Annotated in this window: 162 protein-coding genes, 5 tRNA genes, 1 pseudogene and 1 riboswitch (1 of these 169 cut by a window edge); of the genes and pseudogenes, 90 read left to right on the top strand and 78 right to left on the bottom strand. The window is 71.9% G+C overall.

Going from position 1 to position 174,164, the window contains the following annotated elements; all coding sequences use genetic code 11:
* Window positions 1-137 precede the first annotated feature (137 nt).
* Window positions 138-1,070: an alpha/beta fold hydrolase gene (locus tag EDF21_RS14955; RefSeq protein ID WP_158612935.1), complete on the bottom strand. Its 933-nt coding sequence runs from the start codon at window positions 1,068-1,070 to the stop codon at window positions 138-140.
* A 168-nt stretch (window positions 1,071-1,238) separates the two neighbouring features.
* On the opposite strand from EDF21_RS14955, the gene EDF21_RS14950 reads away from it, so the two are divergent.
* The gene (locus EDF21_RS14950) at window positions 1,239-1,907 is read left to right on the top strand and encodes an NUDIX domain-containing protein (protein WP_123571883.1); all 669 of its coding nucleotides are present in this window, start codon (window positions 1,239-1,241) and stop codon (window positions 1,905-1,907) included.
* A 24-nt stretch (window positions 1,908-1,931) separates the two neighbouring features.
* On the opposite strand, the gene EDF21_RS14945 is transcribed toward EDF21_RS14950, so the two are convergent.
* Complete coding sequence (locus EDF21_RS14945) at window positions 1,932-2,792, bottom strand: alpha/beta fold hydrolase (RefSeq protein ID WP_056048477.1); 861 nt, start codon at window positions 2,790-2,792, stop codon at window positions 1,932-1,934.
* Between the two features lie 82 nt (window positions 2,793-2,874).
* Between EDF21_RS14945 and EDF21_RS17265 the strand changes: the two are divergent.
* The 8 genes and pseudogenes from EDF21_RS17265 to EDF21_RS14910 all read left to right on the top strand — a co-directional run.
* Window positions 2,875-3,192: pseudogene (locus tag EDF21_RS17265) on the top strand (ABATE domain-containing protein); the annotation flags it as partial.
* 3 nt (window positions 3,193-3,195) lie between these two features.
* On the top strand, window positions 3,196-3,375 hold the full coding sequence (locus EDF21_RS17260) for a CGNR zinc finger domain-containing protein (protein WP_342211769.1): 180 nt from the start codon (window positions 3,196-3,198) through the stop codon (window positions 3,373-3,375).
* Between the two features lie 86 nt (window positions 3,376-3,461).
* Complete coding sequence (locus EDF21_RS14935) at window positions 3,462-4,349, top strand: NAD(P)-dependent oxidoreductase (protein ID WP_123571881.1); 888 nt, start codon at window positions 3,462-3,464, stop codon at window positions 4,347-4,349.
* A 176-nt stretch (window positions 4,350-4,525) separates the two neighbouring features.
* Window positions 4,526-4,966: a hypothetical protein gene (locus tag EDF21_RS14930; RefSeq protein ID WP_123571880.1), complete on the top strand. Its 441-nt coding sequence runs from the start codon at window positions 4,526-4,528 to the stop codon at window positions 4,964-4,966.
* Window positions 4,967-4,996: 30 nt separating this feature from the next.
* A riboswitch (TPP riboswitch) is annotated at window positions 4,997-5,105 on the top strand.
* Window positions 5,101-5,763, top strand: a complete 663-nt coding sequence (locus tag EDF21_RS14925; protein WP_123571879.1) for an ECF transporter S component — start codon at window positions 5,101-5,103, stop codon at window positions 5,761-5,763. (Overlaps the previous riboswitch by 5 nt.)
* A 24-nt stretch (window positions 5,764-5,787) precedes the next feature.
* Window positions 5,788-7,299, top strand: a complete 1,512-nt coding sequence (locus tag EDF21_RS14920; protein ID WP_233568529.1) for an ABC transporter ATP-binding protein — start codon at window positions 5,788-5,790, stop codon at window positions 7,297-7,299.
* Window positions 7,296-8,090, top strand: a complete 795-nt coding sequence (locus EDF21_RS14915) for an energy-coupling factor transporter transmembrane protein EcfT (protein WP_123571877.1) — start codon at window positions 7,296-7,298, stop codon at window positions 8,088-8,090. Before EDF21_RS14920 ends, EDF21_RS14915 begins: the two co-directional genes overlap by 4 nt.
* On the top strand, window positions 8,083-8,700 hold the full coding sequence (locus tag EDF21_RS14910; protein WP_233568528.1) for an ATP-binding protein: 618 nt from the start codon (window positions 8,083-8,085) through the stop codon (window positions 8,698-8,700). The genes EDF21_RS14915 and EDF21_RS14910 overlap by 8 nt, the downstream gene beginning before the upstream one ends.
* Here EDF21_RS14910 and EDF21_RS14905 read toward each other — a convergent pair.
* The gene (locus tag EDF21_RS14905; RefSeq protein ID WP_158612934.1) at window positions 8,656-10,860 is read right to left on the bottom strand and encodes an acyltransferase family protein; all 2,205 of its coding nucleotides are present in this window, start codon (window positions 10,858-10,860) and stop codon (window positions 8,656-8,658) included. The genes EDF21_RS14910 and EDF21_RS14905 overlap by 45 nt on opposite strands.
* Window positions 10,861-10,902: 42 nt before the next feature.
* Here EDF21_RS14905 and EDF21_RS14900 point away from each other — a divergent pair, with 42 nt between their 5' ends.
* Complete coding sequence (locus tag EDF21_RS14900; RefSeq protein WP_148053716.1) at window positions 10,903-12,528, top strand: glycosyl hydrolase family 28-related protein; 1,626 nt, start codon at window positions 10,903-10,905, stop codon at window positions 12,526-12,528.
* Between the two features lie 12 nt (window positions 12,529-12,540).
* On the opposite strand, the gene EDF21_RS14895 is transcribed toward EDF21_RS14900, so the two are convergent.
* The 5 genes from EDF21_RS14895 to EDF21_RS14875 all read right to left on the bottom strand — a co-directional run bounded on the left by EDF21_RS14895 (window position 12,541) and on the right by EDF21_RS14875 (window position 15,743).
* Entirely contained in the window at window positions 12,541-12,858 is a 318-nt protein-coding gene (locus tag EDF21_RS14895) for a metallopeptidase family protein (RefSeq protein WP_056049129.1), read from the bottom strand.
* 315 nt (window positions 12,859-13,173) lie between these two features.
* Window positions 13,174-13,246: transfer RNA gene (locus tag EDF21_RS14890), tRNA-His, on the bottom strand.
* Between the two features lie 59 nt (window positions 13,247-13,305).
* Window positions 13,306-13,926 carry an oligoribonuclease gene (orn, locus tag EDF21_RS14885; RefSeq protein WP_123571875.1) on the bottom strand — a complete coding sequence of 207 codons (621 nt, stop codon included), beginning with the start codon at window positions 13,924-13,926 and terminating at the stop codon, window positions 13,306-13,308.
* Window positions 13,927-14,004: 78 nt separating this feature from the next.
* Window positions 14,005-15,273: an MFS transporter gene (locus EDF21_RS14880; RefSeq protein ID WP_123571874.1), complete on the bottom strand. Its 1,269-nt coding sequence runs from the start codon at window positions 15,271-15,273 to the stop codon at window positions 14,005-14,007.
* The gene (locus tag EDF21_RS14875; RefSeq protein ID WP_123571873.1) at window positions 15,270-15,743 is read right to left on the bottom strand and encodes a MarR family winged helix-turn-helix transcriptional regulator; all 474 of its coding nucleotides are present in this window, start codon (window positions 15,741-15,743) and stop codon (window positions 15,270-15,272) included. Before EDF21_RS14875 ends, EDF21_RS14880 begins: the two co-directional genes overlap by 4 nt.
* 95 nt (window positions 15,744-15,838) lie before the next feature.
* On the opposite strand from EDF21_RS14875, the gene EDF21_RS14870 reads away from it, so the two are divergent.
* The 5 genes from EDF21_RS14870 (at window position 15,839) to EDF21_RS14850 (ending at window position 20,236) form a co-directional block, all read left to right on the top strand.
* Window positions 15,839-16,123 (top strand): oligoribonuclease, encoded by a 285-nt coding sequence (locus tag EDF21_RS14870; RefSeq protein WP_148053715.1) that lies wholly within the window; start codon window positions 15,839-15,841, stop codon window positions 16,121-16,123.
* An 84-nt stretch (window positions 16,124-16,207) separates the two neighbouring features.
* Complete coding sequence (locus tag EDF21_RS14865) at window positions 16,208-16,468, top strand: thioredoxin family protein (RefSeq protein WP_123571871.1); 261 nt, start codon at window positions 16,208-16,210, stop codon at window positions 16,466-16,468.
* 97 nt (window positions 16,469-16,565) lie between these two features.
* The gene (locus EDF21_RS14860) at window positions 16,566-17,864 is read left to right on the top strand and encodes a bifunctional glycosyltransferase family 2/GtrA family protein (RefSeq protein ID WP_123571903.1); all 1,299 of its coding nucleotides are present in this window, start codon (window positions 16,566-16,568) and stop codon (window positions 17,862-17,864) included.
* On the top strand, window positions 17,861-19,984 hold the full coding sequence (locus tag EDF21_RS14855; protein WP_123571870.1) for a glycosyltransferase family 39 protein: 2,124 nt from the start codon (window positions 17,861-17,863) through the stop codon (window positions 19,982-19,984). Before EDF21_RS14860 ends, EDF21_RS14855 begins: the two co-directional genes overlap by 4 nt.
* 176 nt (window positions 19,985-20,160) lie before the next feature.
* Window positions 20,161-20,236, top strand: a tRNA-Arg gene (locus EDF21_RS14850).
* Between the two features lie 142 nt (window positions 20,237-20,378).
* On the opposite strand, the gene EDF21_RS14845 is transcribed toward EDF21_RS14850, so the two are convergent.
* The 3 genes from EDF21_RS14845 to EDF21_RS14835 all read right to left on the bottom strand — a co-directional run bounded on the left by EDF21_RS14845 (window position 20,379) and on the right by EDF21_RS14835 (window position 22,822).
* A complete protein-coding gene (locus EDF21_RS14845; RefSeq protein WP_056048433.1) occupies window positions 20,379-21,245 on the bottom strand; it encodes a hypothetical protein in 867 nt (288 codons plus the stop codon).
* 102 nt (window positions 21,246-21,347) lie between these two features.
* Window positions 21,348-21,644 (bottom strand): hypothetical protein, encoded by a 297-nt coding sequence (locus tag EDF21_RS14840; protein WP_233568527.1) that lies wholly within the window; start codon window positions 21,642-21,644, stop codon window positions 21,348-21,350.
* Between the two features lie 158 nt (window positions 21,645-21,802).
* Window positions 21,803-22,822, bottom strand: a complete 1,020-nt coding sequence (locus EDF21_RS14835; protein ID WP_056048431.1) for an aldo/keto reductase — start codon at window positions 22,820-22,822, stop codon at window positions 21,803-21,805.
* Window positions 22,823-22,869: 47 nt separating this feature from the next.
* Between EDF21_RS14835 and msrA the strand changes: the two genes are divergently transcribed.
* The 6 genes from msrA (at window position 22,870) to EDF21_RS14805 (ending at window position 27,178) form a co-directional block, all read left to right on the top strand.
* Window positions 22,870-23,397, top strand: coding sequence for a peptide-methionine (S)-S-oxide reductase MsrA (msrA, locus tag EDF21_RS14830; RefSeq protein ID WP_056048428.1), 528 nt, complete (start codon window positions 22,870-22,872; stop codon window positions 23,395-23,397).
* A 55-nt stretch (window positions 23,398-23,452) separates the two neighbouring features.
* The gene (locus tag EDF21_RS14825; RefSeq protein WP_056048425.1) at window positions 23,453-23,668 is read left to right on the top strand and encodes a hypothetical protein; all 216 of its coding nucleotides are present in this window, start codon (window positions 23,453-23,455) and stop codon (window positions 23,666-23,668) included.
* Window positions 23,669-23,800: 132 nt separating this feature from the next.
* On the top strand, window positions 23,801-24,403 hold the full coding sequence (locus tag EDF21_RS14820; RefSeq protein WP_123571869.1) for a single-stranded DNA-binding protein: 603 nt from the start codon (window positions 23,801-23,803) through the stop codon (window positions 24,401-24,403).
* Between the two features lie 100 nt (window positions 24,404-24,503).
* On the top strand, window positions 24,504-24,965 hold the full coding sequence (locus tag EDF21_RS14815; protein WP_123571868.1) for a hypothetical protein: 462 nt from the start codon (window positions 24,504-24,506) through the stop codon (window positions 24,963-24,965).
* A 37-nt stretch (window positions 24,966-25,002) separates the two neighbouring features.
* Complete coding sequence (gene ettA, locus EDF21_RS14810) at window positions 25,003-26,688, top strand: energy-dependent translational throttle protein EttA (RefSeq protein ID WP_056048420.1); 1,686 nt, start codon at window positions 25,003-25,005, stop codon at window positions 26,686-26,688.
* A 16-nt stretch (window positions 26,689-26,704) separates the two neighbouring features.
* Entirely contained in the window at window positions 26,705-27,178 is a 474-nt protein-coding gene (locus EDF21_RS14805) for a thioesterase family protein (RefSeq protein WP_056048417.1), read from the top strand.
* A gap of 16 nt (window positions 27,179-27,194) precedes the next feature.
* Here EDF21_RS14805 and EDF21_RS14800 read toward each other — a convergent pair whose 3' ends face one another.
* On the bottom strand, window positions 27,195-28,064 hold the full coding sequence (locus EDF21_RS14800; RefSeq protein ID WP_233568526.1) for an acyl-CoA thioesterase II: 870 nt from the start codon (window positions 28,062-28,064) through the stop codon (window positions 27,195-27,197).
* 21 nt (window positions 28,065-28,085) lie between these two features.
* Between EDF21_RS14800 and EDF21_RS14795 the strand changes: the two genes are divergently transcribed.
* Window positions 28,086-28,757, top strand: coding sequence for a hypothetical protein (locus EDF21_RS14795; protein WP_056048412.1), 672 nt, complete (start codon window positions 28,086-28,088; stop codon window positions 28,755-28,757).
* 51 nt (window positions 28,758-28,808) lie between these two features.
* Here EDF21_RS14795 and EDF21_RS14790 read toward each other — a convergent pair whose 3' ends face one another.
* From EDF21_RS14790 to pepN, 3 genes are all read right to left on the bottom strand, one after another.
* On the bottom strand, window positions 28,809-29,294 hold the full coding sequence (locus EDF21_RS14790; RefSeq protein WP_123571867.1) for a globin: 486 nt from the start codon (window positions 29,292-29,294) through the stop codon (window positions 28,809-28,811).
* Complete coding sequence (locus tag EDF21_RS14785; RefSeq protein WP_056048409.1) at window positions 29,291-30,292, bottom strand: mechanosensitive ion channel family protein; 1,002 nt, start codon at window positions 30,290-30,292, stop codon at window positions 29,291-29,293. The genes EDF21_RS14790 and EDF21_RS14785 overlap by 4 nt, the downstream gene beginning before the upstream one ends.
* Before the next feature lie 128 nt (window positions 30,293-30,420).
* Entirely contained in the window at window positions 30,421-32,961 is a 2,541-nt protein-coding gene (gene pepN, locus EDF21_RS14780; RefSeq protein ID WP_123571866.1) for an aminopeptidase N, read from the bottom strand.
* A gap of 91 nt (window positions 32,962-33,052) precedes the next feature.
* Between pepN and EDF21_RS14775 the strand changes: the two genes are divergently transcribed.
* From EDF21_RS14775 to EDF21_RS14755, 5 genes are all read left to right on the top strand, one after another.
* The gene (locus tag EDF21_RS14775; RefSeq protein WP_056048400.1) at window positions 33,053-33,679 is read left to right on the top strand and encodes a DsbA family protein; all 627 of its coding nucleotides are present in this window, start codon (window positions 33,053-33,055) and stop codon (window positions 33,677-33,679) included.
* 21 nt (window positions 33,680-33,700) lie between these two features.
* The gene (locus EDF21_RS14770) at window positions 33,701-34,186 is read left to right on the top strand and encodes a ribose-5-phosphate isomerase (RefSeq protein ID WP_043597130.1); all 486 of its coding nucleotides are present in this window, start codon (window positions 33,701-33,703) and stop codon (window positions 34,184-34,186) included.
* A 106-nt stretch (window positions 34,187-34,292) separates the two neighbouring features.
* Window positions 34,293-35,267: an Fpg/Nei family DNA glycosylase gene (locus EDF21_RS14765; protein WP_123571865.1), complete on the top strand. Its 975-nt coding sequence runs from the start codon at window positions 34,293-34,295 to the stop codon at window positions 35,265-35,267.
* Window positions 35,268-35,271: 4 nt separating this feature from the next.
* Window positions 35,272-35,895: an FMN-binding negative transcriptional regulator gene (locus tag EDF21_RS14760; RefSeq protein ID WP_123571864.1), complete on the top strand. Its 624-nt coding sequence runs from the start codon at window positions 35,272-35,274 to the stop codon at window positions 35,893-35,895.
* Window positions 35,892-37,400: an amidohydrolase gene (locus EDF21_RS14755; protein WP_123571863.1), complete on the top strand. Its 1,509-nt coding sequence runs from the start codon at window positions 35,892-35,894 to the stop codon at window positions 37,398-37,400. The genes EDF21_RS14760 and EDF21_RS14755 overlap by 4 nt, the downstream gene beginning before the upstream one ends.
* A gap of 78 nt (window positions 37,401-37,478) precedes the next feature.
* Here EDF21_RS14755 and EDF21_RS14750 read toward each other — a convergent pair whose 3' ends face one another.
* Window positions 37,479-37,967 carry a Dps family protein gene (locus tag EDF21_RS14750; protein WP_043597026.1) on the bottom strand — a complete coding sequence of 163 codons (489 nt, stop codon included), beginning with the start codon at window positions 37,965-37,967 and terminating at the stop codon, window positions 37,479-37,481.
* A gap of 186 nt (window positions 37,968-38,153) precedes the next feature.
* On the opposite strand from EDF21_RS14750, the gene EDF21_RS14745 reads away from it, so the two are divergent.
* Complete coding sequence (locus EDF21_RS14745) at window positions 38,154-39,662, top strand: sensor histidine kinase (protein ID WP_123571862.1); 1,509 nt, start codon at window positions 38,154-38,156, stop codon at window positions 39,660-39,662.
* 29 nt (window positions 39,663-39,691) lie between these two features.
* Complete coding sequence (locus EDF21_RS14740; protein ID WP_123571861.1) at window positions 39,692-40,360, top strand: response regulator transcription factor; 669 nt, start codon at window positions 39,692-39,694, stop codon at window positions 40,358-40,360.
* Window positions 40,361-40,426: 66 nt separating this feature from the next.
* Here the strand turns inward: EDF21_RS14740 and EDF21_RS14735 are convergent, their stop codons facing one another.
* Window positions 40,427-41,203, bottom strand: a complete 777-nt coding sequence (locus EDF21_RS14735; protein ID WP_158612933.1) for an SGNH/GDSL hydrolase family protein — start codon at window positions 41,201-41,203, stop codon at window positions 40,427-40,429.
* A 247-nt stretch (window positions 41,204-41,450) separates the two neighbouring features.
* Window positions 41,451-41,521, bottom strand: a tRNA-Gly gene (locus EDF21_RS14730).
* A gap of 152 nt (window positions 41,522-41,673) precedes the next feature.
* On the opposite strand from EDF21_RS14730, the gene EDF21_RS14725 reads away from it, so the two are divergent.
* The 5 genes from EDF21_RS14725 (at window position 41,674) to clpX (ending at window position 46,152) form a co-directional block, all read left to right on the top strand.
* Window positions 41,674-41,746, top strand: a tRNA-Pro gene (locus EDF21_RS14725).
* A 62-nt stretch (window positions 41,747-41,808) separates the two neighbouring features.
* Window positions 41,809-43,134: a trigger factor gene (gene tig, locus EDF21_RS14720; RefSeq protein ID WP_056048379.1), complete on the top strand. Its 1,326-nt coding sequence runs from the start codon at window positions 41,809-41,811 to the stop codon at window positions 43,132-43,134.
* 235 nt (window positions 43,135-43,369) lie between these two features.
* Window positions 43,370-43,957 carry an ATP-dependent Clp protease proteolytic subunit gene (locus EDF21_RS14715; protein WP_043597035.1) on the top strand — a complete coding sequence of 196 codons (588 nt, stop codon included), beginning with the start codon at window positions 43,370-43,372 and terminating at the stop codon, window positions 43,955-43,957.
* A gap of 40 nt (window positions 43,958-43,997) precedes the next feature.
* Window positions 43,998-44,663, top strand: coding sequence for an ATP-dependent Clp protease proteolytic subunit (locus EDF21_RS14710; protein ID WP_304984900.1), 666 nt, complete (start codon window positions 43,998-44,000; stop codon window positions 44,661-44,663).
* Window positions 44,664-44,871: 208 nt separating this feature from the next.
* A complete protein-coding gene (clpX, locus tag EDF21_RS14705; RefSeq protein WP_043597039.1) occupies window positions 44,872-46,152 on the top strand; it encodes an ATP-dependent Clp protease ATP-binding subunit ClpX in 1,281 nt (426 codons plus the stop codon).
* Between the two features lie 47 nt (window positions 46,153-46,199).
* Here clpX and EDF21_RS14700 read toward each other — a convergent pair whose 3' ends face one another.
* Window positions 46,200-48,227 carry a M3 family metallopeptidase gene (locus tag EDF21_RS14700; protein ID WP_123571859.1) on the bottom strand — a complete coding sequence of 676 codons (2,028 nt, stop codon included), beginning with the start codon at window positions 48,225-48,227 and terminating at the stop codon, window positions 46,200-46,202.
* A gap of 34 nt (window positions 48,228-48,261) precedes the next feature.
* Between EDF21_RS14700 and EDF21_RS14695 the strand changes: the two genes are divergently transcribed.
* Window positions 48,262-49,080 carry a methyltransferase domain-containing protein gene (locus EDF21_RS14695; RefSeq protein WP_123571858.1) on the top strand — a complete coding sequence of 273 codons (819 nt, stop codon included), beginning with the start codon at window positions 48,262-48,264 and terminating at the stop codon, window positions 49,078-49,080.
* 84 nt (window positions 49,081-49,164) lie between these two features.
* On the opposite strand, the gene EDF21_RS14690 is transcribed toward EDF21_RS14695, so the two are convergent.
* Both EDF21_RS14690 and valS read right to left on the bottom strand, forming a co-directional pair.
* Window positions 49,165-49,422, bottom strand: a complete 258-nt coding sequence (locus EDF21_RS14690) for a hypothetical protein (protein ID WP_123571857.1) — start codon at window positions 49,420-49,422, stop codon at window positions 49,165-49,167.
* Window positions 49,422-52,052, bottom strand: coding sequence for a valine--tRNA ligase (gene valS / locus EDF21_RS14685; RefSeq protein WP_233568525.1), 2,631 nt, complete (start codon window positions 52,050-52,052; stop codon window positions 49,422-49,424). Before valS ends, EDF21_RS14690 begins: the two co-directional genes overlap by 1 nt.
* 246 nt (window positions 52,053-52,298) lie before the next feature.
* On the opposite strand from valS, the gene proP reads away from it, so the two are divergent.
* Complete coding sequence (gene proP / locus EDF21_RS14680; RefSeq protein ID WP_123571855.1) at window positions 52,299-53,834, top strand: glycine betaine/L-proline transporter ProP; 1,536 nt, start codon at window positions 52,299-52,301, stop codon at window positions 53,832-53,834.
* A 71-nt stretch (window positions 53,835-53,905) separates the two neighbouring features.
* Here proP and EDF21_RS14675 read toward each other — a convergent pair whose 3' ends face one another.
* The 4 genes from EDF21_RS14675 to EDF21_RS14660 are packed head-to-tail and all read right to left on the bottom strand — an operon-like array spanning window position 53,906 to window position 59,118.
* Complete coding sequence (locus EDF21_RS14675) at window positions 53,906-55,636, bottom strand: ABC transporter ATP-binding protein (RefSeq protein WP_123571854.1); 1,731 nt, start codon at window positions 55,634-55,636, stop codon at window positions 53,906-53,908.
* Window positions 55,633-56,529: an ABC transporter permease gene (locus EDF21_RS14670; protein WP_123571853.1), complete on the bottom strand. Its 897-nt coding sequence runs from the start codon at window positions 56,527-56,529 to the stop codon at window positions 55,633-55,635. The genes EDF21_RS14675 and EDF21_RS14670 overlap by 4 nt, the downstream gene beginning before the upstream one ends.
* Window positions 56,526-57,476 carry an ABC transporter permease gene (locus tag EDF21_RS14665; protein WP_123571852.1) on the bottom strand — a complete coding sequence of 317 codons (951 nt, stop codon included), beginning with the start codon at window positions 57,474-57,476 and terminating at the stop codon, window positions 56,526-56,528. Before EDF21_RS14665 ends, EDF21_RS14670 begins: the two co-directional genes overlap by 4 nt.
* A 4-nt stretch (window positions 57,477-57,480) precedes the next feature.
* A complete protein-coding gene (locus EDF21_RS14660; RefSeq protein ID WP_123571851.1) occupies window positions 57,481-59,118 on the bottom strand; it encodes an ABC transporter substrate-binding protein in 1,638 nt (545 codons plus the stop codon).
* Window positions 59,119-59,234: 116 nt separating this feature from the next.
* Here EDF21_RS14660 and EDF21_RS14655 point away from each other — a divergent pair, with 116 nt between their 5' ends.
* Complete coding sequence (locus EDF21_RS14655; RefSeq protein WP_158612932.1) at window positions 59,235-59,867, top strand: TetR/AcrR family transcriptional regulator; 633 nt, start codon at window positions 59,235-59,237, stop codon at window positions 59,865-59,867.
* Here the strand turns inward: EDF21_RS14655 and EDF21_RS14650 are convergent.
* Entirely contained in the window at window positions 59,864-60,373 is a 510-nt protein-coding gene (locus EDF21_RS14650) for a GtrA family protein (RefSeq protein ID WP_056048350.1), read from the bottom strand. The two genes, EDF21_RS14655 and EDF21_RS14650, sit on opposite strands and share 4 nt — an antisense overlap.
* Window positions 60,374-60,658: 285 nt before the next feature.
* On the opposite strand from EDF21_RS14650, the gene EDF21_RS16920 reads away from it, so the two are divergent.
* Complete coding sequence (locus EDF21_RS16920) at window positions 60,659-61,912, top strand: LAETG motif-containing sortase-dependent surface protein (RefSeq protein WP_199736394.1); 1,254 nt, start codon at window positions 60,659-60,661, stop codon at window positions 61,910-61,912.
* A 15-nt stretch (window positions 61,913-61,927) separates the two neighbouring features.
* Here EDF21_RS16920 and EDF21_RS14635 read toward each other — a convergent pair whose 3' ends face one another.
* Window positions 61,928-62,908, bottom strand: coding sequence for a cation diffusion facilitator family transporter (locus EDF21_RS14635; RefSeq protein ID WP_123571849.1), 981 nt, complete (start codon window positions 62,906-62,908; stop codon window positions 61,928-61,930).
* 326 nt (window positions 62,909-63,234) lie between these two features.
* On the opposite strand from EDF21_RS14635, the gene ileS reads away from it, so the two are divergent.
* The 4 genes from ileS to ndk all read left to right on the top strand — a co-directional run bounded on the left by ileS (window position 63,235) and on the right by ndk (window position 68,856).
* The gene (gene ileS, locus EDF21_RS14630; RefSeq protein ID WP_123571848.1) at window positions 63,235-66,528 is read left to right on the top strand and encodes an isoleucine--tRNA ligase; all 3,294 of its coding nucleotides are present in this window, start codon (window positions 63,235-63,237) and stop codon (window positions 66,526-66,528) included.
* A complete protein-coding gene (locus EDF21_RS14625) occupies window positions 66,525-67,931 on the top strand; it encodes a folylpolyglutamate synthase/dihydrofolate synthase family protein (protein WP_123571847.1) in 1,407 nt (468 codons plus the stop codon). Before ileS ends, EDF21_RS14625 begins: the two co-directional genes overlap by 4 nt.
* Window positions 67,928-68,350, top strand: coding sequence for a DUF4233 domain-containing protein (locus tag EDF21_RS14620; RefSeq protein ID WP_043597062.1), 423 nt, complete (start codon window positions 67,928-67,930; stop codon window positions 68,348-68,350). The genes EDF21_RS14625 and EDF21_RS14620 overlap by 4 nt, the downstream gene beginning before the upstream one ends.
* Before the next feature lie 89 nt (window positions 68,351-68,439).
* Complete coding sequence (gene ndk, locus EDF21_RS14615) at window positions 68,440-68,856, top strand: nucleoside-diphosphate kinase (protein WP_056048334.1); 417 nt, start codon at window positions 68,440-68,442, stop codon at window positions 68,854-68,856.
* A 93-nt stretch (window positions 68,857-68,949) separates the two neighbouring features.
* Here the strand turns inward: ndk and EDF21_RS14610 are convergent, their stop codons facing one another.
* From EDF21_RS14610 to EDF21_RS14600, 3 genes are all read right to left on the bottom strand, one after another.
* A complete protein-coding gene (locus tag EDF21_RS14610; RefSeq protein WP_123571846.1) occupies window positions 68,950-69,873 on the bottom strand; it encodes a thioredoxin domain-containing protein in 924 nt (307 codons plus the stop codon).
* Window positions 69,874-70,000: 127 nt separating this feature from the next.
* Complete coding sequence (locus tag EDF21_RS14605; RefSeq protein ID WP_233568524.1) at window positions 70,001-70,630, bottom strand: vitamin K epoxide reductase family protein; 630 nt, start codon at window positions 70,628-70,630, stop codon at window positions 70,001-70,003.
* 106 nt (window positions 70,631-70,736) lie between these two features.
* Complete coding sequence (locus EDF21_RS14600; protein WP_056048330.1) at window positions 70,737-70,919, bottom strand: hypothetical protein; 183 nt, start codon at window positions 70,917-70,919, stop codon at window positions 70,737-70,739.
* Between the two features lie 146 nt (window positions 70,920-71,065).
* Here EDF21_RS14600 and EDF21_RS14595 point away from each other — a divergent pair, with 146 nt between their 5' ends.
* From EDF21_RS14595 to EDF21_RS14575, 5 genes are all read left to right on the top strand, one after another.
* Window positions 71,066-73,969 carry an Rne/Rng family ribonuclease gene (locus tag EDF21_RS14595; protein WP_123571845.1) on the top strand — a complete coding sequence of 968 codons (2,904 nt, stop codon included), beginning with the start codon at window positions 71,066-71,068 and terminating at the stop codon, window positions 73,967-73,969.
* Window positions 73,970-73,987: 18 nt separating this feature from the next.
* Complete coding sequence (locus EDF21_RS14590; RefSeq protein WP_056048323.1) at window positions 73,988-74,794, top strand: hypothetical protein; 807 nt, start codon at window positions 73,988-73,990, stop codon at window positions 74,792-74,794.
* A complete protein-coding gene (locus tag EDF21_RS14585; protein WP_233568523.1) occupies window positions 74,791-75,843 on the top strand; it encodes a permease in 1,053 nt (350 codons plus the stop codon). The genes EDF21_RS14590 and EDF21_RS14585 overlap by 4 nt, the downstream gene beginning before the upstream one ends.
* A complete protein-coding gene (locus EDF21_RS14580) occupies window positions 75,833-76,717 on the top strand; it encodes a TIGR03943 family protein (protein ID WP_123571844.1) in 885 nt (294 codons plus the stop codon). The genes EDF21_RS14585 and EDF21_RS14580 overlap by 11 nt, the downstream gene beginning before the upstream one ends.
* A 64-nt stretch (window positions 76,718-76,781) precedes the next feature.
* Window positions 76,782-78,161, top strand: a complete 1,380-nt coding sequence (locus EDF21_RS14575) for a hypothetical protein (protein ID WP_123571843.1) — start codon at window positions 76,782-76,784, stop codon at window positions 78,159-78,161.
* A gap of 32 nt (window positions 78,162-78,193) precedes the next feature.
* Here the strand turns inward: EDF21_RS14575 and EDF21_RS14570 are convergent, their stop codons facing one another.
* Window positions 78,194-78,469 (bottom strand): DUF4031 domain-containing protein, encoded by a 276-nt coding sequence (locus tag EDF21_RS14570; protein ID WP_369794401.1) that lies wholly within the window; start codon window positions 78,467-78,469, stop codon window positions 78,194-78,196.
* A 175-nt stretch (window positions 78,470-78,644) separates the two neighbouring features.
* Here EDF21_RS14570 and rplU point away from each other — a divergent pair, with 175 nt between their 5' ends.
* The 10 genes from rplU (at window position 78,645) to EDF21_RS14520 (ending at window position 86,009) form a co-directional block, all read left to right on the top strand.
* Window positions 78,645-78,953 carry a 50S ribosomal protein L21 gene (gene rplU / locus EDF21_RS14565; RefSeq protein WP_056048310.1) on the top strand — a complete coding sequence of 103 codons (309 nt, stop codon included), beginning with the start codon at window positions 78,645-78,647 and terminating at the stop codon, window positions 78,951-78,953.
* Between the two features lie 18 nt (window positions 78,954-78,971).
* Entirely contained in the window at window positions 78,972-79,238 is a 267-nt protein-coding gene (gene rpmA / locus EDF21_RS14560) for a 50S ribosomal protein L27 (RefSeq protein WP_123571842.1), read from the top strand.
* A gap of 144 nt (window positions 79,239-79,382) precedes the next feature.
* Entirely contained in the window at window positions 79,383-80,933 is a 1,551-nt protein-coding gene (gene obgE / locus EDF21_RS14555; protein ID WP_123571841.1) for a GTPase ObgE, read from the top strand.
* The gene (gene proB / locus EDF21_RS14550) at window positions 80,930-81,775 is read left to right on the top strand and encodes a glutamate 5-kinase (protein ID WP_056048304.1); all 846 of its coding nucleotides are present in this window, start codon (window positions 80,930-80,932) and stop codon (window positions 81,773-81,775) included. Before obgE ends, proB begins: the two co-directional genes overlap by 4 nt.
* An 86-nt stretch (window positions 81,776-81,861) precedes the next feature.
* Complete coding sequence (locus EDF21_RS14545; protein ID WP_123571840.1) at window positions 81,862-83,130, top strand: glutamate-5-semialdehyde dehydrogenase; 1,269 nt, start codon at window positions 81,862-81,864, stop codon at window positions 83,128-83,130.
* Window positions 83,131-83,168: 38 nt separating this feature from the next.
* Entirely contained in the window at window positions 83,169-83,390 is a 222-nt protein-coding gene (locus tag EDF21_RS14540) for a hypothetical protein (protein ID WP_056048301.1), read from the top strand.
* Between the two features lie 17 nt (window positions 83,391-83,407).
* A complete protein-coding gene (gene nadD, locus EDF21_RS14535; RefSeq protein ID WP_082060195.1) occupies window positions 83,408-84,034 on the top strand; it encodes a nicotinate-nucleotide adenylyltransferase in 627 nt (208 codons plus the stop codon).
* Window positions 84,031-85,257, top strand: a complete 1,227-nt coding sequence (locus EDF21_RS14530; RefSeq protein ID WP_123571839.1) for a hypothetical protein — start codon at window positions 84,031-84,033, stop codon at window positions 85,255-85,257. The genes nadD and EDF21_RS14530 overlap by 4 nt, the downstream gene beginning before the upstream one ends.
* 62 nt (window positions 85,258-85,319) lie before the next feature.
* Complete coding sequence (rsfS, locus tag EDF21_RS14525) at window positions 85,320-85,733, top strand: ribosome silencing factor (RefSeq protein ID WP_123571838.1); 414 nt, start codon at window positions 85,320-85,322, stop codon at window positions 85,731-85,733.
* A gap of 200 nt (window positions 85,734-85,933) precedes the next feature.
* Window positions 85,934-86,009: transfer RNA gene (locus tag EDF21_RS14520), tRNA-Ala, on the top strand.
* Window positions 86,010-86,205: 196 nt separating this feature from the next.
* On the opposite strand, the gene EDF21_RS14515 is transcribed toward EDF21_RS14520, so the two are convergent.
* Genes EDF21_RS14515 through EDF21_RS14485 form a run of 7 tightly spaced genes read right to left on the bottom strand, consistent with a single transcriptional unit; the run spans window position 86,206 to window position 93,488 of the window.
* The gene (locus EDF21_RS14515) at window positions 86,206-87,666 is read right to left on the bottom strand and encodes an 8-oxoguanine deaminase (RefSeq protein ID WP_199736392.1); all 1,461 of its coding nucleotides are present in this window, start codon (window positions 87,664-87,666) and stop codon (window positions 86,206-86,208) included.
* On the bottom strand, window positions 87,663-88,712 hold the full coding sequence (gene add, locus EDF21_RS14510) for an adenosine deaminase (protein WP_199736390.1): 1,050 nt from the start codon (window positions 88,710-88,712) through the stop codon (window positions 87,663-87,665). The genes EDF21_RS14515 and add overlap by 4 nt, the downstream gene beginning before the upstream one ends.
* Window positions 88,709-89,698 carry a nucleoside hydrolase gene (locus EDF21_RS14505; RefSeq protein ID WP_158612931.1) on the bottom strand — a complete coding sequence of 330 codons (990 nt, stop codon included), beginning with the start codon at window positions 89,696-89,698 and terminating at the stop codon, window positions 88,709-88,711. The genes add and EDF21_RS14505 overlap by 4 nt, the downstream gene beginning before the upstream one ends.
* Entirely contained in the window at window positions 89,695-90,591 is an 897-nt protein-coding gene (locus EDF21_RS14500) for an ABC transporter permease (protein ID WP_123571835.1), read from the bottom strand. The genes EDF21_RS14505 and EDF21_RS14500 overlap by 4 nt, the downstream gene beginning before the upstream one ends.
* Window positions 90,591-91,505, bottom strand: a complete 915-nt coding sequence (locus EDF21_RS14495) for an ABC transporter permease (RefSeq protein WP_056048290.1) — start codon at window positions 91,503-91,505, stop codon at window positions 90,591-90,593. The genes EDF21_RS14500 and EDF21_RS14495 overlap by 1 nt, the downstream gene beginning before the upstream one ends.
* Window positions 91,498-92,361, bottom strand: a complete 864-nt coding sequence (locus EDF21_RS14490) for an ABC transporter ATP-binding protein (RefSeq protein ID WP_123571834.1) — start codon at window positions 92,359-92,361, stop codon at window positions 91,498-91,500. Before EDF21_RS14490 ends, EDF21_RS14495 begins: the two co-directional genes overlap by 8 nt.
* The gene (locus EDF21_RS14485) at window positions 92,358-93,488 is read right to left on the bottom strand and encodes an ABC transporter substrate-binding protein (RefSeq protein WP_056048287.1); all 1,131 of its coding nucleotides are present in this window, start codon (window positions 93,486-93,488) and stop codon (window positions 92,358-92,360) included. Before EDF21_RS14485 ends, EDF21_RS14490 begins: the two co-directional genes overlap by 4 nt.
* Before the next feature lie 119 nt (window positions 93,489-93,607).
* Here EDF21_RS14485 and EDF21_RS14480 point away from each other — a divergent pair, with 119 nt between their 5' ends.
* Entirely contained in the window at window positions 93,608-94,207 is a 600-nt protein-coding gene (locus EDF21_RS14480; protein WP_056048284.1) for a TetR/AcrR family transcriptional regulator, read from the top strand.
* A 68-nt stretch (window positions 94,208-94,275) separates the two neighbouring features.
* On the top strand, window positions 94,276-95,676 hold the full coding sequence (locus tag EDF21_RS14475) for an NtaA/DmoA family FMN-dependent monooxygenase (protein ID WP_123571833.1): 1,401 nt from the start codon (window positions 94,276-94,278) through the stop codon (window positions 95,674-95,676).
* A gap of 103 nt (window positions 95,677-95,779) precedes the next feature.
* On the opposite strand, the gene EDF21_RS14470 is transcribed toward EDF21_RS14475, so the two are convergent.
* On the bottom strand, window positions 95,780-96,517 hold the full coding sequence (locus tag EDF21_RS14470; protein WP_158612930.1) for an HAD family hydrolase: 738 nt from the start codon (window positions 96,515-96,517) through the stop codon (window positions 95,780-95,782).
* Window positions 96,518-96,659: 142 nt separating this feature from the next.
* On the opposite strand from EDF21_RS14470, the gene EDF21_RS14465 reads away from it, so the two are divergent.
* From EDF21_RS14465 to EDF21_RS14455, 3 genes are all read left to right on the top strand, one after another.
* Entirely contained in the window at window positions 96,660-97,376 is a 717-nt protein-coding gene (locus EDF21_RS14465) for a general stress protein (protein WP_233568522.1), read from the top strand.
* A gap of 127 nt (window positions 97,377-97,503) precedes the next feature.
* Window positions 97,504-97,743: a hypothetical protein gene (locus EDF21_RS14460; RefSeq protein WP_123571831.1), complete on the top strand. Its 240-nt coding sequence runs from the start codon at window positions 97,504-97,506 to the stop codon at window positions 97,741-97,743.
* Entirely contained in the window at window positions 97,740-98,189 is a 450-nt protein-coding gene (locus EDF21_RS14455; RefSeq protein WP_056048272.1) for a MarR family winged helix-turn-helix transcriptional regulator, read from the top strand. Before EDF21_RS14460 ends, EDF21_RS14455 begins: the two co-directional genes overlap by 4 nt.
* A gap of 21 nt (window positions 98,190-98,210) precedes the next feature.
* Here the strand turns inward: EDF21_RS14455 and EDF21_RS14450 are convergent, their stop codons facing one another.
* Entirely contained in the window at window positions 98,211-98,522 is a 312-nt protein-coding gene (locus EDF21_RS14450; protein ID WP_123571830.1) for a hypothetical protein, read from the bottom strand.
* Between the two features lie 180 nt (window positions 98,523-98,702).
* Entirely contained in the window at window positions 98,703-99,437 is a 735-nt protein-coding gene (locus EDF21_RS14445; protein WP_158612929.1) for a FadR/GntR family transcriptional regulator, read from the bottom strand.
* A 212-nt stretch (window positions 99,438-99,649) separates the two neighbouring features.
* Between EDF21_RS14445 and EDF21_RS14440 the strand changes: the two genes are divergently transcribed.
* From EDF21_RS14440 to EDF21_RS14430, 3 genes are all read left to right on the top strand, one after another.
* A complete protein-coding gene (locus EDF21_RS14440; protein ID WP_123571828.1) occupies window positions 99,650-101,041 on the top strand; it encodes a GntP family permease in 1,392 nt (463 codons plus the stop codon).
* Window positions 101,041-101,634: a gluconokinase gene (locus EDF21_RS14435; protein WP_123571827.1), complete on the top strand. Its 594-nt coding sequence runs from the start codon at window positions 101,041-101,043 to the stop codon at window positions 101,632-101,634. The genes EDF21_RS14440 and EDF21_RS14435 overlap by 1 nt, the downstream gene beginning before the upstream one ends.
* A 209-nt stretch (window positions 101,635-101,843) precedes the next feature.
* Window positions 101,844-103,046 (top strand): alcohol dehydrogenase catalytic domain-containing protein, encoded by a 1,203-nt coding sequence (locus EDF21_RS14430; RefSeq protein ID WP_158612928.1) that lies wholly within the window; start codon window positions 101,844-101,846, stop codon window positions 103,044-103,046.
* Window positions 103,047-103,139: 93 nt separating this feature from the next.
* Here EDF21_RS14430 and EDF21_RS14425 read toward each other — a convergent pair whose 3' ends face one another.
* The 3 genes from EDF21_RS14425 to EDF21_RS14415 form a co-directional block, all read right to left on the bottom strand.
* Window positions 103,140-103,679 (bottom strand): GNAT family N-acetyltransferase, encoded by a 540-nt coding sequence (locus EDF21_RS14425; RefSeq protein ID WP_199736388.1) that lies wholly within the window; start codon window positions 103,677-103,679, stop codon window positions 103,140-103,142.
* A gap of 144 nt (window positions 103,680-103,823) precedes the next feature.
* On the bottom strand, window positions 103,824-108,908 hold the full coding sequence (locus tag EDF21_RS14420; RefSeq protein ID WP_123571825.1) for a glycoside hydrolase family 3 N-terminal domain-containing protein: 5,085 nt from the start codon (window positions 108,906-108,908) through the stop codon (window positions 103,824-103,826).
* 241 nt (window positions 108,909-109,149) lie between these two features.
* On the bottom strand, window positions 109,150-109,647 hold the full coding sequence (locus EDF21_RS14415) for a DUF4188 domain-containing protein (RefSeq protein WP_123571824.1): 498 nt from the start codon (window positions 109,645-109,647) through the stop codon (window positions 109,150-109,152).
* 73 nt (window positions 109,648-109,720) lie between these two features.
* Here EDF21_RS14415 and EDF21_RS14410 point away from each other — a divergent pair, with 73 nt between their 5' ends.
* A complete protein-coding gene (locus EDF21_RS14410; RefSeq protein ID WP_123571823.1) occupies window positions 109,721-110,329 on the top strand; it encodes a MerR family transcriptional regulator in 609 nt (202 codons plus the stop codon).
* A gap of 65 nt (window positions 110,330-110,394) precedes the next feature.
* Here EDF21_RS14410 and EDF21_RS14405 read toward each other — a convergent pair whose 3' ends face one another.
* The 3 genes from EDF21_RS14405 to EDF21_RS14395 form a co-directional block, all read right to left on the bottom strand.
* The gene (locus EDF21_RS14405) at window positions 110,395-111,828 is read right to left on the bottom strand and encodes an MFS transporter (RefSeq protein WP_123571822.1); all 1,434 of its coding nucleotides are present in this window, start codon (window positions 111,826-111,828) and stop codon (window positions 110,395-110,397) included.
* Window positions 111,829-111,885: 57 nt separating this feature from the next.
* Window positions 111,886-114,510, bottom strand: coding sequence for an ATP-dependent DNA ligase (locus tag EDF21_RS14400; RefSeq protein WP_123571821.1), 2,625 nt, complete (start codon window positions 114,508-114,510; stop codon window positions 111,886-111,888).
* 185 nt (window positions 114,511-114,695) lie between these two features.
* A complete protein-coding gene (locus EDF21_RS14395) occupies window positions 114,696-115,583 on the bottom strand; it encodes an SDR family oxidoreductase (RefSeq protein ID WP_056049091.1) in 888 nt (295 codons plus the stop codon).
* A gap of 93 nt (window positions 115,584-115,676) precedes the next feature.
* On the opposite strand from EDF21_RS14395, the gene EDF21_RS14390 reads away from it, so the two are divergent.
* Window positions 115,677-116,666 (top strand): Ku protein, encoded by a 990-nt coding sequence (locus EDF21_RS14390; protein ID WP_056049088.1) that lies wholly within the window; start codon window positions 115,677-115,679, stop codon window positions 116,664-116,666.
* Window positions 116,667-116,675: 9 nt separating this feature from the next.
* On the opposite strand, the gene EDF21_RS14385 is transcribed toward EDF21_RS14390, so the two are convergent.
* The 3 genes from EDF21_RS14385 to EDF21_RS14375 are packed head-to-tail and all read right to left on the bottom strand — an operon-like array spanning window position 116,676 to window position 121,211.
* Window positions 116,676-116,954 (bottom strand): Rho termination factor N-terminal domain-containing protein, encoded by a 279-nt coding sequence (locus tag EDF21_RS14385; RefSeq protein ID WP_056048240.1) that lies wholly within the window; start codon window positions 116,952-116,954, stop codon window positions 116,676-116,678.
* Window positions 116,955-116,994: 40 nt separating this feature from the next.
* Window positions 116,995-119,370: a phosphoketolase gene (locus EDF21_RS14380; RefSeq protein ID WP_123571895.1), complete on the bottom strand. Its 2,376-nt coding sequence runs from the start codon at window positions 119,368-119,370 to the stop codon at window positions 116,995-116,997.
* A 20-nt stretch (window positions 119,371-119,390) separates the two neighbouring features.
* Window positions 119,391-121,211: a glycoside hydrolase family 15 protein gene (locus EDF21_RS14375; RefSeq protein ID WP_233568530.1), complete on the bottom strand. Its 1,821-nt coding sequence runs from the start codon at window positions 121,209-121,211 to the stop codon at window positions 119,391-119,393.
* A 239-nt stretch (window positions 121,212-121,450) separates the two neighbouring features.
* Here EDF21_RS14375 and EDF21_RS14370 point away from each other — a divergent pair, with 239 nt between their 5' ends.
* Entirely contained in the window at window positions 121,451-122,323 is an 873-nt protein-coding gene (locus tag EDF21_RS14370; protein WP_123571820.1) for an SMP-30/gluconolactonase/LRE family protein, read from the top strand.
* A 127-nt stretch (window positions 122,324-122,450) separates the two neighbouring features.
* Here the strand turns inward: EDF21_RS14370 and EDF21_RS14365 are convergent, their stop codons facing one another.
* Both EDF21_RS14365 and EDF21_RS14360 read right to left on the bottom strand, forming a co-directional pair.
* Window positions 122,451-123,632: an NAD(P)/FAD-dependent oxidoreductase gene (locus EDF21_RS14365; RefSeq protein ID WP_123571819.1), complete on the bottom strand. Its 1,182-nt coding sequence runs from the start codon at window positions 123,630-123,632 to the stop codon at window positions 122,451-122,453.
* 85 nt (window positions 123,633-123,717) lie between these two features.
* Window positions 123,718-124,257, bottom strand: a complete 540-nt coding sequence (locus tag EDF21_RS14360) for a Dps family protein (RefSeq protein ID WP_123571818.1) — start codon at window positions 124,255-124,257, stop codon at window positions 123,718-123,720.
* 329 nt (window positions 124,258-124,586) lie between these two features.
* Between EDF21_RS14360 and EDF21_RS14355 the strand changes: the two genes are divergently transcribed.
* Both EDF21_RS14355 and EDF21_RS14350 read left to right on the top strand, forming a co-directional pair.
* The gene (locus tag EDF21_RS14355) at window positions 124,587-124,961 is read left to right on the top strand and encodes a hypothetical protein (RefSeq protein ID WP_056048233.1); all 375 of its coding nucleotides are present in this window, start codon (window positions 124,587-124,589) and stop codon (window positions 124,959-124,961) included.
* A gap of 19 nt (window positions 124,962-124,980) precedes the next feature.
* Window positions 124,981-125,721 (top strand): triacylglycerol lipase, encoded by a 741-nt coding sequence (locus EDF21_RS14350; RefSeq protein WP_123571817.1) that lies wholly within the window; start codon window positions 124,981-124,983, stop codon window positions 125,719-125,721.
* On the opposite strand, the gene EDF21_RS14345 is transcribed toward EDF21_RS14350, so the two are convergent.
* Both EDF21_RS14345 and EDF21_RS14340 read right to left on the bottom strand, forming a co-directional pair.
* Complete coding sequence (locus tag EDF21_RS14345) at window positions 125,718-126,674, bottom strand: alpha/beta fold hydrolase (RefSeq protein WP_123571816.1); 957 nt, start codon at window positions 126,672-126,674, stop codon at window positions 125,718-125,720. The two genes, EDF21_RS14350 and EDF21_RS14345, sit on opposite strands and share 4 nt — an antisense overlap.
* Before the next feature lie 9 nt (window positions 126,675-126,683).
* A complete protein-coding gene (locus tag EDF21_RS14340) occupies window positions 126,684-127,760 on the bottom strand; it encodes an aromatic acid exporter family protein (protein WP_123571815.1) in 1,077 nt (358 codons plus the stop codon).
* Window positions 127,761-127,879: 119 nt separating this feature from the next.
* Between EDF21_RS14340 and EDF21_RS14335 the strand changes: the two genes are divergently transcribed.
* The 3 genes from EDF21_RS14335 (at window position 127,880) to EDF21_RS14325 (ending at window position 133,194) form a co-directional block, all read left to right on the top strand.
* Window positions 127,880-129,076: a phosphotransferase family protein gene (locus EDF21_RS14335; protein ID WP_123571814.1), complete on the top strand. Its 1,197-nt coding sequence runs from the start codon at window positions 127,880-127,882 to the stop codon at window positions 129,074-129,076.
* Between the two features lie 132 nt (window positions 129,077-129,208).
* Window positions 129,209-130,681, top strand: coding sequence for an FAD-dependent oxidoreductase (locus EDF21_RS14330; RefSeq protein ID WP_123571813.1), 1,473 nt, complete (start codon window positions 129,209-129,211; stop codon window positions 130,679-130,681).
* A 380-nt stretch (window positions 130,682-131,061) separates the two neighbouring features.
* Window positions 131,062-133,194 (top strand): DEAD/DEAH box helicase, encoded by a 2,133-nt coding sequence (locus tag EDF21_RS14325; RefSeq protein ID WP_056048208.1) that lies wholly within the window; start codon window positions 131,062-131,064, stop codon window positions 133,192-133,194.
* A 132-nt stretch (window positions 133,195-133,326) separates the two neighbouring features.
* On the opposite strand, the gene EDF21_RS14320 is transcribed toward EDF21_RS14325, so the two are convergent.
* Complete coding sequence (locus EDF21_RS14320) at window positions 133,327-134,280, bottom strand: hypothetical protein (RefSeq protein WP_148053714.1); 954 nt, start codon at window positions 134,278-134,280, stop codon at window positions 133,327-133,329.
* Window positions 134,281-134,434: 154 nt separating this feature from the next.
* On the opposite strand from EDF21_RS14320, the gene EDF21_RS14315 reads away from it, so the two are divergent.
* The gene (locus EDF21_RS14315; protein WP_158612927.1) at window positions 134,435-134,830 is read left to right on the top strand and encodes a VOC family protein; all 396 of its coding nucleotides are present in this window, start codon (window positions 134,435-134,437) and stop codon (window positions 134,828-134,830) included.
* A gap of 284 nt (window positions 134,831-135,114) precedes the next feature.
* Here the strand turns inward: EDF21_RS14315 and EDF21_RS14310 are convergent, their stop codons facing one another.
* A complete protein-coding gene (locus EDF21_RS14310) occupies window positions 135,115-136,152 on the bottom strand; it encodes an NAD-dependent epimerase/dehydratase family protein (protein ID WP_233568521.1) in 1,038 nt (345 codons plus the stop codon).
* A 7-nt stretch (window positions 136,153-136,159) separates the two neighbouring features.
* Window positions 136,160-136,432: a mycoredoxin gene (locus EDF21_RS14305; protein WP_123571810.1), complete on the bottom strand. Its 273-nt coding sequence runs from the start codon at window positions 136,430-136,432 to the stop codon at window positions 136,160-136,162.
* Window positions 136,433-136,515: 83 nt separating this feature from the next.
* Here EDF21_RS14305 and EDF21_RS14300 point away from each other — a divergent pair, with 83 nt between their 5' ends.
* Window positions 136,516-138,273, top strand: coding sequence for a pyruvate dehydrogenase (locus EDF21_RS14300; protein ID WP_123571809.1), 1,758 nt, complete (start codon window positions 136,516-136,518; stop codon window positions 138,271-138,273).
* 92 nt (window positions 138,274-138,365) lie between these two features.
* On the opposite strand, the gene EDF21_RS14295 is transcribed toward EDF21_RS14300, so the two are convergent.
* Window positions 138,366-139,721, bottom strand: a complete 1,356-nt coding sequence (locus tag EDF21_RS14295; protein ID WP_123571808.1) for a hypothetical protein — start codon at window positions 139,719-139,721, stop codon at window positions 138,366-138,368.
* 74 nt (window positions 139,722-139,795) lie between these two features.
* Between EDF21_RS14295 and EDF21_RS14290 the strand changes: the two genes are divergently transcribed.
* Window positions 139,796-141,406 (top strand): CYTH and CHAD domain-containing protein, encoded by a 1,611-nt coding sequence (locus tag EDF21_RS14290; RefSeq protein WP_123571807.1) that lies wholly within the window; start codon window positions 139,796-139,798, stop codon window positions 141,404-141,406.
* A 67-nt stretch (window positions 141,407-141,473) separates the two neighbouring features.
* On the opposite strand, the gene EDF21_RS14285 is transcribed toward EDF21_RS14290, so the two are convergent.
* The 5 genes from EDF21_RS14285 to EDF21_RS14265 form a co-directional block, all read right to left on the bottom strand.
* On the bottom strand, window positions 141,474-142,013 hold the full coding sequence (locus EDF21_RS14285; protein ID WP_056048188.1) for a DUF1697 domain-containing protein: 540 nt from the start codon (window positions 142,011-142,013) through the stop codon (window positions 141,474-141,476).
* A gap of 5 nt (window positions 142,014-142,018) precedes the next feature.
* On the bottom strand, window positions 142,019-144,127 hold the full coding sequence (locus tag EDF21_RS14280; RefSeq protein ID WP_056048184.1) for a S9 family peptidase: 2,109 nt from the start codon (window positions 144,125-144,127) through the stop codon (window positions 142,019-142,021).
* 20 nt (window positions 144,128-144,147) lie between these two features.
* Window positions 144,148-144,432, bottom strand: a complete 285-nt coding sequence (locus tag EDF21_RS14275) for a hypothetical protein (protein ID WP_056048180.1) — start codon at window positions 144,430-144,432, stop codon at window positions 144,148-144,150.
* Between the two features lie 95 nt (window positions 144,433-144,527).
* The gene (locus EDF21_RS14270) at window positions 144,528-145,058 is read right to left on the bottom strand and encodes a hypothetical protein (protein ID WP_056048177.1); all 531 of its coding nucleotides are present in this window, start codon (window positions 145,056-145,058) and stop codon (window positions 144,528-144,530) included.
* A gap of 49 nt (window positions 145,059-145,107) precedes the next feature.
* On the bottom strand, window positions 145,108-145,461 hold the full coding sequence (locus EDF21_RS14265) for a hypothetical protein (protein ID WP_043596433.1): 354 nt from the start codon (window positions 145,459-145,461) through the stop codon (window positions 145,108-145,110).
* Between the two features lie 133 nt (window positions 145,462-145,594).
* Between EDF21_RS14265 and EDF21_RS14260 the strand changes: the two genes are divergently transcribed.
* Complete coding sequence (locus EDF21_RS14260) at window positions 145,595-146,092, top strand: 8-oxo-dGTP diphosphatase (protein WP_056048175.1); 498 nt, start codon at window positions 145,595-145,597, stop codon at window positions 146,090-146,092.
* 127 nt (window positions 146,093-146,219) lie between these two features.
* The gene (locus EDF21_RS14255) at window positions 146,220-146,519 is read left to right on the top strand and encodes a hypothetical protein (RefSeq protein ID WP_056048172.1); all 300 of its coding nucleotides are present in this window, start codon (window positions 146,220-146,222) and stop codon (window positions 146,517-146,519) included.
* 23 nt (window positions 146,520-146,542) lie between these two features.
* Here the strand turns inward: EDF21_RS14255 and EDF21_RS14250 are convergent, their stop codons facing one another.
* From EDF21_RS14250 to EDF21_RS14240, 3 genes are all read right to left on the bottom strand, one after another.
* A complete protein-coding gene (locus tag EDF21_RS14250; protein ID WP_056048171.1) occupies window positions 146,543-146,776 on the bottom strand; it encodes a hypothetical protein in 234 nt (77 codons plus the stop codon).
* A 19-nt stretch (window positions 146,777-146,795) separates the two neighbouring features.
* On the bottom strand, window positions 146,796-148,145 hold the full coding sequence (locus EDF21_RS14245) for an ABC transporter permease (protein WP_056048169.1): 1,350 nt from the start codon (window positions 148,143-148,145) through the stop codon (window positions 146,796-146,798).
* Between the two features lie 74 nt (window positions 148,146-148,219).
* Window positions 148,220-149,968, bottom strand: a complete 1,749-nt coding sequence (locus EDF21_RS14240) for a sodium:proton antiporter (RefSeq protein WP_123571806.1) — start codon at window positions 149,966-149,968, stop codon at window positions 148,220-148,222.
* A 143-nt stretch (window positions 149,969-150,111) separates the two neighbouring features.
* Here EDF21_RS14240 and EDF21_RS14235 point away from each other — a divergent pair, with 143 nt between their 5' ends.
* From EDF21_RS14235 to EDF21_RS14220, 4 genes are all read left to right on the top strand, one after another.
* Window positions 150,112-151,671: a carboxylesterase/lipase family protein gene (locus EDF21_RS14235; protein ID WP_123571805.1), complete on the top strand. Its 1,560-nt coding sequence runs from the start codon at window positions 150,112-150,114 to the stop codon at window positions 151,669-151,671.
* Between the two features lie 109 nt (window positions 151,672-151,780).
* Entirely contained in the window at window positions 151,781-153,061 is a 1,281-nt protein-coding gene (locus EDF21_RS14230; protein ID WP_123571804.1) for an inorganic phosphate transporter, read from the top strand.
* A complete protein-coding gene (locus EDF21_RS14225) occupies window positions 153,061-153,270 on the top strand; it encodes a hypothetical protein (RefSeq protein WP_056048161.1) in 210 nt (69 codons plus the stop codon). The genes EDF21_RS14230 and EDF21_RS14225 overlap by 1 nt, the downstream gene beginning before the upstream one ends.
* Before the next feature lie 164 nt (window positions 153,271-153,434).
* Complete coding sequence (locus EDF21_RS14220; protein WP_056048158.1) at window positions 153,435-154,952, top strand: aspartate ammonia-lyase; 1,518 nt, start codon at window positions 153,435-153,437, stop codon at window positions 154,950-154,952.
* A gap of 64 nt (window positions 154,953-155,016) precedes the next feature.
* On the opposite strand, the gene EDF21_RS14215 is transcribed toward EDF21_RS14220, so the two are convergent.
* Window positions 155,017-156,150 (bottom strand): YihY/virulence factor BrkB family protein, encoded by a 1,134-nt coding sequence (locus tag EDF21_RS14215; RefSeq protein WP_123571803.1) that lies wholly within the window; start codon window positions 156,148-156,150, stop codon window positions 155,017-155,019.
* Between the two features lie 119 nt (window positions 156,151-156,269).
* Here EDF21_RS14215 and EDF21_RS14210 point away from each other — a divergent pair, with 119 nt between their 5' ends.
* Window positions 156,270-157,646, top strand: coding sequence for a PrsW family intramembrane metalloprotease (locus tag EDF21_RS14210; RefSeq protein ID WP_123571802.1), 1,377 nt, complete (start codon window positions 156,270-156,272; stop codon window positions 157,644-157,646).
* A 67-nt stretch (window positions 157,647-157,713) separates the two neighbouring features.
* Here EDF21_RS14210 and EDF21_RS14205 read toward each other — a convergent pair whose 3' ends face one another.
* Window positions 157,714-159,054, bottom strand: a complete 1,341-nt coding sequence (locus tag EDF21_RS14205) for an MFS transporter (protein ID WP_233568520.1) — start codon at window positions 159,052-159,054, stop codon at window positions 157,714-157,716.
* A gap of 301 nt (window positions 159,055-159,355) precedes the next feature.
* Here EDF21_RS14205 and EDF21_RS14200 point away from each other — a divergent pair, with 301 nt between their 5' ends.
* The 3 genes from EDF21_RS14200 to EDF21_RS14190 all read left to right on the top strand — a co-directional run bounded on the left by EDF21_RS14200 (window position 159,356) and on the right by EDF21_RS14190 (window position 163,005).
* Window positions 159,356-159,730 (top strand): FKBP-type peptidyl-prolyl cis-trans isomerase, encoded by a 375-nt coding sequence (locus tag EDF21_RS14200; RefSeq protein WP_043596717.1) that lies wholly within the window; start codon window positions 159,356-159,358, stop codon window positions 159,728-159,730.
* On the top strand, window positions 159,730-160,563 hold the full coding sequence (locus EDF21_RS14195; protein WP_123571801.1) for an aldo/keto reductase: 834 nt from the start codon (window positions 159,730-159,732) through the stop codon (window positions 160,561-160,563). The genes EDF21_RS14200 and EDF21_RS14195 overlap by 1 nt, the downstream gene beginning before the upstream one ends.
* A gap of 150 nt (window positions 160,564-160,713) precedes the next feature.
* Window positions 160,714-163,005 (top strand): UvrD-helicase domain-containing protein, encoded by a 2,292-nt coding sequence (locus tag EDF21_RS14190; RefSeq protein ID WP_123571891.1) that lies wholly within the window; start codon window positions 160,714-160,716, stop codon window positions 163,003-163,005.
* Between the two features lie 109 nt (window positions 163,006-163,114).
* Here the strand turns inward: EDF21_RS14190 and EDF21_RS14185 are convergent, their stop codons facing one another.
* The 5 genes from EDF21_RS14185 to EDF21_RS14165 form a co-directional block, all read right to left on the bottom strand.
* Window positions 163,115-164,236, bottom strand: a complete 1,122-nt coding sequence (locus EDF21_RS14185; RefSeq protein WP_233568519.1) for a hypothetical protein — start codon at window positions 164,234-164,236, stop codon at window positions 163,115-163,117.
* Entirely contained in the window at window positions 164,233-165,303 is a 1,071-nt protein-coding gene (locus EDF21_RS14180; RefSeq protein WP_056048152.1) for an extracellular solute-binding protein, read from the bottom strand. The genes EDF21_RS14185 and EDF21_RS14180 overlap by 4 nt, the downstream gene beginning before the upstream one ends.
* 113 nt (window positions 165,304-165,416) lie before the next feature.
* The gene (locus EDF21_RS14175) at window positions 165,417-166,427 is read right to left on the bottom strand and encodes an ABC transporter ATP-binding protein (protein WP_056048149.1); all 1,011 of its coding nucleotides are present in this window, start codon (window positions 166,425-166,427) and stop codon (window positions 165,417-165,419) included.
* The gene (locus EDF21_RS14170) at window positions 166,424-167,221 is read right to left on the bottom strand and encodes an ABC transporter permease (RefSeq protein WP_233568518.1); all 798 of its coding nucleotides are present in this window, start codon (window positions 167,219-167,221) and stop codon (window positions 166,424-166,426) included. The genes EDF21_RS14175 and EDF21_RS14170 overlap by 4 nt, the downstream gene beginning before the upstream one ends.
* On the bottom strand, window positions 167,218-168,042 hold the full coding sequence (locus EDF21_RS14165) for an ABC transporter permease (RefSeq protein ID WP_071257252.1): 825 nt from the start codon (window positions 168,040-168,042) through the stop codon (window positions 167,218-167,220). Before EDF21_RS14165 ends, EDF21_RS14170 begins: the two co-directional genes overlap by 4 nt.
* Before the next feature lie 178 nt (window positions 168,043-168,220).
* Here EDF21_RS14165 and EDF21_RS14160 point away from each other — a divergent pair, with 178 nt between their 5' ends.
* The gene (locus EDF21_RS14160) at window positions 168,221-169,189 is read left to right on the top strand and encodes a LacI family DNA-binding transcriptional regulator (protein ID WP_123571800.1); all 969 of its coding nucleotides are present in this window, start codon (window positions 168,221-168,223) and stop codon (window positions 169,187-169,189) included.
* A 127-nt stretch (window positions 169,190-169,316) separates the two neighbouring features.
* On the opposite strand, the gene EDF21_RS14155 is transcribed toward EDF21_RS14160, so the two are convergent.
* The 3 genes from EDF21_RS14155 to EDF21_RS14145 are packed head-to-tail and all read right to left on the bottom strand — an operon-like array spanning window position 169,317 to window position 171,336.
* On the bottom strand, window positions 169,317-169,946 hold the full coding sequence (locus EDF21_RS14155) for a hypothetical protein (RefSeq protein ID WP_123571799.1): 630 nt from the start codon (window positions 169,944-169,946) through the stop codon (window positions 169,317-169,319).
* Window positions 169,943-170,242: a protealysin inhibitor emfourin gene (locus tag EDF21_RS14150; RefSeq protein ID WP_056048144.1), complete on the bottom strand. Its 300-nt coding sequence runs from the start codon at window positions 170,240-170,242 to the stop codon at window positions 169,943-169,945. The genes EDF21_RS14155 and EDF21_RS14150 overlap by 4 nt, the downstream gene beginning before the upstream one ends.
* 56 nt (window positions 170,243-170,298) lie before the next feature.
* Window positions 170,299-171,336, bottom strand: coding sequence for a M4 family metallopeptidase (locus EDF21_RS14145; protein WP_123571798.1), 1,038 nt, complete (start codon window positions 171,334-171,336; stop codon window positions 170,299-170,301).
* Between the two features lie 142 nt (window positions 171,337-171,478).
* On the opposite strand from EDF21_RS14145, the gene EDF21_RS14140 reads away from it, so the two are divergent.
* Window positions 171,479-172,018: an adenine phosphoribosyltransferase gene (locus EDF21_RS14140; RefSeq protein ID WP_054147222.1), complete on the top strand. Its 540-nt coding sequence runs from the start codon at window positions 171,479-171,481 to the stop codon at window positions 172,016-172,018.
* Between the two features lie 37 nt (window positions 172,019-172,055).
* Here EDF21_RS14140 and EDF21_RS14135 read toward each other — a convergent pair whose 3' ends face one another.
* Window positions 172,056-172,790 carry a M50 family metallopeptidase gene (locus EDF21_RS14135; RefSeq protein ID WP_123571797.1) on the bottom strand — a complete coding sequence of 245 codons (735 nt, stop codon included), beginning with the start codon at window positions 172,788-172,790 and terminating at the stop codon, window positions 172,056-172,058.
* 147 nt (window positions 172,791-172,937) lie between these two features.
* On the opposite strand from EDF21_RS14135, the gene EDF21_RS14130 reads away from it, so the two are divergent.
* Both EDF21_RS14130 and rpsO read left to right on the top strand, forming a co-directional pair.
* The gene (locus EDF21_RS14130; protein WP_123571796.1) at window positions 172,938-173,399 is read left to right on the top strand and encodes a VanZ family protein; all 462 of its coding nucleotides are present in this window, start codon (window positions 172,938-172,940) and stop codon (window positions 173,397-173,399) included.
* A 93-nt stretch (window positions 173,400-173,492) separates the two neighbouring features.
* A complete protein-coding gene (rpsO, locus tag EDF21_RS14125; RefSeq protein ID WP_043596660.1) occupies window positions 173,493-173,762 on the top strand; it encodes a 30S ribosomal protein S15 in 270 nt (89 codons plus the stop codon).
* Between the two features lie 123 nt (window positions 173,763-173,885).
* On the opposite strand, the gene EDF21_RS16540 is transcribed toward rpsO, so the two are convergent.
* Window positions 173,886-174,164 carry the final stretch of a hypothetical protein gene (locus EDF21_RS16540; protein WP_148053713.1) on the bottom strand. The gene runs 990 nt beyond the window's last position, so only the last 279 of its 1,269 coding nucleotides appear in the window; its start codon lies beyond the right edge, outside the window; the stop codon is at window positions 173,886-173,888.

Below are 174,164 nucleotides of genomic sequence, written 5' to 3'. Positions count from 1 at the left end.
CGAGTGAAAGCGTTCATGGTGAAGCTCCTTGTCAGTTGGTCCCGGTGGGGATGTACTGGGTTCGCCACCGGGCCCGAAAAGGATTGGAACGCATCGACTTCGTTACCCCGCCGTGACCTCCACCGCCGCGTGCGGCTTCACCCGGCTAGGAACTCGTCGGTGTCGTCGGCGATCCGAGTCGACTGCGTGTGGTGCAGGTAGTGGTCTCCGTCGAGCGCGACGACCTGGCCGCGGTCGACGCTCGCCGCCTGGACCTCGTGCAGCTCGAGCCAGCCGTCGTCGTCCGCGCCGTTCTGCACCACGAAGAGAAGGACCGGCAGGTCCGCCGGGAACGTCCGTCCGCTGACCGACGCGAAGTTGATCGCTGCGTGGTCCATCTCGTCGAGCAGGGTCGGGGCGGTCGCGTTCTTCGTGGTGAGGAAGCGCATCTGTTCTTTCGTGCCCTCGTCGTAGGGCAGTCCGGCGTAGGCGTCGCCGGCGAGTGCGCTCGCCACGCGGAGCAGACCCAGGCCGCGAAGCGTGGTCAGTCCGTCGGTCGGCACGGGGTCGTCCGCGCCGGGCTGGTCGGGGACGCTGCTGTCGATCCCGATGAACGCCGTGAGTTCGTCCCCGAAGAGCCTGCTGTACTCGAGGGCGTAGACGCCCGAGATCGAGTGCCCCATGAGCGCGTAGCGGTCGATGCCCAGTCGGCGGAGCGCCTCGTGCACCTCGCCCGCGATGTTCTCCGCCGTGCGGGGGGAGTCGGTCTGGTCGCTCAGCCCGGTGCCGAACGGCTCCACGGCGACGACGCGATGGGTGTCGTCGAGCTCGGAGATCAGTGGCTGGAAGTCCAGGCCGGGTGCTGCCGTCCCGAGGCCCGGAAGCAGGACGATCGTGTCCGCCCCGGACCCGCTGACGACGACGTTCATCTCCCTCCCGTCGACGGACACGAGCTCGCCGTACGAGGTGATGGCGGCCAGCTCCGACCTCGTGGCGACGACGTCGACGATCGACGTGGTCGCCAGCGTCAGGACGGGCAGGGCCACGAGGGCGCCGACGGTCCGCAGGGTCACCTTGAGGGTTGTACGCACGGGGTCCTCTCTCCGGGCGTCCGGGTCGGGTCCGGACGCTCCTCCGGAAGCACACCAGAGGGTGACGTCCTCGAGAAGTGCCGAGGCGTCACCACATCCCGTGACGGATGTCATCACCGGCCGTTCCCGCCCTCGCGGGTCGTCGCCCTCCGTTATTTTCGTGGGGTGATGAACTCTCGTGGCTCCCGTTCCCCCGACGGTCGCGGACGGACGGGCCTCGACCTCACCGGCCGCGACCTCGCCCGCAACCCCGACGTCGTGGTCCGCGACGTCGAGGTGACCTCGGACGGCTGGCACGTGCTCCGCCGCACCACCTTCGACGTGCGCGGTCGCGACGGGCGGTGGTCGACCCAGCAGCGCGAGACGTACGACCGCGGCAACGGGGCGACGATCCTCCTGTTCGACCCGCGGCGGGGGACGGTGCTCCTGACCCGGCAGTTCCGGTTCCCCGCCTATGTGAACGACCATCCCGACGGGATGCTGGTCGAGACCGCCGCGGGACTCCTCGACGAGGACGATCCCGAGACCGCGATCCGCCGAGAGACGCGCGAAGAACTCGGGGTCGAGGTGGGCGGGTTGATCCACGTGTTCGACGCCTACATGAGCCCGGGGTCGGTGACCGAGCGCGTGCACTTCTACGCCGCCACGTACTCGGTGGCCGACCGCACCGGTGACGGGGGTGGCGTCGAGGAGGAAGGGGAGGACATCGAGGTCCTCGAGCTGCCGTTCCGGGACGCCCTCGAGATGATCGCCGACGGGCGCATCGTGGACGGCAAGACGATCATGCTGCTCCAGTGGGCCGCCCTGAACCCGGGCCGCCTCGACCTCCGGTCCTGAGCGGGCGGCCGCGGGTGGTCCGGATCACGTGTTCGGGAGCCACTCCCGGATCGTGGCCGCGACCAGATCGAGGTGCGACTCGAGCAGGAAGTGTCCACCGTCGACGAGCTCGACGCGAGCGTCGGGGGAGTCGCGGGTGAACGCACCCGCACCGGTGGCATCGAAGATCTCGTCGTTGCGGCCCCAGATCGCGAGGACCGGGACGCGGGAGGCGCGGAGCCAGGAGTGCACGGCGGGGTACAGGGTGCGGTTGGTGGCGTAGTCGCGGAAGAGCGCCAGTTGGACGTCGTCCTGTCCCGGTCGGGCGAGGAGCGCGAGGTCGTGCTCCCAGGCATCGGGGTCGACGGACGTGGGGTCCGGTACACCGTGGGTGTACTGCCACTCGACCGCCTCGCGGCCCAGGGCGGGCCGGAGCGCGTCGCGCGTCTCGGGTGTCCGTTCGGCGGCGTCGGCCCAGATCGGGTCCCAGAAGCTCGGCACGAAGCCTTCTTCGTACGCGTTGCCGTTCTGCGAGACGACGGCGGTCACCGCGTCGGGCTCGGCCAGCGCGAGGCGCCACCCGACGGGGGCGCCGTAGTCCTGCACGTAGATCGCGTACCGCGCGACGCCGATGATCGACAGGAAACGACCGGTCACCCGCGCCAGGGCCTCGAAGGTGTAGTCGAACTCGTCCACCGACGGGGCGGAGGAGCGGCCGAAACCGATGTGGTCGGGGGCGATGACGCGATATCGGTCGGCCAGTGCGGGGATGAGGTGGCGGAACATGTGCGAGCTCGTGGGGTAGCCGTGCAAGAGGACGAGGACGGGCGCGTCGGCGGGCCCGGCGTCGCGGTAGAAGACGTCGAGCCCGTCGACGGAGGCGGTGCGGTGGTGGACGGTGTGCATGTCTAACCCCTTTGGATTGTTTTAGTGGTTATTCCGACGGTAGCATGGTCGAGATGCGCCGGACGGTGCGAGAGAGCGGGGAGACGTGCTGCGTGACGAAGAGCTGCTGCTGGCCGTGCTGAACAGCGCACCGGTGGTCGACGGCATCCCGACGGACGCCCTCGAGGGCGCGGCAGGGCGAGATCTGGCGCGGACCTGGGGTGGTACCGGCTCCTCGGGCGAGGTCGCCCAGCTCCGGCGCGTGCGGGAGGCCCTGCACGCCGTCGTCCGCGGTGGTGACGACGGGGCCGTCGGCGAGCTCGCCGACGTCATGGACCGGGCCGTGCAGATCCCCCGGACGACCCGGGACGGCGTCGTCTGGGAGCTCCGGGTCGCCGATGACGACCGCCTCGCCGCCGAAGCCGTGTCGGCGTGGTCGAGCGTGACCTCGCGGCTCCCCGGGCGCCTCCGGGCCTGCGCGAACGACGAGTGCAACCTCTTCCTGGTGGACCACAGCCGTCCGGGCAGTGCGAAGTGGTGCTCCATGGCGACCTGCGGCAACCGGATGAAGGCGCGGACGCACGCACGCCGCGTGAAGGACTGAGCGCGCCTCCTCGGGGCCGCTCGGCGTAGCGTCGTCCGGGTGGATGCTCCGGCCCTCGGCGCATCCCTCGATCGAGGGAGCGCGTCATGAAGGTCGTCATCACGGGATCACGAGGCAAGGTCGGCCGTGCCGCCGTCCGCCGGTTCGTCGAGGCCGGGCACGACGTCCTCGGCGTCGACCTCGTCCGGCCCGTATTCGACACGGGCGTCGACGAGCCCGGCCGGTACGTCATGGGCGACCTGACCGACGCGGGGACCGCCTTCTCGGTCGTCGCGGGGGCCGACGTCGTCGTCCACGTCGCGGCCATCCCGCAGCCCACCGCGAACCCGGCCCACGTCGTGTTCCACACCAACCTGATGTCCACGTTCAACCTGGTCGAGGCGGCCGTACGGTGCGGCGTGCCCCGCTTCGTCAACGTGTCGAGCGAGAGCATCGTGGGCAACTTCTTCCCCGAACGGCCCTTCCTGCCCGACTACGTGCCGGTCGACGAGGAGCACCCCCTCCACCCGCAGGACCCCTACGCCCTCTCGAAGGCGTTCGGCGAACAGCTGATGGACGCCGCCGTCCGCCGCTCCGACCTGCGCGCCATCTCGATCCGCCCGAGCACCGTTCACGACGACAGCAACTACGAGGCCAACCTCGGCCCTCAGGTGCGCGAGGCCGACCCCGACAGTGCGAACTTCGGCAGCTACGTCGACGCCGACGACCTCGCCGACGCCCTCCTGCTCGCCGCAGAGTCCGACCTGCCGGGTCACGAGGTCTTCTTCATCGCAGCAGCCGACAACGCCGGCGGCCACGACTTCGCCGCCACGCTCCGTCAGCACCACGGCGACCGGATCGAGTTGCGCGAACTCGCCCGGGCCGACGCGTCGGGCATCTCGACCGCCAAGGCGGCCCGCATGCTCGGCTGGAGGGCGACGCGCTCCTGGCGAGACCACCTCGACGCCGAGGGTCACGCCCTGCCGAAGGCCTGACCGCCGACGAGCGTCAGAGCAGCTCGGCCAGCAGGGCGAAGGTGCGGTCGGTTGCCTCGAGGTGCCTGTCGTGGTGGACGCAGGGCGGACGACGGATCCGCCAGGCATGTCACCATGGGGCGTACGCCGACCCGACCGAGCCGACGCACGCACGAACGCACGAGAAGGGCACGATCATGGCCGATGCCGGGTTCAGCAAAGAAGAGAAGGCCGCCATGAAGCAGCGCGCCGCCGAGCTCCGGGCCGAGGCGAAGCGTCAGAAGCTGGCCGACAAGTCGGCCGCCGAGGCGCAGGACGCCGCGGACGCCATCGCGGCCATGACCGACGTCGAACGACCGATCGCCCAGATGGTGCACGAGGTCGTCGCCGAGCACGCCCCGAACCTCGCTCCCAAGACCTGGTACGGCTTCCCCGCCTACGCCCGGGAGGACGGCAAGGCCGTCGTGTTCTTCCAGCCCGGCGCCAAGTTCGGCACGCGCTACTCGACCCTCGGGTTCCAGGACGGTGCGCAGCTCGACGACGGCACGCTCTGGCCCACCTCGTACGCGGTGACCGGCGCCGACGACGCGACCCGCTCCTCCGTCGCCGCCCTCGTCCGGAAGGCCGCCGGACTCTGACGCCGGCCGGGGTCGGCGCTATGATCGACCCCACAACACACGGGAGTCCGGTGAGCCGGGCTGAGAGGAAGCGAACCACGCTTCGACCGTCGAACCTGATCTGGGTCATGCCAGCGCAGGGAGGAGAAGAACAGATGTCCACGTCCACGCCCGAAAACCGTTCCACGGCGGCTCGCGACAGGTCGACCGGCTTCACGCCGAAGGCTCGCACCACCCCCACCCGGCGCTGGCGCGTCGTCGACATCGTGGTGGCCAGCGTCATCGGCGTGGCCGCCGGTGTCGTCTTCTGGGCCTGGGGCCTGGCCTACACGCCCATCGACAGCGTCCTGAGCTTCTCGGGCGGCTTCGAGGGCATCCTCAACGGCGGCTGGCTCTTCGCCGGCGTCCTGGGCGGAATCGTCATCCGCAAGCCCGGGGCCGCCGTCTACACCGAGGTCGTCGCGGCGGTCGTCTCGATGCTGATCGGGACCCAGTGGGGCTTCTCGGTGCTCATCTGGGGCATCGTCCAGGGCCTGGGCGCCGAGATCGTGCTCGCGGTCTTCCTCTACAAGTCGTGGCGGATCGGCACGGTGCTGCTCGCGGGTGCCGTCGCCGGCCTCGCCGTCGGCCTGATGGACACGAGCTTCGCCTCGGCCGCCGCCTACGCCGCCGGTTCGAAGACGATCTACGTCGTGACCTCGGTCGTCTCGGGCACCGTCATCGCCGGCCTGCTCTCGTGGCTCGCGGCCCGCGGCCTCGCCCGCACGGGGGCGCTCTCGCGGTTCGCCTCGGGACGCTCGGCGGACGCCCGGATCTAGGCGCGCCTCCTCGTGGTCCTTCCCGTGAGCGGAACGAGCGGCGGACGGCCGGCGGTGGACGCGGGTGCCCGCGTCACCGCCCGGGGCTGGGGGTGGCGGCACGCCGGTCGTCGCCTGCCCGCCGTCTCGCAGCTCGACCTCGACGTCGCCCCCGGTGAGCGCGTGCTGCTGCTCGGCGCGTCCGGCGCCGGCAAGTCGACGCTGCTCGCCGGCCTCGCCGGGGTGCTGGGCGGAGACGACGAGGGCGACGAGGCCGGCGACCTGCTGGTGGACGGCCGCGCCCCCGCCGAGCAGCGCGGCCGGGTCGGCCTCGTCCTGCAGGACCCCGACTCGCAGGTCGTCCTCGCCCGCGTGGGCGACGACGTCGCGTTCGGCTGCGAGAACCTCGGCGTGCCCCGCGACGAGATCTGGCGCCGCGTCGGGCACGCCCTCGACGCCGTCGGGCTCGACCTCCCGCCGTCCGCGTCCACGTCCGAGCTGAGCGGTGGCCAGAAGCAGAGACTGGCGCTGGCCGGGGCCCTCGCCATGCGTCCTGGCCTGCTGCTCCTCGACGAGCCGACGGCCAACCTCGACCCCGAGGGCGTCGTCGAGGTGCGCGACGCCGTGGCCCGCGTCGTCGCGGACACCCGGGCGACGCTGGTCGTCGTCGAGCACCGCGTGTCGGTCTGGCTGCCCGTCGTCGACCGCGTCGTCGTGCTCGACTCCGGTGGGGGAGTCCTGGCCGACGGTCGCCCCGACGACGTGCTGCGTGCCGAACGCGACCGCCTCGTCGCCGCCGGGGTCTGGGTGCCCGGCGCCGCGCCTCCTGCGCCCGTCCGGTCGCGCACGACCGGTGACCGGTTGGTGACGGCGTCGGGTCTCGACGTGGGGCACAAGGGGCCCAAGGGCCGCGCGGTGGCCACGGGCATCGACCTCACGGTCGTCGAGGGGCGGGCGCTCGCGGTGACCGGCACGAACGGCTCGGGCAAGTCCACGCTCGCCCTCACCGTCGCGGGGCTGCTCGCCCCCGTCGCCGGAGTCCTCGAGGCGACGCCGTCGTTCGCCGACGGCGCCGGTCCGTCTCCGATCCGATGGAAGCCCCGACAGCTGCTCACCCGCGTCGGCACCGTCTTCCAGGACCCGGAGCACCAGTTCCTGACGGCGACCGTCCGTCGTGAGCTGGCGGTGGGTCCGGAGGCGCTGGGCGCGTCCCCGACCGAGGTCGCGTCGCGCGTCGACCACCTCCTCGACCGCCTGCGTCTCGACCACCTCGCCGGTGCGAACCCGTTCACGCTCTCGGGCGGCGAGAAGCGCCGGCTCTCGGTCGCGACCGTGCTCGCCTCGCGCCCGTCGGTGCTCGTCCTCGACGAACCGACCTTCGGGCAGGACGCCCGCACCTGGCACGAGCTCGTGGTCCTGCTGGCCGACCTGCTCGACGAGGGCCGCGCGGTCGTCGCCGTGACCCACGACGCGGAGTTCGTGGCGGCCATCGCCGACGACGTGCTCGACCTGAGCGCCCACGCCCGCCGCCCCGACCCCGTCGAGGCGCGTCGATGAGCGTGCTCACCCCGGTCGTGGCGACCGGCGTCATCGGGCGCGTCAACCCGGTCGCGAAGCTGCTCGCCGCCGTCGTCCTCGCGCTCGCCCTCCTGCTGTCGATCGACTGGGTCTCGGCCGGCACCGCTCTGCTGCTCGAGGGGCTGTTGCTGCCCTTCGCCGGTCTGTCGGCCCGGCAGCTGCTCGCCCGCACGGCGCCGCTCTGGATCGCCGCCCCGACGTCGGTCGTCGCCATCGCCCTCTACGGACGCGACGGCGGGGCGTCGGTGGTCGAGTGGGGGTTCCTCTCGGTGACCGAGGGGTCGCTGGCCCTCGCCGGCGCGATCGGCCTGCGCATCCTCGCCGTCGGCGTGCCGGGCATCGTGCTGTTCGCGACGACCGACCCGACCGACCTGGCGGACGGTCTCGGGCAGGTGTTGCGGCTGCCGGCGCGTTTCGTGCTGGGGGGACTCGCCGGGTTGCGTCTGGTCGGGCTGTTCATGGACGACTGGCGCCAGCTCGCGTTGGCCCGACGGGCCCGGGGCGTCGCGGACTCGGGCGGCCCGATCGGTGCGCTGAGGCGGTTCGGGCAGCAGGCGTTCGCGTTGCTCGTGCTGTCGGTCCGACGCGGCAGCAAGCTCGCCACCGCCATGGAGGCCAAGGGCTTCGGCAGCGACGCCCCGCGCACCTGGGCGCGTCCGTCGTCGTTCGGCCTGCGGGACGTCGTCCTCGTCGCCGTCGGCGTCGTCATCGCCGCCACCTCGGTGACCGCGGCCGTCCTGGCCGGCACGTGGGAGTTCGTCCTTGCCTGAGCACGTCGCCGTCGACGAGGCCGTCGACGTCCTGCTCCGCCGAGCCGAGGAGGCGCGGGTCGGCTCGCGTCGCGTGGTCCTGTTGATCGACGGCCGCTCGGGTTCGGGCAAGACCACGCTCGGCCGTGCGGTGGCCGCCGCGTGGCCCGACGACCGACTGGGCCCTGCACGGCTCGTGCACCTCGACGACGTCTACCCGGGCTGGTACGGGCTCGAGGCGGCCTCCCGGGCGCTCGGGACGTCCATCCTGTCGCCGGTCGCTCCGGGATGGCAGCGGTGGGACTGGGAGCACGACCGCGCGGGGGCGTGGGAGGTGCTCGACCCGGCCGTCTCGCTGATCGTCGAAGGGGCCGGGGCGGTGACCCGCGCCTCCTCGTCGCTCGCCGACGTCCGCGTCTGGCTGGAGCTCGACGCCGACACCCGTCGGCGACGGGCCCTCGACCGCGACGGTGCCGCCTTCGAACCGTGGTGGGACGTCTGGGCCGCTCAGGAGGATCGGCACCTCGCGCGCTCGTCGCCCCGGGAGCTCGCCGACGTGGTCGTCTCGGCCGGGTGGTCGCCGACCTCAGAGCACGCCCCGGGCTCGGAGCAGGTCGCCCAGGACGGGTGACACGGCCGCCGCGAACGCGGTCGTGAGGTGGACGCGATCCTCTTTCACGGGGACGTCGCCGACGAACGCCGGACAGAGGTCGCTGACGCAGGTCAGCACACGCAGGTCGACCAGCACGCCGCCGATCGACTCGAGCACGTCCTGATCGGCGGCCGCGCGGTCGATCCAGGTACGGGACGTCCGGGAGATGCAGTCGACGGGGCTGCCCCCGCGCCGGAAGCACGACGCGATGTCGGCGTCGTCCGGCGGCGGAGTGAGGACGACGACGGACCCCGCGGCCTCGGCCAGGCGCCGGGCGTAGGCGCCGAAGCCCTCGGACCACCGATCGGGCGTGATCGTGCCGCCTCCGTCCTCGGAGAGCGTCTGGTACGAGTTGGTCACGAGGACGACGTCGGGGTGGGTCTCGTCGATCAGGGCGAGGGTCTCGTCGTTGTGCGCCCGGCAGGACTCGAGGATGCCCGTGACGTCGTTCTGGACGCGGATGTCGACGAACGGGCAGGCGAACTTGGCCCGGTTGACGAGGGTGAACCCGTTCTCGGCCGACTCGGCCAGGGGGACGAGCGCGTCGAGGTGGTGCATCGCCGTCGAGTCCCCGACGAGCACGACGATGGTGCTCGCCGAGGGAGAGGTCCACGAGCAGTCGTCCGGGGTGAGGCCCTGGGCCTCGGCGTCGCCGCAGGCGAGGTGCGGGCTGCCGGTCCGCGTCCCGTCGAGGACCGACTCGATGCTCGGGTCGAGCTCGGGCCACGAGGTCGCGGACAGCGCCCTGCTCACCTCGCCGGACCACTCGTCGACCGACGGGACGTCGAGGCCGTCGAGGCCGTCCGTCCCGCCGGGCTCGCCGGGCCCGCCGGTCGTCCCCCCTGCGGCGCCGTCGGTCGCCGCGGAGGGCAGGACGGGGGGAGCGGCGGCGGGGCGGACAGCGTCCACGGCGAGGGCGGTGGCCGTGAGGGCGGCCACCGCGAGCAGCGCAGCACCTCCGCGCCGGTAGGTCGATCGATGGTCTCGTCTCCACCGTCGCCAGGCGTGCCCGGGCGGGGCCGGCTCGAGCAGGGGCGAGGTGATGAGCGGCCGTTCGACCAAGTGGTAGGTCAGGGCGGACAGGACGAGGGTGGACACGAGGACGGCCGGCCAGAGCCGGGCCGGTTCGTCGCCGAGCAACGACGTGCCGACGACCAGGGCGACGAAGTGCCAGAGGTAGATCGAGTACGAGAGGTCTCCCACGATCATCACGGGCCGGCCGGCGAGGGGCCCGAGCCACGGTGTGCCGGCGCACCCCGTGCCCGAGGCGAGGACGAGCAGCGTGGCCGCCACGGGCAGCAGGGCGCCGGGGGCCGGGAACGGGACGGTGCTCGTCGTGACCCAGGCCGAGGCCACGACGCCGACGATTCCGACCCACGCCAGGGCCGGACGGAGGACGGCGGGGAGCCGGGTCATCGCGGGGGCCGCCGTCGCGAGGAGCGCTCCGAGGGCGAGCTCCCATGCGCGGGTCAGGCTCGAGAAGTAGGCGACGGTCGGCGACGTCGTGGACTGGTGCCAGGCCCACGCCAGCGATCCGAGCACGAGCACCAGCAGCAGGACCCCCAGGGCGACCCTCGGGACGGTCGGCCCCTTCCGTCGCCGGGCGACGGCGACCGCGGCGACGACCACGACGGGCCAGACCAGGTAGAACTGCTCCTCGACGGCGAGGGACCAGTAGTGCTGGAAGGGCGACTCGGGGCCCTGGGCGGCGAAGTAGTCGGTCCCGGTGGCGGCGAAGTGCCAGTTCGCGAGGGACGCGACGGACCAGAGCGCGTCGATCGCCGCCGACGCCCCGCGGGACGAGCCGACGACGAGCCAGGTGGCCGCCGTGCCCAGGACGAGCACCAGGACGCTCGCCGGCACGATGCGGCGGATGCGTCGTCGCCAGAAGGCCGCGATCGAGATCCGTCCGTGACGATCGGCCTCGCGCAGCAGGAGCCCCGTGATCAAGAACCCCGACACGACGAAGAACACGTCGACCCCGACGAATCCACCGGCGGGCCGCCCCGTGACGTGTTCGAGGACCACCATCGTCACGGCGAGGGCCCGGAGGGCCTGGACGTCGAGACGGTGGGCGGGGGCGGGACGGCGAGAGGCGATGTTCTGGTCGATGGTGTGCACCCGATCTTCTGACGACATGTGGTGAGGCATATATTACCCACGCTCGTGTACCCTGCCGTCATGACCGATCCACTCGACCAGACGCCGATCCGATCGCGTCGCGGTTTCCTGCTCGTCGGTGCGGCGGGCATCGCGGCGGCCGGTGCCGCGGCCGTCGCCCCCGGCGCCCGTGCCGCTCGCGCCGACGACGGGCCGGCCTCCGACGGGCCGCCTGCCGACGGTTCCGGGGCGGCGCCGGCTGCGGAGGTCGGGACGTCGGACGACCGCACGGGGGTCGACGTCCGTGACCACGGTGCCGTCGGCGACGGTCTGACGGACGACACCGCCGCCTTCGCCGCGGCCGTCGAGGCGGCCAGGGTGGTCCGGGGGCGTGTGCTCGTCCCGGCGGGCACCTACGTCGTCGACTCCGTCACGGTGCCCCTGTTGGTCTCGATCCAGGGCACGGGGGCCGATGTCAGTCGCTACGGGGCCTCGACCGACGGTGGCGTCACCATCCGGCACCTCGCCCGTTCGACGAGGCCGATGGTCGTCGTCGACGGGAACGGTGTCACGCTCGAGGGGCTGACCCTGCAGGGCAACGGCTCGGCGGCACCCCTCGTCCAGGTCGTGAACGGGTTCGAGTCGCGCTTCGACAGGGTGCAGTTGGCCGGCGTGGCCGGAACGGCCCTCCTCGTCGAGCGCGTCAACAACAACCTCTGGTCGGACCTCTTCGTCAACAACTGCGGGTCGGCCGACGCGGCCGCGGTCGTCGTGCGGTCACCGGCGTCGGGTGGGTCGAACACGAACACGTTCACCTGCGTGAACCTGCACATCGAGGGCAGTGCGAACGTCGCCCTCGATCTCGCCTGGGGTTCGACCGCCGAGTACTTCGTCGAGTTCGTGAGGCTGATCGCCCCGCACATCGAGACGTTGCAGCGGGCTGGATCGGGCGGTGACGCGACCGTGCGCATCGGCAACGTCCGGCAGATCGAGTTCGTCGCCCCGACGATCTACGGTGGCCCGGGTCCCCTGATCGAGCACGACGAGAGGCGACGTCGTGGCGTCGACATCGACGGCGGCATCCGACTGCTCGGCGGTGCCCTGCTCGGCGCGGACCCTGCCCAGGTCGGAGCGTCGACCGTGCTGGTGCGGCTGACCAAGGGCGACGACTTCGCCCTGGTGGGCACCCGTCTCGGTCGCTTCACGCAGGCAGGGGTCGAGTTGGGGGCCGGGTACGGCTCGCGGTTCGCCGTCGATCCGACGACACGGATCGCCACGACCGGCTCGGCCGTCGACGTCGTCGACCGACGCGAGGTCGAGGCTCGGCCGCTCTGGGCCTGGGGTGGCGACCTCGCGGTGGGACGTCGGTTGCTGGGTGCCCTCGGTGGCCCCTCTCCCGTGGCGTCGGCCATGGGGCGGAACGGCGACGGCGCCCCGGCTCCCACCCTGTCGGGTTCCGATCTGAGGGGAACGGTCGGCTTCGGTTCGGGTCGGGCCCGTCGTCCCGGCACGCAGGTGCGGGTCCGCTATTCGAAGCCCTTCACCACGGCGCCGGTGGTCTCGATCTGTCCGGCGTCGAACACGGCTGCGTCGGCCCAGTTCTTCGTCGTCTCGCGACCCGACGCCTTCGACGTCGAGATGGTCGGTGACCTCGAGGAGGGCCTCCCGGCCGACGCCTACCGGTTCACGTACCAGATCATCGGCTGACGGCGGCCTCCGTCAGGCCCAGCCGAGTTCGTGCAGTTGGTGGTCGTCGATCCCGTAGAAGTGGGCGATCTCGTGGACGAGCGTGACGTGGATCTCGTCGGCGAGCTGGTCGAGGTCGTCCACGGCGGCGAGGTGCGGTTCGCGGTAGAGGATGATCCGGTCGGGTAGTTCGCCGAAGCCGTACTGTCCACGCTCGGTCAGGGCGACGCCGTCGTAGAGGCCGAGCAGGTCGAGCGTGCCGTCCTCGGGGCGGTCTTCCGTGACGAACACGACGTTGTCGAGCCCGTCGACCATGTCGTCGGGCAGCAGATCGAGTTGGTCGACCACCATCGCGTCGAACGCCTCCGCGCTCACCTCCGCCGGGTCGATGCCTGCTGCCGGTCGTTCGTCGGCATCCAGCGCGTCATCGCCGTTCTCGGGGGAGTCGTCCACCCTCTCACTCTCGCACGCCCACACGGCCTGTCGCTGGACGCGGCCCCATGCCCGTGACGAGCGCAGCGATGCGGCAACCCGCCAGGCAGTGACCGCGACCAGCGCAGCGAAGTCCGGACCCACGACGTCTCGGATGCGCTCGCGCATCCGAGACCAAAAGGCCCCAGAACCCAAAAAATCCCCTGCCCATAGGAGGGCAGGGGATTTCATTTGGGTGAGTAACGGGGCTTGAACCCGCGGCCTCCTAGACCACAACCAGGCGCTCTACCAGCTGAGCTATACCCACCATGTGTCGTTTCCGACGATGCTGTCGACTGCCGAGGCGATCGCAACGAGAAGACTCTACTACAGCCGGGGGGCCCATTCGTCCACGACGGCCTTCGAGATCGCCTGGACGTCCTCGGTGGTGGGACCCGGGTCGGCGACGAATCCGGCACGGCGGTAGTACTCGAGTTCGCGGATGGATTCGAGGATGTCGGCGAGGGCCCGGTGTCCGCCGTGTTTCTGCGGAGCGTTGAAGTACACGCGGGGGAACCAGCGGCGGGCCAGCTCCTTGATCGAGGACACGTCGACGCTGCGGTAGTGCAGGTGGCCGTCGACGCGCGGCATGTACTTGGCGAGGAAGGCGCGGTCCGTGCCGATGGTGTTGCCGGCGAGGGGTGCGTGCTGCTCGGTGGGCACGTACTTCAGGATGTACTCGAGCACCTCGAACTCGGCCTCGGCGAGGCTGACGCCGTCCGGGATCTCGTCGATGAGGCCGGACGAGCGGTGCATCTCTGTGACGAAGTCGCCCATGTTGTCGAGGGCGGACTGGTCCGGCTTGATGACGATGGCGAAGCCGGGGTGTACGGGCTTCAGGTCGAAGTCGGTCACGACCACGGCCACCTCGACCAGTTCGTCGACCGAGAGGTCGAGCCCGGTCATCTCGCAGTCGATCCAGACCAGTCGGTCGTTGCTCGTAGCCATTCCGCGAGTCTAGTCCGGTGCCCTTCCGGCACCGCGCCTCCTGGACGGGGCCAGGGCAGGAGGCGCGGTGCGGTCCGGTCAGATCGCCTCGCCGGCTCCGATGGCCTCGGCTTCGACGCGAGCCGGTTCGGGGCCGTCGTCCACGCGGCGCAGGGCCCCGCGGGCGGCGACCACGACGACGAACGCCACGGCGACGCTCGCGGCGGCGAACACGTAGGCGGCACTCGGGTCGATGGTGTCGGCGAGCAGGGTCGCGACGGGCGGGGCCACGGCGCCGCCGAGGAAGCGCACGCCCGAGTAGGCGCTGGACGCGACCGAGCGGGGCAGGTCGGTCGCCTCCATGACGGACTCGGTCAGCACCGTGTTGAGCACGCCGAGCACCAGGCCGCCGACCACCACGCAGACCACGAGGGCGGCCGGCGTCCCGACGACGACCGCGGCGGCGACGAGGTCGAGCGCGAGCAGGGGGAGTGCGATGCGCAGCACGGTCGTCCGACGCAGGCGTGCGGTCAGCAGCGGGGCGACCCAGACCGAGGTGATCGCGAGGCCGACGCCCCAGCCGAAGAAGGTGAACCCGATGCCGAGAGCCCCGAAGCCCAACGGGTACGGCGTGTACGCGAGCAGGACGAAGAATCCGATGTTGTAGAACAGGGCGGTCGCCGCGAGGGCGCCGAGGGCCGGGCGGCCCAGGGCGCGGAACGGGGCCGACAGCGTCGTGGGCGTGGGTTTCTCCATGGCGCCGCCCTTGAGGAACAGCACGATCGCGATGAAGGCGATCGCCATCAGGGTGGTGACGCCGAAGAACGGGCCGCGCCAGCTGACCGAGCCGAGGAGGCCGCCGATCAGGGGGCCGATGGCGATGCCGAGTCCGAGGGCCGCCTCGTAGAGGATGATCGCCGAGGCCGTGCCGCCGGATGCCGCGCCCACGATCGTCGCGAGGGCGGTCGAGATGAACAGGGCGTTGCCGAGCCCCCAGCCGGCACGGAAGCCGATGATCGACCAGACGTCGCCACTGGTGGCGGCGAGCAGGGCGAAGAGCACGATCAGGGCGAGCCCGATCAGCAGGGTGCGCTTGGGGCCGAGTCGACTCGACACCCAGCTGGTGAAGAACATCGCCACGCCCGTGACGGCGAGGTAGCTCGTGAAGAGCAGTTCGGTCTGGGTCGGGCTGGCCTTCAGCGACTCGGCGATGGCGGGGAGGATCGGGTCGACGAGCCCGATGCCCATGAAGGCGACGACGCAGGCGAAGGCGATGGCCCACACGGCGGTCGGCTGCTTCAGGATGCTCGGCCCGGATTCGTGCGCGGTGCCGGAAGGCGAAGGGGAGCTCGAAGCGGAGGCGCTCACGCGAACACCGCCTCGGCGTCGGAGTGGACGTCGGCGCGGCCGGCGGCGCGGTGGCTGACCCGCGACGCCAGGAGGCGGGTGGCGTGCTCGAGCACGGCCCACTCGTCGTCGTCCAGGTCGGCGAAGAGGCCGCCGAGCGAGTCGGCGAGTTGCCCCCGCCACTCGACGAGCGCCGCCGTGCCCTTGTCGGTGATGGCGATGAGCCACGCCCGGGAGTCGTCGGTGTCGGCGATGCGCTTGACGAGCTCGTCCTCGGCGAGGCCCCGGAGGAGCTTGGTCATGGTGGGCTGCGACACGCGGCTGGCCCGGGCGAGGTCCCCGACGCGGAGCTCGCCGTCGGTCGTCAGGATCGAGAGCGTGCGCCACACGGCGGGTGAGGTGGTGCGGCCGGTCTCCTGCGCGGCGATGCGCGTCAGGCGATGGGTCGACGTCAGGAGGGATTCCAAGATGTCTGTCGGCTGGGGAGTCATCCCTTAAGTGTATAGCCAAGCTATATAGCTTGGCTATGCGGTGTCGCGGACCGAAGCTGGGCGCCGACTCCGTGCCTCCTGGTAGACCTGTGGACATGACAGACAGCAAGCCCACCGTGGCCGAGGGTTCCGAGTACGTCGTCTTCTTCGACGGCGGTCCGAGCGACGGCTCCACCGACACCCGCATCAGCACCGACGGCTCGTACGACGAGCAGATCACCGACTTCGTGTTGATCGACGGCATGGAGACCGGCATCGTCTACACCGCCACCGAGGCCAAGATGGTCGGCGAACAACTCCAGGTCCACTACTCGCTCGACGCGAAGGACAGCGACCCCGTCGTCGACCCGGAAGACCGAAACGACGACCGCGACAACTGACGTCGGCGGCCCCGGCCGCACCGACTCACCAGACCGCAGGAGGCGCGGGGGAAGTTTCCCCCGCGCTTCCTCGTTGTCCCCGGCATGATGCTCGAGCTCTACACGTCGGCCTTCTGCGGTCCCTGCCACGCGGCCAGGGCGGTCGTCGCCGAGGCGAATGGCCTCGTGCCCTCGCTCGTCGTCGACGAGGCCGACGTCGCCGCCCGGCCCGCCGACGCCGAACGGCGCGACGTCCGCAGCACGCCCACCATCGTGGTCACGCGGGACGACGGCGAGGTGGTCTTCCGCTCACCGGGCGTGCCGACGTTGGACCGCCTGCTCGGGGCCCTGGCCCTCGCGATCTGATCGCCGGACCCCCGTCATGGAAGGCCCATAGGATCTCCGCGGCGTCGCCATCGACTGATGCGAGGCCGCTGATGGCGTGGCGACCGATCGTGGTCCCATGCCTGACACCGACATCCTGCGTCTCGACATCGTGGTGCCCGTCTTCGACGAGGCCGCCACCCTCGAGACCAGCATCACGAGCCTCCATGACCATCTGACCCGCCACGTCACCGAGACCTGGCGCATCACCGTGGCCGACAACGCCAGCACCGACGGCACGCCGGCCCTCGCCGACGACCTCGCCCGACGCCTGCGGTGCGTGACCGCCGTCCACCTCGCCGAGAAGGGCCGAGGCCGTGCCCTCAAGCAGGTCTGGGCGGCCTCGCCCGCCGACGTGCTGGTCTACCTCGACGAAGACCTCTCCACCGACCTCTCTGCGCTCGGCCCGCTCGTCGCACCGTTGCTCTCCGGCCACTCCGACCTCGCGATCGGCACCCGGTTGAGCCGGTCGTCGCGGGTCGTGCGCGGCGGCACGCGGGAATTCGTCTCGCGCAGCTACAACTTCCTGCTGCGTCGCACGATGGGGGTCGGGTTCAGCGACGCCCAGTGCGGCTTCAAGGCGATCCGGCGCGAGGCCGCCGAGCGACTGCTGCCCCTCGTCGAGGACACCGGGTGGTTCTTCGACACCGAACTGCTGATCCTCGCCGAGCGCTCGGGCCTGCGCATCCACGAGGTGCCGGTCGACTGGGTCGACGACCCCGACAGCTCGGTCGACATCGTCTCCACGGCCGCCGCCGACCTCAAGGGGATGCTGCGCGTGGGCACGGGCATCGCCCGGGGCGCGATCCCGGTCCAGGCGGTGTACGACGCGATCGGGAGGCGTCCGTTCGAGCCGCCCGCGCCTCCGACGTTCTTCTCGCAGGTCGTGCGGTTCGGCGTCGTCGGGGTCGCCTCGACCGCCGCGTACGCGCTGCTCTACCTCGGCGCGCAGCAGGTGATGCCGGCCCAGGCGGCGAATTTCGTGTCGTTGCTCGTCACGGCCGTGGTCAACACGGCCGCCAACCGGCGGTTCACGTTCGGGGTACGGGGGGCGTCGGGCGTGGCGCGACACCAACTGCAAGGGCTGATGGTCTTCGTCCTCGCCTGGGCGCTGACCTCGGGGTCGCTCGTCGTGCTGCACGCCGCGGCTCCCGCGGCCGACGCGCAGGCCGAGCTGCTGGTCTTGACGGCCGCGAACCTCGTCGCGACCGTCCTGCGCTTCGTGCTCCTGCGCGTCTGGGTGTTCCGGTCGGAGGCGACGCACGTGACGCCGGGACCGGCCGACGAACGGGTCGGTGTCGCCGACCCCGTGTCCGACCTCGCCACCCGCGTCGCCGCCGTGGCCGGCGACGACGACGTCACGGTGGTCGGTCGATGAGCGCCGGGACGACGCCGGTGCCGCTGACCGATCGACGCTCGCCGTCCGGGTCGGCCGGCCCGCGCCTCCGTCCGCTCGCTCGTCGCCTGGTGCGCGGGCGTGAGGACGCGGCACGGTGGGAGCGACCGGCGTTCCTCGCGCTGCTGGTCGCCACGGGGGCCTTCTACTTGGTGAACCTGTCGGCGAACGGCTGGGCGAATTCGTTCTACTCGGCCGCGGTGCAGGCCGGTTCGCAGAACTGGGAGGCGTTCCTCTACGGCTCGTCCGACGCCGCGAACTCGATCACGGTCGACAAGCCGCCCGCGAGCCTGTGGGTCATGGCGTTGTCGGTCCGGGTGTTCGGACTGTCGTCGTTCAGCATCCTGCTGCCCGAGGCACTGATGGGCGTCGCGACCGTCGGACTCGTCTGGGCCACGGTGCGGCGGCACTTCTCGGGCGTCGCCGCGTTCGTCGCCGGTGGAGTCCTCGCGCTGACCCCGGTCGCCGCGTTGATGTTCCGCTTCAACAACCCCGACGCGCTGCTCGTGCTGCTGCTGACCCTCGCCACGTACCTGACGCTGCGCGGCGTCGAGACGGGCCGCGTCCGTTGGGTCGTCTGGGCGGGCGTGGCGATCGGCTTCGGCTTCCTGACCAAACAACTGCAGGCGTTCGTCATCCTGCCCGTACTGGCCGGGGTGTACCTCGTCGCGGCGCCCGTCCTGCTGCGCAAGCGGCTGCTGCACCTGCTGGCCGCGCTCGGTGCGGTCGTGGTGTCGGCCGGCTGGTGGGTCGCCCTCGTCGAGCTGGTGCCCGCGGGCATGCGGCCGTACGTCGGCGGCTCGCAGACCAACTCGTTCCTCGAGTTGACCTTCGGCTACAACGGCCTCGGACGGCTCACGGGTGACGAGACCGGCAGCGTGACGGGCGGGGGCGGCGGCACCGGTGCCGCCACGACAGGCATGTGGGGCGAGACCGGCATCACCCGGCTCTTCACGGGCGAGTTCGGGGGCCAGATCACCTGGTTGCTTCCCGCCGCCCTCGTGATCGGCGTCTCGGCACTCGTGCTGCTCGGCTGGAGACACCGGACCTCCGCGCGTCGGGCGACCCTGCTGCTGTTCGGGGGCTGGACGGTGCTGACCGCCCTCGTCTTCAGCTTCATGTCGGGCATCTTCCACGCGTATTACACGGTGGCGCTCGCCCCGGCGATCGCGGTCACCCTCGGGGCTGCGGCCGACGTGTTGTGGCGACGACGGGCCCGGTCGTGGGTGCGGATCGTGCTGGCGGCGTCGGCTCTGCTCACGGGCGTCTGGGCCTGGGTGCTGCTCGGACGGGCGGAGTCCTGGCAGCCGTGGCTCCGGTACGTCGTCGTCGCGCTCGCCGTCGTGGGCGCCGTGCTCGTGCTGCTGCCGCGACGGGGCCGGGCGCTCACGGCGGCGACCCTCGCCGTGCTGCTCACGGGCGGCCTGTTGGCTCCGGCGGCCTACTCGGTCGAGACCGTGTCGACGGCCCACACCGGTTCGATCGTCACGGCCGGGCCGACCGTGTCGGGCGGCACGGGCGGGTTCGGCGGTGGTGGCGCGGGCGGCGCCGGCGGCTTCGGCGGTCGCGGCGGGGCCGCTGGTGGCGGGCCCGGTGGCGCGGCTGGCGGAACGCCCCCGCAGCTGCCGGGCGGCACCGGCGGGGGAGCGGGCACCGGCACCGGCACCGGCACCGGCACCGGGGCCGGAACCGCAGGAGGCGCGGGTACGGCCACGCGCGGACTCCCCGGTGGCGGGGGCGGAGCCGGCTCGCTGCTCGGCTCGGGCTCGGTCAGCGACGAGCTCGCTGCCGTGGTCGGCGCGGACGCGGACCGGTACACCTGGGTCGCCGCGGCCGTCGGGTCGAACAGCGCGGCGGGCTACCAGCTCGCGACGGGCGACCCGGTCATGGCGGTCGGGGGGTTCAACGGCAGCGACCCGTCACCGACCCTCGCGCAGTTCGAGCAGTACGTCGCCGACGGGCAGATCCACTGGTTCGTCGGAGGGACCGTCGGGCAGTCGAACGGCGGCAGCTCCTCCTCGAGCGAGATCGCGGCCTGGGTCGAGGCGAACTTCTCCTCGACCGAGGTCGACGGGGTCACGCTGTACGACCTGACCAGCTGACCGACCGGACGTCGCCACCGGTCCGCCTGGCCGCCCCGCACCTCCAGGGCGCGCGAGACACCGCGTTTCGTGCACCGCACCGCGACTAGTCGAGGCGCGGTGCACGAAACGCGGTGCGGAGCCTGGCTGGACCGCTACCGGGACGGAGGAGCGGGCACGGTATCGTGGACGGGTTCGCCCCCGTAGCTCAGCGGATAGAGCAGGAGCCTTCTAATCTCTTGGTCGCAGGTTCGATTCCTGCCGGGGGCACCACGCAGCCGAGACCCTCGCGGTGCTTCTCATCTCTTGGTCGCAGGTTCGATTCCTGCCGGGGGCACCACGCGACACCACCCCCCCCCACACGACGACGCGCCCCCGACCGAGGTCGGGGGCGCGTCGTCGTTCCTTCACCTGGTCAGTCGTCCGCGCGTTCGGGTGTCGTCCGGCGTCGGACCTGGCTCGCACTGACCGGCTGCTCGAAACGCTCGTCGTCCATCGCGTCGTCGCGGGTGTCGTCGTGGCTCGCGTCAGCCGGCGTGACCGCCGGTGCCTCGGGCGCGGACACCGGCGACGGTCCGGCCAGCGGGGCGTGAGCCGTCGGTGCCCGGTAGGCCTCGTCGCCACCGCGAACCAGGGCATCGTCGAGGGCCGCCGGGCGGAGCGCTGCCGAGGGTGCGGCACCCGAGGGCGCGGAGGTCTCGGTACGTCGCTGCTCGGTCGCCGCCGCAGCCCGATGCTCGGCTTCCCAGGCCTTCTGCTTCGCGGCCGTGTCTCGGTCGACGTCGGCTTCTTCGTACTTCCAGCGGGCGAGATCGTCGCGGAACAGCTTCTTGGCCCGCCCGGGGCGGTTCTGCCACTCGACGAGGCGGTCGCGGAGTTCGCCCAGCGTCTGCTCGGACTGGAAGCTGAAGGACGCCGAGTTGCGCTTGATCTCGGCCAGTTCGTGAGCCGCCCAGTCGGCGGCGAGGGTGCTGCCGGTCGCGGGCGACAGCCGCAGCCGGACGTCGGCTTCGTGGCCTAGGTGATCGGCGTAGGCGCGCTCCTCGACTCCGAGCGAGCTGTAGACGGCACCCTTGCGGGCTGCCGAGACGAGGGCCGCGACCGCCGCCGCTTTCGCCTCGTCCTCGTGCAACGACACGACCCGCCGCGTGCTCGCCCGGCCGATGAGGGCTGCGACGATGCCGGCCACGACGATGGCGACGAAGGGGATCACCGCATCGGTGACGACACGCCACCCGTTGTCCGAAGAGAGCCATTCGACGAGATCGTTCCACCACTGCATGGGGCGAACACTACAGCCGAGGTCGAAGGTTGCACCGCTGCGACATGCTGTCGAGCCCGCCGCCGGAGACGCCGTCACGGTGCTCCGGCGGAGGCGTCGGGATCAGGCGAACCGGAAGCAGTCGGTGGCGTCGTCGCGACTCCAGAACTCGCCGATCTCGACGAACCGACGCTGACGGGGCAGGAACCGCTTGGCGCGGTAGCGATCACCCTGCGGGTCGTCGAAGCGCTCGACGTAGCCCACGATCTCGCCACCGGGACGGGTCACCCGGGCGAGGTCGTCGTGCACCTGGACGAGCTGCAGGCCGCCGCGGGTCGAGCGCAGGGAGGGAAGGGGAACGCGTGCGTGAGCGTGCGGCGCAGGCGGGACGATCGCGTGGTCGAGGGTGCTGCTGGTCATGAGGTGCTCCTGAGGTCATCCGGCCGATGCTGTCGAGAACACCCCTGACGCTAGGGGTGACCACCGACATCGACGTCGGACACCTGGGACACCTCGGACACGTCGGACGCGTCGGACGCCTGGATGGCGCGGTGCCCCGTCGGCACCGCGCCGTCCGGTCAGCGGCCGGTGCCGTCGACCGCCAGCGGCTCGATCGCCGCGAGCTCGTCCTCGGTCAGCTCGGCACCGTCGAGTGCGTCGAGGCTGTCGTCAAGCTGGGCCACCGACGAGGCGCCGATGAGGGCGCTGGTCACGGCGGGTTGGCGCAGCACCCAGGTGAGCGAGAGCTGCGCGAGCGACTGGCCCCGCGCCTCCGCGATCTCGTTCAGGCCGCGGACGCGGGAGAGGTAGGTCTCGTCGAGGGCGTCCTCGGAGAACCACCGGCCCTCGGCCGCGCGCGAACCCGCGGGAGCACTGCCCGAGAGGTAGCGGTTCGTCAGGAGGCCCCCGGCCAGGGGCGAGAACACGATCGAACCGACGCCGCGGGTCAGGAGGGTGTCGAAGAGCCCTCGCTCGGGCCGGCGGTCGAACATGTTGTACCGCGGCTGGTGGATCAGCAGGGGCACGCCCTCGGCGGCCAGGGCGTCGATCGCGGCCTCGGTCTGCGCCGGGTCGTAGTTGGAGATGCCGGCGTAGAGCGCCTTGCCCTGCCGGACGGCCGTCGCGAGCGCCCCCATCGTCTCGTCGATCGGGGTCTCGGGGTCGGGGCGGTGCGAGTAGAAGATGTCGACGTGGTCCATGCCGAGCCGCCCGAGGCTGGCCTCGAGCGAGTTGAGCAGGTACTTGCGCGACCCCCCGTCGCCGTACGGTCCGGGGGTCATGTCGTAGCCCGCCTTCGACGAGACCACGATCTCGTCGCGGTAGGGGCGCAGGTTCGCCGCGGCGATGCGACCGAACTGCTCTTCGGCCGAGCCGTAGGGCGGGCCGTAGTTGTTCGCCAGGTCGAAGTGGGTGACCCCCCGGTCGAACGCGCGCAGCACGATGTCGCGCTGCGTCTCGAGGCTCCGGTCCGAGCCGAAGTTGTTCCAGAAGCCGAGGGAGATGCGGGGCAGCCGGAGTCCGCTGCGGCCGGTACGGACGTAGTCCAGTCGTGAGTACCGTGCGTCGTCGGCGACGTAGGGCGTGAAAGGTGATCTCATGCGGTCAGCCTAGGGCGGGCCCTCGGCTCGGGAGTAGGTTCACGGGCATGACGACGTTCGTTCTGGCCGGTGGGTGCTTCTGGTGCCTCGACGCGGTCTACCGCACCCTCGACGGCGTCACCGAGGTGGTCTCGGGTTACACCGGCGGAGACACCGAGCGGCCGAGCTACGACGACGTGTGCACGGGCCGCACGGGTCACGCCGAGGCCGTCGCGGTCGGCTTCGACCCCGAGAAGCTCCCCGCCGACGTCGTCCTCGACGTCTTCTTCACCCTGCACGACCCGCGGCAGCTGAACCGGCAGGGCGCCGACGTCGGCACCCAGTACCGCTCGGCGATGTTCGCCGCCGACCACGACCAGGAGGCGGTCTTCCAGGCGGCCCGTGACCGCGCCTCCGAGGCCTGGGGTGGCGGTGTCGTCACGACGATCGAGCCGCTGTCCACCTGGTACGACGCCGAGGAGCACCACCAGGACTTCTTCGCCAAGAACCCCGGCCAGGGCTACTGCACCGCCGTCGCGCTGCCGAAGGTCACCAAGATCCGCAAGTCGTACGCGAAGTACGTGCTCGCCTCGTAGACGGGTCACGCCGCCCGGTGTGACCGACCGAGAAAGAGGAAAGGGGCGCTCGACGATGAGTGACCAGAACACCTTGCACCGACAGACCTGGGTGGCCGTGGGCCCGGCAGGCGCGGTCGGGACCATCCTGCGGACCGACGGCGGCTTCACGGTGCGCCTGTCCGCGAAGGGAGCCGACGGCGGCGTCTACCCGAGCCTGGCCGTGGCCAAGAGCGCCCTGTTCGCGGCGTTGGGGCCCGGCGCCGACTACCCGGAGTTCCACGAACACTGAGGCCCGATCGTCCCCGGTCGTCCCCGGACGACTTGTCGTCGTGTCGTCCCCCGGGCGGCCCCCGCGCCTCCTTCTCCACAAGGAGGCGCGGGTGCCGTCCCGGGGGTCCCTCGCCCCCGCGAGACTCCCGTCATGACAGACACCATCACCCTCACAGGGATCATCGCGACCGACCCCCGGGCCCTCGTCACGCAGACCGGCCTCTCCATCACGAGTTTCCGACTCGCCTCGACGCAGCGACGGTACGACCGCGTCAAGGGCGAGTGGATCGACGGCGAGACCAACTGGTACACCGTGACGTGCTTTCGTCAGCTCGCCGACAACGTGCTGGCCAGCCTCCGCAAGGGGCAGCGGGTCGTGGTCACGGGGCGCGTCCGCATCCGCGCGTGGGAGTCGGGCGAGCGCAGCGGCATGACGGTGGAGGTGGACGCGGACGCGGTCGGTCACGACCTCGTCTGGGGCAGGTCGACCTTCGAACGGCGGGTGGCGTCCGCTTCGTCCGCCACGGCGGGCTCCTCCCCGGCCGCGGGCGGGGGCGATCCCACCGTCGCCTCCGACGAGAGCGGCTCGGCACCCGAGACGGAGGCGGACCACGGAACCGGTCACGGAGGCCCCCCGGACGGTGCAGCGACGGATGCGTCGTCGGACCCCGACCGGGTGGCGATCCCCGACGACGGCGCGGACTGGGGTGCTCCCACGGCCGTCGGCGCGGACGAGGTGGCGGCCCCGTTCTGACCACCCCGGTGACGCCCGTGTCCCGGGCCCGTGGGTCGGCACGCCGTAGACTCCTCACGGCTCGCCGACCCGCGGCCGCCGCCAGCGACGAAGGGCCCCCGTGACCGGTTCGAGACCTCCACGCGGCCTGGCGCTCGCCGCGATCGTGCTGGCCGTGGCGATCCCCCTCGTGGGGTGCACCTCGTCGCCCGAGCCGTCACCGACGACGTCGTCCGTCGCCCCGTCGACGGACGCCCCGCCGTTCTCCTCCACGTCCACGACGGCCGAGGCGCTGGCCCACTTCGACGAGGTGAACGCCGCGACCGTCGCGGCGAACGCCCGCCCGGGTGGGCGCGCCGTCGTCGACGCGCTGGTGGCCGCAGGCTTCGACAAGTCGACGATGCAGGTCACCGCCGACACGACCTCGATCGGCCGCGACGCCGACAGCGTGCAGTTCTCGGTGCTCTGGGGTCAGGACTGCCTGATCGGGCAGGTCTCGGGCGCGGGCTACAGCAGCCAGACGGCGCCGGTCCTCGGCACGGGCGCCTGCCTCGTCGGGTCGACCCGAGCCATCGACTGGTGACGTCGGGGGCGGGGCCCCGCCCGATAGACTCGCTGTCATGGCCGAATACATTTACTCGATGGTGCGCGCCCGCAAGGCGGTCGGCGACAAGCTGATCCTCGACGACGTCACCATGTCGTTCATCCCGGGGGCGAAGATCGGTGTCGTGGGGCCGAACGGCGCCGGCAAGTCGACGATCCTCAAGATCATGGCGGGGCTCGACACCCCCAGCAACGGCGAGGCGAAGCTCAGCCCCGGCTACTCGGTCGGCATCCTGATGCAAGAGCCCGAACTCGACGAGACCAAGACCGTCCTCGAGAACGTGCAAGAGGGCGTGGGGCCGATCAAGCAGAAGCTCGACCGCTTCAACGAGGTCTCGGCCGCCATGGCCGAGCCCGACGCCGACTTCGACGCGTTGCTCGCCGAGATGGGCACCCTCCAAGAAGAGATCGACGCCGCCGACGCCTGGGACCTCGACTCCCAGCTCGAGCAGGCCATGTCGGCCCTCCGCACGCCTCCGGGCGATGCCGAGGTAGCGAACCTCTCCGGTGGTGAGAAGCGTCGCGTCGCGCTGTGCAAGCTGCTGCTGCAGAAGCCCGACCTGCTGCTCCTCGACGAGCCCACCAACCACCTCGACGCCGAGAGCGTGCTCTGGCTCGAGCAGCACCTCAGCAAGTACCCCGGCGCCGTGCTCGCCGTGACCCACGACCGGTACTTCCTCGACCACGTCGCCGAGTGGATCGCCGAGGTCGACCGCGGCCGCCTCTACCCCTACGAGGGCAACTACTCGACCTACCTCGAGAAGAAGGGCGAGCGCCTCCAGGTCCAGGGCAAGAAGGACGCCAAGCTCGCCAAACGCCTCGCGTCCGAGCTCGAGTGGGTCCGGAGCAATGCCAAGGGTCGTCAGGCGAAGTCGAAGGCGCGTCTGGCGCGCTACGAAGAGATGGCGAACGAGGCCGAGCGCACGCGCACCTTGGACTTCGAAGAGATCGTGATCCCCGTGGGCCCGCGTCTCGGCTCACAGGTCATCGACGCCAAGAAGCTCCACAAGTCGTTCGGCGAGCGTGTGCTCATCGACGACCTGTCGTTCACGCTGCCCCGCAACGGCATCGTCGGCGTCATCGGGCCGAACGGCGTCGGCAAGACCACCCTCTTCAAGACGGTCGTCGGGCTCGAGCCGCTCGACGGTGGCGAGCTCAAGGTCGGCGAGACGGTCGACATCTCGTACGTCGACCAGAGCCGTGGCGGCATCGACCCCAACAAGAACCTGTGGGAGGTCGTCTCCGAGGGGCACGACTACATCCAGGTCGGCAAGACCGAGATCCCGTCGCGGGCCTACGTGTCGCAGTTCGGCTTCAAGGGTCCCGACCAGCAGAAGAAGGCCGGCGTGCTGTCGGGTGGTGAGCGCAACCGCCTCAACCTGGCGCTGACGCTCAAGCAGGGCGGCAACCTCCTCCTGCTCGACGAGCCCACCAACGACCTCGACGTCGAGACGCTGGGCAGCCTCGAGAACGCGCTCCTCGAGTTCCCCGGCTGCGCCGTGGTCATCACTCACGACCGGTGGTTCCTCGACCGGATCGCCACGCACATCCTCTCGTGGGAGGGCCTGAACGACGACGGGACGCCCAACTGGTACTGGTTCGAGGGCAACTTCGAGGCGTACGAAGAGAACAAGGTCGAGCGCCTCGGCGCCGACGCGGCGAAGCCGAGTTCGGCCACGTACCGCAAGCTCACGCGCGACTGACCGGCACCGCACCGTCATGACCCGCCTGCACGTGCCGACCCGAGTCCGCTGGAGCGATCTCGACGGGTACCGTCACGTGAACAACGCGTCGATGCTGCGCCTCCTCGAGGAGGCGCGCATCGACGCGTTCTGGTCTGCCGACGGGGCGATCGACGAACGGTCCTCGGCCGCCGTCCTCGACGGCAGTCCGAACGCCGCGACGATGACGCTCATCGCCCGGCAGGAGCTCGAGTACCTCGTCCCCATCCCGTACCTGCGGGCCCCGCTCGACGTGCAGATCTGGGTCGGGCGACTCGGCGGGGCGAGCCTCGAGGTCTGCTACGAGGTCTGGTCGCCCGAGGGCGTCGAGCCCCGGACGCTGTTCACGAAGGCCGCCACCACCATCGTGCTGGTCGACTCGGCGACGAATCAGCCCCGGCGCATCTCCGACGTCGAGCGCGACGCCTGGTCGCCGTTCGTCGAGGAACCCCTGGCCTTCCGCCGGCGCTGACCAGGAACGTGGCGGGTCAGCCTCGCGGCACCCGCACCATGCCCTCTTGTGCGACGCTCGCCACGAGAGCGCCCGCGCGGTCGTAGATGCGCCCGAGCGAGAGGCCACGTCCGCCCACCGCATTGGGGCTCTCTTGCACGTAGAGAAGCCATTCGTCGACGCGGGCGGGACGGTGCCACCACATGGCGTGGTCGAGGCTCGCGGCCTTGAGCCCGGGGGTGACGAACGCGACGCCGTGACGGCGGTAGATCGGTTCGAGGAGCGTGTAGTCGCTCGCGTACAGCAGGGCGGCGCGGTGCAGGTCGGCGTCGTCGGGCAGAGGGCCGGTGGCCTTGAGCCAGACGGCCTGGTGCGCGACGTGGTCGCCCTCGACGCTGAAGAAGACCGGCGACGGCACGTGGCGCATGTCGAACGGCCGCCGGGCCCACGACTGGGCGACGGGGTTGTCGACCGCGGACAGCAACTCGGCGTCGCTCGGGACGTCCTCGGGATCGGGCAGGCCGGAGGGCATGTGGACCTGGTGGTCGAGCCCCTCGTCGGGGGTCTGGAAGGACGCGATCATCGAGAAGATCGGCACGCCGTCCTGCGACGCCTGGGTGCGACGGGTCGCGAACGACCGGCCGTCGTGGATGCGGTCGACCGTGAACGTGATGGGGATGGTGAGGTCGCCGGGCCGCAGGAAGTACGAATGCAGCGAGTGGACGTCGCGTCCGCCGCCGACGGTGCGCTGGGCGGCGACGAGGGCCTGCGCGGCGACCTGGCCGCCGAACACGCGACCGAGCGGCTCGGGCTGTGACCCACCCGTGAAGACGTCCTGACCACCGACGTTGCCCGCCGGCGAGAGGTCGAGGGTGGACAGCAGGCTCTGCAGCGGATCGTCGGTCACGCGATGTAGTTTAGGGGGCCGATGAACGACGCATTCACCCTCCCCGACTCCCTGTCCCTCAGCGATCTCGCGACCTATCTCGGGCGTGCGGGCCGGGTGGAGGACGGCTCGGTCCGGCTCATCGCCGGCTCCGGTGTCCTGGCCGTCTACGTCGCCGTGTTCTACCCGATGGGTCTGCTCGACTCGAGCCCTACCGTGCTGGGGCTCCGCACCTTCCAACTCGACGACCGCCCCGAGTTCGACGCCGTGGTCCCGGTCCGGTCGCTGAAGGAGCGCCTCGTACGCCTGCAGAACGACGTCGTCGACCCGACCGCTGCGGTCACCGTGTCCGTGCCCGCCACGGTCAACACCGTGACCTGGGCAGCGATCTCGCCGCCGCGCGGGGGCTGGACGCGACTCGGCCCGATCGAGGCCGACCGCCTCCGATCGACCGCCGAGGCCGGAATCGCCCGCGTCGCCGAGGCGATCCCCACGGGCACCGGTGAGCAGATCGTGCACCGGGTGCGAGCCGACGTGTGGTCGGCCCCCGTCGAGGGTGCCGAGGGGGTTCCCGCCGGAGCCGGCTTCGGTGCCCTCAGCCTGGGATTCCTCGACGGCGAGGACGAGGTCGCCGTGTTCGAGACCGGCACGTGGACCCGCCTCACGACGCCCAAGGGCCACGTGCTCGTCAAGCGGCGCTCGTCCCTGCTCTGACGATCGGCCCGGCGGTGGGCGGTCCGAAGCGGGCGGCCCGGCGGTGGGCGGTCAGCGCTCGAACGTGTTGACCATGGCCTGCGCAGCGCGATCCAGGTAGCCCCAGAGCATCGCGTCGTCGAGCGGAGCGAGTTCGAGTTCGTCGACGGCCACCCGCATGTGCTGCAGCCAGTGGTCACGTGCCTCGGGCGTCACCCGGAACGGCATGTGCCGCATGCGCAGGCGGGGGTGCCCGCGCTCCTGGCTGTAGGTGGTGGGGCCGCCCCAGTACTGCTCGAGGAACCCCGTCAAGCGTTGGATCGCGCCCTCGAGATCCGCTTCCGGGTACATCGGCCAGAGCACCTCGTCGGTCCGAACGCCCTCGTAGAAGCGGCGGACCAACTTCTCGAAGGTCGGCCGCCCACCGATCTGCTCCCAGAAGTTGCCCTGGGCGGCGTCGTCACCGAGGCCCCGCCGGACGGTGACCGGCACGGCCGACGGCGGGGGAGTCACGGGCTGAGCGGTGGACGGGCGCGGCGTCAGCGGGAGGTCGGTCATTTGCGCTTGCTCCGCGGCACGTGGGGCGTCGGCGCCGTGCGGGGCGCCCGGGCGCCCTGGACCGAGGAGGCGCTGTCGAAGCCGGTGAGGACGACGCTCGTCAGCGAGGGCAGCACGATGTCCATGGCGTCCAGGGTCTTCTTGAGACGGGACCGCAGCTCCCGGTCGACGTTGTCACGGTCGGCGGACCGTGTCTTGGCGACGATGCGGATGACCACGTGCTCCTCGGCGATCGACTGGATTCCCCAGACCTCGGGCTGGTCGATGATGGCGCGCCTCCACTTCGGGATCGCGGCGAGCTCGTTCGCGGTGTTCAACATGGCGTCCTGCACCTGGTCGACGTCGGCGGAGTAGGGCACGGCGAGGTCGATGACCACGCGCGTCCAGCCCTGCGACATGTTGCCCACGCGCAGGATCTCGCCGTTGCGGACGAACCACAGCACGCCGTTCACGTCGCGGATCTGCGTGACGCGGATGCCGACGGCCTCGACGACGCCGGCCGCGGGCCCGACGTCGACGACGTCGCCCACCCCCAGCTGGTCTTCGGCGACCATGAAGATGCCGTTGAGCATGTCCTTGACGATGTTCTGGGCGCCGAACGCGAGTCCGGCACCGACCACGCCCGCCGCGCTGACGATCGCGACGGCGTTGAAGTTCAGTTCGCCGAGGATCAACACGAGCGCGATGCCCGCGACGACGACCGTCACCACGTTGTTCAGCACGCTGCCGAGCGTGCGGGTGCGCTGGACGACCCGGACGGCCTGCAGCGGCGAGGCCATGAGGGCCTGCGTGTCGTCGACGTTCTGTTTGCGCTTGATGCCGTTCACGACCTGGTCGACGACCCGCCGGATGGTGAAGTGCAGGGCGACGCGCAACAGCACCGCGACGAGCAGGATCGCCACGATGCGGATGGGAACGCGCCACATCGTCCAGAAGGCGTCCCAGTCGAAGGCGATCGGCGCGGCGGGGTCGGTGGCGGCAGCGAGGAGGAGGTCCATATGAGCGACAAGTCAAGCATGCCGCCGCAACCCCACCCGGGAGGTGCCTGGACGCCGGAACGGCGGGCCCTGTGGGAGGGCCCGCCGTCCGGGTCGGTCGTCGGGTCGTCGCGCGACCCGGGGCCCGACTACTGCTGGTCGACCGCCTGCACCCGCAGGGCCCGCTCGACGCCCGCGACGCTCTCGCTCACGATGCGGCGCAGGGCCGGCGTCTCGGGATTCGCCTCGAGCCAGGCGTACGACGCGTCGACGAGCGCCTGGTCGGCGAGGCCGGCCGGGTACAGCCCCGAGACGAGGGTGTCGGCGATGTGGTAGCTGCGCGACTCCCAGATGCCGGTAAGCGACGAGAAGTAGCGCTCGACGAGCGGCTGCAGGATCGCCGGGTCGTTCGTGTGCTGGAACCCGAGGGTCGTCGCCCGGACGATGGCGTTGGGCTGCTCGGCGCTGTCGACGACCGACGCGAAGGCGGCGAGCTTGCCCTCGGTGGTCGCGATCGTCGCGCGGGCCCGCGCGGCGGCCTGGGCGCCGTTCGCCGTGTTGTCCTCGGCGAGGGCGGCGTCGATCTCGGCCTCACCGGCACCGCCGACGAGCACGAGGCCCTCGAGGAGCTGCCAGCGCAGGTCGGTGTCGACGGTGAGGCCCTCGAGGGCGAGCGATCCGTCGAGCAGGCCGGCCAGCGCCTCCCGGTGGGTCTCGGTCGACGCGATCGCGGCGAAGAAGGTGACGAACTGGAACTGGGCGTCCGACCCGGCCTCGGCACCCTGGGCGAGGGCCCAGAGGCCATCGCCGACCTCGGTGATCGTGGAGGTGCGGCGCGCGGGGGCGACGTAGCTGCGGGCGGTCTGCAGCAGCTGTGAGAGCGTGGTGCGGATCGTCGTCGACTCGGTCTCGGTCGCGATGTTGTCGAGCACGAGACGCACGTAGTCCGAGGCCGAGGTCTCGGCGTCGCGCGTCGCGTCCCAGACCGAGCCCCAGACGAGGGCGCGGGCCAGCGGGTTCGAGATCTTCGAGAGGTGGGCGATGGCCGTGGCGAGCGACACCTCGTCGAGTCGGATCTTCGCGTAGGCGAGGTCGTCGTCGTTGATCAGCACGAGGTCGCCGCGGTTCAGGCCGACCAGCTCGGGGACCTCGGTACGGGTGCCGTCCACGTCGATCTCGACGCGGTCGGTGCGGACCAGGGCGTCGCCCTGCAGGGCGTAGAGGCCGATGGCGAGGCGGTGCGGGCGGATGGTGGGGTGGTCGGCGGCCGCCTCCTGGAGCACGGCGAACGAGGTGATCACGCCGTTCTCGTCGACCTCGAGCTCGGGACGCAACGTGTTGACGCCCGCGGTCTCGAGCCAGAGCTTCGACCAGCTGGTCAACTCGCGGCCCGAGGTGGCCTCGAGTTCGACGAGCAGGTCGCTCAGCTCGGTGTTCGAGTGGTGGTGCTTCTTGAAGTACGCGGCGACGCCGGCGTAGAAGGCGTCGATGCCCACCCAGGCGACGAGCTGCTTGAGCACCGACCCGCCCTTGGCGTAGGTGATGCCGTCGAAGTTGACCTGGACGTCCTCGAGGTCGTTGATCGTGGCGACGACGGGGTGCGTCGACGGCAGCTGGTCCTGGCGGTAGGCCCAGCTCTTCTCCATCGCCTGGAAGGTGGTCCAGGCCTCGGTCCACTCGGTCGCCTCGGCGGTCGAGATGGTCGAGGCCCACTCGGCGAACGACTCGTTCAGCCAGAGGTCGTTCCACCACTTCATCGTGACGAGGTCGCCGAACCACATGTGCGCGAGCTCGTGGAGGATCGTGACGACGCGGCGTTCCTTGATGGCGTCGGTCACCTTGCTGCGGAAGACGTAAGTCTCGACGAAGGTGACGGCACCCGCGTTCTCCATGGCACCGGCGTTGAACTCGGGCACGAAGAGCTGGTCGTACTTGTCGAAGGGGTACGCGTAGTCGAACTTCTCTTCGTAGTAGGCGAAGCCCTGACGGGTCTTCTCGAAGATGTAGTCGGCGTCGAGGTACTCGGTGAGGGATCGGCGCGTGAAGATGCCGAGCGGGATCGTGCGGCCGTCGGAACTGGTGAGGTCGCTGCGGACCACGTCGTACGGGCCGGCGATGATCGCCGTGACGTAGCTCGAGAGCACGGGCGTGGGCGAGAAGGTCCAGGTGCCGGTCTCACCGTCGACGACGGGTTCGGGCGTGGGCTGGTTGCTGACGACCTGCCAGCGTGTGGGTGCGGTGACCGTGAACTGGAACGTCGCCTTGAGGTCGGGCTGCTCGAAGACCGCGAAGACGCGGCGGCTGTCGGGCACCTCGAACTGCGAGTAGAGGTAGACCTCGCCGTCGACCGGGTCGACGAACCGGTGCAGGCCCTCGCCGGTGTTGGTGTACTCGGCATCGGCGACGACCTCGAGCACGTTCTCGGCGGCCAGCTCGGCCAGCTGGATGCGCACGCCGTCGGAGACCGCGTCGACGTCGAGCGCGGTGCCGTTGAGGGTCACCGAGTGCACGGTGCGGGTGAGCGCGTCGATGAAGGTCGACGCTCCGGGGGTGGCGGTGAAGCGCACGGTGGTCGAGCTGCCGAACACCTCGTCGCCGCGGGTCAGGTCGAGGGCGATCTCGTACGACTGCACGTCGACGACGTTCTTGCGCTCTTGCGCCTCGACGCGGGTGAGGTTCTCTCCGGGCACGCTGGCTCCATCCGTCTGGGGGGTGAGGGGGGACTCGTGGTCCGCTGAAAGCCTAGACCGGCTGTACGACGCCGGGGTGTTGACTGAGGGCATGACCGACACCCCCGCTCCCGCGTCCCACACCGTCGTCGACTTCTGGTTCGACCCGTCGTGCCCCTGGGCCTGGATGACCAGCCGCTGGGTCGACGAGGTCGCGAAGCACCGTGACCTCGACGTCACCTTCCACGTGATGAGCCTCGCGGTCCTCAACGAGGACGCCGACGTCAGCGACGAGTACAAGGCGAACTTCGCCCGCATGCTGCGCTACACGCGGCTCGTCACGGCCGCAGGTGAACTCCACGGTCAGCAGATCGTCAAGCCGCTCTACGACGCCCTCGGCACCCGCATCCACCACGAGGGCGAGAAGGACGGCGACGTCGTCATCGCCGGTGCCGTGGCCGAGGTCGGACTGCCCGCCGACTTCGCGCGGTACGCGGACGGCGACGAGTACGACGAGCAGATGCGTGCCAGCCACTTCGACGGCATCGGCCGAGTCGGCCAGGACGTCGGCACGCCCGTCATCTCGGTCGACGGCGTCGCCTTCTTCGGCCCCGTCATCTCTCCGGCGCCGAAGGGCGAGGAGGCGCTGCGGCTGTGGGACGGAGTCGTCGCCGTGGCCTCGTACCCCGGCTTCTTCGAGATCAAGCGCACGCGCACGGTCGGGCCGATCTTCGACTGAGCCGGTCGTAGGATCGTTTCCATGCGCATCCACGTGGCGACCGATCACGCCGGCCTCGACTTCAGCACGACCGTCATCCAGCACCTCACCGACGCGGGCCACGACGTGACCGACCACGGTCCGACGAGCTACGAGCCCCTCGACGACTACCCGTCGTTCTGCATCGCGGCGGCCCGGGCGACCGTGCGCGACCAGCGTGCCGGCCACGAGGCGCTGGGCGTCGTCTTCGGCGGCTCGGGCAACGGCGAGCAGATCGCCGCGAACAAGGTCGAGGGCGTCCGTGCCGCCCTGGTCTGGAACGACTCGACCGCCAAGCTCGCCCGCCAGCACAACGACGCGAACGTCATCGCGATCGGGGCGCGCCAGCACACCGAGGCCGAGGCCCTGGCGTTCATCGACGCCTTCGTCGCCGAGCCGTTCAGCCACGACGAACGCCACGTGCGCCGCATCGCGCAGGTCGGCGAGTACGAGACCACGGGCGCCATCGCCGGTCACCCGGTCGACTGACGACGTAACGTCGAGAGCGGCGGGACCCCGACCGGGGCCTCGCCGCTCCGTCGTCTCCGGCGACACGCCCGAGACCGTTCCATCGACCACCGAGAGAGGTGTCGCCGTGCCCGAGGGCCATTCCGTCCACCGCATCGCCAACCAGTTCGAGCAGAGCTTCGTCGGCCACCGAGTCCGGGTGAGTTCGCCCCAGGGTCGGTTCGCCGACGGGGCGACGAGGCTCGACGGCGCCACGATGGTCGACTCCAAGGCCGTCGGCAAGCAGATGTTCCTCGAGTTCGACAACGGCCTGTGGCTGCACGTGCACCTCGGGCTCTATGGCGCGTGGGACTTCGCGGGCGCCATCGCCACGGGCCATTCGATGGCCGAGTCCCGGACTCGCCGGGCGGCCACCCGCAAGGCCGAGAACGCCCCCGACGACGACGGCGAGGACTCGATGGCCAGCATCGGGGCGCCACGCCGGTCTCGCGTGCGCATGGCCGAGCAGGAGAAGACCGAGGACGACATCGACTCGTTCCCGCCCGAGCCCGTCGGGCAGGTGCGCGTGCGGCTGTTGACCGACACCGCGGTCGGCGACCTCCGTGGCCCGACGAAGTGCGAGGTGCTCGACGCGGCCGGGGTCGACCTGGCGATCTCCAAGCTCGGTCCCGACCCCCTCGTCGACTCGCCGAAGAAGGGCGCCGACCGCTTCGTGTCGATCGCGGGCAAGAAGCGCACCCCGATCGGCCTGTTGCTGATGGACCAGAGCGTGGTCAGCGGCATCGGCAACATCTACCGGGCCGAGCTGCTGTTCCGGGCCCGGCTCGACCCGCACACTCCCGGCAACCAGGTCCCCGAAGAGGTGCTGCGCGCCCTCTACAAAGACTGGACGAAGCTGCTCAAGAGCGGCGTGGAGCTCGGCCAGATGATGACCATGGACGGTCTCACCAAGTCCCAGCACGCCAAGGCCCTGCGCAGCCGGGCCGACCGGCACTGGGTCTACCACCGCGAGGGTCTGCCCTGCCGGGTCTGCGGGACGAACGTCGTGATGGAGATGGCCGCGGGTCGCAAGCTGTACTGGTGCCCGACCGACCAGACTTGATCGCATGCGGCACACCCCCACGTTCGTCCTGTCCGACGTCGACGAGGTCAAGAGGCTGATCCACGAGAACCCGTGGGCGACGATCGTGTCGCACACGGCGGCCGGTCTCGTCGCGTCGCACTACCCCGTCGTGCTCGAGCAGGACGACGCCGACCCGGGGGCCATCGTGCTCGTCAGCCACGTCGGTCGTCCGGACGAGCGCTCGCACGAACTGGGCGAGCACGAGGTCATGGTGATCGTCCAGGGCCCGCACGGCTACGTCTCACCCGGCTGGTACCCGGCCGAGCAGATCATCCCCACCTGGAACCACGTCACGGCGCACCTCTGGGGCACCCCCGAGATCCTCTCGGACGACGAGAACTTCCGCGTGCTGGGCGAGCTCGTCGACCACTTCGAGCGCGTCATGCCCGAGCCCTCGACCCTCACCCTCGACGACGAGGGCTCTCGCCGGGTCGCGAAGGGCACCGTCGGCATCCGGCTGCGCGTGACCCGGTTCGACGCCCGCGCCAAGCTGAGCCAGAACAAGGCACCCGAGGTCGTCGACCGCATCGTGGACGAGCTCGAGCACGGCGAGCACTACGCGCAGCCGGCGCTCGCCGCCGAGATGCGCCGGGTGCGCGACCGATGACGGTCGGCGCAGGAACCCGGGCCGAGGAGGCGCGGCGCACGCTCCTGACGGGCGCCCGCCTGGTCGGCGGCGGACCCGCTCCCGTGGACGTCCTGCTCGAGGGTGGCCGGGTCGTCGCGCTCGCGTCCGGCCCCGCCCCCGTCGGTGCCGAGGTGGTCGACCTCGACGGCCGCTGGCTCGCCCCGGGCCTCTGGGACTCCCACGTCCACATGGACCAGTGGGCGTTGGTGCGCCGACGACTCGACCTGTCGCGGGCACGGTCCGCCGCCGAGGCGGCCTCGATCGTGGGGGAGCGCCTCCGCGTCGAGCCGGTCGAGGCGGGCGGGACCCTCGTCGGCTACGGCTTCCAGGACGCCCTCTGGCCCGATGCTCCGAGCCGCGCGCTCCTCGACTCGGTGGCCGGTGACGTGCCGGTCGTCCTCGTGAGCAACGACCTGCACTCCGTCTGGCTCGACTCGTCCGCCCTGGCCCGTCACGGTCACGCCGACCACCCGACCGGCCTGCTGCGCGAGCAGCCGGCCTTCGACGTCAGCGCCGCGGTGAGCGTCGTACCGGACGAACAGCTCGACGGGTGGGTCGCCGAGGCCGTCGACGCGGCCGCCGCACGGGGGGTCGTCGGCGTCGTCGACCTCGAGATGACGCTGTCGCTCGACCGCTGGACACGTCGGGTGGCCGGAGGCACGCGGGGCCTCCGCATCCGTCCCGGGGTCTACCCCCGCGACCTCGACGCCGTCGTCGCCCGCGGGCTGCGCACCGGCGACGTGGTCCCGGGCACCGAGGGCCTCGTCACCATGGGGCCGTTCAAGATCATCACCGACGGCTCCCTCGGCACCCGCACCGCGTGGTGCCACGACCCGTACCCCGGGCTCGAGGGCGACCCGGCTGCTCGGGGGGTGCGCATCTACGAGACCGACGAACTCGTCGGGTGGCTGCGCCGCGCCTCCTCGGCGGGACTCGTGCCGGCCGTGCACGCGATCGGGGACGCCGCGAACGCCCAGGCACTGGACGCCCTCGAGCTGGTCGGCTGCGGCGGGAGCATCGAGCACGCCCAACTGCTCGACGCGCACGACGTCGACCGGTTCGCGCGCCTCGGCATCGTGGCCAGCGTGCAGCCCGAGCACGCCATGGACGACCGCGACGTCGTCGACCGGCTCTGGGCGGGCCGCTCCGAGCGGGCCTACGTCTTCGAGAGCCTCGTCGCCGCCGGCGTCCGCCTGCAGCTGGGTTCGGATGCGCCGGTCGCCCCGCTCGATCCTTGGGTGGCGATGGCCGCGGCGATCTCGCGCTCGCGCGACGGACGCGAGGCGTGGCACCCCGAACAGCGACTGGTCGCCTCGGCGGCGCTCGCCGCCTCGACGGGCGGTCGAGCCACGGTCGAGGTCGGCTCCGTCGCCGATCTCGTGGTCACCGAGGTCGATCCGCTCGCCGCGTCGGACGACCAGCTGCGCCGGATGCCCGTCGTCGGCACGGTCCTGGCGGGTCGGTGGACGCACCGCACGCTCTGACGAGGCGGTGCCGACCCGACACGGCGAAGGCCGCCACCCCGTGCAGGGTGGCGGCCTTCGTCCGTCCGGCGGGACGGGTCAGCCGGCGACGTGCGCGGCGAGGAACCAGCGGTCCTTCTCGAGGCCCCGCGAGATCTCGATGGCGACGTCCTGGCTCGAGGCGTCGAGCTCGCCGAGCTCGTCGATGGCCTCGCGGACGGCGACGAGCGAGGCGTCGATCTGGGCGACCAGCTCGGCGATCGTGACGTCGATCTGGTTGAAGCCGGGGGAGGTGGGGGGGATGACCGTCTTGGCGGCGACGGTCTCGATGCGTCCGTCGACCGGCAGGCCGAGGGCGACGACGCGCTCGGCGGCGAGGTCGGCCCACTCGCGGGCGTGGTCGACGACCACGTCGATGAGTTCGTGGACGGCGACGAACGCGATGCCGCGCACGTGCCAGTGGGCCTGCTTGCCGTTGACCGACAGGGCCGTCATGTCGGTGACGATCTGGCTGAGGAACTGGGCGACGCCGGCGGCGACGTCGGGGTCGACGGAACCCTGGGGGACGGTGCGGGTGATGTCGGTCATGACGTGGTCCTTTCCTAGACGATGGAGGCAACGCTAGACGTCTGGGAGAATTCCGCAAGCAAGCTGAGGCTCGGCTCACCTAGGCCAGCCTCACCTCACCACGGGTCGTGAGGGGGGATAACCCCACCGGCGGTCCGGGCGCTGGCACCATGGGGTGGACGCCCCGTCCGGACCAGGCTCGAAGGCATGATCCAGGAGACCACCATCACCGCCGCCAACCCCTACCTCTCGCCCCCGCCCCCACCCGGTGGCTACCGACGCCGTTGGCGCGAACTGCCCCGTGAACTCGGCTACGTCGCCCTGTCGGCCGTCCTCGTCGTCATCGTGACGGTGGCCGCCTCGTTGTTCCTGCACACAGTCAGCGGGTCGAGCGACTCGCTGTTCACCCTCGTCTTCCTCGCGATCGTCGTCTTCGGCGCGCTCTGGATCGCCCGGTGGTTCGGCACCTTCGAGGTGCTCCGCCTGCGGTGGGCCAGCGACCGACCCATCCGCCCCGTCGACTGGACGCCGAACACCGAGTGGGGCCGGTCGACGAACCGCTTCGCGCGGGCCGTCTCGGTCTTCGCCAACCCGCACTACTGGCTGTACCTGCTCTACGGCGTCGTGGTGTTCCCGATCGTGGCGGGCTTCACGTCCTTCGTCCTCGTGGGTCTCCTGGCCGGCCCGGTGCTCGCCGTCCTGGGGGTCGTGCTCGTCTTCCAGGCGTTGCCGCCGTTCGACACCTTCAACTGGGCGTCCGCGATCGGCAACGGCGGAGGCGCGGTGCTCGTCGTCCTCGCCCTCGCGCTCTTCGCGGGCGTCGTGCTCGTCTATCCCTACGTCGTGCACGGGTTCGTCGTCATGCACCAGGCGATCGCCGCCGTCATGCTCGGGGGGTTCCGCAGCGAGCAGCTCGAGGTCGAGCTCGCCGACCGTGAGATCTCGCGCACGGCCGCCCTGTCGGCCGAGGGCACGGCCCTCCGCCGGCTCGAGCGCGACATCCACGACGGACCGCAACAGCGTCTGGTGCGTCTGCAGATGGACCTCGCCGCGGCGTCCCGCGCCGTCGACACCGACCCCGAGAAGAGCAAGACCCTCATCGAGGAGGCGCGGGTCCAGTCCCGCGAGGCCCTCGAGGAGCTGCGTGCCCTGTCCCGCGGTTTCGCGCCTCCGTTGTTGATGGACCGGGGCCTCGTGGCGGCGCTCGAGTCGCTCGTCGACCGCTCGGTGGTGCCCACCACGATGCTCGACCGGGTGCCCGCGCACGTCGTGATCCCGAGCGACATCGAGCGCAACGCGTACTTCATCGCGTCCGAACTGGTGACGAACACGGGCAAGCACGCCGGGGCGGCCAGCGCCGACCTCGTGCTGCGCACGAGGCAGGCTCCCGACGGCATCGGCACCCTGCTCGAGCTCGTCGTGACCGACGACGGGCGCGGCGGCGCCGGCCTGCGCGACGGCCACGGTCTCGCCGGGGTGCAGGAGCGCCTGGTGGGCCTCGGCGGCTTCCTCGACATCAGCAGCCCGCAGGGCGGGCCGACCATCGTCACGGTGAGCATCCCGATGACGATCGAGGTGCCGAGCAACCCTACGCTGCCGCTGCCGACCGAGCCGCTGCCGCCGTTCTCGTCGACGGCCGTGACCGAGCCGCTGCCCGACGCGGCGCTGCCCGACGGGCCGCTCGACCCGCCGGCCGGGCCGCCCGCGCGACCGTAGTTCGTGGGCCGCGCCCGTAGTCTGGACGCGTGAGTCTCGAGAGCCCCTCCCGTCAGCCCCTCCGTGTCGTCGTCGCCGACGACTCGGTGCTGCTGCGGGAGGGGCTCGTCCGACTCCTCGACGAGATCGGGGTCGACGTCGTCGGGGCGTACGGCGACGCCGACTCGTTGCTGGCCGACCTGGACGAGGTCCGTCCCGACATCGCCGTGCTCGACGTCCGCATGCCGCCGACCCACACCGACGAGGGCGTCCGGGCCGCGATCGAGGCGCGACGCCGTCGGCCCGACCTCGGCATCCTGCTGCTGTCGCAGTACGTCGAGGTGGCCTACGCCCGCGACCTGCTCGAAGCGGGCTCGGGCGGCGTCGGCTACCTGCTCAAGGACCGCATCGCCTCGTTCGACGAGTTCCGTGACGCGCTCGGGCGGGTGTCCGACGGCGGCACGGTCCTCGACCCGCAGGTCGTCTCGCAGTTGCTGGGCCGTCGCAGCGATCCGCTCGCCGCGCTCACGCCGCGGGAGCGGGAGGTCCTGACGCTGATGGCCGAGGGTCGCACGAACGCCGCCATCGCGGCCGAACTGGTCATCGGAACGGGCGCGGTGGAGAAGAACGTCACCTCGATCTTCCAGAAGCTCCTGCTGGAGGACAGCGGCACCGACCACCGCCGGGTGCTCGCCGTGCTGGCCTTCCTGCAGCACTGAGTCGACGCGTCCCCCGCGTCGGCATCGCGCCCCTGACCGGGCGGCTGAGGTCGAGGACGGGCGTCGTCAGCTGGTCGTGCCCGGAGGGGTGTCGGCCGGGTCGGCGGGGGAGTCCGCCTGGGGGGCGACGACCCGGGAGCCGGCGACGTCGAGGACGACGTCGCGCAAGGCGTGGCCGACGGCTTCGTACCCGGCCGTCGTGGGGTGGATGCCGTCGACGGTCGTGCCGGCGGCGAAGACGTCGCCCGCCCGCGCGAACCCCCAGGGGTCAGTGAAGGTCCACCCCTTGTCGGCGACGTAGCGTTCGAGCTGTGCCTCGTACCGGGCCGCGGCCCGGGGGGCACGGTCGTAGGGCGGGATCGCGGCCACGACGACGTGCTCCGGCCGGATCGTGTCGACGATGGCGTCGTACGACGAGGCGGACTCGGCGAAGCTCGTGCCGAGGCGCACGTCGTTCGTGCCCGACATCAGGACCAGGACGTCGACGTCGGCGACGGGCCGCACCGCGGCGGCCTGTTCCTGCACGGTCGAGCCGCCCTTCGCGTAGCCGCCGACGTAGTCGACGCCGTCGCCCTGGGCGTAGGTCATCCAGGTGTCGGCGGTGAGCCCCTCGCTCAGCAGGCGACCTCCGCCGGCCGTGAGCGAGTCGCCGACGATCGCGACCCGCACCCCGCCCGAGGTGGGTGCCACGGCCACGCCGGGCCCGGCCGCGGCCTGCGCGATCGCGCCGGACCCGGACCCGGAGGCGCTGGTCGCCTCGGTCGGTGGGGCGGCGCACCCGGCCGCCAGGGTGGCCACGACCGCACCGACCAACGCGACCCGTGCGAACGTCGCGCGTCTCATGTGGCCATCTTGGGTCACGTCGCGCCGGGAAAAATCATCCGCCAGCACGACTTCCCCCCGAGCTGGCCGAGAGACCCCTGAAGAGCGCCTGCGCCGACGCCTGCATGCGAGGCCCGGAGAACATTTCATCGAAGGCGCCTGCCGGCGTCGACGCCTGCGTGCAAGGCGCGGAGAAGATTTCATTCGAGGCGCCCCCGCCGCCGGACGCCGGAGGCGTCGAACAAACGGAGGCGTCGAACAAACACAGAGGGGATGACGGGAATCGAACCCGCGTGATCAGTTTGGAAGACTGAGGCTCTACCATTGAGCTACATCCCCGTGAGCGGCCTGGCCGCACGGGTGAGACCAGCATAAGGCATCCGACGAGGTCGCTCAGTCACGGCCCCTCGGTGTCGGCTAGACTCGACGCGGCCTTCACGTACCCGACCTCAACGGGGATCACGCGTGCCGGCCGGTTCCAGGCTGATACACGGGGCGTAGCGTAGTGGCTAGCGCGTCCGTTTTGGGGGCGGAAGATCGCAGGTTCGAGTCCTGTCGCCCCGACGATCGTCTACCTGCTGTCTCGGATGTGAGTTCAGCGCCACCAACACAGGAGAAGCCCCACATTGGTCCAGACCACGGTTGAGAAGCTCAGCCCCACGCGCGTCAAGCTCAACATCGTCGTCACCCCCGACGAGCTCAAGCCCAGCGTCACGCACGCCTACGGTCACATCGCCGAGTCGGTCAACATCCCCGGGTTCCGCAAGGGCAAGGTGCCGCCGCCCATCATCGACCAGCGCGTCGGTCGTGAAGAGGTGTTGAACCACGCCGTCAGCGAGAGCCTCGACAAGTTCTACCGCGAGGCCGTGACCGAGACCGAGATCCGCGTCCTCGGCCGTCCCGAGGCCGACGTGGTCGAGTGGCCGAATGTCAAGGACTTCTCTGGCGACCTGAAGATCGCCGTCGAGGTCGACGTGCGTCCCGACTTCGACCTGCCCGAGTACGACGGCCTCGAGCTGACGGTCGACACGGTCGACATCACCGACGACGAGATCGCCGAAGAGCTGACTAACCTGCGTACCCGTTTCGGCACGCTGGTCACCGTCGACCGCCCCGCCACCACGGGTGACTTCGCGCAGATCGACCTGACGGCCACCATCGGCGACGACGTCGTCGACACCGCCAAGGGCATCTCGTACGAGCTCGGCTCGGGCGAGCTGATCGAGGGCATCGACGAGGCCCTCGAGTCCCTCACCGCCGGTGAGAGCACCACCTTCGAGTCGAAGCTGCTCGGCGGGGACCGCGAGGGCGAGACCGCCCTCATCGCCGTCGACGTCACGGCCGTCAAGGAGCGCGAGCTGCCCGAGGCCGACGACGACTTCGCCCAGATCGCCAGCCAGTTCGACACGATCGACGAGCTCAAGGGCGACCTGAAAGAGCAGCTCGCCAAGTCGAAGACCTTCGGTCAGGGTGCCCAGGCACGCGACCAGGTCGTCGAGAAGCTGCTCGAGGCCGTCGAGATCCCCGTCCCCGAGAAGCTCGTCGAGGACGAGGTGCACCGTCACCTCGAGCAGGAGAACCGCCTCGAGGACGACGAGCACCGCGCCGAGGTGAAGGAGAGCAGCGAGAAGGCCTTCCGCAACCAGATCCTCCTCGACGCCATCGCCGAGAAAGAGGCCGTCAAGGTCGAGCAGGACGAACTGACGCAGTACCTCATCCAGGGTGCGGCGCAGTACGGCATGGAGCCCGGCGAGTTCATCAAGGTCCTCGACCAGAACGGCCAGATCCCCGCCATGGTCGGCGAGGTCGCCCGCAGCAAGGCCCTCGCGGTCGTGCTCAGCAAGGCCAAGGTCGTCGACGGCAAGGGCGACTCGGTCGACCTGTCCGCCTTCACGGCGACCGCCGGCGTCGGCGGCGACGACGACGACCACGCGGGTCACGACCACGCGTAAGCGAGAGCGGCGGGTCGGCTGACCCGTCACGTCCGAGAGGGCCGGGTGCGAGTGCGCACCCGGCCCTCCGTCGTTCCCGGCCCTCCGTCGTTCCCGGCACCGCGCCTCCCGGGCTCGTGGACGGGCCCCCGACGAGGCCGGGGAGGCGCGGTATCTGCCGTGGGCGAACAGCCCGGAACCCGTGCGTTGGCTCCGATAGATTCGACGACAAGCGACAACGAATGGGAGCTCCACCATGGCCGACGTGACACTGCCCAACAGTGTTTTTGACCGACTGCTCAAAGACCGGATCATCTGGCTCGGCTCTGAGGTCCGCGACGAGAACGCCAACGAGATCGCCGCGAAACTGCTGCTGCTCGCTGCGGAAGACAGCGAGAAGGACATCTACCTCTACATCAACTCGCCCGGCGGGTCGATCACGGCGGGCATGGCGATCTACGACGCCATGGAGTTCGTGCCGAACGACATCGTCACCGTCGGCATCGGCATGGCCGCGTCGATGGGCCAGCTGCTCCTGACGGCCGGCACCAAGGGCAAGCGCTACATCACGCCGAACGCGCGCGTCCTGCTGCACCAGCCGCACGGCGGGTTCGGCGGCACCTCGTCGGACATCCAGACGCAGGCGCAGCTCATCCTCTCGATGAAGCGTCGACTGGCCGAGATCACGGCCGCACAGACGGGCAAGACCGTCGAGCAGATCAACGAAGACGGCGACCGCGACCGCTGGTTCACCGCCGAGGAGGCCCTCGAGTACGGCTTCGTCGACCACATCCGCGGCTCGGCCACCGACGTCGTCGGCGGCGCCGGCACCGACCAGGCCTAGGCCCTCCGCCCCTTCGTCAGAACGAGAAAGAGAAGAACTCATGGAACTCCCGATGATGGGTGGCACGGGTCGAGTGCAGACCCCCAGCTCCCGGTACATCCTGCCCAGCTTCGAAGAGCGGACGGCCTACGGCTACAAGCGTCAGGACCCGTACGCGAAGCTGTTCGAAGACCGCATCGTCTTCCTCGGCGTGCAGGTCGACGACGCCTCGGCCGACGACATCATGGCCCAGCTGCTCGTGCTCGAGAGCATGGACCCCGACCGCGACATCACGCTGTACATCAACTCGCCCGGTGGCTCGTTCACGGCCATGACGGCCATCTACGACACGATGCAGTACATCCGTCCCGAGATCCAGACGGTCTGCCTCGGTCAGGCCGCCTCGGCCGCGGCCGTCCTGCTCGCCGCGGGTCAGCCCGGCAAGCGTCTCGCCCTGCCCAACGCCCGCGTGCTGATCCACCAGCCCGCGACCGGTGGCAGCAGCGGCGGCCAGGCCTCGGACATCGAGATCCAGGCCGCCGAGGTGCTCCGCATGCGCACCTGGCTCGAAGAGACCCTGTCGAAGCACTCGAACAAGACGCCCGAGCAGGTGAACCGCGACATCGAGCGCGACAACATCCTCGGTGCGCAGGAGGCCCTCGACTACGGTCTCGTCGACCAGGTCCTCGGTTCGCGCAAGAACCAGCCGGCGGCGCTCACGCGCTGACCACGGCACGACGACGACGGCCCCGGGCACCCGCCCGGGGCCGTCGTCGTGTCGACGGGCGGACGGACGCCCCGGCGTCCGTCCGCCACCACCGCGGATGTGCTCGAACCCCCCGGGTCGGTCCGTGAGTGTCGGCGGATCGGGTTAGGCTCGTCCCACACGACGACCGGTCCCGGTCGATGACCTCAGCCAATCAGGGAGGCCGAGCATGGCGCGCATAGGTGAGAGTGCCGATCTGCTCAAATGCTCGTTCTGCGGCAAGAGCCAGAAGCAGGTCCAGCAGCTGATCGCCGGTCCCGGCGTCTACATCTGCGACGAATGCGTCGAGCTCTGCAACGAGATCATCGAAGAGCGCCTCGCCGAGGCCGGCGACGAACCCGCGAGCGAGTTCGACCTGCCCAAGCCCCGCGAGATCTACTCGTTCCTCGAAGAGTACGTGATCGGTCAGGACGCGGCGAAGCGTGCGCTGTCCGTGGCCGTCTACAACCACTACAAGCGGATCCGTGCCGCCTCCACCCTCACGGCCGCCGAGTCGCTGGCCGACGAGGTCGAGATCTCGAAGTCGAACATCTTGTTGATCGGCCCGACCGGCTGCGGCAAGACCTACCTGGCCCAGACCCTCGCCAAGCGACTCAACGTGCCGTTCGCCGTCGCTGACGCCACGGCCCTGACCGAGGCGGGTTACGTCGGCGAAGACGTCGAGAACATCCTGCTGAAGCTGATCCAGGCTGCGGACTACGACGTCAAGCGGGCCGAGACCGGCATCATCTACATCGACGAGATCGACAAGATCGCCCGCAAGGCCGAGAACCCGTCCATCACGCGAGACGTCTCGGGCGAGGGCGTGCAACAGGCACTGCTCAAGATCCTCGAGGGCACCGTGGCCTCGGTGCCGCCGCAGGGTGGCCGCAAGCACCCCCACCAAGAATTCATCCAGGTCGACACGACCAACGTGCTGTTCATCGTCGCCGGGGCGTTCGCCGGACTCGAGGACATCATCTCGAACCGCGCCGGCAAGCGCGGCATCGGCTTCGGCGCTCCGCTGCACAGCAAAGAGGACGAGGCGGCCCTCTTCAGCGAGGTCCTGCCCGAAGACCTGCACAAGTTCGGTCTGATCCCCGAGTTCATCGGCCGTCTGCCCGTGGTGACCACGGTGACGCAGCTCGACCAGCCGGCCTTGATGCAGATCCTCACCGAGCCCAAGAACGCTCTCGTGCGGCAGTACCAGCGCATGTTCGAGATCGACGGGGTCGAGCTCGAGTTCGATCGCGGCGCCCTCGAGGCGATCGCCGACCTGGCCGTCCTGCGTCAGACCGGTGCCCGTGGTCTCCGCGCCATCCTCGAAGAGGTCCTCGGGCCGATCATGTTCGACGTCCCGTCCGACGACACCGTCGGGCGCGTCGTCATCACGCGGGCGTCGGTGCTCGAGAACGCCGCGCCCACGATCGTGCCGCGCCTCGTCGAGCAGCGCACCGAGAAGTCCGCCTAGCAGCGACGTCAGAACGCCCCGGCCGGTTCGGCCGGGGCGTTCTCGTGTCAGGCGAGGCCGCGCCGCGCGAGCAGCGGCTCGACCCGGGCGTCCCGCCCACGGAAGTCGCGGTAGGCCTCGAGGGGGTCCTTCGAGCCGCCGACGCCCAGCAGGCGTGCGCGGAACCGGTGGCCGTTCTCGCGGGTCAGCCCGCCGTTCTGCTCGAACCACTCGACCGTGTCGGCGTCGAGCACCTCGCTCCAGATGTACGAGTAGTAGCCGGCGTCGTAGCCCCCCGAGAAGGTGTGCGCGAAGTACGTGCTCGAGTAGCGGGTGGGGACCGACGCGAGGTCGAGGCCGACCGCGGCCAGCGCCTCCTGCTCGAACGCCTCGACGTCGGTGACCGCCGCGGCCTCGGCCGACGAGAGGGCGTGCCAGGCCTGGTCGAGCAGGGCCGCCGCGAGGTACTCGCTCGTCTCGAAACCCTGGTTGAAGCCCTGGGAGGCGAGGAGGGCGTCCACCAGTCGCTGCGGCAGCCGGTCGCCGGTCTCGTGGTGCACGGCGTAGTTCGCGAGCACCTCCGGCCAGAGCATCCACATCTCGTTCACCTGGCTGGGGAACTCGACGAAGTCGCGGAAGACGTTGGTGCCCGAGAAGCTCGGGTAGGTCACCCGGGCGACGAGACCGTGCAGGGCATGCCCGAACTCGTGGAAGAACGTGGTCACCTCGTCGAGCGTGAGGAGGGTCGGTTGGTCGGCCGGCGGCTTCGGGACGTTGAGGTTGTTCACCACGACGGTGGGCAGCCCGGTGAGCGACGACTGCGAGACGAGCGGGTTCATCCAGGCGCCGCCGCGCTTGCTGTCGCGCGTGTAGAGGTCGAGGACGTAGAGGCCGACGTCGCCGCCGTCGGCGTCGGTCACCTCGAAGACCCGCGCGTCGGGGTGGTAGCCCGTCAGGTCGGCGCGTTCGGCGAACCGCAGGCCGTAGAGCAGCCTCGCGGCGAAGAAGACGCCGTCCTGCAGCACGCGCTCGGCCTCGAAGTACGGGCGCATCGCGGCCGTGTCGACGTCGTGCTCCTCGGCGCGCACCCGTTCGGTGTAGAAGGCCCAGTCCGAGGCCCGGATCGTCCGGCCGGCGACGCGCTCGAGTTCGGCCTGCTCGGCGCGGGCGTTCCGGGCAGCAGGAGGCGCCAGTCGGCCGAGCAGGTCGGCCACCGCCCCGGGGGTGCCCGCGGTCTCGCCCGCCGTGACGTAGGCGGCGTGCGACGCGAAGCCGAGCAGTTCGGCCCGCTCGGCGCGCAGCCGGGCGATCTCGAGGACGAGTTCGCGGTTGTCGTGGTCGCCTCCGCGCCGTCCACGCGAGAGCGACGCCTGCATGATCCGATCGCGGAGTCCCTCGTCGGTCAGGCTCGCCAGGTAGGGGTGCCCGCTGAAGAGGACGAGCGTGATGACGTAGCGGCCCTCGAGCCCTCGCTCTCGGGCCGCCTCGGCGGCGGCCGCGATCGCCCCGGCGTCGAGTCCGTCGAGTTCGGCGACGTCGTCGACCACGACGGCGAGGTCGTTCGTGTCGGCCAGCAGGTTCTTCTCGAACCTCGTGGACAGGGTGGAGAGCCGGCCGTTGAGGTCGCGGAGGCGGACCTTGTCGTCGTCGGCGAGGGCGGCTCCCGAGCGGGTGGCCTCGGCGACGAGCCGCTCGACGAGGTAGCGCTGCTCGGCGGTCAGGTCGAGGGCGTCGCGGCGCTCGTGCACGCTGCGGAGACGGGCGAAGAGCCGCGGGTCGAGTCGGATCGCGTCGGCGTGCGCCGCGAGCCGCGGGGCGAGTTCGAGTTCGAGGGCGTCGGTGGCCTCGGTCGAGTCCGACGAGGTCTTGTTGAAGAAGACGTGCTGGACACGGGTGAGGATGGCGCCGCTGCGTTCGAGGGCGGCGACCGTGTTCTCGAAGGTCGGCTCGTCCGGGTCGGTCGCGATCGCCTCGACCTCGGCCAGCTGTTCGGCGAACCCGGCGTCGAACGCGGGGCCGTAGTCGTCGTCGGTGATGCTCGCGAACGGCGGCAGCGAGTACGGCAGCGTGCTGGGGGAGAGGAACGGGTTCGTCATCAGCCCACACTAGGAGGCGCGCTAGGGTCGCCGCATGAGCGAACGCCCCGAGACGCCCGCCCGGTACACCCATGGCCACCACGAGAGCGTGCTACGGAGCCACGCGTGGAGGACGGTCGAGAACTCCGCCGCGTATCTCGAGCCGCACCTCGTGCCCGGGGTCAGCGTCCTCGACGTCGGGTCGGGGCCGGGGACCATCACCGTCGACATCGCCGGCCGCGTCGCGCCCGGTCGCGTGATCGGCATCGACGCCGCCGCCGGCATCGTCGAGCAGGCGACGTCGCTCGCGGTCGGGGCCGGGCTCCACAACGTCCACTTCGAGACCGCCGACCTGTTCGCCCTGCCGTTCAAGGACGACGCCTTCGACGTGGTGCACGCGCACCAGGTCTTGCAGCACGTCGGCGACCCGGTCGCCGCCCTGCGCGAGATGCGCCGGGTGGCGCGGCCCGGGGGAGTCGTCGCCGTCCGCGACGTCGACTACCACGGCTGCGTCTGGGCACCCGAGAACCCGGGTCTCGACCGGTGGATGGACGTCTACCAGACCGTGCACCGGGGCAACGGCGGTGAACCCGACGCCGGGAGGCGCCTCAAGGGGTGGGCGCTCGAGGCGGGCTTCGTCGACGTGGCGAGTAGCGCCTCCGTCTGGTGCTTCGCGTCCGACGAGGACCGCACGTGGTGGGGCGACAGCTGGGCGGCCCGCGCGACGGAGTCGGCGTTCTACGCCGACGCGATCGAGAAGGACGCCGCCACGCACGACGAACTGCACGCGATCGCCGACGCCTGGCGCTCGTGGCGTGACGCCCCCGACGGCTGGTTGATCATGCCGCACGGCGAGCTGCTCGCCCGCGCCTGACGGCTCACGACCTCCCCGGTGGACGCGACGTGCCGCTCACCTCGAGAGGTGAGCGGCACGTCGTGGCTCCGAGGACGGGCCGGTTCAGTCGTCGTCGCCCTCGGCGTCGACGGGCTCGTGGATGCGGGCCTCGCCGGTGACGGCGTCGACCCGGATGACCGTGCCGTCGTCGAGCTCGACGACGGGGCGACGCTCGAGCCAGGTCAGCGTCCAGCGCCACGACGTGGCGTCGACGCCCTGGTCGGAGAGTTCACGCTCGACCTGGGCGACCGCCCCGAGGACCGCAGCGGGCAGCTCGGCCGGAGCCGCGCCTCCGACGCTCCACCGCGTACCGAGCTGCATCAGGCACCCGCCGTCGGGGCCGGAGCGGCAGCAGCGCCGGCGTCGGCCGGCACCTCGGCGAACACGATGTCGCCGACCGCCAGTTCGTCACCCTCGGCGAAGGACAGCTCGGCGATCTTGCCGACCGCGGCGAGGTCGCCCGCCGCGAGCTTCACGAGGTCGAGCTGGGCCGAGGGACCCGTGATGACGGCCGAGGCCACCGGGGTCTTCTGCGAGGCCTTGGCGTCCGACTTCGCCCGCCGGACGAAGATCAGTGCCTGCCCGACGAGCCCGACGAGGCCGGACGAGGTCTCGCCCTCGGAGAGTCCGAGCTCGTCGACCGTCGGCCACGCGGCCCGGTGCACCGAGTCGTCGTGCGTCCAGGACCAGACCTCTTCGGTCGCGAACGGCAGGTAGGGCGCGAGCAGACGCAGCAGGCCCTCGAGCACCGTGCGCAGCGCGAGCACGGCCGAGGCCTGCTCGGCCGGCGTGGTGGCACCGTAGGCGCGCTCCTTCACGAGTTCGAGGTAGTCGTCGCAGAACGTCCAGAAGAACTTCTCGGTCGTCTCGAGCGCCCGGGCGTGGTCGTAGCCCTCGAGCGCCTCGGTCGCGGTCTCGATCACGGCGGCGAAGGATGCGAGGAGGTCGCGGTCGAGCGGCTGGGTGATCTCGAACTCACCCGACGGCAGCTCGAACGAGTACACGAACTTGGCGGCGTTGAGCACCTTGATCGCCAGACGGCGACCGATCTTGATCTGCTTGGGGTTCTGGGGGTCGAACGCCGCGTCGGTGCCCAGGCGGCTCGACGCCGCCCAGTAGCGCACCGAGTCCGAGCCGTGGTCGTCGAGCATGGCGGCCGGGGTCACCACGTTGCCCTTCGACTTCGACATCTTCTTGCGGTCGGGGTCGACGATGAAGCCCGAGATCGACGCGTTCTTCCACGGCACGGTGCCCGACTCGAGCTGCGACCGCAGCATCGTCGAGAAGAGCCAGGTGCGGATGATGTCCTGCCCCTGGGGGCGCACGTCGTACGGGAACACGAGGTCGAACAGCTCGGGGTCGCGCTCCCATCCGCCGGCCAGCTGCGGGGTGAGCGACGAGGTCGCCCAGGTGTCCATGACGTCGACCTCGCCGACGAATCCGCCGGGCACGCCCCGCTGCGACTCGTCGTAGCCGGGGGCGGCCTGGGACGCCGGGTCGATGGGGAGCTGCGCCTCGGTGGGAACGATCACCTGGTCGAAGACGGGGTTGCCGTCGCCGTCGAGCGGGTACCAGACCGGGATGGGCACGCCGAAGAAGCGCTGGCGCGAGATCAGCCAGTCGCCGTTGAGGCCGTTGACCCAGTTGTCGTAGCGGACGCGCATGAAGTCGGGGTGGAAGGCCACCTCACCGCCGCGCTCGAGGAGCGAACCCTTGAGCTGCTCGTCTCGGGCGCCGTTGACGATGTACCACTGACGCGTCGACACGATCTCGAGCGGCTTGTCGCCCTTCTCGAAGAACTTGACCGGGTGCGAGATCTTGCGGATCTCGCCCACGAGCTCACCCGACGCGGTCAACTGCTCGACCACGGACTGCTTGGCGCTGAAGACCGTCTTGCCGGCCAGCTGCGCATAGGAGGCGCGCCCCGCCTCGGACGTGATCGCCTCGGGGGCCTCGCTGACGAAGCGGCCGTCGAAGCCGATCACGGCACGGTTCGGCAGCTGCAGCTCGCGCCACCAGACCACGTCGTTGGTGTCGCCGAAGGTGCAGACCATGGCGATGCCCGAGCCCTTGTCGGGCTGTGCGAGGTGGTGGGCCACCACCGGCACCTCGACGTCGAACAGCGGCGAGCGGACGGTCGTGCCGAACAACGCCTGGTAGCGCTCGTCGTCCGGGTGCGCGACGAGGGCCACGCAGGCCGGCAGCAGCTCGGGCCGCGTGGTGTCGATCAGCACGTCGCCCTGGCCGTCGGTGCGGTGGAAGGCGAGCTTGTGGTACGCCCCGGGCATCTCTTTGTCCTCGAGCTCGGCCTGCGCCACGGCCGTGCGGAACGTGACGTCCCAGAGCGTCGGCGCGTCGGCCTGGTAGGCCTCGCCGCGGGCCAGGTTGCGGAGGAACGCCTTCTGCGCGATGGCCTGCGAGTCGTCGTCGATGGTGCGGTAGCTCTGGGTCCAGTCGACCGAGAGGCCGAGCTTCCGCCAGACGTCCTCGAACTGCTTCTCGTCCTCGACCGTGAGGCGCTCGCACAGCTCGATGAAGTTGCGACGCGAGATCGGCACCTGGTCGGCGGCCTTCGACGACTTGTTGTCGCCACCCTCGAAGGGCGGGGTGAAGTCGGCGTCGTAGGGCAGCGACGGGTCGCAGCGCACACCGTAGAAGTTCTGCACGCGACGCTCGGTGGGCAGTCCGTTGTCGTCCCAGCCCATCGGGTAGAACACGCGCTTGCCGCGCATGCGCTCGAACCGGGCCTTGACGTCGGTGTGCGTGTAGCTGAACACGTGACCGATGTGCAGGCTGCCCGACGCCGTCGGCGGCGGGGTGTCGACCGAGAACACGGAGGCGCGGGTCGCGTCGGTGCGGTCGAAGCGGTAGGTGCCGTCGGCCTCCCAGACCTGACCCCAACGGGCCTCGAGTCCTTCGAGGGCGGGCTTCTCGGGCATCGCTGACGTCATGGTCTTCTCCGGTTCTGTGGACGGCACCGTGTCGGTGGGGAGGTGCCTGGTTGTGGGACTCCGACCAGTGTACGCACCCCCGCGAGGGCTCCTCGTGGACCGCCACCGCGCCTCCTGCGCGCTGCGGTGCCTGCACGCCTGCACCCCCTGCACTGGTACTGACATGGCAGTTCTGTTAGGCTCGACGGGTTTTTTGCCGACGCTGGGGTCGACTGCCACCGCCCGACGACCTGGAGGCCTCACCCGATGTCAGCCAAGAAGAACGACAGCAAGAAGCCCGCCCGCCGCAGCCTGACCACCGACGACGTCACCGTCGTCGAAGAGGGTCTGCTCAAGCGCGCGGTCAGCGCCGCAGCCCTCGGAAACGCCATGGAGTGGTTCGACTTCGGCGTCTACGCCTACATCACCACGACCATCGCCCAGGTGTTCTTCCCGCCGGGCAACGACGCGCTCAACATCCTGTTCACCTTCGGCACGTTCACCGCCGCGTTCATCGTGCGGCCGATCGGCGGCGCGTTCTTCGGCCCGCTCGGCGACCGCATCGGACGCCAGAAGGTGCTCGCCCTCACGATGATCCTGATGGCCGCGGGGACGCTCGCCATCGGCCTGATCCCGTCGTACGCGACCATCGGCCTCTGGGCGCCCGTCCTGCTGCTGCTGGCGCGCCTCCTGCAGGGCTTCTCGACCGGCGGTGAGTACGGAGGCGCGGCCACGTTCATCGCCGAGTACTCGCCCGACAAGCGCCGCGGCTTCATGGGCTCGTGGCTCGAGTTCGGCACGCTCGCCGGCTACGTGCTCGGCGCCTCGCTGGTCACCGGCCTCCAGCTCGGCATGAGCGAGGAGGCGCTGCTCGCCTGGGGCTGGCGCATCCCGTTCCTGATCGCCGGACCGCTCGGCCTGATCGGGCTCTACCTGCGCCTCAAGCTCGAAGAGACGCCGGCCTTCCAGAAGCAGCAAGAAGAAGCCGCCGGTCGCGAGCACGTCAAGGTGCCCCTCGTGAAGCTCTTCGCCGAGAACTGGCGGGCGTTGATCGTCTGCATCGGTCTGGTGCTCGTCTTCAACGTGACCGACTACATGCTGCTGTCGTACATGCCGACCTACCTCACCAACACGCTGGGCCGCAGTGCGACCTCGGGGCTGTTGCTCGTCATCGTCGTGATGGTGCTGATGATGATCGTCATCACGTTCAGCGGACGCCTGAGCGACCGGTTCGGCCGTCGACCGGTGCTGTTCGCCGGCTGCATCGGATTCTTGGTGCTGTCGTGGCCGGCGCTCAAGCTCGTGCAGTCCGAGAGCACGCCGCTCGTCTTCGTCGGCCTGCTGGTGCTCGGCCTGGTGCTCGTCACGTTCACGTCGACCATGCCGTCGACGCTGCCCGCGCTGTTCCCGACGATCATCCGCTACGGCGCATTGGCCATCGCGTTCAACGTGTCCGTCTCGCTCTTCGGCGGCACCACGCCCCTGGCCACCGAGGCGCTGGTCGTCTGGGCCGAGGGCGAGGGCTTCTCCTGGGCCCACGACATCCCCGCCTTCTACCTCATGGCCGCGGCCGTGATCGGCCTCGTCGCCGTGTGGTTCACGAAGGAGACCGCCAACGAGCCGCTGCTCGGCTCGGGCCCCTCGGTCGCGACCGACGACGAGGCGCGCGAGCTGGTCGAGGCCTACGCCGACGAGTCGAGCGAGGTCGCGAAGTCGGACTGGGCGCTCGAGTGGGCGCAGTCCGGCCTCATCGACGTGGTCGACCCGAAGGCCGCCGAGGCCGACGCCGCCCGCCGCGGCTGAGGCGGCTGCCCGCCCCGGCGGGCCGGGCCGCGTCCGCCCCGGGGCAGGGGCCGGTTAGGGGCAGGGCCCGGCTAGGGGCGGGCGGCGAGCAGGGCGCGGGTGTGGGCGTGCTGCGGGGCGGAGAACACGTCGGCCGTGCGGCCCTGCTCGACGATCCGGCCCTCGTGCATCACGGCGACGCGATCGGACATGTGCTCGACGACGTCCAGGTCGTGCGAGATGAAGACGTAGGCGAGCCCGTCCTGTCGCTGCAGCTCGTCGAGGAGGTCGAGCACCTGGGCCTGGACCGAGACGTCGAGCGCCGAGACCGGCTCGTCGCAGACGATCACCCGGGGCCGCGGGGCCAGGGCACGCGCGATCGCCACCCGCTGCCGTTGTCCGCCCGACAGGGTGTCGGGTCGACGCGTCACCGTGTCGGCGTCGAGTCCGACCCGTGCCAGCAGGGCGACGACCTCGGGCTCGACGGGACCGAGGCGCGTGCTGCGGCCCGACGTCAGCGCGTCGGCCAGCAGGCGGCCGACCGTGAACCGGGGGTCGAACGAGCTCGAGGGGTCCTGGTAGACGGCGCCGAGGTCGCCGCGGCGGGGACGACGGTCGCGCTCGCGGGCCGGGGCCCAGGACGTGCCGAGCAGGTCGACCGTCCCGGCGTCGGGGTCGTCGAGGCCGAGCAGCAGGCGGGCCGTCGTCGTCTTGCCCGAGCCCGACGCGCCGACGAGGCCGAGCGTCTCGCCGGCCCCGAGCGAGAGCGAGACGTCGTCCACGGCGACCCGGTCGGGCCCCCGGCGCCCCGGGAAGACCCGGCGCAGGCCCGTCGCCAGGAGGACGGGGCCGGACGGGGGAGTCGTCGCCGCGACCGGCGTCGACGGGCTGGGAGCGCCTCCTGGGCCGGGCGCGTCGGAGGCGACCGGCGTCGTCGACGCGGGCGCGCCTCCTGCGTCCGGGCCGTCGGAGGTCACGGGGGCGGAGAGGCGCCGACCCCGCGGGGCTCCGCCGGGCAGGGCGGCGATGAGCATGCGCGTGTAGTCGGCCTGCGGCGAGTCGAGCACGGTCGCCGTGTCACCCTGCTCGACGACGTGCCCGTCGCGCATCACGACCACGCGGTCGGCCAGGCGGCGGACGACCCCGAGGTCGTGACTGATCGCGAGGACGGCCGTGCCCGCGTCGCGCAGGGCGGCGAGCCGGTCGACGACGAGACGCTGCACCTCGGCGTCGAGGGCGGTGGTGGGCTCGTCGGCGACGATCACGCCGGGTCGCAGGGCGAGGGCCGCGGCGATGAGCGCCCGCTGCCGCAGTCCACCCGACAGCTCGCCCGACCGCAGGCCCCGGCGCACCTCGGGGTCGGGCATGCCGACCTCGGTGAGGGCCTCCCGCACGCGGGCTCGGCGGGCGGCCGGCGAGAGTCGCGTGTGCAGTCGCAGGGCATCGTCGATCTCGCGGCCGACCGGGCGCAGGGGGTCGAGCGAGACCAGGGCGTCCTGCAGCACGAGTCCGATGCGAGGGCCCCGCAGCCGACGCCAGCCCCGTTCGGACAGGGTGAGCAGGTCGTCGTCACCGAGCCGCAGGGCGTCGGCCGTCACGGTGCCACCGGTCAGCCCGAGCAGGGCCCGCGCGGTCACGCTCTTGCCCGAGCCGGACTCGCCGACCAGGGCCACGCATTCGCCGCGACCCATCGAGAACGACACGTCGTCGACGGCCGTCACCCCACCGAAGGTGACGTGCAGGCGGTCGACGACGAGTTCGTCCGAGGAGGCGCGGTACCGGTCGCGGGGAGCGGCGCCGGTCGCCAGCGGGTCCGTGGTCATCGCCGTCCTCCTCGTCCGCGTCGTGCGAGACCTCGCCCCAGCACCGTGGCCGACGCAGCGGTCACCACGACGGCGAGCCCCGGGAAGACGGTCATCCACCAGGCGACCGCGAGGTACGTGCGCCCGGCCGAGAGCATCGCGCCCCACTCGGGTGCCGGGGGCGGTGACCCCAGCCCGAGGTAGCTCAGCGACGAGGCCCAGACCACGGCCTGACCGAGGCCCAGCGTGGCGAGCACGACCACGGGGGCGAGGGCGTTCGGCAGCACGTGACGCACGAGGACGAGCCCGGGGCGTCGGCCGAGCACGGTCGCGGCCTCGACCATCGGCGACCGACGGACGGCCGCCACCTGGCTGCGGACGATCCGCGCGTATCCCGGGGCGGTCGCGAGGCCGACGGCGATCGTCGCCGGCACGGCCCCCGGCCCGGTGAAGGCGATGACGACGAGCGCCAGCAAGAGGCCGGGCAGGGCGAAGAGCACCTCGAGGACGCGGCTCACGCCGGCGTCGGTCGCGCGGCCGACGAGGCCGCGACCGCCGAGGCCCGCCAGGACGCCGAGGACCACGCCGAGTCCCGTCCCGATCATCGTGGCGACCAGGCCGATCGTCAGCGAGGCACCGGCTCCGTGGACGACGCGGGTCCACACGCCTCGCCCCGACTCGTCGGTGCCGAACGGGTGCGCGAGCGACGGACCGGCGAACGCGTCGGTCGGCGACACGGCGAGCGGGTCGGCGGGGGCCAACAGGCCCGGTGCGACCGCCATCACGACCAGCAGCGAGAGCAGTGCGGCCGCCACGAGTTCGGTCGGGCCGAGCGGCAGGCGCCGCCGGGCGGTGCGGGACGAGGAGGCGCGGGCCGGGTCGGCATCCCGGGGCAGGTCGGGCAGCGCCGTCATGCCGCGCGTCCTCTCGGGTCGACCGCGCGTTCGGCCAGGTCGCCGAGCGCGACCACGACGACGTAGGCGAGCGCGGAGACCAGGGCGACGCCGGTCACGAGCGGGATGTCGCGCAGCGTGACCGCGCCGAGCAGGGTGCGACCGAGACCCGGGCGGGCGAAGACCGACTCGACCACGACGGCGCCGCTGAGCAACGAGCCGAAGGCCCAGCCCGACAGGGCGAGCCCTGGCAGCGCCGCGTGTCGGAGCAGGTGGCGGACGAAGAGTCCCGACGGGCCCTCGCCCCGGGCTCGTGCCGAGAGGGCGAACGGGGTGGCCGCCGCGTCGAGCAGCGAGTCGCGGGTGACCTGCCCGAGGAACCCGGCGACGGGGATCGCCAGGGTGACGACCGGCAGGACGAGTCCCGCGGGGGTTCCCGTGCTCACCGGGGGCAGCAGCCCGAGCCGGGTGCTGAAGACGAGGATGAGCAGACTCGCCAGCCAGAAGTGCGGCACGGCCGAGGCGACGACCTCGAGACCCGACGACACCGCGGAGGCGATCCGGCCGCCGAGGGTCGCCCACCAGGCCGTCACGATCGCGATCGACCAGGCCACCACCAGGGCGAGGAGCGCGAGACCGATCGTGCCCGGCAACTGGTCGAGCAGCAACCGGCCGACGTCGGTCCGCAGCGAGTACGACGTCCCGAGGTCGCCCGTGGCGAGCCGTCCGAGCTGCGCGAGGTACTGCACGAACAACGGCTGGTCCAGGCCGTACCCCCGACGGACGGAGTCGAGGGCCTCGGCCGAGGCCTGCGACCCCGGACCGCCGAGGATCGCCTCGGCCGGGTCGCCCGGGACGAGCCGGATGGCGAAGAAGATCAGGGTCGCGACGGCCCAGAGCACGAAGACCGCGCCGAGCAGGCGGCCGACGAGCCACCGACCCGCCCGTCGCCACCGCCCCGGACGCACTCGATCAGCTCGTCTTGTAGGCGTCGTACATCGTCGGTGCCTGAACCGTCGGCATTGCCCGGACGCCCTGGACGGCCGAGCGCACCAGGTAGTGGTTCTGCTGGTCGTACAGCGGCAGGACGTGCCATCCCTCGAGGATGGTCTGCTGGGCCTGCTGGTAGAGGTCGGCGCGCTCGTCGGCGTCGCTCGTCCGGGAGGCGCGGGTCAACAGGTCGTCGAGGGCCGGATCGCTCGTCTGCGAGAGGTTGGCGAAGTAGCCGCTCGGGGCGGGGGTGATGCCGTCGCTGTCGTAGAGGATGCGCAGCACGTCGGGGCCGACCTTCGTGTAGGGCGCGCTCACCAGGTCGTACTCGTTCGCCGCGAGGGCGCCGTACCAGCTCGAGAGGTCGAGGGGTTCGAGGGTGACGTCGAAGCCCAGGTCCTTCGCGCCGGCCTGGACCTGCTCGAACAGCGACTGCTCGGCGGGGATCGACTGGTTCGTGCTCACGGGGAAGGTCGCGGCGAGTCGCACGCCGTCCTTCGTGCGGTACCCGTCCGCGTCGCGGGTGGTCCACCCCGCCTCGTCGAGCAGGTCGTTCGCCGCGTCGGTGTCGACGTCGAAGAGCGACTCGTCGGAGAACGCCAGGGGCTCGACGCTCGACAGCGGACTGTACGACCGCTTCGCCGTGCCGAAGAACAGCGAGTCGATGCCCGAGTCGACGTCGACACCGCGGATGAACGCCTCGCGGACGCTCGCGTCGTCGAAGGGTGCCTTGCCGGCGTTGAGCTCGATGCGGTTGGAGGCGCCGGGGCGCGGGGCGTCGATCTCGTCGAGCGAGTCGTCCTTCGCCGCGGCGACGAGGGTGTCGGGCTGCGCGTTGTCGATCACGTCGACCTGGCCGGCCTGCAGCGCGGCGTAGCGGGACGCCGAGTCGGGGATGAAACGCCAGACGACCTCGTCGAGGTGGGCGGGCCCCTGGTGACCGGCATCGGCCGGCGGCGAGCTGTAGTCGTCGTTGCGGGTGAGCACGACCTGTTGCTGCTTGGTCCACGACTCGACCGCGAACGGGCCGGTGCCGACCGGTGACTCGCAGTTGACCTCCTGGCTCCGGGTCAGGGCCTCGGGTGACTCCATCGCGAGCCAGGGCTGTGAGAGGGACTCGAGCAGGGCGCTGTCGGGCTCGCTCAGGTCGAAGCGTGCCGTGCGCGCGTCGACCGCCTCGACGCCGGTGACCTTGCCGAGGGCGAGGTACCCGGTCGACGACAGCGTCGCGGGGTCCTGGAGATGGGCGACGTTGGCCGCCACGGCGGTGGCGTCGAAGGGGGTGCCGTCGGTGAACGAGACGCCGTCCTTGAGCGTGAAGGTCCAGCTGAGGCCGTCGGAGCCCTCTTGCCACGAGTCGGCCAGCCACGGGACGATGTCGCCGTTGGCGTCCTTCGAGACGAGCGACTCGAGGTACTGCGTCGACACGAGTGCCTGCGGGTAGTTGCCGCCGACGTGGGGGTCGAGGCAGGTCGGCTCGGCGTCGCCCGAGGCGTAGGTCAGCGTCCCCCCGGCGACCGGGGTGGACGAGGTGTCCGGGTCGCCCCCGCTCGTGCAGCCGGCGAGCACGAGGCTCGCGACGGCGGTGGCGGCGATCAGGACGGGCAGGCGGCTGCGCATGGGGCTCCGGGGGAGTGACGGGACGTCGGGTGGGATCCGACGACGCCGAGACGAGGCGGCATTCGTGGACCGGGTGCAACAAGTGCGCCGTCGAGTCTAGCGGCATGATGGTGGCCATGTCAGTTGGACCAGACGCCACCCGCCCTCGGCGGCCGGTCGGCCGACCGCGCCGCTCGTCCGCCGAGATGCTGGCGGACGCCGCGGCCGAGTTGTTCCTCGAGAACGGCTACGCCGGGACGACCGTCGACGACATCGCCCGTCGGGCCGGCGTCAGCCGTGGCACGTTCTTCAACTACTTCGAGGCCAAGTCCGACCTCTTCTGGCTCGACCTCGACCGGAGCCTCGCCGATCTCGGCGACCTGCTGCGCGCCTCCTCCGAGCTGTCGCCGGTCCGCGCGGTCGAGGCCGCACTCGTCGCGCTCGCCGAGGCCCACGACCCCGAACGCGTGCCCTGGGCCCTGACCCAGTCCGAGGCGATGGCCCTCGGCGACGACCTCGTCGCCTCGGCCGCGGTCCGGTTCGTGCGTCAGCAGGGGGCGGTCGCCTCGTACGTGGCCGAGCGGTCGGGGCGGGATCGGTCGGATCTCGCGGCACAGGTGATCGGTTCGACGTTGATCGCGGCGGCGGCGGCCGCCATCGCGAACTGGGCGCGTGCCGGGGTCTCGCGCGGCCCCCTCGGGCCGGTGGTCGCGGCGGCCGTGGGCCCCGTCGCGGACGGACTCGACGCCCGGGAGGCGCGCTCGGCCTAGACCGTCGGCGTCGGTGACGTCGACGGGGACGTGGGCGAGAGGACGTCCACGAGCTCGGCGCGCTTCGGGAAGACCCACTTGTTCATCGCCCAGTACCGGAACACCATGGCGAGCATGGTGCCGATGATCGGCCCGCTGACGAAGTCGGCGATCTCTTGCGTGGTGCGCGAGACGTTCGGCACCTCGAGGCCGAATCCGTAGCGCGAGAGGTAGAGCGGCGCGGAGTTGAGGCCGACCCCGATGACGCTGACGATGACGAAGAGCAACATCTCGTGGGCGGTGTGACGCTCGCCCCGGTCGTCGAACGACCACTTCTTGTTCATCCAGTACGAGAAGACCGTCGCGACGATGATGCCCAGCGCGAGGGCGGTGACGGGGTGCTGAGGGATGACGAACAGCTTGAGCCCGTAGTTGATCACCATGGTGATCACGAAGCCGATGCCCCCGACGACGAGGAACCTCGCCGCGGAAGGGTGCTCTCTGATGAGCTTGATGACTGCTTGCACTGCATCACGGTAGCCGAGGGCGCGATGAAGCGGCTGAAAGCGACCACGGGATGCGTCACAAATCACCCCCCGAACGAGAGGGTGAGCCCGTGCAGCGCCGAAGGGTTGAGGGCGGCTCACTCTTGCGGATGACTTCTCGTCACGGCCTGGTCACGGCGTGAGTATCCGTCGCCCCCAGTGGCTAACGTCGTGCTCGTCGGACCGGATCACCGGGACGGCGACCGGTCGCCCCGGGGTGGGTCAGGGCGACCGGTCCACCCTGACTCACTGAAGAGGACACCACTCATGAAGAAGACCGTGTCGACCGCCACCGCGCTGTCGACGGCCATCGTCATCGCCCTGGGGGGCATCGCGCTGAGCGGACAGGCGGCGTCTGCGGCGTCGGTTCCCGGGAGCGTCGAGGCGCAAGTCGCGACCGCCTCGCCCCGATCGGTGGGGGAACCCCAGGACGGACAGGGAAGCACGGAGCAGCCCGTTGCCACGGCCGGGCCATCGGCCGAGCCGGTCGACCAGGCCGCTCCGGTAGAGGGAGCCGCTCCGGTGGACGAGGCCGCTCCGGTGGATGAGGCCGCTCCGGTGGACGAGGCCGCTCCGGTGGACGAGGCCGCTCCGGTGGATGAGGCCGCTCCGGTGGACGAGGCCGCTCCGGTGGACGACGGGGCGCCCCTTGCTGCGCAGGCCGAGGCGTTTTCGCTCGTGAGCCCGGTCGAAGGCGCGGTGTACCCGACGCTCGGCTACGAACTGGTCATCGACACGACGGAGGACTCGATCGCCGTCGTCGTGTACGACGGGGCCGGACAGCCGATCGTCAACGAGCCCACGGTCGCGGGACCGCGTATGACGCAGACGATCTACCTGCCCGACGAGGCGCCGGCCGATCAGGCGATCACGGTCGTGGTGTCGGACGCGCGAGGGGCCCTGCTCGGATACGAGACACGGAACTTCCGGATCGACGTCCCGACGTCCCCGGCCGTGACGGTGAGCACGCCCCGAACCGGTGCGATCGTGACGGCAGACTCCGAGTACCCGGGTCTGGGTGTGTTCGCGATCGCCGGAACGGGCGTCCCCGGATCGGCCATCGCCTTCACGGTCGAAGCCTTGAGCGGTCAAGAGGGGTGGGGTCACGACTACGACCCACCCCGCGTCGGCGCCGACGGTACCTACCGCTTCTTGGAGGTCCTGCCTCACGGGTCGTGGCGGCTGCTCGTGAGTCAGTACGTGCCTCGCGGTGACGGCCTGGCCGGTCTCGAGGGTCCGCCGTTCAGCCGCATGTCCGTACCCGTCGTGGTGGAATTCGCACTGGTCGCTCCGGCTGCGACGGCTCCGGAGGTGCCACCGGTCGCTCCCGCGGTCATCCCGGTCGTCTCGCGGCCCGTGAACCCGGTCGGCGTGGATGTCGTCCCCGTGGCGCACCGCTCCGACCTCGCCTACACGGGTTCATCCGAGACGACTCCGTGGGCGGGTCTCGCCGGCATGGTCCTCGTGGGTCTGGGGGCGGCGACCGTCCTCGTCACGCGGCGCCGCGCCTCCCGGGGCTGAACCGCAGCGCACTCGTCAGCGACGAGCCGGGTCGGACGCCCTCCGTGGCGTCAGGCTCGGCTCGTCCGGCGTCGAGAGGGTGAGCACGGCCTCCTCGACGGCGTCGTGGTCCTCGAGCTGCCGCTCGACGCGGCGCAGGGCGACGGCGACGTGCTCTTCGCGGTCGTCGCCCGTCATGTCGACGGCGGCGACCAGGTAGAGCCGACCCGGACCGACGAACTCGGTGTGCAGGTAGGTGACCCGCTCGATCTCGGGGCGCGCGAGCAGACGTTCGAGCACGGTCGACTCGAGCTCGTCCGAGGGGCTCTCGCCGACGAGGAACCGCCGGTTGCGGTCGATCAGCACCAACGCGACCACCCCCAGGAGCACGCCGACGGCGATGGACCCGATCGCGTCGAACACCGCCGAGCCGGTGACCTGGTGCAGGAAGATCCCGAGGAAGGCGATCAGCAGGCCGATCAGGGCCGCCGCGTCCTCGGCGAACACCGCCCGCAGGGTCGAGTTCGAACTGCGGAGCACGTGCCGCAGCGTCGGCACCTGCCGTTCGGCCGCCGATCCGCGGGCCTGACGGAACGCCTGCAGGAAGGACGTGCCCTCGAGCACGAAGGCGATGGCCAGCACGACGTAGTTGATCAGGTAGTTCTCGGCCTCCTCGTCGGCGGTCAGCTGGGAGATGCCGTGCTGGATGGACACGACGGCGCCGACGGTGAACAGGCCGAACGCGGCGAACATCGACCAGACGTAGGTCTCCTTCCCGTAGCCGAGGGGGTGCGCGTCGTCCCGTCGCTTGACGCCCCGTTTGTCGGCGACGAAGAGGAAGATCTCGTTGCCCGTGTCCGCCCACGAGTGCGCGGACTCCGCCACCATCGACGCGGAACCGGTGAGGAAGGCGGCGACCGTCTTGGCGACGGCGATCAGCAGGTTGGCGACGAACGCCACGATCACGGTGACCGTGCTCTCGGGCTTGACCGGGGGGTCGGACGGGGTGGAGGACATGGCCTCGATCCTGCTCCTCGGGACGGCCTCGCGCCTCCTCGGCTCTGACGGTAGGATCGAGCACGCATCGATCCGGCCATCACCGGGGAGCACCCGGAAGAAAGCGACCGGCGGGCCCAGGCCCGGTGGTCGTCGGTAGAACCGGGCGGGGCAGGCCCGTCACAGCCGCAGCAGAGCGGTCGCGGTCGCCGTCCGAGAGGGCGACGACGGCGGCAAGCGGGGTGGTACCGCGCCACCCGGGTCAGGCACCCGGACGGCGTCCTCGTGGTCAGAAGGTCCCTCGGCCAGCGCAGCGGGGGCGACCCACCGCACGACCTGGAGAACCGATGACCTACCCCAAGGGTTCCGACGCGACCGGCGTCCCCGCCTCCCCGCGATTCCCCGAGATCGAGACCGGCGTCCTCGCCTTCTGGAAGCGCGACGACACCTTCGCCGAGTCGATCCGTGCACGCGAGGGCTGCGACGAGTGGGTCTTCTACGACGGCCCGCCGTTCGCCAACGGCCTGCCGCACTACGGGCACCTCCTGACGGGTTACGCCAAGGACGTCTTCCCGCGCTACCAGACCATGCGCGGCAAGCAGGTGCACCGCCGCTTCGGCTGGGACACCCACGGCCTGCCCGCCGAGCTCGAGGCGATGCGTCAGCTCGGGCTGACCGAGAAGCACGAGATCGACGACATGGGCATCGACGTGTTCAACGCCGCCGCCCGACGATCGGTGCTGCAGTACACCGACGAATGGCAGCGGTACGTCACCCGCCAGGCGCGCTGGGTCGACTTCGACCACGACTACAAGACCCTCGACGTCGACTACATGGAGAGCGTCGTCTGGGCCTTCAAGCAGTTGCACGACAAGGGACTCGCCTACGAGGGCTTCCGTGTGCTGCCCTACTGCTGGCACGACCAGACCCCCTTGTCCAACCACGAACTGCGCATGGACGACGACGTCTACAAGAACCGTCAGGACCAGACGGTCACCGTCGCCTTCCCCCTCGTCGGAGCCAAGGCCGAGGCGCTCGGCCTGACCGGCGTCGAGGCGCTGGCCTGGACGACCACCCCGTGGACCCTCCCGACCAACATGGCGCTGGCCGTGGGGCCGGGCATCGACTACGTCACCGTGCCCCACGCCCTCCTGCCGGGCGAGCGCACCGGCGACCAAGAGCTGTTGACCGGCAGCGTGTTCCTGCTCGCGGCCGACACGCTCGGCGCCTACGCGCGCGACCTGGGCTACGAGTCCGCCGAGTCCGCCCAGGCCGCCGTCACCGCGACCTTCACCGGTGCCGAGCTCGAGGGCGTCGAGTACGACCGCATCTGGGACGTCTACGCCGACACCGAGGCCTGGGGCACCGAGAACGCCTGGCGCGTGCTGGTCGCCGACTACGTCGCCACCGGCGAGGGCACCGGCATCGTGCACCAGGCCCCGGCCTACGGCGAGGACGACCAGCTGGTCTGCGCCGCCGCGGGCATCCCCGTGATCGTCTCGGTCGACGACGGTGGGCGCTTCCTGCCGATGTTCGACGAGCTGGGGGTCGCCGGTCTCCAGGTCTTCGAGGCCAACAAGCCGTTGGTGCAGCGCCTCCGCGCCGACGGTCGCCTGGTGCGCCTCGCCAGCTACGAGCACAGCTACCCGCACTGCTGGCGCTGCCGCAACCCCCTGATCTACAAGGCGGTGTCGAGCTGGTTCGTGCGCGTCACCGAGTTCCGCGACCGCATGGGCGAGCTGAACCAGCAGATCACCTGGGTGCCCGACAACGTCAAGGACGGCCAGTTCGGCAAGTGGGTCGGCAACGCCCGCGACTGGTCGATCTCGCGCAACCGCTACTGGGGTTCACCGATCCCGGTGTGGAAGAGCGACGACCCCGCCTACCCGCGCGTCGACGTCTACGGCTCGCTGGCCGAGATGGAGGCCGACTTCGGCCGCCTGCCGCTCAACGCCGACGGCGAGCCCGACCTGCACCGCCCCTACATCGACGAGCTCACCCGACCGAACCCCGACGACCCGACCGGGCAGAGCACGATGCGCCGCATCGAGGACGTCCTCGACGTCTGGTTCGACAGCGGCTCGATGCCGTTCGCACAGGTGCACTACCCGTTCGAGAACCAGCAGTGGTTCGACGAGCACAGCCCTGCCGACTTCATCGTCGAGTACATCGGCCAGACCCGTGGCTGGTTCTACACGCTGCACACGCTCTCCACCGCGTTGTTCGACCGCCCGGCCTTCTCGAACGTGGTCAGCCACGGCATCGTGCTCGGCTCCGACGGTCAGAAGATGTCGAAGAGCCTGCGCAACTACCCCGACGTCAGCGAGGTCTTCGACCGCGACGGGGCCGACGCCATGCGCTGGTTCCTCATGTCGAGTTCGGTGATCCGCGGCGGCAACCTCGTCGTCACCGAAGAGGGCATCCGCGAGGGCGTCCGGCAGTTCCTGCTGCCGCTCTGGAGCACCTGGTACTTCTTCTCGCTCTACGCCAACGCGGCGTCCGGAGGCGCGGGTCGTCACGCCGCCCCCGGTCACGACGCGCAGTGGCGAACCGACTCGGGCGACGTCCTCGACCGCTACCTGCTGGCGAAGACGCGCCTCCTGGTCACGGACGTCGGGGCGGCCCTCGACGCCCTCGACACGCCGCGGGCCACCGCGACGCTGCGCGACTTCGCCGACGTCCTGACCAACTGGTACGTCCGACGCTCGCGTGACCGGTTCTGGTCGGGCGACGACGTCGACGCCTTCGACACCCTCTTCACGGTGCTCGAGACCCTCACCCGGGTCGCGGCCCCGCTCGCGCCCCTCGTCGCGGACGAGATCTACAAGGGACTCACCGGGGGTCGCTCGGTGCACCTGACCGACTGGCCCGACGCCTCGGCGTTCCCGGCCGACGACGCCCTCGTGGCCGCGATGGACGCCGTTCGCGCGGTCGCGTCGAGCGGCCTGGCGCTGCGCAAGGCCCAGGGGCTGCGCGTCCGCCTGCCGTTGGCCCGTCTGACCGTCGTCACGCCCGACCCCGCGGGCCTCGAGGCGTTCGCCGACATCGTGCGCGACGAGCTCAACGTCAAGCAGGTCGTCGTGACCCGCCTGACCGAGGAGAGCCTCGGAGAATACGGCGTCACCCGCAAGCTCACCGTCAACGCCCGGGCGGCCGGTCCGCGCATCGGCAAGCAGGTGCAACAGGTCATCCCGGCGGCGAAGAGGGGCGACTGGCAGCCCGCGGGCGAGAACGTCGTCGTCGGCGGCGTCGAGTTGCTGGCCGGCGAATTCACGCTCGAGCTGGCCGTCGCCGACGCGTCGAGCGCTCTCGCCTTCGTCGGCGACGGCGGCTTCGTGCTGCTCGACACCGCGACCACGCCCGAGCTCGAGGCCGAGGGCCTGGCCCGCGACGTCGTGCGTGCCGTGCAGCAGGCCCGGAAGACCGCCGACCTCGACGTGTCCGACCGCATCGTGACGACGCTCACGACCGACGCCGTCGCGGCGGTCGCCGTCGAGGCCCACCGTGAGCTGATCTCCCGCGAGACCCTGACCACCGAGCTGATCGTCGACGTCCAGGAGGGCGTCGGCGAGCGGCCCGAGAAGACCGTCGTCGGATCGGGCTCCGGCTCGGCCGTCGTCGTGGAGGTACGACGCGCATGACCCCGAAGAAGAACGACCGTCAGGGCGACCCCGCCGACGAGCAGGGAGGCGAGTTCGCGGCCGGCGCGCAGCGCGTCCACGACGAGCTGCTGGCACGCATCGGCGAGCAGGCGCCGCAGCCGCGGCTCGAGCCGACCCGGCGGGCTGTCGAGCTGCTCGGCGACCCGCAGCGGGCCTACCCGGTGATCCACCTCACCGGCACGAACGGCAAGACGTCGACCAGCCGGATGATCGAGAGCATCCTGCGGGCGCACGGCCTGCGCACCGGGCTCATGACGAGCCCGCACCTCGTGCACCTCAACGAGCGCATCGTGGTCGACGGCGAGCCGATCAGCGACGAGCGCCTGGTCGCCAACTGGGACGACATCCAGCCCTACCTGACCATGGTCGACACCGATCTCGAAGCGTCGGGGGAGCCCACCCTGACATTCTTCGAGGCCCTGACGGTGCTCGCCTTCGCCTGCTTCGCCGACGCTCCGGCCGACGTGGTCGTGCTGGAGGTCGGCATGGGGGGCGAATGGGACAGCACGAACGTGGCCGACGGCCAGGTCGCCGTCTTCACCCCCATCGCCCTCGACCACCAGAACCGTCTCGGCTCGACCGTGGCCGAGATCGCCCGCACCAAGGCCGGGATCGTCAAGCCCACGGCCGCCGTGGTCTCGGCGTCGCAGACCCCCGAGGCCCTGGTCGAACTCGAACGCGCCGTCGAGTTAAGCGAGGGGTCGCTCGCGGTCGAGGGCACCGCCTTCGGCGTCGAGTCCACCACCGTCGCCGTCGGCGGCCAGGTCGTCACGATCCGCGGGCTCGCGGGCCGGTACGACGACCTGCTCCTGCCGCAGTTCGGTGACCACCAGGCCCAGAACGCCGCCGTCGCGGTCGCGGCCGTCGAGTCCTTCCTCGGCGGCGGGTCGCAGCCGCTCGACCACGAGGTGCTCGCCGAGGGACTCGCGAGTGCGACGTCGCCCGGCCGCCTGCAGATCGTCGCCAACGAGCCGACGATCCTGGTCGACGCGGCGCACAACCCGCACGGCGCCCGCGCCCTGGCCAAGGCCCTCGACGACTACTTCCAGTTCGGCGGCGTCGTCGCGGTGCTCAGCGTGTTGGCCGACAAGGACGCCGCGGGCATCGTCCGCGCCCTGGCGCCCACGGTCACCCAGTTCGTCGTGACGAGCTCGAAGTCCGACCGGGCGATCGACGCCGACGAGCTCGCCGCCATCGCGGTGGGCGTCGTGGGTGCCGACCGCGTCGTCGTCGAGACCGACCTCGTGGCGGCCCTGCGCACGGCGCGCGACCTGGCCGACGAGGTCGAGGGCGACGAGCCCGGCGGCGTCGTCGTGACGGGGTCGATCACGCTGGTCGGCGACGTCATCGCCCTCTCGCAGCAGCCCGAGGGGCTCTCGTGACGACGGCGCCGCCGCCCGCCGGAGCCGGAGCCGGCGGGCGCGCGCCGCGCCCCCGTCGACGTCGCGGGGCGGCCGAGAGCCTGCTCTCGATCGTCCTCGTGCTCGAGGCGATGACGCTGTTCTTCGTCACCCTCGTGGTCTTCGGGCGGCAGTTGCTGCCGGCCGGCGTCGCCTGGGGCGGAGGCCTCGCCGCCATCGTCCTGACGCTGCTGATCTCGCAGACCCTGCGCTGGCGGTGGGGCGTCGCCCTCGGCTGGCTCGTCCAGCTGGGTCTCGTGGCCTGTGGGTTCCTCGATCCGGTCATGTTCGTCGTGGCCGCCCTGTTCGTGGCCATCTGGACCTACTGCCTCGTCAAGGGCACACAGCTCGACCGCATGAACGCCGCCCGGCTGCGCGACGCGCCCGGTGACGTGGCCTGAGCCGACACCCACCGACCCGTCCTCCGGGCGCCTGCCCGCGAGCCATCCGCCACCCACCGAGCCATCCGCCACCCACCGAAAGAGGAGCAATGTCCGATCTCGAAGAAACCCTCGTCCTCGTCAAGCCCGACGGCGTCGCCCGCGGCCTGACCGGCGAGATCCTGCGCCGCATCGAGGCCAAGGGGTACTCGCTCGTCGACGTCCGCCTCGTGCAGGCCGACCGCGACCTGCTCGCGAAGCACTACGAGGAGCACGTGGGCAAGCCGTTCTACGAGCCCCTCGTCGAGTTCATGCAGAGCGGCCCGACCGTCGCGCTGCGCATCGCGGGCGACGCCGTCATCGCGGGTTTCCGCTCGCTCGCCGGCACGACCGACCCGACGACCGCGGCCCCCGGAACGATCCGTGGCGACCTCGGCCGCGACTGGGGACTGAAGGTCCAGCAAAACTTGGTGCACGGCAGCGACAGCCCCGAGAGCGCCACGCGCGAGCTGGCCCTCTGGTTCTGAGCCGCCGACCGGCGTGACGCCGGAGACCACCGAGCCCGCGCCTCCTGAGTCCATCAGGAGGCGCGGGCTCGGTCGTGTCGACGGGTCGCGTCGTCAGGGGGCCGGCGTCGCCGTCGAGCCCTCGGTGTCGCCCGTGCTCGTGTCACCGGTCGGGGCGCCGTTCTGCACCTCGGCGACGAACTGCGCGAAGGTGCTCGCGTCGGTCAGCGAGCCCTGGTACTGCTGGCCGTTCACCAGGACGAGCGGGGTGCTCGCGAGCTTGTCGAGCGACGAGTTCGGGATCGGGTCGTTCAACGCCCGCTGGGTGGCCGAGGCGACCCAGTCCTCGAAGTCGCCCGCCTTGATGCACGACGGGATCTGGTCGTCGTTCGCCCCGGCACCCTGCACCAGGGTGACGAGCTCGTCGTTCGTCAGGCCCCGGGTGTTCTCCTCGGGTTGCTGCGCGAACAGGGCGGTGTTGACGTCGAGCGCCTTGTCGGGCTCGTGGTTCGCGACGCAGGCGAAGGCGTTGGCGGCCCGCGTCGAGTACCGGCTGCCCTGCGAGGCGTTGTCGAGGAACCCGATCGGGTGGATCGCCAGGGTCGCGGCACCGCTCGAGACGGCTTCCTCGAGCTGCTGGGCGTTCGTCGTGTCGAACTGGCCGCAGAACGGGCACATGTAGTCGAGGTAGACCACGATCGACGGCACGTCGCCCGAGGCGCTCGGGGCCGGGGTCGGGGTCGCGTCGGCGGCGAGGGCGCCGCTCGGCACGGCGGTGACCGCCCCGTTCGAGCCCTCGAGCACCAGACCGTCGCTCGCCATGTTCGCAGGGCCGGGACCGGCCGGCTTGATCGACTGCGTGATGACGAGCGCGACGATCGCGAGCACCGCCACGACGCCCACGACCAGGCCGCCCTGCAGGAGCCACTTGTTGCGTCGTCGACGACGGGCCTCGGCCTCGCGGGTGACGCGGGCCTTCTCGCGGGCTGCTTCTCGGCGTTCTTTCTTGCTGGCGGGGGAGTCGGTGGGTGGCGTCATCAGTCCTCGTCGTGGCTCGGGGGTCGTCGGTCAAGACTGGCGAGGTCGACCCTGATTCGGCTGGGAGCGACCTGAGTGCGACCGAGGGGGCGGGTGGGCCGGAGCCGGGGACGCGAGGAGGCGCGGCTCACCCGAACAGCGTCGGCAGCAGCAACGGGAACACGACGACGATGGTCGTGGCGACGACGATGTAGTTGAGCACCGGCAGCACCCACGAGTAGGGGAGGAAGCGTGCCGCCGCACGTCGGAGCGGCCCGTCGGGGACGGTGACGCCGCGAGCCGCGCCCCACACCGTGAAGACCCAGAACAGCGGGATGGTGAACAGCCAGACGAGCATGCACCACGGGCAGAGCGCGCCGATGACGAACACGGTCTGGGTGAAGAGCCAGGTGATGAAGATCCAGGCGAGCAGCAGCCCGAGGTTGAAGGCCAGCCAGAACCACCGGGCGAAGCGCGCACCGGCGAGCAGGCCCAGGCCCACCGCCACGGGGGCCGCGAAGCCGATCAGGCCGAGGATCGGGTTGGGGAAGCCGAAGAGCGAGGCCTGCCAGCTGTTGATGACGGGTGAGCAGCCCACGAACGGGTTGACGTCGCAGCCGAGCGCCGCGCCCGGGTTCTCGAGCAGCCGGAACTTGTCGAGGGTCAGGGCGAAGGCCCCCACGAGTCCGCCGAGACCGGCGACGACGAGCAGCACGGCCGCGACGAACGGGGTGCGGCCGGTGGGCAGGGTCACGGCCCGAGGCGTCTCGACGGTCACGTCCAGCAGTATCGCACGGGCCGTCGGGGCGTCCGCTTTGACCCCGGACCGACGTGGGCGTGCGATAATCGAGCCAGTCGTGGGGCCCAGGCCCCGAGATCCAGGCTTACCGGGCAGTGCCGGCCGTCGTCGTCACGCGAGAGATCGCGTGGTCGACCAGGTCGAGCGGAATCCGGGCCAGAGCGCAGGCGCTCATCGTCGGATGGCCAGTTCCGAACCAGCAAGGCGACACGAAGAACAGCACGTCGACGAACGACATCGAGGGCGACGACCGCAGGTCGGTCGACACCCCCGGGTGACCGAACGTGACGTGTCCGACAAGGCGCGCCGTGAGAGGGCGCGGTGGTCAGGGTCAGGTGCCACGTCACCGCCCGGCCACGACACGAGAATTCCTGCCGACGGCATGGCCTCGGCGGGGCGAGGAGCGCACCGCAAGTGGTGAACGACAACACAGACAACGACGGACGTCCGAAGAAGAGAAGGGGATTGTTCGCAGGCCTCAGGGCTCGCCAGGCAGCGGTCGACGCCGCCCCGGCGACGGCCCCCGCCAGGCAGCAGGCAGCACTCCCTTCACCCGTCCGGACGACAGACGACGCCCAGGAGGCATCACCCGTGACCCACGAGACCGAGACCACCGACGAGCAGGTCGCGGCCCAGGCCCCGACCTCCCAGCAGAGCGAGACCGACGCCGTCGCCGAGGCGTTCGTCGCCGCGGCGACCCAGCCGTCACGGGCCGCCGACGCGACGGCCGACGACGAGACGACGGACGGGGCGTCGCCGATCCCGGCGAACCTCACGACGACGTCGTTGATCTTCCACGCACCCGAGATCACCGTCCTGCCGGCCCGCCCCGGTCGACGACAGCGCGACGACCGCGACGACCGGTACGACCGCGACGACTCGTGGGACGACGACCGCGAGGGCGACGACGACGACCGTGACGAGCGCGACGACCGCGAGCAGCAGCCCGCCTCGCGTCGCCGCCAGCGCGGCCGCTCGCAGGACCGCGAGGAGCGCGACTCCGAGCCCCGTGGTCGCGACCGCGACCGTGCCCCGCGTCAGGCCGAGCTCATCACCGAGCCGCAGCGCATCAAGGGCTCCACGCGTCTCGAGGCGAAGAAGCAGCGTCGTCGCGACGGCCGGGACGCCGGACGCCGTCGCACCGTCATCACCGAGGCCGAGTTCCTCGCCCGTCGCGAGAGCGTCGACCGCAAGATGATCGTCCGCTCGTCGGGCGACCGCATCGAGATCGGCGTCATGGAGGACGGCACCCTGGCCGAGCACTACGTCGCCAAGGCGCAGAACGTGTCGTTGATCGGCAACGTCTACCTCGGCCGCGTCCAGAACGTGCTGCCCAGCATGGAGGCCGCCTTCGTCGACATCGGACGCGGTCGCAACGCCGTGCTCTACTCGGGCGAGGTCGACTGGGACTCCCTGTCGACGGGCAACCAGCCCCGTCGCATCGAGCTGGCCCTCAAGCCCGGTGACCGCGTGCTCGTCCAGGTCACCAAGGACCCCGTCGGCCACAAGGGCGCTCGTCTCACGAGCCAGATCTCGCTGCCGGGCCGCTACCTCGTCTACGTGCCCAACGGCTCGATGAACGGCATCAGCCGCAAGCTGCCCGACACCGAGCGCGCGCGTCTGAAGAAGATCCTCAAAGAGGCCCTGCCGGAGAACACCGGCGTCATCGTGCGCACGGCGGCCGAGGGCGCGACCGAAGAGCAGCTGACCCTCGACGTCAAGCGCCTCACCAACCAGTGGGCCGACATCGAGAAGAAGGTCGCGGCGGGCAACGCCCCGAACCAGCTGCACTCCGAGCCCGACCTGCTGATCAAGATCGTGCGCGACGTCTTTAACGAGGACTTCCACGAGATGGTCATCGACGGCGACGAGGCGTTCGAGACGCTGCAGTCGTACCTCTCGGCCGTGGCGCCCGACCTCATGGACCGCGTCAAGCGCTACGAGGGCGACAAGGACGCATTCGACGAGTACCGCCTCAACGAGCAGATCGAGAAGGCGCTCGACCGCAAGGTCTGGCTGCCCTCGGGCGGTTCCCTCGTCATCGACCGCACCGAGGCGATGACCGTCGTCGACGTCAACACCGGCAAGTTCGTCGGTTCCGGCGGGAACCTCGAAGAGACGGTCACGAAGAACAACCTCGAGGCCGCAGAAGAGATCGTCCGTCAGTTGCGCCTCCGCGACATCGGCGGCATCATCGTCGTCGACTTCATCGACATGGTGCTCGAGTCCAACCGTGACCTCGTGCTGCGTCGTCTGGTCGAGTGCCTCAGCCGCGACCGCACCAAGCACCAGGTGGCCGAGGTCACGTCGCTCGGGCTCGTCCAGATGACGCGCAAGAAGCTGGGCCTCGGCCTGGCCGAGTCGTTCTCCGAGGCCGGCAGCGCCGCGCGCGTCCAGGAACAGCAGCCCCGCAAGGGCGGCCAACAGGGCGACCGCCGACGGGGCGGCCAGGCCGGCGGGTCCGGCAAGTCGGGCGGCAACGGCCACAACACGGGCGCCGGTGCCGGCACCGCGCCGCAGTCCGGTCGCGGCGGCCCCTCGGCGCCGACCGGTGGGGCTCACCCCACGACGGGTACGCACGCCATCACCGACGACGTGAAGAACGCCCTCTCGCGCATCGCGGCGAGCACCATCGCCCATGCCGAAGAAGGCGGCACCAAGGACGGCGACGCGGCCAGCCAGGCCGCCGCGGCGGTCGAGGCCGCCATCGACGCCGCCGCCGCGAGTGCCACGAAGGCCGAGCCGGCCGCCGAGGCAGCCGGTGACCAGGCGGACGAAGGCCGTCGCGGGCGTTCGGGCCGCAAGGGCCGCCGTGGATCGTCACGTGCCGCGCGCGAGACCGGCGAGGACGCCGCCGAGTCGGCTCCTGCCGAGTCGTCGCCCGCCGAGTCCGCTCCCGCCGACTCGAGCGCCGGTGTGATCGAGGTCCCCGCGGCCGCCCCGGCCGAGCGGTCGGCTCCGGCCGCCGCCGTGGCCGCACCCGTCGACGAGCCCACGGAGGCGCCGGTCGCCAAGGCCACGGAGCGTCGCCGGTCGTCGGCCACGGTCTCGACCCCGGACGCCACGGTCGCGATCCTCGACATCCCCGTCGCGACCACGCGTCGCGAGCCGCGTCGCATCAGCAGCCAGGACGCCGAGCAGCTGCTCGACTCGGTGCTGGGTGCGCTGCCCGAGCCGAAGCAGCCCGGGCAGGGGCGTTCGCGTTCGCGCCGCGCCTCCAGCCAGGGCACGACCGCAGCGGCTCCGGCCGAGCCGACGACGACCGGCGAGTCCGGTCCGTTCATCCTCGGCGTGGGGGTCAGCTCCGACGATCTGTAGGTCGTCTAGGGTGACTGCGTGCCTCTGACCCAGCCCGGACCCCCGACCGTCAGGTCGAGGCTCCGGGCTGCGTCCGTCTCGGCCTCCGGGCCGGAGGGACGCGAGCGCCTGCTCGTGGCGGCCACGGCCCTGGTCGTCGTGCTGGTGGCGCGTTTCGCCCTCGGCCTCGTCGCGCTCGTCGGTTCGGCGGTCGGCTTCTCGGTGACGGCGTTCCCCAGCGGGTTCGTCGCGACGCCGGTCGGGCAGTTCCTCGGCAGCTTCGTGCTCTACCCGTTCCCGTTCTACGTCGCCTCGTTCGTCGTGCTCGCCACGATCAGGCCGCTGACGCCGCGGTCCGACCTCCGGACGGTCGTCCGCCACGCCGTGGTCGCGGGCGGCGCGGGCACCCTCGCGCTGGCCGTGGTCGGGATCGTGCCGGGCATCGTGCTCTCGATCGACGGCGGCACGTGGGTGAACCTCGCGCTCTACCTGACGACCATCCCGCTGTCGGCGGGCATCGTCGACACCGCCCTGCTCGTGGCCGGGGCCGTCCTCGCCCGGCTGTGGCTGGGCGGCGGCCACGGCGACGAGGTCTGGGCGGTCGAGCCCACGCCCCGGGTCGCCGAGGCCGGGGAGGGTGACGACGCGGGCGACGTCGAGGACGACGTCGCGCCTCCTGCCGTCCGGGGCGATCGCTCCACCCGCCTCCCGACGACCGTCGCCGCGGCGCCGTCGGCCCCCGTCGTCCCGCCCGAGCGCCCCGTCGTGCCGTCGCACCCGGCCCCCGCACCGGACGACTGGTCGCGCTTCGCGCCCCCGGCCGGTCCGAACGAGGACGACCGGTGAGCGCTCCCGTCCGGGAGCGCATCGACCACGCCGGGCACGGCGCCGGACGGCGTGCTCGTCGGGCACCGTCGCGCGTCCCGCTGCTCGTGGCCGGTGGGCTCGTGCTCGCCGTGCTCGTGGCGGTCCGCCTGGCCTCGCCCCTCCTCGGCCCGGGCCTGCTGCCGAACGCGCTGCAGGACTTCGTCACGCTGACCATCAGCGTCATCGTCGAGTCGATGCCGTTCGTCCTGCTCGGCATCGTCCTGTCGATCATCGTGCAGGAGTGGCTGCCGCAGGCGTTCTTCTCGTCGTGGCTGCCGAAGCGGGGGCTGCCCCGTCGCGCGGTCATCTCGTTCCTCGGCATGTTCCTGCCCGTCTGCGAGTGCGGCAACGTGCCCTTGGCGCGGGGGCTCGTGCTCAAGGGCTTCACGGTGTCCGAGTCGATGACCTTCCTGCTCGCGGCGCCGATCCTCAACCCGATCACCATCATCACCACGCACCAGGCGTTCGGGTGGGACGACGGCATCCTCGTGGCCCGGTTGATCGGCGGGTTCGTCATCGCGAACCTGATCGGCTGGCTGTTCAGCAAGCACCCGAACCAGCAGAGCCTGCTGACCTCCTCGTTCGCGGCCGAGTGCCGGGTCGACGACGGCCATGCGCACGGCCGGGGCCGCACGGCGAAGAGCGTCGACCTGTTCCGCCGCGAGATGTCGACCATGATGCCCGCGCTCTTCATCGGCGCGGCCATCGCGGGCGCGATCCAGACGATCGTTCCGCGGTCGGTGCTCGTCACGCTCGGCAGCAACCCGGTCTGGTCGGTGCTGGCGATGATGGTGCTGGCCTTCGTCATCTCGATCTGCTCGAACGTCGACGCGTTCTTCGTGCTGCCGTTCGCCTCGACGTTCATGCCCGGCGGCATCGCCGCCTTCCTCGTCTTCGGCCCCATCATCGACGTCAAGATGCTGGCCCTGCTGCGGACGACCTACACACCCAAGGTGCTCGGGCAGGTCACCCTCGTGGTGGCCCTGACCAGTGCCGCGATCGGACTGGTGGTCAACTATGTCGCCTAGCCCTGCTCCTCGCCCCTGGCGCCGACTGCTCGACCGGTGGCAAGGGGTGCTGCTGACGCTCGTCGTCGGCGTCGCCACCCTCTGGCTCGCCGCGACCGGGCAGCTCGTGCTGTACATCCACCCCCGGTACGACGTCTTCACAGTCGTGATGATCCTCATCGGCATGACGCTGTCGTTGGCCACGCTGGCGTTCTCACCGGTCCGGAGCGACGACGCGCACGACGGCCACGACCACGATCCCGGGGCCGGGCACGGCCACGACGGCCGCCTCGACGCGGCCGAGGTGCCCGCGGTCGAGGACGGCCTCCGGCCGCGCCGGCGTCGGCCGGTCGCCACCGGCGCCCGACGTCTCGCCTTCTCGGCGGGCGTCGCCGTCACCGCCGCCATCGCGATCGCCGTCGTCGCCCTGCCCCCGGCCACCCTCACCAGCGCCACGGCCGGCCAGCGCGACGTGAACTCGTCGACCGCGGCGCTCGACCGTACGACCGTGGCCGACGCGACCAGCGCCTCCTCGGACGCCTACCGGTCGTTCAGCGTCCTCGACTGGGCCGGCTTGCTGAGGCAGACGACCGACCTCGCCTTCTACGAGGGCAAGACCGCCGACGTCGTCGGGTTCGTCACGCCGTCCGACACCGACCCCGACGACGTGTTCTACGTGTCGCGCTTCGTGATCACGTGCTGCGCGGTCGACGCCCAGCCCGTCGGCGTGCCCGTCTACCTGCCGGGGTGGCAGGACCAGGTAGCCGCCGACGACTGGGTCGAGGTCACGGGCGGCTTCGACACCAACCGCAGCAGCTCGAGCCAGGACCCCGTCGCCCTCGTGCCCGACGACGTCACCACCGTGGGACAGCCCAGTGACCCGTACCTCTACTGAGGGCGGACGGGGCCGGGGCGCGACGGGAGGGGCTGCCACGCCCGATCCGTTCGCGTCCGACCCCGTGTTCCTCACCGAGCAGGACGCCCGTGAGGCCGGTGCCCGCTGGCGCACGCGATGGGTCGCCGTCGTCACCGTCCTCGCGGTGGTCTGTGCCGCCTTCGTGGGCCTGACCTACTTCCAGGGCCCCAAGGCCGGCGAGACGCAGGTCGACACGACGGCCGTGGTCGAGCGTCCCGGTCAGCAGCTGCGGGTGTTCGCCAACCAGGCGCTCGCGCACGTCGACGCCTCGCAGGTGGTCGTGACGCCCGCGGCCGCCTTCACGGTGCAGACGTCGGGTGACGTGGTCGCCGTGACCTTCACCGGCCGGCTCGCGTACGACACCGACTACCACGTCCGCGTCGACGGGGTCTCGAGCGTCTACCAGCGACAGACCTCGACCCTGGAGGCGCGGTTCAGCACGCCCCCGGCGACGGCGTACCGGCTCGTGCGCGGCACGTCCGGGGCCGACGACCGCATCGAACGGGCCGGGCTCCGGGGCTCGGACAGGACGACCGTCTGGTCCGCGCCGCGCGTCCAGGCCTACGAGGTGTTCGACTCGGCCGTCGCGGTCGTGACGGACGACGGGACGCAGAGCAGCCTCAGCCTCGTGTCGCTCGACGGGGCCGCCGTCGAGACCCTGCCCGTGCCCGAGGCCCCCGGCCTGATCACCCGCTTCGCGGCCGACCGTGCCACGACCACGCTGGCGTTCTCGTTCCGTCCGACCGGTTCGGACGTCGAGACGTTGTACACGCTGCCGCTGCAGGGGGAGCGGGCGGTGGCCCCGGTCCTCGGCCTGTCCGGGCAGCCCGTCGAACCCACCGACTGGGCCTTCGTGCCGGGTGAGGACGACGTCGTCGTCCAGGCCGTCGACGACTCGGTGAGCGTCATCGACCTCTCGGGAGTGGACCCCGTGCGGCCCGTGGGGACGTACTCGCTGTTGCAGGGGGTGTCGCTCGACGGCACCACGCTGATCGCCGCGTCGGCGATCGCCTCCATGGTCGTCGACCTCGCCACGGGGGACGAGCGCCCCCGTGCCCCCGCCCCGGTCGACGGCGTCCTCCCGTTCGCCGGACCGCTGGTGGCCCTCGACCCAGGCCACGTCGTGCAGCAGGTGTCGGTCCCGTCCGACGACGGGCTCACGTACCGGACGCTCGTCGTCGCCGACGACGGTGCCACGTCACGGACGCTCTGGCAACCCCCGAGCGCGTCCGGTGTGATCGAGGGCTTCGACGTCTCCCCGAACGGGCAGTACCTGGCGGTCCAGTCGGTCGGGGACGCGACGACGCCGACCGACTACTCGTACACGATCGACCCCGTGGCCGACGGGGTCACGACCACCATCGTCGAGATCGCCTCGGGCGCGGTCGTGGCCAGTTACGAGGGCTTCGACACGAGTTGGTGACCGCGCCTGCGGGCCGGGGCGGACGGAACCGGTCAGGCCGTGAGGCCGCGTTTGACCCGCTGGGACACCCGCAGCCCGCTGCGTTCGAGACGGCGGGCGAGGTCGAGGCCGGTCACGGCGACGGCCCCACCGGCGATCAACTCGGCCCGTCGGGACTCGGGCACGTCGTAGTGGTCGTGGTCGAACCCGCGGCGGGGGATGCCGTGACGGGCGGCGAAGGCGTGCAACTCGTCGTACGAGTCGTCGCTCACCAGGTGTGCCCACAACGTGTCGTGGGCCGGCCACACGGCCTCGTCGATCAGGATCACGCCCTGGATGCTAGTCGTCGGCCCGCCTGCCGGTGCGGGGGTCGTGGACGGAGGAGGCGCGGCGCCCGTCGGAGGACGCGTTGACGGCCCCAGCGGCCCCCTGTACGATGGGCGGTTGGTGCGCGCTGGCTCGAGGCCGCGTCGTGCCGGACACCCCAACTCTTAAGGAACAGACATGGTCTACGCAGTCGTGCGCGCCGGTGGTCGGCAGGAGAAGGTCGAGGTCGGCACGATCGTCACCCTCGACCGCCTCAAGGCCGCCGAAGGCGACTCCATCACCCTCCCCGCCGTGCTGCACGTCGACGGTGACACCGTCACCTCCGCCGCCGACGCCCTGGCAGGGATCACCGTGACCGCCGAGGTGCTGAACGACCTGCGCGGCCCGAAGATCGTCATCCAGAACTACAAGAACAAGACCGGTTACAAGCGTCGCATGGGCTTCCGTGCCGACCTGACCCGCGTCAAGATCACCTCGATCAACTGAACCAGGGGCTGAGAACACATGGCACACAAAAAGGGCGCATCGTCCACCCGCAACGGTCGTGACTCGAACGCCCAGCGCCTCGGCGTGAAGCGCTTCGGCGGCCAGGTCGTCCTCGCCGGCGAGATCATCGTCCGCCAGCGCGGCACCCACTTCCACCCCGGCGTCAACGTCGGCCGCGGCGGAGACGACACCCTCTTCGCCCTCGCCCCCGGCTCGGTCGAGTTCGGCGCCAAGGGCGGCCGCAAGGTCGTCAACATCGTCGCCTCCGCGACGGCGACGGTCTAGCACCACCACGCGGCGTCGGCACACGACCCGCATCGGCGGCCCCTCGCGGGTCGCACCGTCTGGGGCGAGCATCCTGCTCGCCCCAGACGTGTTTGACCCGGGCAGCTCGCACCGGCACGCACAGACAAAGAGATCAAGCACCTCATGGCCACATTCGTCGACCAAGTGACCCTCCACCTCCGCGCCGGCAACGGCGGCAACGGCTGCGTGTCCGTCAAGCGCGAGAAGTTCAAGCCGCTGGCCGGCCCTGACGGCGGCAACGGCGGTCACGGCGGCGACGTCGTCATCGTCAGCGACAGCGGCGTCACGACGCTGCTCGGGTTCCACCGTGCACCGCACCGCTCGAGCGACAACGGCGGCTTCGGCATGGGCGACCACCGGGCCGGCACCAACGGCGAGACCCTCGAGCTCGTCGTGCCGGTCGGCACCGTCGTCAAGTCCGCCGACGGCGTCGAATTGATCGACATGGTCGAACCGGGCATGCGCTACGTCGCCGCCGAGGGCGGCATCGGGGGCCTCGGCAACGCGGCCCTCTCGTCGACCAAGCGCAAGGCGCCCGGCTTCGCCCTGCTGGGCACCCCCGGCTGGGCCGGAGACGTCCTGCTCGAACTCAAGGTCGTCGCCGACATCGCCCTCGTGGGCTACCCGTCGGCCGGCAAGTCGAGCCTCGTCGCCGCCCTCTCGGCCGCCAAGCCGAAGATCGCCGACTACCCCTTCACGACGCTGCACCCCAACCTGGGCGTCGTCGAGTCGGGTGACACGCGCTACACGGTCGCCGACGTCCCCGGGCTGATCGAGGGGGCCAGCGAGGGCAAGGGCCTCGGGCTCGAGTTCCTCCGCCACGTCGAGCGCTGCTCGGCCCTGCTGCACGTGCTCGACTGCGCGACGCTCGACCCGGGCCGCGACCCGTTGACCGACCTCGACGTCATCCTCCGCGAGCTCGAGGCGTACCCCGTCCCCGACGGCCAGAAGCCGCTGCTCGACCGCCCGCAGCTGATCGCGCTCAACAAGGTCGACGTGCCCGACGGTCGCGAGCTGGCCGACTTCGTCACGCCCGAGCTCGAGGCCCGCGGCTACCGCGTCTTCGAGATCTCCGCCGTGAGCCACGAGGGCCTGCGCAACCTGTCCTTCGCCCTGGCCGAGGTCGTCGAGGCCAGCCGCGCCGAGATCGCGGCGCGACCCGCGCCTCCTCGCATCGTCATGCGCCCCCGCGCCGTCAACGAGAAGCCCTTCGTCATCAGGGTCGAGGGTGGCACCTACGGCAACGTCTACCGCATCCTGGGCCAGAAGCCCGAGCGGTGGGTCGTGCAGACCGACTTCAACAACGAGGAGGCCGTGGGCTACCTCGCCGACCGGCTCAACGCCATCGGCGTCGAGGACGCCCTGTTCAAGGCGGGTGCACAGGCCGGTTCGACGGTCGTCATCGGCCCCGAGGGCGGCATCGTCTTCGACTGGGAGCCCACCCTCACCTCGACGGCCGAGCTGATGACCAGCGCCCGCGGCACCGACCCGCGCCTGATCCAGAACGACCGCCCGACCCGCAACCAGCGCCGCGAGGAGTACTTCGAGCGCATGGACGCCAAGGCCGAGGCCCGCGCCGAACTCCAGCGTGAACGCGCCGCCGGCCTGTGGACCGACGACGAAGGGTTCCTCGTGAAAGAGGGCGACGACGTCGAAGGCGACGAGCGGGCGTGACCGGGGGCGTCGTCGACCGCGCCGGCCTCGGCACGGCCCGCCGCATCGTGGTCAAGGTCGGCTCGTCGTCGATCAGCGGTGAGAACGCCGGACAGATCGAGCCGCTGGTCGACGCCCTCGCCGCGACCTACGGGCGGGGTGCCCAGGTCGTGCTCGTCTCGTCCGGGGCCATCGCCACGGGCCTGCCGCACCTGCGCGTCGACTCCCGCCCGACCGACCTCGCGACCCAGCAGGCGGCCGCCGCCGTCGGGCAGAACGTCCTGATCTACCGGTACCAGCAGAGCCTGCGCCGCTACGGCATCGTGGCGGGGCAGGTGTTGCTGACCGCCGGGGACATGCAGAACCCGACGCACCGCAGCAACGCCCAGCGCGCCATGGAGCGCCTGCTCGAGCTGCGCATCCTGCCGATCGTCAACGAGAACGACACGGTCGCCACCCACGAGATCCGCTTCGGCGACAACGACCGGCTCGCGGCGCTGGTGTCGCAGCTGGTCGGTGCCGACGCCCTCGTCCTGCTCAGCGACGTCGACGCCCTGTACACCCGCCCGCCGCACGAACCCGGCGCCGTCGCCCTCGTCGACGTGCCCTTCGGCGACGACCTCGCCGGGGTCACCTTCGGCGCGGCCGGTGCGGCCGGCGTCGGCACCGGAGGCGCGGGCACGAAGGTCGCGGCCGCCCGGTTCGCGGCCGAGGCCGGCACCCCCGTCCTCGTGACGAGCGCCGCCAACGTCGCCCGGGCCCTCGCGGGCGAGCAGGTCGGCACCTTCTTCGAGGCGGCGGGAGCCGCGGGGTCGGGACCTGCGGCGGGGGACTCCGGGAGCGCGGGCGGGCGACCGGACTGACCCGCGCCTCCCCGGGGGCGTCCGCGCCGCCGCGGTGACCGCGGAGCGGTCTCGCGGGACTGGGGAGCGGCGCATAGGCTTCGTGCATGTCGCTCATCGATGCCCCGGCCCCGTCGCTCACCGACAAGCTGACCGCCGCGAAGGCCGCCTCCCGCGTGCTCGCCACCGCGACGGCCGACCGCAAGGACGCGGGTCTGCGCGCCGTCGCCGCCGCCCTGCTCGCCAACGTCGACCGGATCGTCGCGGCGAACGAGCTCGACCTGGCGAACGCGCGCGAGAACGGCGTCGGCGCCTCGCTCCAGGATCGCCTGAGGCTCGACTCCGGTCGACTGGCCGGGCTCGCGGCCGCCACCGAGCTGGTGGCCTCGCTGGTCGACCCGGTCGGCGAGTCGGTGCGGGGCAAGGTGCTGCCGAACGGGCTGCGCCTCGACCAGGTCCGCGTGCCGTTCGGCGTGGTGGGAGCCATCTACGAGGCCCGGCCGAACGTGACGGTCGACATCGCCGCGCTCGCCCTGAAGAGCGGCAACGCGGCCGTCCTGCGCGGCGGCAGCGCGGCGCAGCAGTCCAACCGCGTGCTGGTCGAGGTGATGCGCGAGGCCCTCGCCGAGGTGGGGCTGCCGGCCGACGCCGTCGTCACCATCGACGAGTTCGGCCGCGAGGGGGCCGCCGACCTCATGCGGGCCCGCGGGCTGGTCGACGTCCTGATCCCCCGGGGCAGCGCCGAGCTGATCGACACCGTGGTCCGCGAGTCGACGGTCCCCGTCATCGAGACCGGTGCCGGGGTCGTGCACGTCTTCCTCGACGCGAGCGCCGACGAGGGCTGGGCCGTCGACATCGTCCAGAACGCCAAGGTGCAGCGTCCGAGCGTGTGCAACGCCCTCGAGACGTTGCTCGTCCACCGCGAGGCGGCGGAACGCCTGCTGCCGCCGGTGCTGGGTGCCCTGCGCGCCTCCGGGGTGACGATCCACGGCGACGAACGGACGCTCGAGGTCTTCCCCGACGGGGTCCCGGCGACCGAGGACGACTGGGCGACCGAGTACATGGGTCTCGACCTCGCCGTCCGGGTCGTGGCCGACGTCGACGAGGCCATGGCGCACATCGCCCGGTGGTCGACGCACCACACCGAGTCGATCGTGACCAACGACCTGGTGACCGCCGAGCGGTTCCTGGCCGAGGTGGACAGCGCCGTCGTCATGGTCAACGCCTCGACCCGCTTCACCGACGGCGGCGAGTTCGGCTTCGGGGCCGAGGTCGGCATCTCGACCCAGAAGCTCCACGCCCGCGGACCGATGGGGCTCGCCGAACTCACGAGCACCAAATGGGTCGTGCGGGGTCAGGGCCAGGTCCGCGGGTAGACTGGCCGACGATCGTCACCGCCTGAACGGGAGAACCCATGCTCGACGCCTCGCTGCTGCTCGCCGAAGCCCACGAAGAACTCGCACCGCTGATCGCGCCGGCACCCGTCATCGCCGGTGTCTTCGCCGTCGCGTTCCTCGTCCTCGGCTACGTCGTGTTCAGCTACCGCGACGTCGCCAACCGTTCGCTGCGCAAGGCGAACAAGCTCGACCACCACGACGGTCCGATCGACGAGTTCGGTCACCCCGAGAACCACTGACCGCCGAGGTCGGCGAGATGGTCGTGGCGGGCGCCACCGTGCCCGACGGCGAGGGCGTCAGGCGACCCCGCGTCGGCATCATGGGCGGCACGTTCGACCCGATCCACCACGGGCACCTGGTCGCGGCCAGCGAGGTCGCGCAGTCGTTCCACCTCGACGAGGTCGTCTTCGTGCCGACCGGTCAACCGTGGATGAAACCCGAGGTCAGCGAGGCGGAGCACCGCTACCTCATGACGGTCATCGCCACGGCGTCGAACCCGACCTTCACGGTCAGCCGCGTCGACGTCGACCGCGAGGGGCCGACCTACACGATCGACACCCTGCGCGACATCCGACGCCTCCGTCCGACGGCCGAGCTCTTCTTCATCACCGGTGCCGACGCCGTCGCCCAGATCCTCGACTGGAAAGACGTCCAAGAGCTCTGGGACCTCGCCCACTTCGTCGCCGTGTCCCGACCGGGGCACGACCTCAGCGTTAGCGGTTTGCCCGAGAGCGACGTAAGCTTGCTCGAAGTCCCCGCACTGGCCATCTCGTCGACCGATTGCCGCGCCCGGGTGGGTCGAGACTTTCCGGTGTGGTACTTGGTCCCCGACGGCGTCGTCCAGTACATCTCCAAGCACCATCTGTATCGGAGCGTTTCATGAGCACGTCCGACGGTCAGCCGCCCCTCACCCGGCGACAGATCCGCGACCTCGAGCGAGCCCGCGAGGCCGGTCAGGCCATCACCGGTGCCGTGCCCGTGGTGCCCGCCTCGACGTCCGCTCCCGCCCCGCGGCCCGCGACCACCCCCACGGGTGACGTGCCGATGCCGACTCCCGTGCCGTCGGCTGCCGCCCTGCGCGACGTGCCGCCCCCCGCACCCGGCTCGGTCGTCGACCCCGGCACCGGCCTGACCCGCCGCCAGATGCGCGCCCTGCGCGACGCGAGCCAGAGCCGCGACGCCTCCCCGGTGCCTCTGCAGGCACCAGCTCCCGAACCCCGTCGTCCGTTGGCCGACGCGCTCAACACCGTCGACGAGATCGCCCCGGCCGCCGACCGGCCGGCCTCTGCGCCCGGTGCGTCCGCGCCGGCCTCGGCGGCCCTCCGTCCCGCCTCGGCCCCGGTGCCGTCCGCCGTGTCGGACGTCACCCCGTCGGACGACGACGACGACTCGTCGGACGACGTCCCCGGGCCCCGACGCACGGGTGCGACAGGCGCGGCGACCCCGGTGTCCTCGACCCCCACCCCGACGTCGACGCCGACGGTGTTCCCGTTCGCCCTGTCCGACGAGCAGGACCGCAGCGGACAGGACTCGCCGAGTGCGCCTCCTGCCCCGTCCCGTCCCGTGTCGTCGGCGCCGCGACCGTCCGGCGTCGGTCCGTCACGCGACCAGCGCGACGACTCGTCCGACGCCGCGCCCGTCGTCCCGTCCGGCCACTGGTCCACCCAGTCCGACGAGCCCGACGCCGAGTCCGTCCCGGGCCGCCAGCTCGGCACCAGCACCGGTCAGCAGAACGCCTTGATCCTCACCGACGCGCAGGTCGCCGACGTGACCGGTGCGCTGAACGCGACCGGCGAGATCATCATCACGGGCTCGATCGACCTGCCGCGCAGCCTGGCGTCGACCGGCTCGCAGGCACGCATCGACAACTCCGACATGGACCGCATCCTCGAACAGGGCGACGCCGAGCAGGCGTCGAGCGACGCCGAGCCCGTGCGCGCCAGCCGGGCCATCAGCACGCACACGTCCACCCGTGCGGTCGTGCTGGCCGCGTCGCAGCCCAAGGGCAACCACCTGCCGCTGATCCTCGGCATCTCGGGCGGCGTCGTGGGCCTCGGTATCATCGGCTTGATCATCGGTGGCTTCGCCACCGGGGTGCTGGGCTGAGGCCCGACCCACCCGAACCGACCCCGGTCGGCCCGCATCACCACCTACCCCCTAAGGAACACGTGACAGCCACCCCTCGTGCCATCGAGCTGCTGCAGATCGCCGCACGCGCGGCCGACGACAAGCAGGCCGACGACCTCGTCGCCCTCGACGTATCCGGCCCCCTGCCCCTGACCGACGTGTTCCTGCTGGCCACCGGCCGCAGCGAACGCAACGTGGTCGCCATCGCCGGCGAGATCGAGGACAAGATGCTCGAGGCCGGCGTCAAGACCCTCCGCCGTGAGGGTCGTGCCGAGGGCCGTTGGGTCCTGCTCGACTTCGGTGACGTCGTCGCCCACGTCTTCCACGACGAGGACCGTCAGTACTACGCCCTCGAGCGCCTCTGGAGCGATTGCCCGACCATCCCGCTCGACGTGCTGACCGAGTCGGCCACCGCTCCGGCCGAGGTCGGAGCCGACGCACCGGCCGAGGCCTAGCCTCCCCGCGCCTCCTGGGCCCCGCCGTGTCGGCGGGGCCTCATGACATGCCGCTCACCTCCCGAGGTGAGCGGCATGTCGTGTCTTCTCGGCCGCGCTCGAGCAGGGTCGAGGGCGGGTGAACGTGCGCGGTCGAAAAGTGTAGTAATGTAGACGAGTTGCTTCCGACGGGGTGAAAACCTCCGAAGGGCAGCAGTTCTGGGTCTGTGGCGCAGCTGGTAGCGCACCTGCATGGCATGCAGGGGGTCAGGGGTTCGAGTCCCCTCAGATCCACCAGAACCACCGAAAGCCCCTCCTCGTGAGGGGCTTTCGTCGTTGTCGGGCCGTCTGTTCGAAGGGGCCGGCCGCTACGCCGCCACGAAATAAACACTCCGCCACGAGATGTCGTGGCGGAGTGTTTACTTCGTGGCGGGTCGCGCGGGTCGTGCCCTCACGCCGACGGGCACAAGAGGTGCAGGAGGCGCGGGTCGCGTCAGACGCGGGCGCGCAGCTCCGCCGACGCCCGGGCCGCGCCCTCGGCGAGCAGACCCTGGTCCGCGTGGACGAGCTCGCCGTCCGCCACGACCGCGTCGCCGCCGACCCAGAGCCGGGCCAGCGGCGGCATCGAGGCGAGCCCCAGGGCGGCCACCGGGTCGGCGATGCCCGCGAACTCGACCCCGTCGACGCGCCAGAGGGCGAGGTCGGCGAGCTTCCCGACCTCGATCGAGCCGAGGTCCGCGTCGCGTCCGAGCACGCGGGCACCGCCGATCGTCGCCAGGCGCAGGCCCTGCCGGACCGAGAACGCGTCCGCCCCGGAGCGCAGGCGCCCGAAGAGCACCGCCTGCCGGATCTCGGTGCCGAGCTGGCCGGACTCGTTCGACGCGGCACCGTCGACCCCGAGCCCGACGGGCGCCCCCGCGCGCAGCAACGACGCGATCGGGGCGATGCCCGCGGCGAGACGACCGTTCGACGACGGGCAGTGCGCCACACCGGTCCCCGTCGCGGCGAACCGTCCGATCGCGTGGTCGTCGAGGTGGACGCAGTGGGCCATCCAGACGTCGTCGCCGAGCCAGCCGAGGTCCTCCAGGTACTGGGTCGGCGTGCGGCCGAACCGCTCGAGGCAGAACGCGTCCTCCTCGACGGTCTCGGAGCCGTGGGTGTGCAGCCGGACTCCGAGCTGCCGCCCGAGGACGGCGGCCTCGCGCAGCAGGTCGGGCGTCACCGAGAACGGCGAGCAGGGCGCGATCGCGATCTGGACCCGCGCGTCGCCGGACGGGTCGTGGAACCGCGCCACCGCCTCCTGGCTGGCGCGCAGCGCGGCGTCCGTGGTCTCGACGGCGAAGTCCGGGGGCAGGCCGCCCCGCGACCGACCGAGGTCCATCGAGCCGCGCGTGGCGTGCAGACGGACGCCGACGGTCGCGGCGGCCCGGACGATGCCGCCCACCAGGTCGCCGGCACCGGCCGGGAAGACGTAGTGGTGGTCGCCGACGGTCGTGCACCCCGACCGGGCGAGCACGGCGATCGCGGCGGCGGCCCCGGCCTCGACGAGCGGCTCGTCGATGCGCGCCCAGGTCGGGTAGAGCGCGACGAGCCAGTCGAACAGGATGGAGTCCTGCGCGATGCCACGGGTCAGCCATTGGTAGAGGTGGTGGTGCGTGTTGACCAGGCCGGGGGTCAGCAGGTGTCCCCGGCCGTCGACGCGTTCGACCGGCATCGCCGCGGCGTCCGGCCCGGCTGGCTCAGAAGCAGGCCCGCCCGGCCCGGGAGCCGACCCGGCCGCCGGGCCGGGCGGGGTCAGCCCGGCGGTGCACCACGCGGGGGCGGGTCCCGGCCCGACGGCGACGATGCGCGATCCGTCGACGACGACGTGCCCGCCGGCGTGCTCGGTGTCGTGGGCGTCGACCGTCGCGACGTGGGCGCCCTCGACGACCAGACGGCGGATGGGCGGGGTCACGCCGCCAGCCACGCCGCGATCTCGCCGGCCGCCTGCTCCTTGAGTCCGTCGCTCGCCCCCGAGCACTCGATCGAGCTCAGGGCGCATGCGGCGAGCTGCTCGTCGGACAGACCGAGGGTGGTCCGGGCCAGCTCGTACTCGGCCAGCACGCCCGGCCCGAACAGGATGGGGTCGTCGGCGTTGATCGAGCACCGCACGCCGGCCTCGACGAGGCGCTTCAGCGGGTGGTCCTCGATGGTGGGGATCACCGAGAGCAGCACGTTCGAGGTGAGGCACACGTCGAGGCAGACGCCCTCGGCGGCCAGTCGGGCCATCAGCGGTTCGCTCTGTACGGCCGTCACGCCGTGCAGCACACGGTCGGCACCGAGGACGTCCAGCGCCTCCTCGATCTGGTCCGGGCCGGCGAGCTCGCCGGCGTGCGGCGTCGAGAGCAGGCCCGCGTGCTTGGCGATGCGGAACGCCTCCTCGTAGCGCGCGGCCGGGTTGCCGCGTTCGTCGTTGGCGAGGCCGAGCGAGACGACGCCGCGGTCGGCGTAGGCGGCGGCCAGGTGGGCCAGCTCGTTCGCGGCCTCGACGCTCTCGGTGCGGTCGACCGTGATCATCAGGCCGACCTCGACGCCCCACCGCTCGCCGCTCTCGGCGCAGGCCGCGAGCATCGCCCGCAGCGAGGCGTCGAGGGACCCGAAGGTGGCGACGTAGAACTGCGGGCTCGCCCCGAACTCGACGTAGGCGACGCCCTCGACGGCGCAGTCCTCGACCGCCTCGTCGATCAGGCGGAAGAGGTTCTCCCTCTCGGCCAGGACCACGAGCATGCCCTGGTACGTCGCACTGAACTCGCTGAAGTCGCCGAAGCTGGTCGGCATCGGCACGACGACGCCCGACGCCGCCGCCATGTCGGCCAGCGAGTCGGGGCGGATCGCCGCCTCCATGTGCAGGTGCAGGTGGCCCTTGGGCAGGGCGCGCAGGTCGCGCACGACGGCGCCGGCGGGTGAGGGGGCGGCAGCCGAGGAGGCGCGGGTCGCGTCGGCGGGGGAGGTGGTGGTCACGAGCGGGCTCCGTGGATCAGGGCGTCGACGAACGACGGGAGGAAGAGGTCGGTGTGGACGGCGGTGACCGCCGTCGTGGGGGTCGACGGGTCACCGGCCGGCACGGGGCCGTCCGGGTGCCAGTCGACCTCGGCGCCGTCGGCCGTGCGCAGCACCCGGCCGCGGGTCGCGAAGCCGTCGTTCGTGATGCCGACGGGGCCGGTGACGCTGTCGGCGATCCACTCGGGGTGGACCATCAGCGCGGCGGCGAGTCCGTCGTGCACGGGGCTGACGCGGCGGCCCCAGGCGTTCCGGTAGAAGTCCAGGTAGGTCGCCAGGACGTCGGCGGCGAACGTGCCGGTCGGCGTGCCCGAGTCCCGGAGCGCCGCGACGTGCGACTCGTCGGTGATCACCTGCGACGTCGCGTTCACGCCGACCATGAGGCGCGAGGTCGCCGGGGCGGCGAAGACCTCCCGCGCGGCCACGCCGTCGTTCTGCACGTTCGCGTCGACCATGTCCGTGCGGCCGAGGGGAGGGAACGGCCCGCTGCCGCCCATGATCGTCACCGACCGGAAGAGGGTCAGGAGGCGCGGCTCGGCCCTCAGCGCCAGGGCCACGTTGGTCAGCGGCCCGAGGGTGAGCAGGTCGATCTCGCCCGGGGACTCCCGGGCGACCTCGACGAGGCGTCCGGCGGCCGGGGTGTCGAGCAGCACGCGCGGGAGCGGCCGGTCGGCGACGACGTCACCGAGACCGTCGTGACCGTGGACGTAGTGCGCGATGTGCGCCGCCGCCTCGAGGGGGCCCTCCGTGCCCCGGGCGACCGGGACGTCCTCGAGCCCGACGAGCCGCAGCACGTGTCCGACGTTCCGCAGGGCGTCGTCGACGGCGCAGTTGCCGTAGACGGCGGTGATGCCGACGATCTCGACGTCGGGTTGTGCGGCGAGCCAGAGCAGCGCGAGGGCGTCGTCGATGCCGGTGTCGGTGTCGACCAGCACGCGGCGCGTCACGAGGCGGTCGCCTTGCCGGCGTTGGGGCCCCACTTCGCGAGCACCGCCGTCTCGACGAACGTCGTGACCGTGTAGAGCACGATCGAGACGAGGGTGATCAGCACGACGATCGCCCAGATCTCGCCGTACTGCGACTGCGACTTGGCGGCCGTGATGGCGGCACCGAGGCCCTCGTAGGTGAACAGCCACTCGTAGAGCATCGCGCCGGTGATGGCTCCCGGCACGGCGATGCGCATCGAGGCGAAGAAGTACGGCAGGGCGGTGGGGAACGCGACCTTGCGCATGATCGTCCACCGGCTCCCGCCGTAGACCCGGATGAGGTCGACCGACTGGGCGCTGACCGAGCGGAAGCCGAGGGTCAGGTTCACCAACAGCGGGAAGAACACGACCACCCCGCCGATGAAGCCGGCGGTGACGATGCCGTTGCCCAGCACGAGGTAGATCACGGGCGCCATCGCGAGCAGCGGGACGGTGCGCAGCAGCATGGCGATCGGCATGAACATGAACTCGACCGGGCGGATCAGGGTGAACACGATCGCCACGACGAGGGACCCGCCGACGCCGAAGACGAAGCCGATCGCGGCGTGCCACAGGGTCACGCCGAGCAGGCCGGCGATGTGCACGCGGTTCTCGGCGGCCGTGGTCCGACTGAGTTCGGAGTCGACGAAGAACCAGCGGAACACGTCGGCCGGGGTCTTCGCGATGAACGCGTTGGCCTGCAGCACGACGATGGCGAGGTTCCACAGGATGCCGAGGATGATCGCCGAGATCGCGATCGTCAGCACGGTGCGGCCGATGCGCCGCAGGACGAACCGGGCGGTCGAGGAGGCGCTGGTCGAGACCGCGGGGGCGGTGACGCGGGTGCCGGTGCCAGTGGGCAGGATCGTGGCCATCAGAACCCCTCTCCGGCGCGGCTGTCGCCCGCCGACCAGGGCGTGACCAGTCGGCTGATCCGCCCGATGACGAAGTAGGCGATCCCGGCGATGCCGCCCGAGATCAGGGCCAGCGCCCAGAGCTTGACCGACGCCGCCGTGGCCTGCGCTGCGAGCAGCAGGATGCCGAGGCCCTGGTCGACGCCGATGAGGAAGTACTCGCCGAGCACCGCCCCGAGGAACGCCGCGGGGGCCGCCAGCTTCAGCGCCGCGAGGATGCTGGGGAGGGCGGCGATCAGACGGACCTTGACCAGCTGCGTCCAGCGCGAGCCGCCGTAGGCCGTGATCACGTCGAGCTGGGTCTCGCTCGCGGCCCGCAGGCCGAGCAGGGTGCCGATGACGGTGGTGAAGATCACGCTGAGCGCGGCCAGGAAGATCGACGTCGTCCGGCCGCCGGCGGGCGACATGAGCGTGACGATCGGCGCGATCGCCGTCAGCGGGATGCACGAGCAGACCACCGCGAGCTGGGTCGAGAGGCCCTCGAACCACGGCACGAGCAGCACGGCGAAGGCCAGCGCGAACGCGATGAGGTTGCCCCAGAGGAAGCCCCACGCCGCGCTGCCGGCGGTCGCGCCGATGGCACGCCAGTAGACGAGGTCGCTGAGGTCGGTGACGAGCTGGACGAGCACCTGGCCGGGTGGGGGCACCGAGCCCGTCACCGAGAAGAGCGTGACGGCCACGACCTGCCAGATCGCGACGATGAGCACGATCCCGACGAGGGCGCCGACCCACGGCGGGGCAGCGGCCATCGAACCGAGCACCGACCGTCGCTCGCGACCCCGGACGGTCTCGGCCTGGAGCGCCACGCTCTGGCCCAGCTCCGCCTCGACCTCGCGCTCGGCCGTCTCGCGGGGCGAGGTGTGCAGATCAGTCATCGGCGGCCGCCCCGTGCGAGCCGAACAGGATCTCGGAGATGCGGTCGACGTACGCGTGGAACTCCGGCGTGCGGGTCAGCTCGGGCAGGCGCGGTCGGGGCAGGTCGATCTCGACCACCTCGGCGATGCGGCCGGGCCGGGCGCTCATCACGGCGACGACGTCGGACAGGAACACGGCCTCGGCGATGCCGTGCGTCACCATGAGCGTCGTGGCGGGCTTCTCGCCCCAGATGCGCAGCAGCTCCACGTTCATGCGCTGCCGCGTCATGTCGTCGAGCGCGCCGAAGGGCTCGTCGAGCAGCATGATGGTCGGCTGCACGGCGAGGCAGCGGGCGATCGAGACGCGCTGGCGCATGCCGCCCGACAGCTGCGCCGGCTTGGCCTTCTCGAAGCCCTTCAGGCCGACGAGGTCGATCAGGTCGTCGATCAGGCCGGCCGGGGGAGTCAGCCCGGCGACTTCGAGCGGCAACCGGATGTTGTTCTCCACGCTGCGCCAGGGCAGCAGGGCCGAGTCCTGGAACGCGATGCCCGTCTCGTGCCCGCGCTGCACCTCGGCCGCGGTCTTGCCGTTGATCACGACGCTGCCCGAGGTGGGCGTCTCGAGCCCGGCCAGGATGCGCAGGATGGTCGACTTGCCGCAGCCCGAGGGGCCGAGCAGGCTGAGGAACGAGTCCTTCTTCGTGCCCAGGTCGATCTGCGTCAGGGCCTGCACGCTCTTCCGGCCGAGCTGGAACGACTTGGTCAGCCCCTGGATGTTGACGCCCGTGGCGAGTTCGGGTCGGCCGGCGGGGTCGCCCGTGGCCGTCGTGAGCGGCAGCGTGGTGCGCGCGGTCGTGGTGCCGTCCGTCATGGTCATGCCGTGGGGATCTCGAAGGTCGTGACGAGGTCGGGGTTCTCCTCGTAGACCTCCTTGATGATGCTGAGGTCGAAGAGGTCGTCGGCCGACACGTCGGTGCCCATGGCCTTGAGCGAGGCGATGTTCTCGGCGACCAGCTCGTCGGTCATCGTGAACAGGCCGTTGGCGTTGACGTCCTCGGTGAGGATCAGCGTGTTCTGCGCCTCGGCCTCGGCCGTCTGCTCCTCGACGTCGAGGTCCTGGTCCTTGCCGTACTTCTCGGCGGCGTACTTCGCGCTCTGCTCCGGGTCCTTCACCGCGTCGGTCCAGCCCTTGATCTCGGCGACCAGGAAGGCCTTGAGCATGTCGCGCTCGTTGTCGATGGTGTCCTGCGTGACGGTGAAGGTCTCGGCGACGAAGGGAAGTCCGTTGTCGGCGAAGCCGAGCACGACCGGGGTGAAGCCGTCCATCTCGGCGAGGATCGGCTCGTTCGTGATGTACGACATGTGCGCGTCGTAGGCGTTCGTCTCGAGCGGGGCGATGTCGTACTGCGTGGCGACGAGCTCGACGTCGTCCAGCGTCATGTCGTTGGCCTTGAGGAAGCCCTCGAAGATCGTCTGGTTGCCGCCGGACTGCACGCCGATCTTCTTGCCCTTGAGGTCGGCCAGGGTGCGGATCGGCTCTCCCTCCTCGAGCGAGAGCAGGCAGAACGGGTTCTTCTGGAACGTCGTGCCGATGATCTTGAGGGCGGCGCCCTGGGCGACCGAGGGGCCGGTGAGCGAGGCCGACGACAACCCGACCTTGGCCTGCCCGGCGAGCAGCGCCTCCTCGGCTCCGGTCTGCCCGCCGCCCGCGAGCAGCGTGACCTCGCTGAAGCCGGCGTCGGTGTAGTAGCCCTTCTCCGTGGCGAAGTACTCGCCCGCGAACTCGATGTTCTTGATCCACGAGAGCTGGACGGCGATGGTGCCGAACGACCCGCCGGACGCGGCCCCGCCGGTCGCCGCGCCCGTCCCGGCCGACGAGTCGGTGCAGGCGGCGAGCAGGGCGGTCGTGCCGACGACGAGGGCGGCCGACCCGCCCAGGCGCAGGAACCCGCGGCGGTCGAGGGAGGTGGAGCGGAACGCGGGAGGAACGGAGAGAGGGCTCATGGGGGAACTCCTGAGGTTCGTTCGGGTGAGGTGTCGAAAAGCTAGACCCGGACTGTTTCATCGTCGTTTCGGTCGTGTTGCCGTCGTCGCCGACCTCGCGAGACGTTAGTTTCGGGGTCATGGCCACGCGTGAGTCGTCCGACAAGAGGGCCGAACTGCTCGAGCGCGTCGTCGACCACGTGCTCGAGAACGGCGTCGGCCAGCTCACCCTGCGCGCCCTCGCGACGGCGGTCGGCTCGAACAACCGCATGCTGCTGTACTACTTCGGCAGCCGCGAAGAACTGGTCGTCACGGCGCTGCACGGGGCCGAACGGCGGTTCCCGGGCATCGTGGGGGTCGTGGACCACCTGGCCGGGCCGGACCTGCCCCTCGACCAGCGCCTCCTCGCCGTCTGGCGGACGGTGTCCGATCCCGTCAACCAGCCCTTCAACCGCCTGTTCTTCGAGGTGTTCGGCCTCGCGAGCTTCGATCGCGAGCGCTACGCCTCGCTGCTCGGCGACATCGGCTCCGAGTGGGTGGGTCAGGTGGCGGCCGCGTACCGCGCCGAGGGCGTCGAGGAGGCGCGGGCCGAGTCGCTCGCGCACGAGACGGTCGCGCTCTGGCGCGGTCTCCAGGCGACGCTGCTCAGCGCCGGGGCGAGCGCGGCCGTCGACCGCGCGGCCGTCGACGCGACCGCGGCGCTCGTCGCCCGCGTCCGCGCCGCCGCCGTCCCCGCCTGAGGGGAGTCCCGTGTTAAGACCTTGTTTCGGGGCTGGACTCTGGGTGAACCATCCGGTTCACTGACGGCATGAAGCAGATCCGTCTCGGTGTGTTCGAAGTCGCCGGCCCCCAGGTCGGCGGCACCCTCAGCTGGTCCCACCCGCGCAGCGACTCGCTCGGCTACCACGGGCTCGACCTGTGGATCGGCATGGCGAAGCTGCTCGACGCGGCCGGCTTCGACTTCCTGTTCTTCGCCGACGGGTTCGGCTACCCGTCGGTCGACGGCGACCTGCCCGAGACCGCGGCGCGCGGCGGCATCAACTTCCCCGGCATGGACCCGGCCCTGCTGATCCCGACCCTGGCCCGCGAGACCGAACGCCTCGGCTTCGTCGTCACCTCGTCGACCGGCCTCGACCACCCCGTGCAGTCGGCCCGCCGCTTCGCCACGCTCGACCACCTGACGGGCGGCCGCATCGGCTGGAACATCGTCACGGGCGCCTCGCAGAACACCGTCGCCGAGCTGTTCGGCCACGACCAGATGCGCGGTCACGACGCCCGCTACGACCAGGCCGACGAGTACGTCGACCTCGCGATGACGCTCTGGGAGGGCTGCTGGGAGGACGGCGCGTTCCGCGGTGACGCCGAGGCGGGCGTCCTCGCCGACCGAGACCGCATCCACCGGGTCGAGTTCGCCGGCGAGCACTTCCGGTCGTCCGGCTACTTCACGGTCGCCCCGTCGCCGCAGCGGACCCCCGTCCTGTTCCAGGCCGGCACGTCCGACCGGGGGCGCGCCTACGCCGCGCGCAACGCCGAGTGCGTCTTCGTGCAGGGCACGACGGTGCCGAAGACGGCCGCGAACGTCGCCGACATCCGCGCGAAGGCGGCCGCCCTCGGCCGCGACCCCGAGTCGGTCAAGATCATGGTCGGGCTCACCGTCACGGTGGCCCCGACCCACGACGAGGCCGTCGCGCTGCGGAAGGAGTTCGACGACCTGCAGACCGACGAGGTCGTCGCCGTCCTCTATGCGGGCAACACGGGCATCGACCTGCTCTCGCTCGACCCGTCCCGCGACCTGACGCAGCTGCAGGACGACGGAGGCCCCGTCGGGCAGATGGGTCAGAGCAACATCGACCGGTTCCTGCCGAAGGACGGTTCGCCGGCCCCGACCGTGCGCGAGATCCTCGACGACCTGCGAGGCAAGGGCACCCGGGGGCTCCAGCTGGTCGGCGACCCCGCGGAGGTCGCGGACGAGCTCGAGCGGCTCGTCGACGAGACCGACCTCGACGGATTCCTGATCGAGCCGATCTTCGGCACGGCCGACCTGGCCGACTTCGCCGACCTCGTCGTGCCCGAACTGCGTCGCCGCGGCCGGATGCCGGCCGAGCCGGCCACGGGCACGCTGCGGGAGCAGATGCTCGGCCGTCCCGGCGCACACCTCTCGGCCGACCACCCGGGTGCCCGCTTCGCGGTGGTGCCGGCGACGGTCTGACGCCGCCGCCGACGCCGACGGGTGGTGCGCCTCCCCGGGGACCGTGTCCCGGCGGCGCGGGCGGCTCAGGGCGTACGGCTGGTCCGGGGAGGCGCGGCTCGGCTCAGGAGGCGCGTCCCGCCCAGGCGCGGATCGCCGGGTACAGCTCGGGCAGCGTCCCCGCGCGATGCGTCGGCCGGGCGTCCGCGGAGGGGAACCGCTCGACCAACGCGGTCGGCGAACCCTGGGCGGCGGCCGGTTCGAGGTCGTTCGGCCAGATGTCGCCCACGCTGAGCAGACGGTCGGGGCGGTCCTCGAGACCCGCCTCGGCGCGGAGCCGGTCGAGCACGGCGGGCAGCCCGGATGGTTTGCGCGCGTCGGTGACGATCTCGTCGACGCGGTCGGCGAGGCCCAGTCGTTCGAGGGGCTGGACGACGCCGTGCTCGGGGGAGTTCGTCACGAGCACGACGTGCACGCCGTCGGGCAGCGAGTCGAGCAGCTCGGCGAGCCCGTCCGGCGCCTCGATCTCGAGGCGCCCGTCCGCGAGGGCCGCCCGGGCCCCGGCGTAGGCGGCCGAGCGGGCCGCGTCGGCGACGCCGAGGGCACGTGAGACCCGCTCGGCGACGACGTACCCGTCGGGCGACCCGTCGGCCTCGGCCAGGGCGGCGTCGACCCCGGCGGGTTCGTCGGCGAGCGGGCTGCCGACGAACCGGGCCAGCACCGCTTCGACCAGCCGGGGTGGATGCCGCTCGTCGATCGCCGCGAGGGCCTCGTCCAGGAGGCGCGCGTAGGTCAGGACGGCGCCGTCGCCCAGGCAGACGGTCCCGTCGAAGTCGAGCACGAGGACGTGGGTGGTGGTCATCCGTCGATCCTGCCCCACGTGACCGACACCCGAGCGTGGGAGGGGCCGTGGTGCGGCCGATGGGTCTGGGAGCGGGCCAAGGAATGCTGTGGGCCGTCTGTGCATTCCCTCCGCGTTGACGCGGGCGCGATAGAACGGGAGCATGAGCAACGAGCAGGACACCACGCCCACCCCCGACGACCGCCCCCGCCCCGCGTACGGCGAGTACGCACCGCAGTCCGCCGGACAGCAGCCGGCAGGCGACCAGGGTCAGCAGGCCGGGCAGGCCCCGGGCCCGTCGGGCACCGTGCCGGGTCAGGGCGACCAGTCGGGTGCGCCGTACGGCCAGCCCGGCTACGGCCAGCCCGGGCCGCAGACCACCCCGACGACGGGCACCCCGGGCCCCGGCGGCATCGGCGCCTTCGCGGGTGCGGGTTACCCCCAGGTGCTCGCCTCGTTCACGAAGTACGAGGACGCCCAGTCGGCCGTCGACCTCTTGTCGGACGAGGGCTTCCCCGTCGAGAGCGTGTCGATCGTCGGGCACGACATCCGGACCGTCGAGAACGTGTCGGGTCGGTTGACCTCGGGCAAGGCCGCGGGACGCGGCGCCGGTGGCGGAGCGTGGTTCGGCCTGCTGCTCGGCTTGCTCTTCGGCATCTTCGCCCCGTCGGGTGCCTGGATCGGCGTGCTGCTCGTCGCCGTCGGCCTCGGTGCGCTGTGGGGAGCGCTGTGGGGCTTCGTCGGCCACAAGATGCTGCGTGGTCGTCGCGACTTCTCGTCGGTCCGCACCATGGAGGCCGGTCGGTACGAGGTGCTGGTCCGTGGCGAACTCGCCGCCCGGGCGCACCAGACGCTGGCGCAGGGTCGCAAGGTCGCCTGAGCGACGCCACCGCGCCTCCTCGGCTCCGCCGTTCCGCGCCCGCCCCGTTCGTCGGGGCGGGCGCGGTCGTGTCTCCACCGGCCGCAACCCTGTCGTTGGGGCACCAATCATTGGTAGACTCACCATCATGACGAGACCCGAGCGGCACCACGACCACGGCAGCAGGTTCGGCGACCTGGTCGAGCGCATGAACGCCCGACTGCGTCCCTACATCGGCGGCGCGCAGCTGGGGTTGAAGAACGAGGCGCCGGCGGTGGCCCCCCAGCACGGTGGCGTCTGCCCGCTCTGCGGCGCGCCGATGGACGAGCACGTCGTCGACCGCACGGGCGTCCGCACCATGGTGCACTGCCCGGCGCCGCGGGCATGAGCGCCGCCGGCGCCGATCCGCTCGAACTCGAGAGCCAGATCTGCTTCGCGCTCTCGGTCGCCTCGCGGGGCGTCGTGGCGGCCTACCGTCCGGTGCTCGAGCCGCTCGGGCTGACGCACCCGCAGTACCTCGTCATGCTGGCCCTCTGGCAGCACGCACCGCTGTCGGGTCGTGAGCTCAGCCGTCTGCTGCGGCTCGACCCGGGCACGCTCAGTCCGCTGCTCAAGCGGCTCGAGGCCCAGGGCATGCTCACCCGAGCGCGCCGGGCCGACGACGAGCGCGCGCTGTCGATCGAGCTGACCCCGGCCGGTGCCGCGTCGAGGCGTGAGGCCGAGAGCATCCCCGCCCGCATGATGGCGCGGCTCGGGGTGACGCCCGACGAGCTCGTCGTGCTGCACCGCACGATGACGAAGCTCATCGCGGCCGCCGACGCCGAGGGGGACTGACCCCCCTCGCCCCGCCGTGCCTCAGCGCAGCGGCGCGGGGACGCTCGCCGAGCGCGACCACACGACGTCGACGGTGCGCCCGAGGACGCGGGTCGCGATCTCGCCCGCCAGCGCCTCGCGGAAGTGCGACGCGGCCCGCTCGTCCGAGACCACGACGTCGACCCGCAGACCCGAGAGCTCGTCGGTCACCAGGGCGGGACCGTCGGCGAAGCGCACGAGGTACTGGTGGTCCGTGACGGGGACGTTCTCGTAGTGGTCGCGGAGGCTCTTCTCGAGCAGGCGGACCGAGTGGATTCCGTCCTTCGGCTTGACGAGGGCGCTGAGCGAGATCATGCGTCGATGCTCCACCCCGGGGGCGACCGGTGCGTGAACGGGACGTGACGGGCGCCTGTGCGTCCACCGCGCCTCCTCGGTGGGTCGGCCGTACGCGCCGACCGCACGGCCGGGACCGGGCGGGAGGCTGTGGCCGAGCAACGGCCACGGCCGGGCGGGCGGGCGGGCGGTCGGGGCTGATCAGGCGGCGGGGGAGCCGCCCGACTCGGCCACGAACTCGTCGACGGTCGTGTCGATCAGCCGCCACGAGCGGGAGAAGGCCTCGTCGGCGTCGCCGGCCCGGATCGCGAGGGCGAGGTCGAGGTGCAGTCCGGCCGCCGCGGGCGTGTACTCGGTGATGGTGAAGCGGCGTTCTTCGGTCCGGGTGCGCAGCAGGGCCTCGACGGTCGACGCGAAGTGGCCGATGACGTCGTTGCCCGAGCCGCGCAGCACGGCGGTGTGGAACGCGACGTCGGCCTCGAGGTAGGCGCGGCCGTCACCGGACGCGGCGGCGGAGACCATGGTGCGGGCGGCGTCCTCGACGGAGGAGGCCTGGTCGGCGGTGAAGGCGAGCGCGCTCAGTCGGGCCGCGACCGGCTCGAGCCCGAGCCGCAGCTCGAGCAGTTCGCGCATCTGGACGAAGTACTCGGGACTGCGGCCGCGCCAGAGGATGATCTGCGGGTTCATGAGGTCCCACGAGGTTCGAGGGAGCACCTGCGTGCCGATGCGCTGACGCGGCTCGACCATGCCGAGCGACTGCAGCACGCGCAGGGCCTCGCGCAGCACCGAGCGGGACACCGTGAAGCGGACGGCCAGGTCGTCGAGGTTCAGGATGGAGCCCACGGCCAGTCGACCGTCGACGATCTCGCTTCCGAGGACGTCGACCACCCGGGCGTGCAGGCCGCGTTCTCGTGATGCTGCGAGGCCGGGGGTCATCGACGACTCCTTGATCGAGGGGGGTGGGCAGGCAGGTGGCGGGGTGGTGCCGACTGTGGCACACTCCATAAGTCTGATTATTCACACTAATCAGATTCGTTCGTGGGACAAGACTGCCAGACATCCGTCCGGCGCCGACGGACGACAACCCCCCGGGCTCCGGCCCACGACGAAGAGGTCGCAGTGAAGCGTCCTCGGAAGGACGCGACGGAATGCACCTCCTCGCAGCGGCCACGGCCGCCCCCACGCCCTCGGGCACCGACGCGCAGTTGATCATCGCGGCCCTCGTGGGCATCGTCGTGATCGTCGGCCTCATCACCTGGCTCAAGGTCCACCCTTTCCTGGCGCTGCTGCTCGGCGCCGTCGGGGTCGGCATCGGCGCCGGCCTCGCCCCGGGCGACGCCGTCACGAGCTTCGGCACGGGCTTCGGATCGACCATGACGAGCGTCGGCATCCTGATCGGGCTCGGCGCGATGTTCGGCAAGCTGCTCAGCGACTCGGGCGGAGCGGACCGCATCGTCGACACCCTCATCTCGCGCTCGTCGCAGAAGGCGCTGCCCTGGGTGATGGCCCTGATCGGTGCGCTGATCGGCCTGCCGATGTTCTTCGAGGTCGGCCTCGTGCTGCTGATCCCCGTGATCGTGCTCGTCGCCCGCCGGTCGGGCCTGCCGCTCATGCGCATCGCGATCCCGGCGCTCGCCGGCCTCTCGGCGATGCACGCCCTCGTGCCCCCGCACCCCGGCCCGCTGCTCGCCGTCTCGACCGTGGGCGCCGACCTCGGCCTGACGCTCGGCCTCGGCGTGCTCGTCGCGATCCCCACCGTGATCGTCGCCGGCCCGCTGTTCTCGACGCTCGCCGCGAAGTGGGCGCCCGTGCCGGTGCCCGACCTCTTCGTCTCGAAGGAAGAGGACGGCGGCGAGGGCTCGGCCCGCAGGCGCCCGAGCTTCGTCAACGCCCTGATCGGCATCCTGTTGCCGGTCGTGCTCATGCTCGCCCGTTCGATCCGCGAGGCGGCGCTGCCCACGGCGACCGGCACCTGGGTCGACCTGCTCGAGTTCCTCGGGACCCCGATGGTCGCGCTGACCGTCGCCGTGCTCTACGCGATGGTCTTCTACGCCCGCGCCGGGGGCATGGACAAGGCCGCCGTGTCGAAGACGCTCGGTTCGTCGCTGCCCGACGTCGCCGGCATCCTGCTCATCGTCGGCGCCGGTGGCGGGTTCAAACAGGTCCTGATCGACACGGGCATCGGGACCGTGATCGGTGACGCGGTGTCGGAGTCGGGCGTGAGCGTCCTGCTCGTCGCCTGGGTGGTCGCGGCGCTCGTCCGCGTCGCCACCGGGTCGGCCACCGTCGCCACGGTCACGGCCGCCGGCATCATGGCCCCGCTCGCCGCCGACATGTCGACCCCCGAGGCGTCGTTGCTGGTGCTCGCCATCGGTGCGGGCTCGGTCTTCCTGTCGCACGTGAACGACGCCGGCTTCTGGCTGATCAAGGAGTACCTCGGCACCACGGTCGGCCAGAACTTCCGGACCTGGAGCCTGATGGAGTGCGTCCTCAGCCTCACGGCCCTCGCCGGGGTCATGCTCGCGAGCGTGTTCATCTGATGACCGTCCTCGAGAACGCGGACCGCGCCTCCTCGGCTGCCGCGCCGGATGCGGGAGGCGTGGTGCCGGCGGGCGGCCCGTACGCCGCCGACCCCGTGCTCGTCGTCATGGGCGTGTCGGGTTCGGGCAAGTCGACCGTCGCGGCCCTGCTCGCCGAGCGGCTCGGCTGGGACTCGTACGAGGGCGACGACCTGCATCCTGACGAGAACGTCGAGAAGATGGCGGCCGGCACCCCGCTCGACGACGACGACCGGGCACCCTGGCTCGACACGGTCTCGTCCTGGATCGTCGAACACGCCCTGGCGGGTGTGCCCGGCGTGATCACCTGCTCGGCGCTGAAACGGAAGTACCGCGACGTGCTTCGCGAGCACAACGTCGTCTTCGTCTACCTGCGCGGCAGCCGCGACCTGCTCGGCGACCGCATGGCCGCCCGCGAGGGCCACTTCATGCCGACCGCCCTGCTCGACTCGCAGGTCGCGACGCTCGAACCGCCCGAGGCCGACGAGCGGCACGTCGTGGTCGACGCCGGCCGGTCGCCCGAGGACGAGGCCGACGACGTGATCCGGGCGCTGGGGCTGACGCCGGTCGCCTGACCCGGGCCGCGCCTCCTGCGCCCGTGCCGGTGCCGTGACCGGGCCCGAGTGGGCAGGAGATGCTGGTCACGGGGTGGGGGACGGCATCTTCCGCCCACTCGACGGTGCCACGCGTTCACCGGGTGGACGCCCGCGGTTTGCCGGACCGCCACCCGCCCTGCCTAGGGTCGTGGCGTGCGCCGGAGGCCGGGTGCGAGGGGTGGGGGACGATGTCGAGGGCGACGCAGGCGGGGCGGCCGCGGGTCGACCCGATGCGTCCCGTGCTCGACGGCCACGACGTGTGCCTCGACCCGCCGGCGTCGGCGCAGGTCTGGCTCGGCACGGGGGTCGGAAGCGGACACGGCTTCAGCGAGATCGCCGTGCCCGGGGTGCGCCTCGCGCGCGGGGACGCCCTGGTCGCCGTCGAGCTCACGGCCGTCCGCCTCGACGTGGTGCGCTCCCTCGACGAGCGGGGGGCGGCGTGCCTGCCCGTGGTGCCGGGCGGCTCGGCGGTCGGGCAGGTCGTCGAGGCCGACGAGCACGCCCGCGCCCACGACGGCCGACGGCTGCGGCCCGGCATGCGCGTCGTCTGGTCCGGCACGGTGGCGTGCGGTCGGTGCGTCCCGTGTCATCGGGGTCTGACCTCGGCCTGCGTCTCGGGGGAGCGGTACGGCGAGGAGCGCACGCGGCGCAGCTGGCAGTTGTCCGGCACGGTCGCGAGCCACGTGCACCTGCGCCGGGGGACCACCGTGGTGGTCGTCGCCGACGACGTGCCCGCGGCCGTGCTCGCCCCGGTGGCGGGCGTGACCGCGACGGCCGCGGAGGTGCTGCACCGCGCCTCCTCGGTGCTCGGACTCTCGGGGGTGCCGTCACTCGCGGGCCAGGTCGTCGTCGTGTCGGGGGCGGGTGCCGTCGGACTGGTCGCGACGGCGATGGCCACGGACGCCGGGGCGCGCGTCGTGGTCGTCGACCCCGAGGAGGCGCGGCGCGAGCGGTCGCGCGCGTTCGGCGCCGTCGCCGTGGCCGACCCCGGGGCGGCGACCGGGCCGCGCGCCCTGTCTCGCGTGCTCGCCTCGGTCGACCGGTCGGGGCGTCACCGCACGGTGGGGCTCGCCTTCGACGGGGTCGCGGCGGCGTCGGCCCTGGTCGAGCAGGTGGCCGTCGGAGGAGTCGTGGTGCTGGCGGGGGCGGCAGCGCGCGGCGGGGAGGTCGGCGTGAGCGGTGCCCGGCTGGTCGAGGGGCTCGTCACGGTCGGCGGCGTGCGCGACGCGGAGCCGGAGCGGCTCGACTCGTCCGTGGCGTGGGCGACCGAGGCGTGGCGGCGGTGGCCGCTGGAGTCGCTCGTGGGCGGGACGATCCCGCTGGCGGAGGTGGGCACGGTGCTCGCCGCGGCGGACGCGGACGACCGCCTGGTCGGGGTCGAGCCCGGGTAGGCCACAGGGTGGGGCCCGTCGCGTCTCGCGTACCCCCTGTCTCGGCGGTCCGTCGCCCGGAGCGGCGTCGCCGGTGGCGTCAGGAGGCGCGGGTCAGGAGGCGCGGCTCAGGCGGTACAGCACGTGCGGCCGGAGCGCGTGGCCCCGCGGGAGGGCGGGGTGCTCGAAGTCGTCGGCGGGGTCGTGCGTCATGCCGAGGCGGCGCATCACGCGGCGGGACGGTTCGTTGGTCGCCGCCGTGAAGCTGACGAGGGCGGGCAGGTCGGCGCCGGACGGGTCGAACGCGAACCGGACGACCTCTCGGGCGGCCTCGGTGGCGACGCCCTGACCCCAGGCCTCACGGGCGAGTCGCCACCCGATCTCGACCTGCCCCACGAGCGCGGGGTCGAACGTGGGACGGGACAGCCCGACGAAGCCGACGAACGCGCCCGAGTCGCGACGCTCGACGGCCCACAGCCCGAAGCCGTCCGCCTCGATCGCGGCGTCGAGCCGGTCGACCAGGGCGTCGCTCTCGGCACGCGTGCGGGTCGAGGGGAAGTACCTCATCACCTCGGGGTCGGCGTTGAGGGCCGCGAACGGCGCACGGTCGGACTCGTGCCAGCGGCGCAGCAGCAGGCGGTCGGTGGTGAGCACCCCGTGACGCTAGCAGCGGCTGCGCTCAGGTGACGCAGCGCCGACGCGACGACGAACCCCGTTCCGAACGATGCACCCGGAAGAAGCGGGGTGCATCGTTCGAGACGGGGTTCGTGGGGGGAGGCGCGGTGCGGCGGGGGCGCGTCAGCCGCGGTCGCGAGGCCGACGCAGCCGCAGGGCGACCCCGAGCGCCACGATCAGGAACGCCGCGAGGGCGATGCCGATCCACTCGCCCGAGCCGGTCCAGGCGAGCCCGACCGGCGACGCCACGACGGTGCCGCCCGAGCCCGAGCCCGAGCCCGTGCCCGACCCGCCGCCACCCGGCGTGCCCGGCGTGCCCGTGCCCGGCGTCCCGCCACCCGGCGTCCCCGGGTCGCCCGGCACCGCCGCGGCGAGCACCGTCAGGGTGGCCCGGGCGATCTGTCCCGTCCCCTCGAGCTCGACGACGTGCGTCCCGGGTTCGAGGTCGGCCGGCACGACGAACCGCAGCACGCCGACCCCGGCCGCCGTGGCCGTCGTGGCACCGATCGACTGCGGCTCCGAGAACACGGTGCCCGCGAGGTCCTCCCCGGCGACGAACCCGGTCGCCGTGATCGACACCGTGTCGCCCGGGCGGGCGGTCGCGGGGTCGAGCGTGCCGGGCACGACGACCTTCGTCGGCTCGACGACGTCCAGGTCGATGCCGAGCACCGTCGCGAACCCGGCCAGCGCCACGTCCGGCAGACCGCGCTGCAGTGCGTTCTCGGCGTCGGCCGTCAGGGCCTCCGACCCGTCGACCGCCGTGCCGTCCACCATCGCCTGCTGGGCGAGGTCGCGGGCGACCGACACGAGGGTGTCCGCCGTGGACATCGCACCGAGGTCTGTCCCGCCGACCGGGGCGACGGCGGCGAGCAGGAGGCGCAGCGCGGCGGCGGCGTCCGTCACGGCACCGTCGCCGTCCCACACGTCGGCGTCGAGCACGGCCTGCACCGCCGCTCGGGAGGCGCCCTCGGGCAGGGAGGCGACCAGCGCCTCCAGACGCTCGCGGGCACCGTCGGTGCGCAGGCCCCAGCCGTACGGGTAGAGCGGCTCGTAGTCGGCGTCGCCCACGTTGATCGGCACCTGGTCGGCACGGGCCGCCCAGGTCACGGGCAGGCGCCCGGTGAACGGTCGGTCGCCGAACAGCACGTCGGCGACGCCCGCACCCTCGGAGCCCGGCAGCGACGACGCGACGACCGCGTCCGCGACGCTCACGACGTCGCCGAGCAGTTGCGGTCGGCCCGAGACCACGAGCACCACGCACGATGCGGCAGCGGCGCAGACCTCGTCGACGATCGCCTGGTCGGAGGCCGTCAGCGACAGGCTCGAGCCGTTGTTCGGCACGTCGCCCTGGCCCTCGGCGTATGGACGCTCGCCGACCACGACGACACCGGTCTGACCGGCGCCGATCGGTGCCGAGGCGTCGGGGCTGAGGGTGACCGAGGCGCCGGGAGCGACCTCACGGATGCCCTCGGCGATGCTCGTGCCCGTCGTCGTGTCGCCCGATCCGCCCTGCCAGCTGATCGTCCAGCCGCCCATCTGGCGGCCGAGGTCGTCCGCGCTGGAGCCGGCCACGTACAGGTCGGCGTCCGCGGCCAACGGCAGCGCGCCTCCGGCGTTCTTCAGCAGCACCTGCGACTCGCCGGCGGCCTGACGGGCGACGGCGCGGTTCTCGGCCGAGCCGACGCCGTCGACGTTGGTGCGGTCGGCGAACGGCTGCTCGAACAGGTTGAGGTCGAACTTCTGCGTGAGGATGCGACGCACGGCGTCGTCGACCCGCGACTCGGCCACGTCACCGGAGCGGACGGCCGCCACGATCGCGTCGATGAACGCGCCGTAGTTGTACGGCGCCATCGCCATGTCGAGCCCGGCGTTCACCGAGCGCACGGCCTTGTCGGCGTAGCTGCCGCCGGGCAGCTTGTCGATGCCCTCCCAGTCGCTGATCAGAAAGCCCTGGAACCCCAGGTCGCCCTTCAAAAGGTCGTCGTTCAGTGCCGCGTTCTCGTGCATGCGCACGGGCCCGTCGCCCAGGTCGACCGCCGAGTACGACGGCATGATCGTGCCCACGCCCGCCTCGAGTGCCGGCAGGTACGGGTCGACGTGCAGCCGGGTGAAGTCCTCGAGCGAGTCGGCGTGCGTGACGCCCTGGTCGATCGGGTACGCACCCGTGCCGGCCACGGATTCGTCGTAGCTCGTGCCGCCGTCTCCGGCCCAGTGCTTGGCCGTGGCCAGCACCTCGTCGGCGCCGCCGATGTCGGTCGGGTCCTCACCCTGCAGGCCGATCACCGACGGGGCGGCGAAGGTGCGCACCAGGTCGGGGTCCTCGCCGAACGACTCGTAGCTGCGGCCCCACCGCTCGTCGCGGGACACGCAGAGGCATGGGGCGAAGGTCCACGGCACGCCCGTCGCGCGCACCTCGGTCGCCGTGACCTCGGCGATCCGCTCGATGAGGGCCGGGTCGCGGGTCGCGCCGAGGCCGGTGTTGTGCGGGAAGATCGTCGCGCCCACCACGTTGCTGTGGCCGTGGACGGCGTCCACGCCGTAGACCATCGGGATCTGCAGGCGCGTCGACAGCGCCTCGCGCTGGTATGCGTCGACCATGTCGGCCCAGGCCACCGCGGTGTTGCCCTCGGGCACCGAGCCGCCACCGCTCAGCAGCGAGCCGAGAGCGCGCCCGCTGACGTCCTGCGGCGACGACAGGCCGAGCCGCTCGGCCTGCGCCATCTGGCCCACCTTCTCGTCGAGCGTCATGCGGCCGAGCAGGTCGGCGACGCGGTCGGCCGTCGGCAGCGACGGGTCGAGGTACGGCAGGTCGTGCGCGCCGATCACGACGCGCGGACCGTCACCGACCTTCGCCGTGGTCGAGGCCAGCGTGACCGCGAACTCCTTCGACTCGGCGGCCCCCGAGGAGGCGCGGGTCGACACGGTCACGGGTTGCGTCGTCCCCGAGGCGGTCCCCGCCGCGAAGGTCACGGTGCCCGAGGCCGCGTCGTAGTCGGTGCCCTCGACGGCCGTGCCGTCGGCGGTCGACCAGTCGACCGAAACGTCCGACGCCAACGGCTCGTCACCCGCCGTCGTCACGGTCAGCGGGATCTCGACCGAGCCGCCGGCGTCCACCAGGTAGACGTCCTGCGACGGGTCGACCGTGACGGACGCGGCGCTCGCCGGGGTGCCGTAGAGCTGCGTGTCGTCGAGGGCGTAGCCGACCGGGGCGGGCGTGCCCGGGGTGAAGGTGAACGAGTAGCCGAACGCGCTCGCCAGGTCGAGGGTGCCGTTCGTCGTCGCGGCGTCACCCGGCTGGTAGCCGGACGGCGTGAACGCCGAGAAGGGCAGCTCGACGAGCTTCCAGCGGCTGGTGCTGCTGCCCCAGTTGTCCTTGAAGGTCGTCGCCCACAGCTCGCTGGTCTCGGCGGTGTCGCCGCCGGCCGGGTCGCCGTCCTTGATCTCGACCTTGATGTCGGCGCCCGCCGTCGGGGAGGCCGGGTTGTTCGCCTGCGAGGCGTACCACCAGAAGCGCAGGCCCTGGTAGCTCGACCAGTCCTGGCTGTCGGCGAGGTTGTGGCTGAGGCCGCCGTAGCCGCCGGCCGGGATCGACGAGGTGCCGCTCAGCACGTGGTTGTCGGCGCGGCCGTCGCGCTCCTGCACGGTGACGTCGCGGCTGATGGTGGGCTCGAGCGGCGCGGGCGAACCCCAGGTGAAGAAGCCGAGCGGGTCGGCCGTCGTGCCGAGCGGGACGTCGCCCTCGAAGTCCTCGATCATCGTCGCGCGCTCGAAGAGGGCGACGTCGTCGACCTGCCAGGTGCCCGCGCCGAGGCCGGTCAGGGTCACGGCGAAGCCGGTCGACGCCGACGGGTCGAAGCGCAGGTCGCTGGACGGCTGGCCTTTCTGACGGAGGTCGGCGAACAGCACGCTGACCTGCTTCCAGTCCGCGCTGTCGTCGACGACGGTCTGCTCGAAGAGGGCGCCGTCGCCGTTCTTCAGCTCGTAGCGGAGGGGCAGGCCCGAGGCGGCGCCCTTGAACCAGAACGAGAAGCCGTCGTGGTCGCTCCAGTCCGTGGCGGGGACGTCGTGCGAGAAGCCGAACCAGCTCTCGGCGGTGGTCGGGCCGGCGACGGTGACGCGCAGGGCCTGGACGCCGGTCGCTCCCTCGCGCTGCGCCTCCCCGGTCTCGAGGGTCGGGGTGACGGCGGGGCTCTGGCCCCAGCCGAAGTAGCCGCTCGGCACGCCGCCCTCGAAGTCGTCGAGCACCGTGGTCGCGCCGACGTTCGGCAGGGTGCCCGTCGGGGTGAGCGCGACGGTGAGCGTGGCCCGCGTGCCGACGACCGTCGGGTCGCTCGGCTCGGACGCGGTCAGCTCGATCGACCTGCGGGGCGTGAGGGCGCCCGTCGAGGTCGTGACGAGGTCCACGGAGGCGCTGGTCTCGCCGGGCGCGAAGGTGACGGTCTCGTCGAGCGCCGTGTAGTCGGTGCCCGCCACCGCCGTGCCGCCGGTGGAGCGCACCCGGACGGTGACCGGCTCGTCGCTCGGACCGGTCAGGCTGAGGCCCGCGGTCAGGGTCTGGCCGGCCGCGACGGTCGCGGTCGACCGGTCGAAGGTGACCGAGCGCGTCTCGGCCTCACCGAAGACCTGCAGGCCGAAGGCCGAGTAGCCGTAGAAGTGGGGGCGCGCCGGGTCCCAGGTCGCGGCCGAGCGGTGCAGCATGCTGACGCGCACGTAGCGGGCCTCGGTGGGCGTCGACAGGGTCACGTCGTCGCGGCCGCCGTCGCTCGCGACGGTCTGCGCGGTGGTCCAGCTCGCGGGCAGGGTCGGGTCGCCCGACGTGACGTCGACCGTGTAGTCGGTCGCGTACGAGGCCTCCCAGTCGAGGCCGATCGCGTCGACGCGGGCGGTGCCGCCGAGGTCGACGATCACCGACGCGGTGAACTCGACGTCCTCGTCGGGCCCGTTGCCGCTCGCCCAGCGGGTCGCCGGATCGCCGTCGATCAGGGCCTCGGCGGGGAACGTGCCGTCGCCGTCGGCCTGGCTCGCCGAGGCGGTCACCGTGCCGAAGCGGGCGAGGTCGACCGGTGCGGCCTGCGCGGCGATCGCGGGCAGGCCGCTGAGCAGCAGCGCCGCGGCGGCGGTCCCGGCGGCGAGCGCGAGACCGCGGCGCGGACGGCGCGGGGCTCGCGACCGAGGGGTCGAGGAGGAGCGGGCAGGGGCAGCGGACACGATTACTCCCTTGTAATCACGGCTGTCTCACGACAGAGCTGGAGCCACCCCCGAACGAGGGCGGCTCACGTCTGGCTCATCGTAGGGTCACAGGCGACTCGAGGGCAATGGGGCCCGTGGGGGCTTGACGCGACCGGCCGACAACGCACCGCGTCCCGTGCACGGCACCTCGTCTCGCCCGGGTGCGGTGCACGACACGCGGTGCGGTGACGGACGCGGCGCGGCGGGGCGGCACGCGGCGTCAGGCCGACGCGGCGCCGGGGGTCCGGCCGCTCGCGGCCCGGGCCCGCGCGGTGTCGCTGCGCGGACCGACCGGCACCGACCTGGTCGCCCGGGCCAGCCCCGACGGTGCCATGCCGACGTACATGCTCTCGGCGCGCTCGACCACGAAGGTCTCGTGCCAGATGCCGACGGCCCCCGGGGCCGTGCGTGCCCGACGGTTGAACGCCGTCCAGGCCGGCCGGTGCGCCTGCTGCGGCGAGCTGGCAAAGGCGTAGAGCTTCTCGAGCGAGGTCCAGTACTGCACGAGCACCGGCCCGCCGCGTCCGAGCGTCAGCCTCATGCCCGCGAGCCCGCTCTCGGGATCACGGAACAACTCGGTGAGCATCGGTCCCATCGCCGCGAACACCGGCCCCCACTGGTCGGGCCGCCACCAGCGGTTGACGGTCATGCCGATCAGGAAGACGACGAGTTCGCCGTCGTGCTCGTGCGTGGTGCGGCCCGGGTTGACTCTCGACATGATGTCTCCTTAGATGGATAGTGGCGCTCTCCAATATTGGAGAGTCGCGCTATCCAATGTCAAGGGGCAGTCCGTGCGCATCTCCCAGCTCGCCGAGACGACCGGGGTGCCGGTCGCCACGATCAAGTACTACCTGCGCGAGGGGCTGCTGCCCGAGGGCGAGCGCACCAGCGCCACGCAGGCCCGGTACGGCGACGACCACGTGCGCCGGCTGCGGCTCGTCCGGGCGTTGCTCGGCGCGGGCGGGCTCAGCGTCGCCGGCGCGCGCGCCGTCCTCGGGCAGCTCGACGGTGAGCACGAGACGGTCGCCGAGGTGCTCGGCGTCGCCCAGTCGGCCGTCACGACGACGGCCCCCGAGGGCGTCGACCTCTCGCGGGCCGAAGCGCTCGTGGCCGGGTGGGGGTGGACGATCGATCCGGGGTCGGCCGACGTGCTCGCCGCCCTCGAGGTCGCGGTCGACGGACTCGAGGCCGCGGGGTTCGAGCTGCCCGACGGGACGCTCGACGGCTACGCGCGGTCGATGGCCGAGGTCGCCGAGGCCGAGATCGCGGGCATCCCGGTCGATTCGGTGGACGCCGCGGTGCAGTACGTCGTGCTCGGCACCGTGTTGGTCGAGCCGCTCCTGCTCGCCCTGCGCCGCCTGGCCCAGCAGGACGCGTCCTGGCGCCGCTTCGGGGCCTGACGACGCGCCTCCTGCTGGTCGCGTGCGGCTGGTCGCGTCCGGCTGGTCGCCTCGCGCCGGCGCCCTCAGGAGGCGCGGGTGCGGTCGCGCAGACCGACGAACGACACCAGGGCGCTCACCCCGAGCAGCACGGCGACCACGATCACGACGCGATGGAACCCGCCGACCGTGAGCGCGCCTCCGGCGATGACTCCGAGGAACGCGACCGCGACGAGCCCCGCCACGCGCGAGATCGCGTTGTTGACGGCGGAGGCGATGCCCGACTGGCCGGCCGGGATCTGCGACAGCACCGTCGAGGTGAGCGGAGCCACGGTCACCGACAGGCCGAAGCCGAACAGGACCACGCCGGGCACGACCTGCCACCAGACGTCGATCGGATCGGCGACCAGCAGCATCCAGAGGAATCCGCTCGCCGTGATCAGCGGCCCGACCGTCATGAACGGGCGCGGGCCGTGGGTGGCGGCGAGCGTGCCGAACAGGGTCGAGAACAGCAGCGACACGATCGTCGTCGGCAGGGTGACGAGCCCGGCCAGGGTCGCCGTCAGACCCGCCAGCTCCTGCACCACCAGGGGGATGGTCAGGGTGCCGAGGCTGAGGGCCGCGTAGATGCCGACGGTGGCCAGGTTGCCGACGGTGAAGGTGCGGGTCCGGAACAGCGTCAGCGGCATCATCGGAGCGGGTGAGCGGCGCTCCCACCAGACGAAGGCGGCCAGCGCGGCGAGGCCGACCACGAGCGGCGTGACGACGAACCAGGTGCCGAACCCGACCCGCTGCCCCTCGATGAGCGCGAAGACCGGTCCGGCGAGGCCCACCGCGGCCAGCACGGCGCCCACGACGTCGACCCGCGGGGGAGCACCGTCGCGCCCCCGGTGGGCGTCGCCGGGCAACCGGGTCATCAGCACGAGGGTGAGGACGACGGGCACGACGACGACGGCGAAGACCCAGCGCCAGCCGAGCGTGTCGACGAGCGCGCCCCCGGTCAGCGGACCGATCAGGAACGCGACGCCGGTCCATGCCGTCCAGCTGCCGATGGCCTTGCCCTGAGCGGGGCCGCTGAAGGTCGAGGTGATGAGGGCGAGGCTGCTCGGCACGAGGAGGGCCGCGGTCACGCCCTGCAGGGCCCGGGCGGCGATCAGCAGGCCCGGGTCGGGGGCGAGGGCGGCGAGCACGCTCGTCACGGCGAAGCCGATCAGGCCCGCGCGCAGCACCCGCACCCGGCCGAACGTGTCGCTGAGCGAGCCGGCCACGAGCATGAGCGACCCGAGCGTCAGCAGGTAGGCGTCGACCACCCACTGCTGCAGGGCGAGGCCCGCGCCGTCGTCGGCCGTCGCGCCGCCTCCCGTCCCGGCGCCGAGTTCGCGGGCGATCGCGGGCAGCGCCACGGTGACGATCGAGCCGTCGAGGAACGCCACGAACGAGGCCAGCACGGCGACCACGAGGACGACCCGCCTGCCGCGCAGGGTCGCGGCGTCGCTCGCGGCCGGGGGAGGTGTGCTCATGCTGCACTCAACACCCGACGGGCGCCGATCGATGCCCCGTCGTCCGACGGCCCGGCCTCACCCCTCGCGGACGACGTCGTCCGGCGACTTGTCGGGCCGCCACCCGCGCCAGCTCGGCTGCCGCAGCCGCCCGGTCGAGGTCCACTCGGCGATCGACACCTCGCCCACCCGCGACGGGGTGACCCAGTGGGCGCCGCGGGCGTCCACGGCGGGCACGCCCACCAAGGGGCTGGTCTTCCGCTCGGCCGCGCGCAACGCCGGCAACAGCTCGTCGAGCTCGCGGTCGGTGAACCCCGTGCCGACCCGGCCGACGTAGTGCAGCCCGTCCTCGCCCGGCACGCCCATCAGGAGCGAGCCGACGCCGTCGGCCCTCCGGCCGGCACCGGGGCGCCAGCCCGCGATCACGACCTCCTGCGTCTGGTGGTGCTTCATCTTGATCCAGGCGCGGGACCGTCGACCGGCGCTGTAGGTCGCGTCGCGCCGCTTGGCGACCACGCCCTCGAGTCGCAGGCGCTTCGAGGTGGCGACCGCCGCCTCCAGGTCCCCGTCGAACGCCGGGGGCACGTCGACGGCCCCGCCGCTCTCGACGATCCGCTCGAGCACCTCGCGCCGGTCGTCGTACTCGTCCTTCACGAGCGAGCGCCCCTCGGCCCGCATGACGTCGAACAGCAGCAGCTTCACCGGCGCGCCCGCGGCGGCTCGCGCCACGTCGCGCGACCGCGTCAACCCCATGCGCGTCTGGAGCAGGCCGAAGTCGGGGCGACCCTTCTCGTCGACGGCCACGATCTCGCCGTCGAGCACCGCGCCTCCTTCGCCGTCGACCCGCTCCGCCAGCACCTGCAGCTCGGGGTAGGCCGGGGTGAGGTCGTTGCCGTTGCGGCTGGTCAGCGTGACCGCGCCGTCGTGGACGACCGCCACGGCGCGGATGCCGTCCCACTTCATCTCGAACGCCCACCCGCCCTCGGACACGTCGTGCGCGTCGCCGGTCGTCGCCAGCATCGGCGCGACCGGGTCGGGTGCCGGGAACTCCTGCTTCCCGTCGCGAGCCGAGGAGGCGCGGCCCGACCCTCCGGGGGAGCCGCCGGTCGCGTGCGCCGCGCGTGAGGACTTGCCGGCGTCGCCTCGCCGATTCGCCCGCGCGGACGGCGGCAACTCAGGGGATCGCGCGTCTTCGGTCGTCTTCCGGGCTCGATGCGGTCGTCCTCCTGAATTGCCGACGGAAGCGCCGTCGTGCGAGCCGACGTCGCCCGCGTCGTCCTTCATGCGGTGGATGAGCCAGTTCGATTCCGCCCGCCCACCGCCGTGGCCGGTGTGGATCAGCGCGACGCGTCGGGTGCCGCGCTGCTCGCCGTGCAGCACGACGATCACCTCCTTGCCCTCCCGCCACTTCTCGAGCTCGTACTCGCCGGAGTCCCAGATGGTCACCTCGCCGGCGCCGTACTCGCCCTTGGCGATCGTGCCCTCGAAGGTGCCGTACTCGAGCGGGTGGTCCTCGGTCTGGACGGCGAGGTGGTTCGTGCCCGGGTCGTCGGGCTCGCCCTTCGGCAACGCCCAGCTGACCAGCACGCCGTCGTGCTCGAGGCGGAAGTCCCAGTGCAGCGAGCTGGCGTGGTGCTCCTGGATGACGAAGCTCGTGCCGTCGGTCGAGGCAGGGGCCTCGGCGGGCACGGGCTCGGCGGTCTTCGACGCGTCGCGCTTCGAGCGGTAGACCTCGAGGCGGTCGCGCACCTTCTCGGAGGGGTCGTGGTCGGGGGCCTCGGTGTTGCGGAAGTCCTCGCCCAGCTCGCCCGAGGGCACCGGCACGTGCGCCGAGACGTCGGCCAGGGGGTCGCCGCGCCGCTTCAGGCGCGAGAGCACGTCGGTGTACTCGAGCTGCGCCAGGGTCTTCGACGCGAGTTCGCGCCAGGTGCGAGGCATCGCCACGGTCGGCCGGGACCGACCCCGCAGCGAGTACGGGGCGACCGTCGTCTTGTTGCCGTTGTTCTGCGACCAGTCGAGCAGCACCTTGCCCCGGCGGTCGGCCTTGCCCATGGTGCTGAGCACGAGGTCGGGGTGGTCGGCCTCCATCGCACGGGCCAGTTCGTGGGCGACCTCGCCGACCTGGGCACTGGTCTGCCTCCCGTCGAGCCGGGCGTACAGGTGCACGCCCTTGCTGCCGCTCGTCACGGGCATCAGCTCGAGGCCCATGCCCTCGACGATCGGCTTGAGCAGCTGCGCCACGGCGACGCACTCGGCGAGGCCGACGCCTTCACCCGGGTCGAGGTCCAGCACCAGTCGGTCGGGGTTGCGCTGCGCCCCCTTCGGGCCGAACCGCCACTGCGGCACGTGCACCTCGAGCGCGGCGACCTGCGCCAGCCAGGTGAGCGTCGCGACGTCGTTCACCATCGGGTAGACGTTGGCGTGGTCCTTGTGCTCGAGGGTGTGCCGGGCGACCCAGTCGGGCGCGGAGTCGGGCAGGTTCTTCTCGAAGAACACCTCGCCGTCGACGCCGTTCACCCAGCGCTTGCGGGTGGCCGGCCGCCCCTCGACGTGCGGCAGCATCCACTCCGCGACGGCGGCGTAGTAGCCCAGGACGTCGGCCTTGGTGGTGCCGGCGTCCGGGTAGAGCACCTTGTCGAGGTTCGTCAGCTGCAACCGGTGCCCGCCGACCTCGACCGTCTCGCCGCGTCCCTTGCCCGCCATCGCGCGCCTCCCTGTCTCGTGTGTTCCTCGTTCTACCCGGCCGTGGGTCCGTGTCGTCGGCGGCGGGCCGGCGCCGACCCGCCGCCGACGACGGGGACCCGCCGGATCGACCACGGCCCGCCTCCCCGCGGGGCGGGACGACGGGCCGTGGCGTCGTCGGGACGACGGAGCCGAGGAGGCGCGGATCAGACCGCGGGCATCGCTCCGGCGATCGTGATGGTCGCGCCCGAGGTGTAGCTCGACTCCGGGCTCACCAGGTGCACGTACGCGGCGGCGAGCTCGGCGGGCTGGCCGGGGCGACCGAACGGCGCCTGGCCGCCGAACTCCGACACCGTCTCGGCGTCGTCGGAGCCGGGCTGCAGGGGCGTCCAGACCGGGCCGGGGGAGACCTGGTTGACGCGGATGCCCTTGGGCGCGAGCTGCTGCGCGAGCCCCGAGGTGAAGACGCCGATCGCACCCTTGGTGAGCGCGTAGTCGATCTTGTCCGGGCTCGGCTGCGTGCCCTGCACCGAGCCGGTCGTCACGATCGACGAACCGGGCTCGAGGTGCGGGATGGCGGCCTGGGTCAGCCAGAACAGCGAGTAGACGTTGGTCTTGATGGTCGAGTCGATGTCCTCGGTGGTGAGCGTGAGGATGTCGTCGTTGCTCTTCATCCGACCGGCCACCATGACGAGGGTGTCGAGCCCGCCGAACTCGTCGACGGCCTTCTGCACGAGGTCCTTGCAGTACTGCTCGTCCGAGATGTCGCCGGGGACGAGGACGGCCTTGCGCCCCTCGCCCTCGAGCAGGTCGCGCACCTCCTCGGCGTCCTTCTGCTCGCTGGGAAGGTAGCTGAGCACGAGGTCGGCGCCCTCACGGCTGAGCGCGATCGCGGCGGCGCGACCGATGCCCGAGTCCGCGCCGGTGACGACGCCGCGGAAGCCGGTGAGGCGCTCCTTGCCGACGTAGCTGGTCTCGCCGTGGTCGGGCTTGGGGTCCATCTTCCAGGCCTCGCCCGGCAGCGACTGCTCCTGCTTCGGGAACGGCGGCGCGGGGTAGAGGTCGACCGGGTTCTTCTTGTCGTATTGGCTCATGACGCCCACGGTGCCCTCGCCGCGCCTCCGCCGCTCGGGGGTCTGTACCCCACCGGCGGTCATTCGGAGCGCACGCGGAGAAAGATGAGCGTCATGCGATCGATCTGGAAGGGCGCGATCACGTTCGGGCTCGTCAACGTCCCCGTCAAGTTGTACAGCGCCACCGAGGACCACGACGTGTCCCTGCACCAGGTGCACGACGCCGACGGTGGCCGCATCCGGTACCAGCGGAAGTGCGAGATCTGCGGCAAGGTCGTCGACTACGAGCACATCGACAAGGCCTACGACGACGGCGACCGCACCGTGGTGATCACGGGTGACGACCTGAAGTCGTTGCCCGAGGAGCGCTCGCGCGAGATCGACGTGCTCGAGTTCGTCCCGAGCGACCAGGTCGACCCGATCATGCTCGACCGCAGTTACTTTCTCGAGCCGGACGGCACCTCGCCCAAGGCCTACGTGCTGCTGCGCCGGACCCTCGAGGAGACCGACCGCACGGCCATCGTCCACTTCTCGCTGCGGCAGAAGACCCGGCTCGCGGCCCTGCGCGTCCGCGGCGACGTGCTGATGCTTCAGACCCTGCTCTGGGACGACGAGGTGCGCGAGGCACGGTTCCCGGCGCTCGAGAAGCAGACGCGCGTCAGCGACAAGGAACTCGACATGTCGTCGTCGCTCGTCGACTCGTTGAGCGACGACTTCGAGCCCGCGGACTTCAGCGACGACTACCAGGAGCAGTTGCGACAGCTGATCGACGCGAAGCTGGAGGAAGGCGAGTCGCTCGACACGGACGCCACCTTCGGCGAGAAGCCCGAGGACGACGACGAGGGCGGCGAGGTCATCGACCTGATGGAGGCGCTGCGTCGGTCGGTCGAGAAGAACCGGTCGGGCGGACATCCCAAGCCGACCAAGAAGGCCGCGGCGTCGTCGTCGACGAAACCCGCCGCGAAGAAGTCGCCTGCGAAGAAGGAGCCCTCGAAGAAGGAGTCCTCGCGGTCGACGTCCGGAGGGTCGGGTTCTGCGGCGAGGAAGAAGCCCGCCTCGTCCGCCTCCGACAAGAAGGCGGCCCCGAAGAAGAAGGCCGGCTGACCGCGACGGTCAGTGTTCGCGGAGCGCCTCGATCAGGTCGGCCTTCTTCAGGTCGGAGTAGCCGGTCACGCCGAGTTCCTTCGCGCGTGCCTTGAGTTCCTCCACCGTCCAGTCGTCGTACGAACCGGACTTCCCGCCTTTGGCGGCCACCTTCTTCTCGCTGTTGCCCTTCTGGGCGGCGGCGTTCGAGATGCGCGCGGCCTTCTCCTTCGACGCCCCCTCGTCGCGGAGTGCCTCGTACATGTCGGGGTTCTTCAGCTGCGGGGGAGTCTCGTCCTTCGGCGTCATGCGCCCGACCGTACGCCCGGCGCGGCGGCTTGTCGCACCCCTAGGCGCCGAACTGCCAGCCGGTGACGTCGGGGTGGTCCTCGCCGTGCTCGTAGGCGTACGCCCGGGCCGCCTCGCGCCGCGACTCGACGTCCGCCACCAGCTCGGGGTGCTCGTCGGCGAGGCCCGGTACGCGGTGCAGCACGTCGAGCACCAACCGATAGCGGTCGATGTCGTTGAGCATGGTCATGTCGAACGGCGTCGTGGTGGTGCCCTTCTCCTGGAAGCCGCGCACGTGCAGGTTCGCGTGGTTCGTGCGGCGGTAGGTGAGCCGGTGGACGAGCGACGGGTAGCCGTGGAAGTCGAAGACGATCGGCTTCGAGGTCGTGAAGAGTGCGTCGAAGTCGTCGTCCGTGAGGCCGTGCGAGTGTTCCCTCGCGTCCTGCAGCCGCATCAGGTCGACCACGTTGACGACGCGCGTGGTCAGGGACGGCAGCACCTGACGGAGCAGGTCGGCGGCCGCCACGGTCTCGAGGGTCGGCACGTCGCCCGCGCAGGCCAGCACCACGTCGGGGTCGACCCCGTCGACGGGCGTCCCCTCGGTGCCCGCCCACTCCCAGATGCCGACGCCGCGTCGGACGTGCTCCTCGGCCTCGGGCAGCGACAGCCAGGCGGGGGATTCCTGTTTGCCGGCGACGATCACGTTGACCGTGTCGGTCGTGCGGAACGCGTGGTCGGCGACGGCGAGCAGCGTGTTGGCGTCGGGGGCCAGGTAGATGCGCACGAGGTGCGCCTGCTTGTTGACGACGACGTCGAGGAACCCGGGGTCCTGGTGCGAGAAGCCGTTGTGGTCCTGCCGCCAGACGTGCGACGACAACAGGTAGGTGAACGACGAGATCGGCGCGCGCCAGTCGATCTCGTCGGCGCTCTCGAGCCACTTCGCGTGCTGGTTGAACATCGAGTCCACGATGTGCACGAAGGCCTCGTAGGTGTTGAGCAGACCGTGGCGCCCGGTCAGCAGGTAGCCCTCCATGAGTCCCTGCAACAGGTGCTCGCTCAGCACCTCCATCACGCGGCCGCTGCGGGCCACGTGCTCGTCGTCGGGCCAGATGTCGGCCGCCCACACCCGCTCGGTCACGTCGAACACCGGGTCGAGTCGGTTGGACACCGTCTCGTCGGGCCCGAAGAGACGGAAGGTCGACGGGTTGTCGCGCACGATCTCGGCGAGCCACCGGCCGAGGACGCGTGTGGCCTCGGCCTGGGTGCGGCGATCGTCGGAGGTCTCGACCGCGTGCGCACGGTAGTCCGTGAGGTGCAGGTCACGACGCACGAGACCACCGTTGGACGCCGGGATCGCGCTCATGCGCTTCGCTCCCCGCGGGCGGAGTCCGTCGAGCCAGGCCACCGGCCGACCCGTCTCGTCGAAGAGCTCGTCGGCGCCGTACGACCGCATCCAGTCGTCGAGCTGCGCCCGGTTACCGTCGTCCTCGCGCACGCCGCTGAGCGGCACCTGGTGTGCGCGCCAGGTGCCCTCGACGCGCTCGCCGTCGACGACCTTCGGGCCCGTCCACCCCTTGGGGGTCCGCAGCACGATCATGGGCCACCGCGGGCGTGCGGTGCCGTCGCCGTCGCGGGCCTCCCGCTGCAGCTCGTCGATGCGGAGGAAGGCGTGGTCGAGGGCGGCGGCCATGCGCTCGTGCACCCGCATCGGGTCCTCGCCGTCGAAACCGCCCGCGACGACGAGCGGCTCGTATCCGTAGCCCCGCATCAGCTCGAGCAGTTCGCCCTCGGGGATGCGCGAGAGCACCGTCGGGTTGGCGATCTTGTAGCCGTTGAGGTTGAGGATCGGCAGCACGGCCCCGTCGTGTCGGGCGTCGAGCAGCTTGTTCGCGTGCCAGCTCGTCGCCAATGGCCCGGTCTCGGCCTCGCCGTCGCCGATGACGCAGACGGCCACCAGGTCGGGGTCGTCGAGCACCGCACCGTAGGCGTGGCTCAACGAGTACCCGAGTTCACCGCCCTCGTTGATCGACCCCGGGGTCTCGGGTGCCGCGTGCGACGGGATGCCGCCCGGGAACGAGAACTGCGTGAAGAGCTTCTGCAGTCCCGCCGCGTCTTGCGTCACCTCGGGGAACAGCTCGCTGTAGGTGCCCTCGAGGTACGTGTTGGCGACCATGGCCGGCCCGCCGTGCCCCGGGCCGCAGACGTACAAGAGGTCGCGGTCGTCGCGCCGGATCACGCGGTTGAGGTGCGCGTAGACGAAGCTCAGCGCGGGCGACGTGCCCCAGTGGCCGAGGAGGCGCGGTTTGATGTCGTCGCGCGCGATCGGCCGCGTGAGCAGCGCGTTGTCCATCAGGTAGATCTGCCCGACGGTCAGGTAGTTGGCGGCCCGCCACCACGCGTCGACGAGAGCGAGGTCGTCGGGGGTCGCCGGTGGCATCGGCGTCGAGTGGTCGTTCGTCACTGGCCCTCCATGTCGTCGGTGGTGCCCTCACGGCTCATCTCGTCGATGGTGATCGCCGCGTTGACGAGGGCGAGGTGGCTGAGGCCCTGCGGCACGTTGCCGAGGAACTGCCCGTCGTCGGCGCTGATCATCTCGGTCAGCAGGCCCACGTCGTTCGGCTGCTGCACGAGCTGGTCCATCAGCTCGACCGCTTCCTCCTGACGGCCCACGCACGCCAGGGCGCTGGCGAGCCAGAAGGCACAGGCCACGAACGTGCCTTCCTCCTGATCGACCTCGCTGTAGCGGAACAGCAGGGGGCCGGCCGAGAGCCCGCGCTGCATCGCGTCGATGGTGCGGGACATGCGCTCGCCGCGGTCGAAACCGCTGGGGGCGTGCAGCAGCACCGACGCGTCGAGCTTCTCGCTGCCCGGGTACATGACGTACGAGCCGATCTTCTCGTTCCAGCCGTGCTCGGCGACCCAGTCCTCGATCAGGTCGCGGTTCTTCCGCCAGAAGACGACGTCCTCGGGGTCGGGGTGCATCTGGCCGACCTCGGTGAGGTGCAGGGCGGCGTCGATGGCCTGCCAGCAGCCCATCTTGCTGCTCACGTAGTGCTGCTCGTCCGGCAGCTCCCACATGCCCGAGTCCTTCTCCTGCCAGCGGCGGCAGGCGTCGTCGGCGAAACCGGCGAGCAGGTCGCCGGTGGACTCGTCGAGGATGTTGCCGTCGGCCGCGTACTGGCTCATGATCGCCAGGATGTCGGCGTAGGTGCCGAGCTGCAGCTGCTCGCCCGCCGGATTGCCCTTGTAGACCGGGCCGATGCCGCGCCAGCCCTCGGACCCCGTCTCGTGGGTGCCGTCCGGCACCGAGCCGTCGAGGTTGAGGAAGATGTGCATCGTGCGGCCGTTGGCCTTGAGCGCCGAGAGCAACCACGAGACGGCTGCCTGGGTCTCTTCTCGCAGGCCGAAGCGGACGAGCGCGTTCACCGTGTAGGCCAGGTCGCGTACCCAGGCGAAGCGGTAGTCCCAGTTCTTGTCCCCGGTGAAGTTCTCGGGCAGGGCCGCCGTGGCGGCTGCCGCGATCGCGCCGGTGGGGCTGAAGATCAGCAGCTTGAGCGCGAGGGCGCTGCGCTGCACGGCGTCGGACCACGGGCCGTCCCAGTTGAACTCGTCCGACCAGGTCTGCCAGTTGCGCACCGTGCGGTCGATGCCCTGGTCGACCACGTGCGGGTCGGGCAGGTGCAGGGGTTCGTCCTCGACGCCGCAGAGACAGATCAACGAGCGCGACCCCTCGTGGGTGGTGAACTCGCCCCAGAACCGGTGCGGCCCGCCGTGGGCCTCGCCGTCGCCGGGTTCGACCGAGTCGAGGCGGCCGTGCTCGAAGCCGACGAGCGCCAGGTTGATGTCGGCGGCGCGCAGGACCGGCCCGTGCAACGTGTCGACCCGGCGAATCGGGTGCGTGCCGAACGTGTTGCCCGGGATCACCGCCCAGCGCATGGCGACCGACCCCGTCACGCCCTCGATGCGGCGGGCGAGCTCGGCCCAGGGCAGCCGACCGGCGATGCCCGTGACGAGGGCGTCCGTGATCTCGACGACGCCCGTGGAGGTGCGGAAGCGGGTCACGAGGACGTTCGTGTTCTCGACGTACTCGCGCTGCACCTCGAAGTCGTCGTCGACGGGACGCAGCTCGATGCGTCCGCCCTTGCCGGCGTCGACGATGCCGGAGAACACCGGGTCGCTGTCCATGTCGGGCATCGGCAGCCAGTCGATCTGGCCGTCGCGGGCGATGAGGGCGACGGTCCGACCGTCGCCGATCGCCCCGTAGGAGCGCAGCGGCACGTAGCCGTCGTCCCGGGGGTCGGGGCGGTGCCATTCGCCGGCGGCGGCCGTCGTCGCGCCGAAGTGGTCGGCCTGGATGTCGTCGGTGGTCTCGAGGGTGTCCGTCACGCCTCCTACGGTGGCCCAGCGCGCCTCCTCGTGCCCGTCCCTCGCAGTGTTCTGTGTGCCAACAACGGCCTCCGTACCCCTGGGGGCGAGAAAAGGAGCCGGTGGACATGTCGGGCGGGTAGACCGGTCGGATGCCTCTTCCGACCGGAACCACGTCCGAGCCCCGCCTCTTCTTCGACGCGAAGGCCACGCTCGGCGAGAGTCCCGTCTGGGACGTCGACGCCCGCGAGCTGGTCTGGACCGACATCACGAACGGCCTCCTGCACCGCACGTCGGCCGACGGCACGAGGGACACGACCGTCGTCGTCGACCCGCCCCTGCCGAGCTTCCAGCGTCGGCGCGGCGGTGGCCTGATCGCGGCCCTCGACGACACCGTCGTCGTCATGCGGGACGACGGGACCGAGCAGCGGACGATCGCGACCGTCGACCACGCCGACGAGCGCCTGCGCCTCAACGAGGGCAAGTGCGACCCGTTCGGCGCCTTCGTCGTCGGTGCGACCGACCCCGAGGGCAGCCCCGTGGCCGGTCTCTACCGCGTGGCCCCGGACGGCACGCTCACGCAGCTCCGCGACGACTTCGCCACGACCAACGGGTTCGAGTGGAACGACGACGGCAGCGAGATCTACCTCACCGACACCGGCGACGACACGATCTACCGAGCCTCGTGGGATGCCGACGGCACCCTGGGCGAGCTCGTCCCGTTCTCGTCCCAGGGCGCCCACGACGGCCTGGCCCGCGACGAGCGGGGAGAGTTCTGGGGTGCCATCTACGGCGAGGGCAAGGTGGTGCACCTGGACGTCGACGGTGGTCTCGTCGACGAGATCACCCTCCCGGTGCCGAACGTCACCGGCATCGGCTTCGGTGGTGACGACCTGCGGACGTTGTTCGTGCTGTCGGCCCGCGAGGGGCTGAGCGACGAACAGCTCGAGGAGTTCCCGCTGAGCGGCGGCATCTTCGCGCTGGACCTCGACCGGGCGGCTCGCCCGCCGTTCCTGTTCGGCTGAGACCGCCGCCCGTGCGGGCGGGCCCCCCGGGGACGCCCGGCCCGTCGCCCCTGCGACGACCCTCCGACGCGACGACGCCCGCCCGGTCAGCCGATCGGGCGGGCGTCGTCGTGCCGACGGCGCGTCCTCAGATGCGCCCCACGAGCTCGTCGCGCGGCACGACGCCCGCCGCGATGACGGTGCGGGCCGCGTCACGCGCCTCCTCGACGTTCCAGAGCAGCACGCCCTCGACCGCGCCGTCGTCGCCCAGGTAGTACGCCACGGCCTCGCCCTCGCCCTTGTCGTCGACGATCGTCTCGAGCGACGCGTCGAGCGTGCCGACGGCCTCGTACGAGAGGTCGAAGACCTTCGAGTAGTAGTACGGCGTGTGGTCGTAGACCTCGTCGGCGCCGGTCATGTTGCGACCGACGACGGGGCCCTGCGACTTCGCGTTGTCGACGTGCTCGACGCGGCGGCGCCCGAGGATCGCGTCCGGGTACGAGGCCACGTCGCCGGCGGCGAACACGTTCGGGTCGCTCGTCCGCAGGTGCTCGTCGACCACGATGCCGTCGTCCACGGCCAGACCCGCGTCGGCCGCGAGCTGGTCGTCGACCGAGATGCCGAGCCCCACGACGACCGCGTCGGCGTCGAGGGTCGAGCCGTCGTCGAGCCGGAGGTGGACGCCGGCGTCGTCGGCCGTGCCGCTCTCGACGCGACGTCCGCGCGCCAGCTCGACCCGCGCCTCCTCGAATCTCTTCTCGAACGACGAGGCGAGGGACGCGGGGAACACCGATCCGCCGAGCACGTCGTCGGGGAAGACCAGCGTCACGCGGGTGTCGTTCTGCACGAGGGCCGCGGCGAGCTCGGTGCCGATGTAGCTGCCGCCCACGACGACGACGTGCCGGCCGCCGCCCGAGAGCGAGCGGAGTCGGCGGTAGTCCTCGGCGGTCCGGAAGTACACGACGCGGTCGTCGTCCGGCAGGTCGAGGGCGACGGGGCTGCCTCCGGTCGCGAGCAGCAGGGCCCCGTAGCCGATCACGTCGCCGCGGTCGGTGGTCACGGTGCGGGCCTCGCGGTCGATCGACTCGACGAGCGTGCGCAGCCGGATCTCGGCACCCGAGTCGGCGACGGTGCCGAGAGCGTTGTCGGCCTCGGTGTAGTCGGGGTCGGTCCAGAGCTTCTTCGACAGCGCCGGGCGCGTGTACGGCGCGTCGACGTCGGCGCTGACGATCAGCACCGACGCGTCCGGGGTGGTGTCGTGGATGGCCTTCGCGGCGGCGTCGGCGGTCATGCCGCCGCCCACGATGACGTGGTCGAACGATTCGGTCATGGGGTCGTCCTCTCGACGAGAGAGGGCACCGCCCGGGAGGCGCGGGTGGCGCGCTCCCGGACGGTGCCCTCGTGAGGTGGTCGGGTCAGTTGGCGACGGCGCCGACGCGGTCGAGGCCCTCGGCCGCGGCGTCCTCGTCACGCTGACGCGTGTCGACCTGGCGGGCGTCCTTCTCGGGGTGGCGGTTCTCGGCGCCGGTCATCCAGGCGAGCTGCTCGAGGCGCTCGAGGATGCTGTGCAGCACGTCGGCCGTCGTGGGGTCCTCGTCGTCGACGTCGTCGTGGACCGTGCGCATCGTGCCGGTGACGGCGTACATGCGGTCGACGATGAGGTCGACCACCGCGGTGGTCTCGACGGGGCCCGCGGGGAACTCGGGCAGGCTCGTGCCGCGGGTGACGGTCGAGGTGCGGCCGTCGGGGATCAGGTAGACGGCGCGCATGCGCTCGGCCACCTCGTCGCTGAACTCGCGGGCCGCCTCGACGATCTCGTCGAGCTGCAGGTGGAGGTCGCGGAAGTTCGAGCCGAGCAGGTTCCAGTGCGCCTGCTTGCCCTGGACGTGCAGCTCGATGAGGTCGACGAGGACCTTCTGCATGTTGTCGCGGAGTTGGTCGGATCCCTGGAACATGATGTCTCCCGTTCGTCGTGGGTTCGTGCGGAGTCGTCGCACCGGTGGGTGCGACGTGGACGGTAGACCGTGGGCCCGGGCGACGGCTCAGCCTTCGGGGGACAGCTCGACCGACGACGGGTGGGGACGCCGGGGCGCGTCGGCCCGAGGGGTCGCCGGCGCCTGCCGTCCCGAGCCGGTCCAGGGGGTCGCTCGCCGCCGTGATCCACTCGTGATCGAGGGTGCTGGAGCCCGGACCGTACTGGATGGTATGTTCGCCTGCATCGGCACCGAAGCCGACGCCCGGCCGTGGGTACCCGATCCGTGGCCATGCTCTGAGGGGGGCTGACATGGCACGAGCGGTACCCGGACGCGCCGACCGTCACGGTTTCGACGCGGTCGAGATCACGAGGCTGCGACGAGAGATCGAGAGCGCCTGGGGGGCGTTCGACGACATCGAGCAGATGGACTTCGCCCACCGGGTGAGGGTCGTCCACGGGCTGACCGACTCCCTGCCGGACGCGGCGAGCGCGGCGGCCCGCGCGGGGCTCGGGCGACTCGCCCTGGCGCTGCTCGACGACGCGTCGGAGTTCCCGCCGCCGTGGGCGTCGATCTGCGGCCGCTGGGACGTCACGCTCGAGATGGCCCGGGCCGCGGTCGAGTCGATCGCCTGGCCGGAGGGCGAGCCCTGGGGCGAGCTGCCCCTGGTGGGCACCGCCGCCTGACGTCGCCTAGCGTGGCGGCATGAGCTCCACACCGTCGCGTGGCCACGGACGTCGCCGGGTCGGCCTCTGGCGCTTCGTCCGCACGGTCGTGCTCGACTACCGGTACGTCTGGTGGGTGCACCTCGTCCCGCGGTCGGGCCGGGTGGTGCCGCGTCGCTACCGTGACGGCGACCGTGAGCCCGTCCTGCTGCTGCCCGGCGTCTACGAGACCTGGCGCTTCCTCCGACCCGTGGCCGACCGGCTGAACGATCGGGGTCACCCGATCATCGTGGTGCCCGGCATGGGCCACAACCGTCGTCCGATCGCGGCCACCGCCGAGGTGGCCCAACGCATCCTCGACGCCCACGACCTGCGGGACGTCGTCGTGCTGGCCCACAGCAAGGGCGGGCTCGTCGGCAAGACCATGATGGTCTCGACCGACGCCGAGCGACGCATCACCCGCATGGTGACGGTCAACAGTCCCTTCTCGGGGTCGCGCTGGGCGAGGGTGCTGCCGGTCAGGGCGCTGAGGCCCTTCTCGCCCCGGGACGCCGACCTGTTGCGGCTCGCCGGACAGCGTGAGGCGAACGGGACCATCACGTCGATGGCGTCGCGGTTCGACGCCCACGTCACCGAGGGCAGCGTCCTGCCGGGGGCCGTCAACCTCGAGTTCCCGGTCGACGGCCACTTCCGGCCGCTGGGCCACGCGCGGTGCGTCGCGATGATCGTGCGCGAGGTCGAGGCCGGGGCGGGCTCGGCGGCGTCGGCCGAGGCGTCCTAGCCCTCGACCCAGCCGAGGGCCCGCAAGGTCTCGTGGGGCCGTTCGACGTGGGCGAAGTGCCCGCAGTCGGCGAGGAGGGTCGTCCGGGCGTGCCGCACGACGTCGGCCAGGCGGTCGAGGTCGGACGACCGGGCGAAGACGTCGTCGGCTCCGCTGACGGCGGCGACGTCGCACTCGATGCCTCGCCACCGGGTCGCGTCGTACCCCTGCCCCGACCTCGAGGCCGCCAGGAAGCCCCGGGGCCTGAGCTCGGCCACGAACGCCTCGAGCACCGAGCGTGGGACGCGGTCGACGTGGCGGAAGACGGGTGACGACAGTGTTCGCAGCAGTCCGATGCGGGCCGCGCCGCGCAGCAGGGACGCGGAGGCGCGGGGCAGCACCCCGAACGCCGCGCGCAGCAGCGTGAAGGCCGGCAGCCGCACGAGGCCCCGCACCGGGTGCGTCACGGCGTCGATCGCCGAGAAGGACGTGGCCGACACGACCGAGACGCTGAGCACCAGGTCGGGTCGGACGGCCGCCAGGTGCAGGGCGACGAACGCGCCCATCGAGTGACCGACGAGGTCGAACTCGGTGACGCCCAGCGCCTCGGCGACCTCGACCACCACGGCGGCGGCCGACTCGACGTCGAGGCCCGGGTCCGGCTCGGGCGAGGCGCCCCACCCCGGCAGGTCGATGAGCACCGGGCGGGAGACGACCGCGTCCACCTCGCGGGCGGCCTGCAGCAGGGGGGTCCACGTCGTCCACGAACCAGCCGCCCCGTGCAGCAGGACGGTCGCCCGGCGGCGCGAGGACCGGTCGGCCGACGCCGTCGCGTGGTGCACGACCGTCCGGCCGTGTGCCGTCTCGATCGTCGAGCGGGTGAGCCCGAGGGCACCGGGCTCGGTCACCAGCGCGAACGGGGCGTAGCGGTCGAGGGTCGGGTCGGCCACCCCTGTCGCCCGGCCCCGTCGCATCGTCGGATGCTACCCGATGATCTCCTCGCGCACGCGGCGCAGGTCCTCGAGCAGCGACCCGACCAGCACCCAGTTGTCCGGGTCGGGGCGCAGCACGCTCACCGGCGACGTGAGCGCCGGGCCGTCGTCGTGCCCGGTGCCCGTCGCGGGACCGCCGGTGGCGTCGGGGAGGCGGGAGGCGCGCCCGGCCGGCAGCGCCTCCTCGGTGGTCCGCGCCAGCAGGCGCACGTCGTGGGCGGCTCGTCGGAGGTCTTCGGCGATGCTCTGCACCACGGGGTCGTCGGACAGCCCGGGGTCGTAGTTGTCGTGGACCGACCGCACCATGCCGACCACCCGGTTGACGAGCACGGTGAGGCGCCGCAGCAGCGCCGCGTCGGCCTCGAGGACGCTGCGGTTGCGGCTCGCACGGGGGTTGAGCTGGAGGCTCTCCTCGCCCGCGGTGACCGCGTCGACCGCCCGGGCCTGGGCCACCCTGAGCTCGCGGGCCCTGGTCAGGCCCGTGGCGAGCCGCGACCCGTCGACCGGTTCGTCGAGCACGGCGGCGGTCTCGTCGAGCACGGACGCGATGTCGCGCGCGAGCCGTCCGACGGCGAGGTGCGCGGGGGCGAGGGCGACGGGAGGCACGATCAACGCGTTGATCGCGAGCGCGATGGCCGCACCGATGATCGTCTCGAGCACCCGGTCGAGCGCGTAGTCGGGGGTCTGGGCGCCGATCGCCAACACGAGCATCGCCGAGATCGGCACCTGGTTCGCCGAGCTCGGCGTGAGCCGGAAGGCCCAGGCCACGAGCAGGCTCACCACGACGATCGCCAGCACGATCCAGGTCGCGTCGCCGAACAGCTGGCCGGCCGCGAAGGCGATGAGCACGCCGGCGATGACGCCGACGCTGCGCTCGAGGCCGCGCACGAACGACTGGTTGACGCTCGGCAGCACCACGAGCAGGGCCGCGATCGCGGCGAAGATCGGCAGGGGCTGCTGCAACAGGGCCACCGAGGCGAACCAGGCCGCCATCACCGCGACGCTCGTCTTCACCACCTGGAGCAGGGGCGTGCGCTTCGTCTGCCGGATGCGCGAGACGACCTTCACGCCCTCCAGGGTAGACGGGGAGGCGCCGCCCGCGTCGCGACGTCGCGACAGGTCACGAAACGGTCACCCCGCCCGCGCCTCCCCACCGATCGGTCCGGCTGCTGGTTGACTGCGTCCTCGTGTGGCCCAACTCCGCCGAGGTGCTCCCCGCCGCGTTCGCGAACTCGGGGCTGACCGTCGTCGCCTTCCGACCCCACTCGGTCGAGCCCTCGGGCGCCGGGTTCCTCTACGGCTACGAGGTCGACACGGTCGACCCGGTCGGCGCGACCTCGACCGTGCTGACCTTCATCGACACCGACACCCGGGCCGCCGACGAGTCCTCGGTGCTCACCCGCGACCCGACCACCGGTCAGCCGCTCGCCGTCTGGGCCTACCCGGCCGACCCGATGCTGCCGGCGCTCGCCGGGGCCACGTATCCCGACCGGGTGGCCGACGCGCTCGCGGCGCTCGGCGTCGTCGTCACCGAACCGCGGCTGAGCGTCGCGGCGTACCGACCCGGCAAGCGCGCCGTCATCCGACTCGATGCCGCCGAGACCACCGTCTTCCTCAAGGTGGTCCGCCCCGACCGGGTGGCACCGATCGTCGCCCTGCACGAGGCGTTCCGGGCGCAGGGGCTGCCGGTGCCCGCCGTGCTCGCCTCGCGGGCGGACGGCCTGCTCGTCCTCGAACGCGTCCCGGGGGTGCCGGCCGGGCAGCGCGTCGTCGAGCTCGTCGACGACCCGCGGTTCGTCGAGCAGATGGTCGACCTCGGCACGCGCATCGCCCGCGTCGACGTGGTGGCGCGGGCGCAGTCCGACGCCCTCGACCACGGAGCCTGGCACCGCTCGACGCTGCGCGCCGCGCTGCCCGACCGGGCGACCGAGATCGACGGCCTCTACGACGAGATCGACCGGCGCCGCGCCTCATCCGCCTCGGACGCCCTCGCCGTGATCCACGGCGACCTGCACCTCGAGCAGCTCTTCGTGCACCCGTCCGAGCCGTGGCGGGTCACCGGTCTGCTCGACGTCGACACCGCGGGGCTCGGGCACCCGGCGCGCGACGCGGCGGCCCTCGTCGCCCATCTGGTCGTGACGGGACAGTGGCACCGGGGCAACGGCGACGAGGCCGAGGCCCGGGCCTGCGAACGCCTCGCCGACGACGTGACGCGCGCCTGGGTCGAACGCCTGCCCGGCCTGGCCGACCGGCTCGCGCCGGGCGTCGCGTCGCAGCTGCTCGCCCACGCCGGCGGACAGGCCACGCTCGGCACCGACACGGGCCGCCGCAAGGCCGTCCAGCTGATCGGTGCCGCCGCGGGCACCCTCGCCCGCCCCGCCTGACCGCCCGCCCCTCCGCCGCCCACCCACGGACGGGTCCGCCGCGCACCCACGGACGGGTCCGCCGCGCACCCACGGACGGGCGGACGGGCCTACCGTGGCGCGCAGCACCCACCCGCGCACCCGGAGGCCCCCATGCCGTCACCCTGGCTCGACGCCGCTCCCGACGTCACCACCGACAGGATCGACCCCGAGACCGTCTACGACGACGTGATCGTCGGCGGGGGCCTGACCGGACTCGTCACCGCCTTGCTGTTCGCGCGTCGCGGTCACCGGGTCGCCGTCCTGGAGGCGCGCACGGTCGGCAGCGTCGCGAGCGGCAGCGGGTCCGCGTCGATGTCGCTGCTGCAGGGCAGGCAGCTCCAGCGCATCCGCACGAACACCTACCAGAGCGTCGTCGACGCCTACGTCGCGGCCAACCGGGCGGGCTTCGACTGGATGGTCGACTACCTCGACGAGGCCGGCGTCGAGGTCGAGCGCCGGGACGCCTTCAGCTACGCGACGACCCGGGCCGGGCTCGCCACGGTCGACGACGAGTACCTCGTCGCGAGGAAGGCCGGCCTCCCCGTCGTCAAGGAGTTCGGCCTCGACCTCCCGTTCGGCACGACCGGCGGACTCCGGTTGCCCGACCAGGCGCAGTTCGACCCCGTGCAGGCGATCGTCGCGCTGGTGGCGGACGTCCGGGCGCTCGGTGGCGTCGTCGTCGAGGGGGTGCGCGTCACCGGCGTCGACGCGACGAATCCGACGGTGACCCACAGCGACGGTCCCGACGTCCGCGGCCGCCGCGTGCACGTCACGACGGGCAGCCCCGTGCTCGACCGCGGCCTCTACTTCGCCAAGCTCCGCAGCGAGCGCTCCTACGGCCTGGCCTTCGAGGGCGTCGACGACCTGCCGGACGGCATGTACCAGGCGGTCGACGGTCCCACCCGGTCGTTCTCCGCGGTGGGCGACCGCCTCGTGACCGGCGGCAACCGGCACCCGGTGGGTCGCGCCTCCTCGACGATCGCGATGGTCGACGACCTCGCCGAGTGGACGACGCGCCACTGGCCGGGTGCGCGGCCGACCCACTCGTGGAGCGGTCAGGACTACGGCACGCCGCACCACGTGCCGTTCGTCGGCTGGCTGCCGCGGGGTCGGGGCCGCATCTACCTCGCGACCGGCTACGAGCACTGGGGGCTGACGAACGCGGTCCAGGCCGCGATGACCCTCGTGTCGGACGTGCTCGGCGACCCGCAGCCCTGGATGACCACGCTGCACGGGCGGGTCACGACGCCGATCGCCATCGCGTCGGGGATCGGCATCAACGCGGCCGACGCGTGGTGGGCGGCCAAGGGCTGGGCCGGCGCGATGACCCGCCGTCTGGTCGCCGTCGCCCCCGCCGAGGGCCAGGGCGAGGTGGGCCGCTCGGGTGGCTTCGCCCCCGTCGCGCGCTCGACCGTCGACGGCGAGGTGTGCACCGTGTCGGCGATCTGCCCGCACCTCGTCGGCATCGTCACCTGGAACGACTCCGAACGGTCGTGGGACTGCCCGCTGCACGGGTCGCGGTTCGCCGCCGACGGCAGCGTGCTCGAAGGACCGGCGACCCGCGGCCTGCGTCGTCGCGGCTGACGCGCCGCCGGTCCGTCGCCACCTGGCCCCGAGACACGAGGAGGCGCTGGTGGCGTACCGGCGCGTCGTACGCGTAAACTGTCCCCAGCTTCACCGCCCGGGTGTTCTCCGGTCCGCGCCTCCTCCGGTGCGAGTCGACACCTCGGCGTGACGGGGCTTCGGGGCACGTGCCGTCGTCGGACTGCCCGCCACGAAGGTCGCCCGTCGCGAAGCCGGTACAGCTGTCCATCGCGCGGCACCCCGCCCCGCACGCATCCGGCGCGACCCTCTCGGTCGTCGTCCGTCCGGGTCGCCGAGCCTCTCGGCGTCCCGCGCAGCACCCTCCGCCGACACGGCGGCACAGCACCGTCGACGTCCCGCGTCGACCACGAGGAGGAGCCTTGGCTCGACCAGGCCAGCGTCAATCGGGTGGTACCCGCACCGCCCAGCGTCCGAACCGTCGCCGCGAGGTCGACAACGACGGGCTGATCCCCGTCCTCGCCCGTGCGGTGCGCGAGGTCGAGGCCGCCGCGCAACGCGGTCAGGTGAAGCCCTCGAGCCGCACCAAGTTCCAGGTCATCGCCCTGCTCATGCGCGAGGAACGCGCCCGGGTCAAGGTCGACAAGGCCATCAGCGAGTCCGAGCGCGCCGAGCAGATGAAGCGCCTCGACGGCGTCGCCCAGATCCTGGCCAAGACCGCCGCCCGCGACACGTCCCTGATCACCCTGCTGGGCGACGCGGCCACGGTCAGCGAGGCCGCCAAGACGCTCAAGCGCGACATGCAGATGTCGGCCGGGCTCGAGCTCGAGCCCGAGCAGCAGATCATCGTCACCGAGGCGGCGCCGGTCGCGCCGACCTCCGAGCGACAGGTCGTCCCGCAGTCGGTCATCTCGCGGCAGCTGGCGAACCCGTTCCTGCCGCCCGACTTCGCGCTCGCCGAGGTCGCCCGCGAGGCGCACCCGCGCCGGCTCGCGAACTGGGAGCTCTTCGGCCCCCTGTTCAAGTCCTTCGAGTACGGCGCCGGGGGAGGCTCGGCCTGCATGCCGCTGCCCGAGCCCACCACGGTCGACGCCCCCGCGGGCGCCACCCTGATGCACCACCAGGCACAGCTCGTCGAGTCCGCCCGCCAGGGCCACCGCACCTACCTGCTCGCCGACGAGCCCGGCCTCGGCAAGACCGCCCAGGCCCTGCTCGCCGCCCAGGCGGCCGCGGCGTACCCGCTGCTCGTGGTCGTGCCCAACGTCGTCAAGACGAACTGGGCCCGCGAGGTCCAGCTGTGGACGCCGACGCGCACGGCGACCGTCATCCACGGCGACGGCGAGAAGCTCGACGCCTTCGCCGACGTGGTCATCGTCAACTACGAGGTGCTCGACCGTCACGTCGGCTGGCTCGGCGAGCTCGGCTTCAAGGGCATGATCGTCGACGAGGCCCACTTCATCAAGAACAAAGAATCGCAGCGGTCGCGGCACGTGCTGCAGCTCGCCCAGCGCATCCGGTCGCGCACCGCGCACCCGCTGCTCATGGCGCTGACCGGCACCCCGTTGATCAACGACATCGAGGACTTCCGCGCCATCTGGGAGTTCCTCGGCTGGATCGGCGACAAGAAGCCCGCCGCCGAGTTGATGGAGCGCCTCGAAGAGGTCGGCCTGACCCCCGCCGACCCCGGGTTCTTCTCGTCGGCGCGCGAGATCGTGATCGACCTCGGCATCGTCCGTCGCAAGAAGGTCGACGTCGCCTCCGACATCCCCGCCCGCCGCATCGCCGACCTTCCGGTCGAGCTCGACGACGAGGTGGGCCGGTCCATCCGCGACGCCGAACGCGAGCTGGCCCGCCGCATGGTGCAGAAGTACCGCACCGCGCTCACCACCCGCACGTCCGGCGTCCGCGTCGAGGGCATCGATCACGACCTCGTCCGCCAGGTCGCCAAGTGGGAGCTCGAGGACGCCAGCGCGTCGAGCACGGGTGAGAACGTCTTCAGCATGGTGCGCCGCATCGGTCAGGCCAAGGCCGGCCTGGCCGCCGACTACACCGCCCAGCTCGCCCGCAACGTCGGCAAGGTGGTGTTCTTCGCCAAGCACATCGACGTCATGGACGTCGCCGAGGCCACCTTCGCCAAGCGGGGCATCAAGTACTCCTCGATCCGCGGCGACCAGACCCCGGCCGTCCGTCAGCGCCAGATCGACGCCTTCGTGAACGACCCCGAGGTCGAGGTCGTCGTCTGTTCGCTGACCGCGGCCGGCGTGGGGCTCAACCTGCAGGTCGCCTCGAACGTCGTGCTGGCCGAGTTGTCGTGGACGGACGCCGAGCAGACGCAGGCCATCGACCGCGTGCACCGCATCGGCCAGGCCGAGCCGGTCACGGCGTGGCGCGTCATCGCGGCGCAGACGATCGACACGAAGATCGCCGAGCTGATCGACAGCAAGGCCGGCCTCGCCGCCCGGGCACTCGACGGCGACGACTCCGAGGTCGTCGACTCCGTCGACGTGCAGCTCTCGGCCCTCGTCGCCCTGCTCACCGAGGCCCTCGAAGCCTGACCCGCCCTCACCGCGCCGCACCTCGACGCACCGCGCCGCACCGTGCCGCACCTCGACGCACCGCGTTTCGTGCACGCCACCGCGACACACCGCCGCACCTCGACGCACCGCGTTTCGTGCACGGCACCCCGACTAGTCACGGTGCCGTGCACGATTCGCGGTGTGGACGCGCGGGAGGCCGGCTCGCTCGAGCCGTGTGACGATCCGCTGCGGACGCGCGAGATCGCGCCAGACGGTTCGTGTCACCCGGTTCACGTAGGGCAGCCCCCTCAGCCGGTCTTCACGGACCTTCTCGAGGACCACGATCTCCTCCGCCGTCAGCCCGTGCCGCATCTCGCGGTCGAGGTACTTCACGAAGCCGTCGAACTCGTCGTACACGCCGTAGGCCTCCCACCCGAAATCGGTGAACCCGATGAGCCCTTCGTCGTCGACGTGCCGTTCCTGGAGACGGGGTGCCGGGAATCCGAGACCGTCCAGGGCGACCCGGTAGACCGATTCACCGGCGGAACCGGCCAGGGGGCTGGCGAACTCGGCGACCCAGGAGGCGCGGGTCGAGCCCCGGACACGGTCTCGTCCCAGCAGGCACGCCTGGTACTCGGCCAGCGTGCACAACCGACGTCGCAGGCAGTGGTCGAGGACGGCCACGGCCTGGCTGCGTGTCCCGCTCAGAGCGACGTCCACGGCCGTCCGGGCCGGCGTGGTCACGAGGAGACCCCGATGACTGGTGACCTCGTCCGAGAGCAGCGGTGCCGCATGCCTCGTCACGTGCGCACCCGTGTGGGTCCGGGCGCGCGCCGGGTCGGTCGTCGAGACGCGGGCGAGCGGCGGGCCGAGCACAGGCATGCCCCACACCGCGGCCGCCGAGGTGTGGGAGACGACGACCGCGTCACGCATCCGGCCGACCGCGGCCGCCGTTCGGACGGCGTGGCGTTCCTCGCGGCGCAGGCCCCGCCAGGCCGCCGACTCGACGTAGCGTCCGGGCGCGACGCGCACGAGTTCGCCACGCGCGTGGGCTCGGCGTTCCGACGGATCGTCGAACCGCGAGCGGATGAGGAGGGAACGAAGGTCTCGTTCGTGGGTGGTCACGCGTCGATCGTCTCGGGCGCGAGCGGACTCCGGGATCGGATCTCGCCACCCTGTGGAGGGATGCGGGGGACGGCGGAGCGCGGGACGAGAGGCCGTTCTCAGTCGAGGCGAGTTCGGTGGGTCGGAGAACACCCGACCACCGAAGGAGCACCCCATGCCCGAACTCTCCGGCTACGCCCACGTCGCCATCACCGTCTCCGACCTCGACACGAGCCTCGCCTTCTACGAGAAGCTGCTCGGCGCCGGCCCCGTCGGCCGCATCGAACTCGACGGCCTCGATCGCCGCATCTTCTCCGTCGGCAACGGGCAGATCCTCGGGGTGACGGCCTACACCGGGGGATCGAGCGCGGCCTTCGACCCGACCGTCCCCGGGCTCGACCACATCGGCCTGGCCGTGACCGATCGTGACGGCGTCGTCGCCTGGCAGGAGCACGCCACGTCGGTCGGCATCGAGTCCGACCTGCAGGACGCGGACTTCGGCCACGCCCTCATGATCAAGGACCCCGACGGCAACCAGATCGAGTTCTTCGCCCCGACCGCACAGAGCTGACACGGGCCGCCTGCCGCGACGGCACCGCGTTTCGTGCACTGCACCGCGACTAGACGGTGTGTGGCGCACGAAACGGGGTGCGGAGGCGCGGGGGCCTTTTACCCAGGACGCGCCGGACCGGGCCGCCTGCCGGCATCGCACCGCGATTCGTTCACCGCACCGCGACTAGAGCGAGCGTGCTGCACGAATCGCGGTGCACTGCATGGCGGGTGCGGCGGGCGGTGCGCGAGGCGCGGGGCGCGGCTTGCAGAGACCGGCAAAGAGTGGCGGAGCGCGGGTCGGTCTCAGCGGTCGCGGGCGGCGGTGAGCAGCTCGCGTTCGTCGGCGGGCTCGAGCCCCGCGCCGTGGGGGCCCGCCGGGCCGGGACGCGAGAGTTCCCACGCGAGGACGTCGCGCAGCGTCTCGTCCACGGGGCGCGGCACGAGCCCGGCGGCCCGGCCCGCGCCTCCTGACCGGGCGCCGAAGCTCGCGTGCGTGGCGAGGGGCACCCAGAGGGGCATCGACCGGGGCCCGGCCCACGGCCCGACCCCGTGTGCGTCGAGCCAGGGCTCGTCGACCGGTACGACCTCGCCCGTGTGGCCGGCGACCCGGCGCGCCACCGCGAGGTGGTCGGCCAGCGACTGCCGATCACCCACCGCGTCGAACGTCCCCGAGAGACCTCGCTCGACGGACGCGACGATCCAGCTCGCCAGGTCCCGGACGTCGACCGGCTGCACGTCGAGACCGGGCACGTCGGGCACGAGCACGGGATCGGGCTCCGTGGACGCGGCGGCCAGGGCGAAGCGCAGCGGCCACCAGCCCGTGCGGCCCGTGTGGTCGCCCGGTCCGCCGATGAGGCCCGCCCGGACGAGCAGTGAACGGTCGGCGCCGAACGCCTCGACGACGGCGCGCTCGCCCGCGACCTTCGACCCGCCGTAGTCCGACTCGTCGGCGTCGACGAGGGCCGCCGTCTCGTCCGCCCCGGTGGTGGCGGTGTCGGCGTAGACGCTGACGCTCGAGACGAAGACGAAGGAGGCGCTGGCGGGTTCGAGCACCGACACAGCGTCACGCACGTGCGACGCGTCGCGGCTCAGGTCGACGATCGCGTCCCAGCGTCGTCCGCCCTCGAGCACGGCGTCGTACGCCCCGGGCGTGCGACGGTCGGCCCGGACGAACTCCGCGCCCTCGGGGACGTCGCCGGACGACCCCCGGGCGAGACACGTGACGTCGTGGCCGCCGGCGAGGGCGGCCTCGACGATCGTCCGACCGAGCCAGGCGGTGCCGCCGAGGATCAGCAGCCGCAGGGGGCGACGTGCCGAGGAGGTCGTGCCGGTCGGGCCCACGACGGCGTCAGAGGCCGAGCTTGGCCTGGACGTCGGCGAGCGAGGGGTTCGTGGCCGTCGAGCCGTCGGGGTAGACGATCGTCGGCACGGTCTGGTTGCCGCCGTTGGCCTTCTCGACGATCTCGGCCGTGCCGGGGACCTCTTCGATGTTGACCTCGGTGAAGGCGATGCCCTTCTTGCCGAGTTGCTGCTTGAGGCGGGCGCAGTAGCCGCACCACGAGGTGCTGAACATGGTGATGCTGCCGGAATCGGGGACGTACGTGCTCGCGATGTCGCTCATGACCCCAGGTTAAGCCCGGTCGGCGGTGAGCGCCGGGGGAGTTGTCTGGGAGGCGTACCGGCACGCACCACGAAGGGAACACCATGGCAGACACGGTCGCCGACCAGATCATCGCCCAGCTCGTCACCGCCGGCGTCCGCCGGATCTACGGCATCGTCGGCGACAGCCTGAACCCGATCGTCGACGCCGTGCGTCGCACGGGCGGCTCGGCGAAGGGCGGGATCGACTGGATCCACGTCCGCAACGAGGAGGCCGCGGCGTTCATGGCCTCGGGCGACGCCCAGATGAGCGGTGAGCTCGCCGTCTGCGCCGGGTCGTGCGGCCCGGGCAACCTGCACCTCATCAACGGGCTCTACGACGCCAACCGCAGCCGCGCCAAGGTCCTGGCCATCGCCAGCCACATCCCGAGCACGATGATCGGCTCGGACTACTTCCAGGAGACCCACCCCGACCGCCTCTTCGTCGAGTGCTCGGGCTACAGCGAGATGATCTCGACGGCCGAGCAGTCGCCGATGGTCGTCGCCAGCGCGATCCGGCACACCCTGGCGGGCGAGGGCGTCAGCGTGATCACGCTGCCGGGCGACATCGCCGAACTCGACGCGGGCGGCAAGGTGCCCGCCTACGTCAGCGTCCGCCCGCCCGAGCTCGTGCCCGACCGGCACGACGTGCAGGCCCTGGCCGATGCCGTGAACCAGGCCGACACCGTCGCGTTCTTCGTCGGCGAGGGCGGTCGTGGGTCGCACGACGAGATCATCGCCCTGGCCGACCTCGTGGGTGCCCCGATCGGGCACAGCCTGCGGGGCAAGGACGTCATCCAGTACGACAACCCGTTCGACGTCGGCATGACCGGCCTGCTCGGCTACGGTGCCGCCCACGCCGGCATCCACGACGCCGACCTGCTCGTGCTGCTCGGCACCGACTTCCCGTACCCGCAGTTCCTGCCGGACGCCTCGAAGGTCACCATCGCCCAGGTCGACGTCGACGCCGCCGTGATCGGTCGTCGCGCCGACGTGCAGGTGCCCGTCCACGGGGCGATCGCCCCGACCCTCCGGGCGCTCATGCCGCTCGTGACACGCAAGAAGAACCGCAGGTTCCTCGAGAAGACCCTCAAGAAGCACGAGAAGCTGATGACCGGTGCGGTCGGGGCCTACACGAAGAACGTCGAGAAGATGCGGCCGATCCACCCCGAGTACGCGGCCTCGCTGCTCGACGAGGTCGCGGCCGACAACGCCATCTTCACGGCCGACACGGGCATGGGAAACGTCTGGGCCGCGCGCTACGTCACCCCGACCCCGCGCCGGCGCATCTTCGGCTCGTACCTGCACGGCTCGATGGCCAACGCCCTGCCGCACGCCCTCGGTGCGCAGATGGCCTACCCCGATCGCCAGGTCGTCTCGATCTCGGGCGACGGCGGGCTGTCCATGTTGATGGGCGAACTCGTCACGGCGCAGATGTACCAGCTGCCGGTGAAGATCGTCGTGTTCAACAACTCGACGCTCGGCCTCGTCAAGCTCGAGATGCTCGTCGACGGGTTCCCCGACTTCGGCGTCGACGTGCCCTACACGGACTACGCCGCGGTGGCGCGCGCCATCGGCATCCACGCCGTCCACGTCGACGACCCCCGCGACCTCCGGGCGGCCTACGAGGCAGCCTTCGAACACGACGGTCCGGCGCTCGTCGACATCGCGACCGACCCGAAGGCACTCTCGCTACCCCCGACGATCACGGGCGCCCAGGTGAAGGGCTTCTCGCTCGCCATGTCGAAGATCGTCATGAACGGCGGCGCGGGCGAGGCCGTGGCCATGGCGCGGTCGAACCTGCGCAACGTGCCGCGTCCCTGAGGTCGGCGCCGCGCCTCCTGCCCCCTCGCTGTCGAGGGGTCAGGAGGCGCGGCGCGCACGCGGGGGACGCCTCGCGACCCTGCCCGCCCGGCTCAGCCGGCGGCGGGGGCGCTGCGTGCGGCGAGCCGGGCGACGGCCGCGAGCGGGATGTCGATCCAGTCCGGCCGGTTGCGGCTCTCGTAGATCGCCTCGTACACGGCCTTGTCGATCTCGAACGCGTCGAGCAGGGCCCGGGCGGCCCGGACGTCGACGCCGGACGAGGCGACGTACCCGTCGACGAACGCGCGGCGGGCGTCGTGCGCCCAGGCCGCGGCGTCCACCGGGACGGCCTCCTGCGCCAGCGAACCGGCCACGTAGTCGAACGACCGCAGCATGCCCGCGATGTCGCGGATCGGCAGGTCGGGGCGCGAGCGCTCGGGCATCGGCCGCAGGGGCTCGCCCTCGAAGTCGATGAGCATCCAGCCGCGCTCGGGCGAGAGCAGGGCCTGACCGAGGTGGAGGTCGCCGTGGATGCGCTGCAGGTCGGGCCAGTGCAGGTGCTCGGCCGCGTCGTAGACGGCACCGATCGCGGCGGCGTGCTCGGCGATCTGCGGCACCTCGCGCGACGCGGTCGTGATGCGTCGACGCATGCTCGTCAGGGCCCCGGCGATCTCGTCGTCGCCCGCGGGGACCGTGCCCAGGTCGGCGGCGAGGGTCGCGTGCACCTCGGCGACGGCGACGCCGAGCGCGTGGGCATCGGCGGTGAAGTCGGTACCGTCGGCCGCCGCCGTCAGGGCCACGCGCCACGCGTCCTCGAGGCCGGGGAGGAACTCCTGCGAGAAGGCGAGGTGGCCGGTGGCCGTCCCGCCCTCGCGCCCGACGTCGGGCCAGGTCGCGCGCAACGAGCCGAACGACGAGGGGACGTGCGTCGACCCGCCACGGGTCAGGGCGGCCTGGGTGGTGACGTCCGGGTTGTCGCCGTGGTGCAGCACCCGGAAGACCTTCGCGATGACCTGGTCGACGGGGCCGCCCTCGACGTCGTAGACGATCGAGGTGTTCGACTGTTCGCCCGAGAGCACGCGCGAGCGACGCACCTGCCCGGGGTCGACGATGCGCGTGCCGTCGACCGTGACGTCGGCACCCGCCACGTGCGCCTCGGCGGACATGGTGCGCAGCAACTCCCGGGCGTAGGCCGGGTCGTGGGGACCGTCGTAGAGGTAGCGTCCGTCGGCCGAGCCGATGAAGGCCGCGTCGCCGCCGGGCAACGGGGTCGCGCGGCTGACGAGGGGCACCTGGTAGAGGACGGGGACGTCCGCCGCCTCGTCGATGATCAGCAGCGTCATGGTGAGGGCGTCGTCCACCTCGGCCTCGAACGATCCGATCACCCGCAGGGCGGGCGTTCGTCCCTTGGTCGCGTACCAGCGCTGACGCGCCATCCATCCGGCAAGAATCGGTGCCACATCGCTCATGCGACGACCCTACGCCGGGCCGCCCCGCGGGGTCCGGAGGGCCGGCCACCGGGCCTCCCGACTAGAACGGAGGCATGAGCCCCGCATCACCGCACCGCACCGAACAGACCGAGATCGAGCGCAAGTACGACGTCCACGAGAGTGCCGGGGTGCCCGACCTTGTCGGGGTGGGGGGCGACGCCGCCGAGGCGCTCGTCGTCGACGGCGTGGGGCACGACGACCCCGTCGAGCTCGCCGCGACCTATTGGGACACCGTCGACCACACGCTGCTCGGGGCCCGGACCACCCTGAGGAGGCGCGAGGGCGGTGGCGACGCCGGATGGCACCTCAAGCTGCCGCCGTCGGCCGGCACGACCGGGCGCCGCGAGGTCCACTGGCCGCTCGGCGACCCGGGCGAGCCCGTGCCGGACGCCCTGCGCCGGCTGGTCGAGGCGCGGCTGCGGGGCCGACCGGTGCACCCCGTGCTCCGACTCGAGACGACGCGCACCGTGACCCGCCTGCTCGACGGCTCGGACCGCGAGCTGGCCGAGCTCGCCGACGACGTCGTGCGGGCGTCGAACCCCGACACGGGCGTGCTGCGCACCTGGCGCGAGTGGGAGGTCGAGCTCGCGCCAGGCGTCGACGGCGACGAGGGCGAGCGGCTGCTCGACGCGGTCGCGGAGCGGCTGGAGGCGGCCGGTGCGTCGCTCTCGTCGTCGAAGTCGAAGCTGGCCAGAGGGCTGGGTTCGGAACTCGCGGTGCCGGCGGCGTCGGGCGACGGCACCGGCGGGGCCGCCTCGACGGTCGTGCCTGCCCCGGCCACCCCGGCCCCGAAGAAGAAGTCGGCGGCGGCTTTCGTGGCGTCCGCTGCGTCGGGACTCCGTGACGAGCTGCTCGCGGTCGACGCCGCCGTGCGCGACGGCCGGCCGGATGCGGTCCATCGGCTGCGGACCACGACCCGGCGACTGCGCGCCCTGCTGACCGTGTGGGACGGCGTCCTCGACCCCGGGCTCGCCGCCGCCGTCGTGGCGGGGGCCCGCCACGTCGGCCACGTCTCGGGTGCCGCTCGGGACGTCGAGGTGGCGCGAGGCCGGGTGGCGACCCGCGCCTCCTCGGCTCCGGAGGGCTTCGTGGCCGCCCAGGTCACGGGGCGGATCGACGCCCGGCTCGGCGAACGACTCGACGAGGCCGTCGGTGACGTGCGTCGCCTGCTCGACTCGGGCGCCTGGTTCGACCTGCTGGACGCGGTCGACGCGCTCGTGGCGGCCCCGGCGACGGGGGAGCACGCCACCGACCCGGCCGCCGACCTCTCGGCCGCGCGGCTGCGGGCCGAGCGGAAGCGGACGAGGCGGGCCGTCCGGGCGGGGCTGGCGGCCGTGGACGCGACGGACCGAGCAGGCGCCGTGGACGCGCTCCCGGTCCTGCACGACGCGCGGAAGGCCGCCCGACGACTGCGGTACGCCCTCGAGGCCGACCGGGCCCGCAGCGGATCGGGTCGCGGCCGGGCCCGCCGGGCCGAGGCCGTCCAGGACGCCCTCGGCGAGCACCGCGACGCCCTCGCGGCGGTGCGTTCGATGCGCGAGGTCGCGACGCTCGCGAACCGGTCGGGCGAGGACGCCTTCGGCTACGGCGTGCTGGCCACCCTCGAGTCCGCCCGTGCCGACGACGCCCTCCGCCGCTTCCGCCGCGCCGCCGCCGACCTCTGACGTCGGGACGCCGACCTCTGACGTCGGGACGCCGACCTCTGACGTCGGACCTCGGGCGCGGAAGGGGTCAGGCGGAGCGGCGGGCGAGCAGCGCCTCGAGCTTGCGCACGGTCGCGTCGTTCCGGGCCGTGACCGGAGTCGGCAGCCCCCGCCACCAGGCGGCCGGCACCCGCGAGGCGAGCACGCCTGCCGGCAGCCACTGGCGGACGGCGTCGGGCGAGACCACGATCTCTTCGTCGCCCAGGTCGACGTCGGGAGGCGCCACCCCGTCGAGCGCGCCCGGCACCTCGGCGAACGCGACCGACAGCAGCTTCGGCTCGCGCTCCTCGCGTCGGAGGGGGTTCGCCACGGCCAGCCGCGTGAAGCGCTCGGCGTCGAGCAGCACCAGGTCGGCGTCGACGCCGGTGGCCCGGGCGATCGACGCCCGGAGCCCGGCGGCGTCGTCGGCACCGAGCCGCGACGACGCCCCGAACACCAGGTTGCCGCTGTTGAGCAGCGTCTCGGGGCGCTCGAAGCCGAGGTCGGCGGCCACGCGTCGCAGGTCGGCCATGGCCACCCGCTTGGCCGTGCCGACGTTGACGCCCCGCAGCAGGGCGACGTGGTCCACGTTCGTCAGGCCCGCCCGAGGACGTCGAGGATCCACGCGATCTCGAACGCCCGCTCGCGCCAGGACTCGTACCGTCCGCTGACGCCGCCGTGCCCGGCCGACATCTCGGTCTTGAGCAGCACGGGGGCGTCGACCTCGCGCAGCCGCGCCACCCACTTGGCGGGTTCGACGTAGAGCACCCGGGTGTCGTTGATCGAGGTCACGGCGAGGATGCGCGGGTAGGTCACGTCGTCGCGAACGTTCTCGTACGGGCTGTAGCCGCGCATGTACTCGTAGACCTCGGCGTCGTGCAGGGGGTCGCCCCACTCGTCCCACTCGATCACGGTGAGCGGCAGGTCGGGGTCGAGGATGCTCGTCAGGGCGTCGACGAACGGGACGGCCGCGACGATGCCGGCGAACCGGTCGGGGGCGATGTTCGCCACCGCGCCCATCAGCAGGCCGCCCGCGCTGCCGCCCTCGGCCACCATCAGCTCGGGGGTCGTGCGACCCTCGGCGATCAGGTGGTCGGCGACGGCGACGAAGTCGGTGAAGGTGTTCTTCTTGGTGAGCGTCTTGCCGTCCTCGTACCAGGAGCGTCCCAGTTCGCCGCCGCCGCGGACGTGGGCGACCGCGAAGACGACGCCGCGGTCGAGCAGCGACAGGCGGGCGACGCTGAAGCCCGGGTCGATGCTGTGCTCGTACGAGCCGTAGCCGTAGAGGTGCACGGGCGAGGGCCCCTCGGCGGGGACGGCGTCACGGCGCCAGACGAGCGAGACGGGCACGCGGGTGCCGTCGGTCGCCGTGGCCCACTCGCGGGCCTGGTCGTAGTCGGCCGGGTCGTAGCCGCCGAGCACGTTCTGACGCTTGAGGAGGTGACGCTCGCCCGTGCGGACGTCCAGGTCGTAGACCGTCGACGGCGTGACGAACGAGGTGTACCCGAAGCGGACGGTCGGCTGGTGGAACTCCGGGTTGCCGCCCGCGCCGGCGGCGAACAGCGGCTCGTCGAAGCCGACCTCGGAGACCTCGCCGTAGCCGTCGGGACCGAGCGGCACGACCGCGAAGCGCGGCAGCGCGTCGCGGCGGTACTCGACCACGAGGTGGCCGGAGAACGCGTCGACGGACTCGAGCCGGACGGAGGCGCGGTGCTCGACGATCACGCGGCGGTCGGTCGTCGAGGTGGGGTCGTCGGCCGGCACGTCGACGAGCTCGAAGTTCTCGGCGCCGTCGTTGTGGACGATGAGCAGGCGGTCGCTGCCCGCGACGATCGCGTGCTCGACGTCGTACTCGACGCCCTCGCGGCGCGGCCAGACGACCCGGAACTCGCCGGTCGGGTCGGCCGCGTCGAGCAGCCAGGTCTCGCTCGTGATCTTCGACCCGACGTCGACGACGAGGTACTGGCGGCTGCGCGTGAGGCCCACCCCGATCCAGTAGCGGTCGTCGGTCTCGGTGAACACCGTGACGTCGTCGCCGGGCTGCCCGACCTCGTGACGCCAGATGGTGTCGGGCCGCCAGGACTCGTCGACGGTGGGGTAGAAGACGTATCGGCCGGTGGCGTCGAACAGGGCGCCGGCGGCCGTGCCGGTGACCACGTCGTCGAGGTCGCGGCCGGTCGCCAGGTCGCGGATGCGCAGCGTGTAGCGCTCGTCGCCCTCGACGTCGACCGCGTAGGCGAGCAGGGTGCCGTCGGGCGAGACGTCGAAGCTGCCGATCGAGAAGAAGTCGTGCCCCTCGGCCTCGGCGTTGCCGTCGAGCAGCACCTGCTCGCCCTCGGCGGCCTCGCCCGCCTCGATCGACGGGGGATTCCAGTCGTCGGGCCCGGTGATCGGTGCGCGGCAGTGGATGCCGTACTGCTGCCCCTCGGCCGTGCGCGAGTAGTACCACCACGAGCCCTCACGGACCGGGACGCCCAGGTCGGTCTCTTGCACCCGGCCCTTGATCTCCTCGAAGACCGTCTGCCGCAGACCGGCGAGGTGGGCCGTCTCGGCCTCGGTGTGCGCGTTCTCGGCCTCGAGATGCGCGACGACCTCGGGGTCGTCCTTGGCACGGAGCCACTCGTAGTCGTCGACGAAGTCGTGGCCGTGGTGCGACCGGGTGACGGGCTTCTGGGGGGCACGGGGAGCGGGAACGGAGGCCATCACCCGAGCCTAACGGCGGCTCAGACGGAGCGGTCGCTGGCCGTGATGCCGTTGAAGGCCGGCACCTCGGGGTACTCGTCCGAGGCGACGTGGACGTCGGCCGGGTCGGGCGCCTCGCCCTCGCGGGCCTCGTCGATCGCCTGCTCGGGGGTGCCGGCCTTCTCGGCGGCCGACTCGGAGTGCGTCCCGGGGACCGTGTACGTCGCGTCGACGTCGTGCCCGGCCGGGTCGACCGTCTCGCTCGCGCCGGACGCGTCGTCGCGGGGGGTGGTGTCGGGGGCCGGGGTCTGGTCGCGGACGCTCATGCGGGGGACGGTACCCGCGCCTCCTCGGTGACGTCCGGCCAGGCCGTCGGTCGTCGGCCGGCCCTGACGCGGGTCGGCGTCCGACCCGGCGGCGGTCAGTCGTCGACGGGCAGGGCCGTGGTGGGCGCGCTCAACCCCTGGACGGTGGCGCCGAGGTGCGCCTCGCCGGGTTCGAGGTCGGAGATGGACCGACGGTCGGACCTCAGTCGTCGGACCGAGGCGTTGAGCCGGGCGTGCAGCTGCATGAGGTGCAGGCGGTAGCGCTCGGGGGCGTCGTCGCTGTCGTCGAGGAAGGTGTTGCACGCCAGCGTCATCTCGTTGAGCACGGGCAGGGCCGACGAGCGAGGACGGAGCGCCCGTCGCGCCCGCCGGATCTCGCCCCGCAGGGCCGAGATCGAATGACGGGCCTGCTCGTAGACGGGGTCGAGGGCGCGGGGGTTGGGGCTGAGCCTCGGTGCCACCCGGCGCAGTACGCGCCGGAAGTGGATCTCGGTGATCAGCTCGTTGAGGGCCGACGCCTCGCGCCGGCGCGACTCGATCAGCCGCACGAGCAGGTTCGACGCGAACGCCGCCCCGGCACCCACGAAGGCACCCACGGTCACGGTCACGACGTCCCACCAGCTCATGGGGCCACGCTACGGCGGACCACCGACAGCCGGGTCGGGCGAGGCGCGGTCAGCGAGAGGCGTCGTCGAGCCGCCCCATGAGCGACCAGACGGCCCGTGACAGCTCGGGGTGCCACAACGCGATGGTGCGCAGGTAGCCGAGCTCGTCGGCGAGACCGAGCCCCGTCGCGGTCGGCACGCCGTCGGTGCCCAGGGCGTCGGCCCGCAGCGAGATCACGACCTGCTCGTCGACGGTGGGGAGCCCGGGGATGACGTCCCAGGGGTCCTCGCCGTTGCGGCAGCGCAGTTCGATCAGGGCGGAGAGCTCGTCGTGGGCCTCGGCGCGCAGCACCTCGAGGCTCCGGCCGGCGCCGCGGAACTCGGGCCCGGGGCGTCGCCTCCCGCTCGATCGTGCTTCGGACATGCCGACGAGCCTACGCGCGAGGCGTCGTGCGGTTCCCGGGGACGCGGCCCGCGCCTCCTGCCGTCAGCCCTCCTGCCGTCCGCCCTCCTGCCGTCCGCCCTGTGGGCGGGACGACAGCCGGTAGCCTTCCGGCATGCCGGTCTACCGCGTCTGCGTCGCCTACCTGTTGCGGGAGCACGAGGGGCGTCGGCAGGTCCTGCTGGGACGCAAGAAGCGCGGACTCGGCACGGGGCACTGGGTGGGCCTCGGGGGCAAGCTCGAGCCGGGGGAGGGCGTGCAGGAGGCGGTGGTCCGCGAGATCGCGGAAGAGAGCGGCGTCGAGGTGCTCGCGTCGGACCTCGACCGGAGGGGCGACCTGCTCTACCTCTTCCCGCACCGTGAGAGCTGGAGCCAGCGGTCGACGGTCTTCGTCGTCACCGCGTGGCGCGGCGACCCCGCCGAGAGCGACGAGCTGGTGCCCCGGTGGTTCGACCTCGACGAGCTGCCCCTGGACGAGATGTGGGACGACGCGTCGCACTGGCTGCCCGGTGTGCTCGCCGGGGGACGGGTCACCCGGACGTTCGTCTTCGCGGCCGACCTCGCGACGGTGGCCTCCGACGCTCCGCTGCCGGCGGAACACGCCGGCCCCTGAGGCGTTCCGGCCCGGACGCCTGGCCCTCGCAGAGGGGGGCGCGGTGGCGCCGTGCTCCGCTTAGGGTCGGTTCCGAGACGGATCACGGGGAGATCCCCGCCGTCGGACGGATCTCACGGGGAGCGACATGACCAGCTACGACGGCCTGACCACGACCACGCTCCGGAGCCCGGCCCGCACCGCCGTGGCGCCCCGCCAGCTGTCGTTGCCGCTCTGGCTGCCCGCGGTGGCCTGGGCCCTCGGCCTCGTCGTCGTCGTGGTGGGGGCCGCCTTCGGCGGCGTCCTGCTGGCGCTCTCGAGCCTCGGCGTGGTCGCCCTCGTCGCGGGCATGGCAGCCACGGCCGCGCGGTGGCAGCGCATCGAACGCCTCGCGGCGATCGAGCTGGCCGAGCGACGTGCCTCGACCGCCGAGGCACGACTCGTCTGAGCCCGACACCCCGTCCGGGCGGGTCAGCGTCCGCGTCGGGTCCCGGTGCGCGACAGACCCGCGCGTACGAAGAAGTCGACGACGCCGGTGAGCACGGCACCGACGACCGCGAACCAGGCGTAGCCGACGAAGCGCGCCGCCACGTCGGGACCGCCCTGTGGTGCCAGCGTCACCGAGAGGACGTAGAGGGCCCCGGCCGCGACGAGCAGCAGGACGGCGAGGGCGACGAGCAGGCGGTGCAGGGTGGTCGTGGTCACGAGCGTCGAGGGTACCGCCTCAGCGCGCGACGCCGTCCTCGCGCCCGGGGTGCCCCGACCCGATCCGGTCGCTCGGGACGACGCGCACGGGTCGAGTCGCTAGCTCGTCGTTCTCGAGCCCGCCGGGTGCACCGAGGAACATGTCGCCCCGCTCGCCGGGGTCACCGAGGTCGTCGCGTTCGTCCGCCGGGATCGTGTTGATCGTGCCCGTGTCCGTCGCCACGAGGCCGTGTCGGGCGAGCACCTCGTCGCGCTCGGCGACGAGGAACTCGCGGTTCGCGTTCTGGGCGTCGGCGAACATCGTCGTGCGGCCGGACACGATGCGGGCGATGCGGCGGCTCTCCCACCAGCGCTTGCCGACGAGCATCAGCACGATGCCGAGAGCGGCGTAGCAGAGCATCATCGTCACGCCGCGGCCGTAGCCGGGGCCCACGCCGTAGAGCACGCGCTTGAGCATCTCGGTGATGCCGCTCCCGACGACGACGGCGTTGAGCCACGCGAACGGTTGGGGCATGAACCATGCGGGGTAGGCGGCACCCGAGGACGGCATGGACAGGAAGACGAACACGATCATCGCGGGCAGGGCGACGAACCGTCCGACGAAGTAGCTGATGCCGTTGACCGCGAGGCCGATCGCGATGATCCAGGCCCAGGCGATGAAGAAGAGCGGCACGAAGTGCCCGTCGACGGCCCCGATCACCGGCCCGGCGAGGACGTTCGTCACGAGCGAGATCACGCCGCCGCCGACGCCGATCACCGTCATCCGGGTGCGGTGGCGGAGCGGGGCGCCCATCAGCCCGATGAACATCGCCACCATGTAGCCGCCGATGCACCACGAGAGCATGAGGTACATCGACACGGTGCCGTACTCGTCGTTCGCGGGCAGCGGTGCCAGGTCCGTGACGGTGGGCGTGACCCCCTGGGCCTCGAGCACGGGGGTGATCGTCGCCGGGATGAGGGCGGCGACCTGGTACTGGTGGGCGCTCGCGGTGTAGATCGTGGTCTCGGCCGGGTCGTAGGCCACGGCGACGCGTCCGGCGAGCACCGCCTCCTCGGCCTCGTCGGCGGAGCCGTAGGCGCGGACGTCGATCACGCCGGGGCGGGCGTCGTCGAGGCCCGTCTGCAGGTCGGCGGCGGCCGACGAGGACCCGACGACCGCGACGGGGACGTCGTGCGGGTGGGGGGCGTGGAAGGCCGCGATGTAGCAGAGGCAGAAGCCGACGATGAAGAACAGCGGCAGCCAGAGCTGCAGGCCGATCAGCTGCAGCGACGGGTGGAGGGTCGAGTACCAGCGACGGTACCGTCCGAGCTCGGGCTTGGGCGGCCCTCCCGCGTCGTCCGTGGTCGTCTGGTTCGTCGTGGTCGCCACGGTGCCGCGCCCTCCTGCTCTCGGTCGTGTTCCCGTCTCGTCGCCGGTCCCGCTCACGATACGCCGCGGCGGCGTCACGACCTCGTGCTCGTGAAGGCCGAGGTGTCCATGGCGAGCTCCTCGGCGTCGAGCCCGAGCAGCACGCGCCTCATGACCTCCTCGTCGAGGGCCCCGGCGTCGCGCTCGCGCAGCACCACCTCGCGGCGTTTGGCGAGCAGCTCGCGTCGGATCGAGCCGAGCGCCTGGGGCGCCGCTCGACGGCGGGCGCGCTGGGCGGCCGTCGCCCCCGAGACGTCCCGTTCGTCGGCGTCGTCGACGGCCGTGCGCTGCAGCGCCTCGTTCTGCCGCAGCAGCCGCGTCGTCGCGAGCAGGACGGCGCGTTCGGTGAGCTCGGGACCCCAGCGCTTCTCCCAGTCGGCACGCCGTTCCGCGACGTAGGCCATGGTCTCGTCCGTGCTCGTCGCGAAGACCGCCAGCTCGGCGGCGAGGTCACGGTCGCGCTGCGTGTCGTCCCGGACGCCGAGCACCCTGATGACGACCGGCAGCGTGAGCCCCTGCAGCAGCAGGGTGCCGACCGTGACGATGAACGCGATGAGGAACATGGTGTCGCGCGCCGGCACGGGGATGCTCGACTCGGTGACGGCCGGGATCGACACGGCGGCGGCGAGAGTCACCACGCCCCGCATGCCGGTCCACGAGATGACGCTCAGCTGTCGCCAGTCCATGCGGGGTTGCGGGTGGTAGCGCACCGTTCGCAGAGCCGGCGCCCGCCGCAGCCGGCGGAGCGCGGGCACCCGGCGGAGCTTCCGGAGCACCGTCGAGAGGAAGAGGTACCGGCCGGCGCGGGCCGCGTGGTAGGTGCCGAACACGAAGACCGGGCGCACGAGGACGACCACGGCGAGGACGGCGAGGGCGACGCCGACGCTCTGTCCGAGGCCGCGCTCGCTCTCGCTGACGTCGAGCACGACGGCACGCAGCTGGAGGCCGATCAGGGCGAACACGAACCCTTCGAGCAGGACGTCGGCGGCGGACCAGAACGGGCGCTCCTGCAGCCTGGTCGCGTAGCCCGTGCGGGGCGAGTTGAAGCCGACGTAGAGGCCCGCGGCCACGACCGCCAGCACGCCGGAGCCGCTCAGCTCCTCGGCGGCGATGTACGCGATGAACGGCAGCAGCAGGCCGATGACGTTCTCGACCACGGGGTCGTCGATCCGCATGCGCACGCGGTGGGCGACGAAGCCGAGGACCAGACCGACCGCGACGCCGACGCCGATCGCGAGGCCGAAGATGCCGAGGTCGTCCCAGAGCGTGAGGCTGGCACCGCCCACGATCGCCAGGAACACCTTGACCAGGGTGAGCGACGCGGCGTCGTTGATCAGGCTCTCGCCCGACAGCACGGTCATCACCTTGCGCGGCAGGCCGAGCTTCCGGCCGATGGCGGCCGCCGACACGGCGTCGGGAGGCGCGACCACCGCCCCGACGAGGAGGGCGGCCGGAAGGGTCATGTCGGGGATCATCACGTAGGCGACGCCCCCGACGGCGAAGGCCGTCACGATCACGGCACCGACCCCCAGCCGGGCGATCTGCACGCGGCTCTCCCGGAAGTTCAGCAGCGAGACGTCGAGGGCGGCCGAGTAGAGCAGCGGCGGCAGGACCACGGTCAGGATGACCTCGGAGTCGATCTCGATGTCGGGCACGCCGGGGATCAACGACACGAGCAGGGCGACGCCCACCGTCAGCAGGGGGGCGGGCAGGCCGCGCCAGCGGGCGAAGGCGGTCACGACGAGCGACCCGGTCAAGATGATCAGCAGCTCGCCGAGTTCCATGTGAGCCGGGCTCCGTCCAGTCGTCGGGGCAGCCGTGCGATGTGCATCGACTGCAAAGTCCCGACCATCCTCCCAGGCACCCCCTAGGAGAACGTCGGGTGAACGGCCCCGGTCGACCGTCCGACCACCCGTAGCATCGCTCCGTGACCGCACAGCCCCGGGCGACCGTCCCGGCCCCCGACCTCGTCCGCACCACCCGCTCGGGCGAGGTCCGCGGCGTGCGGGAGAGCGGCGTGCTCGCCTGGCGCGGCATCCCCTTCGCCGCACCACCCGTGGGGCGCCTCCGTTTCCGGGCCCCCGAGGCGCCGGCGGCGTGGACGGGCGTCCGCGACGCCGGCCGGTTCGGACCCGCGGCCCCCCAGGACCGCGTGCAGTTCGTGGGCGTCGACGCCACCACCCCGCTCAGCGAGGACTGCCTGACGGTCAACGTGGTCGCACCGGAGGGCACGGCACCGGGCGACGGGCTGCCCGTCCTCGTGTTCGTCCACGGAGGCGCGTACAGCGTGGGGTCGTCGAGGGAGTTCCCGAGACAGGGCGAGACGCTCGTCCGTGAGGGCGGCATCGTCTACGTGAGCCTGAACTACCGGCTGGGCGCCTTCGGCTACCTGGACTTCAGCCACTGGGCGACCGAGGACCGCCCGTTCGACTCGAACCTCGGGCTGCGCGACCAGGTCGCCGCCCTCGAGTGGGTCCGCGACAACGTCGCCGCGTTCGGCGGCGACCCCGGCCGGGTCACCGTGTCGGGCGAGAGTTCCGGCGGCAACGCCGTGACGACCCTCATGACGGTGCCGCGCGCTCGCGGCCTCTTCCGGGGGGTCGTCGCCCAGAGCGCACCGCCGAACGCCATCTACCCGCCGGACGTGACGCGGCGCTGGGCGGGCGAGTTCCTCGAGCTGCTCGCCCACGACCTGCGCGACGACGACCTCGAGGCCACGAGCGTCGACGACGCGGCGACGATGCTCGCCGAGGCGCCGACGACGGCGATCGTCCGGGCCGCGAGCCGGTTGCAGTTGCGCACCCCGGACGAGGACCCGGGGACGATCTGCTTCAGCCCGGTCATCGACGGCGACTTCCTGCCCGAACGCCCGCTCGACGCCTTCAAGGCGGGCCGGGCCCACCCGGTGCCGCTGATCATCGGCACGAACGACCGCGAGGGGTCGGTGTTCACCGGCCGCCGCGACATCCTCGCCACGACGAAGCCCCGCATCCGGGCCATCTTCGCCGCGACCGAGAAGAAGGCCCGGAAGGCGATCAAGAAGCACTACCCGGGGCTGCCCGCCCGCCCGGCCGCCCTCGACTTCGGCGGTGACTACGCGTTCTGGTTCCCGAGCGTCAAGGTGGCCGAGCGGCACGCGGTCCACCAGCCGGTCCGGTTCTACCGTTTCGACGCCACGACGCGCATCCTCCGCACGGTCGGGGTCGACGCGTTCCACGGTCTCGAGCTCTGGGCGATCTACGACCGCATGGGCTCCGCGTTCGGGTGGGCGATGAGCCTCCTCGGCGGCCGTCGGGCGTTCCTGCGCACGGCGGCGCGGACGCGTTCCCGCTGGCTCGAGTTCGTCCGCACCGGGGCGGTCGCCGACTGGCCGACCTACGACCCGCACCGCCGACGCACCCTCATCATCGACGCCCGCGACCGCGTCGAGCACGACCCGCGGGGCGAACGGCGCCGGGCCTGGCAGGACTTCGTCCCGCACGTGTGAGCCGTGCCCCGGCCGCGCGACGGTCCGCGTCACCCGCCGTTCACCGGGATGTACCCCGCAGGTCACCACCGAGTTGACCCGCGTCCACCCACCTGTGACACTCAGGCCGGTGGACATCACACTCATCGTCGTCCTGGTCATCGCGCTGGCTCTCTTCTTCGACTTCACGAACGGGTTCCACGACACGGCCAACGCCATGGCGACCCCGATCGCGACCGGCGCGATGAAGCCCAAGGTCGCCGTCACGGTGGCCGCGATCCTCAACCTCGTCGGCGCCTTCCTCAGCACCGAGGTCGCGAAGACCGTCTCCGGCGGCATCATCCGCGAGGGGGACGGCGGGGTGCAGATCACCCCCGAGATGATCTTCGCGGGCCTCATCGGCGCCGTCGTCTGGAACATGTTCACGTGGCTGCGAGGGTTGCCTTCGAGTTCCTCGCACGCCTTGTTCGGCGGGTTGATCGGTGCGGCGATCGTCGGTGCCGGCATGGGGTCGGTGGACTTCGGCGTCGTGCTGTCGAAGGTCGTCCTGCCCGCCCTGCTCGCGCCGTTGATCGCCGGCGTCGTGGGGTACACCGCCACGCGGCTCGCCTACACGATCACCCGACGCCGCGACGACAAGAGCGAGCGCGGCGGGTTCCGCTACGGCCAGATCTTCACGTCGTCGCTGGTCGCCCTCGCGCACGGCACGAACGACGCGCAGAAGACCATGGGCGTCATCACGCTCACGCTGATCGCGGGCGGGTTGCTCACGCCCGACTCCGGCCCGCCGTTCTGGGTGGTCGTCGTCTGCGCGTTCGCCATCGCCCTGGGCACCTACACCGGCGGCTGGCGCATCATCCAGACCATGGGCGGCGGTCTGACCGAGGTCAAGCCCACCCAGGGCTTCTCCGCCGAGGCGTCGACGACCGCGACCGTGCTGGCCTCCAGCCACCTGGGCTTCGCGCTGTCGACGACGCAGGTCGCGAGCGGCTCGATCATCGGTGCCGGCCTCGGACGCCGCGGCTCGAAGATCCAATGGGGCACCGCCGGCAAGATCGTCGTCGCCTGGTTCATCACGTTGCCCGCCTCGGCGGCGGTCGGCGCCGTCGCGGCCCTGATCGCCACGCTCGGCGTCGCGGGGCTCGTGATCGACGCCGCCGTCGGTGCCGTCGTCATCGCGGGGATCTTCGTCATCTCCCGCCGCCGGCCGCACGACCAGGGCTCGGCCATCGAGGTCGACGTCGCCGCCACCTCGGTGCTCTCGCGCCGCCGTGCCCGACGCGCCGTCCGCAAGGGCCGCGTCGACACTCCCGCGTCCGGGGTCGAGGCCCCGTTCGTCCGCATGGACGACCCACCCGAGCCCGTCCCCGCCCCCCGGGGTCCGGTCCCGACCGACGACGAGGTGCGCTGATGATCGACTGGTCCGCCTTCCTCGTGGTCGCGCTCGTGGCGCTCTTCTCCGCGGCCGCCCTCGTCTCGCTCTACTCGCTGGGCCTGCGCCTCCTGACCGTCGAGGGCCGCACGCCCGTCCGCACCGCCGCGGGGTACGCCTGCTTCGTCGTCTGCGCCCTCGGCGTGCTGTACGGCATCTACCTCATCGTCCCGGGTTTCCACCGCTGACCCTCGGCCACCCCGGCTCGTCTCGTCCCCAGGGCGGGACCCCTCTCGGACGGCCGCCCCGCGCCTCCGCGGGAACGGCCCGTCGGCGGTCCCGCCGGTAGGCTCGACGGAAGCGTCCGGTCGACGACGACCGGGCCCCGACTGACGACGGAGGCTCACCACACGTGACGACCGAGACAGCAGCACCGACCCGCACCGAGACCGATTCGTTGGGCAGCCGCGAGGTGCCCGCCGACGTCTACTGGGGCATCCACACCGCCCGGGCGCTCGAGAACTTCCCGATCTCGCAGCGGCCGATCTCGGTCTATCCCGACCTCGTCACGGCCCTCGCCCTCGTGAAGCAGGCGGCGGCCCGCGCCAACGTCGAGATCGGCGTGCTCGACCCGGTCAAGGCCGAGGCCATCGAACGCGCCTGCGAAGAGATCCGCGGGGGCGCGCTGCACGACCAGTTCGCCGTCGGGGTCATCCAGGGCGGCGCCGGCACGTCGACCAACATGAACAGCAACGAGGTCATCGCCAACCGCGCCCTCGAGCTGCTCGGCCACGCCAAGGGCGAGTACCGCCACCTGCACCCGATCGACGACGTCAACCGCAGCCAGAGCACCAACGACACCTACCCCACCTCGATCAAGATCGCGATGGTGCTCACCCTGCGGCGCCTCCTGGTCGAGCTCGACCTGCTCGCCGACTCGTTCGCCGCCAAGGGCGCCGAGTTCCACGACGTGCTCAAGGTCGGCCGCACCCAGTTGCAGGACGCCGTGCCCATGACCCTCGGGCAGGAGTTCACGGGCTTCGCGCACACCCTGGCCGAGGACGTCCAGCGTCTGCGCGACGTCGTGCCGCTGCTCGGTGAGATCAACCTCGGCGCCACGGCCATCGGCACGGGCATCACGGCGGACCCGCTCTACGCCGACGCCGTCCGGCGACACCTCAGCACGCTCTCGGGCATGGACCTCGTCACGGCCCCCGACCTCATCGAGGCGACGAGCGACACCGGCGTCTTCATGACGCTGAGCGGCGCCCTCAAGCGCAGCGCGATCAAGCTGTCGAAGATCTGCAACGACCTGCGGCTGCTCTCGTCCGGTCCGCAGGCCGGCATCAGCGAGATCACGTTGCCGCCGCGCCAGGCGGGGTCCTCGATCATGCCGGGCAAGGTGAACCCGGTGATCCCCGAGGTGGTCAACCAGGTCGCGTTCTCGGTGGCCGGGGCCGACGTGACGGTCACGATGGCCGCCGAGGCCGGCCAGCTCCAGCTCAACGCGTTCGAGCCCGTGATCACCCACTCGGTCATGCAGAGCCTGCAGTGGATGACCTACGCCTGCCAGACCCTGCGGATCAACTGCGTCGACGGGATCGAGGCGAACCGCGCCCGCCTGACCCAGCAGGTCGAGACGAACGTCGGCAGCGTCACGGCGCTCACGCCCTACATCGGCTACACGGCGGCGGCGGCCATCGCCCACACGGCGCTGACGACCAACGCGGCGATCGCGCCCCTCGTCGTCGCGGCCGGCCTCATGACCGACGAGCAGGTGCGCAAGGTGCTCTCGCCCGCCCGACTCTCGGGGCTTGCGCCGATCACGAGCGCCATCACCGTCATCGACGTCGAGGACCCCGCCGCGGCGGTGGCCCGGGCGGCCAACACGACGGGCGCCCGCAACCCGGGCGACGAGACCGCCGGCTGACGCGACCACGTCGGGGAGGCGCGGTGCCGGTCGACCGGCACCGCGCCTCCTCGAGGCGCGGCCTCTACGACGTCGAGGGGGCGTGGGTGGTCGGGTCGACTTGGTCGGCGCGCTGAGCGGCCTGCGGCCGTTCGTCGGCCGGCCGGTCTCGATCACCCCGGAGGTGGACGCGCCGGAGTTCGTCGGGTTCGAGCACGCCGCCGTTCTCGCGCAGGGCACGCTCGCGGATCGCCCGGCCCACCCGGACGTCCCAGGCGAGGTTGCGAGCCAGGATGTGGTTGCGCGCCGTGTCGCGGAGCGGCAGGGGGATGACCTCTTCGGCCTGCACCCCGCGACGGAGCTGGCGCATCCGCAGGATCTCGCTGTCGAGCTCACCGCCGATGACGAGCACGAAGTTGCTGATGTACGCGTAGAGCAACACGACCACGACGCCGCCCACCCAACCGTAGAAGCGGTCGTAGTTCGACACCGTCGCGACGTAGACCGCGAAGCCGACCGTGGCGAGCGCCCAGCCGCCGAGGGCGACCATGGCGCCGTACGACACCCAGCGCAGGCGCGGTGGCCGCACGTTGGGCGTGAAGAAGTAGAGCATCGCGACCGACAGCACGGCCAGGGCGACGAGCACCGGCCACTTGACGACGTCGTAGAGGTCGGTCCAGGGGCGGCCGATGCCGAACCGTGCGGCCACCGCGTCGCTCAACGTGGGCGTCACCAGCAGGATGACGGCGATGACGGCGAACGACACCATCAGGACGAGCGTGACGATCATCATGTGGCCGCGGAACTTCCAGATGCGGCGCCCCTCCTCGACCTCGTAGGCCGTGTTCATGGCCCGGCCGAACGCCGTCGTGTAGGCCGACAGCGACCACAGCGTGAGCCAGAGGCCGATGCCGAACGCGACGCCGGGGTTCGACAGGCTGAGCATCTGTTCGAGCGGCCAGCGCAGGGTGTCGATCGCGTCGGGGGTGAGGACGTACCGGGCCACCGAGAGGATCTCGTCCACGGCGTCACCGTCGTCGACGAACAGCGCGACCCCCGAGACGAGGGCGAGCGCGCCGGGCACCAGGGCGAGCATCGAGAAGAAGGTGAGCGACCCGGCCGCGTCGATGGTGCGATGGCGCAGGAAATCGTGCCAGACCCGCATCACCACGTACCGGACCAGCGACGGGTCCTCGGGCAGGGAACGCGTCGAGGCCATCCTGCGAGATTACCGGGCCGTCCGGCTCGTCGCGGCCCGCCCGCAGGCTGCGCCGACCCCGGCGTCAGGCTGCGCCCGCAGGCTGCGCCGACCCCGGCGTCAGCCCGTAGGGTCGGGGGATGACCTGGTCCGATCCCCGCGGCGTCGGACACGACGCGTACGGCCGCCCGCTGACGCCGTACGCCGACCCCTCCTCCGTCACCCCGGGGGCCGCTCCCGGGTGGTCGGCGCATGCTCCCGCGGTCAACCCCGAGCCGGTCTGGTACCCCGTGCAGCCGGTCTTCGTCCAGCCGACGCCTCGCCGCCGGGTGGCCAGTGCCGTGGCGCTCGCCGTCGGGTTCACCGTGATCGGCACCTTCGCCCTGGCCGTCGGCCTGTACTTCCTGATCTTCGTCCAGCCCGCCGTCCTGCTGGCCGGGAGCCTGCTCGCCTTCGTCCCGTTGGCCATCGTCCTGGTCGGCATCTGGTTGGTCGACCGCTGGGAGCCCGAGCCGCGCGTGGCGCTGCTCTTCGCCTTCCTCTGGGGTGCGGCGGTCGCGGTCGGCACCGCACTGATCGTCGACATCGCCCTCACGACGGCGCGGTCGGTGCTCGGGGTCCGCTCGAGCGGGCTCGAGGACGTGCTCGGGGCGGTGGTCCAGGCGCCCCTCGTCGAAGAGGGGGCCAAGGGGCTCGGCGTGCTGCTGGTCCTGTGGATCTTCCGACGCCACTTCGACGGCCCGGTCGACGGCATCGTCTACGCGGCGACGGTCGCGGCGGGCTTCGCCTTCGTCGAGAACATCCAGTACTTCGCTCTGCAGGTCGGGGAGGACCTGGCCACGGGAAGCCAGGGCCTCGCCTACGTCTTCTTCGTGCGGGCCCTGATGTCGCCGTTCGCCCACGTGATGTACACGGCCTGCACGGGCTTCGCCCTCGGTCTCGCGGCACGGCGGACGGGCCCGTACGGCGCGATCGGCTGGTTCTTCGTCGGCCTCGTCCCCGCGGCGGGACTGCACGCGCTCTGGAACGGTGCCCTCTTCGTGGTCGGCGACGGCTTCTTCATCTACTACCTGCTCGTGCAGGTGCCGATCTTCGTGGCCATGGTGTTGCTCGTGGTGTTCCTGCGACGCAACGAGCGGAGGGTCACCCACGACCGGCTCGCGGAGTACGCCGCGGTCGGCTGGTTCAGCGCCGACGAGGTCGGCATGCTCTCGTCGAGCGCCGGTCGCCGCCGCGCGCGGTCGTGGGCCGCGTCACGGGGCATCCGACCCGCCATGAAGGTCTTCATCTCGAATGCGACGCGCCTCGCCTTCACCCGCCAGCGGCTGGTGAAGGGCCGCCGCGCGCTCGACGAGGCCGTCCAACGCGACGAGGCCGAGCTGCTGCAGGCGCTGACCGCGAGTCGCGTCGCCCTGCAGGCTCCACCGACGGCCTTCGTCGGGTACCCGCAGCACCCGGGGTGGCCGTCGCAGGTGGCCGGGCCGCCCGTGCCGCCGCAGTCGGGCCCCGGGTGGTGAGGCGCGCCACGACGGCGACGGCGACGGCGGTGACGGCGGCAGCGGCGACCGTGGCCACCGCCGCGGGTCAGGGCGTCGGCGCCTCCGCGTCGTAACGTCCGAATGCGGGCGTCAGCCGAGCCACGAGGGCGACGAGGGCGACGACCAACAGACCGCCGAGCAGCGGCGGCCAGAAGACGGCGATGCCCGCGACGAGTCCGACGAACAGGTCGCCGACTCGCGGCCCGCCCGTGACCACCACGATGAAGATCCCCTGCAGGCGGCCCCGCATCGCGTCCGGCGCGGCCGACTGGAGGATGGTCGAGCGGAAGATCGAGCTCACGTTGTCGCTCGCACCGGCTCCGGCCAGCGCGAGGGCGGCCCCGCCGAGGGCGGCCAGGTTCGCCTGGTCGAGTCCGGCCGTGACGCCGCCGCCGTGGGCCGGCGTCACGAGCAGCACGACGCCGAACGCGGCGATGCAGAGACCGTAGGCGGTGATCGCCCACCGCACGGCGACACCCTGTCGGCGCACGTGGCCCAGGCGTCCCGAGAACACGCTGCTCAGCAGGGCGCCCACGGCGAACGAGGCGGAGAGGACGCCGACCGTCACCGCGCCTCCTCCGATCACGAGCGTGCCGACCACCGGGTAGAGGACGCGGGGCATGCCGAACGTCATCGCGACGACGTCCATGACGAAGGTCGTCCGGATGTTCGGCGACCGCTTCAGGAACGCCAGGCCGAAGCGCAGCGATTCGAGCCCCGGACGCTGGGTCTCGCCCTCGGGACGGATCGGGGGCAGCGTGACGATCCCGAGGAACGCCGTCGAGAACAACACGACGTCGACCGTGTACGTCAGCGAGAACCCCACGCCCGCCACGAGCACGCCGGCCAGGGCGGGTCCGACGGTGAGCATCAGACCCATGCTGATGCCGCTCAGTGCGGAGGCGGCGGGCAGCAGCTCGCGGGGCAGGAGGCGCGGCACGATCGAGGCGCGCGAGGTCGCGATCATCGTGCCCGCCACGGCGTTGACCGTGGTCAACAGGTAGAGCAGCCACACCTCGTGCAGCCCGAGGTACGCGTGCAGCGCGATGGCCGCGGTCGAGAGCCAGGCGAAGACGGCGGCGACGAGCGCGACCTTCCGACGGTCGAAGGCGTCGGCGAGCATGCCACCGTAGAGGCCGGCCAGGATCATCGGGACGAGCGAGACGACGCCGACGAGCGCGACGGCGAAGGTCGACCGGGTGATCTCGAAGATCTCGAGCCCGACGGCGACGAGCGTGAGCTGCGTCCCGATGCCACTGATCGCGCTGCCCGCGAAGAGGCGGGCGAAGGCCGGACTCGTCCGCAGCGGGGTGACGTCGACGAACAGCGGGCGACGGGCGGGCGCGGCGGGGTCGGGCGGCGGAGGCGGAGGCGGGGTGGCGGACAAGCTGCCATTCTTGCCGATCGTGCAGGTTTCCGCAGGCCGGCGGCGGCGGCGGCAGCCGGTGCGGCTCCCGGCGCCGCCCGGGCCCCTGCCCCGGGCCCCTGCCCCGGCCCGCCCGGGCCCCCGCCCCCAGCCGCGGCGGAGCCCGATCGATTTGGCGTCCCGTCACCGTCGGAGTAGCGTCCATGTGTTCGCATCGATGACGTCATCTCGGTGCGGATGTCGGGTCGGCTCCTCGAGCCTCGCAGGGAGGACGCGAGTGGCCGACCCGCCCCCTCGGCCCGTCGGTGGTTGGATGGTCGGCATGACTCACGATCCCCAGACCAAGCCCGAGATCGACGCCCCGACCGGCCCCGCCCCCACCGAGCTGACGATCACCGACATCACCGTCGGCGACGGAGCCGAGGCGCAGTCCGGCTCGACCGTCAACGTCCACTACCTCGGCGTCGAGCACGACTCCGGCGAGGAGTTCGACTCGTCCTGGAGCCGTGGCGAGGCCATCAACTTCCCGCTGCAGGCCCTGGTCCGCGGGTGGCAGGAGGGCATCCCCGGCATGAAGGTCGGCGGACGCCGCGAGCTCGTCGTGCCGCCCCACCTGGCCTACGGCCCCGCCGGCGGCGGGCACCCGCTCTCGGGCAAGACGCTCATCTTCGTCATCGACCTGCTCGGCGTCAGCTGATGACGGTCGCCCCCTCGGTCGGCCTCAACGACGGGCGCACCCTGCCGCAGCTCGGCCTCGGCACCTACGGGCTGAACGGCGACGAGGGCACGGCGCAGGTCGTCCAGGCGATCTCGTCGGGCTACCGTCTGCTCGACACGGCGCTGAACTACGGCAACGAGGCGGCCGTCGGGGCGGCCATCCGCGAGACCGACGTGGCCCGTGACGACCTGGTCGTCACGACGAAGCTGCCCGGCCGACACCACGGGTTCGACGAGGCCCTGGCGAGCTTCGACGAGAGCCGGGCGAACCTCGGCCTGGACTTCGTCGACCTCTACCTGATCCACTGGCCCCTCCCGCGCATCGACAAGTACGTCGAGGCGTTCAAGGCCTTCGTCCGGTTGCAGGAAGACGGCCTCGTCGGCTCGGTCGGCGTCTCGAACTTCACGGCCGAGCACCTGCAGCGAGTCGCCGACGAGACGGGCGTGGTGCCCGCGGTCAACCAGATCGAGCTGCACCCGTACTTCCCCCAGGCCGAGTTGCGTGCCGTGCACGAGAGCATGGGCATCGTCACCGAGAGCTGGAGCCCGCTCGCGAAGCAGAGCGAACTCCTCACGGAGGTGCGGGTCACCGACATCGCGCGGGCCCACGGCAAGACGCCCACGCAGGTCGTCCTGCGCTGGCACGTCCAGCTCGGTGCGGTCCCCGTCCCGAAGTCGGCCGACGCCGGTCGTCAGCGCGAGAACCTCGACGTCTTCGACTTCGAGCTCACGCCCGACGAGGTCGAGTCGATCAGCGGCCTCGAGCGGGGCCGGCTGTGGGACGGCGACCCGCTGACCCACGAGGAGTTCTAGGCCCGGCTCCACCGCGGCCACCCCAAGGAGGCGCGCTCGTCCCCCCGAGGACGAGTGCGCCTCCTGCGTCTCGGGACGGATTCCCGGGCCTCGCCGTCGGTGGTCGGAAGCTAGACTGGCGTGCCGACTTTTCCCGAAGGGTACGAACACCTGTTGTCATCCGAGATCGACCGCGAACGCGCCTATGTGGGCACCCTCTACGAGCGCCTCGACGAGCTGAAGGCCGACGCCCGCGTCCGTCTCGAACGGACCCGCCGCGAGACCGTCGGCGGCAACCACCAGAGCCGCAGCGAGCGCGACGCCTACGCGCGCCTGTACGAAGACACCATCGTCCAGCTCGGCTCGGTCGACGAACGGCTCGCGTTCGGTCGCCTCGAGCTCGAGACGCCCGACCTGCTCGGCCAGACCGGCGACGTCGACCGCCCGGCCGAACCGGGCGAGGGCGGGCGCTACCGCTACATCGGCCGCATCGGCCTGCGCGACGAGGCCCACCACCCGATCCTGCTCGACTGGCGCGTCCCCGGGGCCAGCGCGTTCTACCAGGCGACGGCCGCGACGCCCATGGGCGCCCGGGCCCGTCGTCACCTGACCCTCGACGGCCGCACGGTGACCCGCCTCGAGGACGAGGTCTTCGACCCCGACCTGCTCGATCGCGACGACGTGCAGCTGCAGGGCGAGGGGGCGCTCATGGCCGCCCTGACCGCCCAGCGCACCGGCCGCATGACCGACATCGTCGCCACCATCCAGGGCGAGCAGGACCGGATCATCCGCTCTCAGCTCGACGGCGTGCTCGTCGTCCAGGGAGGCCCCGGCACGGGCAAGACGGCCGTCGCGCTGCACCGGGCCGCGTACCTGCTCTACTCGCACCGCGACCGGCTCAAGGGTTCGGGCGTCCTCGTCGTCGGGCCGTCGCGGTCGTTCCTGCGCTACATCGAACAGGTGCTCCCGTCGCTCGGCGAGAGCGGCGTCGTCCTGTCGAGCCTCGGCGGCCTGTACCCGGGCGTCGAGGCCCAGACCGACGACGCGCCCGACGTCGCCGCCCTCAAGGGGTCGGCCGAGATGGCCGAGCTCATGCGTCGCGCCGTCCGGTCGCGGCAGGTCCGCCCGGCCGAGCCGACGACCATCGACATCAACGGCGAACGTCTCGTGGTGCGACCGGAGCTCGTCGGCGAGGCCATGCGCAAGGCCCATGAGCGCGGCAAACCCCACAACGTGGCCCGGGTCACCTTCAACAAGGCGGCCCTCTCGGCCCTGACGCGCCAGCTGGTCGACCAGATGCGCGAGCACGGCACGACCGTCGACGAGTCCGACGAGGCCGTCCTCCGGGAAGACATCCGGCAGTCGTACGACGTGCGCGTGCTGCTCAACACGGCCTGGCTGCCGCTCAGTGCCGAGAAGCTCGTCGAGGACCTCTTCGCCCGGCCGAACTGGCTCGCGTCGATCACCCCGCGCTGGACGCCCGAGCAGCGCGCCCTGTTGCGGCGTGAACGCGGAGCGGGCTTCACGGTGTCCGACGTGCCGCTGCTCGACGAGGCCGCCGAGTTGCTCGGCGAGTTCCAGACCGGTGTCGACCCCGAGCGCCTGGCCCGCAAGGCCCAGCGCAAGCGCGACATCGAGAACGCCGAGCGGGCGATCGAGAACATGGGCGTCGAGGGCATGGTCAGCGCCGAACAGATCGCCGGCGGCTTCGCCGAGCGGGCGGCGTCGATGACCACGGCCGAGCGGGCCGCGGGCGACCGTGCCTGGGCGTTCGGCCACGTGGTGGTCGACGAGGCGCAAGAACTCTCGCCCATGCAGTGGCGACTGCTCTCCCGGCGCTGCCCGCTGCGGTCGTTCACCGTCGTCGGCGACATCGCCCAGGCGTCGAGCCCGGCGTCGGCGACCTCGTGGGACCGCGCCCTCCAGGCCCTGCTCGGCCGTCGTCGCGGCGGAGGCGCCCAGGGCACGTCGGCTCCGTGGCGGCTCGAAGAACTGACCGTCAACTACCGCACGCCGGCGCAGATCGTCACCTACGCCGAGGGCGTCGCGACGGCGAGCGGTCTGCAGATCACCCCGAGCCGATCGGTGCGCTCGAGCGAATGGCCGGTGCGCGAGGTGACCGGCGCCTCCTCGAAGGACGACTTCGTCCGTGCCACCGTCGACGCCGTCCGGGCCGACCGGGCGATCGACTCCGAGGGCACGCTCGCGGTGATCGCCCCCGAGCAGGCCGTCTCGACGCTCGTCGAGGCCCTGTCGGCCGAGTTCGACGGTCTCGTGGCCGCCGGCACGGCGTCGTTGACCAAGCCGATCTCGGTGCTGAGCCCGGCGACGTCGAAGGGTCTCGAGTTCGACTCGGTCGTCGTGGTCGACCCCGAGCGCGTCCGACTGGCGAGCCGACGCGGCAACGCCAGTCTCTACGTGGCGATGACCCGGCCCACGCAACGCCTCACGGTCGTCTCGTAGGCCGGGTCGTCTCGCAGGCCGGGTCGGGGCGCCGGGGCCGGCCGGCTCGGCCTGTGCCGACTCGGCCTGTGCCGGCTCGGTCCCCGCGCCGGCTCGGCCCCTGACCCGGTCAGGCCCCGGCCACCCCGAACTCGTCGTCGAGGGCCGCCAACTCCCGGTCGACGCGTGCCCTCAGGGCGTCTTTCTCGACGGCGGGCAGCCAGCTGGCGTCGACGCCAGCGGAGGCCATCGAGCGCACCTGGTCGGCGGTGGCCCCGATCTTTTCGTGCACGATGCGGTACTCGGCGGCGAGGGTCGTCGGGAACATGCCCGGGTCGTCGGAGGCCGGCACGACGTTCAGGCCCGCCTCGAGCATGGCCTCGATGGAGGCGCGGCGCCAGGGACGCCACGACCGTCGCGAGGTCGTCGACACGACGGTGAACGCCACCTGCTCGTCGCGCACGCGCGCGACGACCTCGTCGTCCTCGAGCACGTAGTACCCGTGGTCGATGCGGTCGCAGCCGAGCTGGTCGAGGCACGTGATCGTGTTGACCGCCGTGGGGGAGTGCTCGGACGAGTGCGCCGTCCGGCCCAGCCCGGCCTCGCCCGCGAGTCGGTAGGCATCCACGAACCGCTCGGGTGGCCCGCTCGTCTCGAGGTTGTCGAGACCGATCCCGGCCACGTACTCGTGCGGGTGGTCCACCACCTGACGGACGAGCTCGAGGGCGTGCTCGCCGCTCCTGCTGCGGTCGATGCCCTGGATCATGCGCCCGGTCATGCCGAAGTCGCGCTCGGCGAGCCGGATGCCCTCGGCGTAGGCCTCCACCGAGCCGGTGTAGCCGAGCGACGCGAGGTGCGGCGGGACGGCGTCGAAGAACAGCTCGAGATGCCGCGTCGCACTCGCGTGGTGCGCGTCCTCGAAGGCCTCGTAGACGATCCGGGTGAGGTCGTCCGCGTCGCGGAGCACCTCGACGACCCAGTTCGAGGCCTGGAACAGCGAGTACGACACCTCGGGCTCGTCGACGCTGCGCCCCTGCGGCACGGGGATGCGCGTGTCGCGGTAGAGAGCCGGGTCGGGCGGGAGCGAGTTGATGTCGGCGAAGATCCGCTCGGGCTCGTCGGGCAGGTCGAGACCCTCGCGGCGGGCCAACTCGGCGAAGGTGCTCGCGCGGACCGTCCCGATCAGGTGGCAGTGCAGGTCGACCTTGGGCATGCGGTCCAGGTAGGCCGGGGGCAGGGTGGTGTCCGTCACCGCGAGGTCACCTCGCGGGCGAAGCGGTCGACCCAGTCCGAGCGGGTGGGGACGAGTTCGGTCGGGTCGAGGGTCGAGTAGCCCGCCGCGACCGGGTCGGCGGCGATGTCGCCCACGACGGCCTCGATCGTGTCGGGCACGGTGGCGCCCGGGGCGACCGGCAGGTCGCCGACGATCTCGGCGGACGATGTCTGCGCCTCGACCGAGAGCAGGTAGTCGATGAACTGGTTCGCACCGTCGACGTTCTCGGCGCCGGTCGGGATCATCGCGCGGTTGGTGGCCATGTAGCGGCCGGTCGCGGGGGCCGTCCAGGCGATCGGTTCGCCGGACTCGACGAGGTCGGTCGCGAAGCCGCTCAGGGAGTCCGCGGCGACGATCTCGCCCTGCGTCAGCAGGTTGGTCACCTCGGTGGAGGAGCTGTAGAACTGCAGCACGCCGGGGGCCCACTCGCCGAGCCGGTCGAGGGCCGCGTCGATGTCGTAGGGTCCGTCGCCGTACTCCTCCGCGACGCCCGAGACCATCAGCTGGCCGGCCGTCACCGAGATGTCCGGCAGGGCGACCTTGCCCGAGAGCTCCTCTTCGCCGTACAGGCTCCACTGCGCGGCCTCGTCGGCGGTCAGCTCGTCGGTCGAGTACATCGTCCCGTTGAGCTGGTAGCTGTAGGCCGGGCCGAGGTACGAGTCCTCCTTCGCGAAGTCGGCGATCTCGTCGAGCGACGGCACGGCCGAGGCGTCCACCTGCTGGAAGAGGTCGTCCTCCTGGCCGAGTGCCGCGTAGTAGTCCGAGATCAGCATGACGTCCACGTCGGGCTGCCCGCCCGCGACCTGCAGCTGGGACAGGCGGTCGGAGTTCGATCCGGTGTCGACGACCACCTCGATGCCGGTCTTCTCGGTGAACGGGTCGATGACGGCTTCCTGGAACTCCTCGACGCCGAACGGGAACGTGCTCACGGTGATCGTGTCGGCGTCGGGCTCGCCGCCGCCGTCGGCGGAGCAGCCGGCGAGCACGAGGGTCGTCGCGGCGACGCCGGCGACGATCGCCAGGCGGGTGCGGAGGGTGGAGGTCATGGTCGTGTCCTTTCGGGGCGGTCTCGGTGAGACCGGTCGGTGTGGAACGCGGGTGGGTGGGACGGTGGAGGGAAGAACCGAGGAGGCGCGCGCGGCTCCGCGCACCGGGCGGGTCAGTCGGCGAGGGCCACGAGTCGCGACGCCGGCGCCGAGACGGTCACCCGGTCGCCGATCGCGACCGTCTCGGAGCCCGTGCTGCGGACGTCCGACAGCAGGCGCACCTCCGCACCGGCGGCGTCGACGGCCTGCACGGTGACGAGCAGGTCGACCCCGCGGTACGCGACGTCGGTGACGACCCCGGCGAGCTGCAGGCCGTCGGGCACCGCGCCTCCTGCGGGGGTCCCGGGGACGACCCCGAGGTGCTCGGGGCGGATCGCGAGCAGCGTGCCGTCGGGCGCCGTGACGAAGTTCTCGTAGCCGAGGAAGTCGGCGACGAAGCGGTTCGCCGGGTTCGGGAACACGTGCTGGGGCGAGCCCTGCTGCATGATCCGGCCGGCCCGCATGAGGACCATGTCGTCGCTCATCTCGAGCGCTTCGTCCTGGTCGTGCGTGACCAACACGACGGTGAGGCCCGTCTCGCCCTGGATGCGGCGGATCTCGGCGCGCATCTGGACGCGAAGGCGCGCGTCGAGGTTCGACAGGGGTTCGTCGAGCAGCAACAGCTTCGGCCGGATGGCGATGGCGCGGGCCAGCGCGACGCGCTGTTGCTGGCCGCCCGAGAGCTTCTTCGGCTTGCTGCCGGCGAGGTGGGCCAGGCCGACCAGGTCGAGGGTCTCCATCACGCGACGGCGGCGCTCGGCGGTGTCGACGCCGCGCAGCTTCAGTCCGTAGCCGACGTTGTCGGCGACGCTCAGGTGCGGGAACAGCGCGTAGGACTGGAACACCATGCCCAGGTCGCGCTTCTCGGGTGGGGTGCGCGTGCTGTCGACGCCGGCGATGCGGATCGTCCCCGACGTCGGGGCGGCGTAGCCGGCGAGCATGCGCAGGCTCGTCGTCTTGCCACATCCGCTCGGGCCGAGCAGCGTCGTGAGCTTGCCCTCGGCGATCGACAGGTCGATCGAGTCGACGGCGGTGAAGTCGCCGAAGACCTGGCTGACGGCGACGAATTCTGCTGCGGTGCTCATCTGTTGATGCCTCCGAAGATCTTGGCGAAGCCGACGGTGCGTTCGGCGATGACGGCGATGACGACGGTGCCCGCGAGGATCAGCGTGGCCATCGCCGCGACCATGGGGTCGTAGCTCTGCTGCACGTAGTCGAGCATCGTGACGGGCAGGGTGCGGAAGTCGCGGCTCTGCAGCAGCAGCGACAGGGGCACGTTGTTGAACGAGGTGACGAAGCTGAGCAGCGCCGCCGAGAAGATGCCGGGCCGCAGCAGGGGCAGGGTCACCGTGACGAAGGCCCGCAGGGGAGACGCGCCGAGACCGCGGGCGGCCTCCTCGAGGGCGGGGTCGGCCAGTGCCAGGGAGGCGCCGGTCACGCGGACCGCGTAGGGCAGCATCAACACGGTGTGCCCGATCAACAGCACGGGGAAGGCGTCGAGCCGGAACCCGATGACGAGCTGCTGGTAGAGCGCGAGCCCCACCACGAGCTCGGGGACGATCAGGGGCGACAGGAACAGCGCCTCGACGAGGCCCTTGCCCGGCAGCCTGCCGCGATGGATCGCCAGGGTCGCGGGGATGCCGACGAGCAGGGCGAGCACGGTGGCGATCAGGGCCAGCTGGAGGCTCGAGACCAGGGCCTGGGTGAACGGGTCGTAGCCGAAGGCGGCCTCGAACCAGCGCAGCGAGAACCCCTGGGGCGGGAAGCGCAGGGTGCGTTCACTCGTGAACGCGGTGGCGACGACGAAGAGGATCGGGACGATCATCACGACGTAGCCGGCGACGGCGAGCGTGCCGGCGACCGGGCGGCGGGTGGTCACGAGGTGGCTCCCTTCCGGGCGACGAGCGACGACAAGCCGGAGACGACGAAGACCAACACGGTCATGATCAGGGCGGTGGCCGAGGCCCCGGCCCAGTCGATCGTCACGCTCGAGTACGAGAAGAGCTGGGTGGCGAGCATGCGTTGGCCCGAGCCGCCGAGCAGGTACGGGGTCGTGTAGGCGGTGACCGAGCCCGCGAAGACGAGGGTGGCCGCGACGACGACGCCGGGCAGAGAGAGGGGCACGACGATGCTCCAGAAGGTTCGCGTGCGGCTCGCGCCGAGTCCGCGGGCGGCGTCGTCGAGGCCCGGGTCGACCTGGGCCACGGCCGAGTAGCACGAGATGATCGCGAGCGGCAGGAACAACTGGGTCAGGCCCAGCACGATCGCCAGCTCGGTGTAGAGCAGCTGCGGGGCCTCGTCGACCAGGCCGAGCGTCGTGAGCAGTTGACCGATGGCGCCGTTCTTGCCGAGCACCACGAGCCACCCGAAGGTGCGGACGACGTTGCTGAGCAGCAGCGGGAAGATCGCCAGGGCGAGCAGGACGCCCGACCAGCGCGAGGTCGAACGGGCCAGCAGGTAGGCGATGGGGAAGCCGAGGGCCACGCAGATGACCGTGACGACCAGGCCGAGCCCCACGGTCCGACCGATGATGCGCAGGTCGAACGGGTCGGTGAGCATCTGGCCGAGGCGGCCGACGATCTCGCCGGCGGTCACGCCGGGTGGGGCGAAGAGCATCGCGAGCGACGGCACCGCGAAACCGATCAGCAGGAACGCGAGGCCCGGCAGCAGCAGGAGCAGCGCGGGTTTGCGGGACGTCACGGGTTGTCCTCCGATCGGTGTGGCCTCTGGGGGGATGCCGACCCCACCTCGGGTGAAACCGGTTACATCGACCCTAAGGGCGCTGGTCGCCTGCGTCGGCCCCGCTGTGTAAACACCTTGTTACAAGCGTCGGACCGCCGCGCAGGACCGGTTTCACGGAGGCCCTAGGGTGGTGGGCATGACTGGGGCAGGGCGGCTCGCGACGCTGGCGGACGTGGCGACGCTGGCGGGCGTGTCGAAGGCCACCGCCTCTCGCGTCCTCAGCCGCCCCGAGCTGGTGTCGCCCGACACGGCCGGACGCGTGCTCGCCGCCGCCGAGAAGCTCGGCTTCGTGCCCAACCGGGCGGCCCGCCAGCTGGCGAGGGGGCGCACGGGCGTGGTCGCGCTCGTCGTGCCGACCCTCGACAACGCGTTCTTCACGCCGATCATCGCCGGGGCCCAGGCCGCGGCGGGCGAGGCCGACCTCCAGCTGACGGTCGCCGTCCACCCGCTGGCCGAGGCGGGCGAGCTGTCGGCGTTCGAGCGGCTGTCGCACCAGGTCGACGGGTTCATCGTCGTCGCCCCGCGCGGGGCCGACGACGTCGTGCGGGCCGCGACCGGCCACAAGCCGACCGTGCTCGTCGACCGCGAGGTGACCGGGGTGTCGTCGGTCGTCGCCGACACGGCGGCCGCCTTCGGCTCACTGGTGACGCGCTTCGTCGCCGAGGGGCACGAGCGCGTCGTCTACCTCGGCGGGCCCGACGGCTCGTGGCAGAACACCCAACGCACGGCCGCGGTGGTCGACGCGGCGGCCGGCCGGGCCGAGCTCACGGTGCTGGGTCCCTACCCGTCGACCTTCGAAGCCGGCGTCCGGGCGAGCGACCACGTCCTCGCCTCCGGGGCGACAGCCGTCGTGCCCTACGCGACGGCCATCGGGCTCGGCCTGATGTTCGTCCTCCGGGCCGACGAGCACCGCGACCGCTCCGTCACGGTCAGCTCGGAGCGCATGGTCGTCGACGCCCTCGGTCTGGTCGGCGTCCCGGCGATCGACGTCGACGGCGAGCACCTGGGGCGGGTCGCGGCCGGCCGCCTGCTCGAGCTGCTGGCACCGGGTGGGCCGTCCGAGCCGACCTCCACGCGCCTCCCGGTGCCGGTCCGCTGGCCCTGACCTCGCCGACGGGCTGCGGAGCCCGACGCGGCTCGGCGGGAGGCGGCCGGGCCGGAGGAGGCTCGGCGGTGGGCGCCGGGCGTCGGGCGTCAGGCGTCGGGCGTCGGGCGCCTCAGCGGGAGGCGCCTCAGCGGTAGTCGGCGGGCCAGGCGAAGGCCGGAGGCGCGGTGACGGTGTCGCCGATCGGCGCGAGCACGAGGTCGATGCGTTCGAAGTCCCGCAGCGGGATGCCGGCCGGGTCGGACGTGTAGGGGCTGCCGCCGACGAAGGTGTGCAGTTCGAGCCCGTCGTCGTGCCCGAGCGACCCGACCCCGCGTCCGTCGAGGGCGACGTCCCACTCGCTGAACAGTTGGCCCAGCACGAAGGTCTCGCGGGTGGGGGACTCGACGTGCACGATGCCGCTCGTGTCGTGCGTGTGGATCTCGGCGGCGAACTTCGCGTCCGAGTCGTGCCCGATGTCGCCGGGGACGGTCACCGCCTGCCCGTCGACGGTGATCGAGAGGTGCGTGTGCACGTGCATGGCGAGGTCCTGGCCCCAGACGTTCTCGAGACCGGCGGCGGCGGCCCGGGTCTCGAGCCGGTCGGTGGCGGGTCGACCCCACGGAGGCGCGGTGACGGCCCCTCGGACGTTCAGCGGGTTGCCGCTCTGCACCACGGCCACCCCGACCCCGCCCGCCACGAGGACGACGAGGGCGAGCAGCCCCGCGAGCACCTCGCCCGAGAGACGCCGACGAGGTCGGCGCGTGCGGTCGCTCATCGGGTCGGACCGGCCTCGGCCTCGGAGGTGCTGCGGACGCGGTCCACGAGCTCGCGCCACGGCCCCGTGACCTGCTGCTCGGGCAGTTTGGCCTTGCGGGTGGGCCGGGTCTCGGCCGTGATGACCCAGACGAAGCGATCGGGCTGCACGGCCTGCGCGGCGGCCGGGGCCTGCGACCAGGGCACCTGGTCGATGAGGACGAGCCACGACTCGGTGTCGGGCTCGGAGTCGACGTCGACCGTCCAACTGCGGGTGAGACCGGCGAAGCCACCGGAGCGCGACACGGTGACCTTCATGGGCGCGATGCTACCCCGGCCGTGTCCGGGGCAGCAGGGTCTCGTGCCGGTCGGCGTCAGCTGGCCGGGGTGACCCCGACGCCCTCCCACCCGGCCGACGTCGCGCGGGTCTCGTCGGAGTCCGCTCCGTACCGTGTGGTCGCCGCCTCGACGGTGGCCGCCGCGAACTGCGCGAAGGTCGCCTCGGTCGACAGCGTGCCGCCGGTGAGCGTGTCGAACCAGATCTGCCCGGCTCGCAACCAGGCCTCGCCACCGAGCGCCTCGGCGACGAGGAAGAAGGCCCGGTTGGGGATGCCCGAGTTGAGGTGCACCCCGCCGTTGTCGTCGGTGGTCTCGACGTAGTCGTCAAGGTGGGCGGGTTGGGGGTCTTTCCCGAGGACGTCGTCGTCGTACGCGGTGCCCGGGGCCTTCATCGACCGCAGCGCCCGCCCCTGCACCTCGGCGGTGAAGAGCCCTTCGCCGATGAGCCAGGTCGCGTCGTCGGCGGTCTGCCCGAACAGGTGCTGCTCGACGAGCGCCCCGAACACGTCGCTGACCGACTCGTTGAGCGCACCCGACTGCCCCTGGTAGGTGAGGTTCGCGGTGTACTGCGTGACGCCGTGGGTGAGCTCGTGCCCGATGACGCTGACCGAGGCCGTGAAGCGCCCGAAGACTTCGCCGTCGCCGTCGCCGAACACCATCCGCTCGCCGTTCCAGAAGGCGTTGTCGTAGTCCTGGCCGTAGTGGACGGTCGCGTCGAGCGGCAGCCCGGCGCCGTCGATCGACGAGCGCCCGTAGACCTCGTGGAACAGCGCGTAGGTCGCGCCGAGGGCGTCGTACGCCTCGGTGGCGGCGACGTCGTCGGTGGCGGGTTCACCCTCGCCGCGGACGCGGACGCCCGGCAGCTCTTCGGTGCCCTGCGCGTCGAACACCGTGCGCTCGAGCACGGACTCTGCGCCGAGCGCCCCCCGGACGACCGGGGGAGTCGCGTTGCGGTCGACGGCCTCCATCGCGAGCAGGCCGTTGCGCGCCGCCCGAGGTGCCCGGTGCAGGCGGGGCGAATCGGCTTCGGCGAGGTGGGCGAGCAGGTACGGGGGGACGATGAACCGCGACATGCGTGCACTCTCGCACGCGCCTCCGACATCGGGCCCGACTGTTCACACGATCGTGACGTACCGGTCGGTCGCGCGTCGCGGGGACGGACGCAGCAGGGCTCGAGGGGCAGGGGGCGTCGTCCGCCCGACTACCGTTGAGGGCATGACCGTCACCGATGCCTCCTCGTTCGTCGACAGCAAGATCGCCGTCGTCCCCGACTTCCCGAAGCCCGGCATCCTCTTCCGCGACGTCACCCCGCTCTTCTCCGACGCCGACGCGTTCGCCACCGTGACCACGGCGCTCTCCGAGCCGTTCGACGGCGGGTTCGTCGCCGTCGCCGGCATCGAGGCGCGCGGCTTCGCGCTCGCCGGGGCCATCGCGATCGAGCAGGGCGTCGGCGTCCTCACGGTGCGCAAGGCGGGCAAGCTGCCCGGCGAGGTCCTCAGCGAGAGCTACGCCCTGGAGTACGGCGAGGCCACGCTCGAACTGCGTCCGAACCAGATCCCGGCGGGGTCGAGCGTCCTGATCGTCGACGACGTGCTGGCGACCGGCGGCACGGTCGAGGCGACCGTCACCCTGCTCGAACGAGCGGGCTACGTCGTGGCCGGCGTCGCCGTGCTGCTCGAGCTCGACGGCCTCGGTGGCCGGGCCCGCCTCGAGGGCCACGTCCCCGTGCACGCCCTGTCGTCCGCCCCCGCCTGACGTCTCGCGTCGGCCGGGTGCCGGTGGCCGTCGGACCTCAGGCGAACGACCGAGCGGCTTCGAGCGCACCGGGGAAGAGCAACCCCGCCCCGCCCAGCAGGCAGCCCAGGGCGACGAGCACGAAGACCCCGACCCAGACGACGCCCGGCACCCGGGTCAGCCCGGCGAGCTGGTCGGCGTCCGACGCGGTCGAGCGTGAGCGCCGCCGGCTCCGTTGCAGTTCGAGCGACGCCCGCAGCGCGCCGAAGCCGAGGACCGACGTCACGACGAGTCCGAACACCGCCTGCCAGGTCGGCGACGCGAAGAACGTCACGGCGACGACGAGGGCGGCGCCGAGCAGCACCACCCAGAGCCCGAACCAGTTGCGGATCTGCACGAGCATCAGCGCGAGCAGCAGCAGCAGGGCCCAGAGCAGCCCGGCCGCGTAGCCGGCCGACAGCAGCCACGCGGCGCCCAGGGCGGCGATCGCGGGTGCGGTGTAGCCGGCGAGCAACGTGATGACCATGCCCGCCCCGGTCCGCGGCCCCTTCGACACGGTCAGGCCCGAGGTGTCCGAGTGCAGTCGGATGCCCGTCAGCCGACGACCGGTCAGCACCGCGGCGAGGCCGTGCCCGCCCTCGTGCACGACGGTGACGGCGTGCCGCACCGTGTGCCAGGTGCCCGGCAGCAGCACGAGCAGCAGGCCGGCGGCGACGCTGCCGAGCAGCCACGAGCCGGGCAGCGGGGCGGCGAGCTGGCTGATCCGGGCCCAGAGGTCGGTGAGTGCGTCCACCCGACGAGCCTAGGAGGCGCGGTGCGCGGGGTCGCGCACCGCGCCTCCTCGGCCCTGCCGCGGTCGCCCCCGGGGCGGGTCGTCCTCCAGGCTGATCTTCGGCCGTTCCGGGCGTCCTCCCACCGACCGGTGCCGCACCATGGACGGATGCGTCGCGCCGTCCTCCTCCTGCTCACCCTCGTCTACCTCGCCGGGGTCGCCTGGATGACCCTGCGACCGAGCGTCTACGACGCGGACACCGGGGCGTTGCTCTGGCGGGCGCTCGACGTCTTCGCCCGGCACGACGAGACCTCGTGGATCACCTTCGCCCGGGTCGAGGCCGCGGCGAACGTGGCGATGTTCGTCCCGATGGGCATGTTCCCGGCGCTCATGCTGCCGAAGCGCTTCTGGTGGGTCGGCATCGTGGTCGGGTTCGCCGCGACGGTGGGCATCGAGACCGTCCAGGCGACGTACCTGTCGGCCACGCGCTTCTCCGACCCGCAGGACCTCGTCATGAACACCCTCGGGGCCGCGATCGGCGCGGCGTTCGTCGGACTCGTCCTGCCCCGGCGGCGTCGGGGTCGGGGACGGGGCCGATCGCGACAGGGGTCGGCGGCGCCCGTCTGGTAGGCTCCTCAGGTTGCCGTCTGAACGGCCGCGGAGAAAGAGAGCTCGCACATCCGGTGACGAGCACCGCGCAACGAACTGAAAGGGGATCCCTCCATGGCACTCGCACCTGACGTCAAGACCCGGATCATCGAAGAATACGCGACCCACCCCGGCGACACCGGATCCCCCGAGGTCCAGGTCGCCGTGATGACGCAGCGCATCCTCGACCTGACCGAGCACCTCAAAGAGCACAAGCACGACCACCACTCGCGTCGTGGCCTGCTGCTGCTCGTCGGCCAGCGCCGTCGCCTCCTGGGCTACCTGTCCAAGGTCGACATCGAGCGCTACCGCACGCTCATCGGTCGTCTCGGCCTGCGCCGCTAGTCCTCGCGCTCCGGACGTCTCGACGACGGCCCCCTCGGCACCCAGCTCCGGCTGCACGCCGAGGGGGCCGTTCTCTCGTTCCGGGGGAGGGGCGGTGCCCGTGCCCGAGGGCAGGTGCGGCGCTCAGTACCAGTTGTTCGCGACCGAGTGCGCCCACGCGGCGCACATCGTGCCGTAGCGGCCCTGGATGTACCCGATGCCCCAGTCCACCTGGGTGCGGTAGTTCGTCTGCCAGTCCAGTCCACTCGAGGCCATCTTGTTGCCGGGCAGGGCCTGGGGGATGCCGTAGGCGCCGCCCGACGGGTTGGTCGCGGTGGTGCGCCAGCCCGATTCTTTGTTCCACAGCTGGACGAGGCAGGTGTACTCGGCCCCGGACCCGACCTTCGTGGCCGCGTAGGCCTT

The organism is Frigoribacterium sp. PhB118 (genome assembly GCF_003751725.1).
Lineage (GTDB): Bacteria > Actinomycetota > Actinomycetes > Actinomycetales > Microbacteriaceae > Frigoribacterium.
Note: the sequence above shows the minus strand (reverse complement) of the source record. Positions and strands in the feature narration are given on the sequence as shown.

Excerpts from the sequence above, each read along its gene's own strand:
- EDF21_RS14950 (WP_123571883.1), top strand. The coding sequence starts at position 1,239 with ATGAACTCTCGTGGCTCCCGTTCCCCCGACGGTCGCGGACGGACGGGC.
- EDF21_RS14945 (WP_056048477.1), bottom strand. The coding sequence starts at position 2,792 with ATGCACACCGTCCACCACCGCACCGCCTCCGTCGACGGGCTCGACGTC.
- EDF21_RS14935 (WP_123571881.1), top strand. The coding sequence starts at position 3,462 with ATGAAGGTCGTCATCACGGGATCACGAGGCAAGGTCGGCCGTGCCGCC.
- EDF21_RS14930 (WP_123571880.1), top strand. The coding sequence starts at position 4,526 with ATGGCCGATGCCGGGTTCAGCAAAGAAGAGAAGGCCGCCATGAAGCAG.
- EDF21_RS14925 (WP_123571879.1), top strand. The coding sequence starts at position 5,101 with ATGTCCACGTCCACGCCCGAAAACCGTTCCACGGCGGCTCGCGACAGG.
- EDF21_RS14915 (WP_123571877.1), top strand. The coding sequence starts at position 7,296 with ATGAGCGTGCTCACCCCGGTCGTGGCGACCGGCGTCATCGGGCGCGTC.
- EDF21_RS14905 (WP_158612934.1), bottom strand. The coding sequence starts at position 10,860 with ATGTCGTCAGAAGATCGGGTGCACACCATCGACCAGAACATCGCCTCT.
- EDF21_RS14900 (WP_148053716.1), top strand. The coding sequence starts at position 10,903 with ATGACCGATCCACTCGACCAGACGCCGATCCGATCGCGTCGCGGTTTC.
- EDF21_RS14895 (WP_056049129.1), bottom strand. The coding sequence starts at position 12,858 with ATGGTGGTCGACCAACTCGATCTGCTGCCCGACGACATGGTCGACGGG.
- orn (WP_123571875.1), bottom strand. The coding sequence starts at position 13,926 with ATGGCTACGAGCAACGACCGACTGGTCTGGATCGACTGCGAGATGACC.
- EDF21_RS14875 (WP_123571873.1), bottom strand. The coding sequence starts at position 15,743 with ATGACTCCCCAGCCGACAGACATCTTGGAATCCCTCCTGACGTCGACC.
- EDF21_RS14870 (WP_148053715.1), top strand. The coding sequence starts at position 15,839 with ATGACAGACAGCAAGCCCACCGTGGCCGAGGGTTCCGAGTACGTCGTC.
- EDF21_RS14865 (WP_123571871.1), top strand. The coding sequence starts at position 16,208 with ATGATGCTCGAGCTCTACACGTCGGCCTTCTGCGGTCCCTGCCACGCG.
- EDF21_RS14860 (WP_123571903.1), top strand. The coding sequence starts at position 16,566 with ATGCCTGACACCGACATCCTGCGTCTCGACATCGTGGTGCCCGTCTTC.
- EDF21_RS14855 (WP_123571870.1), top strand. The coding sequence starts at position 17,861 with ATGAGCGCCGGGACGACGCCGGTGCCGCTGACCGATCGACGCTCGCCG.
- EDF21_RS14845 (WP_056048433.1), bottom strand. The coding sequence starts at position 21,245 with ATGCAGTGGTGGAACGATCTCGTCGAATGGCTCTCTTCGGACAACGGG.
- EDF21_RS14840 (WP_233568527.1), bottom strand. The coding sequence starts at position 21,644 with ATGACCAGCAGCACCCTCGACCACGCGATCGTCCCGCCTGCGCCGCAC.
- EDF21_RS14835 (WP_056048431.1), bottom strand. The coding sequence starts at position 22,822 with ATGAGATCACCTTTCACGCCCTACGTCGCCGACGACGCACGGTACTCA.
- msrA (WP_056048428.1), top strand. The coding sequence starts at position 22,870 with ATGACGACGTTCGTTCTGGCCGGTGGGTGCTTCTGGTGCCTCGACGCG.
- EDF21_RS14825 (WP_056048425.1), top strand. The coding sequence starts at position 23,453 with ATGAGTGACCAGAACACCTTGCACCGACAGACCTGGGTGGCCGTGGGC.
- EDF21_RS14820 (WP_123571869.1), top strand. The coding sequence starts at position 23,801 with ATGACAGACACCATCACCCTCACAGGGATCATCGCGACCGACCCCCGG.
- ettA (WP_056048420.1), top strand. The coding sequence starts at position 25,003 with ATGGCCGAATACATTTACTCGATGGTGCGCGCCCGCAAGGCGGTCGGC.
- EDF21_RS14805 (WP_056048417.1), top strand. The coding sequence starts at position 26,705 with ATGACCCGCCTGCACGTGCCGACCCGAGTCCGCTGGAGCGATCTCGAC.
- EDF21_RS14795 (WP_056048412.1), top strand. The coding sequence starts at position 28,086 with ATGAACGACGCATTCACCCTCCCCGACTCCCTGTCCCTCAGCGATCTC.
- EDF21_RS14790 (WP_123571867.1), bottom strand. The coding sequence starts at position 29,294 with ATGACCGACCTCCCGCTGACGCCGCGCCCGTCCACCGCTCAGCCCGTG.
- EDF21_RS14785 (WP_056048409.1), bottom strand. The coding sequence starts at position 30,292 with ATGGACCTCCTCCTCGCTGCCGCCACCGACCCCGCCGCGCCGATCGCC.
- EDF21_RS14775 (WP_056048400.1), top strand. The coding sequence starts at position 33,053 with ATGACCGACACCCCCGCTCCCGCGTCCCACACCGTCGTCGACTTCTGG.
- EDF21_RS14770 (WP_043597130.1), top strand. The coding sequence starts at position 33,701 with ATGCGCATCCACGTGGCGACCGATCACGCCGGCCTCGACTTCAGCACG.
- EDF21_RS14760 (WP_123571864.1), top strand. The coding sequence starts at position 35,272 with ATGCGGCACACCCCCACGTTCGTCCTGTCCGACGTCGACGAGGTCAAG.
- EDF21_RS14755 (WP_123571863.1), top strand. The coding sequence starts at position 35,892 with ATGACGGTCGGCGCAGGAACCCGGGCCGAGGAGGCGCGGCGCACGCTC.
- EDF21_RS14750 (WP_043597026.1), bottom strand. The coding sequence starts at position 37,967 with ATGACCGACATCACCCGCACCGTCCCCCAGGGTTCCGTCGACCCCGAC.
- EDF21_RS14745 (WP_123571862.1), top strand. The coding sequence starts at position 38,154 with ATGATCCAGGAGACCACCATCACCGCCGCCAACCCCTACCTCTCGCCC.
- EDF21_RS14735 (WP_158612933.1), bottom strand. The coding sequence starts at position 41,203 with ATGAGACGCGCGACGTTCGCACGGGTCGCGTTGGTCGGTGCGGTCGTG.
- EDF21_RS14715 (WP_043597035.1), top strand. The coding sequence starts at position 43,370 with ATGGCCGACGTGACACTGCCCAACAGTGTTTTTGACCGACTGCTCAAA.
- EDF21_RS14710 (WP_304984900.1), top strand. The coding sequence starts at position 43,998 with ATGGAACTCCCGATGATGGGTGGCACGGGTCGAGTGCAGACCCCCAGC.
- clpX (WP_043597039.1), top strand. The coding sequence starts at position 44,872 with ATGGCGCGCATAGGTGAGAGTGCCGATCTGCTCAAATGCTCGTTCTGC.
- EDF21_RS14700 (WP_123571859.1), bottom strand. The coding sequence starts at position 48,227 with ATGACGAACCCGTTCCTCTCCCCCAGCACGCTGCCGTACTCGCTGCCG.
- EDF21_RS14695 (WP_123571858.1), top strand. The coding sequence starts at position 48,262 with ATGAGCGAACGCCCCGAGACGCCCGCCCGGTACACCCATGGCCACCAC.
- EDF21_RS14690 (WP_123571857.1), bottom strand. The coding sequence starts at position 49,422 with ATGCAGCTCGGTACGCGGTGGAGCGTCGGAGGCGCGGCTCCGGCCGAG.
- valS (WP_233568525.1), bottom strand. The coding sequence starts at position 52,052 with ATGACGTCAGCGATGCCCGAGAAGCCCGCCCTCGAAGGACTCGAGGCC.
- proP (WP_123571855.1), top strand. The coding sequence starts at position 52,299 with ATGTCAGCCAAGAAGAACGACAGCAAGAAGCCCGCCCGCCGCAGCCTG.
- EDF21_RS14675 (WP_123571854.1), bottom strand. The coding sequence starts at position 55,636 with ATGACCACGGACCCGCTGGCGACCGGCGCCGCTCCCCGCGACCGGTAC.
- EDF21_RS14670 (WP_123571853.1), bottom strand. The coding sequence starts at position 56,529 with ATGACGGCGCTGCCCGACCTGCCCCGGGATGCCGACCCGGCCCGCGCC.
- EDF21_RS14660 (WP_123571851.1), bottom strand. The coding sequence starts at position 59,118 with ATGCGCAGCCGCCTGCCCGTCCTGATCGCCGCCACCGCCGTCGCGAGC.
- EDF21_RS14655 (WP_158612932.1), top strand. The coding sequence starts at position 59,235 with ATGTCAGTTGGACCAGACGCCACCCGCCCTCGGCGGCCGGTCGGCCGA.
- EDF21_RS16920 (WP_199736394.1), top strand. The coding sequence starts at position 60,659 with ATGAAGAAGACCGTGTCGACCGCCACCGCGCTGTCGACGGCCATCGTC.
- EDF21_RS14635 (WP_123571849.1), bottom strand. The coding sequence starts at position 62,908 with ATGTCCTCCACCCCGTCCGACCCCCCGGTCAAGCCCGAGAGCACGGTC.
- ileS (WP_123571848.1), top strand. The coding sequence starts at position 63,235 with ATGACCTACCCCAAGGGTTCCGACGCGACCGGCGTCCCCGCCTCCCCG.
- EDF21_RS14625 (WP_123571847.1), top strand. The coding sequence starts at position 66,525 with ATGACCCCGAAGAAGAACGACCGTCAGGGCGACCCCGCCGACGAGCAG.
- ndk (WP_056048334.1), top strand. The coding sequence starts at position 68,440 with ATGTCCGATCTCGAAGAAACCCTCGTCCTCGTCAAGCCCGACGGCGTC.
- EDF21_RS14610 (WP_123571846.1), bottom strand. The coding sequence starts at position 69,873 with ATGACGCCACCCACCGACTCCCCCGCCAGCAAGAAAGAACGCCGAGAA.
- EDF21_RS14580 (WP_123571844.1), top strand. The coding sequence starts at position 75,833 with ATGTCGCCTAGCCCTGCTCCTCGCCCCTGGCGCCGACTGCTCGACCGG.
- rplU (WP_056048310.1), top strand. The coding sequence starts at position 78,645 with ATGGTCTACGCAGTCGTGCGCGCCGGTGGTCGGCAGGAGAAGGTCGAG.
- rpmA (WP_123571842.1), top strand. The coding sequence starts at position 78,972 with ATGGCACACAAAAAGGGCGCATCGTCCACCCGCAACGGTCGTGACTCG.
- obgE (WP_123571841.1), top strand. The coding sequence starts at position 79,383 with ATGGCCACATTCGTCGACCAAGTGACCCTCCACCTCCGCGCCGGCAAC.
- EDF21_RS14545 (WP_123571840.1), top strand. The coding sequence starts at position 81,862 with ATGTCGCTCATCGATGCCCCGGCCCCGTCGCTCACCGACAAGCTGACC.
- EDF21_RS14540 (WP_056048301.1), top strand. The coding sequence starts at position 83,169 with ATGCTCGACGCCTCGCTGCTGCTCGCCGAAGCCCACGAAGAACTCGCA.
- nadD (WP_082060195.1), top strand. The coding sequence starts at position 83,408 with ATGGTCGTGGCGGGCGCCACCGTGCCCGACGGCGAGGGCGTCAGGCGA.
- EDF21_RS14530 (WP_123571839.1), top strand. The coding sequence starts at position 84,031 with ATGAGCACGTCCGACGGTCAGCCGCCCCTCACCCGGCGACAGATCCGC.
- EDF21_RS14500 (WP_123571835.1), bottom strand. The coding sequence starts at position 90,591 with ATGGCCACGATCCTGCCCACTGGCACCGGCACCCGCGTCACCGCCCCC.
- EDF21_RS14495 (WP_056048290.1), bottom strand. The coding sequence starts at position 91,505 with ATGACTGATCTGCACACCTCGCCCCGCGAGACGGCCGAGCGCGAGGTC.
- EDF21_RS14490 (WP_123571834.1), bottom strand. The coding sequence starts at position 92,361 with ATGACCATGACGGACGGCACCACGACCGCGCGCACCACGCTGCCGCTC.
- EDF21_RS14485 (WP_056048287.1), bottom strand. The coding sequence starts at position 93,488 with ATGAGCCCTCTCTCCGTTCCTCCCGCGTTCCGCTCCACCTCCCTCGAC.
- EDF21_RS14480 (WP_056048284.1), top strand. The coding sequence starts at position 93,608 with ATGGCCACGCGTGAGTCGTCCGACAAGAGGGCCGAACTGCTCGAGCGC.
- EDF21_RS14475 (WP_123571833.1), top strand. The coding sequence starts at position 94,276 with ATGAAGCAGATCCGTCTCGGTGTGTTCGAAGTCGCCGGCCCCCAGGTC.
- EDF21_RS14470 (WP_158612930.1), bottom strand. The coding sequence starts at position 96,517 with ATGACCACCACCCACGTCCTCGTGCTCGACTTCGACGGGACCGTCTGC.
- EDF21_RS14465 (WP_233568522.1), top strand. The coding sequence starts at position 96,660 with ATGAGCAACGAGCAGGACACCACGCCCACCCCCGACGACCGCCCCCGC.
- EDF21_RS14460 (WP_123571831.1), top strand. The coding sequence starts at position 97,504 with ATGACGAGACCCGAGCGGCACCACGACCACGGCAGCAGGTTCGGCGAC.
- EDF21_RS14455 (WP_056048272.1), top strand. The coding sequence starts at position 97,740 with ATGAGCGCCGCCGGCGCCGATCCGCTCGAACTCGAGAGCCAGATCTGC.
- EDF21_RS14450 (WP_123571830.1), bottom strand. The coding sequence starts at position 98,522 with ATGATCTCGCTCAGCGCCCTCGTCAAGCCGAAGGACGGAATCCACTCG.
- EDF21_RS14445 (WP_158612929.1), bottom strand. The coding sequence starts at position 99,437 with ATGACCCCCGGCCTCGCAGCATCACGAGAACGCGGCCTGCACGCCCGG.
- EDF21_RS14440 (WP_123571828.1), top strand. The coding sequence starts at position 99,650 with ATGCACCTCCTCGCAGCGGCCACGGCCGCCCCCACGCCCTCGGGCACC.
- EDF21_RS14435 (WP_123571827.1), top strand. The coding sequence starts at position 101,041 with ATGACCGTCCTCGAGAACGCGGACCGCGCCTCCTCGGCTGCCGCGCCG.
- EDF21_RS14430 (WP_158612928.1), top strand. The coding sequence starts at position 101,844 with ATGTCGAGGGCGACGCAGGCGGGGCGGCCGCGGGTCGACCCGATGCGT.
- EDF21_RS14415 (WP_123571824.1), bottom strand. The coding sequence starts at position 109,647 with ATGTCGAGAGTCAACCCGGGCCGCACCACGCACGAGCACGACGGCGAA.
- EDF21_RS14405 (WP_123571822.1), bottom strand. The coding sequence starts at position 111,828 with ATGAGCACACCTCCCCCGGCCGCGAGCGACGCCGCGACCCTGCGCGGC.
- EDF21_RS14400 (WP_123571821.1), bottom strand. The coding sequence starts at position 114,510 with ATGGCGGGCAAGGGACGCGGCGAGACGGTCGAGGTCGGCGGGCACCGG.
- EDF21_RS14395 (WP_056049091.1), bottom strand. The coding sequence starts at position 115,583 with ATGAGCCAATACGACAAGAAGAACCCGGTCGACCTCTACCCCGCGCCG.
- EDF21_RS14390 (WP_056049088.1), top strand. The coding sequence starts at position 115,677 with ATGCGATCGATCTGGAAGGGCGCGATCACGTTCGGGCTCGTCAACGTC.
- EDF21_RS14385 (WP_056048240.1), bottom strand. The coding sequence starts at position 116,954 with ATGACGCCGAAGGACGAGACTCCCCCGCAGCTGAAGAACCCCGACATG.
- EDF21_RS14380 (WP_123571895.1), bottom strand. The coding sequence starts at position 119,370 with ATGCCACCGGCGACCCCCGACGACCTCGCTCTCGTCGACGCGTGGTGG.
- EDF21_RS14370 (WP_123571820.1), top strand. The coding sequence starts at position 121,451 with ATGCCTCTTCCGACCGGAACCACGTCCGAGCCCCGCCTCTTCTTCGAC.
- EDF21_RS14365 (WP_123571819.1), bottom strand. The coding sequence starts at position 123,632 with ATGACCGAATCGTTCGACCACGTCATCGTGGGCGGCGGCATGACCGCC.
- EDF21_RS14360 (WP_123571818.1), bottom strand. The coding sequence starts at position 124,257 with ATGTTCCAGGGATCCGACCAACTCCGCGACAACATGCAGAAGGTCCTC.
- EDF21_RS14355 (WP_056048233.1), top strand. The coding sequence starts at position 124,587 with ATGGCACGAGCGGTACCCGGACGCGCCGACCGTCACGGTTTCGACGCG.
- EDF21_RS14350 (WP_123571817.1), top strand. The coding sequence starts at position 124,981 with ATGAGCTCCACACCGTCGCGTGGCCACGGACGTCGCCGGGTCGGCCTC.
- EDF21_RS14345 (WP_123571816.1), bottom strand. The coding sequence starts at position 126,674 with ATGCGACGGGGCCGGGCGACAGGGGTGGCCGACCCGACCCTCGACCGC.
- EDF21_RS14330 (WP_123571813.1), top strand. The coding sequence starts at position 129,209 with ATGCCGTCACCCTGGCTCGACGCCGCTCCCGACGTCACCACCGACAGG.
- EDF21_RS14315 (WP_158612927.1), top strand. The coding sequence starts at position 134,435 with ATGCCCGAACTCTCCGGCTACGCCCACGTCGCCATCACCGTCTCCGAC.
- EDF21_RS14305 (WP_123571810.1), bottom strand. The coding sequence starts at position 136,432 with ATGAGCGACATCGCGAGCACGTACGTCCCCGATTCCGGCAGCATCACC.
- EDF21_RS14300 (WP_123571809.1), top strand. The coding sequence starts at position 136,516 with ATGGCAGACACGGTCGCCGACCAGATCATCGCCCAGCTCGTCACCGCC.
- EDF21_RS14295 (WP_123571808.1), bottom strand. The coding sequence starts at position 139,721 with ATGAGCGATGTGGCACCGATTCTTGCCGGATGGATGGCGCGTCAGCGC.
- EDF21_RS14290 (WP_123571807.1), top strand. The coding sequence starts at position 139,796 with ATGAGCCCCGCATCACCGCACCGCACCGAACAGACCGAGATCGAGCGC.
- EDF21_RS14280 (WP_056048184.1), bottom strand. The coding sequence starts at position 144,127 with ATGGCCTCCGTTCCCGCTCCCCGTGCCCCCCAGAAGCCCGTCACCCGG.
- EDF21_RS14275 (WP_056048180.1), bottom strand. The coding sequence starts at position 144,432 with ATGAGCGTCCGCGACCAGACCCCGGCCCCCGACACCACCCCCCGCGAC.
- EDF21_RS14270 (WP_056048177.1), bottom strand. The coding sequence starts at position 145,058 with ATGAGCTGGTGGGACGTCGTGACCGTGACCGTGGGTGCCTTCGTGGGT.
- EDF21_RS14265 (WP_043596433.1), bottom strand. The coding sequence starts at position 145,461 with ATGTCCGAAGCACGATCGAGCGGGAGGCGACGCCCCGGGCCCGAGTTC.
- EDF21_RS14260 (WP_056048175.1), top strand. The coding sequence starts at position 145,595 with ATGCCGGTCTACCGCGTCTGCGTCGCCTACCTGTTGCGGGAGCACGAG.
- EDF21_RS14255 (WP_056048172.1), top strand. The coding sequence starts at position 146,220 with ATGACCAGCTACGACGGCCTGACCACGACCACGCTCCGGAGCCCGGCC.
- EDF21_RS14240 (WP_123571806.1), bottom strand. The coding sequence starts at position 149,968 with ATGGAACTCGGCGAGCTGCTGATCATCTTGACCGGGTCGCTCGTCGTG.
- EDF21_RS14225 (WP_056048161.1), top strand. The coding sequence starts at position 153,061 with ATGATCGACTGGTCCGCCTTCCTCGTGGTCGCGCTCGTGGCGCTCTTC.
- EDF21_RS14215 (WP_123571803.1), bottom strand. The coding sequence starts at position 156,150 with ATGGCCTCGACGCGTTCCCTGCCCGAGGACCCGTCGCTGGTCCGGTAC.
- EDF21_RS14210 (WP_123571802.1), top strand. The coding sequence starts at position 156,270 with ATGACCTGGTCCGATCCCCGCGGCGTCGGACACGACGCGTACGGCCGC.
- EDF21_RS14200 (WP_043596717.1), top strand. The coding sequence starts at position 159,356 with ATGACTCACGATCCCCAGACCAAGCCCGAGATCGACGCCCCGACCGGC.
- EDF21_RS14195 (WP_123571801.1), top strand. The coding sequence starts at position 159,730 with ATGACGGTCGCCCCCTCGGTCGGCCTCAACGACGGGCGCACCCTGCCG.
- EDF21_RS14180 (WP_056048152.1), bottom strand. The coding sequence starts at position 165,303 with ATGACCTCCACCCTCCGCACCCGCCTGGCGATCGTCGCCGGCGTCGCC.
- EDF21_RS14175 (WP_056048149.1), bottom strand. The coding sequence starts at position 166,427 with ATGAGCACCGCAGCAGAATTCGTCGCCGTCAGCCAGGTCTTCGGCGAC.
- EDF21_RS14160 (WP_123571800.1), top strand. The coding sequence starts at position 168,221 with ATGACTGGGGCAGGGCGGCTCGCGACGCTGGCGGACGTGGCGACGCTG.
- EDF21_RS14155 (WP_123571799.1), bottom strand. The coding sequence starts at position 169,946 with ATGAGCGACCGCACGCGCCGACCTCGTCGGCGTCTCTCGGGCGAGGTG.
- EDF21_RS14150 (WP_056048144.1), bottom strand. The coding sequence starts at position 170,242 with ATGAAGGTCACCGTGTCGCGCTCCGGTGGCTTCGCCGGTCTCACCCGC.
- EDF21_RS14145 (WP_123571798.1), bottom strand. The coding sequence starts at position 171,336 with ATGTCGCGGTTCATCGTCCCCCCGTACCTGCTCGCCCACCTCGCCGAA.
- EDF21_RS14140 (WP_054147222.1), top strand. The coding sequence starts at position 171,479 with ATGACCGTCACCGATGCCTCCTCGTTCGTCGACAGCAAGATCGCCGTC.
- EDF21_RS14130 (WP_123571796.1), top strand. The coding sequence starts at position 172,938 with ATGCGTCGCGCCGTCCTCCTCCTGCTCACCCTCGTCTACCTCGCCGGG.
- rpsO (WP_043596660.1), top strand. The coding sequence starts at position 173,493 with ATGGCACTCGCACCTGACGTCAAGACCCGGATCATCGAAGAATACGCG.